Below are 230,340 nucleotides of genomic sequence, written 5' to 3'. Positions count from 1 at the left end.
CTTGTGAAATAGTTGTATCATTTATTACATTTTGTAATAGTATTTCATTATCTTTATTCATAATAGTACTCCATATGTATTAGTTATTATCTTATATTGCAAAAGTCATATAATCTATCGGTCTCTAATAGAACTACTTACTTACTAAAACAATGGATAATATAAGATTATCCATCACTTATTTTCTTACTTTCCTTCCCCTCCAATCTATCCCCAATCCCATGCAAAATCAACCGTTTTGCATAAAACGACCATATATTGCAGAAAATGACCAAATTTCTCTTATTTTTCGATTGTATTCTTCCATTTTATAAATTCTGGAATATATACTAAGCAAGGCAGAATCCTGCTACGAAGATTCTATGCACAGCAAAAATGACCTTGGTAAGACCCATACCGGGCTTATATCGGATCTATCTTGAAGTGCATCTAATAAATAATTTTAAGGAGAACAAATACAAATGACTACGACTCTTTTATCTACACACATTCAAAACTATCTCACCTACTGTAAGAACCAGAAGCGACTGGATGAGAAAACATTAAAAGCATACCGGATTGATCTGGCACAATTTGCACATGCACAAATTCCTTCTGACATCACAGATATCACTCCCGATCTTTTAGAGGAATATGTCGCAGGTCTTCACGAACAATATAAACCAAGAACAGTAAAACGGAAGATTGCTTCATTAAAAGCCTTCTTTCATTACCTGTTATATAAGGATTTTCTGCCACAAAATCCATTCGATAAGCTTCAACTGCGTTTTCGCGAACCTATTATTTTACCAAAAACAATCCCATTAGCTACTGTCGAAACGCTTCTGTCTGTAGCACACAGACAGCAAACACTGGCTCCAACAGAATATCAACGAAAAAATGCATTAAGAGATACTGCCGTACTGGAACTACTCTTTGCAACGGGTATTCGAATCTCCGAGCTTTGCTCTCTTCACAATGATTCCATTGATCTGCAAGACGGAACCATTCTAATCTATGGAAAGGGATCAAAGGAACGCCGCATCCAGATTGGGAATGAATCTGTGCTTTGTATTTTGAAAAAATATAAGATAACTTTTCAAAAAGAAATACTCGCCTGCGATTCTTTCTTTGTTAATCAGGCTGCGAAACCCTTATCCGATCAGGCTGTGCGGCGTATGATAAATAAATACTCAGAACTTGCATCTATTGATATGCATATTACACCACATATGTTTCGTCATACATTTGCAACCAGTCTTTTGGATGCAGATGTGGATATTCGATATATACAGGAAATGCTTGGTCACAGTTCGATCACCATAACCGAAATATATACTCATGTAGCTGTCGCCAAACAGCGTAATATTCTGGCAACCAGACATCCTCGAAATCAATTCATGCTATAAGTCATATAGCATATATCAAAAAAGATGATGCAGAATATATCAAACTTCAATATTAGATTTTCAAATCTAACCTTTGAAGCTGGTATATTCCACACCATCTTTTTACATTTCTTCCAGATCATCTCTAGTCTTCTGTCGATTCTTCTATAACACAGTCTGGAAATTTTGAATGAATAAACATTTTTTCTTCTTCCGATAGCTTACGCCATAAATTAACCCTAAGAAAATAACAATGATTGAAAAGGCAGCTAGCCATTCTTTTTTCAATCGCATCCACCTCCACCTCTTATTTCATCTTACGATGTATCATGCAATTCAAATAATAATATACCCATACCTGCCATATAATTACCACGGAACCTTTTCTATTTCCCAATAATTGGATAAGTCACGAATCTCACAATCAGGAAATATTGACCATATATATTCTTTCCATTTTTCCGGCATTATCTCTGAAAAACACCACCAATCCTGCAAACTCTCCAACTGTTCGATGGCTTTTAAATCATCGAACGATATCGCGATACTTCCATCTGTACTTATAGATGTCATATCTGGAAATGCCTCTATAATTTTAGGTAATGTAATACCATACCCACCCATAGACTCTAATGAAATCATTTTCTTATCTCCATCATAGTATCTAAACGCAAATGATCTTCCAGCATAACCCTCAAACACAAATGACAACACATATGATTGATATTCTTCTCCCATATAACTTCTTATCTTTGGTGCGAGAATATAGCTTATTTTAGCCATATTATCTAAATTCCAGGAATCTGTTATATTCTGAAAATGAACTTTAACCCCTGCATATTGTATATCCGTTTCAGATAATATTCCTACATATTCCAGTTCCCAATCAGGTTCATACACTTCACTATATTGCCTCACAAAGACATTATATTGATTTTCTTTTTTTATCGGCTTGTTATTATTATAGCGAATAATACCAATGACTATAATAAGTATTACTACTACTATGCAGACTGGAATAAGCCATTTTTTTCTTTTATTCGATTTTTTCATCATACATTATTCCTCTGTCCTCCCTATATTAGAATTGTCCCCTTCCTTAAACTTACAATCTGGAAATAAAGTTAATATATAATCCTGTTTTTCTTCAGAAAAAGGATTCCCAATTTCTATGTACTTCAAATCTTTAACATCTTTTAAACAATCCAAATATTTACATCTAACACTGTCATCCAACTGAAGTGAATTCACTTCTGGAAAATTCATAACAATATTCTCTAAACAAACCCCTCTTGATAATCGATTTGCAGTAATAGTTAAAAATTTATCCCCGTCACTATATTGAACCGCAAGCCTCTTGCCTGCATAACTTTTAAAATGGAAGTCTATATCATATCCATCATAGTCTGATCCATAATAGTCTCTTATTTCAGGCAAGAGTTCCTTACATATGAATGCTATTTCACTCATATTCCAATCAGATTTTTTATTAAAAAAAGACACAACTATATGATTGTCAAATACGATACTTGCACCCTCAAGCTTCCATTCTCCTTTACAATTTTTGACGTTTGTTTTCACAAACCTATAAAAAGGACTTGTTGTTGCATAATAAAATATAATTCTTCCAATACATACAACTAACAAACATATCAATACTATATATCTCTTTTTTAATTTATATTTCAATACTAATCTCCCTCCCTACTGTTTCACTGTAATATACACAATATTCGTTGCGATGCTTACCACGGAACCTTTTCTATTTCCCAGTAATTGGATAAGTCACGGATCTCACAATCAGGGAATATGGACCATATATATTCTTTCCAATTTTCCGGCATTGTTTCCCTAAAGCACCACCAATCCTGCAAACTCTCCAACTGTTCGATGGCTTTTAACGCATCGAATGATATCGCTACATCTCCATCCGTACTTATAGATGTCATATCTGGAAATGCCTCTATAATTTTAGGTAAAGTGATACCACATCGCCCCATATTTGTCAAAGAAATCATCCTTTTATCTCCGTCATAATATATGAATGAAAATGATCTTCCTGCATAGCTTCGAAATTTAAATGCTAATGCATATGATTGATATTCTTCTCCCATATAACTTCTTATCTTTGGTGCAAGTATATAGCATATATGTGCCATATCAGTTAAGTTCCAGACACCCTCTTCTCCCCAGAAACGCACTTCAACTCCTGCGTATTCAATATCCGTTTCTGGTGCTATACTTACATTATCCAGCTCCCAATCAGGTTCATACACTTCACTATATTGCTTCACAAAGACATTATATGGATTTTCTTTTTTTACTGGCTTGTTATTGTTATAGCGAATAATACCACTAACAATAATAAGTATTACTACTATACAGACTGGAATAAGCCATTTTTTTCTTTTCTTTATATTTTTCTTCAATAGAAACTCCTTTCATCTCTTTAATATCTCTCTGCATCCCGAATTACACAATCCAAATAGCAAAGTATGCATGATTTAACCAAATCAATCAAATCATGCATACCTGTTATATAATTACCACGGAAACCTAGTATGTTTAAAATTGGATGCATCATAAATTTCACACTTTGGGAATACTGACCATATATATTCTTTCCAATTCTCCGGCACTGTTGTTCCGCCTTGCAGCCACCATTCCTGTAAATCCTCTAACTGTGAAATTGCTTTCAGATCCTCAAAATTAATTGCAACACTTCCATCCGTATGTATCGCTGTCATATCTGGAAATGCCTCTATAATTTTAGGTAAAGTGATACCACACCACCCCAAATTTGCCATAGAAACCATCTTTTTATCCTTATCATAAAAGATAAATTGAAATATTCTTCCTGCATAGCTTTCAAAGATAAATGATATTGCATATGATTGATATTTTTCTCCTATATAACTTCTTATCTTCGGTTCAAGTGTGTAGCTTACCCTAGCCATATCAGTTAAATTCCAGCAATCTTTTTCGCTCCATAAGTGAACTCTAAACCCTGCATAATCTTCATCTGTTTCAGATCTTATCCCTACATTTTCCAGTTCCCAATCAGGTTCATACACTTCACTATATTGCCGCACAAAGACAGTATATGGATTCTCTTCTTTTACCGGCATGTTATTGTTGTAGCGAATAATACCAATGACAATAATAAGTATTACTACTATGCAGACTGGAATAAGCCATTTTTTTCTTTTCTTTATATTTTTCTTCAATAGAAACTCCTTTCATTATTTCGCAGTAATATGCAAAATATTTGTTGCAGCACCTCCCATAGATGCATATGTCTGCATATAATATAAATACTCATTATAATCAATATAAAACTTTCTTCCCCATGATGAAACCTGTAACCATGTCCTATCCTCAATAGAATTTCTGATCACTCCCGTAACTGTAACATAATGATTATCAAATGTAGCATCTGTCATTTCGTAGTTTTTTTCTCTCGGGATTTCAGTATCATTCGTATACATTTTTATGTACAATCCCTTATCCTTCGCCTCCGCTTCATACTGCTCTTTTATCGCATTTGCCGACAACGTCACAGGAATATCATTTTTCAACATTTCTTCTATATTTTTCAACATTTTATCTGTTCCGCCCCCCCAATAACTGTGCAAATCAACATTATAGAACCAATTATATTTATAAACTCCATATGCAATTGATAGTCCATCAATTCCAGTCCATTTCTTTCCGTCTATGAGATCAATATCTCTTACATGAAAAAAGCTTTTTCCATGCGACTTATATAGTCAATATAAGAATTATATTCTATTGCTCCATTATCAGTCCTGATAAGATCTGTCATATCCGTCGAATACTTACTATTTACGCTCGCTAAATACAACAAAATATCACTTATAGAAATTAAACCACACCCATAACTATCAATTGTTGAATATTTCTCAATATTATTTTGTTTATATTCCTCTCCAAACCATCCCTGATTTCCACCATATGAAATTTGACTATTACCATCTTCATCTATAAAATTCACCGCAATATAATCATGCTGCAACTCATAAACATCGACATTACATATTGATGGATTTGAGTGATATATTTTTACCTCCTCATAGTCTGTATATCCATCCCCATCAGTATCGGGATTTCGGGGACTGGATTCCATATAATAAAAATCCGCGTTCTTAGGAACATCCAATGTCATTATATTGGAAAACTGCTTATTTCGTTTTGTCGGATCTATTTCCTCTCCATCTGTCAATTTATCCCCATCAGTATCCTTTTTCTTTGGATCAGTATAAACGATCATACCATACTGATTTCTCATTCCTCCTCGTTCTACTACATCAGGAATACCATCTTCATCCGTATCTGTCAGATCTGTTACTTCTGTGTTTGAATTTGTGACCGGGCGTTTTCCAATCCCCAATTTCATAATCATATCGGATAAATCATTTAAATCCTGCATTTTATAAAAAGTTCCACCAGTCATCTTTGCCACTCTGATCAACGGAGCTTCTTTTGCGTATTCTCCTAATGCTATCGTATCTACTTTTATATTTCTTTTTTTCAAATAAATTAATAATTCTGATGACCCATAGCTAAAATCACTTCCACATACAAGAACAATACGTCTGTCAGGATATCTTGTATCCGTTTTTTCATAGTCTTCATAATTCTGTAATATAACTCCAAGCATCTCTAAATCTTCATTTAATTTAATCTCTCTATCATACTGCCATTCTTTTATCAACATTTTTTCCAATTCATTACGATTTGCTATTTCTTTTATATTTTCTGCTTCTGTAAGATAATCCCCATCATCATAAAGCAAACGCCCAAAAACTTCAAACGTATCTGTATTACTCATATCATTATGAATCTCATGATAAAATGCAAATGCTACTTTATCATTCTCTCTCATGGTATCCGTAACCTCACCTATAATCTGTCGCCCAGCATCAATATACTGTGAGTGATATTCTGTTAATTTTTTCCCTTTCAATCCCGATGAATTGCCGGGTGTCCCCGCAAGCTCCCAAGGAACCGTACAATCAAATAATAAATATGTGTAACATGCATCAATTTCACGCTCCGGCAAAACTGTGGTAAGGTAATCAAATTGCAGATTCCATACCTCTTCCCACTTCTTTTGATCTACCAACATATATTTGCTAAAATGTGTTGTCTCCGTACTAACGATCCCAGTCTCAGCGTCATGCTCTGTCTCCAGCTCAACCATCTGTTTATTATCCTCATCATACCATAAAAACAGAAGGTCATTAAACTCTGTTTCTCCAAGCTTTGTCTGATCGACCTTATAAGAAAGTGTCGCCGTTTCAAATGTACATGTTGTTGTTATCTCAAATGGTTCACCCACCAGACCTGCTACATTTGAACATCCATAATCTGTATCCATTATACTTTCAATTGTTGTTGATGCCGTAAGGCTACCGGATGTCACCATATCCACCTGAATCTCTGTAACAGCACACTCCTTATTCTCAACCTCATATGTAACACTCTGTTCAATCCGTTCTTTTCCATCAGGGATTCCATTTTCATCGGTATCCGGCTTTGTAGGATCAAATCCCATTGCCGGTTCATCCCCATCGATCAAACCATCTCCATCCGTATCCGGTTTTAATGGATCTGTTCCATATACCAGAACTTCATCTCCATCGGACAGCCCATCCTGGTCGGTATCCGACTCCCATGGAAGCGTTCCATACATATATTCCTGCGCATTATTTAAACCATCACCGTCAAAATCCTCCTCCGCATCGCTAATGCCATTTTCATCGGTATCTGGTTCAGTTAATGATGTTCCAAGCTGTAAAAACTCGTAATAATCATCCAATCCATCTCCATCAGTATCTGAAAGAATCTTGTCACTGCCAATCAATTCTTCCAGTTCATCCGGTAACCCATCCTCATCAGTATCCAGATAAGAGTTCCAATTATCAAAATCACTCATCAATTCCTCATATCTTTTCTGTTTCGCATCCCAATCCTCTGTTGTCGTTTCCGTACTACTATCTTCTGTTGTATTTTCTTCGGTACTGTTGTCCTCTGTTGTTTCTTCTGAACTATTTTCTTCAGTAGTAACATCTGGAAGCTCTCTTCCCTCCAGATATTTTCTCTCATCATCCGGTATGTCTAGTAATTCAGACTCTGTGCCTACAAACTCTGCCATTTGGCTACTATAATTTACATTTACACTACTACTTATGATCGTAACCGTTTCCGCTATTACAATAATGTTATTTAATCCCAGATTCTGTGCCTGTATCTTCACATGTCCAAATGGTGCGTAGATCAAGCCACTCAGATTCACATTTGTACTGTCAATAATGATATCTCCATATTTGGAATAGATAACAGAATTATTTGTATTTTTCACCTCTCCGGTAAGCGTTATGGTTTCCAATGCCTTAATTGCCGTATTCAGGTTAATATTTCCCTCCAGATTCATCTCTCCGGATGCCGCAACCGGAGTACTGATATTGATATTCGTCTCCTCTAAAACATAGTCTCCTTCACATGCCACATAATCGGTACCAGTAAAATATGCATCATCTATTGCATGAAACAAATACATCATGGATTCCTCTGCTGATTCTTTTTTTGTTCCATTAATTTGAAGATTTCCCGATGCTGATATCGTTCCATTCGTCACCATATCACCATTCAAGCAGAAATTATCTGCATTTATAGTAATGGCTCCTTCTTTCTGTGCTGATGCAAATATGGTATATGGATACCTGGTCTTCTCCTCAGCCTTTGCTGGCAATATCGTCATGTTGCCTGCCACCATTGCTCCAGCAGCAATAACCGCTGTTATCTGTTTCCATTTTCTTCTCCAATTCATAATAAATACCCTCCCATGTATTGATCCTTTTTCTTTTGTTACTTAATTATTATTTACTTCCTCCTTTTCATGCACTATACTGTTTTATCCCCCTCCAAACAACCCACTTTGCAGAAAACGACAATATATTGCAGAAAATGACCAAACTCACGTAAATCAATATGAAATTTCTTCATTTAAACCCCAGATAGTGTAACAAACAAAAAAAGCAACATCCATGCAGTAACCACTTAAGACTTTCTTACGAAACCTTAAGGTTGCTGCATGGATGTTGTTTTTTATAATCTCTGTTCACTTATCAATATTTATATGCTGTAAATGCTTCCTCTACTTCCTTATATCTGGCTTTCGGTATCGAAATAATATCACCATTATGAAGCGTAACTTCATATCTTGATACCTGCCTGATATGCTGCAAATTTACCAGATAACTTTGATGCACCCGGATAAAATGATATGACTTCAGCTCTGCTTCCAGATCATTCATGGTGCCATACCTGGTATATATCCGAACTTTCCCATTTTCTATAATATGGAACTCCAGTTTATGTAATTTACTTTCAATATATAAAATGTGATTGAATAAAACCTCTGTCTGCCCTTCTTTAAATGTAAATTTCTTTCTGGCAGTATGCGGTTCCCGTTTATCCAGAACTGCATCCAGACATTCTTCCACACAAGTTGTATTGGTATCAAGGAATATAATAGAATTTTCAGGAAGGGATTCTCCCTCACACAGGAACATCTCTCCTGAATCGAATGTATCAATTGTATATAAGATCTCTTTTGTATCCAGATAATTCTCTATGGATGTCCGCATCTGATCGCGGCATTTCTTTTCACCATTACATATGGCAATCTTCATCATATGCCCCCTCTTTTTCGCATAATGCATTATGTCTGTAAACAATATAATATAAGATTTTCACCCATAAATCAATCGTCTGCTCTTTTTATTCAACAAAAAACAACATCAACATGCCAGCCATAAGACTACCTTCTGATAATCTTATTTTTAACATATTGATGTTGCTTTTATATGTCCTCTATTCGATTATTTATTACTTATTCTTCACCCAGATATTTGTCGATGCTGACCAGCTTTACGCAAAGAACAAAGATCTTTGAAGCTGCTTCCATCTCCTCAACAGATGGGAAGGATGGGGCGATACGGATATTGCTGTCTTTTGGATCTTTACCATATGGATATGTTGCACCTGCGCCTGTCAGAACAACTCCTGCATCCTTACACATTGCTACGATCTTCTTTGCACAGCCCTCTAATGCATCAAATGAAATGAAATATCCGCCAACCGGTCTAACCCATGAACCGATCTCAAGTCCTGCAAGCTCCTTATCGAATTCATTCAAAACTGCTTCAAACTTTGGTCTTAAGATATCTGCATGCTTCTCCATATGAGCCTTCATGCCATCGATATTCTTGAAGAATCTTGTATGACGAAGCTGGTTGATCTTATCATGTCCGATTGTCTGAACGGTAAGCTGCTTCTTGATAAATTCAACATTTCTTGGAGATGTTGCAATTGCTGCTACACCGGAGCCAGGGAATGTGATCTTGGAAGTAGAGCCAAACATGTATACCATATCCGGATTTCCGGCTTTCTCACATTCATCTATGATATTTAAAATCTCTGCCTGCTTGTCCTTATATAAATGATGGATGCAGTATGCGTTATCCCAGAAGATTCTGAAGTCTTCTGCTGCAGGCTTTAATGCTGCAAAACGTCTTACTACTTCATCTGAATAAACGATTCCTGTTGGATTTGAATACTTTGGTACACACCAGATACCCTTTACTGCAGGGTCGTTATTTACATACTGCTCTACAAGATCCATATCCGGACCATCCTCTAACAGAGGAATGTTGATCATATCTATTCCAAAGAACTCCGTGATCTTGAAATGTCTGTCATATCCCGGTACAGGGCAAAGGAACTTCACCTTGTCCAGCTTACACCATGGAGTAGAACCATTTACACCATGTGTCATGGAACGGGATACTGTATCATACATTACATTTAAGCTGGAGTTACCATATACGATGATATTCTCCTTTTTCACTTCCATCATATCTGCCATAAGCTGACGGCACTCACCGATACCATCCAGATCACCATAGTTTCTGGTATCGTTTCCTAACAAAGTTCTCATATCCGAAGAACTATTGATCTCATCCAACATTCCCATAGACAATGCAAGCTGTGAGAATCCAGGCTTACCTCTTGCCATGTTCAGACTCAGACCTTTTGCCTGTTCTTCCTTATACTCCTCCAAAAGAGCGGCTTTTAAAGTCAATAATTCATCTTTACTCATATCTTTGTATTTCTTCATTCTACATACCTGTGCCTTTCACTTATTCTATTCCGGTTAAATCAGTTATGTCCTGTAAAATTCCTATTAGCTATTTTAAAACATTTTTCAAAAAAGGCAAGCCTATAATTGAAAGTTCTTGTCTATTTCGTTTCAAATATCAACTATTTTATTGAATTTTCTTTATTTTATTCTGTTTTTTCTGCAAAAATCGCATTTTTCTCCATTATTTTCATGTATGACTTGTTTTCATTAAGTAATATGCAAACAAAATAACACCGGTCAGACTCTCTCTCCAACCGGTGCCATCTTATATGTATTTACGAATTGATACTTTTACAAGCTTTCATCTTAGTATATGGAACTAAAATCCAGATACCATTTTCCGCCTCTCTTATAGACATACATAGTGAAATCATTCTCGATATCATCATCCTTGCCCTTTACCTTGACCGTGCCTTCCACGCGTGCAACCTGGCTAACCTTGATATCGTATTCATCTTCATAGTCTTCCTGCTTATCTTCCAGCTTGCTGCCTTTTAACTTCTTAACCTTCTTGAACTTAACCTTGATGCTCTTTACTTTACCAACCTGGTTTTCGAGAGATTCACCTGACCATTCCAGAATCTGATCTAACTTATCGATCATTTCATCTTTATCCATATCTTCTTCGTCCTTCGTATATTTAAGGACTTTCTTATCAATCAGCTTATACAGCTTCTTACCGCTCTGCTTTTCTACTGCATTTACATAAGCCTTAACAACTGCCTTTGGGCTCTGCTTACCGTGACCAGCAATTCCACCGATAATGTTAAAGATCAGGATCAATGCAACAACTGCTGCCGCTGCAATAATAACGATCTTCTTGTTATCCATGATCGCATTCTTTACTTTATCAAATCCGCTGCCTGCCGGCTTATTACCCTGTGGCTGCTGTCCATACTGTCCACCATATGCCTGCTGGTTTGGATCATAATACTGCTGTCCGCCGTATGCCTGCTGGTTCGGATCATAATACTGCTGTCCGCCGTATGCCTGCTGATTTGGATTCATATTCTGAGCTGCTCCATCCGGCTGTCCGGCATTCATGCCATTTTGCTGATTTCCATTCATATTCTCGTCCATGTTACTCTCCTTTATAATTCAGACTAAATTTCATCTGACAGCCTCATCTGCCAGATAGCCCATCGATAACACAATATATTCATTATCGACAAAATTTATTCTACCATCTAAAATCTCAACCGACAATATATTTCTAAAATTTTTGCTAAGGAAATGCCACACTTGTATATGCTCCAACCCCAAAATTCAGATACAACATTTCTGCTCTGTCTGGATTTCCACGAAAAAAAAGAGATAACATAACTGCTATCTCTCTTTTCTTCGGCAATCTCCTACCAGTCATTCAGGCTCTCCATCTTGTCGAGCTGGTTCTGGATCAGTGAAACTACCATATCTCTTATCTCATAGGTCTTCATATCTGCAAATGTCTCATATGGGATCGGTGGCAGAAAATGAAGCTGTGTAATAACCTTTCGGAAAGATTTTCCTTCGAATGGTTTAAATGAATCATATAATACAACCGGCACGATCGGGCATTTTGCCTTCTGTGCGATCTTGAAGCTTCCCGGCAGGAAGCCTCTCAGAGAATTATGGTTATGGTTATATCCGCCTTCCGGGAAAAGAATATATCGTCTTCCCGCTTTGATCTCTGTCGCAACGTCATTAATTACCTGAACCTGCTGCCTGAGATCGGTTTTATCCAGACGCTTTGCCTTTAACAGCTCACACAACTGCGTGACGATAAACAAATGTGATCGCTTCGCATCCATTACATATGTGCATGGCTTTTCATGTACGCTTATAACACCAAGTGCATCGTACTTGCCCTGATGATTTGCAAACATGATATATCCGCCTTCCGTCGGCAGATTCTCCATGCCGGATGCAACCGTCTCGATACGCCCTCTTTTCTTTACATGCTCGATCATAACCTGTGCCATTCTGTAGCATGTCTCCTCATCATATTTCTCACCATGTCTGGCATAATATGACATCTTCGGAACATAATACAAAATCAGAAAAAAACAAGAAATGATCACTATAAAAAATCTAACCATCTACCTAAATCCCCTGAATTTACAACTCTCTGTCCAAAAGTACTGCAATATCCAACAACTGTTTTTTTGATCCGGTGCGATCCGCACCGGATCCGGCCATTTATAAATCTCTACCCGTTACCTTTAATCGCATTAACGCTCTGGAAAGAGATGCTTCTGTCTGTTTGTACTCTTTCAGACTTTCCTTCTGTCTCAAACGCTCTTTCGCACGTTCAAGTGCCTGTTCAGCACGGACTCTGTCGATATCCTCCGGACGTTCTGCAGAATCCACCAGCATCGTTACACGGTTATTTACGATCTGGGTAAATCCCTCCCCGACAACACCAAGAATCTTCTTTCCATCCGGTGTATCAATTCGGATCTCCCCGATGCTGGTTGCAATGATCATATTCTCATGGTGAGGAAGGACTGCCATCTCACCATCTTCCAAAGGCAATACAAACTTCGTAACCTTATCATCAAAAAATACTTTATTACTTGATATGACTCTCAGGTAAAATGTATTCATGTCTGTCTGCCTCCTTTATCCTACTGTCCCTTTGCGGCTTTTTCTTTGACTTCTTCGATTCCGCCTACGTTAAAGAATGCCCACTCAGGATATTCATCCATCTCACCGTCTAAGATAGCCTTAAAGCCCTTTACTGTTTCTTTAAGAGGTACATATTTTCCCGGAACACCTGTAAAGTTCTCTGCTACATGGAATGGCTGTGATAAGAACTTCTGCACCTTACGTGCTCTTGTAACCGTAATCTTATCTTCCTCTGATAATTCTTCCATACCAAGAATTGCGATGATATCCTGTAATTCTCTGTATTTCTGAAGAATCTCCTGAACGCCTCTGGCTACATTATAATGTTCTTCACCGACAACGTCCACCTCCAGAATACGGGAATTGGATTCCAGAGGATCAACAGCAGGATAGATACCCTGTTCTACGATCTTTCTGGAAAGAACGGTTGTCGCATCCAGATGCGCAAATGTAGTTGCCGGAGCCGGGTCTGTCAGGTCATCGGCAGGCACATAAACTGCCTGTACGGATGTAACGGATCCTGACTTTGTAGAAGCGATTCGCTCCTGCAACTCACCAAGCTCATTTGCCAGAGTTGGCTGATAACCAACTGCGGATGGCATACGTCCAAGCAGGGAAGAAACCTCTGATCCTGCCTGTACAAAACGAAAGATATTATCTATAAATAATAACACATCCTGATGATTTACGTCACGGAAATATTCTGCCATCGTAAGTCCTGTTTCCGCAACACGCATTCTTGCTCCAGGTGGCTCGTTCATCTGTCCAAACACTAAGGCTGTCTTGGACAATACCCCTGACTCTTTCATCTCTGTCCAGAGGTCATTACCCTCTCTGGAACGCTCACCAACACCGGTGAAGATAGAATATCCGCCATGCTCTGTTGCTACATTCTGGATCAGCTCCTGGATCAGAACGGTCTTACCTACACCGGCACCACCGAACAGACCGATCTTACCACCTTTGGCATATGGGGCAAGAAGATCGATAACCTTGATACCTGTTTCGAGAATCTCAACAACAGGGCTCTGATCCTCAAATGACGGAGGATCTCTGTGGATGACCCAGTGCTCTGTATCTGCCAGATTCGGTCCACCGTCCAGAGTGTCACCGGTTACATTAAATAATCTGCCAAGGGTATCTGTACCAACCGGAACCTTGATTCCTGATCCTGTCGGAACAACCTCCATATCTCTGGATAAGCCCTCGCTTGCTGCCAGCATGATGCATCTGACGGTATTATTTCCGATGTGCTGTGCAGCTTCCATTATGCATTTCTTTCCATGATTATCAACTTCCAGAGCATCCTTGATGTTTGGTAAATCATTATCCGGAAATTCTACGTCTACAACAGGTCCCATGACCTGTACTATTTTACCGTTTTTCAAAACATCAGACCTCCTATTTCTTATTCTGCAGAGCCTTCGCACCACCAACTACCTCGGTAATCTCCTGCGTGATCGCAGCCTGTCTGGCTCTGTTGTATTTAATACTGAGATCAGCTAACATATCTTTCGCACTTCTGGTTGCAGAATCCATTGCCATCATTCGGGAATTCTGTTCACTACAGAAGGATTCAACCAGTGCTCCATATATGAAACCTGTAATATAATTCGGAACAATTCGATCCATGACCGCTCTCGGAGAAGGTTCAATGATGATCTCCTCATGATAGACATCCGCCTGTGAGATCTTGAAATCCATCTTTCTGAACGGAAGAAGCTGGATCATCTCCGGCTCTGCCGTTACACTGTTTATCATCTTCGTATAAATGATATAGACTTCATCGATCTTACCGCTTTCATAGTTTTCCAGCATCTTATCCGCAATAACCCTTGCTCTGTGAAGACTTGGGTTCTGTGCTGTATACTGGAAATGAATATCAACCGGCACATTCTTCCTTGCAAAATAATGTCTTCCCACCTGTCCGACAACGTATAATTCGCTGTCCGGGTGGTTTGCCAGTTCTTCTTCTGCGATCTTAATGATATTATGGTTATATGCACCTGCCATGCCCTTATCGGCTGTAACTACAATATAACCTCTTTTTGGATTTTCCTTCTTTTCATCGTCTTCATTTTCGAAATAAAGATGATCCATATCAGGAAGATGTCGTAACAGTCGTGCCAGAGAAACCTGTAAAGTATAGAAATACGGTTCCGTATTCTCCAGATCCTTCTTCGCTTTTTTCAGTTTGGAAGAAGAGATCATGTACATGGCATTTGTGATCTTCATTGTATCCTTAATGCTTTTTATTCTGTTTTGGATTTCTTTGGTACTTGCCAATTACTCCACCCTCTTCATAAACTCTTTTCCTGCTTCAAGAATATGTTCTTTCAGATCATCTGTAAGAACCTTTCCTTCTTCAATCTCTTTGATAACATCCGGTTCTGCATCCTTGAAATATGCAAGCATATCCATCTGTGTCTGCTTTACTTTCTTGATATCTACATTTAAGAACAGCTTATTTGTTGCTGCAACCAGTGTAATAACCTGCTCTGCCATACTAAGCGGATGACATAACGGCTGCTTTAACAGCTCCATCAATCCCTTACCATAAGTAAGCTGCTCCTTTGTATTCTCATCCAGATCGGAACTGAACTGGGTGAATACTTCCATCTCACGGAACTGTGCAAGGTCAATACGGACGGTACCGGTTGCTTTCTTCATAGCCTTGGTCTGCGCTGCACCACCGACACGGGATACGGACAATCCTACATTTACCGCAGGACGCATACCGGAGAAGAACAGATCACTCTCAAGGAAGATCTGACCATCCGTGATGGAGATAACATTTGTTGGGATGTATGCAGATACATCACCTGCCTGTGTCTCTATAATAGGAAGGGCTGTGATCGAACCACCGCCTAATGAATCCTTTAACTTACTGGAACGCTCAAGCAGTCTGGAATGCAGATAGAATACATCACCGGGATATGCCTCACGTCCAGGGGAACGTCCAAGTAACAAGGACAGTGTTCTGTATGCTACTGCATGCTTTGACAGATCATCGTATACGATGAGCACGTCTTTTCCCTTATGCATAAAATATTCTGCCATCGATGTTCCTGCATATGGTGCTATATACTGAAGCGGTGCAGGATCACTGGCTGTTGATGCTACAATGATCGTATAGTCCATTGCATCATTCTTCTCAAGTGTGGAAACAATCTTTGCAACGGTGGATGCTTTCTGACCGATCGCTACATAGATGCAGACAACATCCTTTCCACGCTGGTTGATGATCGTATCAAGTGCGATCGAAGTCTTACCGGTCTGACGATCACCGATGATCAGCTCACGCTGTCCTTTACCGATCGGGAACATGGAATCGATCGACAGAATACCGGTCTGAAGTGGTTCATTGACCGACTGTCTGTCTGCGATACTTGGTGCTTCCTGCTCAACCGGCATGTAATCTGCCTCTTTGATCGCTCCCTTACCATCAATTGGTGCACCCAATGCATTGATGATTCTTCCAAGGAATTCTTCACCTACCGGTACGCCGGCTCTCTTACCTGTTCTGGTAACCTTTGTACCTTCTTTTATTCCGGTATCTTTTCCGAACAGGATACATCCGATCTCGGTTCTTCTGATATCCTGTACCATACCCTTGATACCATTTTCAAATACTACAATCTCACCATACATGGCATTATCAATACCATATATCGTTACTATTCCATCTCCTACCCAGATGACAGTTCCTACTTCTTTGTCCCGGGTGTCGAAGTCAAAATTCTCTATCTCACTTTTCAGTATGGAGATAATATCTCCTGAACTTATTGAACTCAAATCTTATCACCTCGTAACCAATCTTTGTGTAAGCCGCTTACATCTGCCTGCCAGACTCCAGTCATATTCCTTATTTCCGACCTTAATAATAAAGCCGCCGATCAGACTGTCTTTCTTCTCCAATGTCAGTTCCACATCTGAGGTCTTATATTCCTTTTTCAGAAAATCTTCAATCCCCTTCTTCTGTGTCTCCGTTGGAGGTGTCACATAATAAAGGGTTGCAAGAAGGACATCTGCCTTCTTCTTTATAAGAACTCTGTATTCCCTGCATATCTCAAAGAACTGATCAAAATCAGAATTGTTGCAAAGTACCTTTAAGAATTTTACCGTAGTCTTTGAACCGTCGAATATCTTATCGATGATTTCTGATTTCTTTTCTCTGCTGACAACCGGACACGTAAGTGCCTCCTGTAATTCAGGATTCTCCCTGACAACTGCTTCCATGTCTGAAAGCTCAGCCGCATCAATATTCAGCTCGCACAAAACTTCAGCATAATTAATTGCTTTCTGTGTCATGGGCCTCACCTGCTTTTTCTATAAACTCATCATATAGTGACTGATTTTTCGCGTCATTTGAGTCTTCACCCAGAATCTTAGCCGCTGCCGACATTGCAAGCTCTGCAACCTGAGATTCCATATCGCTCAAAGCCTTTTCACGCTGTACTTCTATAGTTTTTTCCGCATCCTTGATCATACGGTTTGATTTCTCGCCTGCATCTGCCACAATCCTGTTATATTCATTCTGTGCAGCCTGTCTGGATTTATCCCGCATGGTATCACATTCATCCTGAACACCTGCGAGGGTATCTTCATATTGCTGCTTCAGTTTCATGGCATCATCCTTCGTCTGATTGGCATTCGCGATCGAGGATTTGATCATCTCTTCACGTTCTGCCATGATCTTATTGATCGGACCGATCAGGAATTTCTTTAACAGAAGAAACAAAACTATAATATTAATTATGGTTATGGCTATGGACGAGACACTTAAATTTATCATTTAATGACCTCCTGCCTTTCTGTCTGTTTTCGTTATCCGACAATTACGATTCCTTCATATCTATTATGATATAGTGCCGCAATCATCATATTCTTATAAATATTATTTCAGAAGAAGAATGATCAAAAGACCAATTACCAGACCGTAAACGGCTGTTGCCTCTGCAAGTGCTCCACCGATGATCAGAAGCTTTGTGATCTTACTGTCTGCTTCCGGCTGTCTTGCTACTGCTTCTACTGCCTTTGATGTTGCGATTCCAAGTCCGATACCTGCACCAATACCTGTTAATACTGCTATAGCAGCTCCAATTGCGATTACTGTATTCATAATTATTATCTCCTTTTCATTTTCCTTATGTTAATCTTAGTCTTCTCCCAATCCTTCCTGCATGTAGAGTGCAGTTAAGAATGTGAATACAAATGCCTGAAGTAAGCCATCAAAGATATCAAAATAAAGGCTTAACGGAATAGGCACAATGACAGGCGCTACCGCCTCAATTAATTTCATTACAACAAATGCACCTAAAACATTGCCGAACAATCGCATACATAACGACAATGGTTTTATTACAAGCTCCATTACATTTATAGGTGCTACTATTGCTACCGGCTCTGCAAAGCTCTTAAGCCAGCCTTTCGGTCCCCTGCTTCTGATACAGACAACCTGAACCATGACTATACTCATGATCGCCAGTGCTGCTGTTACGTTCAGATCCTTGGTTGGTGGTTTAAATCCAAATATACCTGCGATATTTGCCATTCCGATATACAAAATGACAGTGATCAGATACGGTATATATGCCTTACCTTTTTCTCCCAAAACGTCACTAAACAGATTATTAAATGTCGTAATGATCGACTCCAGAGCAAGCTGTTTCTTTCCCGGATTCTCAACTTTCAGATTCCGGACAAGTATAACGGACAACAGAACAAGTACCGCCATAATGATCCATGTTACCACGATTGATTCCGAGATCGGGATTCCACCAAAAATTGGAATGGTAAAGAGAGTCTCGCAATTCAGCTCCTCTGTTAACTTTTCTGCAAGGTCACCCGTAGGTCTTCACTTCCTCTCATGTAATTTTTTCAAAGGGCATACTAACTGTTAAGGATATTTATTACTTCTCTTGCATCACTCTCGGAAAATCCTTTTACTGTATTCTCCGTATTGATCCAGTAATCAGCAAGTCCAACTCTGTCCCAGTCTGAATCCATGTCATCTAAGATCACCAGCCTGTCTACATCGTGTTGGTCTACATAGTCCTTAACCTCAAAGCACCGTCCATAATCCTCATACTTGCCGGATATATGTTCCTGCGGCGGAGTTACATCGGATATAACGAGACCTTCCTCCTTAAGCTTCAGGATCAGCTCCTGTGCTCTCTCGTCACATACCGGATCTTTCATAACCTCTTTCCGCCAGTTAAAGATCGCTACCAGCTTCGCATCTGTTGCCTTTACAACATCTGCAAGGTTTTTTACATTTTTTCTGTCAACGGTTTCACCCGGATTGTTACAGATGAATTTGTTTGAATTTAACACACCGTCAATGTCGAAAAAAATGACTTTCATTTAAATTTCCTCCTGCATTCTTCCATGTGCTTCCAGTCGTCCTTTAAACAACAACGTATTATAGCACACCATTTTTTATTTTTCACCTTTTATTAATTTATTAATAAAAAATATATTTCTAAACTTTTTATAAAAAATCATAACTAATTCTACTCTGTAAAGTAAAATAGCCCCATCCTTTTCAGGCTTTCTTCTGTTCTTTACGTTGTTCATAAAACAGAAGAAACTCTTACCGGAGAATGGGGCTTTATTTCTGAATATCTGTATTCTATTCAGCCCCACCTGTAATGATCCATGGTGCCGGCTGAGCAACAAATACATTTTCTTTATTTGTCTTGGATACGTTGATCTGTAACGCTTCCATATTCTGAATACCGAATTTGTCAAAGATCAGCTTGGTCTCTGCAAGGATACCAAGATCTAATGTGTAAATAACAAACTGCATCTGCGGATTGATTGCAAGAAGGCGTTCAATATCAGATTCCAGATAATGATTCGCAACGATAAATGCAAGTCTTGGTACCGGAATCCTACTTAATGATTCTTCGCTCATATCCGGAATGATCTGCACATTATGAACTCCAAACTTCTCAACGTTTTCCTCCATAGATCTTCTGGATCCGCTGTCCGGCTCTACTGCAATGATCTGACCTTCGCTCGCTGTGATCGCAGCTTCGATAACGATACTCTCTGCCATCAGAGCAAGAATCGTATCATGCGTATCTACACCGAGAATACTCATGATAACCGCGCGGATCTCATTGCATACATAATGAACCGATCCCTTTGTAAACAGATCATTCTTCATACCGTACCGTACGGATTCTCTGGTCTTCTCGTTTACGATAAATATAACCGTCGGTTCGGATATCTTCTTATTAATAACATTCTTGAGCTTTGCATTTGTAAGTTCACTTCCCGGCTCTGTTCCTTCGCCGATCCAGATATCATATTCGCCAAATCCCGCTTCCCATAATGTATAGAAGAGATCTTCATGACTGGCATCAGTATAGATCAGAACCCGCTTATGTGTATCAATCGTTGGCACGACATTTTTCTGTCTGCCGCAGATATTAAGCATCTTTATCTTCTCCGGGCTGACATCCATCTTATTTGCAAAGAAGCCAAGCCAGTTCAACATGCCTGAATTACTGAACGTATTTTTCATTGTTTTCTACCCCACTTTTCTATCGTATTTTCCAATCAGAAACCTTCTCCAATCGGATTGTCGTTTTCTAAAACAGTCTTTATAATTATACAATTTTTCTCGTTAACTGTAAATTCTTTTGTGCGCTTTTCACACATCTATCCACGAAGTGTTTCATCAATTCCGAGTGCGATCGCATTCACGATATCTTCAAACCGGTAATCAAACAGATAATTATCCTTATCACTGTCAATAAATCCGGTCTCGATCAGAATTGCCGGCATCGTTGTCCGGCGCAAAACAGCCAGATTCTTCCGTTCCTCAACTCCCAGATTCTCAAATCCGATCTTTGCAAGCTCTGCATCCACATTTTCTGCCATTTCATATGCAATCCCTGATGTATTATAAACCAAGGTTTCCACTCCGTTATATTTGTTCGGATACGGTGCAGCATTCCTGTGCAGGGAGATAAAATAATCTGCACCGCTCTCATTTCCGATCTGTGCCTTTCTTGTCGGCGAATCATAGACATCTGTCGTTCTCGTAAATTCCACGTCATAACCAAGCTCTGACAACGCATCACCAAGTGCCAAAGCCAAATTCAGGTTGTCATTCTTCTCCGTTCTGCCATTATAAGATGCCCCATTGTCAAATCCACCATGTCCGGCATCGATCATTATTTTTATAGCCATAAAAAACCTGCATACTCTGTTTGCTACAGTATATGCAGGTTCTCTGTTATATGTACTTAATTTTCATGACCTCAGTATGCCTTTCTTACATACTGCGTACATTTTTATATGAAAGGACCGATCTTAAGCCAGTACTTTCTTGATAGCTGCGAGCAGCTCATCATATGTCTCATAAGCCGGAAGATCAGGATTGTCTGCTTTGATCTGATCGGTACTCTTAAAGAGGAATCCGGCCTTGCTTGCGCGGATCATTCCAAGATCGTTGTGGCTGTCACCACTTGCGATCGTATCATAACCGATAGACTGAAGTGCTTTTACGGTTGTGTATTTGGATTTCTCACAACGCATCTTAAAGCCTGTGATCTCTCCACTTTCTGCTACCTCTAATGAATTACAGAAAATTGTCGGCCAGCCGAGCTTCTTCATAAGCGGGCTTGCAAACTGTGTAAATGTATCACTGATAATGATAACCTGTGTCATGGAACGAAGCTCATCTAAGAATTCCTTTGCACCGGGAATCGGATCGATCTTTGCGATCGTTTCCTGAATCTCTTTTAAGCCAAGTCCATGTTCTTTTAATATACCAAGACGCCAGTTCATTAATTTGTCGTAATCCGGCTCATCTCTTGTTGTTCTCTTTAACTCCGGGATACCGCTTGCCTCTGCAAATGCGATCCAAATCTCCGGTACTAATACACCTTCCAAATCCAAACATACAATGTCCATTTCTGGTTCCTCCTGTTATCTACATTCTCGCTTCATTATAATATACCGCCTGCCATTCTGCAATACCCTTGGGCTAACAGAATAGCTGGGGTGGGTTATGAATGGGCTATCCGTATGTATATAAAAGATCCGTTTCGTTCCCTGTGAACTACATATGCCTGATTCGCTCATGCTCCTGTGCAAACTCGTCCTTCGGACTCAGACATGCACCCGCATTCGCTGGCAATATGTAGCTCCCTACGGAAACTCCACTATATATCTTTTATATACATACGGATAGCCCATCTACAACCCACCCCAGCTATTCTTTCCACTTATGTACATTTCTCTCCCTCTGCCTTGTATCTGCTACAGATACAAGGTGATGTCTATATATCAGAAATGTTGCACAGAGAATCCTTCCTATATCAAAAGCTTTGCTCCTTTATCGTTATAAGATACATATGGCTGACGTCAGGGCTGCACCGGCATATGTATCGAAGATGGATCAGAAGAATAAAATCTTGTGGCCCTGGTCAATCTGGTAGTAGGAGATTTTGTGCTGTCTGGCAAATTCCTTCTCTGTTTCCATCTCGCCATGGAGGTTGGAACGAAGCATCCACGACAGCAACAGACCTGCCGCAAACAGTCCGCCACAGACAATGCCCTGTATGATCGGTAACAATTTAAATCCTGTAAGTAAAATATTTATCGAATCCATGTCTTATCCTGCCTTTCTTTTACATAATCAGTCGTTGTTGAAGATGCAAGTCGTTCTTTGTCGTGCTTATACCTGTTGTATTTACTGAGATTTCTGGTAAAAAGTCCCGCCGCCAGCATAAAAAGGAATACAATGATCGACCCTCCATATTCATGGAAAAAGCCATACCCTTTTGCAATTCCCTGATTGATTTCATAAAATACAACCGCTCCGATCGTGCAGCACACAACTCCGGCCATCACCGCATCCGAAATAAAACTCCTTTTATTCACTGGAATATTGCCAACAACCTTTCCGGTCTGCCCATTGACCAGAATCGTATAAAGCTCATGCCTGTACCAGAAGGTCATGAACCATGCAGGCAGGAGCGCATACTCAATCTTATCCACACTGTACTGTTCAATGCTCTTCTCTATGTAAGTCGTTCCTGTATCTTCTATCATTGCTTTATCCATAGCATCACTTATCCTCTGATGGATGTCCGGTGCAGCCTCTCTGGACGGCACATCATACCGATCTGCATAGAATCCGGACAGATACGATGGATCAAATGGCTTTAATGCTTCCATATGATATGGTTCCAGACGACTGGATAGCCGATCATCTAATTTTCTGGATGCATCAAAGGTAACCTGTTCAAAATTTCCATATGCATCTGCAAACATATCTGTCTTCTCATTTATACCTACAGAGACACTTCTCGTTTCCGCATCATATTTCTGATTCTGAAATGATCCCGGATACAATCCCATCTTCTTCGATGACTGCAGCATCGTATAAAAGGATTGGTTTCTGTTCATTCCGGCATTAAAGATATTTTCCGGTTCTTTCTTCTCAGCTTCATTACTCGTTACCAGATGCAGATTTGCTTTTTTCCGCATATACACTGTATACAGCCAATATGGAATATAGATTCCACGGATCTTGTCAATCTTCGGATGTTTGATCTCTCTTGGCACATATCTGCCTGTACCGAATTTCTCTTTGATCGCATCCACTGCCTGCTGTTCCGTTATGGAAAATGGAATGATATAATCCGGCCATACTTCCTTCGATTCACGGTCAAATATAACCGTCGGCTGTCCACAAAACGAACAAAAAGTTGCCCGCTCATTTCCATGGATCATAATCTGTGCTCCGCAGGAAGTACAGCGGAATATCTGAACCGACATCAGTCGTTCTCCCTGCATCTCTCTCCGGTCACCTGTATAAGCAGTGTCTTGTGCCTGCTGCTCTGATTTTTCTGATATATCTTCTGCTTCCGTCTGTTTTGATGCAGCCGATATATCTTCCGGTCTGTTATTCCGCATCTCAAATGCCAACAGATCCGCATCCCAGTCAGGATTGATCTGGATTTCCTTCTCTCCATGCCACTTCTGATCTTTATCAAGACCAAACCACAGATTATCAAATGATCGTTTTCCGTCTTCTTTTTCCTCTGTATCCGGATCTACTTCCTTTAACTTCATATGGAATCTGCGTTCGCTTGTCTGACCACATTGTGTACATTTCATTTTCCCGAGATCCGGGTCATATACCAGCACACCCCCACATGCCTCACACTTATAGATCATATGTTTCTCCCCTTGAAATTCATCAAATTTTATTATGATATTTTTTCGATACTGGACTCGTTGCCTGCTCCAGCCATATGCGTTCTTCCTCCGTCAGATGTGGAGCGATCTTCTCATACACATTCTTGTGATATTCATTCAATCGTTGGAGCTCACGATCTGTCATCAGTTCCGGTATCAAAGCTTCTGTGTCAAACGGAACCCAGGTCAGAGTTTCAAATTCCAGAAATGTTCCATTTGCTTCCTCTTCTTTCAAGAATACCTCCGGAAGCTTGCCTGCCGGTTTTCCTGCTTTCTTACAAAGAACCAGATTCTCATGACGGATGCCAAACCTTCCTTCTATATATATACCCGGTTCATCTGACGTGATCATTCCGTCTTCGAATACTGCTGTCGGTCTGCGTTCTTCCATGATTCTGAAGTGGATCCTGTTTGGTCCTTCGTGTACATTTAACAGATATCCGACTCCATGACCGGTGCCGTGATTGAAATCCAGACCATACCGCCACAGTGGTTCACGCGCCAGATAATCGAGATTCTCACCACGCGTTCCATGCTTAAATCTTGCTGCTGCCAGATTCAGATGTCCAATCAGCACCAGTGTATACGCCCATTTTTCTTCCTCTGTCAAAGCCCCCAGCGTAATCGTTCTGGTGATGTCAGTCGTTCCCTCCATGTACTGACCACCACTGTCTACTAATAAGAAGCTCTCCGGTTTTAGTTCGACATTTGTCTCCTCTGTCGGTTCATAATGTACGATTGCGCCATGTGGACCATATGCAGATATCGTTTCAAAGCTCGGCTCGATATACCCCTTTTGCTCTTTTCGAAAAGACTCCAGCTTCTCTGCTGCCGAAAGCTCCGTGATCGTTTCTGTTCCGATATGATGCTTAAGCCAGTAGATAAATTTCGTTACAGCAACTCCATCCTTAATATGCACATTCCGTTCATTTTCACACTCTACTGAATTCTTCCGTGCTTTCATCAACTGAACCGCAGACGGTTCATCGACCACTGATATACCATCCGGTATACAACTTCTTAATCTGTAATTGGTCTGGCAGCCATCCAGCAATACCGTCATCTGCTCTGCCTGTTTATGCGTATGAATAATCTCCGGCAACCGCTTCAGATCCGTATAGATTGCATTATACGGATAAAGTGTGATCCCATCAACGGCAAGTTCTCTGATGATTTCATCGTTTAAGATCACATCATTGATATATAAACGACAGTCTTCATCTGCGATCAGCATATATGACAGGAATACCGGATTACAGTCTATATCATTGCCCCGCAGATTCAGAAGCCATGCGATCTCATCCAATGCAGAGATCACCCGGATATCCGCACCTGCGGATCTTATTGACGTTCTGACACGCGCAAGCTTATCCGCACGGGTTTCGCCTGTGTATGAAAATGGTAATTCAAATACCGGCTCATGTGACAGCTCCGGTCTGTCCGCCCAGAGTTCATCAACCAGATCCAGTTCACCATTTAAAGTGACCTTTTTATCGCCCAGTTTGCCAAGCATCCTATCAGCAAAATCCAGGCTGACGGTTCTTCCATCAAAGCCTACAACCTTTTCCGGTTCCAGATGGTCATACAAATATTCCTCGATCGTTGGAACGCCCGGCTGTCCACTCTTCATCAGTTCGATCGTACTGCCTGCAAGCTGTGCTTCCGCCTGAATGAAATACCGCCCATCTGTAAACAATGCCGCCGTATCAGGGAGCACAACCAGTGTTCCGGCAGATCCTGTAAACCCGGACATATATTCTCTTTCCCTGAAATATGCTCCAACATATTCGGATGCATGAAAGTCATCCGTAGTAATCACATAAGCATCTACACCTGTTTCCTTCATTTTCTCACGCAACTCTGCCAGCTTCTCTATTGTCGTCATCATATTCACCTTCTCATGTTCTATATATTCAGATCTTTTTTTATATCAAAATATCCAGGCATACACATGGTCGTTCGCGGATGTCTAATCGACCGGTTTCAGGTAAATGCCGGAAAATGCCGGAAGGTCAAATCCAAAATCTCCATTTACACCCTTAATCGTTTTCTCTGTATCTTTTGTGCTTCCGCCAAATTTATTCCAGTCGCTGTTGATCAGTACCTTCATTGTATCACCATTTCCATAATTAAAGTGATAATTTTTATATACAAGTCCCGACAAGTTTAATACAACGATCACCTTATCTTCATTTACTTCACGCTGAAAGATATAGACAACATCATTTTCCTTACCGCAAAGGATCCATGCAAATCCATTCGGATCATCATCCCATGCAGATAATGCCGGCTCTTTCATATAAATCTTATTCAATGCTTTCATATACTGGTGGAAAGAATCATGGTTCGGATATTTCAAAAGATCCCAGTCCTGCTCACGCTTCTCATCCCACTCGCGGAACTGTCCGATCTCATTTCCCATAAAGTTCAGCTTCTTGCCCGGATGCGCATACATATAAGCATATAATGCCTTTGCCTGCGGAAACTTTTCTTCATACATACCCGCCATCTTCTGAATGATCGTTGCCTTTCCATGTACAACCTCATCGTGTGACAAAGGAAGCAGATACCGTTCATTATAGTTATACATCATCGAGAATGTCAGGTCATGATAATGCTCGCCACGGACAAATGGAAGTGTACGGAAGAAATTCAGTGTATCATTCATCCAGCCCATATCCCATTTGTAATCAAAGCCCAGTCCACCATATTTTGTTTCCTTCGTTGTACCCTTAAAGTCTGTCGAGTCTTCGGCACACAGGATGATCGAAGGATGACGATCCTTTAACCCCTGATTCATATTCCGGATAAAATCAACCGCCCGGTCATTTACACCACGGCTCTCATCGCCCATCCAGTAAATGATACGGCTGATCGCATCCATACGAAGTCCGTCAAAATGATACTCTGACAGCCAGTAATTCGCCGCAGACTGTAAGAAGCTCCGCACTTCTCCTTTGGAATGAATGAAGTTCATGCTTCCCCACTCACTGTATCCCACATCGTTGCTTGGATATTCATACAATGCCGTGCCATCATATCTGGCAAGTCCATAGCCATCAAGTGCGAAATGAACCGGAACAAAATCAAGAATTGTGCCAATATTATGCTGATGCAGAATATCAATCATTTCCTTCAGGTCATCTGCTGTTCCATATCTGGATGTCGGACTGAAAAATCCGGTATTCTGATAGCCCCAGGACTGATCGGACGGATGCTCGGAGAGCGGCATGAACTCTACATAATTATATCCCTGCTCTTTCACATATTCCGCAAGCATCGGAGCGATCTCCTTATAGGTATACCAGCTCTCCGCTACCCGGTTGCTCTCTGCGATCTCCTCCGGTGTCAGCGGATTTCCCTGTTCATCAAAGACCGGTTTTGTGCGCCAGGAACCCAGATGAACTTCATAGATGTTAAGTGGACTTCCCTGACATACACTACGGTTCTTCATCCACTTGGCATCATGGAAACGATAAGTATCCATATCCCGGATAATGGATGCAAATGCCGGACGCAGTTCCATGCCGAAGCCATACGGATCGCAATGCTCCATGCTGCTGCCGTCTCTGTGATAGATCTTATATTTGTACATCATGCCCGGTCTTGCTTCCGGCACAAATACCTTGAAAAAGCTGCCATCATAACAGCGTTCCATAAGTGTCTCGTTCCAGTCGTTGAATTCACCGATCACATTTACCCCCAGAGCATTCGGTGCATATGTAACAAATTCCACACCACTGACAACCGTCTTCTTTCCTGTGACCTCTTTCTTCACATGCGCCCCCAGTTCTCTATATGCATCAAAGCTTCTTCCGGAATAAAATTCATAAATATCCATGTCATTCTCCTTTTGTATTTATACAGATGATTCTTGCACGGGCAGTTCGACCTTGCCAACTAGTGGCATTTGAAGCCGCCGGTCCTTAGATGGCGCATATGCGGCATCTTAGTACCGTTGCAGGCTGAAACGAGCGAGAGCGTCCACATGTTAGCAAGGTCGAACTGCCCGTGTAAGAATCATCTGTTTTGTTTCTTTATTGACTATAGTAAATTTATAGATTAAAATAGACATGTTTATTATATGAGATTACAAAAACTGACACCATAGCCAATAATTGAATAACGTCAATTTATTGACCATAGTCAACAAATAGTAAATCAGGAGATTGCAATGGATTTAAGAATACAGAAAACCAAGAACAGCATTTTCAGTGCTTTTATAGAATTACGTGCGGCAAAACCGCTCGAAAAGATTACGATCCGGGAGCTGACCCAGAAAGCAAATATCAGCAAACAGACATTTTATCTTCATTTTAAAGATATCTACGATCTGTCGGAATATCTGGAAAATGACGCGATCACGTCACTGGTTGCAGACATTCCAAATCCGGATCTTATCATCACAGATCCGGCTGCCGCAGCCAGACTGCTCTGTACCGCATTTATCACACAGGGACATCTGTTCAACATTCTTTTCCCGGATGATGACAGAAGCTGTGGCGTGCTCACCAACAAACTGGAAGCCCGCATTAAGGAACTGATCTTTATCACGCATCCGGAATTCAAAGACAATCTGGAGAAAAATATCACAATTTCTCTGCTGATTCAAGGAAGCGTACATACTTTCTTAAAATATAAGGAAGAAGATACCGAGCAGGTGATCGAGATTCTTGCCGATACCATCGGAAGGATTGCCGACCATTCCTAGTCATTCCTCGAACATTTCTCTGCATCAATGGCCAGAACAAACATAAGTGCAATAAGTGCGTTTTGTGGATCATATACATCGATCACATATTGATCTGTCATATGAAACAGTTCCTTTGATATGGATGCAACCATACCACCTGCAGCATCTGTGATCTTGTAATCCCATTCCATAAAGCTTCCATCAATATGCCATCCATTATAAACAATATCATATCGGGGCTTAAGAAAGGAAAACTCTTTCTTAATGCATCCCAGATATTGATTTCTCTGATAGATCTCAAATTTTGGAAGAAATGTGAATACCTGTTCCTTTACTGTACCGACTTCATTCCCATATGGATCAAAAATCTTCAGACAATGTCCCCAGGATATTTGTCCCTTTACCACATATATCGGATTCCCCTGTTCATTATAAATATCATAACTGTCAAACCACGAAAACAGTCTCTGTTTAAAATACATTCTCATACTGCCACCTCCGCTCATTTCGCCATATTTACTTATATTATCATTATCATCGCTTCATTGCCTTGAGTGCAGCTTTTTCCTCCGGTGTGATACGGAAGGATTCCTGCATCTTCTGGATTGCTTTATTAAATGTGAAATCATCCAGATGGTTATTATTTAAAAATACCTTCGTCGGCTCCGGACATTTTACATAGGCTTCTGCAAGTCCCCATGCAACACCCATTTTCAGATAATAGCCATCATTCTTCATATGATCGTATGCATATAACACCTTATCAATATAGGCATCATTCAGATAATAATTCAACATCATAACTGCTACAAACCGCAGTTCAAACTCACGATTTCTCTCGTTAGCAGGCTTGCCATCGATTACTCCCTGCTCGTCCAGATATGGCATCAGGAAATTCCACACTTCCTGCTGATACTGGTTTGCAATCTTAAAGGTATTACAGCAAGTATCGCAGATCGACCAGTCATCGATCTTTGGTATGAACCGTCCCATGTATGTGAGAATGTCGTCGATCTTTCCTCTGGCATAGCCAAGCACGATGCCCTGTAGCATGACTTCTTCAAAGGTATCATCCCTTGCGCCATCCAGATACTCCTTCCAGTTTACAGACGCGATCTCTTTCGCCATTTTGCGCAGCACCGGAATCCGAACGCCGATGATATTTCCTGCTCCCGGTGACAGACTCGCTATAAATTTTCCATATTCAACATCCATATTTTTATACAACTCATCCCGTACCAGATCGTGAACTGTATATTCATTCGTATCTCCCATTTTTCCTCCTGCACCTGCACCCATATCGTTTAAAATTTAAACACCTTGCCGACCTCCGGTGTATAGCCATCCAGATAAGAAATGATCTCATCTGTATCTGTCATCACCTGATAGATCTCGTTTGTTACATGATTCATAAAACCCTTCTCGACACATTCATCCATCATCTGAAACAGGGAATTAAAGAATCCATCCTGGTTATAGACAATGATCGCCTTGCCATGTCGTCCAAGCTGCTTTAAAGTCAGCACCTCAAAAAATTCCTCAAATGTTCCGATTCCACCCGGCACCATGATAAATGCATCACTCCGATCCTCCATGATCTGTTTCCGCTCACGCATCGTCTCTGTCCGGATCAGCTCTGTGCATTTGTCATAGATGATGCCATCCACATTAAAAAATGTGGGTGCAACGCCAACGATCTCACCGTTTCCGGCACTTGCTCCTCTGGCGGCAGCCCCCATAAGTCCTCTTGCACCCGCACCAAATACTAATGTATGTCCTCTCTCTGCCAGCTTCTTTCCAAGATTAAAAACCGCATCCATGTATGCCTGATCAATGTCATTACTGGATGCACCAAATATACATATATTCATACTGCTACTCCATTTTCCTTTTATCACTGTTCATCGCTCTGTGAGCAACCTTATCCTATAGTATGCTATAGAGTTCACTGAAATTCAAATTATATTCTTATAAACCAGTCCAGTTCTTCCACCCGGTCGAGATTCTCATCCGAATGTTCGATCTCTCTGGAATACCGGTACACCAGTTCGATCAGATCAGCCATCTCTAACTTCTCACTGCACTTTATCCATCTGGCGAGAAGCAGCAGGAAGATTACTGTCACATGGCCCACCGCGGAATCTATTTTACCAAGAATATTCCCATCATAGACCGCACCTAACAAATAGATCGAGATAAAATAAACAACGATCTGCTCCAGCACGATTTCAAGTGAAGGCAGGCTGCTGTTTCCCCACCATGACAGAAATCGTTTCTTATTCTCTGTGAAACCGGATTCCCCCTGATCAAACAAAAGCACTTCGGATTCCACCAACACATCATCCCAGTCCTGATATAACAGCTCCAGCTCCTCTGACAGGAATCTCATATGCTTCCGGAACAGTTCATATTCATCTTTCACGCAGACTTTATCTGTATCCTCACATTCATCCCAGTCGATCAGATCCCCTTCTTCATAATGTCTCTGTGCGGAAGCACCGATCTGCAATACCTTTCTGATCCTTGCTTTCAGACTTTCTTCCCGGTTCTGGGTAATCTTCAAAATCTCCTCCCGGATATCCTCAAGATTGGAAAACAGGAAATAATCATAATCCTCAAATACTTCTTCCTCATCGTCTTCTTCACAGACAAATGTTACCGGTTCTGTCTTCTGCATCAATATCCTTGCCACCTCCGGGCAGGAAAGCGATAATGAAATCTCTCTTATATTTTCAAATTCTTCCGTATGTCTTGGATATTCCCGACAGGTCGTGCATAAGCTGTCTTTTCCCATATGCTTATACATGTCGCACAGTCCATCATCCCGCAAAAATGCACATTTGCCCTTCCGGTTATGTCCGAATACGCCTTCTTCCCACTGTATATTCCGGTGAAGTGTCTGCCTGTATTCTCCTGCGTAATTCCGATATTTTTCCAATGATTCATCATCGATCACGATCTGCCAGTCAGAACAGCAGGTGTCCGGGCATTTGTCCGCTATACATCTAAACTTTTTATAATAATCCGGATAAGAATAAATCATATCTCTGCCTCACAAACATTTATATATCGTCACTGAGAATATTGCTCTCCCATGTTCCCTTATGCCGGTGCCGAAATGCCAACGATCATTTTATCCTTCAATCAAATGATACGAAATCTGAACACGGCAATTTCTATTATATTAGACCTGCATAAATGAATCAAGCTCGCAATCCATAGAAATTATTGACAAACGATAATTTTAATGATATTTTGAAACTGTAATTATTGTTTTTCGATAATTTTTAGATAAAATCAGCTATCAGAAAGGATGTAACCATGAATCAGATTTTTACAACTCCGTTTGAATGGATCGCAGTATGGCTTCGAAAGCTTTCATTATCCGGAAACTCCGGTAACTGTATCGCGATCATACTTTATATCATTATCTGCTGTCTCCCGGCAATCGCATTTCTGCTTCTTTGTCTGAGGAAAAAGAAGATCCGTGCAGACTATCTGTTACTCGTATGCTCTGCTGCCCTCTTTATCGGCATTTACCTGATGATAAATCCGGGGCTTATGACCCCCTATTTTCGTTATTCGATACCTATGATCAATCTGGCAATATCGACAACCCTGTGGTCCATCTTTATCTGTTACATCATTCTCCGGGTTCTTGCCATGATCCGGTATGCAAATGAGATCAATCTGGCAAAGATCGCACAGGTTTTCATCATTCTTGTAATGATCATATCAATCATTAATATCTGTTTCATAAAGCTTCCAAAACTATGGGTTTCTGCAAATCAAACAGGTCCTGACCTGTATTCCCGGATCATATCATCAGAAGATGGTGCTGTTATGCTTGATAATGGCAGCATGAGATCATTTCAGCCTGACCGCATTCCGTTACTCCTCTGCGACCTGGTTACATCCCTGTTATTCATCTGGGTATTGATCGCATCCTTCCGGCTGTGTCGTTCTCTGAAAGACAATCATTTCACCGATCAGACGATCCAGGATGCAGGGGCACTCTCCCATCTGTGTGTAAGAGTTCTCTGCATTACGGCAGTACTTGAAGTTGTTCGAAACATCCTGCAGCTTCTTATGCTTCCGTCACTTTCAGATACGACCTTTACCGTATCTCTTCCTATTATAGAGATACTTCTGACCGTAACGGCATTTATCCTTGCAAAGAAATTCGAGACAGCACACACGCTGGAAGAAGAAAATGAAGCATTCATTTAACACGGAGGTTTCATATGGCAATTAAGATCAATCTAGAAAAAGTCTTAAAAGAAAATAATATGACTTCTAAAGAATTATGCAAAAAGATCGGCATAACCGAAGCAAATCTTTCCATTTTGCGAAGCGGAAAAGCAAAAGGTGTCCGATTTACAACCATCAATAAAATATGTTACTACCTGCACTGTGATGTAGGCGATATTCTGTCATTTGACGGAAATCTTGATGAGGAGGAAGAAGCATGAAGAAATTTTTATCTATAAGTATACTGACCATTTTAGGTCTGACTGTCCTTTCCGGCTGTCAGCTTGCAAAAAAAGAAAATACTCCATCGGCAGTTACCAAGCATCTGGTTGGTATCTATTGTACAGCAACACCTCTGGATGATCAGGAAGAACCGATTTCCTGCACATATGATCAGAAAACAGATACTTTCAAACCGGATAATCCCGATATCTCCGGCTGCTATCTTGCTGCAATTAAAGTTGATGTATCCGAAGAAGAAGGAGATTTCTATTATTCGTTCTGTTCCGATATGATGGCTGAACCATCTATAAACATTTCCGGTTCCGATGGAACGAGCACTACCTCCTATGAATCTTCATCCCATACACTAATCGGTCAAAGCAATTATATATATCCGCCTGATGATACCACAGAAGCTTCCTTATCCCTTTCCGGCACTCTCTATGTTGATCCGGACAAAACAGATTATTCCACAGATTCAGATCTTTATTATATCTATCTGAATCTAATCTATCAGAAAGAAAATGGTGATCTCTTTATAACACCCGGCTCTCCTGTTTCAATCATGAACGAAGGCGAATCAACGACTCAGACCTTCTCCGAAAGCTACACAGAATCAGGCATCGATTCCAATGCCACTACAACGAATACGATCTCCCTTACGGTACGATCCATTTCAGATCCTGTAGACAGCTACACCTTCTATGGTATGTCCGATGACAATACCATACTTTGGAGCGACACACAAAAAGCAGCCACCCTCACCGATGAACCGATATCCTTAAAAGGTGCTTCCTATCTGCTCATAAAGGAAGTGTCCACCAAAGGCATCGTATCCTACGATGTCCTTGCTCATACGGATGATGACGCAGAAACCACAGATCCTGACTACCGCAACCGCTATATCTCAACTGACAGCTTTTACTATCAGCCTTCAGAGATCCATATTGTAAAATAACCGGACGAAAAATATAGTCGGCTGTCCGGCACAGATACTTTTCATTCCGCAAGACGCTCTCGCTCTATTCTCATGTAGCGGTACTAAGCTCCCACTTCCGTGGATCGCTAAGAACCGACATTCGAACAGGCTTGCTTCATGAAAATATCTGTTGCCGGACAGCCGGCTATATTTTTCTGGCTTTGGTTCTTCCACAAACAGAAAACACCACGGTATATATTCAAGGAACAGAACTCAGGCCGGGCTTATACCTGTTATCATGTAAAACTAACATAATATTAGAACTTTGAACTAAAAGGAAGAGTAACATTACTATTATGAAGCAAGCCTGTTCCAACGCCGGTTCTTAGTGAGTCGCCGTAGGCGAGGAACTTAGTACCGCTGCGTTGGAATAGAGTGCAAACGACTTGCGTAATAATAGGTAATGTCACTCTTTCTTTTTTAGTTCAAAGACCTTCGTATATGTTTTGCGTAATAATAGATATAAGCCCGGCCCGAATTCGTCCCTTAAACATACACCGTGGTGTTTTCGTCTGCTACTTTAAAGTCTCTCGACAACCTTGTTGAGGACCTCAATCTCTTTGGTCTTTGCGGTCATGATATACTTCTCAAAACGATCAAGGCAGTTCACATTTCCTGTGATGGATGTCTTGATCAGAAGGTTTCTTGCTGTCAGCATATTGTTGACAACCTCCATGTACTCGTCAAGAATCTCATTATCATAAGCCAACACACCTTTTGCCATCATATACTTCAGACGTTCATTCATCAGAACTTTATGATCGTATAACAGGTGAAGCGCACGGATATCAAAATCAGGCTCATCTCCTGAAAGCTGCTTTTCGATCTGCTTATATACTGCATCGTATACATTTACACCGAATACTGTATCTGAGAAACGATTTCTCATCATACGGAAATGATTCTTGGAATCCTTTGCGTCCAGATATTCAACCAATGTATCCTTGATATATGCCACATCCAGATCATAATACATCTCAGCGGTATTCTTCTGGATCACATATAAACCACGTCTGCCTTTATAATCATCCTTAAACATATGATCTTCGGATGCTGTTATGATATCGTAACCCCGCTTAACATCCTCAAAAGATACAGTTGAATAAGAATAATGCTCACCAAATGTGAAATCACCAACATGGAATTCTTCCTTATCCTTATCATAGCCAAAAATAAATAACTCATGTGGGAATTTGTAATCTGCACCGGAATCGCACAGGATCTTTGCCTCGTCAAATACACCATAGACATATCCGTTCAGGTCGATCGTTTTAATAATGAAGTTAATGATATCTCCACAGTAGCTCTCTACCTGCTCTTTTGTCATCAGTGAGAACAGAAGATATGGACACTCCTTCAAAGAACTGCTTCCCGGCATCATATCTGCCAGAAGCATCTCATCTCCTGTGAAAATCTCCTCAATATTATAACATCTAAGCTGGATGTAATTGCTGAAGATCCAGTTCTTAGCTTTTTCGTCATCCCCCAGAATTGAGAATAATGTTGCATGCCACTGCCATGATGTAATCATCGGGTAGCTGACTGGCAATATCTTTTTATTGCTCATGATTATACCTCCCTTATCTTCTCTAATTCAACTTGGCTGCAACAGCGGCAACCACATCATTCATATCATAATACAAGCCCAATGCAAGTTCTGAATCCTGAAATTCAATATTAAAATCATTTTCAAGCTCTACGATCAACTGAATAATTGATACAGAATTAACCCCATATTCTTTTGTCAACTCGGCTGTCATGTCAAGCTTGCTGATGTCGATCTCCGGCATAACACAAGCTACAGCCTGTAAAACCTTTGCTTCCAAATCCTTTCTGTCCATTACTGACCTCCTATCTGATATTTTGGAACCCGGCATATTATATCGTCAGGTTCTTTTTGTTAATATTTACCAAATACTGTTATTAACATTGTATATGTTTTAACACTTTTTTTCAATAACTTCTTACTATATTAATAGCTTTTATTCTTTCCCCGCATCCAGAATCATCTGCCTGACTGCCTCAACTGCGGTCTTTACTGCCATGTCCGTATCGTATGCCAGTGGATTTTCAAGCCCTGCTGCCTTCCGCTCCTGATTTCCAACCACCAGATAACAGGCTCCGACCTTCACGCCCAGATAAGCACCTACGATAAATAACGCCGCTGACTCCATCTCGGATGCCAGACAGCCCATCCGCTTCCATGCCTCCCATTTGGCTTCCAGTTCATAGGACACCGGCTTGGTTCCCGGCTCATGCTGTCCATAGAAGGAATCCTTGCTCTGAACAACTCCGGTATGGTATCGAACTCCGGTCGTCTCGCAGGCTTTTGTCAATGCCTGAATGACCGGATAGCTTGCAACCGCCGGATATTCGATCGGAGCATATTCCTTTGATGTACCCTCCATCCGGACAGCACCGGTTGCCACCACGATATCTCCTCCCATGATATCTAACTGCATCGCGCCACAGGTTCCAACCCTTATAAATGTATCCGCGCCACAATGCACCAGTTCCTCCAATGCGATCGCTGCTGATGGTCCGCCGATACCTGTCGATGTTACACTGACCTTCTCGCCCTCCAGATATCCGGTATATGTCACGAATTCCCGGTTGTCCGCAACCAGCTTTGCATCATCCAGATAAGCTGCAATCTTCGCTGACCGCTTCGGGTCCCCCGGCAGGATCACATATTTTCCGATTTCGTTCTTCCCTGTCTTTATGTGATATTCCCGTCCTGATTCTTCCTGATAGATCATACTGCCACCTCCGTTTCTGTCTGCTTTTGTTCCGGTCAATCCCTGTTTTTTACAGCTATTTACAAAAGCAGATACATATCAACTGCTATTTACCTGTATTATACCGAAAATATACACCAAAATCACCAATTTCTCCTATTTTGTACAAATTTTTCATAGCAATTTGTAACACCATTACAGTTTTACTACATATAAATGAATATCCTTAACTTAAAAATGCCGATTTTTGAATTTCTTTAGGATAAAATTTCTATCCGCTTTAAAAAATTTTATAAATTGGTAATAATTTTGCTTTTTGTTCACACTTTCATAATTTGACTTTAGCAAAAAAAAGGATTATAAATTGTTCAACAAATCAAGGAGGCGAGTTTTATGGCTAAATCAACTGACATTAAAGTAAAATTAAGCAGCGTTGATGAAGTAAAGCAGTTTGTAGATGTAATGAGAGGATATCATGGTGATGTCGATATATCAGCTACAAACAAAAACTATATGGTAGATGCAAAATCTATTCTTGGTGTTATCAGTCTCGATCTGAGAGATGAATTAACCGTAAAATTCTATGATGGTATTTCCGATTCATACATGTCAACACTGAAGCCTTTCATCGCTGAACCAGCAGTCGCATAAGGCAACTTACATTTAATAAAAGGAATATACGACAAACAGAAGCTATAAGAGCAGTCGTAAAAAAGGATATCCGGTCATGATTACCGGGTATCCTTTTTTCATTGTAAGGAAAAGGGTTATTGACGTAGCTAGAAAACCATCATAAAATGGATAAGTAAATTTGAATAATGATTTGAGGAACACAAATGAACTTATTAACAATGAAAAATATTCATAAAGCCTATACAGACAAGGTTCTCTTTAAGGGAGCCGATTTTTCTGTCAACACCGGTGATAAGATTGGTGTGATTGGTATAAATGGTACGGGAAAATCCTCCTTGTTAAAAATGATTGCCGGTATCGATACCTGCGATGCCGGATTGATCGTGAGAGGCAATAATGTTGTTGTCAATTATCTTCCACAGAGTCCGACTTTCCATGATGATGAAACAATCTACGAACATGTTATCACGGCAAACAGCACAGAAGAAAATAAGTGGAGCATTGAAGGAGATGCACGGGCACTTCTGGATAAGCTTGGATTCACAGATACCAGCATCTCGGTTTCCAGTCTGTCCGGCGGTCAGAAGAAAAAGGTAGCCCTTGCCGCTGCCCTTCTTTCAAGCTGTGATATTCTGGTTCTTGATGAACCAACTAACCATCTGGATAATGATATGACCGAATATCTAGAGGACTATCTGAACAACTACAGGGGTGCACTGGTCATGGTCACACATGACCGTTATTTTCTCGATCGTGTAACAAACCGGATCGTTGAGATCGACAAAGGATACATCTACAACTATGATGCCAATTATGAAGGCTATCTCATGTTGAAAGCCGAACGTGAAAATATTGCGCTTGCCACCGAACGCAAGCACCAGAATATTCTCCGGAAAGAGATCGCATGGATCCGCCGTGGTGCGCGCGCAAGAAGCACCAAACAAAAGGCTCATATCAAGCGCTATGAAGCCCTTGCAGCCGAAGAAATGATGGAAGCTGATAAGACAGTAAATCTCAGCTCAATTGCCAGCAGACTTGGAAATAAAACGATAGAACTTCATAATATTTCAAAAAGCTTTCCGGGACTTACTCACCCACTCATCGAGAACTTCTCTTATAATTTTCTGCGTAATGACAGAATCGGTATTACCGGACCAAATGGCTGTGGTAAATCAACCCTTATGAAGCTGATCACCGGCAAGCTGGAACCCGACTCCGGTATCATAGAGATCGGTGAAACCGTAAATATCGGATATTTCTCACAGGAAAATGAAATGCTGGACGATAACAAGATTGTACTGGACTATGTGAAGGAAACCGCAGAATATATCCGAACCGTCGATGGATATATGTCGGCATCTACCCTTTGTGAGGAATTCCTGTTTGACTCCACCCTGCAGCACCAACGGATCGGCAAGCTGTCCGGCGGGGAAAAGCGCCGCTGTATCTGCTTAAGATCCTTGCCGGCTCGCCGAATGTTCTGATCCTGGATGAACCAACCAATGATCTGGATATATCAACACTCTGTATTCTGGAAGATTATCTGGATACCTTTCAGGGCATTCTGATCGCAGTTTCCCACGACCGGTATTTCCTTGACCGTGTTGTAAAACGGCTGTTTGTCTATGACGGCTATGGACAGATCAGGCAGTTTGAAGGAAGCTATACCGACTATTATCTGGAATATGGAACATTTGCAAATTCTGTAAAGTCCGGTTCCGGTTCTGCAAAGCCTGCTCCGGCTTCCAAGGGAAAACCTGCAGCAGATATTTCAAAATCAGAAACAGCAGAAAAGGATACCGCACCGAAACGTGCAAAAACCAAATTCACTTTTAATGAACAGCGTGAATACGATACCATAGAAGACGACATTGCTGCCTGTGAAGAAACCATTGATGGACTGGACAGGGAAATCGCAGCTTCCACAACAGATTTTACAAAGCTGAATCACCTGATGGCAGAAAAGGAAAATGCCGAACTGAAGCTGGAACATCTGATGGAACGGTATGTTTACCTTACAGATCTTCTGGAATCCTTTAAAAAATAGGTATAATCATAATAAATAAGAAAATGAGGAGACAGGCTTACATCTGTTTCCTCACTACTTTATACTCATCATCTAACTGAAAATATGGACAGCTTTCATATGAGCTCGTTATAAATCTGGCATAATCATCTTCATCCATATTCACCATGCATTCCGAAAAATCATCTTCTTCATCATACACATAGTGTGCGCATAAATCACAACTCGCTGCTCCCATAAGCACCTTCCTTCTTGTCATTTTTCCAAATTAATTTCCTGTTTTCAGTAAATATTACACATATTATTTCCAATTTGCAAGTCCTATCCCATAATATATTGTTCATGCCTACAGAAAAGAGTTTTTGACTGGCAATACTTTCCATATTGTGATATTATTAAGAAAGTATAATTTTATAACTTTTCTGATATAGAAAAGAAACTGGGGTGCGTAATTATGAGGAAAAAACTACTATTATTTATAATAGCTGCTATTTTTACTTTTTCAAGTATGACAGTCCTCGCCGCAGAGGATACCGCAGACAAAAATGCAAAAGATAAAAAGTCTGCCGCAGCTACCATCGATACTTCTTTATACTATTATAACAATTTCGATAACGATGCTTACCGGGATGCTTATAACCAGTTAAAAGAAGCAGCAGATGCATTTCACAATTCAAACCAGAATGCGGAATACGAAAATGCGAATACCGAAAACAGCTACTATAAAGCATTTTCGATCAATGTTACAAGCAAAACATGGGAAGTTATCGGTCCGACAGGTATGCAGGCAGTTATCAATGCCTTTCTGGCAGATAATCCTACATACTTCTGGATGTCTCCTTCCTTTAATTACAGTACCAAGTCTTTAGATGGCGGTGCTGTATGCTATAATGTCGAGATTGTCTGTTATAATGATTATGCAAATGGAAGTTCCAGACAGGTCATTAAGAATAACATTGATATCTCCGTATCAAATCTTGCTGGCAATCTGGAAAAAGATCTTCCTGATTACCAGAAGGAATATCTGATCCATAATGCGATCATTGAAGATACTTACTTCCAGGTCAGCAATGAAAACTCACATTCCGGATTAAGCTGGTCCTATACAGTAGATGGTATTTTCAACGCAAAGCATAAGACAGCAACTTCATTTGGATATGCCAAAGCATTCAAGGCAGTTATGGATGCCACCGGTGTAAAATGTATCTATGTAGAAGGAAATACCAAAGAAAACGATGATTCTACCTATAATTCACATGCATGGAACATGGTTTATCTGGATGATGGCTGGTATATTGTAGATCTTGCGTATGATCATCCGGAAACAACCTCCGGCAAAAATGTTCTGATCTATGATTATTTTAACATTACCAGTGATGAAGCATCCGATCTGAATCCTGCATCTGACTGGCTGCCTGGTATTCCAACCTGTACCGGTACGGCTCACAGTATCGACAGCATCCAGTCTACACTGGAAGCTGAAAACATCTGGCAGGAAGACAATTACAATTTTTTCGATAAAATACTGGATAAATACGGTGTGTCCGTTGTCCTGATCAGCCTTGGTGTTATCATAATCCTGATCGTCACTTTGGTTAAACGGATTCACAAAAGACGGAAAGCAAGACGTGTCGAAAAGATTAAGAATACAAAGACCGTAACGATCGATCATTCCGAACTGGATGAGGAACTTCGTCGTCCACCACTGTCATAATAAAAAAGTGGAACTATACCTATGATAACAAAGGTACAGTTCCACTTTTTTTCTTATTAATTTCCTATGATCAGCCAGGAGGTCAGGATTCCCAACAGGCGTTCATCCGGGTGTCCTGTCTCTGTTAAAAAGATCAGGCCAATCCTTTCATGATCTCTTCTGCTTTCTTCATAGTATTTCTTAACATTCATAACTTTTTCATCATATGCAACAAAGCGGAAACGTTCAGACGGATGTTTCTCCAGCTCAATATATTCCTGAAGATCCCGAAACCGGGTTTTCTCATCAATATGACAATTTGTGTCTCCCAACAAATACGGAAAAATACAGTTGTCACTGAAATCTCCCACTACCCTTTTATCTTTCAGGATTGGCACATGAGAAATATTTCTGTCATTCATGATCCGGATAACCGGCATAACCGGATCATCCAACGAACGCCATACCAGATTATTAAAGGGTACTGCAATATCCATACACCGCACCGGATTCTTAATACGATCCAGCACCATTTCCAGAAGCTCGATCATCTTCTTGCCCGGCTGTACAGCAAATTCCTCATCCAGCCGTTGATTATGCTGCAGCAGATTTCTCACTTCTCTGCAATAATTCAGTTCAAACCGGATATCCTTGAATTCACTCCGCTTCTCCAGCTTGGCAACCGCCGAACCATCCGGCGGAAGTTTGAATTCATTGATTGCTGCATTTTCCAGCTCCTTGTATTTATCAAGGAAAATTTCCGTATTATCCATAATGACATCCTCCCAATTTCTGATCTGATATCAGCCAGCAAGCTACACCCGAAAGTGTTTATTTTAAATAATTAAAATCACCCAGATTATCAATGGATATCCAGGTTCCTTCGTTTATGATCGTCTGAACCAGTTCATCATTTTCATCCATTTCCTTACTGCTGCAATCATCAGAAACTTCATATAATATACCGTTATTGATCAATACATTTGCTGTTTTCTTATCTTCATCCGGATAATATACATATACTCCATTATCCGATACCGCATATCCCTTATCCCGGTTATATGCACGGATTGCCAGCGCCGCATTCTTCATATCCCCTTCAAAGCCATATACGGTAACTGTAATATCCTTTGATGATGAATTATTGCTCCAGTCTGTAACACGAAGTGTACAGTCCAGATCTCCGGTCTTTGTTGTATCGATCTGACGGTTGATCGTAAGTTCATTGGTCAGATTCGGCTGTGAATCCTCTACTGAATAGTAATCCAGCAGATCGACCTGCTCATTTATGAAAACGCCCAGATTATCCGGTCCGATAATTTCCGGGAAATCTCTGTCAACTACTTCAAGCGTAAGTTTTTTCTTCTTTTTCAGCTTTCCGCATTTTACTATATAGCTCACTTTATAGGAACCAATCTTCTCCGGTGCAAAATCCGCTGTATCGCAGGTAACAACCGCCTTACTGTTCACCGGCTCTACATATGCCGTGATATCAAATTTCGAACCCAATACATATTCGCTTGAAATCTGCTTTACCTTGAGATAGCGGCCACGCATAATGCCATTTACCATAAAAAGCAGAATAATGCCTACAACAACTGCAAGCAGCAATGTAAACTGATTTGCCGTTATTCTCCTGCGTCTTCTTTTTTGTGGCTGTGTCTTTCTTCCTGATGTATTGTTTGAACGTACGCTGCCAGTGTTGGCACTCTTTGTTCCGTTACCTGAATGTGCGCTGGTGTTTCTTGCGCTGCCTCCATTGCTTCTGGCTGCGGTATTTTTTACACCACTGCCTGTTCTATTTGAATGCGCACTACCAGCACTTGTGCCACTACCCGGACGTGTACTGCCAGTGCTTTTTGTCCCGTTACCCGGACGTGTGCCGCCAGTGCTCTTTGTTCCAGTTCCCGCCGATCTTTTCTTCACTACTGCATTTGATACTGCGGGCTTCTTTACATTTTTATTTTCCTCACCCATTTTATTACCTGCTCCTTTTCTTTTATATATCAATATCCCTTTGTTTTTAAATCATGAACCAGTTTCACATAAAATTCCCGGACATCAAATCCCGGAATATTTTCCCGGTTTAGATCGATCACATCTCCATGCGAGATTCCGCGCTTCCCCTCCACTGTCAGGTATTTGAAATCTGCTCCCCATGGGAATGATTTTTCGCCTACCAGTCCATCATTTGCTCCATCAAAATATTTTACCAATCGATATGTATAATTCAGCGGAAATCTGCCATTTCCTGCCACATTCTGCCTCGAACCAACGCTCTGATATAACACGCCCTGTGCATCATGTAATTTATCATTTAGGACTTTACATGCCGAAGCTGTCAGATCTTTTACTCCCAACAGAAAATCCGGCGAATCATCGCCCAATTTTTTAAATACTGCATTATACGCTTTTGCCACGCTCTGCTGCTCTTTTTCCGGAACAATATTTAACAGATAATCTGCAAATTCACATCCCCGGTGCGGTGTATTTATCGTTGTTAGTGATGCAACATACCGATCTGTACCAAGTTCTGATAAGGCATAGCGCATATCCAGACCACCTTTTGAATGTGCGATCACATTTACTTTTTCACAGCCCGTTTCAGCTACGATCTCCCGGATTCTTGCATCCAGCTCCTGCGCACATGCCGGAACCGATGCTGCCGACTGGTGATTGCCATAAAAAAGAACTGCACCATTTGTCTCCAGTTCCTTTGGAATTCTTCCCCAGTAATTTAACAATTTGAAATCCCGGAAGAAGATACCATGCACCAGCAGAATCGGGTATTTTGTTTTGCAGATCTGCTCTTTATTCCGTTCCCGATTCAATCGAACCTTATCATTTTCAAATGAAACCTCTCCTATCGTCAAGCGAAGTATCTTCCCAAGTACGACCAGATTTACAACCGGTATCATGCCACATACAGCTCCGATCCCTCTCCATTTGATACCAAGCTGTTCTGACGTCAGATATATCCGGATCATTCCATTCCAGAACACAACTGCTTCCACAAGAATCGCTGTCAATATATGAAATACCCACATTTTCCCATTTGTCGGTATATATTCAGCCGGAAGAACTTTTGCCATACATAAAACGGTATATATAATTGTAAGCACTGTGGATACACAGAATACAAATAGCTGCATACAGCCGTTTCTGCATTTGCTAAGTCTTGGTGTTTCCAGTTTTCCGCACAATACCGTCGGTATTACACAGACCATCCCCGTAACAAGCCATGGAACAATATCGTACAACACGCTATTATAAACTCTGCCTGACAATACCGTACAGGCAGCAAGCCCGACTGCAAGGCTTCCAAAGACTGTAACAACCGCCAATCTCCCTTTTCTCATGTATATCCTCCGTTTTATACACTCTCCTTTTTTGTAACCATACTAATTATACCAAAGCATGTGCTACCATGCTACAATTATTTCATTGCATTCTCTATAAAAAAATGCGATAATGACTTTTAGTATTATCCTATTCACAGGAGGAAATTGAAATGTCAATTAATAATATCGGCCCTTTCACAAAGAGCCATCTGGATATGTGTATCAAAAACAACAGCATTGATGATGCCTTATATGAAAAATATGGTGTAAAACGTAGTCTCCGTGATTTAAATGGTATCGGTATCAATGCCGGAATCACGAATGTCTCTCTTAGTAAATCATTTACAACAGATGAAAAAGGCAACCGTGTTCCATGTGCTGGAGAGCTCTACTATCGTGGCTACGAAATTCATGATCTGATCAAAGGATTTTTTCTGGATAATCGTTTTGGTTTTGAAGAATGTACTTATCTCCTGTTATTTGGCATTCTGCCGGATGAAAAGGAGCTTCAGAACTTCAAACAGGTTTTAAATATCAGTTACGACCTGCCACATCATTTCATTCAGGATGTGATCATGAAGAGTCCGACTGCCGATATTATTGCAAATATGACAAAGAGTACACTGGCTCTCGGTTCATACGACAAAAAGATGGGTGACAACTCTCTGGAAAATGTATTACAGCAGTGTATCCAGTTGATCAGTATGTTCCCTCGTCTGGCTGTTTATTCCTATCAGGGATACCGCCATTACGAGCTTGGCAAGAGTTGTTATATCCATAAGCCGCTTCCTGAATTGTCATTTGCCGAAAATATATTAAGTACCCTACGTTCCAATCGGAAATACACCCGTCTGGAAGCCCGTGTACTGGATCTGGCACTGGTACTTCATATGGAACACGGTGGCGGAAGCAACTCAACCTTTACAACACGTGTTGTAACCTCTTCCGGTTCCGATACATATGCAACAATGGCTGCTGCCCTCTGTTCCTTAAAGGGACCTTTAAACGGTGGCGGTGATTATCAGGTTATGGGTATGATGAAAAATATCCGTGACAATGTATCCGATATCACAGATGAGGAAGAAGTTGGCGAGTATATCCGTAAGATTGTCAACCGGGAAGCATATGACAAGACCGGTATCGTATATGGTATGGGACATCCATTCTATTCCATATCCGATCCCCGTGCTCTGGAATTCAAAAAATATGTAAAGCTTCTGGCAGCCGAAAAGGGTATGGACGAAGAATATGCCCTTTATGAGATGATCGAGCGCATTGCACCTAAGATCATTGCCGAAGAACGTAAAATTTACAAAGGTGTTTGTATCAATATTGATTATTACAGCGGACTTCTCTACAAAATGTTAAAGATTCCTGCTGAGATGTTTACTCCGTTATTTGCAATCGCACGAGTAGTCGGTTGGAGTGCACACCGTATGGAAGAGCTTGTTAATTCCTACAAGATCATCCGTCCTGCCTACACCAGCATTGCAGAGATCAAAGAGTATGTTCCTATCAACGAACGATAATATAAAAGAGACTGTAGCAGCTTACAGCTAATCAGTCCTGTCCAGGTGACTTTGAAACGAAATGGAAAATAGCATTACATATTATTCCGCAAGGCGTTTGCACTCTATTCTCACGTAGCAGTCCTAAATTCCCCACCTAACGGTGGCTCATTAACGACTGACGTGAGAAAAGGCTTGCTACATAACAGTAATGCTATTTTCCATTTCTGCTTAATCTGGCATTATCTGGACAGGACTTTATTAATTGTATGCTGCTACAGCCTTTTCTCTCTGTCGTTCATCTATCTCGATCCTATATTGTTATGAAGCAAACCTTTCCGAACGCCGGTACTTAGGTTGCGTCTTTTGCAACCTTATGTACCGCTGCACTGAGGAATGTAACGAAAAACGGCGGTCACCTATGCGATACCAGATTCGCCCTTGTCTCAAGACATCAGCAAGGATTCCGTTATGAATTGCATATACCAGCAAATATGAGTGCTTGTCTGAGCCGTCAGGCGAGTTAGCACAGGAATATTTGCGAATCAGGTATATGCAGTTCATAGGAACCGCAGGGAGTCTTGGCACAAGGTCGAATCTGGTATCGCACAGGTGACCGCCGTTTAGACATTCTCTACCACTCGAGGACGATCGCGCCATAGGTTAATCCAGCGCCAAATGCTGACATTGCAACCTTGTCGCCACGTTTTAAGCCGCCATCACGCACCAGACTGTCGAGCATGACAGGTACACTGGCAGCACTCATATTTCCAGTATATCCAAGTGTCATCGGGAACTTCTCGATTGGTGCTTTTAACCGCTTTGCTACTGATTCGATGATACGGACATTTGCCTGATGAAGAACGAAATAATCAATATCATCGGCTGTCATATCTGCCTTTTCCAGTGCTTCGAGCAGGCACTTCGGGCACTGTCTGACTGCGAATTTGTATACTTCCTGTCCATCCATATGCAGATAATCATGTTCGATCCCATCTTCCGTAAATATATTGTGAGTACGTCTGCTCTCGCAGTTCAGAACCATTCCCTTCTTACCAATCGATCCCTGTACTACACTGATAATTCCCTTGTCGGATTCTTCCAGATACGCTGCACCTGCTCCATCTCCAAACAACACGCAGGTTCCACGATCGTTCCAGTCGAGGATCTTGGATAATGTCTCCGCACCAATTACCAGTGCATTCTTAACAAAGCCTGTCTCGATGTACATTTTTGCCACATTGAGTGCAAATACAAATCCTGAACATGCAGCATTTACGTCAAATGCAATGGCATTGTCTGCACCAAGTTCCGCCTGAACCTGACATGCAGCACTCGGTGTATAATAATCCGGTGTTACTGTTGCAAGCACGATCAGTTCTACATCAATTGCTTCTTTTCCTGCCATCTCCAAGGCTTTCTTTGCAGCCTCTGCTGCCATTCCTGCAGTCGTTTCATGTACTGCGATTCTTCTATTCTTAATTCCGGTTCGGCTGGAAATCCACTCGTCCGAAGTATCTACATATTTCTCAAGGTCTGTATTTGACACATTTTTTTCCGGTAAAAAGCTTCCGGTTCCCATTATTCTTATTGGCATAGGTTTTCCCCTTTGTATTTTTTTATTGTTATATATCCCTCATTTTAGGCTTGTTTTCATTCGGTCTATATATCTTCCTGCATTGTTTAATCCCGCTTAGTATAACATAACATACCAATTCCAGCAATTCCCTGTAAAGAATCTATGTGCATTCCTTTTATAAGTCGCTTAGGTCTATTTCATATATCATCTGATCTGGCTCTTTTTCCTGATGAAAAAAGATGACCATATACCAGGGCAGATATGTGATCCCATTCTCTGACTCTATATTTCCTTTTGAAAAGACAACCGACTCTTTAAATTTCCAGTTTTCAACCTGTAATGCACGATCCAACGCTTTATGTTTATGGTAATCATTTCCAGATTTTACTTCTACAAGCTCAACCGACAAACCTCTTTGTAATACAAAATCTAACTCTCCAATCTTTTTTGAATCATAATAATTCAAATGAAAGCCACCTGCCTGAAGGTTCTGTGCAAACGCATTTTCAAGAATACTCCCCATATTAACATCCACGTTTCCCATTAGCAGATCGAACTGAACATTTTCCATACAAGCCGCACACAGCAAACCGACATCACCCATATACAATTTGAAAAGATTTCTCTTTTCGCTTAACTGCAATGGGGGCTGAGGTTCTGCTACGTTATAACATGCCAGTGCGGCTCCTGCATCTGTCAGCCAATTAAAGCAATCCTCGTATCGTAACATTCTGGCATCCGGATGGATACTACTAAGTTTAAATCTGCGATTTTTTTCATTTAACTGGGATGGAATGCCATCATATATTGCTTTGATCTTTGCTTTCTCATTCTCTGATGCGTATTTTGCAATATCCAATCGATATAAATCCAAAATACTTCTCTGGTTCATAACAACCTTTGCAACATCATGTGTGTCTACATAAATCTGCACATTTTCAGGCATGCCACCCACTACAAGATAACTATAAAAAAGCTTGCTTAATGTTTCATGAACCGTATCTGAAACCCTTGAAGCATTATCATAACATTCTTTTAAATAATCAAATGTTGACTGCTGTATTCCATTTGCCCACATATATTCCTCAAAATCAAGCGGATACATAGGCAATATCTGTTCAAATCCAACCGGATACGAACTGATTTCTTTATAACGCACTCCCAGTAATGAACCAGATTCTATATAATCAAATCTTCCATCCTCAACAAGAAATTTTATCGCAGCTCTGACCTGCGGGCATTCCTGCACTTCATCAAATAAAATCAACGTTTTTCCCGGCTCAAGACTTTTGTGCAAATACGCAGTTATATTTGTAATAATTTCATCAGCAACCAGTTTTCCCTCAAATATTCTGGAAGCATTTTTGTCCGTTACGAAATTTATCTCTGCAAAATGTTCATATTCTCTTGCTCCAAATTCCCGGATAAGTGTTGTCTTTCCAATCTGTCTGGCTCCTATTATACATACTGCCTTTCCTTTTGATTCATTCTTCCACTTTAAAAGCTCCTGATATGCCTTTCTTCTTAACATTTTTCCACCTCCCATATATACCGTCTATAATCAATAGTAACATTTTTCTCAAATTTTTCAAGCCCGCCTGTAACATTTTTCCACGTTTTTCTCCTTATTTTATAACATTTTTCCACATTTTTTACTGTCTGTCTGTAACATTTTTCCTGTTTTAAGGAAACAACTTGTTTTGATATGTTCCGGCTCCTGCAACGATTGCTTACGATGTCTTTCCTGTATGCTGCAAAAACTAAAAAGGGCTGCTGCCCTACGAATGATTCTTCGTAAAGCAACAGCCCCATTTATGATTATTCATATCTGACATTTCTATCAGAAGGAGACAAAATGATTTACTTTAATAATTTTCATACAGGAAGTGAAAGAATTATCCTTCAATTGAGATATATTTGCTTTCCTCAACCTTTGGCTTCTCTTCTTTCTTTGGTACGCTGATCTTTAAAACACCATCTTCAAATTTTGCCTTGATGTCTTCCTTTTCAACTGCCTTACCAACATAGAAGCTACGGCTGCAAGAACCACAATATCTTTCACGACGGACATATTTGCCTTTCTTGTCCTGATCGCCTGTTTCTTTCTTCGTTGTACCTGTGATGGTCAGGTAACCATCCTTCAACTCTGCCTTTACATCTTCTTTCTTGTAACCGGGCATATCAATATCCAGTTCAAATGAACCTTCGGTCTCTTTTACATCTGTCTTCATAATATTAGCAGGCTGTGTATAACCTGTTGTCACTTTATAAGGACGTGCAAAATCATCAAATAAATCATCAAATAAATTTTCTCCAAAAATACTAGGCATCAACATAAGTCATTCCTCCATTCAAATACATACATTTTATTCTTTTGTGTGCTGACCATTGTCAGAACACGTAATTGTTATTTTTCCGGAACTCCGGAACCTCCATCAGTCTCTATCTGATGTCCTCTCCTTCGTTCTGATTATGTTATACCACTTGTATTAGCACTCGTCAATAGAGAGTGCTAATAATTTTTGTGAAAAATCTGTGAAGTCTTGTAGATTATTCTCCTGCACACATTCCCCGCTCTGCCTTAAGCTTTTCATTTGCCGCTTCCACATTCATTCTGGAAAGTATAAGCAGGATTAGTATATCAAATATCAACGGCAGCCACAGATACATGAACTGCATCATATCAAGAGCCGACTGTGGCTGAACCGCCATCGTTCCTTTATAACCGGACAGTTCAAGGAGCCAGCCGACAACCGCCGTTCCGATTCCTCCTCCGATCTTTACACCAAGCGAAGTACAGGAGTACATAGTTCCGTCAACCCGCTTTCCCTGTGTCAGGTAGGTATATTCGGAACAGGAAGCAATAACCGCATTCATATCTCCCTGCCAAGGTCCCTGGCCTAGCGCTGCAAGAGCTGTAAATGCCAGCATAAGCGGGATGTTTCCAATATAGCCGGCAACAACAACCAAGGATCTGCCAATAACTGCTATGATATATCCTCTAAGGTTCAGCTTATACATGCCCTTCCATTTGCCAACCAGCGTCGGTGTAAATATCAGTGCTATAATGAGGGGAATATTTACTGCCCAGGCAAACTGCCCGAACAGATTCTTATTCTTAAGAACCCATGTCATATAGAACAGACCCGCACCGATCATGGCACTGTAAAGCTGCTGCAAAATGTAAGTTCCACAGATCATAATATAATATTTGTTCTTAATAAGGAGCTTAAATGCCTGAACCAGACTATACTTCTCCTCGGTTTTCTTCGGCTCTCCATCGTTTAATTCTTCCTCCGGAAGCTCCTTCACAGACAGACCGGAGATCGTATTTACCACAAGACCAACTATCGCATAGATGATTGCTACTAATCTCCATGCCGCCGCATCTCCACCGCACCAGTCCACGAATCCGACCGTGATCGTCTGGATCAAAAGGCTGGTTGAAAATGCAAATATAAACCGATAAGAACCCATCTGAACCCGTTCTTTGCTGTTCTTTGTGATCAGTGAGGTAAGTGCCGAATACGCAATATTATTTGCCGTGTAAAACACACCATTTAACAATGTGTATGCAATGAAAAACCATGTATACTGTGCAGCCTTACCCATACCGGCTGGAACTGCAAAACATGCAACCAGCGTGATTGCACAGCCAATATATCCATAGATCATCCATGGTCTTGCCTTTCCCAGTCTGCTGTGTGTCTTATCAATCAGGGATCCGAAAAATACATCCGTAAATCCATCGAATAATTTGGATACCGCGATCAGTGTGCCGACAATGCCTGAAGCAAGTCCGACCGTATCCGTCAGGTATACCATGACAAAGGATGTCAGAAACGCATATACCACATTTCCCGCGATATCTCCCGAACCATAACCTACTTTATTATACCATTTTAAATATTTCTTCTCTTCCATCCGTATCTCCTCCTAATTAACCCCTCACAAACGGTACCAGCGTGAAATCAAACCGGAACTCATTTTCACTGAACCTGTATTCATCCGAAACAACCGGGCCACAGCTGTTCGAACCGATTCCATTCTGTGCATGATCAATACAGAGCACCGTACTGTCGGCTTCCGTAAGCTCATAATTGTGTTTCGTCTGCGTAAGCACTTCCTGAGTGTAATAAGAGGCATTAAATGAAAATGTATGTTCTGCTGCAACAGCCATTCCATATCGTTGATTTGTCAGTTCCACATAATCACAGTCATAGTGGCTTCCATTCTCCTGCGGCATGATATAGTCCTCATGAAGCTCCTGCACAGAACTTCTGAACAAGCCGTGGCTGGCAGCCCTGTGCTTGTCGCGGTAGCTTTCCTGTGGCCCCATGCCATAATAGGCAGCCTCAGAAAGCTTCTTATCCAGAAACATTCTTATACCAAATCTTGGAAGATCCGGGAGTTCTTCATCTTTTACTGCTGTTATTCCCGCAGCAATTCTGCCTGCGCCATCTATTTTCCACATAATCTCTACATCGATCAGCTTTTGAACGGTTGGAGCTACCACACCTGCATGGCACATGATCATTACTCCGAATTTGTTCTGAAGAATCTGTTCACTATATGCTCTTGTGTATGCCTCATCATAATGAGCCTTCTCCCATTCTGCCCGGATATACATATCGTTATCTGTAGGCGCACGCCAGATGTTAAGCTCCATTGGATGATTCAGATATTCCCTGCCTGCATACTGAAGTCCGCTGAACAAGCCGGTACGCTTATCCAGCCGATATGTGAAGCCATCACCATTTAACACGATCCATGCATCGTCTTCCTCTACCCTGATATCGGATACTTCCACATCCGAAGCCGTCCATTTGGCAGCTGTCTGGTTTCTTCCATCTTTATTCTCAAGCAAAAGTTCATCAAAGCCCAATACATGACCCGCAGAAACTAACGGAAGCTCTTTCTTTAACTGATAAGAAAGCTTCAGATATACTCTGCCTGCCGCAGGAACATCGATATCAAGCCCCACGGTGCAATCACTGTGCGGAGCAGCCGAAGCACCCACTACCTTGCCCTTCTGAACACTTAAGCCATCCTGAGTTACCTCATAACAGATATCCACAAAATCCTGAATATCATCAAAATCCATATAGTTATGAAGGGTAAGCGTTCCTCTCTCCTGATCAAATGACCGAACTCTGACCGGGCGGTAGACATTTTTGTATTCGAGCAGTCCGGTATGCGGGGTTCTGTCCGGATACACAAGACCATCCATACAGAAATTACCATCATGTATCGCCTCTCCATGATCTCCGCCATAGTAATACTTCGTCTTTCCGTTTTCCGCTTGATCATGCGCAACTGCATGGTCGCACCATTCCCATACAAATCCACCGCACATGCGGTCATCACTGTGGATCATTCGGAAATAATCTTCAAAATCTCCGGGACCATTTCCCATGCTGTGGCAGTATTCAACCAGCAGAAATGGTTTGCTTCCGTCCTTTTCCAGATATTCCTCGATCTCTGACAGCGCTGGGTACATACGGCTGTACAGATCCAGATTCTCATAATTATAGGTCACATCATAATTTCTGTATCTTGCACTTTCATACTGGGTAATACGGGATGGATCATACTGCTTCGTCCATGCAAGTGCCTTTTCAAAATTGCAGCCATATGCACTTTCATTTCCCATCGACCACATCACGATACAGAAACGGTTCTTATCTCTCTCGACCATCCGCTTCACCCGGTCAAGAATAGCCGCCTCCCATTCCGGATTGTCTGCAATCTTCTCATTCCACTTTTTGAACCGGTTGTAGTCAGTATCCTCTTTGCGATATAACATATATGGGCCATGTGCTTCTATATCCGCCTCGTCGCATACCATGAAACCATATTTGTCACACATCTGATAAAAATACGGTGCATTTGGATAATGACTGGAACGGATCGCATTGAAGTTGTGCTGTTTCATAAGGGTAAGATCCTTTTTTATCTTCTCCACATCCACTGTAAAGCCGGTTACCGGATCAGAATCGTGCCGGTTGACACCGCGGAATTTGATCTTCTGTCCATTGAAGTAAATAACTTTATCCTTTATCTCTATCGTTCTGACAGCGATATGATCAACGATCGTCTCATTTTCACTCTGCAAAATAAGTGTATACAGATATGGATTCTCGGTGTTCCAAAGTGTCGGCTGTATAATCTCAAATGTGAAAGCTCCGTCATGCTCTGCCTGTCCTTCCGCTACAACCACACCATTCCTGTCTTCGATCGTAACCTTAACCGCTGTCTCCTGATAAAAGCTCAGATTGAGCTTCACCTCAGCCTTTTCCTTTAAAACAGAGGTCGTGATGCGGTAGTCGCGAATGGCGCACTCTGGTCTTTTCAGAATATAGACATCACGGAAAATTCCACTCATCCGAAATTTATCCTGATCCTCCAGATAAGAACCATCACACCATTTCATGACAAGGACAGCGATCGTATTTTCTCCCTCTTTTAAAATGTCTGTCACATCATACTCACTGGTCATATGGGATACCTGACTGTATCCGACATATTCCCCATTTATCCACACATAGAAGCAGCTATCCACACCTTCAAAATTCAGAAATGCCTTTGCCGCATCCACATCCTTTGCATAAGAAAAGGTATGCACATAAGCTCCACACGGTATATCCTGTGGAACATATGGTGGGTCAAATGGAAATGGATAGCGGATATTTGTATACTGGTGTGTATCATATCCTGCCATCTGCCATACGCCCGGAACCTCGATCTCGTCAAATGCTCCGGTGTCATATCCCATCTCATAAAAAGCATCCTTCACATCATAAATACTTTTAAAATATTGGAATTTCCATTTTCCATTTAATAACTGTAACCGATCTGATCCTTCTCTGTGCTCGACCAGATCATCCATCCTACAGGAAGCCGGTACATAGTATGCCCTTGCAGGCTGTGTATTTTCATGTAATACATTCAAATTCTCATAATAACGTGGCACTATCATAAGTCATCCTCCCTTATATGTACTTTTTTGTTTTCGACTATTCTTATGTTTTTGATATTATTTGCAAATATTATCTTGTTATTTCGTTTTGTCTGTATTTATCATACACTTTAACAGCATTTCTGTCTATGAACCGGAATGGACAGAATATGGACAAAATGATACAATATCAATAAATCTTTTTATATTACAATCCTACAAATAAAGGAGAGCTTCATCATGTATATAAATACCGGATACCTGAATCATTCCTATCTTGATTTCAAGGACAAGCGCAGACCGCTTATTGTCGGAAGCTGCGGAACATACCGCTTAAGTGGCGACCCGAAGATGCCTACCTATCGTCCTAAGGGCAGACAGGACTACCAGATCATCTATATCGCATCCGGGCTTGGACATTTTCATTTTGATAAAACTGAGAATGAGACGATCGTTCCTGCCGGCAATATGGTACTCTACCGCCCGAAGGAACTACAGAAATATGAATATTACGGTGCAGATAAAACGGAAGTTTACTGGATTCATTTCACCGGCTCCGATGTGAAGAATCTTCTGAGGAAATATGGATTTAAAGATAACCGGAGAGTATTTCCTGTCGGTTCCTCTCTGGAATATGAACATATATTTAAACAGATCATCCTGGAGCTGCAGCGTTGTCAGGATGATTATGAAGAAATGCTGGCTTTACTGCTAACACGCCTTTTAATCGTATTCAAACGGGAGCTGTCACGCGAACATATCCTGAAAAATGAATATCTGGATCGTGAAATGGACTATGCAGTTTCCTACTTTAATGGAAACTATAATAAAGACATCAGCATAGAACAATATGCCGAATCAAGAGGAATGAGCGTGAGCTGGTTCATACGGAATTTCAAGAAATACACAGGCATGACCCCGATGCAGTTCATCGTATCCCGTCGGATCAACAACGCCCAGCTTCTCTTAGAACAGACGAACTATTCTATAAATGAAATAGCCAAGGTCGTAGGATATGATGACCAGTTATATTTCAGCCGGCTGTTCCGGAAACAGAAGGGCTTCTCCCCCTCTCAATATCGGAAAAGAGGCGCGCATACAGTATAAAAGAAAAAACATTGCCCAGTTCCAGCAATGTTCGTTTAGTAAAAATGCAACTGGCTGCCATTTTACAGGCCCTATAGCTCTGCGTCACATCCTTTAGAATGCTTTGCCAAATATCATATATGCTTTATATTAATATCGGATATAAAAAAGTCAATAAATACATGAGAATTTTATACGCTTTGTGTGTTTCCCGTATTTTATACATAATCTAGTCGTCACACACCAGCCTGCTAATAAAATAACGGATATAACGCTGCGCCATCTGTACAGGTTCAACTGCTGCCTCTGCCTATAATAAAATATTTCAAACACATCCTTATCAGCATATAATCTTCTCTCCGACATCTGCTTCCATTCACTGGACGACTCCGCCCAGAAATCAAAGTCTGACCACTTTGCAGGCAGATTTATATTCGGTAAAATATTCAGGTAGTCCGTTACATAGTAACAGTCCGAACTATAGCCATGGTGTTCACCGACCTCTGTGGCATACTCCCCTCTGTAGTTCTCCTCCGATATATCGATCACCAGACCACTTATTTCTCTATGCTCAACAAGCTCCCAGTCTTCTCCACGTTCCTGACCTGCCTGAATCAATATAAAGTTATCCTCTGAATCCGTTACTGACCGCACAACATGATCAACACCTTGGACTGTCACCGTATACCCTGTAGCATAAATACTTCCGAACAAATGATATGCCAGCCCGCTGCTTATAATACATCCGCCCATATCATTTTCTGCCAGTCTTCCACTTATACCGAGCATATCCTCCACGTCAAAATCTACAGTTACTATATCTGCCGTGATCTGCTTATATACGCCATTACCTGTTACCGATACATCCCTGTCAATAAGATATGTGCCTTTTATATGGTCTTCATTTTTCATTTTGTTATATGTGACCTGTCCTGTCGTAAGATACGCATAATTTCTGTCATTATCATAAGTTCCGCTGATATATTCCGCATGTATGATATTCCACACCGCCATACCTGATAATAAAGCAGCTCCCAGTATACCAATCACAAATCGTTTCATCGTCAACCCCTCTATTTCTCCCGAACCGTATCCCCTGCTTCGATCTTCTTGTCCGAACTGGCTATGATCCTGTCGTCGCCTGTCAGGGAACTTTTCTTAATTCCTACTTCATAATTATTTGTATCTCCTACCGTCACATATACTTTTGCAGCCACAAGCTCTGTTCCAAGGATCGTATCCTTTGATCTCTCTACAAGCACATACGAACCTACAACATCTGCATATATCGCGGACACCGGAACGATAAAATCATATTTCTCAGACTGATGGGAGATATCTGCCAGAACACTGTCTCCTACATTTACCAGTTCACCGGATATAACCGTCTCCACGATATACCCCTGCTCATTTGTGGTATCACTGTATACTGCCGTTACTTCCGTATTCACACTGGTATCATTTATATGAAGAATAACTTTATCTCCTTTTTCTATATAACGCTTCTGCTCACTCGTTACCGGGATTCGTACTGTATATTCATCCGAGCTCTCCATAACCACAAATGCTGCCTCCTCTGTGGTTCTGCTTCCTACATCCACCCGAACCTCTGATATAAGCCCCTCCACCTCGGAATATATGACACCCTCATTTGTGGTCAGCTTTTCCAGATAATTCAGCTGTCTGTCCACATCCGCAATATTCTCTTCCACTAACGCTCTCTCATCTCCCCATGCGTACACATATTGTTCCTTCAGATTCTTCCGCTCAAGTTTTTTCGTCAGATATATGGATGAAAGCTCTCCTGTCCCGATCTTCATAAGCCTGTCTCCTTTCTTTACATAACTTCCCGTATGCACATATATTGCCTGAACCATGAGATCAGGATAACTGTATACAGGAGCCCTGCTGTCGCCCTCGATCATCACATCCTGTACGACATCCCTTGATATACTGCCGGATGATGCATACATAATCTCTACCTTGGGCGTCAAGGTGCTGCTTGCAAATCTTGACATAACAGTTCCTGCAACAACGATTACCAGAAATATTATTATAATTCTTACGATCCTAAATCCTTTTTTCCGTTTCATATCATTTTCTCCCTGTAAATTACCCTGCGATTAGTCATCCGCAGATCCTATGGATATGCCCTCTGCCAGAATATCTTTTCCGATATAAAATATGATAAGAGAAGGAATACAGCTGAACAGAGCAAATGCAAATGCTTTTCCTGCACTTCCCCCAGTCACATCCGGCAGATATACCGATAATGGCAACAGATATTTGTCCTTTAAAAATACCACCGGCTGCTCCACGATATTCCAGTACTCAAGAAATCCCAGTATCACTGCTGCAAGAATCCCTCTTTTTGCTATCGGAACCGCCATATAGATAAAGACCTTAAAGCCACCCGCTCCATCCAGTCTGGCAGCCTCTATCACCGAATCAGGAACCTGTTCAAATGCACTGTACATAATAAATATAGGGAATGTAGAGAACACAAATGGCAGTATGACCGCCCAATGTGTATTTATCATATTCAACCTGTTCAACACCAGATACTGGGATAACATCGTCACCTGAAATGGCAGGATCATACAGAACACATATAACCCATATATAATCTTCGACAGCCTGTTCCGGCTTCTGGCAAGCCCCCACGCCGCAGGAACAGCAAACACAAGCTGTCCGATAAGTATAACGCCCACGATCTTCACAGAATTCCAGAAAAGCACATAGTATTCCGGTGTATCAAACAACAGCTCGATTATATTCTTAAATGTCGGATATAAAGGAATGAAATGCCAGGAAGCATAACCTGAACCTCCGCTTATAACAGGAGCTGCGATCTGTTCAAGCTCCGATTCTCCCATAAATGCTCCGCCGATCAGAAACACCAATGGCAGAACGGACAATGCTGCGCCCATAAGCACGAAAAACTTTATGGACAAATGTACGCCCTTTGAAACCCATCTCATCTGCACCCTTCCCCTCTTTCTTGTTGCTTTGGTTTTCTTAATAAGAATCCCCTACGGATTTTTAACTTCACACCATACCAGTCTGTAAGACATATACACTTTATGATCAATATCACACCAAAGAACACCAGCGCAGTCAGAACCGCTCCTGCTGTCAGCTTACTGATCTCCAGCTTCTCAAACCAGTTATTAAATATATGCTGAATCTGATATATCATCATATCTGGATATCCTCCTGCCATAAGATACTGTTCACGAAAAATCTTCAGCGAATTTACAACCGACAGCATAGCCACGATAAAAAACGGTCTCCTGATATTTGGAAGCGTGATCTTCCAGATCTGTGTAAATCTGCCAGCTCCATCAACTTTTGCCGCGTCATATATCTCCACCGGAATTACAGACAAACCCGACAGCCAGATCAACATGTTATATCCAATATTTTTAAATATAAATGTGCATACAAACAGCCAGAAAACTGCCCTGCCGGAAAAGAAGCTTACCGGTTCGCCAAGTCCCCACCTTATGATCATATTATTCACCACGCCCTGATCATCAAATAATATACGCCATACTACAGTGAGGGAATTTGACGGAATCGCCATCGGGATAAGAAATGCAAATTTCATAATATTACTTTTCATTCCATGAACCTCTATAGCCACTACCAGCGAGATAACGATCAGCAAAGGTACACTCACAAGTTCAAAACGTATAGAGTTGCCTGCCGCCAGCCGGAATGCATCATTCTCCATAACCAGAGCATAATTTTGCAGACCGGCAAAGCTTCCCGTTCCTGATTTCTGAAACGATGATATAAATACATCCACAAGCGGTATGATCACGAAGATCATAATACCCACAAATCCCGGTATGATAAATTCAGACGTTCCATTCATTTCTTTTCTATCTATCTTCATGATTATAAAACGCCTCCCTGACCATCCATTTCTATTCTTTCAGATATACATTTAACAATTTATCAATTATATTCAAAGTATCCTCAAGGCTCGCATTTCCTTCCAGATAATCAGTCGCATTTTCCCTTATCATGCTGCGAATTCTTACATCCGGATTTGAAGGCACACAGAGTCTGCTCAACTTATCTATATAATCTTCCAGATACTCGTCCGTCCGCCAATATGTCCAGTTCAGATAATTATTCCCGCCGACTTCAACAGCACCTCCCGGCGTTCCCATACTGAGAGCATCCTCATTCCATGCCCGCACGCCATCCATATTTACCGGATTTCCACATTCTGTTCCATAATACTTTTTCTGTACCTCTGCGCTGAATAACGCTTTTACGAACTCAACCGCACTATCCCTGTTCTCCTTTTTGCTATTGACCGCAAGGATTGTATTTGGCACATATATCATTCCCTCATCCGTACCCCACGGTTCATAGTCATAATCACGGTTTGCCGTGTTATCCTCCATTCCAACCATGGAATCTTCCTTTATGCTGTAAAACAACCATGCCTCGCTCATCGTCTTCATATCCACAAATGCCAGCTTCCTGCCAGACCATTCCCGGTTAAATAACGGGCTCATATATCCTGAATAATTGTCTTTTATATTTTCCTCATAAGCTCCGAACCTTGCAGTCCAGTCATTGATCTGATCCTGCGTCGTTCTCGCCATCTCTAAGTCGTATAAAAGTCTGAGATCCTCCAGAAATTTCTTTAGCATTTCTCTGTCATAATGCTCCTCCATATCAACGATCTCCGATGCATATACAGGATACAGGGTATCAAAATAAGACTCCAAATAGTAAAATGACAGATCATTCCCATCGGCTGGTTTGTCCTGACTGTTTATATAAGCCACAAGGGATTGAACATCGGTCACATTCCTTATCTCAGCCTCCGGCCCGATAACTGCTGTAAATGTCTCCATGGCGGGTATGGCATATACTGAACCATCCTCATTCTTATATGTATAAAGTACATTCTTAAGGCAGGATGGATTCTCCTTCTGTATATCATCAAGAACCTGCGACAGATCCATAAGCACCCCTGTATTCTCATAGCTTTTTACATTCAATCCATCCATGATAATGACGTCAGGTCCTTCTCCTGCAAGAAGCTGTGTATTTAAAGAACTTATGGCATCCTTTTCTGATATTCCATTCTGGTCATCCACGCCCCATATGTACTGCACCGTGATATCCGAATGATCACTTTCATACCACGTGATCAGATTTTCGTAACTCTCTGTGTAATAAAGAGAATATACGGTAACGGTTCTGCTGTCTGAAGCTTCTTTTGTACTGTTATAAGCTGCATATGCATCGGATGATGAATATACAACGATCCTCTTATTTCCACTCTTATCACCAGTGACAGCTACAAATGTATCCGAATCCTCCACAACAAAGTCATATCTTATATCAGCACTTTTAAATGTCGTAAGCCTTGTCCCCAGCTTGTCAGAGAGCTTATATGCAAATAAACCCGTTCCAAGCATAATGTATATCTGATCAGACTTTTCATCATACTTCATGATATTGCTGCAGCTAAGTGCATCTTTTCCTTTCTCCGAAGCTGCATCTTCAAGTCCTTCCGTCAAGGTATCATCAAAAGACGTAATCGTTTCCAGCATATGACCATCCGATATATCATAGGTCTCTATATCCCGTGCTGTGAGAACAACCAGTTTATCACCAGCTACACAGATATCCGTATAGTCAGAATTTTCTATTTCGTATTTCTTCTGCCCTTCCATGGAAAAGCATTGTATCACCCCATCCGCGCAACCAATGATATATCCATCAGCCGTCAGTCTGATATTTTTTACATTTTCTTCTATATGATCTGCCAGTATCTGAACTGTATCATCAGGCATCACCTTCACGATTCTGCCCGTTATATCTCTTTTATCATCCATCCTGCTGACTGCCAAATACAGGCTCCCGGCTTCATCCATATCTGCTGCCGTGATCATATCCGTTTCGTCCATAACAGAATCAAGCTTAAGTTCTTCCTGCCGGAAATCTCCATCCGGCTTTTCTCCTGTCAGCCTGATATAGCCCCCATTTTCAGCTTCTCCGATGCATACATATTCATCTTGAACCTTGCCAAATCCACAGATCTGGGTCATATCAAGCTGTGCCATCCGGTATTCCGACAAACCCGCCTCTGTCTCTGTAGATTCTGTTATCTTATGGTCCCCACAACCCCAGCATAACATCATGCCAATAAGCATTATTAAATAAAACCCGATACGTTTCATGTCTACCTCCCTTATTACAAATACTTTTACAATCATTTCCACTTTCGATATATCGATTGTAACACCACCGATCTGCACGATTGTCTAAAAAACATCTAAATTATATATATTACTTTTAAACATCTGGAAAATGAATTACTATACTTATTGTATTAATGATATTTTATACCGTAATAGGGAAATGGAGATTTACATGAAACTGCTGCTCGTAGAAGATGATACAGATCTGGGAAAAGTACTAAAAAGACAAATGGAAGCACATGGTATCACCGTATACCTGTGTACAACTGGAAAACAATGCACTGAACTGATATATCAGGTGTTGATATCGATATAATTGTGCTTGACTGGATGCTGCCTGATAAGTCAGGTCTTGATATTTTAAACCAACTATATTTTGACAAAATCTCAATTCCCATCATAATGCTTACCGCCCTCGGCACACTTGAAAACAAAACAGCAGCTTTTTCACTGGGTGCTGACGACTATATCGTTAAGCCATTTGAATTTGATGAATTACTGGCACGAATAAATGCTCTTTACCGCAGATCCCATCAGATCCATTCATTTGACTATTCTTATGGTGATATCAATTATCTCATAGACAGCCGCACGATCCAATGTGACGGCCGGTCTGTCCAGCTCACAAATCGGGAATCCCAGCTATTTGAGCTGCTGCTCAGATCAGCCGGTAAACTTGTCAGCCATGACGAGATTATCGAAGCTATATGGGGGCTTAATTCCAATGTTGGAAATGGAAATATCCTGAATTATGTTTATTTTCTGAGGAACAGACTGAAAACGGTTCACAGCCGAATTACGATAAAGGGAGTATACGGAAGCGGTTATACCCTTGTATATGAAAAGGAGGAATCACCAAAATGATAGAACAGCTCAGGAAAAAACTCACTGTATTTCTATCCTCTGTCATAACTATGATCCTCGCAACCATGTCCATATTGCTGTTTTATGCTGTCGTGCAGGAATATTCAAACAGCACATATGCTTCCTACTCTAAAGATACAAATCTGTTATATTCCTATCTGAACCAGACAAATATTATCGATATGAACATTCTTAATGAATACAACACCAAAAACCTTAATATCGATATACTGCGAAATGATAAAAAGGTCTTATCGACAGAGGCTTTCAAAGAAAGTAAAGCCATCCTTCAGTCCGCATCGCCTTATATGCAGTCTGAATATTGGGATGACTATTACAGTACCATAAACAAAGGAGACAGCCACCGCCGATTTTATACTGTCCGATATGACCATACGGATTACTGGAACAGCTACAGCATTATAAATATAGGGGGCACCTACTATACCATACATACGGTATACAACAATGCTCTCATCTCTGCATACAAAATAAAGATGAGTATTCTGTTTTTGATCGTAACGGTGATCGCAATTATCCTGTTGTCTATCGTGTCATATTTTTTCATGAAGAAGATTCTTATACCGGTAAATGAAGCCTATCAGAAACAGGATCTTTTTATTGCTGTGGCTTCGCATGAATTAAAAACTCCCCTTGCCATTATAAAATCCTGTCTCAACGGACTCTCCGGCAATCATCTAAGTCCGGCTGACAAAGACTATTTATCCACAGCAGACAGAGAATGTAACCGGATAACAGATATGATAAATAATCTTCTCACATTTGCAGACATAAAAAAATCCGGCCGGGAAAACTTTAAAGATACCCAGCCGGAAGATATTATTATTGAATGTTATGATCGTTTCGAGCCTGTCGCGATTCAGAAGAATCTCGACCTTATTGTTTCTCTGCCGGATGATCCGCTTCCTCTTTGCTGTATGGATAAGGACAGAATACTTCAATGCATCTCCATTCTGGTTGATAATGCGATATCCTGCACAACAAACGGTCATGTCTCCCTGTCTGTATCCACGCAGAATAAACGACTGTGCTATACCGTGGCAGATACGGGTCCGGGCATAAGCGATGAAGATAAACCGCACATATTTGAAACCTTCTATTCAAAGCGCAACAATCACAAAACACACTTTGGTCTGGGTCTCAGTATCGCAAAAAGCATAGCAGATCTTCATAGCGCTGAACTTACAGTATCAGACAACTCCCCTCAGGGAAGTGTATTTTCCCTAACATGGAATTACAGCTTACCTCCGTATACCGGGAAACCACCGCTCTTACCATAGCTTTCGATATGCTTGAAATGCTTCAGAAGTTCCATATCTTCTGCGCTGATCTCAAAATCAACCTGTGCATTGCTCTCCATATGTGCAGGATTTGCTGTCTTTGGTAATGAGCTCGTTCCAAGCTGTAAGGTATAACGGATACAGAGCTGTGGAACAGATACATTGTATTTTGCAGCCATAACTTCAATCTCTGGTTCATGAAGGATCTCACCATGAGCGATCGGTGAATATGCCTCAACTGCGATTCCGTTCTTCTGGCAGTATTCTAACAGTTCCAGTGGAGGCTTCTTCGTAGGTCTTATGTTCAGCAGCGACCTTTGATACTACAAACAGCTTATCACGCTGAATACCGCAGGTTCTGATTCCTTCCCCTGCGCCTTGCTCGTTGCCATATGCCTGTGCTGTATCAAAATGACGATAACCAAGCTTCACAGCCGCCTTAACTGCATCTGCCATGTCTCCATCGTCTATAAACCAGGTTCCAAGATCTAACTGTGGAATTTCTACACCATTTGCCAATGTTAAAGTATTTGTATACATATTGTCTCCTTGTTAAACTTTATGCTAGACATATTCTACAACTTAAAGTGAACTTAAGGTCAAGCGTTTTTATATATCTTTTTAGTAAAATGTAAAACTTAATTTCCGATTATAAGACTTAATTCCTGATTATAAAACTTAATTCCCGATTGAAAGATTTAATTCTTTATAAAAACAGATATTTCTCTACTTCCGTCAGTGAATCCAGAATGACATCCGACAGCTCCTGCATTTCTTCCGTGACCGGTGCAAGATCCGGCACCATGATCGGATGCAGTCCCGCCGCATGTGCAGAACGGATACCATTATAAGAATCCTCTATGGCATATGCCTGCTCCGGCATCACATGGATCTGTCTGCATGCTTCCAGATAGATATCCGGTTCCGGTTTGCTCCGCTTTACCATATCTCCGCAGATTACCCGATCGAAATACGGAAGGATACCTGCATCCCGAAGCTCCTGTTCGACAACTGCTTTCCTGGTAGAAGATGCCAGCGCAACCTTTCTTCCATTCTTTTTTAATGTCTGCAACAGACCGGTAACTCCCGGTTTCATCGGAAGCTTTCCTCCTGCCGCCTGTTCATGGAACAGTGCCGACATCTCCGCCTTATACTCATCATAAGGGAAATCTGCCCCATACACCCCAAGCATCAGTTCTTTTGTCGCATCCTTATTCAGTCCCAAACATTTGTGACAGGTGTCTTCTATATTTTTGATTTCATATTTATCTGCAACGACCTGCCAGCACTTTATAACCAGCAGCTCCGAGTCGAATATAACCCCATCCATATCAAATATAACCGCTTCAAATCGTTTCATTGTTTCAATCATGCACCTCCTTTGCTTCAACATATCACAGCTTTTATCACCCGTCAATGCATTGTCATTATGTATTAATTTTAATAACACACAGCATAAACATTCCTATAACACAACGAAAAAAACAGACAAATATGTAAATTCCACATACTTGTCTGTTTTTTATTCGATCGGCGACAGTTAATTACTGCGCCTTTGCTGTTTTCTTCTTCTCTACCGCTTTCTTGCTGTTCTTGCCATTTGCAGCATCCTTCTTCTTACCAAATCCGGTCTTGAAGTAGTACCACAATGGACCAGTTACACAGATAGAAGAATAAGCACCGATTACGACACCGGCCATCAGAGTAAATGCGAACTCTTTGATCGCTGCTACACCCATTACATATAATACGAAGATCGTAACAAATGTTGTTAAGGATGTATAAATATTTCTGGTGATCGTCTGGTTAATACTTAAATTAACGATATGCTTGTAATCTTTCTTTGTTCCTGCATTTGCGATATTCTCACGGATACGATCGAATACGATGATCGTTGCATTGATCGAGTAACCGAAGATTGTCAGCATACATGCGATACAGGTATTACCAACGGATAACCGAAGTAAGATATACAGAACAAATACCATAGCTACATCGTGGCAAAGGGCTAATACCGCACTTACACCAAACTTCACATCCTTGAAACGGATTACAATGTAGATGAGCATCAGAACGGCTGCAAGTGCTACAGAAAGGAATGCATCCCTTGTCATATCGCTGCTGGCTGAACCACTGATATTATCGGAATTTGTTACTGTCGCACCGAGCTTCTCGCTGAGTGCAGCTGTTACCTTTGTCAACTGAGAATCATCACCCTGAGTCGTAAGCTCTGTGGTCTTGAATACGATCTCATTTGTACCGGAAACAGTCTGAACAGAGATATCTGCCTCACTGATGCCTGCTGCCTCAGCGATAACAGGAACAATGTCTTTCTCTGCCTCAGATAATGAATATGCTTTGTCAAATTCTGCTGTGATTGATGTACCACCTGCAAAATCAATACTTAAATTCAATGCACTTCCCTTTGTCTTTGCAAAGATCGGCATGAAACAGAAGCCGATCACGATGACAAGAACAGAAGCGATAATACAATATTTACCACCCTTTACAAAATTAACCTTACCAGGCTCTTTTGCTTTTCCAAAATATTTTACATCTGTTACGCCAAGTGTTACAAGTGCATTCAGTACCATCTGAGAGATAACAAGTGCTGTGAATACAGATAATACGATACCGATTGCCAGTGTGATTGCAAATCCCTTGATCGTACCGGTTCCGAAGATACCAAGCACAAGTGCTGCGATCAGGGTTGTCACGTTACCATCGATGATCGCTGATAACGCATTATGGAATCCGGCTTTTACAGACTGCTTAACAGAAGCACCTGTTGCCAGTTCTTCTTTAATACGTGTAAAGATAACGACGTTCGCATCGACCGCCATACCTACAGAAAGGATGATACCTGCAAGACCCGGAAGTGTCAATGTAACATTGAACAGGTTCATAACAAGTAAGATCATAAATGTATAAAGTGTCAATGATAATGATGCGATCAGACCCGGAATTCTGAATACGCAGATCATGATAATGAAGATACAGATAATACCAATGATACCTGCTTTGATCGTTGTTGATACTGCTTCTGAACCAAGAGTTGCTCCGACAATATTAGAACGTACCTGCTTCAGTGTCAGTGGCAATGCACCGATACGGATCGTAGTAGCAAGGCTGTCTGCCTCTTCATATGTTGAAATGCTGTTGATAACAGCATTTCCGTCTGTAATTGCCTGCTGTACAGTTAGTGCACTTACAACTTCACCATCATATACGATATAGACGATCTTTCCTACATTTGCTGTTGTTACATCTGCAAACTTCTGAGCACCTGCTGTTGTGAATGACAACTGTACTACATTGTCATCACCGGTCTCTGTAGAATCAATCTTGGCATCTGCACCCTTAATATCATCACCGGTAAGAGCTGGAGTATATTCCTTGCCCTGTGACCATAATTCATAATTCTCAGGATCTAAGAACTCTAACTTACCTTCGATACTCAGGTCTTCCAGAATTGCATCTGCATCTGTTACACCCGGAATTTCGGCAGTGATCTTACCATTTCCCTCTGAATATACGTTATGCTCTGTTGTATGGGAATCAATACGTTTCTGCAGCTTATAGATCGTATCCTGAACATCCGCATCACTGTAATCCTCATCCTGAATCTCATAGGTTACACTTAAGCCACCCTTCAGATCAAGTCCAAGGCTGATATACTTTGCTTTTCCTCTGTCGCCTACACCAAACAATGCAACGTAGATGGAACCCGCAAGCACAAGCAGGAACAGGATCAATACCCATATGGCTTTTTTTCTTGCTTTCTTCATCTTATTTACCTTTGTCCTCCTTATTGATTTTCTTCTTCATCTGCTAATGCGGCTTTGATCATGATCGCACATTCGATACGCTTCTTCTGAAGTTCACATCCGATATCATACGCATCTAATATATTTCCATGGAATTTATATGAGTTCGCCGCACAGCCACCGCTACAATAGAATCTTGCAAAACAGTCCTTACACTTGTCCTTTGCATAGACATTGCAGAGCTTAAACTCATCAACAAGTTCCGGCTTCGTAATACCTTCATTTACATTTCCAATGCAGAACCCATCCTCACCGACAAACTGATGGCACGGATAAAGGTCGCCCCATGGTGTAACTGACAGATATTCTGTACCTGAACCACACCCCGACAGACGTTTGGCCACGCATGGTCCCCCTGTCAAATCTATCATAAAGTGGAAGAAATTGAAGCCCCTTCCTTCTTTATGTCTTTTGATCATCTCTTTTGCAAGGATATCATACTGATCTAACAGATATGGGATATCCTCTTCCTTTATCGCATAAGGCTCGTCCGGCAGAGATACAACCGGCTCAATGGAGATCTGGTCAAATCCAAGATCTGCCATGTGTAATACATCCTTTGAAAAATCCAGATTGTTATGCGTATAAGTGCCTCTTACATAATAACTCTTTCCGGCACGCTTCTTTGCAAATTCCTGAAACTTTGGAAGTAACAGATCATAGCTTCCCTTTCCATTTCTGGTCGGACGCATGTAATCATGAATCTCTTTTCTTCCGTCGATGGATAATACGACATTTGCCATCTCTTTATTGGCAAATTCCATTACCTCATCATTTAACAACACACCGTTTGTTGTCAGTGTGAAACGGAATTTCTTATTATGCTTCTCCTCCAGGCTTCTTCCATATCGAACGGTCTCTTTTACGACATCCCAGTTCATAAGTGGCTCACCGCCGAAGAAATCGACCTCAAGATTTACACGGTTACCGGAATTGGCAACGAGGAAATCCAGAGATTTCTTTGCTATGTCAAGTGGCATCAGACCTCTGTCACCCTTGTACTCACCTTCTCCTGCAAAACAATATCTGCATGCAAGATTACAGTCATGTGCAATATTGATACACAGAGCCTTTACCACTGTTTTTCTCTTTTTAAAATCAATGATATATCTTTGAATATGTCTTCTGTAAATAGTGTTCCGTCTTCTACCAGCCGGTTACCTCGTCATAGGCTTCCGATACTTCATCCTTATCATAGGATGGCAGCAATTCTATTACCTGTTCTTTTGTATGATTTTCGTAATTTGCAATAATATCATACACAAGGTCATCCACTACGTGAACAGACCCACTACATACATCGAGTACGATATTATATCCATTACTTTTGTACTGATGTACCATACAAATTCTCCCATCTTGTGAATTAATTTTTCTGACACGCAACGAAAGAGGACTGTCATTTGTTTGACGGTCCCCTTTGTGGTTGTCTGTCTACAATGATCTCTTACTTGTTCTCAGCATTCTCACAGCTCTGATTTCCGACTGTGCATGATGTCTTACAAGCTGACTGACATGATGTCTGGCATTCGCCGCATCCGCCCTTAACCATTGTGTTCTTCATTGTTCTGTTTGTGAGTGTCTTTATTCTCTTCATAGGTACACTTCTCCTTTTTATGTCATATAGCGAAATTATAACACAACATGCTTTAAAGTCAAAGTATTTTTACGAAAAACTTGTCTCTAACCTAGCATTCCGCCAAGCATTCCGGCCGCCAGACACAGGATCACATTCGTCAATGTCCCTCCGGCAGAGATATGGATCGTACCATTCATAATGAAAGATACAATACCGATCACCAAAACATAACACACTCCAAGCATTAATCCCCAAATATATTTTTGCTCCTTTACCATCTTGCCGGTAAGAAAACCACCAAGGAATACAGAGATGCCATGAATGATGATAATACTCAGATGAATCACCGTATCACCCAGTCCCAGCTTGTACATGAGGAATGCCGTTATAAGCAGCAGGATTGCCGTTATTATGTAAGATACCGCAAGTGCCTTTAAAAGGCTGAAAATTTTCTGTCCTGTAATCATAGAAAAACCTCCTGACACTACTATATGCCGGAAGGTTTTCTTTCATTCCAGAGATCATTCTCTATTCTGCTATATCAATCATTTTCAGATGTCATTTTCGAAGTCAAACTGCTTCATCAGTCTTCAAATAATTCCGTCAGCTCAAATATATCGTTGCTGATACGGTCTGCTTTCTTCTTCGTTTCTTCATCCGGTTGGATCAGATCGATCACCATAAGGGTATACAGCCCTGCATCGTGGGAGGCTGTCACACCATTAATGGAATCCTCTACTCCAACTGTCTCCTCCGGCTTCGTACCAAGCTTCTCACAGGCTTTCAGATAGATGTCCGGGTATGGTTTTCCGCGCTCGATCTCATCCCCACAGATCACATCATCAAAATACGGAAGCAGTCCGCTTCGAACCAGTTTATCCTCTGCCCGTTCCCGATCCGTCGAGGTTGCAACCGCCATCTTGATCCCTCTTGCCTTTAAAGTCTTTAGTGTCTCGATCACGCCATGCTTTAATTCAACGCCATGCTCATTCATATATGCTTCGACCATATCCACTGTACGTTGTCTGAATGCAAGATAATCAAAATCCTCGCCCATCTTTTCTTTCATCACATGTGCATTTGTCTTCTTGGTTCCACCTGCCATCCGGTCACAGATCTTCGACATCTCATTCTCCGAGATACCGATGGACAATCCATTCTTCAACCAGCACATTCTGTATACCTTCTCGGAATCGATCAGGACTCCATCCATATCAAATGCTACCGCTCTTAATGCCATTTATGTCACCTCATTGAAAGACCACGCCTGTTCGGGCGTGGTCCCTTTCTTTCTATAGTCATGTTTTATTTACTACTGTGGCTGTTTCTTCTTTTTTTCATGATCAGAAGAAGGATCACTGCCACAACTGCAAGAATTGCAAGAATAATGATAACGATCAGGATCGGTGATGTCTTTTCCTTTAACTGGAAGGAGAATACCTCATCTGTTGCACTGTCATAGGTCGATGTAACATTTCCCGCTGTATCTCTTGCAGATACCCGAACCTTATAATTACCATAGTTCTCAACCTGGAACTCATACGAATTCGTATCCTCATACAGTGCCGGATCAATAGTATCTCCGTTGATCACGATCTCTGTCAGCATATCATCTGCATCTTCCAGACCGATCTTCATGGTAAACGGATTTCTTACAACGCTCTTATCATCAACGCCTGTGATAATGATACGAGGTGCTGTTCCATCATAGGTAAAGTCAAATGTTTCAGTTGTCACATGACCAACCTCATCGGTAACGGAAATCGTCATTGTATGATATCCATCTGTCAGATCTGAGAAATCTACAAAATCAATACCATCCAGCTTTACACTTGCCTTAAATACAGATGTATCATTAACTGACCAGAGTGCATCATATCCCTTTTCCTTGATATCCGCAAAATCCTGACTGTTCAGAAGAAGTTCTCCATCTTCTGATCTTCTCTCAGTAAATTCAGCCATCTTTGCAGTCTTGTCAATTGTTGGCGGTGTATTATCTACCGTAAATACCATGTTGTAATCATCTGCCTTGTTGCCAAGTGCATCTTCTGCTGTAACTGCTATGGTATATACACCATCCTCATCAAATCTCTGGCTTCCACGGCTGACTGCCGCATTACTGCCAAAGTTTGTAAAGTAAGAGGAAGATACGTCCTCGCCATCCTTCTGTACAGATATATTTACCTTATTCGAAGCAAAGAAGGACTCTGTTACTTCTATGTTCATATCTACATAATCTGTGTTGTTTACAGAGCTTCCACCAACTGTCTCATACTCATTTACGACACTGTTCTTGCTGTTCACTGCTGATACCTTAAGCTCTGGTGCTGTCTTATCTACCTTGAATGTCTTAGTAACAGCCGTTGCAACATTACCTGTCATGTCCTTTGCATTAAAAGTGATTGTATATTCACCATCTTCATCAAAGGTATAGGTCGCAGTATGCGGATTACCGGATGAAAAATTACCGGTATTTAAGGTTGCAACTGTTGATGCTCCTGTTCCATCCGTCTTTTTGGTGATCGTTGCCGTAATGTCAGCACTGTTCATTGCTTCTCCATCATAAGAGAATGCAAATGCCTCATTTACTGTCAGTGTCGCCGTACAGGATGTATTCTGTGAATCCGCAACGCCTGTTATCGATAATACAGGTGCTGTCTTATCAATCCGGAAGGATACATTCTCTGCGATCTGTTCATTACCAGCCTTATCATCCGCAGAAACAGTGATCTCATAATCGCCCTCATCTGAGAATACGATCTCCGGATTTACAGAAGTGTTATTCCATTCTACTGTTCTGTAATCTCCGTCATATGCAACTGCACCGGAAGCATCCTTCCGTTTTACATGTACGGTATAGGACTTTCCTTTATAATTATCTGCAAGGTTCACATTAAGTGCTACATTTCCATTATTCAGCTTATTCACAGTTGCAATTCCGATCGTAGGCTTTGTCTTATCAATTACAAATGCAGCCTCATCCTCTGTTACATTTCCAAATGCATCCGTAACTGTAACCTTCAGATTATAAATTCCCTGTGCATTCCGTTTCACTGTATAGGTTCCGCTCGTTCCCTTCATTGTGAAAGTGTCATCTGCATCACCATTTGTATCTTTATTCTTATCGGAAACCACGATCTCGTGTGTTTCGGCAAACTGTTCTTCTACTGCTATGTCAAATGCGATATCTTTATTGTAATAACCGTCATTTGTCTGCTCCAGCCGTGGTGTGATCGTTACCTTCGGCTTTGTTGCATCTACCTTGAAGCGGGAACCTGCTACATCGTATGAAACCTTATTGCCTGCCTTATCCGTTCCTGTTACCTTGAAGTAATAGGAGCAGGCTTTTCCCTTCTTCTGACCGCAATATGCAGAAGCCTCCAGTGTCTTGCCATCCACCTTCTTGATCGCCAGCTTCTTCTGTGTATATTTGCTTTCATCAAAGCATTTGTAATACTCTGTGATCTGGAAATCCTTCAACAACAGCTTCTGATTATCTGTAACTGTGATCTTCACATTTGTACCCTGTGTCAGACCATTCTCCGGTACACCTTCAATTGTCGCTACCGGGCTTTCCTTATCGATCACAAACTTAATATCTCTTACATAGTTTACATTTCCAAATGCATCCACTGCCTTGATCGTCAGGTTATATACACCAGGTGTTTTTCTCTTTACTGTGTAAGTTCCGGTTGTCTCATTCAGAACGTATGTCTCATCTTCGTCTCCATTCACGTCCTTGTTCTTATCACTTACTGTGATCTTCGTTTTTAATGGAAACTGCTCTGTTACTGTGAACTTGAAGCTTACGTTCTTGTTGTAGTAACCATCATTCTCAGAATCCGGATAGCGATCCAGCACGATATCCGGAAGTGTGGAATCGACCTTGAATCTGGAATCATTGATTTCATATTCCACATCATTTCCGGCTCTGTCTTTACCGGTTACCTTAAATACATAGGAACATGCCTTGCCGCTCTTCTGTCCGCAGTATGCAGATGCCTCTAATTCCTTTGCACCTACCTGCTTGATCTTGAGTTCCTTCTCAATGTATTCTGTACCATCAAAATATTTATAACACTCAACGACTTTAAAGCTTTCCGGATCCAGTCTCTCATTATCTGTGATCACAACACGGATCGTTGTACCGGTTGACTTCTTGTCATCCGGAACACCTTCAATCTCGACCAGAGGCTTCTCTGTATCGATCGTGAACCGGATATCGGATACTGTTGCTGCATTTCCGGATGCATCTACTGCTACAACCGTCCATTTATACCGATCAGCCTTTGATACAGTGAAACCAAATGTTTTCTGCTTTACATCTTTATAAGAAAATGTCTTATATGCTTTTGCAGCATAATCGGCTTCTGATTTGCAGTTCTTATAGTCGTCTGTATTTAACACATATACATTTGCGCCAAGTTCAAACTGCTCTGCCACTGTAATATTGAATCTGACCTTGTCATTATAATACTTTGTTCCGGTACCCGCGATTGCCGGTTCTACCGTTACTTCCGGTTTATATGGATCATAATAGAAGGTCTTGCTTCTCTTTTCTGAGCTGTTGCCGGATCTATCAGTTGCACTTACCGCAATGTAATATTTCATTGGCTTTCCATCAATAACCTTACAGTTTTTGATCGTAGCTGTAACTGTCTGATCCGAGCTGTTCTTTGCTGTGATGATCTCTTCACCCTTTACTCCGGCACCTGTCGTTGCATCATAGTCGTAAGTTTCATACACTACCTTCACAACCACATCGGAAGCTGCAATGCCATAATCATCTGCTGCCTTAACTGTAATCGTCTGTGTACCATCATTTTTATAAACACCACTTACCGGAATACCGGAGAAGCTGATATCTGCCAGTTCATTGTCGATAACAAAGGTACATTTTGCAGTCTTTGTGTTGCCAACCTCATCATATGCTGTTACTGTAACTTCATATACACCGGCTTTTTTGTAAATAAAGGATGCATTCATGGTCTGACCGATCGTTTCGGTCTCCAGATCCATCTTCTGCTCCTGATCTGCAACAGCCTTGCCGTCACAGGTTGCTGATGCAGTAATCCTGCTGATCAGAAAATTATCAGATGCAGACGCCTTTACTGTTACATCTGAACCATTCCAGTACTGCGTAAGCTTCAGACTGTTTGTGGATTCTTTATCTGCAATATCAACCGCTGGCTTTTCAGTATCAACCGCAAACCGGTATGCAACCCCATTTTCATTGGATTTTGTTGCAATATTTCCTGATTTATCACTGATATAGAATATGATCGTATAAATCTTATTCTCTTCAATTCCATTTGTTAATACAAGTGTTTTATCAAATGTTTTATCCCCATTCGCAGCTATATTTCCTGTAAGAATGGTATTTCCCACCTGATCTGTGACCTTGTAATCACCCAGTGAAAACGCATCCTCAGCCGTTATATGAATGGAAGGATCTTTACTGAAATAATAAATACCATCTGCTGATGCCTTTGCTCCGGCAAATTCCATTGCTGCTATTGATGGAGCTGTCTTGTCATATAACACCTGAATGGATGCATCCGTTGTGTTTGCATCTTCATTCGCAGCCACATAATGATGCTTTGATGTAAAGTGGAATGCATACACACCCTCTGTCGTCAGATCATAGGTCAGTGTAACGGTTTTCAGATTTCCATTTGCTGATATATCTGTTCTGGACGGTGCTACTTCAATACCGGCAGCAGACGCTGCGGCATCCGGAGCCTTTCTTGTTACCGTCTTTACAATATCATCGGCATCCAGATCCAGACCTGTTACTTTATATGTAACCGTTGTTGCACTTCCATTATGTCCGGCATATACCAGTGCCTGATCCTTTGCATCTATTGTTTTCCCCTCGGAGGAAACTGTCAAAGAATCCTGTAATGTTTCTTTATTCACATAAACGGTTACCGTTTTCTTTGTTGTATTTCCGGCACAGTCATATGCGTCAAGTGTTACTTTATACACACCAACATCCGGCAGTGACAGTTCATCTCCGGTCAATGTAACTTCCTCACCATTTACATAGACCTTTGTTTTAGCCGTATCGATCTGACTGTCAGCATCAGAAATCCGGAATATCAAAGTCTCTCCTGTCTTGGCTGTTACAGTATATTCTGCCTGATCCTGCAGTGATACACCACCATTTGCCTGACTCAGGATAAGTGCCTGTGGAGCTTTTGTATCCAGATTAAATGTGATCTCTTTGGTACCGGTCTGACCAAGACGGTTTACTGCCTCATATAAGACTGTATGTTTTCCTGATTTATCTACCAGAGCGGAAATCGGAATATTATCATATGTATAAGAATACTGATTTGCATCTGCTGATATATCTGTTACAGTTTCAATGATCTCACCATCAAGGCTGATCCTTGCCGTATCGATCGGTGCATAATCCTCAACTGCCGCTACTCCTGTCAGTTCTGCACCACTGAACCATGTATCTGCATCATATGTATAATTCTGGATCGAAATCGTTGCACTATCGTTTCCCTTTATGCCACGGAAAGAGCCCTTTGTAATTTCTGGTGCTTTTTCATCGATATATACAAATGATCCATTTTCATCAAATTTGTAAGTACCGATAGATTCATATATATGATCTGTGACTCTGAAGATTACTTTATAATCCGCACCTGCTACAGACGATTTCGGAATCAATACCGTTTTACTGCAGATACCGGTATCTCCATCTTTATCCATACATACCGACTGCCAGTTATTCATGGTCGTTCCATTCACAAAACAATATTCCAGATCCAGATCTGCAAAATTACTGTCGCCTATATCCTCAAGCGCCGATACCGTTACACGAATACCATCACCCTTTTTATTCAGGAACTCACCAAGTATCCCTTCCGTAATCTTTAATTCAGAATCTTCATCTACCGTTACATCCTGAATCCGAATATCTGAAGTATACCGGATCGTCACCGGAATAAATACCTTTTTCCCTTCCCTGCTATATGCTGTAAATACATATGATCCGGATTCCGGAACCTTTACATCAAAGGCTCCACCATCTTTACCGATTGGTATTTCTTTCTCATTTCCACCATTTAATGTATATGTAAGTTTAACAATATCCGCCGGATCTTCCGGTGTCTGTTTTATATATCCGTCAACCTGTTCCGTTCCATCTGACACATACCCCTTTACAGACACAACATCCCCTTTTTCAGCATAATAAAAACTATCTCCATTTTTATCATTTATCTGTGGAATGCTTTTATTTCCCGCCTCTGCTGAAATATGCATAGTTGGTCCAGCAACAGATAGATTATCCCCATTTTCAGCATTTTCTCCATATACACGTATTATCCCCGCAAATTCATAAGTATCCTTCTCATCTGCTGCTTTATACACTGCATACTGATATTCATCCTCTGAATCTGTGATCCGAATCTCCTCGATCTCCGAAGCCTGCTTTGTGGTCTTCTTATCCGATGCATCACAGGATGTTGCTATAATCTGCTTCTTATCAGATGCATCCAGTTCCTGCATCAGGTAGTCACCCTTAAATGTGACAGCAGTCTCTTCCGGAACAGAAATCTCAACCTCTTCTACACTGCCTGTCTTTACGCTTCCATCTTTATTTTTCTTATATGTAACTTTTTTGGGAATATACGTTTCAAGATTGATCACTTCTTTTGTATATTCGTCTTCTGCTTTCATTCCGATTCTGTTATCAATTACCACCAGTGATAACAGCATAACCGCCGTCATGACCAAAGCCACAAAACGATGTAAATATTTGTTTTTCTTCATTTTGGTCACTCCCTTCTATATCGATTCATCCGTATGAACTACAACAACATCAACTAACAGTGGGAATTTCTCAGCTTCTTCACCCTGTATATCGGTCTCACTACTGTCAGAAGCTTCTGTATCCATAGTGAGAACATCGGTTGCATCATCATCGGTGCTTAATACGTCTGTTGCATCACTGTCTGTACTTAAGACATCCGTTGCCGCATCTGCTTCATCCTCTGATGTCAGAATATCAGTCTCACGCTCATATTCATCATCCGCCCGAAGAACATCGGTCTCTTTTTCATAATCCTCCTCTGATCTCAGGACATCAGTTTCTTTCTCATAATCCTCTTCCGGTCTCAGGATGTCGGTTTCTTTTTCGTAATCCTCTTCCGGTCTCAGGATGTCGGTTTCTTTTTCGTAATCCTCTTCCGGTCTCAGGATATCGGTTGCTTTCTCAGAATCTGCTTCTTCCGGTCTGGTATGATGATGGCTTCTGCTCTTATTCAACTCATCCACAGCCTTCTTATATCTCTCATTTCCTTTCCTGGAAACTTCTTCGGATGCTGACTTGCCCTTGATATCACGCACCTCGATCTTACTGGTACTGCCCTTTGATTTGATCGCATCTTTTTTGGAAGCACCGCTTCCCTGTAAGCTTTCATAACCCTTTTCGCGGATCTCTTTGATCTGTTTTCTGGCTGTGCTTCCGGAAAGATCTCCGATCACCTTCGGGATATCCAGTTTTACAAATAATATAACTGCTATCACTGCAAAGACAACTGCAAGAGCTATACCGCCGAATAACATTACATTACATATCGTTTCATTCATTGTTATCACTCCTCACTCCCTGTCACTGCAGTATTTCCATTTATAATATCAGAAATTGCAGAGTTTACGATCAACGAGTTCCATTCATTATTACCACGGGAGACAAGAATATTGATCTTACTGCCCGCATCGTATACCGCTTTGATCTTCTGGATGCCATCCTGCTTCCAGCGTTTCGGATTGGATCCGTATTCTCCGGAATACCGGTCATACAGATATGTCAGATGACTGACATAAATATCGGCTGCATTATCAACCGTTCCCATGCTGCTCTCTGCGGAACTGTATACCTTTTCAGCCTGATCATAATAATCCTTATTGTCGCTGATCTTTTCAAGCGCTATGTAAGTTTCCGCTTCTTCCTTCATATATTTTACATATGATTTCTTTGTTGTATCCGGAAGATTTGGATCCGTGATATCGATACTTGCCAGATAACGGTTAAGTGAGTCGATTGCACTCAGATAATAGGTTTCCTTCTCTGCATCTACATTTGTATTCTTTGCCTGATAGGAATATACGGAATACAGGATTCTCGCATACTGTGCCGTGTAATATTTTACATTACGATCCTCCGGAAGTGCATTGGAAAGTGCTGTACTGTTTTCATCCAGCTTTTCGTTTGCCTCCGTCAGCAATGCAATCGTTCTCTGCGGCATATCTGCCGTATCACTTCCCAGATTATCAACATAGATAGAAGCGATATTCAGATAATTTACATATTTGCTTGGATTTGTATCTTCCAGTTCCTCACTGTTATAAGTTTCAAAATTAACCAGATTCTCTTTACTGTTTGCAAAATTGGAATTCTTCTTGATCTTATTCTCGCAAATTGCCGAATAGTATGCAGCCTGTGCTGTCTCATCCGGGAAGTTTGCCGAATCATTTACCTGATTAAAATACTGCATTGCAGCTTTGTAATCCTGGATTTCGTTGTAATAAATGATCGCAACCTCATAGACAACATCTGCATTTACCTTGTCAATATACTTGGTGACGTAACGTGCACCTAATTTTGCTCCACTGTCCACGTTCTCGGACACAGTGTCAGTGTTCTGATCCATATCATAATAATATGCATACGTATCAAGAAGTCCCAGATAGGCATCTGAGGATGATTCATCCAGAGCAATTGCTTCTTTATAGATCTTGATTGCTCCATTTATATCATTATCCTGCAGCGCATCCTCTGCCTCCAGTATCTTGTTGCTGTAGTTCTTCTCCTTGATCTCATTCTTCTTTACCCCGCCAAAAATGGCACAGCCAACAGACAGAAGGGATAATCCTGCCATCACGCCAAATGTAACCAGCTTTTTCTTTGCCTTTGCTCTGTACTCATTGTCCAACTCATTGTAATGATCCAACGCATACAGAAGTTCTGAACAGGACTGATATCTGTCATTTGGATTTGACTGGCAGCACTTGATAATGATCTGCTCCAGACCAGATGAAAGCATTGGATTCCACTGACGGATCGGTTTAATCTCATATGGTGGCTCACATGGATTCTTTCCGGTTACCAGATGATACAGCGTCGCACCCAGATTATAAATATCCGTTCTGGCATCAGTATTATAGATACCACGTCCCTGCGCATCACCGAACTGCTCCGGTGCTGCATATCCTCTGGTACCCAGCGCTGTCGTATCTGCGTTATTTTCAATTATGTACTCTTTTGCTGTTCCAAAATCGATCAGCTTTACTGAACCATCCGGCTTTAACATAACATTGGATGGTTTCATATCTCTGTATATGATCGGTGGATTCATGGAGTGCAGATAATCAAGTGCACTGGCAAGCGCACGACCCCACTCAATTACATCGGACTGCTTCTGTGCACCCTCTGCCTTCAGAACTTCATTTAACGGCTTACCTTCTACGAAATCCATGATTACATAAATCGTTCCATTCTCATTTATGATATCAACGATTCGAGGCAATACCGGATGATCCACATTTTTCAGGATATTTGCTTCGCGCTCCAATCCTTTTAAAAGTGTTTCTACACTCTTGGAACCATCATTCTTTATCTCTTTTACAGCCCACTGTTTATTCAGACGGTTATCCATCGCCAGATAAACAATTGACATTCCACCCTGACCAACTTTTTTCAGTATTTCATATTTTCCATCTAATACTGTTCCTAATTCTGTCATCTTATCTCCCCACTACTCAGCCTTGACCAGCAATACTGTTATATTGTCTGTTTCCTTCCTGTACTTTACAAGATCTGTTAAAAAATACAGCCCTCTTTCATCTTATCTTCATCTGGTGCTGCCAGCGGACTGAGTTTCGCCATAATCTCATCTCCGCTTATCTTATGTCTGAATCCATCCGAACATAACAAATAAGATGCATTTTGTGTAATATAACCTCTGATGAAATCAGGTTCCACTACCGGTGATGCGCCTACACACTGTAACAGTATGCTTCGTCTGCTGTCTGTTTCTGCCTGCTCCGGGGTCAGTCTTCCTGCTGCGATCTCCCTTGCAACCAATGTCTGATCCTGTGTAAGCTGCTCCATTTTATCTGTCAACTCATATACCCGGCTGTCGCCCACATGTATAATATAATATCTGTCCTCATACATAAGAATGGCTGACAACGTGGTTCCGATCATAATTCCCCGACTTTCACCATATGCTTTCAGCTTTTCATTCTCTGTTACAGCTATGCGATCCCACTGCTCCTTCAAGATCGCTGTATTAAATGTTCCTGTTCTGACCAGTTTTACAAAATCATGTTCAAACCAGCCACAATATGCATTTATGACCTCTTTGCTTGCAAGCTCTCCTTTTGCCAGTCCGCCCATGCCATCACAGATAATCGCAAAGGCAGCCTGTCCATTCGGAGTCTCTGCAATCTTGATTGCAAGAGAGTCCTGATTATTTTTCTTTTTTATACCCACATCTGTGTGATATGCCGCTCTATATTTCATACGCTTCTCCTGATTATTATCCCCATATCCTTATCTGACAAAATAAATGAAACCTTCATCACCCAGAGAAACCTTTGCATTATTTGTCAAAAATACATTTTTCTGTCCAGCTATGTTCTGTCCATTCACAAATGTACCATTTGTGGAGGCATTATCTCTGATATAGCTGACACCATTCTTTCTCTCAATGATGCAGTGGATCCGGCTGACATCTGAATTGTCTGTTACTGTATAATCTGCTTTGGTTGCAGATCTTCCTATTGAAAATTCAGGTTTATTTATATATATTTTTTCATTTGTTGCTATTCTTAACAGATATGGCACTGGCACCTGAGGCTTCTTCTCCTCAACCGGCGGTACCGGTGCTGTCTCCGGTTTCTTCTCCGGCATCGGTGGTACCGGTGCTGCCTCCGGTTTCTTCTCCGGCATCGGTGGTACCGGCGCTGCCTCCGGTTTCTTTTCCGGCATCGGTGGTACCGGTGTTGCCTCCGGTTTCTTTTCCGGCATTGATGGTGCCGGACGATTTGGGATTGGCGGCACGATTGGTTTGCCATCCGGTCCCATCTGCATTGGCATTGGCCGTCCCGGCATTGGCTGTCCGTTCGGCATCGGTGGTACCTGACGGTTTGGCATTGGTGGCACTGATCCTCTGGCAGAAGCACCAGGCTGTACCATCTTTGCATTATTCTGCATAACACCAATACGGCTTACCTTGTCGTTTGCAGTTTTTTCTTCTTTTTTCTCTGTTTTTTTCTTTTCTTCCTCTATGTGGATTCCCATATCAATCAGAAGCTGATTGACAAATTCTTTCATATCACCAACTGAGAATGTTCCAAGTTTATTCGTAAATGTGATCAGTCTTGCTACATAATTATCCCGATCCATCTCAAAATAATGTGCATTACAGATAACATCTTTTACAAAATTGCGAACCTCATTCAGATCCGTGATCTCCTTATCGACACCTGCAACAATAAAATAAACATTCAGGCTCTCAGGAGCAACAAACACATACTGGATATCCTTGGCAACATAGCTTAATGAGATCATGTTCATTCCAAATGCTTCCAGACCGCTTAAAAGGTTATACAGTAATGTCAGCATCTGCTTCTTGTTGATCTCTTTCTTGAGGAACTCAGTCAACTGTACCTTGTTGCCAATCTCATAAATAAATTCTCTCTGATTATCTTTCTCTTCCAGTCTGCACGGTATGATCTGTGGAAATTTTCCACTCACACCCTTATCTACCTTTTCATCAATAATATCAGTCTGATCCAGCACATATCTGCAGTTATATGTATCTCCCGTTTTTGTAAGTAATACTTTGTTCTTCTTCATGTCCCTCTCTCCATTCATGATCCGGAAATTCCAATACTGTCCGGATAATTATTTTCCATGTATACACCAAAAGCAGGTATTCCTACCTGCTCGTGTTCACCCGATCCGGGTGATAATATATATTAGCTTAATTTGAAAATGAAATCTTCTCCGCCGATTGTGATCGTCGCATCATTCTTAAGCTTAACTTCCTGACCTTCTTCCAGCTTCACGCCATCTACCAGTGTAGCATTTGTCGCTTTGTTATCTTTCAGGTAACAACCGTCATCTCTCTGATAAATAATCGCATGTACTCTGCTGATCGCACCATTTCCGTCAATTGTGAAATCAACACCACGGTTTGCCTTACCAAGCTTAAATACTGCCTTATTTACCATAACACGTTCCTTTGTGTTTACACGGATAATATATGGCATTGCCTTCGGCACACCCGGTGCAGGCTTCTTCTCTTCCTCCGGTGTCTGATCCTGTACAACACTCATGCCACCTGTAAGCTCAACCGTTGTTCCGGTCGCTCCTGTTTCAGGCTCTTCCTTTTCTTCAACAGGAACCGGTGTTGTAAGGGTTTCAGGCTCTACTGCATTCGCCTCATCTACGTCACCCGCTCCCCGGATCTGCTCCGTTGGATTATCAATAACCTCATCATCCTCCATCTCAACAGAAGCCTTCTGAATGATCTTTGCACGGTTGATTCTTATGTTCTTCATAACCGGTGGTTTCTCGATCAGATTATCCAGATCCTGAGTATCGATCAATACCGGTTTTTCTTCCATCTTGCTTTCAGCAGAAATTTCTGTCACACCCTCAGCAGTATGTGCAATCTCCTTGATATTAAATGCATGTGGCTTTTCTTCACCGATGTCCGCCAGATCAGCACCCGTCAGCATCTCTGTCATACCTTCTGACTCTTCTGCCTCCTCCGGTGTCTCTATCGGAATCTCTGCCGCAGGCTTAATATCTTCTGCCTCTGCTTCTTCTGTTTCCGGTTCTGCCTCATCATGAGCCGTTTCTTCTAACTCTGCATCTTCATCCAGTGTAAGCTCTTCCAGATTACTCTCATCGAACAGATCCATATTTACAGAATTCAGTGCGCTGTCAACATCTGCATTCAAATCCAGATCTTTGAAGATCGTATTCTCTTCTGTCGGTTCTTCCTCGTACATCTCAAGGCCATCATCGTCATCATCGTCAAATGATATATCCTTAAATTCCGGAAGATCATCCAGAGAGGTATCACCCTGTGGAATATCCACACCCTGAGAAACCTCCACGCCGGAATCTCCAACATCCATAAATTCTTCTTCTACCTGTAATCCGGCAGCCTCCATCAGCTCTGTGATCTGACTTACAAAACCACGGATCGTGAACTTCTCTACATTCAGCATATTTATAAGCTTAGCAACATAATTACAATCTTCATCGTCCGCATATGTTGCATTCAGAATCAGGCCTTTTACAAAAGCCTTAAATTCCGCATTTGCTGCCACATCCGATCCTACCGGAATACAGATCATCTTTACATCAAACGTTACAGGATTTACATATGTAAAATCCTTATTCAGAATAACATATGAAACAGGGATTCCCAGATCACGCATATTCATAATTCCTGATGCAACCCCTCTGATTATACCCAGCATCATCTCTGCATGTACCGTGCCTGAAAGGAGTGCTCCAACTGTTGTTCTGTCCGTTATATTGTATGTAAGATAATCATTCTCATCATCTTCTTCATAAATGATATCAATGAGTTCTGCAATTTTATTATCATCAAGGTAATCAAGCAACTCTTCATCCAGATCTGTCTCATCATCCAAAACATAAGACAAATACTTTTCAGAGCCTATATTTCTTACTTTGAAATTCACTTTTCTCATCAAACAATCCTCCTATCACACGTTCTGCTGTGCATATAAGGTAACAAATTATCCCATTGTCCATGCATACTCTATAAGTATATATAATTTCACCATATATCGCAAGTCTTTTTAAAAAGAAATCGGCAATCTGACCAATACATTACTGCGTATTAATATGTTCATCATATGTGGATGAGAAGATATGGCTTCCATCTCCGGCATTACTGGTATGATAATACAGATAATCGTTCTCATCCGGATATAATACAGCCTCTATCGATGCCTGACCCGGATTGCAGATCGGTCCTACCGGAAGTCCGGTATTTTTATAAGTGTTGTATGGTGATTCGATCTCCAGATCATCATAAGTAACCTCTGACTTATCATACATTCCGTCTGTCAGAGGGTACAGAACCGTCGGACACATCTGAAGCATCATATCGATCTTTAAACGATTATAGATAACACCTGCAATGATTGGTCTCTCACTGTCAATCTTTGCTTCACGTTCCACGATTGATGCCATGATCAGGATCTGATAATCTGTATATCCAAGATCTGCTGCCTTGGCACTGTATTCTGAGGTATAAACGCTCCGGAATTTTTCCAGCATCGTATCAATCAGACTTGCCGCAGTCGTATCTTCATAAATATCATAGGTTGCCGGAAACAGATATCCCTGAAGGTCGTACTTCGCACCATCTGTATTCATGTCTCCGGTACTGAACGGGATCTGATGATTTCCGTTCTTTACTTCATTCAGGAATTCCTCCGAGCTGCAAATATCCTGCTCCTCGCATTTTGCTGCGATCTGTTCGATACTGTATCCTTCCGGTATCGTCAGTGTATCAACAACTTCCTTGACAGGTTCTACATAACAAAGTTCTTCTATCATCTCGAGTGTACTCATTCCGGTGTTCAGTGTAAATGTACCGGGCTGGATCCGTCCTCTGTATTCTGATTCTTTCACTCGTAATACAAATGCATATTCATACTTGATCAGTCCGGCGTCATGCAGGATCGCTGCCACCTTCTTTGACGATGCTCCTTCCGGAATCTCGATCGTTACATCTGTTCCCGATGCGCTCTCCGTCCCCTTGTACTCACCCATAAATCCATCATAGACATTTTTAATCTTTAATCCGCCTATCACAACAAGGGCAATAACGACGACCAATACAATAATTACCTTAATACCTTTTCCGTTCTTCACTCTGCGTTTCTCCTTTTTCTGTTTGTAACTTTTTATTCCCCAATAAAAAATATACCCCAACCCAAAACAATGCATCCAACATTGACTTTGTAAAGCCTGTAATGATATGATAGCCTCATCATAAATGAAAGGATGCGATTTATTTTGGCAAATCCAATAGTAACAATTACAATGGAAAACGGTGATGTTATAAAGGCTGAGCTGTACCCGGACATTGCTCCTAATACAGTTAATAACTTTATCTCACTCGTAAAAAAAGGCTTTTACAATGGTTTGAACTTTCACCGTATCATCAATGGTTTCATGATTCAGGGCGGATGCCCGGAAGGAACCGGAATGGGCGGACCAAACTATAGCATTAAAGGTGAATTCTCACAGAATGGCTTCAAGAACGACCTGAAGCACACTGAAGGTGTTCTCTCCATGGCTCGTTCCATGCGACCGGATTCTGCAGGTTCCCAGTTTTTTATCATGCACAAGGCCGCTCCTCATTTAGACGGTGCATACGCTGCATTTGGCAAAGTAATCGAAGGAATGGATGTTGTAAATAAGATTGCAACAACCCGAACAACTTACGGTGATCGTCCTGTAAAAGAACAGAAAATGGCTTCCGTAACTGTTGACACATTTGGTATTGATTACCCGGAACCTGAAAAAGCCTGACTAAAATTCAGTATAAACTAAAACAGCCATTTTGGGAACAAATATTTCTCCAAAATGGCTGTTTTTTTTGCTTTTTTCTATAACCCGGCACAACGATTCTCAAGCGTCTCAGGTGAACTTATTTTTCGTTCAGATCCACATTCCAGAAGCCGTCTAATGTAGCAAAATAATCATCCGGTGTCTCTGCCCTGCGGATCAGTTTGGTACTGCCGTCTTCACAGAGGAGAACCTCTGCGGATTTCAGCTTGCCGTTATAGTTATATCCCATTGCAAAGCCATGTGCACCTGTATCATGAATTACCAGAACATCTCCCATATCGATCTTTGGAAGCATACGATCAATCGCAAATTTATCATTATTCTCACACAGCGAACCTGTTACATCGTATTTGTGGTCGCATGGTTCATTCTCTTTACCAAGAACTGTAATATGGTGATATGCACCATACATGGCAGGCCGCATCAGATTAACTGCACATGCATCTACACCGATATATTCCTTGTGTGTATGTTTCTCATGAATCGCTGTTGTGATCAAATGGCCATAAGGAGCCAACATGAATCGTCCAAGCTCTGTGTAAAGGGCTACGTCACCCATTCCTGCAGGAACCAGGATCTCCTCGTATACCTTTCTTACGCCTTCGCCGATCGCAAGGATATCATTCGGCTCTTTATCCGGTGTATACGGAACACCTACGCCGCCTGACAGATTGATAAAGTCAAGCTTTACGCCTGTCTTTTCCTTAATCTCAACCGCTACCTCAAATAAGGTTCTTGCAAGAACCGGATAGTAGTCATTCGTCACTGTATTGCTTGCAAGAAATGCATGCATTCCAAATCTCTTTACACCTTTGCCCTTCAGGATACGATACGCCTCAATGATCTGATCCTTGGTCATGCCATACTTGGCATCTCCGGGGTTGTCCATGATCGTTGTAGAAATAGAGAATGTTCCACCCGGATTATATCTGCAGCAGATCTTCTCGGGAATTCCTGCTGTCTTTTCAAGGAAGTCAATATGTGTGAAATCATCCAGATTGATCGTTGCACCAAGCTTCTTTGCAAGGATGAATTCCTCTGCCGGCGTATCATTGGATGAAAACATGATCTCGTCTCCGGTAAATCCCAGTTTATCTGACATCATAAGCTCTGTCAGTGATGAGCAGTCTGTACCGCATCCTTCTTCCTTTAAAATACGAAGAATAGTAGGATTTGGGGTTGCCTTTACCGCAAAGAACTCCTTAAATCCCTTATTCCATGAAAATGCCTGATATAACTTTCTTGCATTTTCTCTGATTCCTTTTTCGTCATAAAGATGAAATGGTGTTGGGTATTTCTTAATCATCTCATCAACCTGTGCTTTTGTTACAAATGGTGTCTTCATGATCATCTTACCTTCCTGTTGTATTTTGTAATTCCGACTATATATTTAAGCACACACATCTGGATTTGTAAAGAATACATATCAGGTTCTGCATTCTTTATCTGTATAATACCACGATCTGTGATCTCTTTATGCATTATTCTCGGCTGCAACAAGGTTATCGCTCTTATGCTTCTTACGAAGGAGCGGCTTCTCGATCTTACCGGTTGCATTTCTCGGTACATCCTCAAAAATAATTCTTCTTGGTCTCTTGTATCTTGGAAGCTCCTTGCAGAATTCATTGATCTCATCTTCGGTACATTCCACACCGTCCTTTGTCTCGATGATCGCTGCCGTGATCTCACCAAGTCGTGGATCTGCAAGTCCTATAACTGCTACGTCTTTGACCTTTGGATATTTACTCAGGAAATTCTCGATCTGTACCGGATAAATATTCTCACCACCGCTGATGATAACATCCTTCTTACGGTCAACCAGATAGATGAAGCCATCTGCATCCTGCTCTGCCATATCTCCGGTATACAGCCATCCATCCTTTAATGTCTCAGCCGTTGCTCCGGATTCTTATAATAACAGGTCATAACGCCAGGTCCCTTTAATAGCAGTTCTCCAACATCTCCCTGCTTCACATCTTTACCATCTTCATCTACGATACGCACCTGCCAACCATATCCCGGCACGCCGATCGCACCAACTTTATCGATATTCTCTACGCCCAGATGTACCGCACCCGGTCCGATAGACTCTGACAGACCATAGTTTGTATCATACTGGTGATGTGGAAAATATTCTTTCCAACGTTTGATCAGGCTCTGTGGAACCGGCTGTGCTCCGATATGCATCAGTCTCCATTGATCCAGCTTATAATCTGATAATTTTACTTCCCCTGATTCTAATGCCAGCAGCAGATCCTGTGCCCATGGTACTAACAGCCATACAATGGTACACTGTTCATCGGATACAGTTTGAAGAATCGTCTTTGCATTAACACCCTTTAACAGAACTGCTTTTCCGCCTGTGATCAGGCTTCCGAACCAATGCATCTTTGCACCTGTATGATATAAAGGCGGAATACATAAGAATACATCATCCTTTGTCTGTCCATGGTGCTTCTGCTCAACTGTAGCTGCATGCATCAAGCTCTCATGGTTATGTAAGATTGCCTTTGGAAAACCTGTTGTTCCTGATGAGAAATAGATCGCTGCATCGTCACTGTCTTTAATATCTCTCTTTTCAAAGGTACTGGAACAGTTTGCTGTCAGCTTGTCGTAGTCCTCTGCAAATGTTGGGCAGTTGCCACCGGCATATAACAGAATACGCTTCTCTGCGATCTCATCTACAACTGTCTCAACTCGCCCGATAAATTCAGGTCCAAATACAAGTACATCCACATCCGCAAGCTCTACGCAGTATTTGATCTCCTCTGCATCATAACGGAAATTAAGCGGCACTGCCAAAGCTCCTGTCTTTAATGCTCCAAAATAGATCGGAAGCCATTCCAGACAGTTCATCATCAGGATACCGATCTTATCTCCTTTCTGGATTCCTCTGGAAACCAGAAGATTTGCAAAACGATTGGCTTTCTCGTTAAATACATTCCATGTGATCTCCCGTCTATACTGACAGGTTGGATTCGCCTCGATCAGCTCATATTCTCTCCATGTCACTCTTCTCGTCTCTGTGACATCCGGATTAATCTCAACCAGCGCTACATCATCCCCAAATTCTCTGGCATTTCTTTCCAAATAATCTATAATTGGCATACCTATATTCCTCCGTATATTACAACTTTTTCGCTCAAACGCTTTAACGCGTTAAACATCCATACCCTTTAGTATACTCAATCTCATCCGAATACACAAGCAGTTTTTTCTATAAATAATATCAGCTCAGGATTTATCTCTTTATATCTCCGGGTTCATTGCTGCTTTCAAGAAATCAATATACCGGTTCATGAGATTATTTCCACAGAATAATGTAATAGCCAGACCTACGCTTAAGAAAGGGCCAAATGCAAAATGATCGTTTTTACCATGGCTTCTGCGAACCAGACAGATCACGCCATAGATTCCGCCAAGAATCAGTCCGATAAAGAAACCAACTACTGTTGCTTTCCAGCCAAGCAAGAAGCCGGCAGCAAACATCAGCTTGATATCTCCGCCGCCAAAGCCTTCCGGAATAATAAGAACGATCAGATATAACGGAAGACTGATACAGATCATACCGATCAGTCTGGATACGATCGTAACCCCATCCATTGCAAGGAACTCAGATCCCGGAGCTGCATCGGACACGAACTGAAGGATCAGAGATACCACACCCATCACGAAAATAATGACATTCAGTATAAACGGGATCTCCATGGTATCCATATCTATAAAGGTCACTACCGTAAGAACCGCCAGAAACAGGAAATAAATAATCCCCTGTAACCCCATTCCGAAAAATCCGGTAAATAAAACTGCTGCCAGACCACCAAATATAATGATCCCTGCATTTCTGAACTTTCCCGGTTCATGCAGCCGCTCTAACTGCTGTTTCTCCGGTATCCGGTAGATCACCTTTGTCAGCAGATAGAAGATCACCATACCTGCAATAAAAAATCCAAGGCAGGCTGCCACCCTGCCAACTGTTCCTGATATCTCCAACCACGTCATATGCTTATACCCCTTTCACCTTTCATCTGTTTATAATCGCCTGCAAAACACCATTTTCATCTCACATGAATCATTCCGGCATGAACTTTACAACTATTTATTTCTATCGCATAACCACATTATATACTTCACGCTTTGGAACGCCACGGTCTGCTGCCGCCTGTTTGATCGCATCCTTCTTCGTCATGCCCTGTTTCTCATACATGGCAACATGTTCTTCTATCGTCATCGAAAGAAATTCCTGCTGCTTTTCTGCTTTTGCCGCAGCCACATCCATGCCCTCGATCACCATCACATATTCACCTCTCGGCTCATGCTCTGCATAATAGGCGATCGCTTCCGACAACAGAAACTGTTCGATTGTTTCATGCCGTTTCGTAAGTTCCCGGCAAAGTGTGATCCTGCGGTCGCCAAGTGTATCAAATAATTCCGCAAGTGTCTTCTGCAGCCGGTGTGGTGCTTCATAGATCACCATCGTTCTGGTCTCATCCTTTAATCCTGCAAGAACCTCTGCCTTTTCTTTCTTGTCCTGTGGCAGAAATGCTTCAAATGTAAACCGTCTGGTCGGCAATCCCGATGAGATCAGCGCCGTGATACAGGCGCATGCCCCTGGTACAGCTGTTACGGTTACTCCTGCTGCAAGTGCCTGCCGTACCAGCTCCTCGCCCGGATCCGAGATACCCGGCGTTCCTGCATCGGTTATAACGGCAATATTTGTTCCTGCAAGAAGCTTGTCCACCAGAACCTTCGCCTTATCATATTTATTAAATTCATGGTAACTGGTCATTGGCGTTTTAATCTCAAAATGGTTTAACAGCTTGATACTGTTTCTCGTATCCTCTGCTGCGATCAGATCCACTTCGGACAGTGTACGCACCGCTCGGAATGTCATATCCTCGAGATTCCCGATCGGTGTAGCGACCAGATATAATATACCCGCCATGTAGATTCTCCTGTTCTGTCTGTTTTATTTCTTTGCTTCTCCTTCATACGTGGCAAGAAGCTGTTCCGTGTAAACGCCCGGTTCTTTATAGACGATCAGCGGCGGCTCGATCTTGATTCTGGAATTACCGCCCTTTACGCCCTCTACGATCACCATATTCGGTTCTTTATCAATATATGGATGAATGAGCTGCATCCGCTTCGGTTCCAATCCATTTGCAAGCAGCCCTTCAAAGATCTCCGCCAGCCGGAATGGTTTGTGTATCATATAGAAACTGCCGCCCGGCTTCAGCAGATATGCTGCTGCTTCGATCACATCCGAAAGCGTCACGCAGATTTCATGTCTGGCAATATTCTTCGGTTCATCCGGATTCGTCAGTCCATGATTTCCGCTGATATATGGAGGATTCGATGTCACAATATCAAAAAAGGCCTTCCTGTAATTACAGGAGACCTCTCTGATATCTCCATGATCGATTCGAACCTTCTGTTCCAGATCATTTAATCGGACACTTCTTCCAGCCATCTCTGCACAGGCATCCTGAATCTCCAGACCGATAAATTGGCAGGTGCCGTCAGACGGCTCTTTTGCCGCCAGCAGGATCGGTATCACACCGGTTCCTGTTCCCAGATCCATGTACATGCCATCCCGTCTGTGCTTTACAAAATTTGCAAGCAGCACCGCATCCATACCAAAGCAGAACATATTCGGATTCTGTATGATCTGATGTCCCTTGCATTGCAGATCATCGATTCGTTCATCAGGGAGAAGATCAATCATCAAACTTGGATTTCCCTCCCTTATCTTCCAGTGCTTCCAATGCCTTATATTCTTCGTCGCTGATACGCTCTGTACTTCTGCGTTTCTTCGGCTTGAATTTTAATTCACTGACCGGATATTCCATAACCTCTTTATTGTCATCCTTATCCGTAACAACAATCCTTACCTTCTGGCGAAGAACGCTTACAGATAAGACTTCACCTTTGTTTCCATCTGTTGTACGGACAAAATCGCCAACATTTGGAAGTTTTTCATTCAAATATTCATATGTGTCCTGTTCATGCTTCAGGCAGCACATCAGTCTGCCGCACACACCGGATATCTTTGTCGGATTCAGAGACAGATTCTGTTCCTTTGCCATCTTGATCGATACCGGAACAAATTCCGAAAGATGCTTATGGCAACACAGCTCCCTGCCACAGATACCGATACCGCCGACCATCTTGGTCTCATCACGGACACCGATCTGCCGGAGCTCAATCCTGGTCTTGAATACAGATGCCAGATCCTTTACCAGCTCACGGAAATCAATTCTTCCATCTGCTGTAAAATAAAACAGCACCTTGTTATTATCAAATGTATACTCCGCCTCGATCAGCTTCATATCAAGCTTATGCTTTGCGATCTTTTCTTTACAGATCACAAATGCTTTTTTGCTCTTTTCCTTGTTGTCTTCATTTTTCTTCTTATCTTCATCTGTAGCTACTCTTATAATGGTCTTTAAAGTAGATACGATCTTGCCATCGTCTATATTTCTCTTTCCCAGAACCACTTTGCCGAATTCAACGCCACGGGCAGTCTCCACGATAACAAACTGTCCACATTCTACATCATGATTTCCCGGTGAGAAGAAATAAATCTTGCCGTTCGGTCTGAACCGGACTCCTATGATCTCTTTCATTATTTATTCTCCTTTATAGTCAGAAGCATAAGTTCCATAGCCACATCAAAATTAACATTTGCTTCCAGACGGATCTTCGCCTTATCCATCGCCTTTAAAACATTCTCGATACCCTCATAGGAAATATGAGCTGACTGTTTGCGGATATCTGTATAATATTCCTTAAACATCAGTCGTCCGGCATTTCCTGTGATCTTTAACATCAGGATGTCACGATACCACATCATCATCAGATCAATATAATCACTGATCTTCAGCTTATGATGGTTCATATTCTTGATCGCAAATATAATATCATCGACTGTCATATCCGGGATCCTGCGGAGAATGCCTGTTACATCCTCTATGATCTCTTTATATTCTTCACTGGTCGCAAGCCGGATCGCCTTACCCAGATTTCCCTGCGCAAAGTCCATACAGAAATCTGCTTTTTCCTTTGGAAGCTTCAGCTCATTCATCAGGTAATCCAGTACATCCCGCTCTCTGACAGGCTTGATATTCAGTACGATACATCTGGAAATGATCGTCGGAAGGATCTTGTCAATATTGCTGGTCAGCAGGAAAATGATCGCATACTCCGGTGGCTCCTCGATTGTCTTGAGCAGAGCATTCTGTGCATTTGCATTTAAAAGCTGTGCATCGTCGATCACATAGATCTTGTACCGGCTGCTATACGGTTTGATCGTTATATCTTTATTTACCTGATCACGAATCTCCTCTACCGAGATCACATTTGGCTTGTCATGTGTGACCCATGTAACATCCGGCTGATTATCCGTATCCATCTGCTTGCATGATCTACACTTGCAGCATGGTTCCGTTCCGCCTTCTTCACACTCCAGAGTCTTGATTATGGCACGCGTCAGAGTCTTCTTTCCGCTGCCTTCTTCTCCATTTATGATATAGCCCTGGGATACCTTTCCCATCTCTATACTTCTCTTAAAATGCTGGATTATATCCTCATGTCCGATAATTTCAGAAAATTCTATCATGCTATTCTCCTTGCTTATGCTATGGTCTTGCCAGCCATTTTTCTACATACGAAGTTATTATATCATGTATTGCCTCTTTTGGCAAAGCTGCATCGACTTTTACGATACGATCGGGACTCATTTCTGCAAGACTTCTATAACCCTCAACAACCTTCTTATGGAAGTCCAGACTTTCCTGTTCCATACGGTCAAGCTCTGCCTGATTTTTCTTTCTGGCAATACCGACTTCTGCATCCAGGTCCATTAAAAATGTCATATCCGGCAGGATGCCCTGCAAGGCAAATTCATTTACTTTATAAACGGTATCAATTCCAAGTCCCCGTCCGATTCCCTGATATACGGCTGATGAATCCACAAAACGGTCTGCGATAACTGCTTTGCCTGCAGATAATGCCGGCTTGATATTTTCCTTTACAAGCTGTGCTCTCGCTGCTGCATATAATAACAGCTCTGTCATATATCCCATCTCTGTAAAATCTTTATTCAAAATGACCTCACGGATCGCTTCACTGACAGCATTTCCGCCCGGATCTCTGGTGATAAGTACATCATATCCCTTTTTATTCAGATAATCCTTTAACAGTTCGATCTGTGTTGTCTTACCGGCTCCGTCCGGACCTTCCATCGTTATAAATATTCCCTGCATATATTCCATGCTCCTTTATGTGTTTAATCATATTTGTAAATGAATGATCGTCATCTAAACATCTGAACTTTTGATGTTTTCTTTACCGCACAGGTTCTGTAACCGGAATATAGATCCCATCCGTCTGATATTCGACTCCGATCATATTCAGACCGGTTTCCACCATCTGCGTAATATCCCGGATCACCTGCCCGTCGATCTTCTCGCCCGGTGTTATAACTGCAATTCCAGGTGGATATGCATATACATAATCTGCCGCTATGCTTCCTTCCGCCTCTGCCAGCTTCTCTCTGCTGCTATCCAGTCTCCACGCTGCTCCCGGCGTCATAACCTGCTCCGGCAGATGAAACCCTGTACTACATAAAACGGCATTCTCCATATCCGGTAGCACCGACATGGAATCTGCATGGTTCATCTGATCTGCATTTCTTCCTGCTTTATCCGCTGCTTCTGTCAGCTCCGAATCTATATGTTTCAATATCTCATAGAGATGCTCAAATGCCTTTTTCTTATCTGCAAATGAGGTCATCAGGATCACATGATGCGTTCCTGCCATCTCAACCACCTGCTGATATTCCGCCGCTAATACATGCGCAAGCCACGGTCCTGTAGCCGGAATGTCGTTTCGGCTGTCCGTTCCCGGTTCTGCCGGGTGCACACCTGATACAGTAAACACAAGCTTACCTTTATCATAAGCATAACATGTCTGCTTCGGTTGTAACAGTCTGATATGCCTCAGTTCCTTACATTTTTTTCGAAAATGCTTTAGTCGTTTTCTATATGCATCAAATACTTCCGGATGATTCCCCGCATATACGACTGCTTTCTCCATGCTCTGTGTGAACAGATAAGAGGGTGATGATGTCTGAAAAATATGCAAATACCGCTCCACCTTCGGAACCAGCTCCTTCCGGTTCACATGAAGAAGTGCTGTCTGTGTCAGTGAAGGAAGCGTCTTATGCGTACTCTGTATGACCAGATCTGCTCCTGCTGCGACCGCTGACAGATTTCGTTTCGGCAAAAACGGGAGATGTGCTCCATGTGCCTCATCTACGATCAATGGAATATTATATGGCTCAAGCACATTTTTAATCCCACAGATATCTGATATCACGCCCTCGTACGTTGGGGATGTGATAACAACCACAGCCGGCAGCCTGTCCGTTTTTTTTAGTTCATTTAATGCCTGTTCCATCTGTTCCGGTGTGATATCTGCAAATATATCCGTTCCCGGCAGCAACTCCGGTACGACATATTCCGGCTTCAGATTCAGAAGACTGACTGCATGGCAAACCGATTTGTGACAATTCCGTCCCATCAACACAGATGCCCCCTCCGGTGCACAGGCATACAGGGCTGTCAGGATGCCTCCGGTGGCTCCATTTACCATCATATAGGTTTTCTCCGTACCATAAAACCGCCGCATCTGCTCCAGACTGTCCTTCATGAACAGCTCCGGTTCATGAAGATCGTCCAGCCCTTCTGCTTCCGTAAAATCCCGGAGAAACATATTTTCCCAGAAATCATCTTTAAATACATCCTGCCTTTTATGTCCCGGCATATGCCATGGGTAATAATCCCCTTTCCTGTATCTGTCCAGATATTGATTAATATATTCTTTCAAGCTGATCTCTCCTGTTCTATAAGAAGAAAGACCGGAGAATCTTATCTGCAAAAAAATCCCTGTTCTCTGCAAATAAAACCATCCAGTCTCCATCCTTCATCTTTAGCTGCCAATTATATTATGTATCATTTCCAGCTGACTGCGAAGTGCTTCTACATCGATCTGCCCCGGTGCAGAAGGGATTCCCGCAGTTGCGAATGAGATACAATTTCCGTACATTTCTCCGGTCGTTCTTGTGGATACACCAAGCTCACCCATCGAAATAACGATCAATGGTGTCTGATTTCCAGATTCCTGAAGCTCCTTTGCAGCCTGCATCATATCAACAACCTGCGAGCCATCTTCCGGCATCATTGCAATCTTTGCAATATCTGTTCCGGTATTGATCATATCTTTAAACCGGTTTACGATCTGCTCCATCGGTAGCGTAGTCTTAAAATCATGATTCGATACGATAACCTTTACGCCATGTGCATGTGCTGTCTCGATCACTTCCGTCACGAATGGAATATCATAGAAATATTCTACATCGATCAGATCCGCATATCCGCTTTTGATCACATGCAGAAGCATTTCCCGGTACTGATCCGGTGTAATATCATGACTGCCGCCTTCACTTCTGGTACGAAATGTGAAAATGATCGGGAACTCAGATAACTTATCCTGAATCTTTTCCAGCGTCTTTGTTAATATATCCATATCCAGACAGTCCTCAAAGCAGTCTGCCCGGAATTCTACCAGATCTGTCTTAGATCTTTTGATCGTACGGATCTGCGCATCTACATCATAGTCTGTCGGTGCAACCATCGGTACGCAGATCTTAGTTGCGCCCTCACCGATCCTTACCCTTTTCACTTCTACTACATTCATATCATCTGTGCTCCCGGAATTCTTTTCTCCTGCTATTTCTGTATATCAATGACCTGATCATTTACAAGCTCATCTGCTATGGCTGTTATATCTGCCTTTACTTCTTCGCCTTCTCCGTCTGCCCATACATTGACATTTACAACCAGGTAATCCTTGTCGTTGACAGGATAGAAGTAATAATAATCACGGATATTTGTTCCGTAAACTTCTGAATTTATTACATAGCAGTCCAGTGTCTGGCCATTTGCACCTGTAACCTGCTCCATCTTCTTATCAACTACTTTGCCATCTTCTCCAAGATAATCAAAATATGCTTCAAAGTTCTCGCATTCTTTTTCTTTATCACAGTCCGGTGTCAGTGTGTAGTATACATTGTACTTATCATTGTAAATATCAACTTCAGAATCATCTGCATATCCACGGTCATAGCCGGACGGATCCTTGATCGCGATCGTATAGCTGTCGCCTGACATCTTGATGCCGGAATAATCCTGATCATCAATATCAGCACTGTCTACGACCATCTCAGAATCATCCTCAATGTCTGAGATATCTCCAAGATCAATATCAGAAGATGTCAGATCTCCAAGACTGATATCATCCTTTATATCTGCTGCTGAACCAAGTGCCTTTTCCCATGCAGATGCAATCTTTTTCAGATTGTCTGTGTTCATATTATTCTGCATGTAATCATCCGTCATTTCTGTATAATCAATCACATTCTTGGAAGGATCCGGCGTCTTAATCTCAGTACCAAGATCACCTAATTTAATCTCACCGCTCAGGTCTGCATATACGATAGAATCACCATTTGTTACCTTCAGGGAATCTATAGCAACTGTATAGGACTTTCCTTTGTTGATATCCTTCAGGCTTCCTGTCAGATCATAAGCAAATACAGGCTGTTCTGCTGCTGAAACTGTCATATGGCTCTCAAATGCATTTGTTGATTTTACAAATGAACTGTTCTGTGTAAGGGTTGCGGTCGTTTCTCCATTTACAACAACTGTCTCTTCCAGCTTCTTTGTATATGAACCCTTGCCATTCTCACTCTTGTCACTGATCGTAACAGATGCAAGTTCTTCTTCATCCTTTGTAACAGAAAGTGCTGCATAGATATCATCAGCCGGACTGTCTGTACCCATAAAGTCAACTGCCAGTGAGGCCTCCGCATTAAGTACAGTAAACTTGTAATCCATACCCAGTTTAACAACTTCATTATGCTTTACATATACATTTAATACAAAATCTCTTGAGAACAGCATACCATAATAGGTTGGTACATAATTAAATATCTGTGCAAGATCTGATCTTGTTATGTCAGCAGACTCAAGCTGCTCATCTGTTATAAATTCAGATGCATATGCATTCAGATAATTACATAATGCGGTAACATATGCCTTTACATCTGCAGTTGGAAGTGTAACTGTATACTGTTTACAGGAAACAGAATCTCCATTGTGATTCTCTACTGTTGCATTTCCGACCTTATCAAAAGAAATTGCCTTCTTAAGATCCTCATTTGCAGGAGTCATATATTTCTCATACAGCTCCTTCACTTTATTCTGTGTATCTGTATCAAGATCAGATGTATCAAGTGCATCCATCATAGATGCCAGATCCATCTTAAACACATCATTGTATAATTCCGGCAATTCAAAATAAATCACCCGGTCAACACAATACACACTTGCGGATAATGCCTGATCTGCGATCGAAAGAGAACCACTCAGATTCATATTATATGAATTGTCACTCTGCTTCTCAAATGCACCATTCAGATCCAGATTAGATCCTGCGATACCATCCATCTGATAGATACTATTGACTGTCATATTGACATCAAAATCCATCTTGTCATCACTGAATTCTGAAATACCGGTTGCCTCCTCCACCGGAGATTTATCTACCGTATCAGTAATTGTTTTCTTGATCGAACTCTTGATCACTTCTTCCGGTGTTTTTCTTACAAGGAAGAATACAACAGCAACAATTGCAGCAACTAATACCACTGCGATAAGTGAGATCAATGCGATCTTGCCGCCTTTTTTCTTCTTTGGTGCAGGAACCTGATATGGAACCTGATCTCCATATGCATTCATTTCCGGCTGTACATAACCGCCATTGCCTGCGTCTGCATTATAGTCTGCATAGCCACCCATATTCGGATCCGCATTATAACCGCCATATGCATTTCCATTTGGATCTGCGTTGTAACCGCCATATGCATTCCCATTTGGATCTGCGTTGTAATTGGCATATTCCCCATTATTCGGAGCTGCCTGATAACCGTCTGGATTTTCTGGAAATCCCTGATTCATATTATTTTCGTCCATTTGTCTTTCCTTTCATAATAAATATGTTACAGAAATCAGCTTTCTGTTTATATTTGTCTTAAGCCCTGACAAATCTTACATTAGTAGATATCTCCGGATTTGTCAAAGCATTTGCCTGATTTTAATTTACTTTTAATACCTCTATATTCCTTTAATCCTCATCAGACAAGCCAAGCTGCCCGATCAGGCTCTTCGGAACATACGCCTCCACGAAAATGCCATCCTCCAGATATTCTTCTGTGATCATTTCGCCATATTTTCGGATAAGCCCCGGTTTTCCCGCTTCCTGATAGGAAAATGTATGGCGGATATAGGTTTTCTGATCCCGGAGAACTCCTTCGATCACCGACAACAGCTCCGGTATACCTGCTCCGGTTCTTGCCGACATATAAACCATACGATCCGCTCTCAGATCCTTGATCGATGACTGATCGGCATCCTCCGGCAGCTTATCGATCTTGTTAAATACCGTGATCACCGGCCGGCCTTTCTCGTCATCAATATTCAACTGTCTGAGCGTTGTATATACTGTAGCAACATGATCATCCCAGCTCGGATCCGATGCATCCACCACATGAAGGATCACATCACTGTATCTGGCTTCTTCCAGTGTTGACTTGAATGCCTCTACCAGATGATGCGGAAGTTTTCGGATGAATCCGACTGTATCCGTAAATAACACCTGCTGCCCCGCCGGAAGCTCCGCATTCCTTGTTGCAGGATCCAGTGTTGCAAATAGCTTATCTTCCTCCAACACTCCGGCATCCGTCAGTTTGTTCAGCAGAGTGGATTTTCCTGCATTCGTATATCCTACGATGCTGATAACCGGGATTCCGGTCCGGCTTCTCTGCTTTCGCTGTTCCGTCCGTCGGTTTTCCACCTGCCGCAGATCCGCTTTCAGCTTGGATATACGGTCTCTGATCACTCTTCGGTCGATCTCCAGCTTTTTCTCACCAGGTCCTCTGGTTCCGATTCCGCCACCCAGACGTGACAGGGAATCCCTCATTCCGACCAGTCTGGTCGCACGGAACTTCAACTGTGCAAGCTCGACCTGCAGCTTACCTTCATAACTGCCTGCATGTGCCGCAAATATATCAAGGATGACCATTGTACGATCCATAACCTTGATCTCCAATGCATCCTGCAGATTCATCAACTGTGCCGGCGACAGCTCATCGTCACACACCACTCCGGTCGCATCATACATTGCGATCATGCTCCGAAGCTCTTCTACCTTTCCTCTTCCAAGATACAGGTCACTGGCTGCCCGGTCCCTGCTCTGGATCAGACGTCCAACCGACTGTGCTCCTGCTGTCTTTAACAGCTCCTCCAGTTCGTCCAGCGACTTTTCTGTTTCAGAAACCTCCACACCATCCATCGCTGCAGCAAACAGGATAACCCGTTCCTCTGTTTCCGCCAGAACCTCGTAGCCGGGTTTCTGTTCATTTTCTGACTTAATCTCCAATTATGCTTCTCTCCTTTATATCAGGATATCTTCAACCATTGTTTATTCCAGTTCGATCCATATTGTATAACTTTCGGATCGGTTGCCTGCCGCATCTTCTGCGTAACAGGATATCTCATAGCTTCCCGGTATATCCTCCACCCTGGAAAGATCTATAACAAGCTCTGCATCCTCTGTTGTATCCTTCTCTGGTGTCCATCTGTATTGGATGATCTGTTTTTCATTGTCATAAGCAGTAATATTTCTGGCGATCAGGTCTGCCAGTTCTTCTTTATCTCCATGATATCCGGCCAGATATAACCGGTCTGGCAGCATCGTAATAACCGGAGCTTCTGTATCAACAACCCGGATAAATATATCCCGCTCTATTTTCTTTCCATTGTCATAGAAAGAATACGCTAACTTATATTCCCCCGGTATCTGATTATCCACCGTACCATCTACCATAAGCCGGTCTGTTACATTCTGTCTGTCCGATGAAAATGCCATGACACCTGTTCTGCTGTCAAACGGTTCACCAATCTTGATCGTATGATCCTCTGCGCCATAGATCGCTGCCGTTCCTTCATACGGGCTGCCATCTGCCGTATCTGTCGGATCCCATCCGGTTTCAGACACATCTGCAAATGTATATGGCTGCTGCGGTCTGCCAAGCGGTCCCGGATAGTCACTGTTAAACAGATAAACCTGTGTTCCCGGCAGACAGTTCTCATAGATCCACTTGACATCTGCCACACATAACCGGATACAGCCAAGGGATGCACCCTCACCAAGCTTGTTATATTCCCATGTTTCCAGCTTATCATGTTTATTTTCTGTATATGGCACAGAATGGAAATAAATTCCTCCATGAATCTGATATGCATATTGTCCATATACATTTCCCTGCAGAAACGCCCATTCCAGACGCTTCTCTGTCGTCGTAAACAATCCGACCGGTGTTGTATCATCCAGTGAGATCGAGCACCGCATTGCCCTTACCGGCACTGTATAATATCCCTCATCATCCAGACTGTATACCGTTACGATATTCAGTGTCCGGTTGATCCTGATCGCATAAGGCATCCCGTTATCATCCAGCCGCAGGCCGTTATATTCCTGTTTCTGCGGAAGTTCTGCAACTTCAAGGATCTCTGCCTCTCTTGTCAGATGAAGTACCTCCTGCAAGGTCTCTGTTCCCTGCCCGGTTCCATCCTCCGGTGTTGCCTCCTTATATATGGATATCTTTCTTCTGCTTGTTTCTCCTGCTCTTGTAACAGCCATCACTCCGATACCCACCAGTACCAGAATGTAGACTACAAAAAATAAAAAGCCTTTTTTCTTCATATGTGACCAGACCTTCCAGTTATTTTATTCTAGCATATAACTATTTTATCAAATCTAAATTTATCTTACATATCCGGTTACCCGGTTTTGCTGCGCATTTATTTTCCTGCATCAGAAATCATTTTCTTCCGCAAACCGTCATTTTCACTAAATTACCTCAATCATTTTCTCCATACCTTTTTGCCGTATAAGCTATTTACACTTTTACAAAAATGTATATAATTCTATAAAGCAGAAAGGAGGATGCAGCAATTTTAAATGCTGCCGTTTATATATATGAAAGATTTAACCGAAGGAAAACCAATAAAAGTAATCTGGCTCTACGCTCTTCCAATGATCCTGGGTCAGATCGCACAGCAGCTTTATAACTTCTGCGACTCCGCTATCGTCGGAAACTGTATCAATCCGGAAGCACTTGCTGCAGTTGGAGCGACCAGTGTTATTTCCAACACCCTGATCGGCTTCTTAAACAGTGCCACTCTGGGTCTGTCCATACCGATTGCTCGATATTTTGGTGCGCAGGATAAGAAAAATATGAGAAAATGCATCGGTGTTTCTGCCATTCTCACACTTGTCTCCGCCATTGTACTTACCATCGTAGGATTACTGTTTATCTATGACCTTTTGGTGCTTCTTGATACACCTGAGGAAATTATACATATGGCTGACAACTACGTCAAATATATTTTAGCCGGACTGATCTTCTCCGCTGTTTATAATTTTGGTGCAAATCTGCTGCGTGCTGTCGGTGACAGCAAAACACCGCTTATCTTCCTGAGCATATCCGTTGTATTAAATATCGGTCTGGATCTGCTGTTCATTCAGGTCTTCCAGTCAGGCGTTGCTGGTGCTGCCATCGCAACTGTCATCTCGCAGGCAGTCGCAGGAATTGCATGTTTTATCTATATATTTACAAAGTGTCGTTTTCTGATTCCGGAAAAAGACGAATTCCGTGTTGCCCGTGCAGATTTTAATGATCTGGTACAGTCGGCTCTGGCTATGGGCTTCATGAGCTGCATCGTTAATTTCGGTACTGTCACCTTACAGAGTTCGATCAATAAATTAGGAACAAATATCATTACCGCACATACGGCTGCCAGAAAGATCTTCGACATTCTGGATGTCGTTCTCTATATCATTGGAAATGCAGTTACAACATTTGTCAGCCAGAATCTGGGTGCAAAGCGGATCGACCGTGTAAAAACAGGTGTCCGTGCCGGCATCATTATCAATACGATTGCAACCACGATCATCATTCTGATCGGATTCCCTGCTTCCCCGCTTCTGATCCGGCTGATCGCAGGAACAAATGACCCGGCAGTCATCGATCCGGCAGTTATGTATATAAGGATCAGCGTCTGCTGCTTCTATGTCCTTGGGCCTTTATTTGTTCTCCGCTGTGCAATGCAGGGTATGGGAAGAAAGATCGTACCGGTTCTTTCCAGTACCATGGAAATGGTAGGAAAAATCCTTGCTGTTCTGTTCCTTGCTCCTGCACTTGGCTATCTCGGTGTTGCGATCACAGAACCGATCATCTGGGCAGCCTGCACGCTCATGCTTACGATCATGTACCTGTCCAATCCTCCGGAGAAAATGTTTGCTTCTATTTCAAGATCTTCTTCAGCATATGAACACGATTAAATGGGAATGAGAAATAATATCCGTCTGCAAAATCATCTGTCACCGCCATGAATTCTCTGGCGATCTGGACACCACAGGCTTCTCCTTCTTCCCGGCTCATATCTTCCCGGTATCGTTCTATGATCGTATCCGGTATCTCAATACCGGTCATTTCGTTTTTCATAAATACCGCATTTTTGCGGCTGACAAGGGGCATCAATCCAACCAGGATCGTTGCCCCGGTTTCTTTTTTCATCTGCCTTATAACATCTGCCTGCTCGGCTGAAAAGATCGGCTGTGTCATAAAGAAGGTCGCTCCCGCTGCCATTTTTCTTCTGATCCGTTCTGTTTCTGCCTTGGTATTCATCCGGTTGTGATTGATCGCCCCGCCATAGGTAACCGGATGGTCGGTAAATGTATCACTGTTCATCTCCTGAACAATCTTCATCATTCCAACCGAATCAAAGTTAAATACACTCTTTGTTGTCTGACGGAACAGTACCGGAACCGGATCCCCTGTCAGCAAAAGGAAGTTCGTGATGTGGTTCAGACTTGAACCAAGGATCGTAGAACGGATCGCAATCGCATTCTTATCCCGACAGCAGATATGCGGCATTACACATAATCCGGTCTCCAGCCTGATCTTCTCTGCCATCAATACGGAATCCGCTCTGGTTCTTCCGGATGGGGAATCCGGGAAAGTTACAACATCGACCTCTGCATTTTTTAATATATGCGCCGCATCTAATAGCTTTTCATCATTTGCATTCAATGGTGGCACCAGTTCAACTGCGATCAGTTTGTGGGCAGGCTCTTTCACCCGGCGTTCCATAAATCCATATGCCGGATGCTCAGAGACAATAATCTTCTCTGCCTCTGTTTCTGTTTTCCTAACCGGATGATCGGCTGATATGCCTGCTGCGATCCTTCGGATATACTCCGGTGTTGTACCGCAGCAGCCGCCAAAGATACCGACATCAAGAGCTGCGATCTCTTCCATCTTCTCAGTAAAATATTCTGCATTATCTGTGAATGTCAGACGATTGTTCAGATACTTCGGGTATCCGGAATTTGGAAACACCGACAGAAATGTCGTATCGTCCGGTGCGATCTTCCGGATCAGCTTCTCCATATGTCCGGGACCGACACCACAGTTTAAACCGGTACCATCAATATACGGGCAGGCATTTGCCTCTGCGATCAGACGTTTTGCAGACAGCCCTGTATTGCTGTAACCAAACTGATTCACGCTGAAATGTACCAGGATCGTACAGTCATGGTTTTCTTTCAGATATGTAACCACCGGAAGGATCGTTTCGAGCTCCGGGAAGGTCTCAAATAACAGGATATCGATTCCCTGACTGAGCAATGTTTCTCCAATCGCAATATATTCCTGTGTCAGCCAGTCAGAATGCAGCATACCTTCGACAGGGATCGGTCCGATATCACCTGCAAGATAAATTTCCCGATCCACTTTGCCTGCTGCCATTTTTGCACACATAACCGCTGCACGGATATTCTCTTTCACTTTTTCCATATCAGCAGAAAGACTCTTTGTATTTGATGCAAATGTATTCGTCCGGACAAACTGTGCACCGGCCTCTATATATTCTGTATGGATCCCGATAACACGCTCCGGCGCTTTTATATTAGCAAGCTCCGGAAGATTGGAAAGTCCTGCACCATTTTCTGCCCTGCTCCCATCCCCATATAACGATATATAATAAGTACCAAACGCTCCATCTGCAATGATACGTTTTGTCTGTATGTATTCCTTTAATTTCATAAAAATCTGCTTATCTCCTTGTTCGTTTCAAAATCCGACTTGCACAACATTATAAATCAAAAAATGATCTGCATGCAAGTCTGCCATTTCTGACTATCCTGCATACAGATCATTTCATTTAATCAGAACATTATGATACCTTTATCATCTGCTCTTTTTCTGCAACGTACTTCATCATCCGAAGCACATAGGATGGCATCTTTCTTTTTCCTGCCTCCCAATCCTGCACGGTACGATATGGAATCCCATAATAGTCACAGAACTTTTTACGGTTCATTCCCATACTGTCTCGAAGTTTCCGGACTTCATTTCCATATACTTCTCTCTCATCCATTCTTGTTTCCTCCTTAACCCATTTGTATTCGTCCCCAAAACCAATACAGCATCAGTTTACAAAAATACCGGTCAATTTGCAATAGTCCCTGCAAAAATGTCCCGTTTTCTGTCTTATTTTACCGTTTTTTAGTCGTTTCAGGAATATATTGAACCCAGACTCCCTTATCAGAGTCAGATCAACTGTCTGTTTTTTGCTTCCAGTACTGCACCAGCTTTATCTTTTACACCTAACTTTTTATACGCCTGTGCCATATGATATTTTACATTTGCTTCCGTCATATCGAGCTGCTCTGCAACCTGTATTCTGGAATATCCTTCTGCCAGAAGTTTAATGATACGGATACCGGTTTCATTTAACCGGACCTCAGCCTTTCCTGCTTTGAGATACCCCGGATACGACTTTGCAACATTCTCCGTTTCCTTCATTACCTGTCTGTAATACTGGCGGTGTGTTTTCACCAGTTCTGCATCCTCCTCTGCCTTACCCTCGTCATCCGGAAATGCCTGTAGCAATGGATATATAGCCGCTCCTTCTCTGGATATTGCCCTTACAAAATGGTACTCTTCCGCTTCTGCAAGACCTTTCTGAAGAACCACTTTCCAGTCATCATTTCCCATCCGGTACAAAGTAACCGCCATCAACAGATTACATTCTATCCGGATATAAGTACGCTTCATGACATCTGCATAATATTGCAGCTTTACTAGCAGATTATATGCCTGATCATATTTTCCACGCTGGATATATACCCGCACCTTCGTTATATATAAGAAACGCTCATAGATCGAAAATTCCACATTTTCATCTGCCGTCTGTTCCATCCATCGGTTCACTTCTGACCACTCGCCCTTGTACAATGCACACCGGATCAGAAATGCCTGTATATTCGGAAGTAGCTTTTCTGCACCTTCCTTTTCTGCTTTTTCATAAAAGCTGCACAGAATCTCTTCCGCCTCCTGAACTTTTCCATTTATGATATGCAGCCATGCCAGGATTCCATCTGCCACAAAGCACTGCTCGATCTTGCCGCCTGCTTCTGCCTGCATCCGTCCTTTATTTGCAAGGACAGCAACCTCGTAATTGTCTTCGCCTTTTTCAAAAAAGCTCTCTGCCAATGCCAGATTGACCAACCCTTTGCCGTATTTGCCAAGGACAAATTCCACAAGCTTACCTATCTTGCCTGCCAGTTCGCGGTCTTTTTTACTCCATTCACAGAAATCCTTGCCGCCGTTCATCATCGATGGCTGGTTGGATGTAACTGATAATTCTCCAAGCGTTGCCTGCCGGTCAAATACCAGCCGGTATGCCTGCTTCATAATATTGACCATATCCACAGAACCTCTGTGCGGCAATCCGATCTCCAGATACAACAGATTATTTTTTGCGATTCTCCGGCTACTGCCTGATGACTGTCTGCATATGCCCGCAGTTCCTGATACCACCGTTCACTTTCTTCCGGATTCAGCAATAGCGATTGCAGCATACTCATGCCACACATAAGCTCCGGACTTTTTTTCACGCTCTCTTCCGGCAGTGCGAGATAATATTGCTTCAATTCATAAAAATATGCGCTGTTTGGTGATTTTCTTGCATTGTCGATCAGGATAGAAAGCATCCGTTCTGTTGAACCTGCTTTCTCATACATTGTAAGTGCCTGCATTGGATCACCAGCTAACTGATAGAACAGTCCGGCATTTTCATATACATTTTTTATCTGTTCCTTTGTGTACTTTCTGTGCATCCTGCGCTGCATGGATAACCGCATATGATCTCGAAGCTTATAGATTTTTTCTCCGTTTGCTCCCATCTGTTCATCTAAGAAATTACCCATCCATCTTGCATGTTCGATCAGATTTTCTGCATCATTTGTTCCTGTGATCATCTCTGCCAGACGAACCGTAAATGTATCCACGATCGATATCTTCATCAAGAATTCCTGCATACGGATATCCCACTTGTCGTATACATGAAATTCCAGATAATTCCACATCTGCTCTGTTACTTTTCTGGAATATTCATCATACTCTGAATCAGTCAGTCCATTTGTATATCCCAGTTCATAATACATGGACATTGCCACGCACAATGCAAATGCCATACCTCCGGTTTCGCGTGACAGACGCTGCTTCTGGGCTTCTGTTAAAACCATCTGTGTCTGTTCCACATATTTTAATATAGCCTGCATGTCCATAATAAGCATGGTTTCATCTATGATATAGAAGCCTTCCCGAAACCGGATCGTGGTAAGCCACGGCGGAACCGGGCATCGTCCTGACAAGATCACCCAGACATCTTCCCTCACGATCAACCGGAAAATAGCATCCTGGATTGCATCATCTTCTTCCCAGATCAACTCATGCAGATCATCGATCACTATGATCTTCCGCACCGCTCCTTCCGGAATCTGAAGTTCCTCCGGTGTTATCGTTCCTGCATGAAGCATTTTGTATTTTCTCTTTCCCAGATAGCGAGTGATCAGGGTGCTTTTTCCTGTTCCACTGACTCCATATATGTACGCGGTTACATTCTCATCATCTGCTGTCTTTAATAACCGCCACGCTTTTTTCGGTTTGATATAACAGTCTTTTTCTATTGATCTTGTTCCGTTCATAACCGCTGTCCTTTCGTTTGTTCCTTCTTCTCCGTGAATAACTGCGATTTCTCCGTTCTTCGAACTCCCGAAATCGCCACAGGCATTCGCATTCCGGACTTTCGTCCTTCTTGCTCATGTCTGTTTGCCCGGCAAATAATTACACAGCTTCGCCTGCTAGCAGGCATGCTGTGTAATTGCTTGCCGGGGTTATTCACTCATTATATCACTTGTTTTGGTACACTGTACACTGGACAAACGGCTAGTGTCGCACGCTTTTTTATAATTTTTAATTCTTTCTAACAAAACACTTGCTTTTTTCAGGAGAAATATTTATACTAATACAGGTGTTGGGAACCATACATTTGAGTATGGATTTTCTTTCGGCGCGTGGCTCAGCTTGGTAGAGCGCTTCGTTCGGGACGAAGAGGTCGCAGGTTCAAATCCTGTCGCGCCGATTTTTTATGCTCTTTTTTACGCACAGTTATAAAACAATCCGTTTTTCCGAATCTTAAAAATGGAAGAACACATTACCCATTATTACGCAAGACGTTTGCACTCTATTCTAACGCAACGGTGCTAAGTTCCCCGCCTTTGGCGGCTCACTAAGAACCGGCGTTAGAAAAGGCTTGCTGCATAATAGTAATGTATCCTTCCATTTTTGTATTTCAACACAAGAAACGGATTGTTTTATAACCGTGCATACAGGTAAGCGAATTTTTATCTTGTCATCGACAGTATTTTTCTCTGTTTTAAAGTTCGTTTAAGGATTCCCTTTTAGAATACAAGTAAATTATATTTGAAAGGGGTTTTTATTATGAAGAAAAGAAATTTATCATTTATCTGTGCTGCGGCTCTGGTGCTTACCATGACAGCCTGTAGCAATACAACCACCACATCTACTACAAGCACATCTACAAGTGTAGAAAGTGAAACAACAGAAGCTGTTGCATCCACGGATGATAGTTCAACAGCATCTGACGCTTCCCAGGTACAGGCTGATGCTTCTTCCGGTCAGTCTGGAGACCAGAACGCTCCATCCGATTCGAATAGTACTCCGCCGGAAAAACCGGACGGCGACAATGCCGTTGTTACGATCGATTCCGGAAGCATCTGGAATCTGACCGGTAACTGCACGATCAACAGCCTTACCAACAACGACACGATCAATTTCAACGGCTATACCATCACTCTTGCAGATGGCACGGTGTTGAAGTAAATTTCTGAAACTATATGCAGTACGCAAAGTATTTTTTGCTCAAATTATATACAGTGCGCAAAGTAACCCGCTTCATAATTTAACCAGCTTGGAAGCACAATATTTCTTCTAACAGTTCTTGTATCAATTTTTCGTCTATATTCTGCCGAATCAACATCCACAAAAGAAACAATGGTCTCACCTTCTTCGGCAAATGTTCCACTACTAATATCTAACTCTGTTATTCTGGATGGATCAGGAATATCCTCTTTATCATCCTCCATGGATATACATTTCAATTCAATAGCATCACGAGCCATATCAATGGCTTCGTTCATATCCCTTCCCTCTGTCAAAATATCGAAATCTGGGACTTCAACTAATATATTTTTTTCTGTCTTTGTAAAATAAACTGGATATACATTTCTCATCCTTATTGCCTCCAATCCATTTATATTTATTATAGATTACAATATTACTTACATTCTTATAACAATCCATTTCTTCTCAATATTGCTTTTGCAAGTCGTTCATCTATTTCTCTATGTCTGGGGATTGTTTCTTTCTTACTCCCTTTAACATAAATATCATGACTTCCCCATGGCGCTCAAAAACAAACCCTCCTGCCTCAAGTTGTCTAATTAAATCCGATCTTTTCACCCAGTATTATCCCTCCTTATAATATTATTCATACACAACAATTGTGTAATGTTAATATATTTTCGTTCGTTCAATTCTTCCATCCTCTATCCTGTACCGGATCGGACACCGCTTACCTGCATTGTCAATATAAATCATGTCACCTCCTTATCCGGCTCCACGATCTATCTTGCAAATAAACAGACCCAGATGGTCGGAAGAAATTATCTGGATGACGTACGAAAAGCATTGCTGCGAATCGCACAATAAAACAGCACCCTATAAGCATGATGATATGATACCTTTCAAGCAGTCAATGAAAATAACCAATGTCTGCTCAAAAACGTATCACTGCCCACAGAGTGCCTGAAATAATACATCTTCTACTGCTTCTTCACATTCTCCACAAATCTCAGGATCTTCTCCCGGTCTTTGCCGATTCCGGTGTCGTTCTCCACACCGGAACTGGTGTCTGCACCATCCACATGAGTTGCGGCAAATGCCTCTGCCACATTGTCAGGATTTAAACCACCGGCAAGAAGGGCAAACTTCTCATCGTGCGGAATATCGGAGAGCACAGACCAATTAAAGGTCTTCCCGCTGCCCGGTGTCTGTGCATCAAAGATATATCCTTTTACTATGTCCGCCTGATGATATCTCTCATAAGAAGACAGATCATGTACATTAAATGCTTTGATAACAGGAATACGGATCTCCTGCAGCAATTCTTCGCTGACATCCCCATGAATCTGGATCATCTGGATTCCGGCCGCTTCGATCTCCCGTATCTGATCGAGCGTCGGTTCTACCGTTACCGCTACGGATGTAATCTCAGGATTCAGTATCTTTATAAGGGAAGATGCTTTTTCTACTGTGATATTCCGCTTGCTTTTCGGAAAGAACATCACCATTCCCATAAAGTCCGCACCGGCTTCATTTACATATTCAACTTCCTGTTCTTCTGTGATTCCACAGATTTTTACCAGACTCATAGCTTCTCCATTCTATCATTTATATGTACGACCTCTTTATCATAGTGGTAGAACAATACTTCTATATAAGAATCGATTATTTACACAGTTCATCTGCCAGTGCATCGATCTGTGCAAGGCTTGCGTCATTTAATGCCGCCTTGATCTGAACTGTTGTATCAGTAAATGTCAGATTCTTGCTGTTTTCAAACATACCCTTCATAACCTTTGCAGCCATTGGAGCCCATGCACCATTCTCGATCAGACCGATCGTGCGGTTCTGGAAATTACGCTCTGTCAGGTGATTGATGAACTCTCTCATAAATGGGAAAATGTCACCGTTATAGGTCGTTGTTGCAAGCACCAGTTTGCCATAACGGAACGCATCCTCTACTGCCTCTGCCATATCACAACGGGCAAGATCATTGACTGCTACCTTTGGGCATCCCTTTTCGGTCAGCTTCTTTGCAAGAAGCTCTGCTGCTTCTTTTGTATGTCCATAAACAGATGTGTAAGCGATCACTACGCCATCCGTTTCCACTCCATACGATGACCATGTATCATATAAACCGATGTAGTATCCGAGATTCTCTGTCAGAACCGGTCCATGAAGCGGACAGATGATCTGGATATCCAGTCCTGCTGCCTTCTTCAACAATGCCTGAACCTGTGCACCGAACTTTCCTACGATTCCGATGTAGTAACGGCGAGCCTCACATGCCCAGTCCTCCTCTACATCCAAGGCTCCGAATTTGCCGAAGCCGTCCGCGGAGAATAATACCTTATCTGTGCTGTCATAGGTCACCATAACCTCCGGCCAGTGTACCATCGGAGCCATGACAAATGTCAGCTCATGCTTTCCAAGTGATAAGGTATCTCCCTCTTTCACCATCATTCTTCTATCAGCATAATCTTTTCCAAAGAAGTTCTTCATCATGTTAAATGCTGCCGCTGTTGCAACAACTGTTGCTGTCGGATATTTCTCCATGAAATTTGCAAGATTCGCCGAATGATCCGGCTCCATATGCTGAACTACGATGTAATCCGGTGTCCGGCCTGCAAGCTCCGTTTCCAGCTTTGCAAACCATTCATCTGTAAAATTCTGATCCACCGTATCCATAACGGCAATCTCCTCATCCATGATCACATAAGAATTATATGCCATGCCATTTGGCACAATATACTGTCCCTCAAACAGATCGATCTCATGGTCATTCACACCGATGTACTTAATATCATTTGTAACTGTCATTCTTTTCTTCCTCCTGTCATTTCATTTATATATTTTCTGCCTGCAATCACTCTATACACCTGCAGTTTTCTTATAACATATGGTATCAACACAGAACCCGATACAATATGTTCTTTGCATTTTTATCTTATCCGCTTTAATCCACAGACTTCAAGGACTCCGCCATATTGATCCGCTCCAGTCTCACCGACATGAACAGGTTGACACAGCCATTAAAAGCAAACGTCAGGATAATGCTGTACACATAACTAAGCGGTGAAATGTAAGTGTCAAATGAAACCATATCCACACGAATCTGATCCATAACAAAGCTATGCAGAAATACTCCGAGCACCAGACCGACCGCTATTCCGATTGCCGTCAGCACCCAGTTTTCACGGAACACATAAGATGAGGTTTCATTTCTGAAAAATCCAAGCACCTTTACGGTTGCAATCTCCCGGATTCGTTCTGTAATATTGATATTTGTCAGGTTATACAGCACGATAAATGCCAGTGCTGCCGCCGACAGGATAACGACCAGAACGATATAGTCCAGACTCTTCATCATATTGCTGATACGTTCGCGCATATCTCCATTCACGACTACTGCAGAAACTACATTTTCTTTCATAAGATCGGCAGCCACTTCATGTGCATCCATATCAGGCTTCAGATTGAAATAGACGGAATGATATACCGGAGCTTCTCCCATCTGATCCATGTATGTTTCCGGCGACAGATATACATAATTATATACATAATTTTCAAAGATGCCGGAAATCTTTGCCTTGATCTCTTTCATATCACTGTTCCGGATCGTAATGGTATCTCCAACGGACAGATCATACCGGGTTGCCAGAGCACTGTTGATAATCGCCTCATCCTTGCCCGGATAAGCGACCTTCTCATTCTTACTGTTGTGAAAATCCATGTATTTGTCCGAATGCTCCGGTTCCTTCATAATAACCAGATTAATGCTCTTAATGCCATCGGACTCTATCAGATCCCAGCTTGTCTCACCAACAAAATCATAGTCCTGCATATATTTGTCTAATTTATCATACAGATCACCGGCTGCCGCTGATTCCGAACCCGTCTGCGTTGCTTCCTGCTGATCCTTCTGATTTTCCTCAGAAGCTGCATTCGTTTTCTTTACATCATCAACACTCTCTGCAAGGGTCATCGTTCCGTCTAAGATCTGGATCTCATCATACTGACGATCTGCAAAGCCGGCGATCGAATCATTGATACCAAATCCGGTCAGAAGCAGGGCTGTGCATCCGCTGATTCCTATTACCATCATAAAGAAACGCTTCTTATACCGGAAGATATTTCGAACCGATACCTTATGCAGGAATTTTAACCGTTTCCATACAAATGATATTTTCTCAAGAAATACACGTTTGCCCGCCTTCGGTGCCTTCGGCCGCATCAGACCTGCCGCAGTCTCCGACAGTTCATACCGGCAGGTAAACCATGTTGTTCCTACCGAACATGCCAGAGATACCAGCATAGCAATTCCTGCCAGCTTCCAGTCTACAATATATTTTAAGCTAATATTCAGATACATCATATGATATGCTTTCCAGATTACCCGTGGGAATGCATACGTCCCTGCAAAAAAGCCTCCTATACATCCGATAACTGCTGCCAGCCCTGAATAGATCATATATTTGCTCATGATCGTATGCTCACTGTATCCAAGTGCCTTTAGCATTCCGATCATTGTTCGCTGTTCCTCGACCATACGATTCATCGTCGTCATACAGACAAGCACAGCAACCAATACAAAGAACACCGGAAATACCTTTGCTACACCATCCACGATATCGGAATCACTCTCAAAACAGACATAACCGACATTCGTCTCCCTGCCAAGAATATAATAACTGACATCCGGTGCGTCATCTATGGTTACGCCGGCAACCATATCTTCGGTAAGCCCGGTCTGCATCAAAAGCGCCTGATATCGTTTCGTAACACGGTCATGACAGATAGCATCCCAGGCATCCTTTTTCTCGTCCATATAGGTATCGTACGCATCATCGTATAACGCATAGTCCTGATCAAACCTGACATAGACGTCAGTGTAGCATTCACAGTCAAATGCTTCCGGCTTCATATATACAAATCCACTTAATTTACCGGTCCCGAGAGTAGTCGTTCCACGTTCAAAATTAATATAAAGGGAGGACTGTACGGTTCCGGTAACCGTAAATTCCCTATAGCGGAGCTTTGTCTCAGTGGCATCACCATTCGTATCTGCCACGGTAATGACATCACCGATTCTCACATCTGTCAGCTTGTCATCCACTACGCATTCATCATCCGCTTCCGGCAGTCTGCCATCCACCAGACGGATGTCATTCACATGCTCCGGCAATGACAAGGTTTTGAGTGCACGTTCATTATCACCCATACCATCATAAAGCACATCAAATGAATAGCTGCCCTCTGCATACCGGACATCATCCTCACCCGCAAATGCTTCCACATCCTCATCTGTATAGCCAAGCGTAGACACCAGATGCAGATCATAGAATTCCGAATCACTGAGGAAATCCGTAATCGTCTTCACCATAGCCGGCTTGGTCATCTTCAGGCCTGAAAAGAAACCAACACCTAACGCTATGATCGCTAGAATCGCTGCAAACCGTCCAAAACTGTTTTTAATTTCTCGAAATGTCGTACGACGCATCATTGATTTCATAAGACATACCTACCATTCCAGATCTTCTACATTTTTAATGTTATCATTCAGAACAACCTTCTCTACTGTTCCGCTCTTAACTGTGATCACACGATCTGCCATTGCTGTAAGTGCCTGATTATGTGTGATAACGATAACCGTAGTTCCGGTGTTCCTACAGGTATCCTGAAGCAATTTGAGTACGGATTTTCCTGTATTATAGTCCAGTGCACCGGTCGGTTCATCACATAAAAGCAGCTTCGGATTCTTTGCAAGTGCTCTGGCGATCGCTACCCGCTGCTGCTCTCCACCGGATAACTGTGCAGGGAAATTTGCCATACGATCCTCAAGCCCTACCTGCTTTAATACCGTTGCCGCATCTAACGGGTCCTTACAGATCTGTGCCGCAAGCTCTACATTTTCCAGTGCCGTCAGATTCTGCACCAGATTATAGAACTGAAATACAAATCCTACATCATATCTCCTGTATGCCGTAAGCTGCCGCTTGTTCAGCCCGGAGATTTCTTTTCCGTCCAGATATACACTGCCGCCGGACAGCGTGTCCATTCCGCCCAGGATATTCAGAATCGTTGTCTTTCCCGCTCCTGACGCTCCAACGATGACACAGAATTCTCCTTTCTCGATCTCGAAGTTCACATCCCGCAGAGCATGGATCTCAACCTCGCCGGTCTTATATGTTTTCTTAACATCCTTAAACTCAACATATGCACTCATGCCGCCTCGCTCCTTTCTGTTATTCACTTCTAAGTGCTATTACAGGGTCTTTCTTCGCTGCCATCTTAGATGGGATAAGGCCGCCGATCAGAGTAAGCACAACACTAATGATCACAAGGATCACCGCACCCTTTACCGGAAGTGAAGATACATTTGGCACATTTACAAATTTCTCTATCACCTTGCTGATCGGGATATTTAACAGCACCGTAACCAGAATACCGATCGCACCGGATACCAGTCCGATAATAAATGTCTCTGCGTTAAACACACGGGAAATATCCTTTTTCGACGCTCCGATACTTCGAAGAATACCGATCTCCTTCGTTCTCTCCAGCACAGAGATATAGGTGATGATTCCGATCATGATCGATGATACGATCAACGAGATAGCTACAAATGCGATCAATACATAAGTGATCGCATCGATGATCTTCGTAACGGAAGATAGCATCAGCCCGATATAATCGGTATAAGTGATCTCGCTGTCTGAATGTGAAGCATTATACTCATCGATCAGGTCTGTCAGCTTGTCCTTATCTGCAAATTCCGAACAGTACAGACTGATCACAGATGGCTTCGCCAGATCTGCAAATCCAAGCTTCTCGATATTATCATCATAGGTTGCCGAAGACTGTGCAAAATACCCCTGCTCCTTTAACATTTCAAATAACTGCTCATCAGACATCTGTGAAATATACGCCTGCTGTTCCTCTGACAGGTTCATGGATGCAACGATCTGCTGCATGTCCACCTGACTCATGTCGATATCTTCTCCGTTTGAAAACGGAAGTCCTGTAAATACATCGGTATCCGGATTGTCAAGCTGCTGTTTTACGATCTCCGATTTTTCATTTTCGGATACAACATACTCTGCAAGTTCAGCGGTATAACCGATCATTCCCGCATCGATCGATGCTGCATAAGAGGATTCGCTCTGACGGATGATACCACAGACCTGAATATCCAGACCTTTGCTGATCACATCTGCCATATAATCTTCATCGGAACTCTTGTCTGCCCATGTTCCGTCTGCATTTTTTTGGTAAATGTCACTCGGCAGAATGAGCTTGAATTTGAGATTTAAAAGATCATCATAGGAGAAGCTCATTTCCTCCGGTGCATCGTAATCTTTACCTGCCATGATCTTCGGAACCATCTCTCCAAGATCAGAAGCATTTCTGACACCTAATGTATATAAGGTAAAATCACTGATTTCGTTATTCTTATCAACGACCAGTACAACTTCATTTTTATTCTGAGGCCAGTGTCCTGCGAGCACATCGTACTGCTGTTCCAACAGCTCCCGATTACTCATTAACTGCTTCCACATATCCATGGAATTATTTCCGTAACTGAACGCCGACATGAAGCCTGACAGGGATTTCTGGGATTCTTCCATATCGCCAAATCCCATCTCTCGCATCATGATACTTGGATTTACCTGCTGTGTACCGCCTGCTGCATTTTCGTTAAATACATACATCGGAGTATCATAGGTATACTTGATATCACTCACGATATCCTTGAATCCATTTGTATCATCTTCAATATATTTCTTAAATGTTTCCAGATCGTTTTCCTTTACCTCTGAGAGCATGGACACCATCATATCGCCCATGACATCACCGGAGTATACACGATCCGGGTCATGATCACTCAGATTTTCTTCCTTTGTATTACCCGCCATTTCCGAGATCAGGTCAGAATAATCCATTGCCTTTTTCTGGATCTCAATCGGATAGGATGACAGGGTTTCCTCCTGCACATCATTGATATAGCCCTGGAATCCACTGGATAATGACAGGATCAGCGCGATACCGATGATACCGATACTTCCGGCAAATGCCGTTAAAAGGGTTCGTCCTTTCTTCGTCAGCAGGTTATTAAAGCTGAGGGAAAATGCCGTAAATACAGACATAGATGTCTTTCTCGGTGCATATGCTTCTTCTGATTCTTTCGCTTCGTCTTCATCTGAAAATGGTGCGGAATCATCTATGATCTTACCATCTAACAGCTTCACGATTCTTGTAGAATATTTGTCTGCAAGCTCCGGATTGTGTGTTACCATGATGACCAGCTTTTCTTCTGCGATCTCCTTTAACAGCTCCATAATCTGGACACTGGTTTCGGAGTCCAGGGCTCCGGTCGGCTCATCTGCAAGCAGGATATCGGGATCATTGATCAATGCTCTGGCGATCGCTACCCGCTGCATCTGTCCACCGGACATCTGATTCGGCTTCTTATAGATCTGATCGCCCAGACCAACCTTTTCCAACACCTCTTTTGCACGTTTTCTACGCTCGGATTTGGATACACCGGATAAGGTCAGCGCCAGCTCGACATTTGCAAGAACCGTCTGATGCGGAATCAGATTGTAACTCTGGAATACAAAACCGATCGAATTATTCCGGTATGAATCCCAGTCTCTTGCCTTGAATTCTTTTGTTGATCTGCCATTGATAACCAAATCACCACTCGTATACTGATCAAGTCCGCCTATAATATTAAGAAGCGTTGTCTTACCACAACCGGACTGACCAAGTACCGATACGAATTCATTCTTTCTGAAATTAATGGAAATGCCTTTTAACGCCTTTACCACTTCATCTCCAGTCTGATAGTCCTTCACAATCTTCTTTAACTGAAGCATATATTGTTTCCTCCATGAATTATATTATAAAAATTTTACCATCCCGGTTTTAGCATTTCAAGGAAATGGCGGATTCTTTTATAAATGTTTTACATAATGATAAAATACTACGCCGCGATATCAGGGTTATTATGGCGCAGTATTTTTTTATTTTTATCAAGTTTTTGTAAATGGCTTTTATTTTGGAAATAAATAATGTATAATGGCGACAGAGTAGGGTTATCTAACCGGATTTTTACATTATAAATGTGGACAATTCGGGCAGATGAAAGCCCAAAATAATTTTTTTAATGGAGGAATTTATAATGTTAGTTTCAGCAAAAGAAATGTTGGAAAAGGCTAAGGCTGGAAAATATGCCGTTGGCCAGTTTAACATCAATAACCTTGAATGGACAAAGGCTGTTCTTCTTACAGCTCAGGAACTTCAGTCTCCTGTAATCCTTGGTGTTTCAGAAGGCGCTGGAAAGTATATGACTGGATTTGAAACAGTTGCAGCTATGGTTAAGGCTATGCACGATTCTTTAGGAATTACAGTTCCTGTAGCTCTTCACCTTGATCACGGAACATATGAAGGATGCTACAAGTGTGTTAAGGCCGGATTCACATCTATCATGTTCGATGGTTCACACTATCCATTCGAAGAGAACCTTGCTAAGTCAACAGAGCTTGTTAATGTTGCTCATCAGCTTGGTCTTTCTATCGAGTGTGAAGTTGGTTCAATCGGTGGTGAAGAAGACGGTGTTATTGGTATGGGCGAGTGCGCAGATCCAGAAGAGTGTAAGATCATCGCTGATCTTGGCGTAGATATGCTTGCTGCCGGTATCGGTAACATCCATGGTAAGTACCCAGCAAACTGGAAGGGTCTTTCATTCGAAACACTTGATGCTATCCAGCAGAAGACAGGTACTATGCCATTAGTTCTTCACGGTGGTACAGGTATCCCTGCTGACATGATCAAGAAAGCTATCTCACTTGGCGTTTCAAAAATCAATGTTAACACAGAGTGCCAGTTATCATTCGCAGATGCTACAAGAAAGTACATCGAGGCTGGTAAGGATCTTGAAGGTAAGGGATTTGATCCTAGAAAGCTTCTTGCTCCTGGTTTCGAAGCTATCAAGGCTACTGTTAAAGAAAAGATGGAACTTTTCGGATCAGTTGGCAAAGCTAACGACTAGTATATAGTACGAATATCGTAACATAATACAAGCCGGATATGGCTTTATGTAGCAGATTGAGGTTCTGTATAACAGTTGCCAGCTGATACATTTCACATATTATTCCGCAAGGCGCTTTCGCTCTATTTCAACGTAGCGGTTCTAACCTCACTACCTGTGGTAGTTTGCTAAGAACCGACGTTGAAAAAGGCTTGCTTCATAATAGTGAATGTATCATCTGACAACTGCCTTACAATCTCGTTCTGCTTCATAAACCATATCCGGCTTGTACTATGTTATGATATTCTGTGCTATGGAGAATTTTCTCTCATGCTACATAAATATTTTCATTCAGGAACGTCCCCGGGCATAGCTGCCAGCCGGCATAATACCTGAAAAATATTGCGAGAATTTCGTGATGAACTGCATATATCAGCAAATGTGGGTGCCTGTTTGAGCCCGACGGGCGAGTTGGCACAGGAACATTTGCGAATAGGATATATGCAGTTCATAGAAACCGCAGTTATTTTTCGGGTATTATGCCGGCTGGCAGCTATGCCCGGGGACGTTCTCCTGTACCTCTTTACCAGATTCCCATAACATGCTGCATAAGCAGGCTGACCAAGGTAATGCCGATCCAACAGCATGCACCTAACAAAATCGGCTTGCCACCGGTTTTGATCAGCTTAATAACATTGCTGTTTAACCCGATCGCCGCCATAGCCATGATAATGAAGAATTTGGACAGCTCCTTTAACGGTGCAAATACATCCGCATTTACGCCCAGACTGATACAGATCGTTGTGATTATAGATGCGATCACAAAATACAGAATGAACATAGGAAATGCTTTTTTCAAGCTGAATCCATTTGTCTTCTGCTCTGTCTTTGCCGCCTGTCTTGCACGAACTGCCGCAAGCACTAATGTGATCGGTATAATTGCCAGTGTTCTGGTCAGTTTTACCGTTACTGCCTTATTGAGAGTCTCACTTCCAAGATTCCACATGCTGTCCCATGTTGATGCCGCCGCTGTTACAGAAGATGTATCATTGATGGCTGTTCCCGCAAATATTCCAAATGCATCACCGGATGCCGTGTCAAATCCTATTACTTTTCCAATGATTGGGAAGAAGATAGCCGCAAGCACGTTAAAGAAAAAGATAACAGAAATAGCCTGTGCGACTTCATCGTCATCTGCATCTATAACCGGTGCTGTTGCTGCGATTGCAGAACCACCACAGATAGAAGATCCAACACCGACAAGAATCGAAGTATTTGCCGGAACCTTCATCACCTTTCGAAGGATCCATGCGATCAATAAGGATGTACCGATCGTACAGATAATGATCGGAAGCGACTGTTTTCCTGTCTGCAGGATTACTCCGAGATTCATGCCAAATCCTAATAATACAACGGCTGTCTGCAAAACAATCTTTGATGTCCATTTGATACCGGCTTCTGCCTTTCCCTTATCCGTCCATACAAGCGCGATCAACATACCGGCTAATATCGCAATGATCGGTCCACCGACAACCGGAAACCGTTTTCCAATTAACCATGAAGGAACTGCTATGATAAAACACACCAGAATTCCTATCCAGTTTTTCTTAATAAAATTCATTTATTCCTACCTCACTGTGTTTTTTGCGGATGCTATTATAACACCTGCATACTAAAAATGCCATAAAATTGATTGACATTTTCTATCAACTTGGTATAATAGGCACGAATCGGACGGTATATATGATATACCTTGCAAGGTGTTCTGAATGTTATTCAGGATTCCCGGATGGACATGAATGTTATGAGCCAGATAAGATTATCTTATCTGGCTCTTTTTTTTGTGAACAGCACAGCATAGGAGGACTTATAATGGATTTATTAAAAGACAATCTGAAAAAATTATACTTTAAATTTCTGATACCATCACTTGGAAGTGCCATGGTTATGTCTATTTATACACTGACAGATGCGATCGTCATTGGAAAAGGTGTCGGCGCAGATGCTCTTGCTGCCCTAAGTATTACAACACCACTTCTCTGCATCCTGATGTCAACCGGAATCCTGTTTGGTGTCGGCGGCTCTGTACAGATGAGTGTTCACAGGGGAAGTGGTAATCATCAGAAATCCAATCGTTATTTTACGATTTCTTTTTTCCTGATTACGGCTGTTACTGCCCTTTTATGGCTGATCTATGCCACCTGCATGCCTAAGCTGCTTCATCTGATGGGAGCAAATGACACCTTATTCCCATACGCCATGTCCTACATGCGTTATATCAACATTTTCCTTCCGGTTGCTGTATTTTCAAATTATGTAGCAATCTTTATCCGTGCCGACAATGATCCAAACCGTGCAATGGCGGGAGTTCTGCTTGGCGGCGTCGTAAATATCGCACTGGATATCATTTTTGTATTTCCTATGCATATGGGAATGGGCGGTGCCGCATTCGCTTCCGTTCTCGGTATGACTATCCAGGTAATTGTCGGTGGCTCACACTTTTTCTCACGCAAAAACGGTCTTCATTTCATCCGACCGATTCACACGATTCCCAGTATCCGTCATATTATTGTCGGTGGTATCCCAAGTTTTTTCAATGAATTTGCAAATGGATTCATCGTACTGCTGTTTAATATCCAGATCCTGAAATATTGCGGTGAAAATGCACTCTCGATCTACAGCGTGATCTCAAACTGTGTAATCCTGTTCAACTCCCTGTTTACCGGAGTCGGTCAGTCGATCCAGCCTGTTATCTCTACTAATTATGGTGCAGGAAATGGGGTCCGAATCAAAGGAATAAAAAAGATGGCATATACCACTATCCTTATAATGGGTGCCATCTTCTCGCTTAGTGGAATCTTATTCCCGACTGCGGTCTGTCGTATTTTTATTAAAATGAATCCAACACTGACTGATATTGCAAATCTGGGTGTACGAACCTACTTTTTTGCATTCCTGCCATTTGGCATTAACCTGCTGACTTCTTACTATTTACAGGCGATACTGCAATCTGCACAATCCCTGTGCATCTCACTGCTCCGAAATATCATCTTAAGCAGTATCTGTATCCTTGTATTTCCATTGTGTCTGGGTGCATCCAGCCTGTGGTTTGTTATGCCGATCGTTGAAGTCGTAGTGTTATTTGTCAGCCTTGGCTGCCTGAAAAGCAAATCTATATAGAACATAAACGCTAAGATATAACTGTAACTCTATCTGCAGTTCTGCTCTTAAACAGTTTCGGCTATATTATGGAAGTCGCTCATTAAAGACTCGTATGCAGCTTCGTCCATGCCATAAGAAAAGCATGCAAGTGCACGGAAACAGACCTCAGGTAATCTCTTAAGTTTTCCGTTATTATACTGTTCTGCCACCTGCTGTAATTCATTGATTATGTCACGCTTACGCTTCCGTTCTTCCAGGCTGCCATTCCAGAAACAGCTCATATCATAATCAGATGTATTCCCGCATGGAGCCGTACAGGTGGAACAACCGGGAGAAAGCCGGTATTTCTCCCGGTGTATTTCCTCTATTGTCTCATCATTGTCTTCCTGTAATAACGCACTTACGATCGTCTGATCTGTTTTCTCTGTCCAGCCGGAATTACCGGCCGCACCTACAAGGCCGATCAATGCGCCAATAATCTTATCATTCCTCATGTTGCTAATTCCTCTATATCAATTCTACACATTCTATAAAACTGATATCTATATAAGAGCTTAATTGTATTCTCTATCTTCACACTTTATAAATACCGCTTCAGATATTGTCCGGTATATGAATTCTCACATTCTGCGATCTCCTCCGGTGTTCCCTGTGCGATCACTGTTCCACCACGGACACCGCCTTCCGGTCCCATATCGATGATATAATCGGCAGTCTTTATAACATCCAGATTATGCTCGATAACAACTACGGTATTTCCGCTGTCACTAAGTCTGCGAAGAATATCCACCAGACGATGAACATCGGCGAAATGAAGTCCGGTCGTCGGTTCATCCAGAATGTAGATCGTCTTTCCGGTTCCACGTCTGGCAAGCTCCGTCGCAAGCTTTACTCTCTGTGCCTCTCCTCCGGATAAAGTGGTAGATGGCTGTCCCAGACGGATATAGCCCAGACCAACATCCTTTAACGTTTCGATCTTTCGCAGATGCTTGGAACATTTGCAAAGAACTCGCAGGCTTCATCCACAGTCATATCCAGAACATCATAAATGCTCTTACCTTTATATTTTACTTCCAGTGTCTCACGATTGTACCGCTTGCCACCGCATACCTCACAAGGAACATAGACATCCGGCAGGAAATGCATCTCGATCTTGATGATACCATCACCACGGCAGGCTTCGCATCGTCCACCCGATACATTGAATGAAAATCTTCCCTTCTTATAGCCTCTTGCCTTGGCATCCTTTGTATTTGCAAACAGATCACGGATCATGTCAAATACACCTGTATAGGTTGCCGGGTTCGATCTCGGGCTTCTTCCGATTGGTGACTGATCGATATTGATCACCTTATCGAGTGCATCGTATCCCACGATGTGATCATGATGTCCCGGTTTGATACGGCTCTTGTTCAGTCTTCTCGCCAGCTTCTTATATAAGATCTCATTTACAAGTGAGCTCTTTCCCGAACCGGATACACCAGTCACGCATACCATAATACCCAGTGGTATATTCACATCAATATGCTTCAGGTTGTTCTCATACGCATTCTGAACGGTCAGCCAGCCCGTTGGCTTTCTTCGCACCTCCGGTACCGGAATCTTTTTTCTTCCGCTTAAATAATCACCGGTAATCGAGTTCTCATTTTTCATGATCTCCTCTGCCGTACCTTCCGCAACGACATAACCACCATTTTCACCGGCTCCCGGACCGATATCTATAATATAATCCGCAGCACGCATCGTATCTTCATCATGCTCTACTACGATCAGAGTATTTCCAAGATCACGCAGATGCTCCAATGCTCCGATCAGCTTATCATTATCTCTCTGATGCAGACCGATACTTGGTTCATCCAGAATATAAGCAACGCCCACGAGCCCGGAACCGATCTGTGTCGCCAGACGGATTCGCTGTGCCTCTCCACCAGACAATGTGCCTGTAGAACGATAAAGTGCCAGATAATCAAGGCCTACATCGATCAGAAAATGCAGTCTCGCCCGGATTTCCTTTAAAACTGCCCCGCCGATCAGCATCTGCCGGTCTGTCAACTTAATATTATCCATAAAGTTTGTAAGATCCTCGATCGACATTCTGGTCAGATCATCAATATTCTTATCGGCGATCGTAACAGCCAGTGCTGTCGGTTTCAGACGTTTTCCCTTACATTCTTCACATGGCGTGATCGTCATAAAAGTCTCATACTCTGCCTTAGTCGTCTCACCTCCGGTCTCCCGGTACCTTCGCTGGACGTTCTTGATCAGACCTTCAAATGTAATATCATAAACGCCTTCTCCACGCTGTCCTTTATAATGAACCTTTACCGGACGACTGTTCTTGCCATATAATAACAGATCTTTGATCTCATCACTGTAATCCTGAAACGGTGTGTCCAGTGAGAAATGATATTCCTCTGCTAATGCACGAAGCACTGCATTTGTAAAACTCTTTCCATCATTACAGGACTGCCAGCCCAGCACAACAATTGCCCCTTCATTGATCGACAGCTTGGTATCCGGTATCATCAGATCCGGATCAAATTCCATCTTAAATCCCAGACCGGCACAACATGGACATGCGCCAAATGGATTATTGAATGAAAAGCTTCTGGGCTCAATCTCATCAATGCTGATTCCACAATCCGGGCAGGAAAAGCTGTCAGAGAAATTCAAGATTTCATTTTCTCCATCTGTATTTATAACCTCAATCTTCATCAGACCTTCTGCCATCCGCAGAGTTGTCTCTACAGAATCTGTCAGTCTTCGTTCCATATCAGGACGAACGACCAGACGATCCACAACGATATCAATATTATGCTTCTTATTCTTATCCAGCTTGATCTCCTCGGATAACTCATACATACTGCCATCAATGATCGCACGGACAAAACCGCTCTTTGCCGCCTTCTCCAACAGCTTCACATGTTCCCCTTTTCTGCCTCTTATAACCGGTGCGAGTACCATGAATTTTGTCCGTTCCGGCAATTGCATGATATCGTCTACCATCTGATCCACGCTCTGTTTGCTGATCACTTTTCCACATTTCGGACAGTGTGGGATTCCTGCTCTTGCATATAACAGACGGAAATAATCATAGATCTCTGTTACTGTTCCGACTGTGGATCTCGGATTCTTATTCGTCGATTTCTGATCGATCGATATCGCAGGCGACAGGCCCTCGATCTTCTCGACATCCGGCTTCTCTGCCTGTCCAAGGAACTGTCTTGCATAGGAAGATAAGGACTCCATATAGCGTCGCTGACCTTCGGCATAGATCGTATCAAATGCCAGTGAGGATTTGCCCGAACCGGACAGACCTGTCACAACGACAAATTTATCTCTCGGAATCTTCACATCTATATTCTTCAGGTTATGTTCTTTTGCACCTTTAATCGTAATATACTTAATATCACCCATTTCGGTTGACCTTCTTTCTGCTCATTTTATTTGAATCTTATAAACATGTATGATCATTATATTTATTATTACTTTTATACAATATGAAAGATACATTACATATTATTCCGTAAGACGCTTCCGCTCGTATCCTCGTGCAGCGGTACATAAAGTTGCAAAAAACGCAACTTAAGTACCGGCCTCGGATAAGGCTTACTTCATAATAGTAATGATATCTTTCATATTAGTTTAACAACTAATATTCAAACAAATAATATTATGATCATACATGTTTATACACTTTCAATTAGTACGACAGCATGATCTGTATTGTATTTTCTACTTATCATAGTCCCGAAGTGCTTCTTTATACTTCTTCAGCTCATCACGGACGATCGCTGCCATTTCAAAGTTCAGGTCCGCGGCTGCCATGTTCATCTTCTTTGTCAGCTTATCGATCATTGCTTTCAGCTCTTTCTTCGTCATGGATTCAATATCTTTCTCAGCATCCACAACCGGTTTATCTTCTGTGACTTCATTTGTAATAAGATCACGGATACTCTTCTGGATCGTCTTCGGTATGATCCCATGTTCCTTATTATAAGCATCCTGAATCTTCCGGCGTCGATTTGTCTCCGAGATCGCACGTTTCATGGAGTCTGTCATCATATCTGCATACATGATAACGTGACCTTCTGAGTTTCTCGCAGCACGTCCGATCGTCTGGATCAACGATGTCTCCGAACGCAGGAAGCCCTCTTTATCTGCATCCAGGATAGCCACCAGTGTGATCTCCGGAATATCAAGTCCCTCACGAAGGAGGTTGATACCAACTAATACGTCAAATACACCCATTCTGAGATCACGCACGATCTCTACACGCTCCATTGTATCAATATCGGAATGAAGATATTTGACCTTAATGCCATTCTCACGCAGGAAATCTGTCAGATCCTCTGCCATACGTTTTGTAAGTGTTGTAACCAGAACCTTGTGTCCCTGTTCTGTCTCTTTCAATATCTCTGACATCAGGTCGTCGATCTGTCCTTCTACCGGACGGACATCCACCGGTGGATCCAGCAATCCGGTCGGTCGGATGATCTGCTCGGCCCGGAGCAGCTCATGTTCTGCTTCATATTTGGATGGTGTCGCCGATACAAATAATACCTGATCTAACTTCGATTCAAATTCTTCAAAGTTTAACGGACGGTTGTCCAATGCGGATGGCAGACGAAATCCATAATCCACCAGATTCTGTTTTCTGGAACGATCACCTGCATACATTCCTCCGACCTGCGGAATCGTCATATGCGACTCATCTATGATCAACAGGAAATCATCACCGAAGAAATCCAGTAATGTGCTCGGAGTCTCCCCGGATTCTCTGCCGGATAATGGTCCTGAATAATTCTCGATACCGGAGCAGAAGCCTGTCTCCCGCATCATCTCTATATCAAAATTTGTCCGTTCTTCAATCCGCTGTGCTTCGATCAGCTTATCATTTTCCTTAAAATACTGTACCCGTTCAGCCAATTCCGCTTCGATCTTTGTAAGTGCACGTTCCAGTTTCTCATGTCCGACAACATAATGAGAAGCAGGAAAGATACAGGTAAAATTCAGGCTGCGCCTGATCTCCCCGGTCAACGGATCAAATTCACAGATACGGTCGATCTCATCACCAAAGAATTCAACACGCACAGCATCTTCAAATGTCGATACCGGAAGGATCTCCAGCACATCCCCGTGTACACGAAATGTTCCACGGTGGAAATCCATATCATTTCTGACATACTGGATATCCGTCAGTTCATCGATCACCATATCCCGATCCTTGATCATGCCGACACGGAGCGACAGCATCTGCTCCCGGTATTCATCCGGATCACCGATACCGTAAATACAGGATACCGAGGATACGACCACAACATCTTTTCTGTCGATCAAGGCCGCTGTTGCACTGTGACGCATCTTGTCAATATCATCGTTGATCGCAGAATCCTTCGCTATATAAGTATCAGTCGATGCCACATATGCTTCCGGCTGGTAATAATCATAATAAGAAACAAAATATTCTACCGCATTTTCCGGAAAAAATTCCTTCATTTCCGAATATAACTGTGCCGCCAGCGTTTTGTTGTGCGCAAGCACCAGCGTCGGTTTATTCAGTTGTGCTATTACATTTGCCATGGTAAATGTCTTACCGGAACCGGTTACACCTAACAAGGTTTCAAACTGGTTTCCCTCTTTAAATCCATCCACCAGCTCTTTGATCGCCTGCGGCTGATCACCGGTCGGCTGATATTCTGATACTAATTTGAAATGATCCATTATGTTCTCCTGATATATCTATCTAAATACAATCAATATTCTTATTATTGTTCTCTGTCTAATATATCATTCCATTTAAAAAAAGTACAGAGCAAATCGAATATTTGTTCTTTATTCTATAAGAACCTTCCGCTTCCCACTGTGTTATCCGCAAAGCGGATTTAAAAACCATGCCATCCATGGTATACTATGTCTTATCAAAAAAATGAACGAGGTGTAACATGAGCGCAATCGTAACATTAAAGAAGGGCGAGGGCAGAACCATCAAAGCCGGCGGCGCCTGGATTTATGACAATGAAATAGATACCATCATGGGGAGCTTTGAAAACGGGGATATCATCATTGTAAAAGACTTTGACGGATATCCGATGGGAAAGGGATTTATCAATACGAATTCCAAGATCACTGTCCGTATGCTGACACGTCACGTCGATACCGAGATCAATGAAGATTTCTTCCGCATGCGTCTGCAGGCAGCATGGGATTATCGTAAGAAAACCGTGGATACAAGCAGCTGCCGTATCGTATTTGGCGAGGCAGACTTCCTGCCCGGTATTGTGATTGACAAATTTGAAGATGTGCTGGTCGTTGAGTCACTTGCACTTGGAATCGACAGAGTTAAAAATTTGTTAATAAATATTTTAAAAAATATCCTTAAATCGGATGGTATAATAATCAAAGGTGTTTATGAGCGTAGCGATGCTAAAGTTAGAATAAATGAAGGGATGCAGCCATTCAAGGGATTCATTGGGGATGAATTCGACACGAACGTGGAAATTATTGAAAATGGCGTACACTATATTGTTGACGTAAAAGACGGTCAGAAGACCGGCTTCTTTCTTGACCAGAAATACAACCGACTTGCGATCCAGCGTCTTTGTAAGGATGCAAAAGTTCTTGACTGTTTCACACACACAGGCTCTTTTGCGCTGAACGCCGGAATTGCCGGTGCCGCAAGCGTACTGGGTGTAGATGCTTCGGCACTTGCGGTCAAACAGGCACAGGAAAATGCAAAGCTGAACCACCTGGAGGATTCGGTTACATTTATCTGTAAAGATGTCTTTGATCTGCTCCCTGAACTGGAAGAACAGGGCGAGAAATTCGACGTTGTAATTCTGGATCCACCTGCATTTACAAAATCACGCAACTCAATTAAAAACGCTGTAAAAGGTTATCGGGAAATAAATCTGAGAGCCATGAAGCTCGTTAAAGATGGCGGCTTTCTTGCCACCTGTTCATGCTCCCATTTCATGGACTATGAACTATTTACAAAAACCATCGGACAGGCTGCTTCCAACTCTCACAAACGACTGAGACAGGTTGAATTCCGTACTCAGGCTCCTGATCATCCGATTCTGTGGGCTGCAGATGAATCATATTATCTGAAGTTCTACATATTTCAAGTAACCAGCGACAAATAGCTGGAGTTTCAGAGATTGGTCCTCTGTCATTTATCTTACTTGTAATACTTTTGGGAGGTAAACATGAAGCTAATACAGAGAAATAGGGATGCAGCATATCTACAGTATGATAAATATGTCGATTTCGACAATCCCATGGTTATGGAGAAGGCTATGGATCTTACCAAAAACTGCAGATCTGTTTACGAAAAAATAGAAACCATATATTATTTTGTCAGAGATGAAATTGATCACACCTGGGACGCCAAAGATTCCACGATCACGATCTCTGCATCAGATGTTCTGGAAAAGAAAACCGGTATCAGCTATTCAAAGGCAAATCTGTTAGCCGCACTGATGCGTGCAAATGGTATTTACACCGGATTCTGCTACCAGAGGATCAAACGATTCACATATGATAACAAGCTGGCACTTCATGCACTGAATGCAGTATTTGAACCGGATGTCAAGAAATGGATCCGCTTGGACGCCAGAGGAAACAATTACCAGTTTCAAGCTGATTTCTCGATCAACGAACGAAATCTTGGATATGAGATCCGACCGGAGCTTGGTGAATTTGAATTCGACGATCTGATCGCAGTTCCTCTTCCATCGACAATGGCAGTTCTGGAAAAGAGCACAAATGCGATCAAAATGTACTATAACGATCTGCCGGACTACAACGATTAATATTATATTTTACAAAATCATCGGTCCTGCCGACCGACAGTTTTTCCTGATCATTCTAAAAACTGTTCTGTTGGCGCGGTCGATGATTTTTTATGTCTATCCGAAATGTTTTCCGTTGATTTTTCCGGTATCGCAGGGTTTAATTTCCTGTTGTCTTATGGTAGAATTATACACAGTTAAAAATTTTACGAAAAGGGGTTACCGATATGAGTAATGTCACAATTATGAATCATCCTTTGATCAAACACAAAATATCAATGTTAAGAAACGAGAACACCGGAACAAATGAATTCCGTACACTTGTAGAAGAAATCGCTATGCTTATGGGCTACGAAGCACTTCGTGATCTGCCTACAGAAGATGTAGAGATCAAGACTCCGATCGAAACCTGCAAATCTCCTATGATCGCAGGCAAGAAGATGGCAGTTGTACCGATCCTCCGTGCCGGGCTTGGCATGGTAAGCGGCATCCTTGCTCTGGTTCCATCAGCAAAGGTTGGACACATCGGGCTCTACAGAGACCCGGAGACACACGAGCCGCATGAGTATTACTGTAAACTGCCGGATCCGATCGAGCAGAGAACAATCCTTGTTGTTGATCCAATGTTAGCAACCGGCGGTTCCGGTTCCGAAGCTGTTTCATTTATCAAACAGCACGGCGGCAAGAATATCAAATTCATGTGTATCATCGCTGCTCCCGAAGGTCTGGAAAGGCTTCAGAAGGATCACCCGGACATCCAGATCTATGTTGGTCAGCTTGACAGATGCTTAAATGAAAATGCTTACATCTGCCCGGGTCTCGGTGATGCCGGCGACAGAATTTTCGGAACAAAATAACAGGAAGGCTTACATTATGAGATATATACACGAGCTTCGCGAAGGCGAAATGGTTTCAGAGGTTTACCTCTGCAAAAACAAGATCACAGGAAAGACAAAATCAGGTAAATCCTACTATTCTCTGCAACTGGTAGATGCCAGCGGAACAATGGATGGTAAGATCTGGGAACTGAACAGCGGAATTGGACATTTTGAATCCATGAACTATGTTAAGGTTGACGGTCAGGTTACCTCATTTAACAACACTCTCCAGTTGACAATTAAGAAGATCCGTATCGCTGAAGAAGGGGAATACGATATCAACGACTATATGCCATGCACGAAGAAAAATGTTGATGAAATGTTTGACAAGCTGCTTGGCATTATCGCAACGATCGAAAAGCCTTACTACAAAAAGCTTCTGGAAAGCTTCTTTGTAGAGGACAAAGCTCTTGCAAAAGAATTCAAAAAGCATTCGGCTGCCAAATCCATTCATCATGGATTTGTCGGTGGTCTGTTAGAGCACACTCTGGCAGTTACCAGCATGTGCGACTACTACACTACATACTACCCGATCTTAAATCGTGACCTGCTCCTGACTGCTGCCATGCTTCATGACATCGGCAAGGTCTATGAGCTTTCAACATTCCCGGAAAACGATTACACAGATTCCGGTCAGTTACTTGGTCACATCGTAATGGGTACTATGATGATCCGCGACAAGATCCGTGATTCTGTTCCGGAATTTCCTGCAAAGGAAGCAAACGAACTGGAGCACTGTATCCTCGCCCACCACGGTGAACTGGAATACGGTTCTCCAAAAAAGCCTGCCCTGATCGAAGCACTTGCATTATCATTTGCCGATAATACAGATGCCAAGATCCAGACATTCATGGAAGCATTAGACAGCAAGGACGAGACCGGCTGGCTTGGTTACAATAAAATGATAGAAAGTAATATCCGCAGATCTACAAAATAAAGGATACGATATTTATTTTATGGAACTTAAAAAGAACAGTATATATACAATAGAAATAACGGACATGGGAAATGAGGGAGAAGGCATCGGCCATCTCTCTCTTTCTGATGTAACAAATAATAAAGCAGGCACAGACATTTCCACGAAAGCTTCATCCGAAGATGGAAATAACGTGCAGAATATCACTGTATTTGTCAAAGATACAGTGATCGGTGACGTAGCCGAGATCTCGATCATGAAAGCAAAAAAATCGATCGCCTACGGACGGCTGGTTCGCCTGATCACACCATCCCCTTACCGCGTAACTCCGGTCTGCCCAGTCGCAAAGAGCTGTGGTGGATGCAGTCTTCAGCACATTTCCTATGAGAAGCAGTTAGAATACAAATGGAACAAGGTAAGAGAATGTCTGCGCCGGATCGGCAAGATTGAGAATCCCGATACTCTGATGGAACCGATCTATGGTATGAAAGAACCATACCACTATCGAAACAAAGCACAGTTTCCGGTTGGCAGAGACAAAAACGGCAATATCGTGATCGGCTTCTATGCCGGCAGAACCCATTCGATCATCGATTCCGATACCTGTGCGATCGGTGCAGAAGTAAATGATCAGATTCTGCCGATCATCCGTGCATTTCTCACGGAATATAACATTTCCACTTATAACGAAACAACCGGACAGGGTCTGGTACGTCACATTCTGACCCGTGTCGGGTTTACAACCGGCGAAGTTATGGTCTGTCTCATCGTAAATGGAAAAAAACTACCTCATGCAGATGAACTCATCTCCCGTCTGACAAAAATTTCCGGAATGACTTCAATCTGCCTGAACATCAATACAGAAAAAACAAATAAGATTCTTGGACCAACCTGCAAAACACTGTGGGGCAGTCCATACATCACAGATTATATCGGCAATGTAAAATACCGGATCTCACCTCTGTCCTTCTATCAGGTAAACCCTGTGCAGACTAAGGTACTTTATGAAAAAGCATTGGAATATGCAGATCTGAACGGCGAGGAAACCGTCTGGGATATGTATTGCGGCATCGGAACCATCTCCCTGTTTCTTGCTCAGAAAGCAAAACAGGTATACGGTGTGGAGATCGTTCCTCAGGCAATCCTGGATGCCCGTAAAAATGCGGAACTTAACGATATCCATAACGTCGAATTCTTTACCGGAAAAGCGGAGGAAGTTGTTCCTTCCATTTACGAGAAAGGGGGCGACGGGTCCCATGCAGATGTTGTCGTTGTTGATCCACCAAGAAAAGGCTGTGACAAGATACTCCTTGACACCCTGATCCGGATGAATCCAAAACGACTCGTCTATGTAAGCTGCGATCCCGCAACCCTTGCCCGCGATATCGCCATCCTCACTCCCGCCGGCTACCACCTGAAAAAAGTCGCTGTCGTCGACCAATTTGGCCACACCGGTCATGTTGAGTCCGTAGTTCTGCTGTCACGAGCATAGCGAAGTGAGAGCAGAACCTCCTTTAGCGGATATTCTCCCTTACCTCTCTCTTCTCCATTCGGACAATGCACATCTAATCTTGTATTTATGAGCCCTAAATTTCCTACCAAATTATTTGAGAAAAGAAGGCTTCCAGTACTCACACCAATTACCATTCCATCCTGCTTAATATACTCCATTAAGGTTATACTAAATCCAGTAGCATTTACTCTTTCAGGCAAATGCGATCATCTCACCATCATATTACACATTGTGTAATCTTTATTTTGTGCTATAATGATAAAAATGCAAACAGGAGGTGGCACGGAATGGAGCAACTAACCGAATGTCAGATTGAGATAAAAAAACTCCGGGAATCTACCGGAATGAACCGCAAAGAGTTTTGTGAATGTTTTAATATCCCATACAGAACCGTTACGGAATGGGAAAGAGGAACGCGCAATGCACCAGACTATGTTCTCCGCCTTTTAGCTTATTATATCCGCATGGAAAACATTGCAAAAGAAAAAGGGGATGTAAAAAATTAGAATTCATATGACAGATAAAAAGAAAAACATTCAGGAAACTGCAATCCTGATGCTCGCCACTACCGTTCTTCTGCTATTCTTTTGTGGTGTCTTTTATAAAGATGTCCAGCAGGTTATAAAGATAAAAGCCAATGGTGCCAAAATCGCAGCTACCGTAGAAGATTGCAACTCAGAATATGTCCTTAGATCTTCCCCGGATTATGATAATCCGACTACATACGGCGAGACCATATACCATATCAAAATAAACTATACATACAATGACAAAAAATATGAAAAAAAGTTCACCAGCGATTCCTCATACTACATATACAGCAAAATGAATATTATTGTAGATAAGGATAATCCAAATAACTGGTGCTTTCCAAAAGGTGACGCGGATTTTACATTTTATGTATTTTTTTGGATATTAATAGGTGAATTAATATTACATTCCATTATCCTTATTGTTGAATTTATTAAGTACAAAAAAGAATTATCAAATAGAAAAGAGGAAAAATCATGAATGTATTAATGATAAACGGAAGTCCAAGAATCAATGGAAATACCACCATTGCATTAGAAGAAATGCGAAAAGCATTTGACGAAGAAGGAAAACAGACTATGCGTGTCCTTGCACGGAATATGGCATTTCTTATGAAAAGCATTGCTCTCGGAAAAGAACAATTCGGACTTCCAAAGACTGAGGAACATGCATGGACACATTTCATTCGATAAAATAATAGCATACCAGAAGGAGAACTGATAAACTATGTTATACATTATGAGACATGGAAAAACAGACTGGAACAATACACGGCGATTGCAGGGAAGAACCGATATTCCGCTAAATGAAGAAGGACGGCAGATGGCGGAGCATGCCAGAACAGAATATGCCGATATCCATTTTGATATCTGCTACTGCTCTCCCCTTATCCGAGCAAAGGAAACAGCCGAGATCGTATTAAAAGGGCGGAACATTCCGATCATAACGGACGACCGGTTAAAAGAAATGAGTTTTGGCAGCTATGAAGGAACCGCAAACTGCATAACTACTCCCGGCTGTCCAATAAAAGATCTCTTTCTTGATCCGGCAAACTATAAAGTTCCAAAGGATGGTGGAGAAAGCTTTGAACAGCTATTTGCGAGAACAGGAGAATTCCTGAAAGAGGTTGTAAAACCACAATTAGACGAAGGAAAAGATGTCCTGATTGTCGGACATGGAGCTATGAATTCCAGTATCATCTGTCAGGTCAAAGGGATCCCGTTGTCAGAATTCTGGAGCGCAGGAATCGAGAACTGCAAACTGAAACGCATACTATAAATATCATTTATAAATCCAAACAAAAGCAACACATTTCATTCAATAGCAAATGAGGAGATATTTGAAAATGAAGACCTACAACTTCTATGGTTGGGAACAGGCAACCGTTCCTGCCATAACAAACAAGTATAAAGGAATCCATACACCACAGGATCTGTATGACAGATTATCTGATATCTGGTGCGCTGATACTTGCGCACCAAGACTGCGTGATGGCTGGACACCGGAGAATAAAACCTTGGGGCAGTGTTCTATCACAGCATTTCTGGTTCAGGACATCTTTGGCGGCAAAGTGTATGGCATCCTGCGTCCCGGCGGAAACTATCATTGCTATAACGATGTCAACGGTCATATATTTGACCTGACCAGTGAACAGTTTGGTGATGAGACTCTTTCTTATAAGAACAATCCTGAGCAGTTCCGTGAAGTACATTTTGCAAAAGAAGAAAAACGTTTAAGATATGAATATCTGAAACAACAACTGGCACGCTTAAACCAGCAATCCACTTGCTGATTTTCGTAAGATCAGGTATGCTGAAAAATAAATATGACATCTGAGAAAGGAACCCATACTATGATAGGATTAATCGTCGCTCGTTCAAAAAATAATGTAATTGGAAAAAATGGACAGATCCCATGGCGGATCAAAGGAGAACAGAAACAGTTTAAAGAACTGACAACAGGGAATACTGTGGTTATGGGACGTAAGTCATATGAAGAGATCGGACATCCTCTCCCGAACCGAATGAATATCGTTGTGTCAAATACTGCCAATTACTCCGGTGAAAACCTGCTTACCGTTCATTCCTTACAGGAAGCTCTTGATGCTGTAAAAGAGGGAAATGTCTATATCTCCGGTGGATACGGGCTGTTCAAAGAGGCACTTCCACTGGTTGATATGATGTATATCACAGAAGTTGATACTGTCGTTGAAGACGGAGATGTCTTCTTCCCAGAATTCAACGCAGATGAATTCGATATTACAACCGGTGAATCCGGCGGTGACGACATTACATTTACCCGTATGACCTACACCCGCAAGAAACTGTAAACAAGGACAACCCATATGAATACACAGACAACAAATGAAAATCCTCTCGGCTCTCAGCCCGTAAAAAAATTATTAATGCAATTTGCCATTCCAAGTATAGTAGCCATGCTGGTTAGCTCTCTTTATAACATTGTTGACCAGTTTTTCATTGGGCGAAATGTCGGCGAACTTGGTAATGCTGCGACCAATATTTCATTTCCACTTTCCATATCCTGTATCGCGATCGCTCTGCTGTTCGGCATCGGCGGCGCATCTGCTTTTAATCTGGCTATGGGAAAAGGAGAAAAGGAAAAAGCTGTTTATTATATCGGCAATTCCGCTGTTATGCTCTTTGGCTGTGGTGTGATTTTAACTACGATCACCCTGCTGTTCTTAGAGCCTCTGCTCCGCTTCTTTGGATCTCCCGACAATGTACTTTCCTATGCAAAAACTTACACAGGCATTGTTGCAATCGGATTTCCTTTTCTGATCCTCACAACCGGAAGCGGTCATCTGATCCGAGCTGATGGGAGACCGAAGATCAGCATGATCTGTAACCTCACCGGAGCCGTGATCAATACGATCTTAGATGCACTGTTTGTATCCGTTCTTCAGATGGGTATGGCAGGTGCAGCCATCGCAACCGTTATCGGTCAGGTAATCTCCGCCGGTCTTGTCATCTGGTTTTTATCCCACTGCAAGACTGTAACGATAAGAAAAAAACATCTCCGCATCAGCAGATCGATCATAGCAAGAGTCTCATCCCTTGGTACTGCTCCTTGCAGCAACCAGCTTGCCATGATGATCGTACAGATCATTATGAACAAATCTCTCAAATACTATGGCTCCCTTTCTATCTATGGCGAAGCAATCCCTATCGCCTGTGCCGGAATCATCACAAAAGTAAACCAGGTATTCCTATCCCTGATCATCGGTATATCACAGGGCTTACAGCCGATCACCAGCTATAACTATGGTGCAGGGAAATACAAACGGGTGAAATCTGCCTATCTGTTTGCTTCTACCTGTGGATTTGTGATCGCGCTTATTGCATTTCTGCTGTTCCAGTTTGTGCCAAGGCAGATCATATCCATTTTCGGAAACGGCTCCGAAAGCTACTTTCAGTTTTCAATCAGCTATTTTCGTATTTTTCTGTTCTTTACGTTTATAAACTTTATGCAGCCGATCACTTCGAACTTCTTTACATCGATTGGCAAACCGAAAAAAGGAACATTCCTGTCATTGACCAGACAGATCCTGTTCCTTCTACCATTATTAATTATTCTGCCGCTTTTTATGGGCATTGATGGCATTATGTATTCTGGTCCGATTGCCGATGGACTTGCCGGAGCGGTCGCCATTTTCATGGTCTGGAATGAATTCCGCACCAAACCTTTCCGCTAAAAAGATTAAACCGTCTCCAGCCCTTTATCAGGGTTAAAGACGGTTTTTATCAACACATTTTGTTCTATAACTCACAATGGTCTTTATATATGATGATATCACCAGGCACCGTTCACACAGGCAAGTTTACTTTTTACTCACACATCGGGAAACGGACAATAAAGCGAGTGCCGATCTCCGGACGGGAAACGACCTGGATCGTGCCGGAATGAGCATCGATGATCCATTTGGCGATAGACAAACCAAGGCCGGAACCGCCGGTCTCGCCATTTCTCGCTTCGTCCGACCGGTAGAATCGTTCAAAGATATGAACGACATCTGACGATTCCATTCCGATTCCCTCATCCTGTATCATATAACTGACATAACCGGATTCCAGCATAACTCCTAATATAATATCCGCATCATCCGAAGAATACTTTGCCGCATTCTGTACAAAGATCCGGATGGACTGTTTGATCATGGCTATATCACCTGTCATATATGCAGGATCTGTTCCACGGAACAGATAGCGGTGCTTCCCATCGATCATCTGGGATTCCTCCCAGACCTCACTGACCATCTGATTCAGATCCAGTTTCACTTTATTCAAGGTATTTCTTCCGCTGTCACCCCGCGCAAGGAACAGAAGCTGTTCTACCAGTTCTTTCATATGCTGGGACTCATTCTTAAGGGCTTCGATGGATTCTGTCAGAACCTTTTCATCCTCTTTTCCCCATCGATCCAGCATATTCACATATCCCTGGATCACAGCAATAGGTGTCCGAAGCTCATGCGACGCATCCGATACAAACCGTACCTGCCGCCTTTCATTTTCTTTCATATTCCGAAGCAGATTATTCAATGCGATCTCGATACTTTTCAGTTCCTTGTCACCGGTATGGATTCCCTGTTCGGCATCATCCGGAGAAATATGTGATATTGCCTGTTCCAGATGAGCCATCTGATCCCGAGCGATCGTTTCTGTCGTCTTCGAATCAGAATGCTTCTTCCGATCCTCCATACCATTTTGCTCAAATGACATCTTACTGATCTGTTCTGCTTTTACCGCCAGATCATTTAACGGCTTCAGCTTTCTTCTGACAACAGAAGTCCGGAATAACGCAAAAAACAACACAAATCCTTCTGCCGATAACAGTATGGTTCCCGGTACAGCTACCAAATCCCTTACATCCCGGAAATCATATGCATATGATTTCCGGTCATTTCCATCGATCACATATTCCAGTGTATGCTTTTCTTGATTGACATTAAAATAATAATGCTCACCTGTTACCTGATCCGGAAGCTTTGTTGTACACCAGTACATCCATGTTCCCATAATAAGAAGGGCAATGATAATATTGATTCCTATTACATTGCCCACTTCCTTCAGCCAGAAGCTGATATTTATTTTTCTCGCAATCGAGGTCACTCTCTTATTTTCATTCATCTGTGATACCTTTTCTTCTACATTCTTACATCCATACATGCACAGCTCTGGCTCGCGCCCTGCTCTCAAAAACAAATATTTCATGTATGCATTGCGAACTAATCAAGATGGCAATTGCACGCACTGTATTCAAAGCAGACATCCGACGATATCCTGCAGCCTTTATGCCAGTCTGTATCCTTACGATTCCCGGATCACATATCCAACCCCACGGACAGTTGTGATCAGCTTGATCCCAAACCGGTCATCAATCTTCGTACGAAGATAACGGACATATACGTCTATGATATTTGTCTCACCGACATACTCATAACCACAGACAATATTCATCAGCTTTTCCCGATCCATGACGATATTCTTATTCTCCATCAGCGTATGCAGCAGTTCAAATTCCCGATTGGTAAGCTCCACCGGTTCTCCCGCCACCATAACCTCATGCCGGTCAGTATCCAGGCTGACTCCATGGATCTCTAGCTTATGTGTCTCCTGCCGGTCTGTGCTTTTCCGCTTCAGCGCTACACGGATACGAGCCAGAAGTTCTTCGATCGCAAATGGCTTCGTAATGTAATCATCCGCTCCCGCATCCAGCCCGGACACCTTGTCCATTACCGCATCCCTTGCAGTAAGCAGCAGGATCGGTACATTATTTCCTTCTTTACGAATACGGCGAAGAACCTCCAGACCATTTAGCCTTGGAAGCATAACATCCAGCACGATCAGGTCAGCATGTTCTGATAGTGCCAGATCCAGACCTGTCCGCCCGTCAAATGCCTTTATTACTTCATAGCCTTCATGAACCAATTCCAGCTCTACAAATCTGGCAATCTTTTCTTCATCCTCTACAATCAAAATCTTCCGGCTCATCTCTACTCCTTGTTGTCACGATTTATTTTAAGGGAGTATCTTGAGTACCTATGTCCCTTAAAATAAATCTGTGTATTGTAAATTAATCTCTCACATTAGTTCTTGTTAATGTCTGTCTTAATAGTTTCTACCGTATCCGCAACCTTGTCACAGGCACTGTTCAAATCTACATTGATATTATCGATTCCTGCGAAATGGTATCTGCATTCACAGAATAAACCGACCACTAATAATGGAATCGTGATCCAGAATGCGAAGATGATCGCAAGTATCAATACCAGAACAGGTACATTTACCATAGTGCTGCCGCGTCTTTCTATGATGAACTTGGAATCCACGCTTTTCTTTAAAAGTCTTCCACACCAGGAAAAAAACTGATCCATCATCTGACCAAAGGTCTTTTTATTGCAGTCTCTGGTATATTCCTGCTGTGCCTGTTCAAATTCTGTTGATGTCTGCTGTGCCTGTTCCGTCGTGTAACTGGTAACCTCCGGTGCTTTTACCTTACCGTTCTTTTCCAGATAAATGATCGCATCCAACACATCATAATTCGTTGCTTCCAAAGCGGCCTTGGCTTCTTCATAGCTGACACCTGTTTTTTCTCTTAACTTCTCTACTTTTTCTAAATTATCCATATCTTTTTCCTTCTTTCTCTATTCTCTCCTCAGCTGATGGTATTACTATACCAGCCACGAATTAATCTAAAATAGGAGAAAGATTAAAATCAGATTAATAAACTAACCTTCTATTTCAATGCAGCTTTCTCGATCGAATAGCTCCCGATCAACTCATCATCTTCATCATAAACAGTAAATTCACCAGTCAGCGTTGTCATTGCTTTCACGTCGGACACGTCACAGAATAAGGTTGCATATGTATGCCCCATTGCATCTGCCACATAAGAAATTTCCTCTTCTTTTCCATTTACAAGAACTGTGTCAAATGTTGCCTGTATCTTTTTATCCGTTTTATTGTAAACCTCAAATGCCAGTACCTGTTCTGCGTCATCGCCATCACTGTCATTCTCAATTCCAATATAAGATACTGTGACCTTGTCATTATCAAGAATCGTTACAGCTCCCTCTTTTACGGTATATTCCTTTGTATCATCTTTTTCATTTGAAAGGGCAACGTCATCGATCTCATATGTACCGATCGTATAACCTTCCATGTCATCCACACATACAATACCAGTCAAAGCAGCCGGCGCTGCATCACAATCCACCAGACAAATCTGATCCTCACTTGTCTGTGCTTCCACATCCAGTCCAAACATTGGCTGAAGCGTCTCTCCATCAACCACTACATCACTGAAATACACATTTACCATCTGATCATCCGATTTATTTGTAATCGTAAACATCATTCCATGAACTTCCGGATCATATCCATTATATACCAGTGCAATCTGATCATTATCCAGCACTTCTACTGCAACCGTTCCATCCTCTGCCGTTGTTATCTCTTCGGAGGTCTGCTGCTTTTTATCTCCGCATCCGGATACAAGCCCTGCCAGAATACACAAACCTGCCGCCAGAATACAATGTCCTCTTTTCATAATCATTTATCCTCCACATTTCTTTCAAAACCAGAACCCATCCGCTTTATCTTTAACCAATGTGCCCTATTATAAAACAAAACCGCCCCCCGTATATCCCAGGCAGTCACCATAACCCGGTACAAACACAGGTTCTGGTTCGTTGCTTACACACAATAAGGATATACAGTGTGCAGTTTCATTATTTTTTATTCTTCCGTCTTCTGTTCGTCTAAAACTGTAATGTCAATACCAAGCTCTTTGAGCTGAGCCTCATCCACATAGTCCGGAGCATTTGTCATCAGGCAGGATGCATCCTTTACCTTAGGAAATGCGATCACATCACGGATAGAATCCTGTTTTGCCATAAGCATGACCAGACGATCCAGTCCATAAGCCAGTCCTGCGTGAGGTGGTACTCCATATTTGAATGCGTCTAACAGGAAACCAAATCTTTCATACGCCTGTTCCCTTGTAAATCCAAGACATTCAAACATCTTCTCCTGAATATCATCCTGATGGATTCTGACAGATCCACCACCAATCTCGTTACCATTTAATACGATATCATAGGCCTTTGCACGAACCTTACCCGGATCTGTATCAATGATCGCCAGATCCTCTTCCATCGGCATAGTAAATGGATGGTGCATAGCTGTGAAACGGTTCTGTTCATCTGACCACTCAAGAAGTGGAAATTCTGTGATCCATACGAATTCAAATACATTCTTGTCAAGCAGTCCCATCTGGTCTGCAAGGTGGCAGCGGAGTGCTCCAAGTGTATCCCATACAACCTTATTCTTATCTGCTGCAAATAACAGCAAGTCTCCCGGTTCACCGGAAAGTGCTGCTACGATATTGTTCATCTCATCTTCAGTCATAAACTTTGCAAAAGATGACTTGTAAGTGCCATCTTCATTAATGGCAATATATGCAAGACCTTTTGCTCCGTATGTCTTTGCAAATTCAACCAGAGCATCAATCTTCTTACGAGGCATTGCTCCCTGTCCCTTTGCATTGATACCACGGACAGATCCGCCATTTTCAAGTGCACCTGTAAATACGCCGAATCCACAGCCCTTAACAACTTCGCTGATATCCTTTAATTCCATACCAAAACGAAGATCCGGCTTATCAGAACCGAAACGGTTCATTGCTTCGATCCATGTCATACGGCGGATTGGAAGTTTTACATCTACATCCAGAATCTCCTTGAATAATTTTGCAAGAAGTCTTTCATTTACATCAATAACGTCATCCACATCTACGAAGGATAACTCCATATCCATCTGTGTGAACTCCGGCTGTCTGTCTGCACGAAGATCCTCATCACGGAAACATCTTGCGATCTGGAAATAACGGTCATAACCGGAGCACATCAGAAGCTGCTTGTAGATCTGTGGAGACTGTGGTAATGCATAGAATGTACCCGGATGGATACGGCTTGGTACGAGATAATCTCTTGCGCCCTCCGGTGTTGACTTACATAACATAGGTGTCTCAATCTCAAGGAAACCTTCATTTGCCATGAACTGTCTGGCAATAGTCATAACCTTGCTCTTCATAACCAGATTTCTCTGAAGATCCGGTCTTCTCAGATCCAGATATCTGTATTTCAAACGTAATTCTTCTTTTGTCTTGCTGTTCTCTTCGATCGGGAATGGAGGTGTCTCGGCCTCTGATAAGATACGAAGGGAAGTTGCCACAACTTCAATATCTCCGGTTGTCAGATTCTCATTTACTGCACCGACACGCTTGCAGACGGTACCTTCGATCGCTGCTACAAACTCACTCTTAAGCTTTGTTGCTTTCTCAAAGCACTCGCTTCCGCATTTGGATTCCTCAAATATGATCTGAAGAATACCGCTTCTGTCTCTGAGATCGACAAATATGATTCCACCTTTATTTCTGCTCTTCTGAACCCAGCCCATTACGGTTACTTTCTGTCCTTCAAGAGCGTTTGAAACCTCTGCACATCTGTGGGAACGCTTCAATCCCTGCATTGATTCTGCCATTTTTCTATATCCTCCTATGGTTCTTATCTTTCTTCTAATACACTTGCAAGCTGATCCAACGCAATCTCGGTCTGCTCGCCCGTTTCCATATTCTTGATACGACCGGTATTGGTCTCTAATTCATTATCACCAATAATGATCGTGTATCTCGCATTTAATTTATTTGCATATTTCATCTGCGCCTTTACGCTTCGATTCATGTAATCTGTCTCTACGATATAACCGGCCAGACGAAGATCATATACCAGCTTGTACGCTTTTGCCTTTGCGGAATCACCCATGATGCCGACATATAAATCAATCGGTTTTTCCGGCGCGAGATTGATATTTTCTTTCTCAAGGAAATACAGGATTCTTTCAATTCCCATACCGAATCCAACAGATGGCTGTGCCTCTTTTCCATCAATCTCATATACCAGATTATCATATCTTCCCCCACCGCATAAGGTGAAGCCCTCTTTATTTACGAATTCAAATACTGTCTTTGTATAGTAATCCAGGCCACGAACGATTCCGGTGTCAACCTCAAATGGAATCTCAAGCTCTGTCAGAAGTCTCTGAAGCTCCTTGAAATGAGCATCGCATTCCTCACACAGATAATCAATTGTTCTTGGAGCATCCTTTACGATCGCCTTACAACCCGGCTCTTTACAGTCGATTACACGAAGCGGATTTTTAACCATACGCTCTTTACAGGTATTGCAGAGTCCTTCTTCATGACCTTTCAGATAAGAAATCAGTGCATCATTGTACACTTTCTTACATTTTGGACATCCGATACTGTTAATGTGAAGTTTTGCATCTGACAGACCAATCTGTTTGATGAGAGTTGATACCAGTGTCATAACCTCTACTTCTGCCATTGGATTTGGAGATCCGACAAACTCAACACCAAATTGATGATGCTGACGAAGTCGTCCGCTTTCCGGCTTCTCATAACGAAATGCCGGTGTAATATAGAACATCTTGACCGGCTGTGGTTCTGCATATAATTTATTCTCAACATAAGCACGGATCGCACCTGATGTACCTTCCGGCTTCAATGTGATACTTCTTCCACCCTTATCAACAAAGGTGTACATTTCCTTCTGTACTACATCGGTTGTCTCTCCAACACCACGCTGGAACAGCACCGTATGTTCAAATACAGGTGTGATTACTTCCTTTATATTGAATTTCTCACACAGATTTCTCGCCATTGCTTCTACCTGTGTACGTGTTCTCATCTTGTCACCGAACCAGTCACTGGTTCCTCTTGGTGCCTGGGTTATCATATTCCATCCTCCATCTATTGTTCATATTTTTATACTATACATCAACTGATCCGTGATTCATAGCTCCCTTTTAAAATTAACTGAACCTCATCTAAAATATCAGTTGTATTTATAATTCTCTGAAATGCGAGAAATACTTTCATGTCAAAATGCCGCACCTCATCGATCACCATCAATAATGCGATCTTTGGTTCAAATGCTTTCCGGTATGCACGGTCACTGATCAGCGCGACAAATACATCACACACACGAATAATCCTTGCTCCGATCGGGATCTCCTCTCCCTGAAGACAGTACGGATAACCGGAACCATCATAGTTCTCGTGATGATACAAAATAATATCTGCAATATCATCCCCGTAGTCTTCTTGCCTTGCGATATCTGCCCCAAGCTTCGCATGAAGTCTCACATACCGCATTTCCTCAATCTTCATGGAATTGCCACGGCCATATATATACGGTGTGATGCGGAGCTTTCCGATATCATGGATCATACCGGCAACTGCGATCTTATGAATCTCTTCTTCCGGGAGCCCCAGTTCTCTGGCAAGCTCCGAAGACAACCGGCTGACACACATTCCATGACGGATGGCATCGTCCAGATCCTGTTCATAGTATTCTATTTCTTTATCTGTGTCTAAGTTTATAACTTTATCTGTCATTTTGCAAACGCCTGCTTTTTTCTGTCAATCATTTCATCAATTCTTGCGATATAATCGTCTACACTCTTACAATTTTCCACACGGTCGATCCGGTTTCCTATGACCGTCTCTCCTGTAACCGGATCCAGATCTCCCTCCCGGCGGATCAGCTTGCTGGAGCTTCCCGCACCGATTCCTATAATGTCTGTCCGTTCTTCCATGATCAGAATATTATAGAGACATTCCAGTCCACGTCTTGCATATCCGACATTTTCCAGATTTCCCGCCATATTCTTCTGTCTGTACAGATAATATGGTGCAAGTCCCAATTCTTCTGCGGCCTGTCCAACCAGTGATAACTGCTCATCTACATCACCTGCAAAGCTGTATTTGTCCATCTCCTGTTTCAGATGCGCTGCCCGTTTGATTGCAAGTGTGTGAACCGTAAGGCTCTCCGGTGCAAGCTTCTTCACCTTTTCCAGTGTCCGCTTCACCATCTCTGCATCTTCACCCGGAAGACCTACGATCAAGTCCATATTAATATTGTCAAAGCCAGCTTCTCTGGCTCTCATAAATGCTTCTTCTGCCTGCTCCGGTGTATGTGCTCTTCCGATCAGCTTCAGTGTCTCTCCATTCATCGTCTGCGGATTGATACTGATACGATCAACGCCATGCGCTTTCATCACCTGCAGCTTATCTGCTGTCGTACTGTCCGGACGACCTGCTTCGATCGTATATTCCCGAACCTGCGACAAGTCAAAATGCTTCTCGATCATGCTGCACAGACGATCCATCTGCTCTGCACTGATCGAAGACGGCGTACCGCCACCAATATAAATGGATGCCAGTTTCTTCTCGGTATAACTTTCCGCAATATACTCCATTTCCTTTTCCATTGTATCCAGATAAGCATCGACCTTATCCTTATAAACACCGATCGGATAAGAGGTAAAGGAGCAGTACAGACATCTCGTCGGACAAAACGGTATGCCGATATACAGACAGTATTCATTTCGCTCATCGATCGTCTCGATAATTGCTTTCTCACGTCTGGCGATCTTCACACAGGCTTCTGCCTTTTCCCGGCTTGCCACATAAGTTTCCTGATACAGCTTTTGTATCTCCTCATCTGTACATCCACGTTCTACCGCTTCCATTGCAATCTTCACCGGACGTACGCCGGTCAGACTACCCCATGGCAGAACTCTTCCGGTTCTCTCTGACAACATCCGGTACATGGCACGCTTCAGAACATTACGGAATACCTTTCTGTCATGATAATCCTGATCGATCACGATATCCGGTTTTCCACAGACTTCTCTCGCAGACCAGTCCTGCTGTTTATCCTCAGAAGCTCCTTCTGATTTCACATCCAGACCGCCGTCCTTCATCCAGATCTTTGTCTGACCTTCTGCAAATTCTGCCACAAGGGTTGCAGCAACATCCGCCCCAAGTTCAGGCTTCTTTTCTATATTCTCCGGTGTGATGATCTTCACACCCATGTAAAACGCCATGAGGATCACTCTCAGGTCATTATTATAATCTTCTACATTCTGAATCAGACAAATCATGTCAACCAAGTTCCTTATCGTTATTTATGAAAAAAATGGATTGAATTTTCTTTCTCTGCCAATCCTTGAAGTTCCGTTATGTCCCGGATACACAGCTGTTTCCTCCGGTAATACAAGAAGCTTCGTCTCGATCGCCTCTAACAGATCCTGTTCATTTCCGGTTGGGAAATCCGATCTGCCAACTGACGATGCAAATAATGTATCTCCGGTAAACAGCAGATGTTCTTCTGCGAAATAATAACACATGCCACCTATCGTATGTCCCGGCACACTGATACACCGTACCACAGTTCCTAAAACTGCAACCTCCTGTCCATCCTGCAGATAAATATCCGCTGATGTTTCAAGCGGATGGCCAAACACCGCAGACAGATTTCCTGTCCTGCTCTCAAGCACCTGCTTCTCGTCCTCGGAAGCATATGCCTTTACTCCTGTCAGTTTTCTCAGATCATCCAATGCTCCGATATGATCATAATGTCCATGTGTCAGGAAGATTCCTACACAGGCAAGTCCTGCATCTGTCAGACTCCTATAAATAAAATCTGCATTATCTGCCGGATCAACTACGATTGCTTCCTTTGTTTCTTTATTACTTACGATATAACAATTGGTTCCCAAATCACCCAACTGATATAATTTCACTTCTAATTCTGCCATCCGGATCTCCTATCCCACTGTTCTCTCTATATCAATAATGCTCTCCACATTTCGTATCTTTGCAATGATCGTATTCAACTGGTCGACCGATTTGATCGAGAAGCTGATCGTGATTGTTGCCTTACCCTGCTTGCTTGTACGGCTGTTAATACTGTTTACACTGATATTTGCCTCACTTAAGATTTTCGTTATATCAAAGAGGATTCCGCTTCTGTCATCCGCATAGATATTGATTTCTGTAAGGTAAGTATTCTCTGCAACTGCATCCTGCTGCCATTCCGCATCAATGATCCTGTTTCTGTCTTCCTCGCTCATACAGAGCACATTAACACAGTCTGTACGATGGATCGAGATACCTCGTCCTCTGGTGATAAATCCGATGATCTCATCACCCGGTACCGGTGAACAGCATTTGGAGAAACGAACCGCTACATCATCTGCACCCTTTACGATGATTCCACCCTGTCCGTGGGAGGAATGCGGTGCCCGCTTCAGTGCATATGCCTCCAGAATTTCCTTGTCATCCGGCTGTTCCGTATGATCCTTGTTGTATTCCTCGATCAGCTTATTGACAACCTGACCTTCCTTGATTCCCCCATGACCAACAGCCGCCATTGTAGCTTCCCAGTCATTGAAATTATATTTTTTATAGACACGTTCCTGATATTCCGGCTTGGAATACATGGAGTAATCCAGTCCCTTTGATTTACAGTATGCAAGGATCAGTTCCTTACCGCGGCTGATGTTCTCATCCTTAAACTGATGCTTGAACCACTGATTGATCTTCGTCTTTGCCTGTGCACTCTTTACGATATTCAGCCAGTCTCTTGATGGTCCTGCCGAATTCTGGGATGTTATGATCTCTACCCGGTCACCATTATTTAACTTGGTATCGATTGGAACCTGTCTTCCGTTAATCCGCGCACCCACCATCTTATTACCGACTGCCGTATGAATGGCATAAGCAAAATCGATCGGTGTCGATCCACTTGGCAGATTCTTGACATCACCTGCCGGTGTAAAGCAATATACCTGTTCTGCAAACAGATCCAGGTCTGTCTTAACGAAGTTCATGAACTCCTTATTATCTGAAGTATCTCTCTGCCACTCCAGAATCTGACGAAGCCATGATAACTTCTCCTCTTCCTTCTGCATAACCGTACCGGTTATGTTCTCTTTATATTTCCAGTGTGCAGCAATACCATATTCAGCCGTCCGGTGCATCTCAAATGTACGGATCTGTATTTCAAATGGCTGTCCCTCCGGTCCGATCAGTGTTGTATGAAGGGACTGATACATATTGGACTTTGGCATTGCGATATAATCTTTAAAACGTCCCGGAATCGGCTTGTACATCTCATGGATGATTCCCAGTGCCGAATAACAGTCCCGGACGGTCTCCACTTTAATCCGGACTGCAAAAATATCATAAATCTGATCCAGTGTCTTGTTCTGGTTCTTCATCTTCTTATAAATACTGAACAGATGCTTTACACGACCGTCGATCTCTGCATCCAGATGTGCATTGTCAATATGCTTCTTTACATCCGCAACGATACGTTTGATATAGGCTTCCCTTTCATGCATTCTCGCATCGATCTGTGCTGTCAGATCCTTATATACCTCCGGCATCAGATACTTCATGGACAAGTCATCCAGTTCTACCTTGATCTTACTGATACCAAGACGATGTGCGATTGGTGCATAGATATCCATTGTTTCACGCGCTTTTTCCACCTGTTTCGCAGGAGACTGATACTGTAATGTTCTTAAGTTATGCAGTCTGTCTGCCAGCTTGATCAGGATAACGCGAATATCTTTTGCCATCGATAAGAACATTTTTCTCAGGTTTTCTGCCTGTACCTCAATCTTATCCGTTGTCATCTTCAACTGGGTCAGTTTGGTAACACCTTCCACCAGAAATGCCACTTCTTCCGAGAACTCTGCTGCAATCTCCTCTGAAGTCATGACTGTATCTTCTACTACATCATGAAGGATTCCGGCAACGATCGTCTCCTTATCCAGCTCCAGTTCTGCAAGAATAATAGCAACACAGAGTGGATGCATGATATATGGCTCTCCTGACTTACGAAGCTGTCCTTCATGTGCCTTGGATGCCACCTTATATGCCTTCTCAATCATCGAAATATCTGTTGATGGATGATAGGTCAGGATCTTTTTGATCAGCTCCTTATACAGATCCTCTGGCGGAGTAAAATCCGCAGGTGTAGACAGATCGATATCCCGTTTTTCCCGCATTGGTTTATTCTCCATTGCACCCGCCTTTGCCGCAAGCTCTTTTAATTCATCCATGCTTCCTGCTTTATCTTTTACGTTTTCCATGATCTTCACCACTTTTCCCAATTCGAATTTTTCTATTTCAGACTCATCTGTGAATCAAATGATCGTTTTTATTTGCCATCATAGCAGATAACAGAAGCTACATCATATTTGGCAAGCTTCTCTCTGCCCTTTAAACCTGCAAGTTCGATCAAGAATATGATCTTTACCACTTTACCACCAAGTTCTTCAACCAGCCTTGCAGCGGCTTCCATGGTTCCTCCGGTTGCGATCAGATCATCTACAAGGACAACCTTCTGTCCCGGTTTGATCGCATCCTTATGCATCTCGATCGTTGCACTGCCATATTCCAGATCATAAGATGCTTCAATCGTCTCCCTTGGTAACTTGCCTTTCTTTCTTACCAATGCAAATCCTTTTCCATTCTTATATGCAAGAGGTGTTCCAAAGATAAAGCCTCTGGACTCTGCTCCGGCTACTACGTCGTAATCTACGCCTTCAAGCAGGTCATCTAATGAATCAATCGCCAGCTTCAATCCATCCGGATCTCCGATCACGCTTGTAATATCTCTGAAAATAATTCCCGGTTCCGGAAAATCCGGTATACTTGTAACGTATTCTTCTATCTTTTTCATAATCTTCCTCCTGCATATATATGTATATTCTACAATTATTTACATTTTCCTTTTCTGCCCACATGATATCAAACGATCAGCAAAGCCTTTATTCCTCATGTTTCCGATATTCCAGCAACCGAATCTGCAAAGTTCTTCTTCCCGCAAATTCATTGATATCCGGATAATAGGCAACATCCAACACCACATGACTGGGCATTCCTTTTAGTATTTTATCACATTCATTTGTTCCAAACCACTGTTTTATGTTAGAAATAAACACTTCCGGGTCAAAACTTATGCCTTCGATCGTACCACCGTTCTCCATCAGGAACGAAACCCGCAGAACATTCTGTCTTTTTCCCATGATCCTTGCGCTTTTTACACGCACACCACTCTGCGCAAATACCGGCTTCTCGTTGCCTTTTCCAAATGGCTCCAGAACCTCCAGTTCTTCGGTCAGTGGAATACTTACATAATCGAGCGGCATCGGCACATCGATCCGGAGCTTCGGTGTCAGAAGTTTTTCGTCAAGCGTACAATTCGCATTCATTTTTTCCCGAAGTCTGGCCAGATTCCGCTTCTCCATGGAAAAGCCCGCTGCCATCTCATGTCCTCCGAACTTCGTGAAATAATCACTGCATTTATTGATCTCATCATACATATTATAGCCTTCGATCGAACGACCGGAGCCCTTGATGATTCCTTCTTCTTCGCTGTCCGTAAATAACAGCACCGGACGATAATACCGTTCCTTGATCCTGCCTGCGATAATCCCGACCAGACTTTCATGCAGTTTCGGAATATACATAACAAGTACCCGGTCCGACAATGCCGCAACTCCTGTCTCCGGAACTGCTCCCATAAGCAGATGATCCGAAGTTTCAAGCAGCCCGATTGCCGTTTTTGTTCCCTGCTCTGTCATATCTTTTCGGGTATTATTGATATTTAACAGCTCAATCGCACGCTCATTTGCCTTAAAGCTGTCTGTTTCAAGCAGGAATTCCAGGCTGGTCTTCGCATCTCCAAGTCTGCCCGCTGCATTGATACACGGTCCAATGATAAATCCCAGATCAAATGCTGACAGCTTCTTACCATCCCTGCCGCTGTTTGTGATCAGTGCCTTCAAACCATAATTACTACTGTCAGATAACCGGTGAAGTGCCTCTCTTACAATGATACGGTTCTCATCTACCAGATTCATAACATCACATACGGTTGCAATTCCAAGGATCTCTATAAATGCCTCACACTCCGCTTCCAGTATCCCGCACATCCGATATAACAACTGGATAAATTTGTATGCCACACCCGCTCCGCACAATTCCTTGCACGGATATTCACAGCCCGGCTGCTTGTGATCGATCACCGCATCCGCTTCCGGTACTTTGTATACCCGAATATCATTTTCATCTGTATCATATGGAATATCATGGTGATCCGTCACGATTACCCGCATCCCATATTCTTTTGCTTTTCTCACCGCATCAAATGCCGCAATCCCGTTATCACAGGTAATGATCATACTGACCTGATCGGCTGCCGCCGCATCTACCATACGGATATTGATTCCATATCCATCATAGATCCGGTGCGGAATATCATAATCGATCCCGTCTCCTGCAGGCAAACCATTTTCATGCTCCCACACACGCTGTAAGCCTTTATACAATATGTAGTTTGAACTTACACCATCCACATCATAATCCGAAATGATCCGTATCCGGTTCCGACTCCGGATCTCCTCCAGCATAAGGCTGCAGCCCTTCTCCATATTCTTCATCATCACAGGATCATGCAGCCGGTCAAGCCCCCCATTCAGATAGGTATCAATCTCTTCATCTGTTATCACATCCCGGTTCCGAATCACCCTTGCAGTTACCGGATCAATATGAAAACGCTCTGCGATCCCAAAGAAATCAGCCCGCTTTCCATACATTGTCCACACCATATCATATTTTATCGGAGGTTTTATCTCTGTTGCCATTTACTCTTACTCCCATCCATATCTATTCTTCCGCTATTCCTGATCGCAAAGGAATTATACACCAGTAAAAAATCGACCGTCAACTTCTTACATTCCGCCGCATTGCTGTAATACCGTAATTCACCTTTCAGGTTGTGTTCTTATACACCTCACAGGTTGTTTATTTGTTTTTTTATTCAAAATATAATGTAGTTTGGAGGTATTTTTATGGAGAACTTATACGCACAGATCGGTCAGAGGATCGTACAAATCCGGCGCTCAAATAACCTTACGCAGTACCAGCTTGCAGAGATGCTCGATATCTCTGTCAAACATTGCAGCGCCATAGAACGGGGAAAATCCAGTCTGTCCCTTGAAAAAATGATTGATTTCTGTGATCATTTCGGCGTAGATCTTGATTATCTGATCCGCGGGATCAAAAAATCGGATACAATTTTATCCTGCATTCCACATACCGTAGTCGAGATCATGACTTCTGACGACGAAAAAAGGAAGCAATTATTTATAGAATACATAGAAATGTTCAATTCCATTTCCAATTCTGATTAACAGCTATTCCTATTGATATAATGGCATATTTCCATATCATAACAAAAAACGAATCTGAAAGCCTTTTGCTTACAGGTTCGTTTTTTATATCTGTTATTTGAAATATTTGTTGATGATCTCGTTTGCCTTATCCGTATCATCTGTTACACAGTATACAACATAATTTCCGTCCTCTTTTATGATCGCCTTGTCAAGACGTCCGGTTTCGGATGGCTTGTAATCTGCATATGATGTTGTCTGTTTTTCTTTTCTGTCTTCACAGGCTGTTTTTACCTTGTCAGCCGCATCTGAATCTGCTGCCTCGAATACTGCAATCTCCTCAGCAGTTGCTCCGGTCGATACGATTATCACGCTGTCTTTTACGCTGTCTGCATCAATTCCGTAATATGTGAGTGCCATGCCTGCATCAAGCTCTGAAAGCGTATCTTCAAATGTCAGCCCGCTCTTCAGTTCATTTGCCATGTCCTTAACATTTATATTCAGGTCTTTCTTTGAACCACCTGCTCCACCAACCGTTGTTCCACAGCCTGCAAGCATTCCTGCCAGGCTAAAAATTGCACATAACTTTACTAATTTCTTCATCTTGTTTATTCTCTCCTGTTACTTCTATCTGATACTGTTATGATGATCCGAATATCTCTATCCGGGCATTTACTTCTTTATATATACATTCTGTCGGATGTAATCCAGCCATTTCTCGCAATATTCCTGATTGCAATGTCGTCCATCGGTACTGGCATCTGCCGGGAGAACTCCGTCTACCGTCACACTACTTGCAACATCCAGATAAATGATATCGCCATAATCCTTACACATCCGTTTCAACAGCTTGTTGAATGCCTTAATGTTGGAGTTATTATAAATCTCATCTTCATCTGATAAAGCCTTGGATACCGGAAGAATATTCTCAACATAGATCGTTGCATTTGGCTGTATCTCTCTTATTGCATCAATAAATGCTTTATAGTCTTCAATGAATACATCCTCATAGATCCATCCAAGCTCGTTAATACCAAATGAAATGTATATATTCTCATAATCCTTCTGCTTCAGTGCTTCCAGTGCCGTCAACATTCCGTCACTTGTAGAAACAATCGGCTCTGTCATGACCTTTTCGATATTCAGCCCCTTGGAACAGAACGCGTCCAGATTCGACATTCCGGTATAAAGACTAAGTCCCTCGGTTCTTGAATCACCGATCAGTACCGCTGTATCAAAATAAGCATCATCCGTTACATTTCCCGGCGTATACAGTTTCTTATCGTACCAGTCATTTCCCTTAGATGATGTATCCGGGTCCTCGATATTCACATATTTTACTGTTGAACCGCCTTCCTCGGATGATGCGGCAGTCGTTGTTTCTTCCGTTTCCGATGCTTCCGTTGTTACCTTTTCCGTAGTCGGTTTCTCTGTTGTCGCTGCTTCCGTTGTTATCTTCTCCGTCGTTTTTTCCTCGGAAGCCTCCTCTGATGCATCCGATCCGGTCGCAACATTTTCTATCTGATGGTCATTTCCATTTTCTCTGTCAAAGTTCCATATATCCTGTCTGTATCTTGTCGCAAATATCGCTATCGAACATACCAGAAATACGGCAGCCACACTGCTGATCTTTATCTTATCGCACCGCTCACTTTTTATCCTGGTGCTATATCTTTTCTCATTGTCCATTCTCTTATTCATTCCTCTTTTTGCCTTACATTTTATAAAAGGAAAGGGTCTTATCCCGTTAGCTTCGATTATAGCATACCACTTTACATAAGTGTACAGATTTTAAAATTTCTACATAATTCGCAGTTTTAGTCGTTTTTCGACTTTTCTGATTGTTGAAATTAACAAATCTTGTTTCATTTTTATGGACACTTTTTAACTTAAGTGTTACTATTCTATTAGATTTTTGAGATGGGTCTGTTTTCACACTTACACATACATAATATTATCTTGCAGACTTTTTCCGTTTTATGTATCTTAAATACAAATACTTATCACTTTATATGGGAGGCTACTATGAGTTTTAGCGCAAAAAACTATGATTTTAAAGGCGAAACCTGTATCGAACTTATCGCAGGAGATTTTCGTGCATTGATCGCACCTTTTAACGGAAGTAATGTAATGAAGCTTGAAAACACAGCTCTTAATATTGATATCTTAAGAAATGATCTGTCACTTTCACCGGAAGAACTGAAGGCTGCTGCCGAGGTATACGGTATGCCTACTTTATATCTTCCAAACAGATTATCTCATGGAAATCTGAAAACCTCAGATGCCATGTATCATTTTCCTTGCAACGATCCGCTGGGCAACCATCTGCATGGTTTTCTTCACAAACGCTGCCATACAATTGATGACATGTATGTAGAGGGTGAAAGTGCTGTTGCAAAGACTTCTTATGTATATGATGAAAATGATGAATTTTTCGAAACTTTCCCTGTCAGCTTCAAGGCAGAATTTGTCTTTACACTGACAGCAGACGGACTGGATTATTCCTTTACACTGACCAACCTTTCCAAGGTTCAGATGCCTTATGGTGTATGTAACCATATCGCATTCAAAGCACCGTTTACAAATGGCGGAAGCGGCGCAAATGTGCGTCTGCAGGTTCCGATCGGTGACAAATGGGAACTCAGCGACACCTGTATTCCAACCGAGAAAACACTGCCGCTTACCAGATATGATATGATGTACAAAGAGGGCGACATGGTTCCTGTTCTTCAGGACATCGACAACGACCTCTATACCGCTGAAATGAACGAATTAGACGGCAAACCATTCTATGGTGTCATCGTAACCGATAAAGTTACAGGCGTTCGTGTCTGCTACGAAGTATGTGATGTTATGAAATACTGGATCATGTGGAATGATCACGGCATGAAAGAATTCTTCTGTCCGGAACCTATGAGCTGGAACATTGATGCTCCAAACCTTTCCGGTGATCCTGCCGTAACCGGCTACACCGAACTGGCTCCCGGCGAATCCAAAACCGTAACCGAGAGAATCTTTGTAAGATAAAAAAGTCTATCGGGATATGTCCTTTCAGAGAAACGGCTCTGCTATAAATGACTCGCTGCGATTTCTGTTCGCTGCACATGCCTAATTTGTAAATACTCCTGTGCTAACTCGCCTTCGGCTCAAACAAGCACCCGTATTTACTGGCAATGTGCATCTTACTACGAAATCCACGCTAATGTCATTTTATAGCAGAGCCGTTTCTCTGAAAGGACACATCCGGTAGACATAGATTTATAAAAAACATGGCATATGTATTCTGTGTAAGGAATAGCATATGCCATGTTTTCATATAAGGCCCGGTCTTATTCGGACTCTACCGTTCCGCCGATATACCATTTACCGCCCTTCTTGTAACAGATCAGTGACATCTTGTCATCCTCTGTCTCTGTCTCTCCAAGGTAGTTTATTGTCATGGTATAATCAACATCACAGATATAAGCACATCTTACTTTGCTTGCTACAGACGTATCACCATACAGACCTTCGCACATATTCTTGATAGTTGCTCTGTTTGCCTTCTCTGTTGATGTGATCTTGTAATCAATAGAATACTCAACCCCCATAGAGGTCAGAAGCTCAAAGCTGCTGGATAATGTTTCTACATCATTGTCAGCAACACAGTCTTCATCAACAAGTGATACGATCTTATCTGTATCTGCTTCTTCAATTCCGGTCATAAACTGATCTACTAATTTCTTGCTCTTCTTGGCTCCCCCAAGCGAACCTGAAAACAGGAATATAACTGCTGCTGCAATTACTGCAAGTGCAACAATGATTCCAATAACTGCTCCTGCACCGGATTTCTTCTTTTTTGGTGGCTGCTGATAACCTGCGCCAGTATCAAATCCCGGTGTACCATATGCATTTCCTGCATAACCATTCTGCATTGGATCTCCCTGATACTGTGATCCACCATACTGTGGATCCATCCCCATTCCCTGCTGTGGTTGCGCACCATATGCTGCATTTTCCGGCTGCTGTGGCTGATCATTCCCAGCAAGTGTAAACCCACCACTTGTACCTACTTCTGCTCCACATACAGGACAAACTGAACCATTTGTCTCTGCTCCGCAATTTGGACAATTCATAATCTCTCCTCCTAAAACGTAAAAAATAATATATATGTGAACATTTTATGTCTGTTCACATTTTGAGTGTATCAGATGAGGCTTCTTTTTACAATGATTATTTTTCCACATTTTATCATGGGTTTTGTTGTCAAATATCCTATTTTATTATATAATATGCCCATATGGCTGTTTTTATAAGGGGCACACTATGTCCTTTGTAAGGGAGAGATCATGGAGCAGTGGATACTGCCTGATAACGGCAGACACTACTTATCTTAATACACATGAAAGGAAGGTATATATTACATGAAGTTTGGTTATTTTGATGATGCCAACAAGGAGTATGTCATCACATCTCCTAGAACTCCTTATCCTTGGATCAACTACCTTGGAACACAGGATTTCTTCTCACTGATTTCAAATACAGCGGGAGGTTACAGCTTCTACAAAGATGCTCGTCTTCGTAGAATTACAAGATACCGTTATAACAATGTACCTATCGATATGGGTGGTCGTTATTTCTATATTAACGAGAATGGTACAATCTGGAATCCGGGCTGGTCACCGGTTAAGACAGAGCTTGACGAATATGAATGCCGTCATGGTATGGGTTACACAGTGATCACCGGTAAGAAGAACAACTTAAAGGCAGAGGTTACTTTCTTCGTACCTCAGAATTATGCCGGAGAAGTTCAGCAGGTTGTTCTTACAAATGAAAGCTCAGAAGAGAAGACTTTCTCATTCTTCTCATTTGAAGAGTGGTGTCTCTGGGATGCACAGGATGACTGCACAAACTTCCAGAGAAACTTCAGTACAGGTCGTGTAGAGGTTGTTGGTTCAACAATCTACCACAAGACAGAGTACAGAGACAGACGTGATCATTTCGCATTCTACACAGTAAATGACGAGATCGACGGTTACGATACAGACAGAGATTCATTCATCGGACTTTACAATGGTTTCCACAACCCACAGGCTGTTGAAGCCGGCAAGTCAAATGATTCATTTGCAGATGGATGGTCACCAATCGCTTCACACTATAAAAAGATCACTCTTGCTCCGGGCGAGACAAAGACTCTTGTATTTATTCTTGGATATGTTGAGATGCCTGTTGACCAGAAGTTCGAAGCTGATGGCAAGACGATCAACAAGGTTAAGGCTCTTGAGATGATGGAGAAATACAACACTCCTGAGAAGGTTGCAGCAGGTCTGGCAGAACTCAAAGAACACTGGAACAACCTCTTAAGCATCTTAAATGTTAATACTCCTGATGATAAGGTTAACCGTATGGTTAATATCTGGAATCAGTATCAGTGTATGGTTACATTCAACCTTTCACGTTCAGCATCATACTTCGAGTCCGGTATCGGCCGTGGTATGGGATTCCGTGATTCCAACCAGGATGTACTTGGATTTGTTCATCAGATTCCTGATCGTGCAAGAGAAAGAATTATTGATATCGCTTCTACACAGTTCCCGGATGGTGGATGCTATCATCAGTATCAGCCACTTACAAAGAAGGGTAATGCAGATATCGGTGGTGACTTCTCAGACGATCCATTATGGCTGATCCTTTCTGTATCTGCATACATCAAGGAGACAGGCGACTGGGGTATTCTTGATGAGATGGTTCCATATGACAACGATATGTCCATCGCTAAGCCAATGCTTGACCACTTAAAGGTTTCCTTCTACAAGATCGTAAACAACCTTGGACCACACGGACTTCCACTTGCAATGAGAGCTGACTGGAACGACTGTATCAACCTTTCATGCTTCTCCGATACACCGGGTGAAAGCTTCCAGACATACACCAACCCTAAGTTCGCTGCTGAAGGCGGATACTCAAAGGTTGCTGAGTCAGTTATGGTTGCTACACTCTTTACATATGCAGGTCCTAACTATGTTGCTATTCTTAAGCACCTTGGAATGGACGCTGAAGCAGAAGCTGCTCAGGCTGAGATCGATAAGATGAAAGCTAACATCATGGAATCCGCTTGGATGGTGACTGGTTCTTAAGAGCATACGATGCAAATGGTGAAAAGATGGGATCTAAGGAATGTGAAGAAGGACAGATCTTCATCGAGCCACAGGGCTTCGCTATTATGTCAGACATCGGTAAAGATCAGGGCTGCGACAAGAAGACACTTGCTGCTATTGATGAGCGTCTGAATACACAGCACGGACTTGTACTTAACAATCCTGCATTCACAAAGTATTACATCCAGTATGGTGAGATCTCAACATACCCAGGCGGATACAAAGAGAATGCCGGTATCTTCACACATAACAATGCATGGATCATCTGTGCTGCTGCTTATGCAGCGCCGGCGATCAGGCATTCAAATATTACTCAGAGATCGCTCCTGCTTTCACTGAGGAGACATCTGATATCCACAAGACTGAGCCATATGTATATGGTCAGATGATTGGTGGTAAGGATGCGGGATCCGATATCGGAAAGCCAGGCAACCACTTTGGTCAGGGTAAGAACTCATGGCTTACAGGTACTGCAGCCTGGAACATGGTAGCTATTTCACAGTACATCTTAGGTATCTCAGCAGACTTTGATGGTCTTAAGATCGATCCATCTATTCCTGCTGCATGGGATGGTCTGAATGCTACACGTCAGTTCCGTGGTGCTACATATGATATCAAGGTTACAAATCCGGATCATGTAAATAAGGGTATCAAGAGTGTTACTGTAGATGGCAATGCTATCGAGAGCAATGTTCTTCCAGTATTTGGTGATGGCAAGACTCATGCTGTAGAAGTAGTAATGGGTTAATCCATATATCAGATATTGATATAAAAAACGAGACACATATGACTGTATATTGCAGATCATATGTGTCTCATTTTTATTTCTATTCATCTTCCGTTTCTGTAATCTCAACTGCCATTGGATCCAACCGGCTTCGGTCATAAGCTTCCGTATTGATATTGGTCTGATCGATCTCTTCATATCCATCATCCAGATAATCATCTACAACCCCATCTGTTCCAAGATCTCCGGCAAAGGAAGATACCCTGTAGTGAAGCTTTCGATATATCTTTTTAATTACCTTGATCACTAATACGATGCACCAGTTAATGATATAAGCCAAAATGATACTGATAACTATATCCTTACCACTGTCTCCAAATCTCTTCTGGATCGGAGTTCCAATATAACGGATCACAAAATACTGGGTCAGGTAAAAATCAAATACCATAGAGCTTAAGATTCCAAATGGTGATAATGTAAATATATGAGAAATCATTCCACCGTCATAAGAAAATACCATCACGATCAGCACATACAACAGCAATCTCAGAAGTGCTGTAGGAATTCCATATTTCCCAACTGTTCCCAGATAAATGAGAACCGCTGCCACAAGCACTACCAGCTCTGCTCCGGTCAGAAGATTTCTTCCAGCGGAACGATCTGTCTCGATCCGAATATTCAGTCTGAAATTTGCAAGCCAGACACCAATACAGAATAAAATAAGATTCATCAGAAACAGATATGGCATATCATGCTTCAATACCATTGCATCAGCAAGTGGTCCTGCAACAATTATATATACAGCGATCAGCCCGGCTATCACCAATCCACTTCTTTTCAGATCCCGCTTCATTCTTGCCGCCAGCATACCGATCACCGGAGCCAGAAGATAGATCAGAAAGATTGCTGATACAAACCAACTGACCGGATTCAGTGCCATATAATATCCAGCCTTCGGTATCATTGCCTGAAGCATCGGTATACTGATGATATACTTCACGATCAGTGTCTTAATTTCCTGTGAACCGGGATGGCTGCACAATGCGAGGATCAGGAATACTGTCTGCATGATCATATAAAGCGGATACAGAATTCCCAGCTTCTTTCCAAGAAATTCCAGATAATTCTTCTTGTTCAGATTAATAAACTTCTTATGGTAATGAATACCGATTCCAAATCCTACCAGAACAAAGAAAAATGCCATTCCAAATATCCCATTATCCAGATATTTGTCATAAACTGCCTGTGCTTTTTCTCCCGGCATCATCCCCACACAATATGATAAAAAGACAAGGGTAATCATGATAACCTTCCATGCCTCAAATGATTTTGCTTTTACCTTCATATTCCTTCTCTCCTGTGCAATAAAACTTTTTTTGCTCATTTGGATTTATTATAGCATCTAACAACATACATATGCAAATCTTATATTTTCAAAAGCGCTGGCAGATTCCTTGACACTCCATTCTCCCTGAACTAAAATTAAAGAATACCGTTCTGCCAGTTCATATGGCAGCGGCACAAGGAGAAGTTATATGAAAAAAGTGAATCTGATCGTTCCCTGTTACAATGAAGCGGAAGCACTTCCTTTATTTAAGAACGAACTGAACAAAGTAATCCAGACTCTGGATCAATATACATTTGAGATACTTCTGATCAATGATGGTTCTACAGATACAACCCTTTCCGTCATGAAAGAAATCTGTGATACGGATTCTCATTACAAATACATATCATTTTCAAGAAACTTTGGAAAAGAAGCTGCCATGTATGCCGGCTTCTGTAATTCAGATGGTGACTATGCCGCCATCATGGATGCAGATATGCAGGATCCCCCTGCCCTGCTGCCTGATATGCTCCACTGTCTGGAAACCGAGGATTATGACAGTGTTGCCACCCGGCGGGTATCGAGGATTGGAGAACCAAAGATCCGTTCCTTCTTTGCAAGGAATTTTTATAAGCTTATCAACAAGATCTCGGACGCAGATGTTGTCGATGGTGCCAGGGACTTTCGTCTGATGAAGCGTGAAATGATAGACAGTATCGTCGCCATGTGCGAATACAACCGATTCTCAAAGGGTATCTTTGGCTGGATCGGTTTTAAGACCAAATGGCTGGAATATGAAAATGTAAACCGCATTGCCGGAGAAACAAAATGGAGTTTCTGGGGCTTATTCAAATATGCGGTCGATGGAATCATCAATTTTTCCGAAACCCCGATGTCCCTTGCATCCGGGCTTGGCATTTTTCTGACGATCTTTTCCTTTCTTATGGTTATTTTCATTATTATAAGAAAAGAAATATTCGGAGATCCGGTTGCCGGCTGGCCATCTCTTGCCTGTATCATCATCTTTATTGCTGGACTTCAGTTCCTGTGCATGGGTATTATGGGTAAATACATTGCCAAGACATATCTGGAAGTAAAAAACCGGCCACATTACATCGTATCGGAAACAAATAAGGATCATGTAGATCCGATCCATTAGGAATAAAAACAAAGAAGGCGTATATATAATGAAGAAACTTACATATATTATTTTGCATCTGCTGATTCTTCCATTGCTCCTCTACGGATTTTCTTTTTCTGTATCTGCGGAAGAAACCAGTTCCGAAGACACTGTTATACAGGTTACTGCGGAAGACGGCAGCGACATATCCCAAAAGCTGAACGAAGCGCTGATCAATGCCAGAGATCTTGCCGAAAGCTCCGGGCAGATTGTTACAGTCAGGGTTCAAAAAGGTAGTTATCTTCTTTCCGCTGCGCTGCATATTTACAGCAATACAACGCTGGATGTCACGGATGTTCACTTTACATTTGCCGGTTCCCATCGGTTCAATATGCTGATCACCGGTCCATCATCAACAGAAAATTACAAAGACTATGACGATTACAACAACAGTGAAGCCTGCTCCGGCTATGATGCCTATAAGAATATCACGGTTCTGGGCGGAATCTGGGAAAGCACCGAAGCCAATCTGAGTTGTATCGTTCGTATCTTTCATGCTACTAATATTACCCTTGACGGTCTTACTTTCACGGGCGGCGGATGCGTACATCAGCTAGAGGTTGCTGCGATCGACGGCTTTTATGTCAGAAACTGCACATTTAAAAACCACGGCAAACGTGCTGACGATACCAAAAACTTTGAAAAAGAAGAAGCCATACAGCTCGATATGCCATACAGTGAACTGGTATATCCCGGCACTTATCCGGACGGAACCCCTATGAAGAATGTGGAGATCACACACAACACATTCCAGAATATTGCCCGTGGTGTCGGAACACACACCATGCTCTGCGGTGCATATCACGAGAATATCAAGATCAACGATAACACATTTATCAATGTGCTGGAAGAATGTGTTGTCTGCTTAAACTATGTAAACTGTGAAGTAAAGAACAACACGATCACCAACTGCGGCGGCGGTATTCTGGTTCAGAATGCCAAGGAATACGAAGTATCCATGAACACAACGGTTTTAAATGGCGCAAAGAAGATCGACAACGCTGTTATCAACAATGCAGTAACAGAAGTCAGCGGCAACACCATGAAGCTGACCTACCATCCGACAACATTAAAAACTGCCGGAATCTTCGTTTATGGAAGAAAGCTGAACAGCAACATCACAGGAGGAGATGGATTTCCTCTGCCGGATGAAGATTTCTATATCAGCTCCGTTATTATACGAAACAATACGATCATCACACCGGGAGACGGTATCACCTTATCCGATGCAAGAGATTGCGAGGTATCCGGTAATACAATCAATGGATATAATTTCTCGCCGGATGACAAATTACGAACTTCCAGAGATGGCATCCGTATTGATCAGTCCAGTAAGAATATCTCCGTAACCGGAAATGAGATTAAGAACATGCCGCGTTATGGTCTGTATATTACGGACAACAGTACCGCCTCTGCGATTGAAAATAACACCTTTAAAAACTGTACCGGAACCGGAATCTTTCTGACAGACTCCAGTGCATGTATCTATGATATTGCAAACAACATTGTAAAAAACTGCAAAGCCGGCGGTATTCTGGTTGGGAACAACAGCCGTGTCACGAACATAACAGGAAATGCCTTTGGTGCTGTCAGTGGCAATCCGGCGATCAAAGTATACAGCAACAGCCGTACCGGGCTGATCTCGACAAACCGGGTACGTGACATGGGTGATAAAACAAAAGCAACCGCTGCAAATGCAATTGAGATCACCGGACGCTCTTTTGCAAAAGAGATTTCATCCAACCGGATCTATGCATCAAAAACGGACGTCTCCTCCGGAATGGGAATTCTGGTTGATAAGGCCTCCAAAATTGCAGGTTCCGTAAAAAACAACACGATCTCGGATGCAGCCCTGTATGCCATATCTATTGCCAATCATTCCAAGGTTGCAGAGCTGGTCAGTGAAAATGTGCTCTCTTCCATTGGCAAAAGTGCGATCGCAGTAAATGGAGCCAGCAGCATCGGTCAGAACATTGAAGGAAACTCTATCAATGGAAGTGGAACCAACGGTATCCTTCTGGAAAAAGAAGCAACGGTCTGTGGCGGCATCAACAATAATACAATCAGTGAGTGCAGCAATTACGGCATCAATGTCCAGAGCATCAATAACGATACAACTATCTCGTATAACTATATTTCCGCAAAAGGCAATGCCCCGATCAACATTGCTGCACACAGCAATTACCTGCTGACAGTTGTCAAAAATACCTTATGTGGATCTGCATCATTAAATGGTATGCAACTATCCAAATGCAATGTAGCTATTTCTGACAACGATATTACTGATTTCAAATATGGTATTGCTGCTTCCTCATCCGTATCCGGTGCGATCAGCAATAATATATATAACGATATAGCAAATAAAGATCTGTCGATTAATGACACTGACCAGAAAATATGCGGTACGGTAACGGATCTCACCTGTTCTATGAATACAGCACGCAATCAGGCAACCTTATCATGGAAGAAGGTCAAAGGAATCAGTGGCTATGAAGTACAATACAGTACAACCGATCATTTTTCCGGCAAATCGACAAAACAGCTTGGCAAGGAACAGACATCCTATGCTTTACAGGATCTTCCAAAGGGCAAAACAATCTACTATCGTGTTCGTGCCTATCGTTCCTTTGGAAATCTCAGCATCTATGGTTCCTATACAAGCGGAAACTTTACCGCCTGATCCTGTCAGGCAGATACTTAGTGGCATCTGTTTTTTAACAGTCAACCAGAACATCTGATATTTTGGAAAGGGGAAGTTTTATGAAAAAACATCTTATCTCATGTATGGCAGGAGCAGTCCTTGCATCCGGTCTTATCTTCGGAACTGCATTTCGCTCAAATGCTGCAATGCCGGCTTCCGGTTTTACAACAGCGCCGGTCTTTGCCGCCGCATCGAATGACGACATGCTTATCACTGACAGTGTGATCACACTGACTGTCAAAAACGGAACTGACATTACAACAGAATTAAACACAGCTTTAAAAACTGCCAGAGATATGGCAGATCAGACGGACAGTATCATTACTGTAACCGTTCCTTCCGGTTCTTATACCCTGTCATCGACAGCCCGTATTTTCAGCAACACCACATTAAATCTGAAAGGTGTTACACTGACCTGTGCAGACAATGGTAAATTCAACATGATCATATCCGGTACTCCCGGCTCCTACAAAGACCAGACAAACTACAACAAAAGTGATCTCTGCACCAGATATGATGGATTTAAAAATATAACGATCAATGGCGGAACGCTGATCGGAAACAGCGAGAATACTTCCAGTATGATCCGTCTCTTTCATGCAACAAATGTAAATCTGTCCGGTATCACGCTGTCGGGCGGCGGTTGTGTGCATCAGATGGAGGTCTGTGCGATCAATGGCTTCTATGTAAAAAACTGTACTTTCAAAAATAACGGACGGGAAACCGGTGTGACTAACGCCCACGTCAACCAGGAAGCCCTTCAGCTTGATACTCCATGTAAAGAAGCCGCATTTCCGGGTGTCGTTCAGGATGGCACAACAATGAAAAACGTTGAGATCACCGGATGTAAATTTCAGAATGTCATCCGTGGCATTGGCAGCCATACACTTCTTCTGGGTGCTTACCATGAGAATATCAAGATCAATAACAATACCTTCAATAATGTTATGGAAGAATGTATTATCGGACTTAACTACCGCAACTGTGAGATCAAAAACAATACGATCACAAACTGCGGCGGCGGTATCCTGTTCCAGAATTTTAAATCCTACGAGGCTCTGTTATTTCTACCATTCTGGACAGTAAACAACCATACAAAGGAAAGATCATCTACAATCTGAACTCTGTCATCAGCGATAACACGATCACCTTAAAGTATTCTCCATCCTGTGAGAATCCTGCAGCTATTAAGGTATTTGGCCACAACCAGTTGAAAAAAATGAAAGGTGCAGACGGTAAATATTTCCCTACCGGAAATTATTACATTACCGGTGTAACCGTATCCAATAACAATATCACAACAGCCGTTACCGGCATCCACATCACTGATGCCTGGAACTGTATCTTTACAAACAATACCGTTACCGGAAAGGGATTCAGCGCAAAGGATCCTCTGAAAAATGAACGAGACGGCATCTTTATTCAAAGCTATGCAAAAGGACTTGTCCTGTCAAACAACAAGGTCTCCGGAATGACCGGACACGGTATTGCCATTCATTTCTCATCAACGGCTAAGGATATTATCAACAACACAATTTCCAACTGCGGCGGTTATGGTATTCATATCTATCAGAACAGCGGTTGTACCGGTTTATTATCCAAGAATAAAATAAAGAAATGTACAAGTGGCGGCATCAGTCTCAGTACGAGCTCTACGGTAGCAGATATTCTATCCAATACCATCACCGGCGGCTGTACAGATACAGGTATCAGCCTGTACAATAACTGTAAAGCCGGAAAGATCAAAAACAACACGATCACAGCCATCGGTAAAAATGCTCCTGCAATCAAGCTGTCTCAGAAGTCAGCCTCTAAAACCATAACCGGAAACAAGATCCAGGCAGGAAATGCAAAATATTCCTGTGGAAGAGCAATCTTCCTTTATAACGGTTCCAAGGTTCGCGGTTCCATTATCGGCAATACTATAGAAAACAGCAGCGATACGGCGATCTGCATCTCCACAAAATCAACCGTAACCGGAGGCGTTACAAACAACCAGATCCTGTCAGCCGGAAAATACGGTCTTCAGGTCTTCAACGCATCGACTATAAAGAAAACGGTTTCGGGAAATACGATCAAGAAGGCAGCAACAAGCGGTATTAATATATGCAGTACCAAAAATGTGCTGACAATCGATAAAAATACAATATCCGGAAGCTCCAAGGCAGCCATCTATGTACAACCGGCTTCCACACAATATAAAGTGACAGTTAAAAACAACACGATTACCGGCAATAAAAAAGGTCCTGGTGTCTCAGCTCTCCAGGCAAATATCAAAGTGACCGGCAATAAAATATCCAAAGTGACCTTCGGTGTATATGCAGACCAGAAGTGCAAAGGCAACATCTACTCAAATAAAATTTCCAAAGCCTCCCGCCGCAAGGTATACACTGCCACTAAAAAAGTGAAGCTAAAAAAATAACCCCTCCGAAATGGATATATCACTTATTGAAAGCCCCCTATAATACATTTATGCCGCAGAGCGCAAGCGTTCTGCGGCATAAATGTATATATATCTTTTTTTTATACATAAACAGACCCGTGAGCATTATATATGTACATCATTATGCAGCAAGCCTATCCGAGTGCCGGTACTTAGGTTGCGTCTTTTGCAACCTTATGTACCGCTGCACCGAGGATAGAACGAAAGTGTCTTGCGGAATAATGGATGTACTATATAACGATCACGGGTCGTACATATATTATTAGTCTAATGTGACTTTAACCTTTTTGAGGTTCCAGATTTCTTTTGCGTACTCTTCGATTGTTCTGTCAGATGAGAACTTACCGGAGCATGCTGTATTCAACATAACCATCTTAGCCCAGTTCTTCTCGTCTCTGTAAAGAGTATCGATCTTTCTGTGAGCTTCTACATAAGAAGCAAAATCCTTAAGGATGAAGTATACATCTTCGTTGATAAGTGAATCATACAGATCTCTGAAACGATCCGGATCATCAGAAGAATACATACCATTGATAAGCTGTGTAAGAACAGTTCTTACTGCTGCATCATTGTTGTAGATATCCTTTGGATTGTATCCACCTTCACGCTCATACTTCATAACTTCTTCAGCTCTTAAACCGAAGATAACTGCATTTTCTTCACCAACTTCTTCAACGATCTCTACATTTGCACCATCCATGGTTCCAAGTGTAACTGCACCGTTTAACATAAATTTCATGTTACCGGTACCGGATGCTTCCCTGGAAGCTGTTGAAATCTGCTCGCTGACATCTGCTGCTGCGAAGATCAGCTCTGCATTGGATACTCTGTAGTTCTCGATGAATACCACCTTGATCTTACCCTTGATAGATGCATCATTGTTGATAACATCTGCAACAGAGTTGATCAGCTTGATGATAAGCTTTGCTCTCTTATAACCGGCGGAAGCCTTTGCACCAAAGATATATGTTGTTGGATACATATCATATGATGGATTTGTCTTCAGCTCGTTGTACTGATACATAACATGTAAAATATTAAGAAGCTGTCTCTTGTACTCATGAAGTCTCTTAACCTGTACATCAAAGATAGAACGAGGATCTACATCCACGCCATTATGCTCCTTGATATAATTTGCAAGACGGATCTTGTTCTGGTACTTGATATTCATGAATTCCTGCTGATACTTCTCATCAGTAGCATATACTTTTAACTTCTTCAGATTTGAAAGCTTAACGATCCATTCATCACCGATCTTATCTGTGATCCAGCTTGCAAGAAGCGGATTACCATGAAGAAGGAAACGTCTCTGTGTAATACCATTTGTCTTATTATTGAACTGCTCAGGTCTCATCTCATAGAAGTCCTTCAGCTCTCTCTCTTCCAGAATCTTTGTATGAAGTGCTGCAACACCATTTACAGAGTAAGAACCTGCGATAGCAAGATGTGCCATCTTAACCTGACCATCATAAAGGATAGCCATGTTCTTAACCTTATCCTGGTTGCCCGGATACATAGACTGGATCTTCAGTACAAATCTTCTGTTGATCTCTTCTACAATCTGGTAGATACGAGGAAGTAATCTTGAGAATAATTCGATTGGCCATTTCTCAAGAGCCTCAGCCATGATCGTATGGTTGGTGTATGCACATGTTCTGGTTGTGATATCCCATGCGTCATCCCACTCAAGACCTTCTTCATCCATAAGGATTCTCATCAACTCTGCTACTGCAACTGTTGGATGTGTATCATTCATCTGGAACGTGATCTTTTCCGGAAGCTTATGAATATCACTGTTTTTCTCTTTGAATTTCAGGATTGCTCTCTGAACAGACGCTGAAATGAAGAAGTACTGCTGTCTCAGTCTTAATTCCTTGCCTGCATAGTGATTATCATTTGGATAAAGAACTTCAACGATCGTCTTAGCAAGGTTCTGCTGTTCAACAGCCTTTTCATATTCACCCTTATCAAATGAATCAAGACAGAATTCCTGATCTGCTTCTGCATCCCAGATACGAAGTGTATTTACAACATTGTTGCCATAACCGACAACCGGAACATCATATGGTACGGCACGAACAGTCTGATAACCATCCTGAATAAAGTAATTTCTTCCATCTCTGTTCTCAACTCTTACATAACCGCCAAATTTAACTTCTACAGCATACTCCGGGCGCTTGATTTCAAATGGGTTGCCATCCTTTAACCAGTCATCCGGCAGCTCGATCTGATAACCATCCTTGATCGCCTGCTTGAACATACCATAACGATAACGGATACCACATCCGTATGCCGGATAACCAAGTGTTGCAAGAGAATCCAGGAAACATGCTGCAAGACGTCCCAAACCACCGTTACCAAGTGCTGCATCCGGCTCCTGATCCTCAATCAGATTCAGATCAAATCCAAGTTCATCCAATGCTTCTTTTACTGCATCATAGTATGTCAGATTGATCAGATTGTTTCCCAGGGCTCTACCCATCAGGAACTCCATGGACAGATAGTAAACTGTCTTAACGTTCTTCTTCTCATATTCCTTATGTGTTGCTATCCATCTGTCTATTATGTCATCCTTAACAGCGTAGCTGACAGCCTGGAATACCTGCTGTGGAGTTGCCTCTTCGATTGGTCTTCTGTACAATGTTTTCACATTTGTAATAACCTCTTTTTTGAAGCCCTCTTTGTCGAAATCAATCAACTTTTTCATTTATCGTATCCTCCTTGAAAATTGCACGCCAGAATGCATCCCTGACGATTTTTCTATAATCAGATGCCGGTATTATCCGGATCCTTTATATCTCTTTCGTCCTGATTCATCATAATAACCGATTTTACTATGAGAATTTTTGGAAGAAACCTATATTATTTTAACAAAAAAACATGTATTTCTCAATACATGTCTTAATTTTTTGTAGAAAAATACATATTTTTTAGACCAAAGTCTAATTAATCTTGCAATTTTACAATGATTTTTCAGTTATTTTCTGTTTTTATAGTTATTTATACGCTCTTGCCCTATGGGGCATACCAATATCTGAACAGTTTCATAAGGGATTTTCCTTCTAATAACCGCCTGAATAATAGCCGCCACAAGGGAAACAGCACATATTTCCACCACAACAGGAGAGACAAAGCAGGGTAGTGCAGAATGTATTACAGCATTTTGTCATATCCCGGCCTGACATATCCATGCCGTAGCCCTGTCCCTGATCCATATACCATTTCGATCCGCTCTTGATCTGTTCGTACGCCTGCTTGTATTCCATATTATCCGGCTCTAACTGTATCGCTCTCTGAAGCATCTCAAGCGCCCGGATCTGATTACCAAGTCCGGCATTGCACACACCGGAATAATAATGCCATTTTGCATTATGATCCTGGATCTGGTTCAATACTGTTCTTGCTTCCTCATAACTGCCTGACCGCAGATAGTTTCTGGCTGCCTGAAAATATCTGGAATCCTGATCGTTTGGATCATATTCCTCCCGTCTTCCGCCGGTATAACCGCCGAACCCACCAAACGGTCCAAAGCCGCCATAGAATCCGCCAAACGGATCTGACTCATCATAAGTCGTTCTTCCACCGCTGTTGCTGTTTCGGTAACTGCCTGAACCATATGAACCATTTCCATATGGGCTGCCATATCCACCTGCTCCGTATGAATTTCCATAACCGGTATCACCATCCATGATCGCCTTGTATGCCTGCTGGATCTCTTTGAACTTCTCCTCTGCCTCAGCTTTATTTGGATTGTTGATATTCGCATCCGGGTGATATTTTCTGCTCAATCGTCTGTATGCACTTTTTACTTCATCATTACTGGCACCATGCGGCAATCCCAGTACTTCATAAGGATCTTTCATTTATTCTCCATTCTGCCTGTTATCTGCTCTGCTACCGCATCTTTCGGCAGTTGCTTTATAATAATTATTCCATATGCCAGAATACACGATATTTCTGAGAATTTCCACATTTTTTATGATCGGAAGCTTTTCAAATTCTCTGGCACATTCTGCCGCCTGCATCATCAGGACTTCTTTTACCCAGTCTGCAAGCATCTGCCATTCCTCCACCGGAATGTCCTCTGTCTTCGTTTCTTCACTGCATGTCAACTTGTGTATCAGTGGATTAAAGCTGTGTCTTTTCCTGTCTTTTTCGATATCATCGTAAGCGTCCAGAATATATACAAATCTTCCAAGATAATAACCGATCTTTCTCAGATTTTCTTCCCATGCATCAGCTCTTACGGCAAATATCTCTGCCAGCACTTCACCAAAATATCCTGATAGACGATCCAGATCTTCACTGTTTTCTTTCTCAAGCTCGCTGATCTTTGCAAGCCGATCTGCAATAGTATCAATCTTTTGTCTGTAATCATATAACCGGCTGTCTTTCTTTTCCAGCTCTTTCTTCGGTATTAAAAGCTCCGCATACAGCTTACGAAACAGCTTCTTATCATCTGTCCAGTCATCCATGCATTTATAATATGTAAGAATACGATTCATATCCGCTGCATAATCGGAGTACAGATTTCTGGCATATTCATGTTTTGTCATCGGATGAATCACACATCTTTTTGTACCCCGTTCCTCTGACGGCTCATACAATCCGGTAAGCAGCAGCACCAGAAATGTCATATCGTAGCTTAATGACAACTGGCCTTTTGCGCCCTGATCTTCTTTTAATGCCCTGCACAACCCGCAGTAATACCTGTGGTATTCGTCAAATTCTTTAAATTTCATTTCCTGCTGGTTTACTACTATATATCCAAACACGCGCCTGTCTCCAATCAGCTTTTCTTAATAAAAGTATTCCCACATTTCGGACATCTTATCTCGATCCTGCCCTTGCCTCGTGGAATCCGGATCATCTGCTCACAACGTGGGCAGGTGAAGATCTTATAATCTTTTCCGGCTTCTTTGCTTTTCTTCATCCGTTTAAATAGATTGCGAACACTTGCTGTATGGCTTAGAAACCACTTGTTTTCTGCCGCACGCTTGTCATATTTCTTGGAAAAAATACGCACATACCCATAGATAAAGGAAGCGAGTCCAAGGAAATACAAAACTCCTGTCTTCGCCCAGACATCTATGATGATCAGGAGCAATCCTGTCCAAGTCAGAAATGACGAAAACTGGTCATTTCCATATCTTGTTCGCATAAAGTTATAAATCTTATCTCTCATATCAGCACCATTCTTTCTTTGCCCTGCAGATCTGCTGCCATTTCAGTACCTTCAGGTCATTTATTCTATCTATATATTTCCAATCCGATGTTCGTAATATTCTGCCTATCCAAGGATCATTGCAGATTCCTGCAACTGTCTGTAAGCATCCTTTATATTGCCTGCTTCTATATCCGTGATCCGGTCAGCATCCGTCCGGCATACGAGCTTCTTCAGATATTCCAGATCTCTCCGAATCTTCTTGATCTGAGCCTTATCCAGTTTCTGACTTTGTACCTCTAACTGATTTTCTACTTTATATACATATGCTTCAGCTTCATTCCAGATATCCATATTTTCCTTGTTGCCCTGAGTTTCTTCCTCATACCGCATGGCATCTTCTCTTGCCCGGCGAATCTCTTCCTCTGAAAGATTCGTACTGGATGTGATAACGATCTGCTGTTCCACGCCTCTGCCAAGATCCTTTGCAGATACCTTTAGGATACCATTTACATCAAGATCAAATGTAACCTCGATCTGCGGAACTCCTGCAAGTGCTCGCTTGATTCCACTCAGGCGGAAGTTACCAAGCAGCTTATTATCTCTGGTATATTTGCGTTCGCCCTGATACACCTTTACCTCTACATCACGCTGGAAATTTCCGGCCGTCGTAAAGATCTTGGATACCCTGGTCGGAATTGGTGAGTTTCTTGGGATCAGTACATTTGCAATACCACCTAAAGTCTCGATTGACAGAGACAATGGTGTTACATCCATCAGCAAAATATCATTTACCTTATTCGTAACGGTCAGACCACCACTGAGCTTTCCTCCTTGAATCGCAGCTCCCATCGCAACGCACTCATCCGGGTTGAGATTCTTCGAAAGCTCTTTTCCGGTTATCCTCTTAACCTCGTCCATAACGGCAGGGATTCTGGTTGACCCACCAACCAATAATACCTTATCTAAACTTCCGGCTGATATACCTGCATCCCGAAGTGCCTGATTGACCGGACCGTCTGTCCGTTTTACAAGATCATCTGTCAGCTCATTGAACAACTCTCTGGTTATGAGCATATCGAGATGCTTCGGCTCGTTCTTTACGACCGTGATAAACGGAAGATTGATATGAGTCTGCAGCGTACTGGATAATTCCTTCTTTGCCTCTTCGCATGCTTCCCGGATACGCTGTACCGCTGTTATATCTTTCTCCAGATTGATCCTTGTTTCTTTCTTAAATGACTTTATCACATACTGCACCAGACGCTCGTCAAAATCATCACCACCAAGATGATTGTCGCCTGCGGTTGCAAGAACCTCGATCACATGATCTCCGATCTCGATCACGGATACATCAAAGGTTCCGCCACCAAGGTCATATACCAGAATCTTCTGTGCCTGTCCGTTATCCAGACCATAGGCAAGTGCCGCTGATGTCGGCTCGTTGATGATTCGAAGTACATTTAACCCTGCGATCTTTCCGGCATCCTTCGTCGCCTGTCTCTGACTGTCATCAAAATACGCCGGAACCGTGATGACCGCATCATGAACCGGCTCACCTAGATAGTTTTCTGCATCCGCTCTTAACTTTGACAGAATGATCGCCGATATCTCCTGTGGTGAATAATCTTTTCCATCTATTCTTTTTCTATATGCTGTTCCCATTTCTCTCTTGATCGATGCAATGGTTCTGTCAACATTTACCGTAAGCTGTCTCTTTGCAGCATCTCCCACCAGTCTGTCGCCATTTTTCGTAATGGCTACTATCGATGGTGTGGTACGGTTGCCTTCGGCATTCGGTATGATCGTTGCCTGTTCTCCTTCCAGAACGGCCACGCAGCTATTTGTCGTTCCTAAATCTATTCCTATTACCCTGCTCATGTATGATCTCCTATTCTGCATCAATTATTTAAATTATTTTTTCTTACACTTTTTCTAGAATGTATGATAGACAAGTTTTTTGAATAAATTGTGTATAGTTTATAAAGCAAGTATAAAGTGTTTCATAAAACTTTGGCTGCTGACAAATACGAAAACATGCTATAATGAGCATTGCTATGGAATGTGTCTTCATATACCGGCATAATGCGAAAATACTGTTTATTTTCGCAAATATCTAACAAACAGAAAGTGGTGTTTTTATATGCGAGAGAAAACAAAAGCAATTCTTTATATAATTCTGGCCGGTGTCGGTTTTTCTTTTATGAACGTATTCGTACGATTATCCGGCGATCTTCCTACGATTGAAAAAGCATTTTTCCGCAATCTGGTCGCAGCATTCATCGCGCTTGTTGTCCTGATCCGAAGTGATCTCGGACTGCATTATGAGAAACGGCACATTCCGATGCTGTTTATGCGGTCGATCTGCGGCACACTCGGTATCATGTGTAACTTCTATGCAGTCGATCACATGAACATCGCCGATGCTTCGATCCTGAATAAGCTGTCACCGTTTGCCGCTGTTATCTTCTCGATCTTCCTGTTAAAGGAAAAGGCAAGTCTGAAACAATATGCTGCTCTGATCGGGGTATTCATCGGTGCTTTATTTGTTATCAAACCATCCCTGAACTTCGCTGATTTTGCTCCGGGTCTCATCGGTTTTACCGGCGGTATGGGTGCAGGCGCTGCTTATGCGGCAGTAAGATATCTAAGCAACCACGGTGCAAAAAATCCACAGATCGTATTCTTTTTCTCCGCATTTTCGACTCTGGTCATGCTGCCATTTGTGATCGCCTTTTATAAACCGATGTCATTTTTCCAGTTGTTCTGTCTGTTAATGGCAGGTGCCTCCGCTGCTGTCGGTCAGTTCTCGATCACGGCTGCTTATTCACATGCTCCGGCAAAGGAAATATCGATCTTCGATTATTCGCAGATCATCACCTCGGCAATCCTTGGTTTCATTTTCTTCAGCCAGATACCGGATGCATTGAGCTTTATCGGGTATGCCGTTATCATCGGCATTTCTTATCTGAACTGGCGCGCAGGATTAAAAGCAGATGCAGCCGGCAAGTAAATTTAGATATTATTTATAATTATTACTATAATATTTCTTATTGTTTGTATATTGTCAACAACAACAAAGTGTATTACACTGTATTTGACAGGTGTTTTTGCCTTGTTTTTGTAGAAAATATATAGATTGATTTGTGCAGTATATATAAGTCACCTGCACACAGTTACATAATAGGAGGTATTATTTATATGGCTAACAGATTTGTATTAAACGAAACATCTTATCATGGAGCAGGCGCAATCGCAGAGATCGCTACAGAGGCTATCGGCCGTGGCTTCAAGAAAGCATTTGTCTGCTCTGATCCTGATCTCATTAAGTTCGGTGTTACTAAGAAAGTAACAGATGTTCTGGACAACGCAGGTCTTGCATATGAGATCTATTCCAACATTAAACCAAACCCTACGATCGAGAATGTTCAGTCTGGTGTTGCTGCTTTTAAGGCTGCTGAAGCTGATTACATCATTGCGATCGGTGGCGGATCATCCATGGACACAGCAAAGGGCGTTGGAATCGTGATCGCAAATCCGGATTTTGCTGATATCAGAAGTCTTGAGGGCGTTGCTCCTACCAAGAATAAATCCGTACCTATCTTCGCTGTACCTACAACAGCCGGAACTGCTGCCGAGGTTACGATCAACTACGTTATCACAGATGTAGAGAAAAACCGTAAAATGGTATGTGTGGATCCAAAAGACATTCCAGTCGTTGCATTTGTTGATCCTGAGATGATGAGTTCTATGCCAAAGGGTCTGACTGCTGCAACCGGTATGGATGCCCTGACACATGCGATCGAAGGTTACATTACCGCTGCTGCATGGGAATTATCTGACATGTTCCACTTAAAAGCAATCGAGATTATTTCCCGTTCCCTTCGTGGTGCTGTAGCAAATACACCGGAAGGCAGAGCTGATATGGCACTTGGCCAGTATGTTGCCGGTATGGGATTTTCAAATGTAGGTCTTGGTATCGTTCATTCTATGGCTCACCCTCTGGGAGCTCTGTACGATACACCACATGGTGTTGCAAATGCGATCATCCTTCCTACTGTTATGGAATATAACGCAGAAGCAACCGGCGAGAAATATCGTGAGATTGCCCGTGCTATGGGAGTTGCCGGTGTTGACAATATGACACAGGAAGAATATAGAAAGGCAGCCATCGATGCTGTTCGTCAGTTATCACAGGATGTTGGAATTCCAGCCGACTTAAAAGATATCGTAAAACCGGAGGATATTCCTTTCCTTGCTCAGTCTGCATATGATGATGCATGCCGCCCAGGCAATCCAAAGGAGACAAGCGTTGAGGATATCACCAAGCTGTACGAGTCATTGATCTAGGATTTATATAAAAACAGGGATGTAACATCGAGGGCATCATAATCATTATGATGCCCTCAACGTTATATCCCTGTTTTTTATTTTATTTACATCTCACGGAATCTCTTATATCTTGCAGCAGCAATCTCCTCACCGCTCATTCCATCGAATTTCTTCAGGAATTCCTTGGCATTCATTTTAATGAATTTACCGATATATGGGACAGATTCTTTATCTGCTCCGCCATACTCAGGAATCACCTTCTCGATCACACCAAGTCTTGAAAGATCCTGTGCAGTAAGCTGCATAACCTCTGCTGCCTCCTCTGCACGATTGCTGTCCTTCCAGAGAATAGATGCATAGCCTTCCGGTGAAAGAATGGAGTATACCGCATTTTCAAGCATCCATACTTCATTACCAACTGCCATAGCAAGTGCTCCACCACTGCCGCCTTCACCGATCAGGATACAAAGTACAGGAACTTTAAGGGCTGACATCTCGTAAAGGTTTCTTGCGATTGCTTCACCCATACCACGCTCCTCTGCTTCCAGTCCACAGAATGCACCAGGTGTATTTACAAATGTGATGATAGGACGATTGAACTTCTCCGCCTGTTTCATCAGACGAAGTGCCTTACGGTATCCATCCGGAAGCGGCATACCGAAGTTACGCTCCATACACTCTGTCATGCTGGAACCCTTTACCTGTGCGATCACGGTTACAGGCTGTCCATCGATATGACCGATACCACCAACGATCGCTTTATCGTCATTCATTGTTCTGTCTCCATGGATTTCATGGAAATCTTCACAGATATAATCAATATAATCAAGTGCACAAGGACGAGTCATCTGTCTTGTACCACGAATTTTCTCCCAAGGAGTCTTATTCTCAACAGAAGTCAATCTCTCCTTTAAGATCTCGCTGATATCAAACTTCTCGTCTTCTTCCTTATCGAAGTTTGCATAACCGGTTCTCTGTTTATGTGTAACGATCAACTGATACATGGTATCCTTCATCTTATCTCTGGTGATAATACCATCAATAATACCATGCTCTACCAGGAACTCTGAACGCTGGAAGCCTTCCGGAAGATCCTGTCCGATCGTCTGCTTGATAACACGAGGGCCTGCAAATCCAACCAGAGCACCAGGCTCACCTAAGATGATATCGCCAAGCATTGCAAAGCTGGCTGTTACACCACCGGTTGTAGGATCTGTAAGGATCGATACATATAACAATCCGGCTTCCGAATGTTTCTTCAATGCTGCGGAGGTTTTTGCCATCTGCATCAGGGAAATGATACCCTCCTGCATTCTGGCACCACCGGAACAACAGAACATGAATACAGGAAGCTTTTCTTCTGTCGCACGCTCAACCGCTCTGGCAATCTTCTCACCAACAACATAGCCCATACTGCTCATCAGGAATCTGGCATCACAGATACCGATCATAGCCGGCTCACCATTGATCAGAGCCTTACCGACTGTAACCGCTTCTTTCAGTCCTGTCTTTTCCTGCGCAGCCTTAACCTTATCCTCATATCCGGCTGTATTTAACGGATTTGACATCGGCATATCTTCAAACCATGGTTCAAATGACTTTGGATCTGTTACCATCTTGATACGGTTCTTTGTCTTAACACGGAAATAAGAACCACATTCATAACAGATATATTTTGCCTTTACAACTCTCTGCTTATCAAGCTCAGCTCCACACTTCGGACATTTTACAGTCTCCGGTTTTGGCTGTTCTGTTTCGACAGCCTTCATTTTTCCATCTCGGCTTCTTTTGCCTTTTTCTTAATAAATAACATTTCTTTTTACTGCTCCTTATATTTCTGTAAAAGAATACATGCATTATGTCCGCCAAATCCAAGAGAATTGCTGATCGCACAATCAACCTCCTGCTCATATGGCTCTTTACAATAATCAAGATCCAGTTCTTCTTCACTCTCATGAAGACCACGGGTTCTGTGGATATAGCCTTCCTCGATCGTCTTTGCTGTAACGATACATTCGATCGCACCTGCTGCACCAAGAAGATGTCCTGTCATAGACTTTGTAGAATTAATCTTGATGTCCTTTGCATGATCGCCAAATGCTTTCTTGATCGCTCTGGTCTCAACCAGATCGTTTAAATGTGTACTGGTTCCGTGTGCATTGATATATGCAACATCCTCCGGGGATACGCCTGCATCTTTTACAGCATTTAACATAGCTTTTGCAGGGCTCTCGCCTGAATCTTCCGGTGCTGTGATATGGAATGCATCACTGGAGCATCCGTATCCGCTGATCTCTGCATAAATCTTTGCGCCACGCTTCTTAGCATGTTCCAGTTCCTCAAGAATAACGATACCGGAACCTTCACCAAGAACGAAACCATCTCTCTCTTTATCAAATGGAATTGAGCATCTGTCCGGATTATCAGATGATGACAACGCTGTTAATGCATCAAATGTCGAGATACCGATCGGTGAAACTGCTGCTTCTGTACCACCGGCGATCATTACATCTGCATCTCCATACTGAATTGTACGGAATGCTTCACCGATACTGTTTGTACCGGATGCACATGCTGTAACAACATCAATACTCTTTCCCTTGCAGCCAAGCTGAATCGCAATATTACCTGCTGCGATATTGCTGATCATCATAGGTACTGTAAATGGGCTTACACGATTCGGTCCCTTTGTCATGATCTTCTCATATGCACTTTCAAGTTCCTGAAGACTTCCTACACCGGAACCAACACAGGTTCCAACCATGTATGGATCTTCTGCTGTCATGTCAAGCTTTGCATCTGCAACTGCTTCCTTTGCTGCTGCAACCGCGAACTGTGAAAATCTTGCCATTCTTCTTGCAGCCTTTGGATCAATATAATCTTTTGCTACAAATCCTTTTACTTCACCTACAACCTTGCACTTATATTCTGATGCATCAAACTGTGTAATCGGTCCAAAACCATGTCTGCCTTCTTTTAAGCCGTTCCAGAACTCATCCACATTCAAGCCAAGTGGAGTAACCGCTCCCATTCCTGTAATCACTACTCTTCTACTCATATTCAATAATTCTCCTTAATATAAAGTATGATTTCCATTTTCTTCCATATATATACCATCCAGATTATCTGTGAAAGATATAGAAGAAATCCTGCATTGTTAAATTCTATAAAAATTTACTTTGTCAGCTTATGTATAAACCACACATACTGCACAGAATGCATGGTTACGCCGATATTGTACTACATTTTACAAAAATATGGAAATAAATCTTGTAAAGTTTTTATTAATTATCTCACGATTTCACGACATACTTCTCTTCCGACAACATTTCTCCACTATTTTTCTTTTCGTATTGAATAGAAAAGATAAATTTCTTACTGATGAAATAATTCAAAAAGATCACAAGGATCGATGTAAACACCTTAACGCCCATCGCATTCCATTTCAGTCCGGTGACAAGCGCAAAGATAATTCCCGTTTCGATCAGAAGTGTAGATACCCGGCTCAGATAGAATAATGCCAGTTCGATAAAATATGCCTTTACCGTGGCTGCCTTCGTGTGGAATACAGATTTGCGGTTTGTCGCAAATGACACATAGTTGTACAAAATCCACGACATATAATTGGCATAGACCTCATTTATCCCGCATTTGTACATAAAAAACCAGGCAGACCCTAAGTTCACTGCCCCTACGAGTATGCCCCATGCGATATATATGTATATTTCCTTTGGTATTTTGCGTAAAAGTTTCATACCATTCTCCCTATAGTCCTGATATCGGAAGCTGCTTGAGTGTCGTCTCTTCTTCCGGAAATTCCCGGACGATGCGATCATACATTTTGCGGTTAAAAGCTTCCCTTTCTTTATAATTGAATTTCAGAATGTTCTTATAGCCCCATAAATGTGTGAAGATATCCTGGTTCTCGATCTGTGCCGAACCGGGAAAAAAAGATGATATCTGCTTTCCCTGCTTCTCTGCGCACATCGCAAGAAGACGCTGTTCCGCAAATACCATATGGCAGAGATTCTCCTCTGTCTCCAGACAATTCTCCATAAATGTGATCGAACTGTCAACATAATAATTCTTAAACGCTTCATCCGCGATATATAACATACAGGTATTGACCGGAAGAACCTCAAAGCTCCAGTCCGGGTCAAACCGATACTCCTGCTTCATATGGAAAAACTCTTTTCCCGGATACACATCAGGGAATATCCCTTCTCTGTGTATTGCACAGATATCCGTATCTTTTATAATATTCCGTATATCCTTCCAGATGATCAGATCCAGATCCACCATGACCGCAGGCATCTGCATTTTTTTCAATGAATATAATTTGCCGGCTGCCCAGAACACCTTTTCCGGTACCGCTTCCGGCACTGTAATTTCCTCGATTCCGAGATTCCAGATGTGCGCAAGTCCCAGCTTCTCGATAAATACTCTTGCCTCTGCATCCGCACACAAACGGATCCCCCCATTGTGTTTTCTCCACATCAATGCCGAAAGAATCATCGTAAGGACTTCATAGTCCTGCATCCAATATTCTTCCGCTTGTTTTCCCGCCATATACGGTTTTGACCATAAGGAATGAAATCCGTCCATATGTTGTCCTTTCAAGATAATTGAAAACCAGCTAAATATTGATTAGCTGCAGGCTCTTGACCTTCTCAGCCAAGGGGTGCTTCCGCTCTATATTAAATCCAGCCCATAGCCAAATGTGCTGTTTCCGCCTTTTCTGCTGCATGGTCGTTTTGACCGGTTTATAAGCTGCCATTCCGGCGGCATGTAATACCAATGCGGAATATCATAATCATCTGCCCCGCCATCTGTTGCCTGATAAAATGTCGGTGTGTACCGGCTGCCTGCTAAAAATCCACGCTGGCTGCCATTCTCGTATTCCCACTCATACATCCAAGGTCGATTACTGCTTGTCCAGAATTCACGATTGCTGCCCGTCAGATAGCCTCGGTTGCTGCCATAGAAAAAGCCGTTCCGGCTTCCAAAAAAGAATCCCCGATTGCTACCTGTCAAAAACTCCCGCTGACTTCCAAAAAGGAATCCCTGCTGACTTGTCCCCCAAAATCTACCTTGACTTCCAAAGAAGTTTCCACGTTGACTTGTCCTAAACAGACTTCTCTGGCTACCACCGAATAGACTTCTCTGGCTGCCATTCTCATATTCCCACTCATACATCCAAGGTCGATTACTGCTTGTCCAGAATTCACGTTCACTACCAACAAAAGTTCCATGTTGACTGCCTGCTAATATTTTGCTCTGGCTTGTACCGAATAAGCTTCGTTGACTGCTCATCTGGCTTCCAGATACATCCGTACGATTTCCTTTACCGCCATTCTGCGAACCCTGTATCCTCACGTTCTCTGCTTTCTTCTTATAATCAACCGGGATCAATATATTTCCGTTAAATTCCACACTAAAAGGCCTGCCATTCCACATCACATATGTGCGATACGGATACAGCCTGCCCTCATGTGCGATCAACTTCATATAAACAGGAATTCCACCTGTTTTTTCTTCCAACTGTCTTGCCTGTTTTCTTGTTGCCTTTATAAAATAACCACCCGAAGGCAGTCTGTCATTCAGGATGGAATTCAATTCCTCATTCCACTCTATAAAAACATTAAATTCCCCATTATCATTACGATAGTTTCGCATATCAAAAAAAACCAGACCGGCAGCCACTGGAAGCATGTTAGAAATTCTGTTATCAAATTGTGAAAGTTCCTCTCCGGTTCTCTGCAAAAACAATGAATATACGAAATTCATTCAAATCTCCATTCTGACACCCACAAATATGCTGTCCCAATTTTTCTGTCTCACAGGCGTCATTTGTTCGCCCTTCACGCTAAAAAAGCGCTACAATCCCATACTAAATACTCATGATATTATGGTAAACCATTTACCCATTTATTTCAAGAAAAATCACACTTTCTTGCAATGAAAAATCAGCAGAATCAAAACTGCAAAAGCCACAAATATTAACAGCCGCAGAATTCCTGCAAATAGAATAATCATCTTTAGACATAGACAAAAGCCGGACACTATCTCTTTAAACCAAAGATAATGTCCGGCTTTTATCTATCTACACTTTACGCATCTTTATTATCTGCTAATGCTGCCGTGATGATCGCCATAGAATAAACCTCATCTGCTGTACATCCTCTGGACAGATCGTTGATAGGAGAATTAAGTCCTAACAGGATCGGTCCATATGCTGAGAAGTTACCCATTCTCTGTGCAATCTTATAACCGATATTTCCTGCATTGATATCAGGGAAGATAAAGGTATTTGCATTTCCCGCAACCTCTGACTGTGGACATTTCTTCTTTGCAACTCTAGGTGATACGGCTGCATCGAACTGAATCTCACCGGAGATCGGAAGATCAGGGTTACGCTCCTTTGTCTTTCTTGCTGCATTTCTCATCTTATCCACATCTTCGCCCTTACCGGAACCATAGGTTGAATAGCTTAAGAAAGCAACCTTTGGATCTACACCGAAGATTCTTGCACAACGAACAGTCTCCTCTGCGATCTCAACCAGCTCATCTTCATTTGGCTTAATGTTGATACCACAGTCACCCATAGCGAACACTTCATTACCACCTGTTGCAAACGGACGTACCAGAATGAAACAGGATGAAACCAGTGTGTTGCCCGGTCTTGTCTTGATCAGCTGTAAAGCAGGTCTTACTGTATCTGCTGTTGAATATGTAGCACCACCGAGAAGTGAATCTGCAATTCCCATCTTAACAAGCATCGTACCAAAGTAGTTGTTCTGATACAGGATCTCTCTTGCCTGCTCCGGTGTCACACCCTTGCTCTTTCTGAGTTCACAGAACATCTCAACCATCTCATCCATACGATCAAAATTCCTTGGATTGATGATCTCGGAGCCTCTTATATTAAAACCGCTTTCCTCTGCAACTTCATAAATCTTATCAGGATCTCCTACAAGAATCGGATGCAGGAAGTTACTTGCAAGAAGTCTTGAAGATGCTTCCAGAATACGGGGATCAGTACCTTCAGTCAAAACAATTGTTTTTGGATTTTTTTTCAAAATATCGATCAATACACCGAAACCAAAATTTTTACGTTCTTCCACGATTATAGTCCTCCATTGATTATTTATACGAATCATATATCATGCATTACATACACGTTCCGTATATTTTCAGTATTAAAAGCTATACTTGCGCATAGCGAGTCATCTTACTTTTATTATAGTGATTTTTAACGAATAAACAAGGTTTTCCATCGAAATAATTGTACCTTTTTTCGAACATAATTATTATTCAAATTTAGTTTCAATATAATGAAAGTAACAATTTATAATCTTTTAAAATCTTTATCCAATTTTTGATTACACTCGAATTATTTACTTCCATAGTCCACCATCCACCGTCATCATTAGTAAATTTTATAGTAAATTTTCCAGATGACATAATGTTAATTAACTTATTTAACTTTTCAGTATTTTTATTAGTATTAGATGAAATATCTATACTATTTGATAATCAGTTTCGTACAAATCTTTCTTATAGTTATAAAAGCTATTTTCACTATAATCAGGCATACTGAATTTGACTCTTCGGTTCGATGATATAAATTCACAATAATTATATTCAACATCAAATTTTTCATATGAAAATGCCGTAATATTAAAGAACATTTTCAAGTTAATTTTTGCTGTACTTCCATTTTTAACTATATTTATATATGGTTGAAAATCTCCATTTAAAATATATAACTGTTCCTCATTATAAAACAATGATGTTGCTTTAGTCCCTAATAATTTTGCGAAATTTCCAGCATCAACGGTCTTATAAGTAATTCCATTTTTGGAATCATTCATTGTCTTTGCTTTTCTAGTTATTTCTCCGTATGTAGGCTTCTTTTTTAAGATATTCACATAGCAATAATACCGTTTTCCATTTATCAATGCGTATATTCTTGTTTTTCCCTTTCCTACCGCTTGAATTTTGCCATTCTTACTAATTTTTGCAACTTTATTATTAAGTGACTTCCATATTACTTTAAATTTTTTATTTGAGGCATTTGTTTTAACTTTAATTTTTTTGCTTTGCCCTATATATAAACGTATTTGATTACTACTCAATGTATATTGCACTTTTTTTACTTTAACATTACAATATATTTCCTTCCCCTCTACTGTTGCGCATATCTTTGTTGATCCTGCTTTTCTTGCTTTTATCTTTCCATTTTTATCTACATCTGCAATTTGAGAATTTTTTGATTTCCAAACAATTGGTTAGTCAACCTCGAATAAAGAATGACGGCTTATGCTTCGATGTATCCGACAAAATTGTAGTAGATGTGAATATCGCGTTCCTCGTGATCGTCCACGGTATAGCGTTCGCTGATCTCAATTTTCTGAATCAGGCGCACCAGCGTGGGACGGTCTAATTCCTCAAGCTGGGCGTAATCCTGCATCATGTCCAGCCATGCGTCCACAGAGGATTCTGTTTCGAGGCGGGCGGCAAGCTGTTCTGTCAGTTCCTTGCGGCGCTCCTGCTTTTCCCGGCGCTCGGCCTCATACTGATTGAGGAGATTAACGCACACGCTTTCCGGGATGCGCCCCAAAACCTTATCTTCATAAGCGGACTGAATCAGCTTATCCAGCTCCGGAAGCCGTTTGCCGATGGCGTTCAGCTCTGCTTGCAATGTTCTGGTGCGCTCCACGCTGGCGCTCTGTTCCCTCGCTAAAAGCTGCGTCCTCAGCGTCTCACGGCTGTTCTGCGCCCACATTGCCTTGCAACGAATGTCTGTCATGACGATCTGCGTCAGCACCTTCTGGTTGATGTAATGGGACGAACAGGCATTTTTGCCGCCCGATGCGTAGCGGTTGCAGACATACGCCTTGTATTCCGGCTCTTTCTCGGAAACCTTTTTGCGATAGTCCCGCATATACCGCATGGACGATCCACAGTCCATACACCGAAGTAGACCGCCAAAGAGGGCAACCGTGCCGCTCTTGCCGCTGCGCCCTCTTACCGGGTGGTTGTCCATCCGCTGCACGGCGTCCCACGTCTCTTGTGGGATCAACGGCTCATGGGTGTTTTCCACCTTGATCCATTCGGATTCCGGTTTGCTGACCTGTTTGTGGTTTTTGTAGGACACCGTGCCGGTCTTGTTCTGTACCATGTGACCGATATAAACCTCATTGCGGAGAATGGTTTTGACCGTCACATCGTTCCAGAACGGTGTCTCGCCACGCAGATTTTCCCGCCCCTCCGCCATGTAATAGAAGCTCCTTGGCGCAGGGACTTTTTCCGCGTTGAGCTGCAAGGCGATCTTGCGGAAGCCGTACCCCTGCAAGCGCAGATCGAAGATGTGCCGCACCACGGGAGCCGTCACCGGATCGATCTCAAGAACGTGCTTGTCCGCCTCGCTTTTCTTATAGCCGAGGGGCGCATAGCAGCCGACATACTTGCCGCTCTTGAACGTGGACAGCTTCACCGCCTTGATCTTGCTGCTGGTGTCCCGCGCGTAGAGATCATTCATCACATTTTTCAGAATGACCAGCATCTCATTGTTCTTGCGGAGCGTGTCAACGCCGTCGTTCAAAGCGATGAATCGACAGCCGAGGGACGGAAACACAAAGTCTGTGTACTTGCCCGCTTCGATGTAATCTCTACCGAGGCGCGATAGGTCTTTGCAGAGGACAAGATTGATCTTGTGATCCGTGGCGTCCTGCACCAGTCGGTTCAGTCCCGGACGGTCGAAGGTCGTACCCGAAACGCCGTCATCACAGTAATAATCGTACAGCGTCCAACCCTGTTCCCGCACATAGCGGGAGAGCATTTCCTTTTGATTTTCTATGGACACGGATTCCCCGGCACGCTCATCGTCCCGGCTCAGCCGTGCGTAAATACCAACGATATAATTTTCCTGCATTTTCTTATTTAACCTCCCGAAATGCAGTGCGTGATACAATCAGAAATCTGCAATGATTATACCACAGCACGGCTATAGATTCCACTGGGCAATGTGCCGGGATTCAGTTCTCCCGATTGACTTTTTCGAGGGAGAGGGCATCCAGCACGTCCCCCATCTGCTGCTCTGCGACAAAGAAGCTGCGTACACGATACACAGTCCCGTCCTCCATCACCAGCTCCAACTGATCGGGCAGACGCAATTTTTTCTTTGCTTCGGGACGGTTCTCTTTGCAGAAATTGTCTGTTTTCATCTTCGTATGTCCTCCGTAATTTCGGGATGGCTGGTAGCACAGCCGAGCAAATCTGTCAAGGAATTGGCTTTGCCTCGCTGCGCGTCCTTGACAGGCTCGTTCGCCTGTGCAAGCCGGTAATCAAGGCGGCGATGCCGCCATTTGCCAATGAAAATCAACTGCATTCCAAGGCTTTTTTCAATCTCTCATTCCAATTATAACAAGAACAAACGTTCGAGTCAATGCGATTGTTGGAGGAAGAGCAAGCACAGCAAGTGTAGATACACTTGCGAAAAACGGCGTGGGTTGACCGGGATTTACTTGCAGAGTAGCAAGCAAATCCTGTGTGGCCCCACACCGGAAAAACAGAGCGCTCCGGCTGACTGCCGAAACGCTCTGTTTTCATTTTTGGGAAAGTCCCAAGCCCTTATGATCGATTGTTATTTTAGCCGTTTTTATTTCAATAACTGCTACGTCTTTGTCCAGCAATGCGGTCAGTTCATCAGTAGAAAGTCCTTCAATGTGGCTCAGACGCGTATAGCTCCACGAATTGGAGCCGAAGAATATGACAAGCTGATTGCCGGAATATAAAACGATATCTCCCGGCTGCGTCGTTGTCTGGACATCGTTTCTTGAAAAACTCTGCGACAGACTGCGACCTGCTCAAAGCCGCCATAGCGCGAAGCAAAAACTTCAATCGCACCATTTTGCGCCGCTGTAAGCACCTCGCTGACGGTCTCATTGTCTTCCCATAGAACGGTTAGTCATAGGCTCGTTTGCTTCCGTTTCGGTAAAGGGCAGAGGTTCGCCCTTTGAGAGCAGGGCGGCAATGGAAAGCATTAGCTTGCTTTTTCCATCGCTGGGATTGCCCTGCAACAGCGTAACTTTGCCGAACGGAATATACGGATAACACAGCCATTGCACTTCTTTCTGCTCAATTTCACTTGCCTTGAAAACTTCAAGAGGTACACTGACAGTCATTTCATTTAGCTAAGGTTTATTATTGTATCTCACGCCTTTTATAAAAGTGATAGCCATACGCCAAGAAAGTGCACATACCCCGACTCCAACGACAGCAAGTATTGCCAACACCAAGTTGGGTTTGATTTCTATCCCAAGCTGACTCCTGAAGAAACTGGTTGCCAAAACACTTGCACCGCATACAAAACCGATCATCACATAGTAAGCAGTCCTTCCTTTTTCCACACCCAGTTTGAATATGAACGGGAGCGGTATGGAGGACGCAAGCATTGATACGACCAGCATCAACAGCATAAGGACAGCAAGCTTTCCAAGAACAAAATCACCGGCAATCATCATTTTTGTTGCTTGTGCAATTCCCGTAACGAGCAACATAGTTAGTTGAACAAGTACCCCGATTAAGTATTTTTCAGAAACGATTTGTTCTTTTGCATAGGGCATTGTCCCGCTGTACTGCATCCACCCACTACGTTCATCATATCCAAGCAGGGTAACAGGGATCATACCACACAACATACAGGGATAGAATGTAAAAAACAAATTCTCACCATTTGCAAGGGATATCCCAATAATAACAGCGGTAATGAGAATGTATGATCTGCAATACTTCTGTATCATATACCAATCTTTCAATAGAAGTCCCTTCATGTTATTTCGCCTCCTTAACCATAAATACAAACAGTTCTTCGATACTGATTGGGCTGATATGAATATCGGAAGGAACAGCATTTCTCAACACCATTGCTTCCACGCCGTAAGCATTTTCTTTTTTATACTTAACGGAGTTGAATGGAATCGCCTGAAATTCATCAATGGAACAATGAACAAGACCATATTCCTCCCGCAATAAATCTTTTTCTTCACACAGCAAAAGCTTCCCTTTATGCAAAAATGCGATATAATCGCAAAGCTTTTCCAAATCATTGACAATGTGAGAAGAAATGAGAACAGAGTGGCTTTCATCTCTTGTGAACTCGCTAAACATCTCAACAACTTCATCACGAACCACTGGGTCAAGCCCTGATGTCGCTTCATCCAGAATCAGTAGCTTACTGTTATGGGACATAGCAACGGCAATTCCCAGCTTCATCTTCATTCCACGAGAAAATTCTTTGAACTGCTTTTTGTCCGGCAGTGCAAGTTTCTGTACCAGTCGAGAATATTCGGCATCGTTCCAGTTTTGAAAGGTATGCTTCATTACCTTTCCGACCTGATTAACGGTCAAACATTCAGGGATACCCACCTCGTCCAGCACAACGCCGATATCCTCTTTTGTAAGTTTAATATTGTCCCCGTTGTCCCTTCCGAGAATGGTAATACTACCACTGTCTTTGTGAATCATATCAAGAATGAGCTTTATGGTGGTGCTTTTACCGGCACCATTCTCGCCAACAAGCCCCATAATACAGCCACTTGGCAGTGTCAGATTTAAGTTGTCGAGCGTAAAGTCGGGGTATGACTTCGTAAGATTCTTAATCTCAAGTGCGTTCATTATTGTTCCTCCAGGCTGAAATTGACCATTTCTATAATTTCCTGTTTGCTTAGATTGCAGGAAACAGCGAGTTTGACAATCTCATCAATATACTCTTCAATCTTTTTCAGATTTTCTTCTCGCAGCAGTTCTATGTTTTTAGGAGCTACATAGCACCCCTTAGCAGGCAAAGTGTAAATAAAGCCTTCCCTTTCCAGTTCTTCATATGCACGCTTTGTCGTAATAAAGCTTATACGAAGATCCTTCGCAAGACCTCGTATCGACGGCAGCAATTCGTCCTGCTTTAGTGCGCCGCTGATAATTTGACTTTTAATCTGAGAATATATCTGATCGTAAATCGGTGTTCCACTTTTATTATCAATCAAAATATTCACGCCATCACCTCTGTTAATTCTGTGTATAGCTATTATACACAGTCGAGACTGGGCTGTCAATAGAGTTCATAAAAAAGTTGCAACCGATATGATGAGATAATTTTTCTATCACATCGACTATACTCACGACTTAATGACTTCTTGAATACTTGCCGAAAAAGAAAAATTGCCATCACTTTGACAGCAATTCTTCTTCGGTTGGTATCCGTTAGGAATGGATTGGTGTGTAGAAGGATCGGCCACCTACCCGCAGCGAAAAGCCATGTTTGAGGAACGGAAAGCCCACATGGAAGCGGAGATCGCGCACATGAACCGGGCGCTGAATATGCTGAAATTCAAGTGCTGGTATTATGAGCAGGCAATCAAGGACGGCAGTGAGGACAGACTAAAGGAACTGATTCCCGACCACTTGCCGGAGGAAATCCGAAAAGCATATGAAAATGCGCATTGCTAAAATAGATAGATAATTTACAGAGCCAGTAATTCTTTCTTTTGTAATTACTTAATTGGCGCGTGGATTTTCCCGATAACGGATAACCCAACAACGGCAAACGATGCCTTGCAGAGTGGTTGCTAAACGGCGGCAGAAAAAAGGTAAAAATCGGCCTTTGTTTGCGTTCTGCGCCGTTTTGCCGACTGAACAGGAAAACACACAGCCAGCACTTCAAACGCCGTTTAAAAACGGGAAAACCGTCATATTTCAACTCTTATCACAACAGTCATTTCACCTATCTGTCTATCTCCGGCCTTACAAAAGAAAACCGAAAGCAACTCTGACCGCCTATAAAAAGAGCCACACTCTGATGTGCTGGATTGCCCAGTCATCGGAATGTGGCTTTTTCGATTTCTAATTGTCTGCACCGCTGTTTTTCTTGTCATGCTTTATGCAAGGCTGTCATTTAGAACATTTTTTATTCTTATAAGAAACACTTAATTGATATGAATCTTTTTCAACCATTTTTATCGATGTTCTATTTAACATATATTCTTGTTTAACCGTCACATAACACAATACATAATCATCTTCTACTTCCCCAACAATAGTGGTCTCACCCTGTCCATGAGCAGTTATCTTTCCATTTGAATCAACCTCTGCAATCAAAGGATCATCTGACGTCCATATTATTTCATGAAATGATTCCCCATTCTTTTTTACTTCCAACTGTAGACTTTCACCTATATATAATACACATTCATCCTTGTTAATTGTATATTCATTTTCTACATCAAATAAAATCGTTTTACAATCTTCAATTGTTTTCGCCTTAACAACTCCTACATAATTTGTTAATAACAAACTTGCTACAATTATAAATATAATACATTTTTTTATTATTTTCATATCTTTCCTCCTCATTCTTTGTATTATAAAGATTAGTATAATGTTTTTTTGTAGATAACTCAATTCTTTGTACAAATTTTCTCTTGACAAATATATCATACTGGTGCAATATGAATACAATAAAACAAACCAATGAGCAAGAAGAGTAGCTTATGAACAACATGTCCAGAGAACTGCAGGTGGTGAGATTGCAGTGATGATTTCTTAAGTGAATGGACTTGCGAGGGCAAACCGAACGAGCGAATCTAGTAGGGGCGACGGAGACTTCCCGTTATAGAAAGTACATATATGTTAGTATATGGTTGAGTGCATCAGATTTTGATGAATATAGGTGGCACCGCAGGAGTGTTGTATTTGTATCTTGTCCTATAAGCGTTTTGCTTTTGGATGAGATTTTTTTATACAATCTTCTGACGGTGCTTTTTCTTTTTATAAAAAGCAGATCAGGCAAAGCGCACCTCACCATACATGAACAATTTCAAATAACTTATTAAACTATTATTTATGAACGAGGTGAAACATATGATACGACCAACACTTAGCGAAGCAAAAGAATATGCGAAACAGGGATATCACATGGTTCCGGTCTGTTATGAGATGCTCTCTGATATCATCACTCCGATCAATCTGTTGAAGAAACTGAAAGCGGAAAATGAGCATTGCTACATTCTGGAAAGCGTGGAGAATCAGGAGCTCTGGGGAAGATACACCTTCCTTGGATACAGTCCAAAATTAGATATCACCTGTATGAACGGAACACTGACATTAAAGGATGAGAACGGAGCAGTCATCAAAGAGACCTCCGGCTTCCATCCGGAAATCTTCATCCGTGAGGTTTTAAAAGATTATAAGAGCCCTAAGATCGAAGGCTTCCCTACTTTCACCGGCGGACTGGTTGGATATTTCTCTTATGACTATCTGAAATACAGTGAAAAGAAGCTGGTGCTTGATGCGAAGGACGAGGAAGGATTTCAGGATGTCGATCTGATGTTATTTGATAAGGTGATCGCATTTGACAATGTAAGATCCAAACTGATCCTGATCGCAAATGCCAACACAGCAAATATCGAAGAAGAATATCAGAAAGCCTTACAGGATATCAAAGAAATGAAAAAACTCATTCTCCATGGCGCAGAAGCCGATATTCCTGCTCCTGTTCTTAAGACAGAATTCAAACCATTATTTGACAAAGAAGCCTACTGCCGGATGGTAGAAAAGGCAAAGCACTATATATATGAAGGAGATATTTTCCAGGTCGTGCTTTCCAACCGACTGGAAGCCGAAATGGAAGGAAGCCTGTTCGATACCTACCGGCTGCTTCGAAGCACAAACCCATCTCCTTACATGTTCTACTTTGACGGTGACACGATCGAGGTTGCCGGGGCTTCCCCTGAAACTCTGGTCAAGGTAGAGGATGGCGTTCTCCACACATTTCCTCTGGCAGGCACAAGACCAAGGGGAAAAACCAAGGTCGAAGATCTGGAACTGGAAAAGAGCCTGATGGCAGATGAAAAGGAACTTGCAGAACACAATATGTTAGTGGATCTCGGAAGAAATGATCTCGGAAAAGTCAGTCAGTTTGGAACGGTCGAAGTCGAACGATACATGTCCATCCAGCGTTATTCACACGTTATGCATATTGGCTCTACCGTACGCGGAACACTCCGTGAGGATCTGGATGCGATCTCCGCTGTTGATGCGGTTCTTCCGGCCGGAACCTTATCCGGTGCACCGAAGATCCGGGCATGTGAGATCATCAACGAGCTTGAAAATAACAAACGAGGTATTTACGGCGGCGCAATCGGTTATATCGATTTCTCAGGAAATCTGGATACCTGCATCGCGATCCGAATCGCATACCGCAGGGGGCATAAAGTATTTGTCCGTTCCGGTGCCGGCATCGTAGCCGACAGTGTACCGGCAAACGAATTCCAGGAATGCATCAACAAAGCAAAAGCCGTAACGGATGCATTGATTAATTCTCAGAAGATACGAGGTGACGAAGCATGATATTACTGATCGATAATTATGACAGCTTTTCCTACAATCTGTATCAGCTTGTAGGAAAGATCAATCCTGACATCAAGGTGATACGAAATGACGAATATACCTGTCAGGAGATTGAAGCAATGAATCCGGATAAGATCATCATTTCACCGGGTCCCGGAAGGCCTTCCGATGCAGGTATCTGTGAAGAAGCCATCTCCTATTTTGCCGGCAAGGTTCCGATCCTTGGTGTCTGTCTCGGACATCAGGCAATCTGTGAAACCTACGGTGCAACGATCACATACGCCAAAAAGCTGATGCATGGCAAAATGTCCGTTGCAAATGTCGACATCAACTGCAAACTGTTCAAGGGACTTCAGAAACGGATCGAGGTTGCCAGATATCATTCCCTTGCCGCTTCCGAAGAAAACTTCCCGGATGTTCTTACCGTTATTGCCCGAACCGACGATGATGAGATCATGGCAGTCAAACACAAGGATTATGAAATATATGGTGTCCAGTTCCATCCGGAATCGATTCTGACACCAAAAGGAACGATCATCTTACGAAACTTTTTAGAGGCATAACCAGACATTTGCAGGTTGCAATACACTACTTAGATTAAACATTTTTGCCATTACCAACCAGGGAACGCTTCCGCTCGTTTCCACTCTGTGTAACTTCGAACTAACCTCGGCTTAAGCCTCGCTAAGGTCTCAGTTACCCCTGCAGCGGTACTAAGATGCTGCTAATGCACCATCAAGTACCGGCGGACTCAAATGTCCCTGTCTTGGTAAGTCAAAATGTTTAATCATAACAATTCTATACAGAACCTGCAAATGTCTTATTAAAAGATAATATCAAGGAGGATTTCAATATGATTACAGAAGCAATTGCTAAAATAGTTAAAGGTGAAAATCTAGACAAAGAAATGGCAGCAGCGTTATGGATGAAATTATGAGTGGAGAAGCAACACAGGCACAGATCGGAAGCTTCTTAACAGCCCTTCATATTAAAGGTGAAACGATCGAGGAGATCACAGCATTTGCTGAGATCATGAGAAAACACTGTGGTGAATTTACACCGGATGTCGATGAGGAGATTGACATCGTAGGAACCGGTGGAGACTGCGCAGGAACCTTTAACATCTCAACTGTTTCCTCATTAGTAACAGCCGCAGGCGGTGGTAAGGTGGCAAAGCATGGCAACCGTGCAGCATCCAGCAAATGCGGAACAGCCGACTGCCTGGAAGCCCTTGGCGTCAACATCGCAGCAGACTGTAAAGTCAGCGAAGCCTGTCTGAAGGATCTTGGTACCTGCTTCTTATTTGCACAGAAATATCACACAGCAATGCGATTTGTCGGCGCTCCAAGAAAAGAGATCAAGATTCCTACAGTATTCAATATCTTAGGACCTCTTGCAAATCCGGCAAAAGCAAATCTTCAGTTACTCGGTGTCTATGATGCCTCCCTCGTTGATCCGCTTGCAAAAGTACTCAGCAACCTCGGTGTAAAACGTGGCATGGTCGTTCATGGAAATGATGGTCTGGACGAAATCTCTGCCGTTACCACAACAACTGTATGTGAATTTGACAATGGTTCATTTCACACTTACACCTTAGATCCAACCGCCTACGGATTTGCCCTCTGCGACAAAGCCGAACTGGTCGGTGGTACACCGGAAGAAAATGCACAGATCACAAAGGATATCTTATCCGGCAAGATCACAGATGGCAAACGTACAGCCGTTATCTTAAATGCCGGTGCTGCTTTACATATCACAAACCAGATTTCACTGGAAGATGGCTTCGCTCTTGCAGCCGATATTTTAAATAATGGAAGTGGTCTGAAAAAGCTGGATGACTTTATCGCGGCAACAAATGCATAATTATTTGTAAAAGCAAAACACCTAATCGACCCGGAGCTTTCAAATCTCCGGATCGCTATGGAGGAATATATATGATCTTAGATGAAATAGCAGCAAAAACAAAAGAACGGGTTGCCAGATGCAAAGAACAGATTGCCCTTGAAGAAATGAAAGCAAAGGCACTTGCGATCGTAGAAAAAGAGACGGAACACGGCACTAAGCCATATACTGTTTTCCCTTTCCGGGATAATCTGGCAAAGCCGGGCATCTCCTTTATCTGCGAAGTAAAAAAGGCCTCGCCTTCCAAAGGACTGATTGCACCGGATTTCCCGTATATCGAGATTGCAAAAGAATACGAAGCAGCAGGTGCTTCCGCAATCTCCGTACTAACAGAACCATTTTACTTTCAGGGAAGCAACGACTATCTGACAGCGATCCATGAAGCGGTAGCCACTCCGATCCTGCGAAAAGATTTCACGGTTGATCCGTATATGATCTACGAAGCAAAGGTGATCGGTGCATCAGCCATTCTGCTGATCTGCGCGATCCTGACCGACGAACAGCTCAAAAGCTATTACGAGCTTGCAACAGACCTTGGCCTGTCCGTTCTGGTAGAAGCACATGACGAAGAAGAAGTCAGACGTGCGATCGCGATCGGCGCAGACATTATCGGTGTAAATAACCGCGATCTGAAGACCTTTACCGTTGACATCATGAACAGTGTAAGACTTCGGACATTGATCCCGAATTCGATAAATGGTAAACCGGTCGTCTATGTATCCGAAAGCGGCATCCGCACACCGGAGGACATCGACCGTTTAAAGGGAAATGGCACAGATGCAGTATTGATCGGAGAAACCTTTATGCGAAGCCCTGATAAGAAAGCCGCATTTGCATGGTTACGGGGGGGGAAGATGTAGAATAGAACCTAATCCTGTTTCTGCAGGAACAACGAACTTTATTAGAAAGCATTGAAGATATTTTATAATATAGAAACAACATATACAGGAGGAAACATATATGTCAAAAGGACGTTTTGGAATCCATGGCGGACAGTACATACCGGAAACACTGATGAACGCCATGCTTGAGCTTGAAGAAGCATATAAGAAATACAAAGATGACCCGGAATTCAACCGGGAGCTGACAGAAATGTTAAATGAATACGCCGGCAGACCTAGCCGTCTGTACTATGCCAAGAGAATGACAGAGGATCTCGGCGGTGCAAAGATCTACCTGAAGCGTGAGGACTTGAATCACACCGGAGCACATAAGATCAACAATGTTATCGGTCAGATGCTCCTTGCAAAACGAATGGGTAAGACAAGAGTTATCGCCGAGACAGGAGCCGGTCAGCACGGTGTTGCAACTGCTACAGTTGCTGCCATGATGGGTATGGAATGTGAGATCTTCATGGGCAAGGAAGACACCATCCGTCAGGCTTTAAATGTCTATCGTATGAAATTATTAGGAGCAAAGGTTCACCCGGTAGAAACCGGTACCGGTACATTAAAGGATGCCGTTTCCGAAACCTTCCGTGAATGGACTTCCAGAATCGATGATACCCATTATGTTCTGGGTTCTGTTATGGGACCTTATCCTTTCCCTGAGATGGTTCGCGATTTTCAGGCTGTTATCAGCAAGGAGATCAAGGAACAGCTTATGGAGAAGGAAGGCAGACTGCCGGATGCCGTTCTCGCCTGTGTCGGCGGCGGTTCCAATGCGATCGGCGCATTCTATAACTTTATTCCGGATAAGAGCGTTCGCCTGATCGGATGTGAAGCGGCCGGACGTGGAATTGATACATTTGAGACAGCTGCAACGATCAATACCGGAAGACTTGGTATCTTCCACGGTATGAAGTCCTACTTCTGTCAGGATGAATTCGGACAGATCGCACCGGTTTATTCTATTTCCGCAGGTCTTGACTATCCGGGAATCGGACCGGAACATGCATACCTGCATGACATCGGCAGAGCAGAATATGTCGCTGTTACAGATGATGAAGCTGTTGATGCATTTGAATATCTGTCCAAGATCGAGGGTGTTATCCCTGCGATCGAGAGTGCTCATGCAGTTGCCTATGCAATGAAGCTTGCACCACAGATGGACAAAGACCAGATCATGGTTATTAACATTTCAGGACGAGGCGATAAGGACGTTGCCGCCATCGCCAGATACAGAGGGGAGGATCTCTATGAGTAATATTAAAAATGCATTCAAAAACGGAAAGGCGTTCATCCCATTTGTTACATGTGGTGACCCTGATCTTGAAACAACAGAACAGATCGTATATGCCATGGTAGAAGCAGGTGCAGACCTGATCGAACTTGGTATCCCATTCTCAGATCCAACCGCAGAAGGCCCTGTTATCCAGGGTGCAAATATCCGCGCACTCGCAAACCATGTTACGACAAATGATGTATTTGACCTTGTAAGAAAGCTCCGTAAGACAGTTACCATCCCTATGGTATTTATGACTTATGCAAATGTTGTCTTCTCTTACGGCTCTGAAAAATTTATCGGCATTTGTAAGGAGATCGGCATTGACGGACTGATCCTGCCGGATATCCCTTACGAAGAAAAGGATGAGTTCGACGGCATCTGTAAGAAGTATGATCTGGATCTGGTATCCATGATCGCACCAACCTCCCATGACCGGATCAGCATGATCGCAAAAGAAGCAAATGGATTTATCTACTGTGTTTCTTCTCTCGGTGTTACCGGAACAAGAAGCAAGATCACGACCGATATCGGTGCTATGACCAAGCTGGTCAAAGCCGTAACGGATACTCCGTGTGCGATCGGCTTCGGAATCTCCACACCGGAGCAGGCGAAGGAAATGGCTGCTCATGCTGATGGTGTGATCGTCGGCTCTGCCATTGTCAAGCTCTGCGCCAAATATGGCAGGGACTGCGTGCCTTACATCAAAGACTATGTCGCAAGCATGAAGGACGCTATCCGATAGACGGACACCCATGTGAAACTATACAATCTATATAAAAGAACTGCCTTACTAAGACATTAGTGAGGATTTCGTAATGAGATGCATATACGAGCAAATGTGGGTGCCTGTCTGAGCCTGAAAGGCGAGTTGGCACAGGAACATTTGCGAATCACGTATATGCAGATCATAGAAACCACAACGAGTCTAAGTAAGGCAGTTCTTTTATATAGTCACATGGTTTCACATGGGTTGATTTTTTCTCATCTCCTTAAAATCCTATATTGGTAGTCTTAATACTGCTGTATATCTGTATATGCCTGCCGGTATTGTAACTATGCACACAATCTATATATTTTCCCGTTTCTTAGCCGGTTTCTCACAAATATTTAATATTTAATCTGATTGACACTACCATACGTTAACTTTATAATTGTTACGGCGACAGAAGTCGACATAATAATGAAGTTAGTTGGGGTATCACATGGTCTTTTCCAGTTTGACATTTTTATATATTTTTTTACCGGTTACACTGGTTATCTATTATATTGTCCCGAAGCAGTTACGGAATCTGTTCATCCTGATCAGCGGTCTGTTCTTCTATGCATGGGGCGAACCAATCTATGTATTTGTACTGATCGCATCGACGATGATCGATTATTTTGCAGGTCTGGTCATTTATAAGGCAGGCGACCGTCAGGCACTTCGAAAGCTTGCACTGATCGTATCGATGGTCATGAATCTGTCCTTGCTTGGCTTTTTCAAATACAGCAATTTCATCATAGAAAATATTAATAACATATTCGGAACACACTATGGTTCACCGACCTCTCTGCTTCCGATCGGTATCAGCTTCTTTACCTTCCAGTCCATGTCATATACGATCGACCTGTACCGGAAGAACATCTCTGTTCAGAAGAATCCGATCACCTTTGCAGCCTTTGTCACGCTGTTCCCACAGATCGTAGCAGGTCCGATCGTTCGTTATGAAGATGTGGCTACCGAGCTGAATGAACGTGTGATCGACATCGACCTGATCTGGGATGGTATTCTCCGCTTCGCGGTCGGTCTTGGCAAGAAGGTTCTGATCGCAAATAATATCGGTGTTGTCTGGACAAATGTCAAAGCTATGGACTTATCCGAGCTTCCGGTTGCAACCGCATGGCTTGGTATTGCCGCTTATACCTTACAGATCTATTTTGATTTTTCCGGTTATTCTGATATGGCGATCGGTCTGGGTAAAATGCTCGGTTTCCATTTCCCGGAAAATTTCAATTATCCGTATATGTCGAAGAGTATCAGTGAATTCTGGCGCAGATGGCATATGACCCTCTCCGGCTGGTTCAAGAGCTATGTATATTTTCCTCTCGGCGGAAGCCGCAAGGGACTTGCCCGTACGATATTCAACACCGCAGTTGTCTGGTTCTTAACCGGTGTCTGGCATGGTGCAAGCTGGAACTTCATTCTGTGGGGTTCTCTGTACGGTGTTCTGATCATTATAGAAAAGCTGGTTACAACTGCTCTGACAAAAGCAGGAAAGCAGGATATCTTTACAAAGATTCCTTCTATTATAAAACGTGTTTATGCGATCGTCCTCGTCATGCTTGGATGGGTACTCTTTGATACATCAACGATCGCACAGGCATTCTCCTATATGGGACGGATGTTCCGCTTTGGCAGTAGCTTCTACGACAGTTATACCATATATATCCTTGTGAACTTCGGATTGTTATTCATCATTGCGATCATCGGTTCTACGGATCTGCCAAAGAAGCTGGCTATTAAGCTCGCAGACAAAGTTCCGGCTGTCGGCAATTACGGAAGCGTCATTTTGATGGCGATTCTGATGCTGCTTTCCACCGCCTACCTTGTCAATGCCAGCTATAACCCGTTTTTGTATTTCAACTTTTAAAAAATGAGCCATCAGGCGAGATTGGCATGGCGATAGCCTTTTCGAGCCGTCAGGCGAGATTGGCATGGTGATAGCCTATTCGAACCGCCAAGCGAGGTTGTCATGGCAAATGCTAATCAACCGAAGTTGGCATGACTGTTATATGTTTATAGAATTTTGTGAGGTGATCCTTTATGCATAAAAAATCGGAATTATCATATTTGCATGTATCATCATTGTTCTTCCCATTTTGACACTTTTTAAGCTGCCAAAAGAGAAAGCGCCTTTTTCCGAAAATGAAAATCGTTATCTGTCGGAATTTCCAACCGTCAATCTTTCTTCCATCAAGGATGAGACATTTATGAACGGTTTTGATGCCTGGTTCTCAGACCGGTTCTATGGCAGGGAACAATGGATTTCAGCCATGAATGATTCTGAACGATTGATGGGCAAAACAGAGATTTCAACAGTATATACAAAAGACGATCGGATGATGCAGGTACTTTCGGATTATGACGATATCGGTGCGGCATATGATGCTGATAAGATCCATACAAATCTTGCTGTCATTAACAGCTTCGCTGCAAAGCATCCGGAGATTCCAACCTACTTCATGCTGTGTCCGACCTCTGTCGGTGTCTATGGAAATTCCCTGCTGCCTTCGGCTGTTAAGAATGTATCAGTTGATGAAAAAGACATGATCGAATCCTGTTATAACGAACTATCCAGTGTGACACCGATCAATATATATAATGCCTTAAAGGAACATGATAGCGAGTATATCTATTATCGTACCGACCACCACTGGACATCCCTTGGTGCTTACTATGCATATCAGTCTGCCGGAGCAGAACTTGGATATACTCCTTATGAATTGAAGGATTTTACAAAGGAAACCGCCAGCACAGAATTTCAGGGAACCCTGTTCTCAAAGACCTTAGATCAGTCTGTTACAAAAGATGAGATTGATTTCTACACTCTGGCAGATAATAGTGCAACACCATCCATGACAACCTCGAATGGATTTGATAAAGAAGCTTCCTATGACTCCATCTTCTTCCGTGACTATCTGGATGTAAAAGACAAATATGCATCCTATACCGGACAGAACGTAGCGGTTGCAACGCTCCATCGAAACAACACAACGACTGCAGAAGCTGCATCCGATCCAAAAGATACAGCCGGAACTGACAAGCGTTCCATTCTGGTGATCAAAGACAGCTATGCCAATTCCATGATGCAGTTTCTGATCAACAACTACGATACCGTAACTATGATCGATCTCCGGTACACGAACCAGTCGATCAGCAATCTGGTAAACGTCGAAGACTACGATCAGGTTTTATTCTTGTATAACTGCATTACTTTTTCTGATGAAAATGACCTTATAAAAGCAGGCTTATAAAAATAAAGGTACTTCAGAATGTCATACAAATTATGTTAAACATTCTGAAGTACCTTTTACTTTATGAATAAAATATACAATCTGTTTCTAAATACCAAAGTTCTGAACGTAGTAATATTTATATCCACAATTATCACTGGATACTGCTACAAATACACCAACACCAATTTTACTGAATAGTGACAATTTCATATTTGCATCATGTCCCGGTGAATTTTTCCAGGCTATCATTGCTGCATCTGCAGAAGGATATCCGGCTGCAATATTTTCGCCATTCATTTCTGATGAAGCAGTAAAACACTGCGTACCATTCGGTCTTGTATGTGAGAAGGAATAAGAACACTCATATGCTCGTACTCTTGCAGAATTCATCAGGCTCTGTGATCTTGTCAATTCATTAAGACCATTTGCCTTTCTGTATGCATTTAACTGACGGATGATCGTATTTTCTGCATCATAATCAAAATATCCATATACCTGCTTTGTACTGCCATTACTAAGCTTGATCGTATACCAGCCGGTTGCAGAATGTCCGGTTGTTTCTTTTACAGGTGTTCTGGAATCCGTAACAACTCCCTGTGAATTTACATAGATCTCTTTATCTGATGATATCCTATACCAACCGGATTTGGTAACACGTATACCATCGGAACCAAAATACAACAGATATTTACCAATGTATTTTGTTGTATTTCTCCACATTACATATTTGCCATTTTTGTATTCATAGCATTTCATGGACTCCACATAGTAGATTCTGGATGCCTTTCCGGTTGCATCAAAGTAATAGATCTTGCCATATGCCTGTGCCCACTTGCTTCTGAACTTATCCCAGCCTTTCTTTGTGCTGACATAACATTTCCATGCACCGCCATCCTTCTTCAACAGATAATCTACGGTATCGGAACCCTTTTCGCCGACCAGAACATGACGATTATCATTGATCTTATACCAGCTATGCTTCGTCTGACGGATACCATTTGCACTGAAATAATACACGTTCCCATTTGCCAGACGCAAAGTATCATTCTTCACATACTTCCATTTACCACCAGAATACCGCTTTGCCTTTTTGCTGGCACCATAGTAGATCGTGGTGACCTTGCCTTTTGCATTCGCATAATACTGGTTATGTGAGATTGTCACCCAGACCTTTTTCTGCGCTTTCCATTTGCCATTCTTTTTCAGATAATAACGGAAGAACCCATTCTTCTTCACCAGCTTCTTCGTTACCTTACCTGCCTTGCTGTAATATTCAAAACGGCCGGAACTCTTCTTTACCCAGCCTGAACTTGCAGCAAGTTCTGCACTTTCATCTGAAACAACTGCACTGTTTTCTTTTGTCTCTCCGATAAACTCTGTCGCTGCCATTGCAGGTGTTACACAGAAAGAACACACTAGCGCAACAAGTAAAATACTCATTGCCGCCTGCTTTAAGATGTTTTTCATACTCCCATCTTCCTTTCCTTTTTTATTTTAAACCAGATATTTTCATCTGATCTGTTTCAACTATTATACCGGACATTTCTGCATCATATCCCTTCATTTGTAAATGGAGGTATAAAACTTTCTGATGCCGTTTCCCCTTCCTGGATGAAACCATTTTCTACACCGATCGAAATCGCATAATCAACCAGTTCATCATACTCCCGTTCCGTCAGTTTGCGGTTCAATTCCGGGAACTTCTCACCGATTCCCTCCATCGGAGTATACTGGTTCATAATGCTGATGTAAATATTATTTCCATATGTTTTATATAAGTAACGAATGACAGCCTTGGAATCCTCGATACATCCCGGAAGCTCCAGATGACGGACAATAACACCACGCTTCATGATGCCATCCTCGTCAAATGTCGTCTGATCTCCTCCAACCTGCCGTACCATCTCCGCCAGTGCCGTTTTCGCCACCTCCGGATAATCCGGTGCGTGACTGTATCTCGCCGCCAGTTCTGCCGACATATATTTAAAATCTGGCAGGTAAATGTCAATGTATCCATCTAACAGCTTCAGGGCGTCGATCTCCTCATATCCACTGCAATTATAGACAAACGGAAGATTGAACCCCTGCTCCTTTGCCATATCGATTGCCTCTATGATCTGAGGAATAAAATGATCCGGCGTTACCAGATTGATATTATTGGCTCCCTGCTCTTTTAACTCAAAGAAGATTTCCGATAAGCGCTTTATCGTGATCTCTTTTCCATTCAAGCCCCCGGATATATCATGGTTTTGGCAATATGCACATCCAAGTGAACACCCGGAAAAGAATACCGCGCCCGATCCGTTCTCTCCGGAAATGCAAGGCTCCTCCCACATATGTAGTGCCGCCCTTGCGGCTGATATTGATAATGTTTCATTACATGCCCCTGTCTGTCCGTTTATGCGGTTCACCCCGCATTTTCTCGGACACAGGTGGCAGCTTTCCAGTAATTTTCTAAGTTTCATCCTATCTTTCCCACGATCGTCTGTGCGAATTCCTTCAGCTTTGATTCCGGCATATCCTCGATCTTACCTTCATCCATCAAGCCGGCAAGTGCCGGGTCGATCGGAAGCTTTACGACCGTCTCGATACCAAAACGATCCTGTATCTCCTCTACCTTACTCTCACCGAAGATGCTATGCTCTTTGCCGCAATCCGGGCATTTGAAATATGACATATTCTCAACCAGACCTAAGATACGGATTCCCATATCGTCCGCCATACGGACTGCCTTCTCCACAATAAGAGACACCAGATCCTGAGGTGTTGTAACAATAACTGCCCCATCCACCGGCAGAGACTGAAATACCGTAAGCGGTACATCTCCGGTTCCGGGCGGACAATCAACCAGCATATAATCAATGTCTCCCCAGACAACATCCGTATAAAACTGTTTTACTGCTCCCGCGATGATCGGACCACGCCAGATAACCGGTGCTGTCTGATCTTCGATCAACAGATTGATTGACATCATCTTGATTCCGGTCTTTGTTTCAACCGCATACAGGAAATCGCCGCCTCTCTCCGGTTCTTCATTTATTCCAAATGCTGTCGGAATCGAAGGTCCGGTAATATCTGCATCCAGAACCGCAGTCTTATAACCAAGACGATTCAAGGTAACTGCAAGGGATGTTGTTACGGATGATTTTCCAACACCGCCTTTTCCACTGATAACTGCTACGATATGTTTGATCTTTGTTCCTTCATGTGGTACTTCAAGTAAACTCTGAGGAGCAGTTCTTGATGAACAGCTCTCTCCACAACTACTACAATTATGATTACAACCTTCTGCCATTTTCTTATACTCCAAATTTCATTTCATATTTTTTCAAGTCTTACAAATGCATATACTTTCTATATGAACCGCCATGTACTTATTCATACTGACGGAACCATGCACATTCTTCCTCATTGCACTGTACGCCTTCCGGGTTTTTCAGATTAATGTGAAATACATGTCCGCTGTCCGGATGTTTCTCTCCAAATGACCGGATCACATGCCGGATACCCAGCTTCTCCATTCGTTCATCCAGATAAATGGTCTGAAATCTCAGATCATCATTTACACTGTACATCAGATATGCCGGTGGAAAATCTTTCGTCAGATACTCAAGCTGTGAAAGGAACAGCTTTCTCTGCTCTTCAGATACTGCATAACTTCCATCTTCGTTCTTAATATACCAGTCGGAAATATTATCCTCCCGCTTGTCCATCTCATATGCTCCGCAATTCAGACACACAGCCTTTGGAAGTCTGTCATATGTAAAGAAATCCAGCTTGTTCCGATACGCTGCATTCCCGGCAATAATACAGTAATTTGCCGTAAGCTGTGCTCCTGCTGAATCCCCCAGCATATAAAACTTTTCCATATCCAGATGAAGCACACCTGCATTCTCATGAATATATCGGATAAGATATGCCACATCTTCAATTGCTGCCGGATATTTGTTCTGAGGTGCCAGCCGGTAATTAAAATTCACAACCGCAAATCCCTTTGATGCCAGATGGCAGCAATAATAACTATACAGCTCTTTATCTCCATAAAACCATCCACCGCCATGAACGCTGACGATCACCGGATATGATGTCTGTGCATCCAACTCAGCCGGATAATATATATCAAATAAACTGTTTGATGCATAACGTTCAGAATCAAGATTCGAAGCATCGTCCGGTTCATTATAATAGAAAATCCGACTATACTTTTCCGATGTCTTTTCCCCCATAGTTCTCTGTGAAGCTAATAATTCAACTGCCTCACACCACTTCTGATGATCCGGCTCTTTTTTATAGTCCAAATTCTTGATCTGAATTACATTATCCGGATATGCCAACCCTTCATCCCGCTTTGCATCACTGGCACTCCATGCATGCCGCATATTTAACCATGCCGGAAGCTCTGCATTTTTATTTCCTTGATTTATAATTTCTGAAACATTTTTCATATTATTCTATTTCCTCTAATATCACATAATATATGAGTCTATCTTACTCTCTGACAAATACGAATGCAAGAAAACAATAAACTTCCAGTAAAGATTTAATTAAATTAAGCACAATTCTCTTGTAATCAATGGTTTTCTCATGTAATATTTGACCATAGTAAAAAATGTATATGACAGAACAGGAGGCTTTTATATGAATAAACTAAAAACCATCTTTCGTTCCCTACACTGGAAAAATATCCTCGGGCTGACCATTGCCGGGCTTATCAATGCCTTCGGTATTACGATATTTTTAAGTCCTGTTAATCTCTATGACAGTGGCATATCCGGTACTTCCATGCTGCTAAGCCAGATCACTCCGGAACACCTGTCACTTTCTGTTTTCCTTATTATTTTAAATATTCCACTGTTCTTATATGGCTGGAAAAAACAAGGATCTACCTTCACCATCTATGCGATCTATGTAGTTGCGATCTACTCTCTGGGCGCATGGTTGATTACCGACATCCTTCCTATCGATGTCCGGTTTGTATCCCCACTTGCAGGCTCCGATCTGCTTCTATGTGCACTTTTTGGCGGTCTGATCTCCGGTGCAGGAAGCGGACTTGCAATCCGTTTTGGCGGTGCAATGGACGGTATCGAGACACTTGCGATCATATTTGCCAAACGCCTTGGCATCACCGTCGGAACCTTTGTTATGGTCTATAATGTAATGCTTTACATCATCTGTGGCATTATCCTGAACAGTTGGATCCTGCCTCTTTATTCCATCGTTACATATATGGCTGCACTTAAGACCATCGACTTTATCGTAGAAGGTATTGACCGTTCCAAAGCCGCCTATATCATTACAACGAAGCCACAGGAAATCTGTCAGGAACTCTCGGATACATTTTCCTGCGGTATAACGATGATCGATGCAAAGGGCTTCTATTCGGATCAGGAAAAGACCATGATCTACATTGTTGTAAACCGTTTCCAGATTGGAAAGATGAAGAATATTGTCCATGAACTTGACGATAAAGCCTATGTCTCCATCAGCGAGATTGCCGAAGTTTACAGCTTTAACAAACAATAATAACATCCTGATAACTTATCTACATAATCGAAACAGGCACCGGTAACAATACCGATGCCTGTCTTGTGTAAATACTTATGTGTTTATCTGCCTGCGAATTATTCAGCAAGCTTTTTTAAAGAGATATTTGATACTGTGATTGTAGATGCAGGGGTATCAACATCCGCAATCTTACCCATAGAGAGGAAGAATCCAGCATCAGTATCTGTCTCTTCATTCATTGTGAATGTAATGGTTTTTACAACCTCTTCATTCTTTGGAAGAACAATTGTTTCTCCACCATACCATTTATAAGAGTTGCTCATGAAATTCAATAATACCGTTCTTGCTTCGGTTGACTTTAAAGTAATACTTGCTTCATAGGTCTTTCCATTTTCCAATGCCAGTCCCATCTGCTTCAACTGTACATTCCAGTCAGCAGTTCCAGCATCTGATAATTCATAAGTGATAACACCCTTATCAACTGTCTGTGTTCCAACAGCATCACCCATAATACCACCTTCCCAGTTTGAAAGTCCATTGTCTCCCTCTGAGAAATCTGCGTTCTTGATCAGATTCACATCTGACTCCGTCTCATCAACCTTTGGAGCATCAATTTTCTCAAGAATAATATCATCAATACAGATTCTATGCTGCTGTTTGATCTGAACATCGCCTACAGCACCCATAGAAATACTTAAAATTGTTCTAGGATCACTCTTGTTCTTCATCTTGAACTCAACAACAATAGACTGATATTCATCTGTAAGATCAACTGTCTTTGATCCTGAATATGGTGTCCAGTCATCATCAGATGAACCATCTCTCTGAAGTGCAACCATAAGCTTACGGTTCATATCTGATTTTGCCTTTAATGATAGTCTGTACCACTGACCTTCTTCAAGACTAATATTGTTCTGCTTTAACTGGATCATCCAGTCCTGAGCACCTGTATCCTTGATCGTAAAATCTGCTGCATAATCTTCTGTCTGACTGTCGACTACATAAGATACATCTGTGCTGCCTTCTGCATATACTTCGTAACCGGAGAAACCTGCCTTAAAACTCCCGTTCTTAATCAGTGTATTTTCAACAACGCGAACATTGTCCAAATAGATCGTTCCCTTATTTCCAAGGAAATATGTTATCGTCTTAAATGCATCAGTTAACTCTTCCGGTGTTTTAAATACATAGTTAAATGTCTGTTTGTCTGTTGTTACATCTGCAGTAAATGTTTCACCTGCAATAACTACATCAAGCTGCATATCTGTATCTGCCTGTGCGTCAAAGCTCAATGCATATTCTGTCTCAACGTTAAGTGGAAGACCATCCTGTGAAAGGATTACATCCGCTTTATTCTTTGTATCAGTCTTTACCATAAGACGACGGCCATCTGCCAATCCTGTTACGCTAACTACTGCCTGGCAGTTATTTGTCACAGTCCAGTCACCGAGACGATTCTTACCTTCCTGAAAACCACCATTGTAAATATAGTTACCATCTGATAAAGGTTTTTTACTATTATCAATTTCCTTCTGTGCTGTCTTTTTAATTGATACATTTGTAATGTATACAGTAGCTGTTGAATCTGTAGCACCGAAATTGAACTCCAGACGTGCATTTGCATCCGGCTTATCCGTCATGGTGTATGTATAAGTATAGGTCTGCTTCCCTGTTTTCAGGTCAACAACCGTATCATTCAGATAACGCTTGTAGGAACGATCTGGTGCAGATACATCTACTTTCATAGTACGTGCTTCATCTGCCCATGCATCAAATGTTACTGTATATTCGCCGCCTTTTTCTGCAGGAATTGATGGCTGAACAAGCTGAATACTGTAATCAACTGTTCCGGCTTTATCTATATGTATTTCAATTGCCTTGTTTTTAATAACTGCATTTCCTTCTCCTTCTAAAGCGGTAAGGAATTTCCAGTCTATGTCATCTGTGAGATCTTCTGCTTTAGCAAAATCTCCATTGTTTACATAGTTTCCATTTGCATCCGGATCACGGATAATTACTTCGTTAACAGGTTTTTCTACATCTTCATTGTAACTGTCCTTCTGATATACTTTCACATAATCAATACTATAACTCTGAGTATTGATATAATCTGCATCATCATCCGGATATCCAACCCATGATCCACCAACTGCAAGATTTAAGATCATGTAAAATGGCTGATCAAATGGTGCAGGATAAGCAACCTCTGTTTCACCCTCAACGGCTGTGAACCAGTCACTTGTCTCATGATATTTTATTCCATCTACATACCATGTGATCTTACCCGGCTGCCAGTCACATGAAAATGTATGATATTCATCTGCAAAATTTCCATTCTCTAATGTATATGTTCCCTGCTTTTCCGCATGTGGACTTCCATAGTGAATCGTGCCATAAACCTTATCTGTTTCCTGCCCCATAACTTCCATAGCATCAATCTCACCACATCTTGGCCACTGTCCATACAAATTTTCATCTGTTGGCATCATCCAGAATGCCGGAAGGAAACCTTTTCCACTTGGAACCTTAGCTCTTACCTCAAACAATCCATATGTAAAATCATGCTTACCCTGTGTATTGATTCTTCCTGAAGTAATAGAATATGAACCATCTTCATTCTTTGTCTTGACAGGCTGGATAACCAGCTTTCCATCCTTTACATATACATTCTGATCAGACTTTACATATGCCTGTAATTCACTGTTTACCCATCCTGGTGCATGCTCTTCATAATTCCAGTCATCCTCATTTAACGCATCACCATCAAAGTCATCTTCCCATTTCAGATTATATCCATCATAAGAAAGCTTGTTGTCTTCATCGCCCTTGTTATCCTGGTCGTCTTTATCATCCGGCTTGTTTGGTGTTCCCGGCTTGTTTGGCGTTCCCGGCTTGTCTGATGTTCCCGGCTTATTTGGTGTTTCCGGTTTATTGGATGGCTCAGTTTTCTTCTTTTTAATAGTAATTATACATTTTGCCTTCTTTGCACTGCCATCTTTAGCCGTAGCTGTAATTGTAACTTTTCCAGCCTTTTTACAGGTAACAACACCCTTTTTACTTACTGTTGCAACCTTCTTATTGCTTGAAGTAAACTTTACACCCTTTACACTGGATTTTTTAGGTGAAACTGTTGCTTTTAATTTTACCTTCTTGCCAACCTGTGTTTTCACCTTGCTTTTATTGAGCTTTACAGATTTAACAGGTGTTCCAACAATAACCTTCAAGGTTGTCTTTTTCTTCTTATTTACCTTGCTTCTTACTGTTATAGTTGTTTTTCCCTTTTTCAATGCCTTGATTTTACCGTTTTTACTTACGGTAGCAACCTTTTCATTTGAAGATTTGTAGGTTACTTTCTTACTGATTTTTCCATTTACAGTTACTTTTGTTTTCAACTGGTATGATTTCTTTGCTTTTAAAACAAGCGTTTTTGTCTCAGGCTTTACAATCGATACCGTCTTGATTGTTGCTTTTTTTGTTGTTGCAGCCATAACCGGCATCTGGATGGTGCTTACTAAAAGTGTAAGAGCCATTAAAAAAGCAATAATCTTTTTTGCATTTTTCATGAATACATACCTCCCGTATAAATTTTTGTTATGCAAATAGTATAAGAAGACTACTGTTTTCTTTATATCGTTTATATTACTTTTATATCGTTTTATTGACCATAGTCATGTTTTATGATACAATTTATACAAATTTACTAATAGTCATATTGTTTTATCTGTCATATTTACTATATAGTCTTATGACTGTTTTATACGAACGGGGATAGGATATGCAACTGAAAAAAGAACTTGTATACCGAGAATTTGTTCAAAGGGAAAATAATCTTCTGCGGGCTCCATACAATCCGGAGGTTTCCTTTTATGCAGCGATAAAAGAAGGAGATGTAGCAAAGGTTGAACAGCTGTGTCAGGAATCCTTATTAGATAAAGAAGGATTAGGCACCTTGTCCGACCACTATCTTCAAAACATAAAATACCATTATGTCATTACAACAGCAATTATTGCACGTTACTGCATTGAAGGTGGTATGGAATTGTCAAATGCCTACAGTCTGAGCGATTTCTATATCCAAAAAGCGGACCGTTGCAAAACGCCAGAGGAAGTTGCAGCACTTCATCCTGCCATGTGTATGGATTATGCGAAACGAATGCGAAACCTTCGAAAATCCAAAATATCATCACTCCATATTGCTGTCTGTCTGGATTATATCTATGATCATCTTCATACCCATATCACAGCAGAACAACTTGCTAAGCTGACAGGATTAAATATCTCCTATCTATCCAGGCTTTTTAAAAAGGAAACCGGTCAGACAATCAGCAACTATATTCGTGATAAAAAAATTGAAACAGCGAAAAATATGTTACTTTATTCTGATTTCTCGCCTTCTGAAATTGCCTCAATTCTGGCATTTCCCAGCCAGAGTTATTTTACAGAAGTATTTCGAAAGACAACTGGAGTCACTCCAAGAAAATATCAGGAATCTTTTTTACGAACAACTGCCCTTGGAAAATAATACAACAACTATCTGTGCATATCTTGTGTTATACTGGATATGCACATTTTATTTTATATTATAGTGTAAGCATAGCTCACTCAATGCATTCGAAAAATCATCCCTTGCAAGCAAGTGATTTTTCAGCATTATATCATGAGCTTATTTCAAGGAGGCACATATGTCTATATTATCATCTATAGAACCGCAAAATGTATTCCATTATTTTGAAGAAATCTGCTCCATCCCACATGGCTCCGGTCATACCGATGCGATCAGTAATTATCTGGCTGCATTTGCCAAAGCACATAAACTGAAATATATCAAAGATGCTTCCAACAATGTCATTATCTTTAAGCCGGGAACATCCGGCTATGAAACTTCCGCCCCTGTCATGCTGCAGGGACATATTGACATGGTTGCTGTGAAAGAAAAGGACTGCCCGATCAATATGGATACCGACGGTCTGAAACTCAAGTTGGAAAACGGCATTATCAGCGCAGAAGGCACGACCCTTGGCGGTGATGATGGAATCGCTGTCGCTTTTGCACTTGCAATACTCGACTCTCACGATATCCCACATCCACCACTGGAAGCAGTCTTCACGGTTGATGAGGAGATTGGCATGCTCGGTGCGGCGGCTCTTGACTGCACACCACTTTCATCCCGTATCATGTTAAATCTTGATTCCGAAGACGAAGGCTATCTGCTTGTCAGTTGTGCAGGCGGCGCAACCGCAGATGTTCAGATCCCTGTTAAATGGGAAAATACGAACGAAAAGGCATCTGCCTATAAGCTCTCTGTCGCACATGCCTGTGGCGGTCATTCCGGTGTCGAGATCAACAAGCAAAGTGCAAATGCCAGCAAGGTGTTAGGACGTGTTCTGAACGCCCTTGCAAACGATTTTGATATGAAATTATCTACACTCTCCGGTGGCTTAAAGGATAACGCCATTCCGACCGATGCAGAAGCTGTCGTTATCTTTTCTGATACCGATATGTCTGACATAAACACACCAGGCCATGCAGATATTCCAGCGAATTCTGCGCACGCAAGTCTTCAGGATCTCATCTCCAAGTGGAATCAGATCATCCGTCATGAATGCACCCATACAGACCCGGATATCTGTATCACCTTAGAGCCTGTTGATCTTCCGACAGCCACAATGACGGATACATCTACCCATACCGTGATCGATGTCTTAATGACTTACCCAAATGGTGTCCGGAAAATGAGCAAAGATATCGCAGGGCTGGTTCAGACTTCCCTGAACCTCGGTATCCTGTCAACGATCAAACCAGACGATCAATCAACAAATGGCATGGTATCTTTTAAAAGCTCCGTCCGAAGCAGTATCGGAAGCGAAAAAGATGCTCTGCTAAACAGCCTGAAATCTCTCGCCACTCTTGCAGGCGGAACATTGACAGTAACCGGAGATTATCCCGCATGGGAATACCGGGAAGATTCTCCGCTTCGCGATCTGATGGTAAAAATATTCAAACAGCAGTATGGAAAAGAACCTGTAATACAGGCACTCCATGCCGGTGTAGAATGTGGAATCTTTGCTTCTAAACTTCCGGGACTTGACTGTGTATCCTTCGGACCGGATATGGACGATATCCACACAACCAACGAATCCATGAACGTGGAAAGTGTCCGCAGAACATGGAAATATACCTTAAAGATATTGAAAGAATTGAAATAATATATCCTAAAAAAAGGAGCTGACACCTAACAATTCTATTGTTATCGTGTCAGCTCTTATCATAAAAGAATCTTTACCTTCATTTTCATAATTACCCTCCCTTATTCCTCTCTCAGATCCCTTAAGATTCTTTGTCTTTTTAATTGAATAACATCCATAAAAATTGCCACTATCTGAATAAACAGAACAAATGCAAGCACCAGTGCTATGCTTTTCCAGCCATCAACTAACACAATATTTTTTGTTATTTCTGACAAATATAAGCGGCACAAAAGTGTCACTATAAAGACAGCTACAATAGATACAACAATTCCCTGACCAATCTTGGTCAGAAGCATCGGCAAAATAATACTGCTGTCTGTGCGGCCAATTGCCTTCAGGATGGCAAAGTTGTGTCTGCGTCGAACGAATGTCAGTGCATGGATATATAAAACTGCCAGGAAATTAATTACCATAATGATTACAAAAATTCCATAAGTACCACCCTGAATCGTTTTCTTATTATCCTGATCCCGGATATAATCTGTCAAAGTATCGAAGAAAGAATATTCATATACAGGTGCATGTGTATTCAGAAACTCTGCTGCCTTTAACTCATAACCCGACTTTACATTTATATTAATAAGTACATTTGTATAATCGAATTGTTTTTTAAACAGCTCTTCAGGAACAATGATAGCGATTCCATTCTGATCCTTCCAGTTTAAGAATCTGCTTCTTCCGAAAACCGGTACTTCTCCCTCTGAAAATACCGGTCCTTCTTCCTCCTGACGACCCGCATACTTTAGTGTATCCGGGATATCATTTAAAATACAATCTTCTGTATTCTTATAATTATCAATTATGATCACTCCTCCAGATTGGACAAACTTATTATAGCTGACCTCCTGTGACATCTCTATTTTTCGGTTATATTGTTTTTCACTGACACCAACAATCTCACACCACACACCCTTTTCATCATCTGAAAATATCAAATCATCTGCATAGTCCATATTGATAAGAGAAGGATCAATGAAAAACTCACCCATAGTATCATAAACCTCATCATAGTAGGAAACGCCCGGTATCAGATTTTCAAAATCGTCCATATGACTGACATCATCGGATATTAGTGAAAACTGTACATCCTGACTTTCCTCAGACAATAACTGATATGATACATAACGATTTACCATAAGAACCAGCATCGTTACCATTCCGATCAAGACAAGAGACAGGAATGAAAATACCTTTTCATAATCTCCGGTATCCCGAATGGAATACCGCATCATGATATTTCCTTTTTCAGATCCACGTTTATCCTTTACCTTATAATTGTTCTTTCCACCTTTCATAATATCGATCATTTTCATTCTTGAACGATATATTAATACAGGACAGATTCCAACTATAAAATCCAATACACAGATTCCCCAAATGACCATATATGAAATTGGCTGGAACTGTGGAGCGAAATGTTCCAGTGGGATGGTTCGTAATGACTGTATAAGCTTAAAGATCAAAATGGTAATATATCTTCCAAGTATAAGTCCAAGCACACATCCAATAATTATCAGAATGAAACCCTCCAGAAAATATGCCGAAAAAATATAGCTATTTGAAAATCCAAGACTCATTAGGATTCCCTGCTGATTACTTCTTTCACTCATATACGACAGGAAAATATGAATACCAAGAATGAGTGAAGTAAGTATGATTAGTATGATAAAACCCATGAGGAGTTGTCCAATATTGGTATCCTCCAGCCCGCCTGATCTGTCAATCTCTATCGCATTCAGATCTCCATTTGTAATCATATGGTATCCTTCCATAAATCCATGGGCGGTATCACCATTAAAAATCTGTTTGGAACTCAGATCCATATATTTTTTTATTGCTTTATATCCCGGCTGATAGTCCCGTCGATCATTAAAATGAATATAGATGTTGTATAAATTTCCCCGTATACTTCCATTTACGATCGCAACCTTATAGACATCCTGTGTACTATAATCATAATCATTTAAAATTCCACTAATCGTATAGGTCTGATCCTTGAAGGTAACTGTGTCTCCCAGATCAAATTGTTTTGCAATATATACATTTTTGTATTTAGCTGTTGCCGATATAGCAATCTCATTTTCTTTTTGGGGAAAAATGCCCTTTTCTAATTGGTAATGATTCATAGTGATCGAAGCTGCATCACTATCCACGATGCATAATTCATTATTTACATTTGCAACTATTTTTTCTACACCAAGTGTTGCCTGATCCTTATACTGCTCCAATATCCAGTCACGAACCTTATATGTTACATTATGTAAAGTAATATTATATTCTCCATTTGTCTGATACGCATTTTGCAGCCGCATATCCTGAAATGATATATATGCATTGATCGAGGAAAAGATAAGCATAACAGAAAAACAAATACTTATAATTGCCCGAACCGCTTTTTTCCTGTTGTGCAGGATATTGTGAAATATCAATCGGCACTTCATATTGTTTCCCCTCCTTAATTCTGCTGGATTCTTCCGTCAACAAGATGAATACAGTGATCTGCCTGCTTTGCAATATCAGCATCATGCGTCACCATGAGCAAAGTCATGCCATATTCATTTGTTGTCTGTTTCAACAGATCAATGACACGTCTGCTGTTCTCCGAATCCAGATTACCGGTTGGTTCGTCTGCCAGAATGATCCTGGGTTGATTGATCAATGCCCTCGCGATTGCAATCCGTTGTTGTTGTCCACCTGATAACTGATCCGGATATTTATTTAAAAGATCTTTTATATCTAATTGTTCTGTCAATGTATCAAAATAATCCTTCTTACATTTCTTTACACATTCATTTGCGATCATAATATTATCCCGACATGTAAGAACCGGTATTAACTGAAAAAACTGGAATACCATTCCAATCATTTCCCGACGATATCGTAAACAGTCTTTTTTACCATAGTCCAATATATTCCTGTCTTCAACCAATATGCTTCCAGAATCCGGCTTATCAATCAATCCGATCATATTTAATAATGTTGTTTTTCCGCTTCCACTTTTGCCTGTAATAACTGTAAATGTATTTTCCTGAATATCTGCACTAACGTCATTAAGCGCCAGACAACAGGAATCTCCTTCTCCATACTTTTTTGTCAAATGTTCTATTTTTATCATGATATCCACCTCTCTGCGCTCAATATTTTTATTTAACAAAAGCACGTCATATTTTCCATTTACAGTCGATTTTTCTTATTATAAACAACATGGAAAATATAACGTGCTTCATTATTTGAAGAATCGCTTTCTGCTTAAGCCCCTCTAGCTAACCCTATGCTCGTTGGCAAAAACTTCAAAGCCCTCCGGTTCCTCTGGCTGATAATACTTGTTTCTGCATATATCGGATACCAGCGGTGCAATAACCATTGCAACAGCACAGAGCTGTGCACCAAACTTACAGATCAGTCTGGCTACTGTCTTCTTCATAACCATCTCCCCCTTTCTTATTTTTTGCCCTTTTTATTATCACGGCTAAAACCCAAACCGCATCTACATATTAACACATCTTTTTCAAAATTTGTTGATTTTGGAGTGAGTGGTCGAAATTTGAGAGTGAACGGTAATTTTTGTACCATTCACTCCCGAATTTCGACCACTCACTCTAAAAAAATACATTTTTTACTATTTCATGTTATACTGATTTTATTAATAAAAAGGGGGATTTTTGCTGATGAAACAACCCGGAACATATCTGGCAGATATATTAACAGAAGACGGACAGATACCAAAAGAACAACAATCCATATATGCTTATCTCTTTGACTATCTGATCGAGTCTCTCTTATATGATATCATAGTTCTTATCTTCGGTCTGCTCGTCCATCGATTTGGCATTACCATTTGCTATCTTCTGGTTACTGTCCCGATCCGTCATTTTGCCGGAGGCTTCCATGCAAATACAAGACTTGGGTGTACCCTGCTTTCATATGGCATTTATCTGGCGACTGTTTTTCTCGGTCCGGTTCTTGTGCCATATATAGAACCTGTCGGACTGCTTATTCTATATCTGATTTTCTGGGGTATGATCCTCCCGGTTGCACCGGTTGATACAAAGAACAAACGATTATCTGTAGATCAGCGAAAAAAATTATTTCACCGATGCATCATAACCTGTATAATTATAAGTATCCTTATGATTGTCCTCTATATATGCAGGCAACCACTTTACATGAGTATGATTACAATCTGTATGATGGAAGGCGTGATAAGTTTATACATTGGCATCTGGAAAAACAGGAGGAATTTATGACCTTTCGGCTCGGCATCTGTGATGACACTCAATTAGATATAGCTTGTCTGACAGAACACATTAAACATTATATGATATCTTATAATATTCAGTTTGAAATTGAATCATTCCAATCCGGCGAAGCCCTTTTACAGGCACAGCGTGAGCATCCATTTCAGATTCTTCTGCTCGATATCGAAATGCCCGGAATCAATGGCATGACGATCGCAAGATATCTGCGTGATGAATTATATGATGAATCATTTATTGTATTTGTAACATCCTATCCTGAATACATGCAGGAAAGCTTTGAAGTACAACCATTTCAGTTTCTTACAAAACCGGTAAACTATGTAAGAATTGAGAAATTGCTGTCTGATATCATCCGTCGATATCAACATTCACATGTAACAAAAATTGTAATCGATACAAACGGAGAAGAACACCTGATCCCTGTTAATAACCTTTTATATATTCAGGCAGTGAAAGGTGAAAAACGGTATCTTGAATACCATTTGACAGATACAGTTCTGTATGGCGAAGGAACCATTCAGGAATGGGAAAATCGTCTGGCAACACACAGCTTTTATTCAACTTATCGTGGATATTTGATCAACATTGGGCATATCCAGATCATCCAGCAGACACATGTTTTAATGGATAATGGCGAACAACTTCCAATCAGCAGAAGAAAGATAAGTCCATTACAGCAGTTATATGCCGATCGAATCATACATGTATTAAACTAAGTTTTTATAGAGGAAAGAGAATCAATGTCAACATACATTACATTGTTAAGTTCTGTAATTGATAATATCGTATTATATTTATACCTTCAGACAATGTTTGAAAAAAGAAAAGATAAAGTACACTTTTACTGGCTGATACTTGCATTTTTATTATCTGATTTTATCTTCTGGAAGATAACTGCGCCTTTTAATGCTGATGTATCAAACATGGTTACCCTTTTCCGTACCTCACTGACAAATCTGAGAACCTTTCTTCTCTCTTTCTTTTTTGTCTCCGGGGTTATTTATCGTGTATTGGTAATTGTAAGCTACTCCATCATAATCTCAATCTGCGAGGAACTTGCCTACTATATTATTGCTCATTTTACGAATGTTACGATTCAATTCGACACCCTCCCTGAAATAACATTTACATCCATTTCTTTTATATGTGATCTGTTAATCATCTTGATTATCATGGTCATTCACATTATTAAAAAGAAAAAGGCCGGTGTAAAGTCAAAAAAATATGCAGCACTTCTGATCCTTATTCCGGCCTTATCCTGCATATTGGTTCTGTTGCCATCCTTTTTCCACATGAATAAAACCGACCCTGATGCTTACCTGATTCTTGTCATCTTTCTGCTTATTATTAATATCGTAAACTACATACTGCTTCAGAGCGTCTTAAAAGCTGAATCACTTGCCCAGGAAGCAGGACAGCTTACCGAGCAGGTAAACTATCAGCGACAAAAATACCAGCAGCTTGGAGATGCCTATAAAAACATTCGTGGATTCATGCACGATACAAAAAAGCATCTGTTCTATATTGAAACCTGTGTAAATGAAAAGCATTATGATCAGATCATTCCATATGCCAGAGAAACCATGTCCGATCTGGAAGCCAGATATTGTACTGTAAATACAGGGAATCTAGTCATTGATGCTTTTATAAGCAATCTGATGCTTCGGACTGTCCGCCACAACATCAAACTCACAACCAAACTAAAAATTGACAATGATCTTGTTCCATGTGACGATTATCATATGACTATCATTCTTGGCAACCTGTTAGACAATGCGTTAAATGCCTGTCTGGAAGAACATGGTGGTGAGATTAACATCAATATTCAAACGGTTGAACATACCTTTACGATCTATATTACAAATACCTATCACTTCCCTGTGGGAAAAGAACCTCCGGAAGATATTGAAAATCTGGACTTCATACATGGATACGGTCTGAAAAATGTAAAGAACTCTGCAGAAGCCTGTGGTGGTTTCTGTCTGATCAACTATAATCCAGGACTTTATTCTGTAACCGTTATCATTCCAGAAAAAAAACGAACTACCTGAAACATATAAAATATTTCCCTGTCAACCAGAGATATACCCATGTGTTTCCGGTAGTTTTCTTTTTATCAGAATATATATCCTTAAGCCGAAAAAAAGCCCCAACCCAGCAGCTTCAAATATCTGCCAAATTAGGACTTTTGTAGTGGGCCGCCGGGGGCTCGAACCCCGCACACCCTGATTAAGAGTCAGGTGCTCTACCAAATGAGCTAGCGGCCCGAAGTCGTTTTTATTTTGTTATCTCGCCGACAACGAAATTGATTATATAACATAGTTTATCCAAATGCAAGCATTTTTTTCAAAAAATTTTAACTTTTTTTAATATCGGTTATTTGCATAGATTTTATGCAGATTTTTGTACTTTTTTCCTATTGATTTTTACCTTCTTCTATTGTAGCAGCGCGGTTTCTTTTCTCTCTTGCAGCAATCCTGATTCAAAATTTTTTTCACTTCCTCATATCCCCTGTATAAACAAACACACCATTTGTTAAATCCTTTTTTGCAGTAACAGCATGCAGTCACCTTTTTCTGAAATTTATGATTTCCCATTCACAAAAACACCTCCGCTTTTCATCCAACTTCTGACGGACAAAAACCTCATCCCCACCAAAAAAAGCCTCCTATACCATATTATATGAAGAAACCGGAATAAGTTCCCGGTAATTCCTGATATCACCATCAAAACCCACGAAAAAACATAAAAAAAACAGCCCCGCTATTTACTTTAAAAGTATAATGTTGATATAATGGAACAATGAGCAATGCAGAATTACATATATATAGAACGAGCGGAAGCTTGCTTACAGCGAGTTCTATATATATGTAATTCTATAGTGCGAAGCACTACACCGAGCCGTCAGGCGAGGTGGGCATTGCGAATTGACCACATGGTGGGCATTGCGAATTAAGATTATTTTGGAGGAACACCCTCGTGAGACTTAGAAACGTAAAAGGCTCCAGAGAGACAATCGCCGACAACAAATACGTCGTACACGACGAAGAAAGCATGAAAGGCAAATGGAGCGAATTTTTTGGAAATACAAATCCCATCCACATCGAGATCGGTATGGGAAAAGGACAATTTATTATGGAGCTTGCCAGACGGAATCCGGATATCAACTATCTCGGTATCGAGAAATATTCCAGCGTTCTAGTGCGCGCCATCGAGAAACGTGAACAGGAAGAAGGCATGACCAATCTTTATTTTATAAGAATGGATGCCGAATATATCGAGAATGTCTTTGCAGAGAATGAAGTAGCAAATATCTACCTGAACTTCTCTGATCCATGGCCAAAAGATCGCCATGCCAAGAGACGTCTGACTTCAACTCACTTTTTCGAACACTACGATCATATCCTTGCGCCGGACGGACGTGTTATGTTCAAGACAGATAACCGTCCATTATTTGACTTCTCCTTAGAGCAGGTTCCGGAAGCAGGATGGACACTTGAAAACTACACATATGATCTGCACCATTCCGAATACAACGAAGGAAATATCATGACAGAATACGAAGCAAAGTTTTCTGCTCTTGGTACCCCGATCAACCGGCTGGTTGCATATCGAACAAAGAAATAGCATTGGAGAATAACCGTTCATGAAGATAAGAAAGAACCCGAAGAAAAACAGGACAAGACATGCAATTCCTGTCGTTATCCTGTCCACTGTTCTGTTATTTACCATGAGCGTTTTCTATATAGACAGCACGTCATCCTCTGCTGCCGGAACAGACCATTTGTTTCTTCCAGACAGTACAGTTACGAATACGGCATCTGATGACTCTACAAACGAAGGATCAGATAACAGCACAGATGAGGATGGAACAACTGAATACTTAGTTACAACCGAGTACCCTGATGAACCGGGCAAAGCACCGGAGCTTGCGTCCAACTATGCCATCGTACTGGACGCAAATACTGGGAATATTCTATATCAAAAAAACGCTTTTGATAAACAGTACCCGGCAAGTATCACGAAGATTATGACCTTCTTACTTGCCATTGAAAATACAAAGCTGACCGATACTGTAACAATGTCACACGATGCCGTCTTCGGCATTGATCGAGGAAGCAGCCATATCGGTCTGGATGAAGGTGAACAGATCTCTATGGAGGATGCCCTCTATGGTATGATGCTGGAATCCGCAAATGAAGTTGCATGGGGCATCGGAGAATTTGTCTCTGGTGGGAGCATCGAAGATTTTGCTAAGATGATGAATGAACGTGCAGTCAAGCTTGGCTGCTTGGCACTCATTTTGTAAATGCAAATGGTCTTCCGGATGAGAACCATTATACCACCTGTTATGACATGGCATTAATAACCAAAGCCTGTCTGAAACACGATGAATTTCGTAAAATAACAGGTACCAGAAATCATGTCATTGGACCGACAAATATTTGCGAGGAAGAACGCCAGCTCTGGCAGCACTGTAAAATGACAAATCCCGACAGCAAATATTACTATGAATACTGCGAAGGCGGTAAGACCGGTTATACAAATGATGCATTAAATACCCTTGTTACCTGGAGTAAAAAAGGTGATACCGAACTGATCTGCGTTCTGATGAACTGTAACGGTGCAGCAAATACCTACACTGACAGCAAAGCCATCTATGAGTATTGCTTCCGGAATTATAGTCTCCAGACACCTCTGGCCGACTATACCTTTGACAGCACCCAGACATCACAGACGCTTGATTATTTGAACTCCTATTACAAGACTGATTCCGGTTCTGATATTACATTGCAGATTGATAAGGACTATAAACTGAATTTTAATAAAAATGATGATATTAAGAAATTAACTTACAGTATCGAATATAACAAAGAACCGGTAAAAGATGGAGATACTTATACCGTGGGGCATCTGATTCTCTCCTATGGCGGAAATATGATAGGAACAACAGATCTTACCGTAACCGGCTATAACCCGGATGGGAAACAGATTTCATCAAATAACACAGAACATGCAGCCGATGCAACAGTTGCAGCCTCTGCAGCAAAAAAGAAGCTGTCGATCCATCCATTGTGGATCATTCTTGCAGTTCTGCTTCTTCTTGCCGTATTGTTTGTGGCCTATCTGATCCATATACAGAAAGCAAGAAAGCATCAACGCGCGCTTCAGGCAGCAAGAAAAAAACAATATGAAGAACGCAGACGACAGCTTCAGGAAACATTTGATAATGACCTTGACGAGTAAGGTACAATAGAAACAACAAAACCTCTTAACAGATATAGAGGAGAATGGAGAATATCATGGATATTTCAACAACGGAAAATCTGAAAACAGTGCGGGATTCCAATCAGGAAATTCTGGACTACTTCAACGAACTGTATGTAGAGAAACTGGAACAGATCCAGGCTCTGAAAACAGAACAGTTTGAATTAAAGATTAAAATTGATGAACTTATGAAAACACTGGAGGTCTACTCCTTTAAAAACAGTGCCGGACATAATGTCTTTTCTCCATTTTCTACAACGACAACAACGCAGGAAGAAAAAGCTGCACAGATTGAACAGGAATTAAAAGAGCTGAACGCTTCTAATGCTGCTCTTACAACAAAGATCCACTGCTTACAGGCAGATGCCGACGAGCTGAAGGGCAGGATCACACGCATTCATACAGCAACCAAAAAGCTGGATGCTTTTCTGGATGAAATGGCAGAAGAATTCACAAAGGAAGCGGTTGCATTGGAAAAAGAGCCGGTTGAAGAAGACCTTCCGGTTATCAATCATGGCTTCAATATTCTTCGTCTGAAAAAATACGATCAGGATAAATTAGTACAATCCTTACATACCGATATTCTGGAGCAATTAGATCGAACCAGACATACTCTGGATTCCCTGTCATGGCTGATCAAGTCGGATGTCAACCGGGCAAAGATCACACTTGATGAACTCATCGACTCAACTGCATCCATGGAAGATTCTCTGAATGCTATCCTTTTGGGACTTACCGGTGACATTGATGCAACTGTACCGATTGAAACCTTATTAGAAGATACCATTTTCCGATACAAAGATGCTTATCCAGAATGTGTCATTGAATCTGACATTGACTGTCCGGATGCTTCGATCGAGATTCCGGAAATTATCACGATCAGTCTGATCCGTATACTGTCTGAATGTCTGGACAATGTATATAAGCATGCAAATGCAAATCGTGTTGGTATCAACATTCAGATCTACAGTGATCAGATATCGGTACATATCAATGATAACGGCATCGGCATTGATGAGAATTACAGTCACACCTCTCCATGGAACAGTGGACTTCACCGCATTCAGGAGATTATTTATTTGTTAAATGGACAACTTAAGATAGAAGGTGATATCATCAGTGGAACAGATATCCGTTTTTCTATCCCGATTGAAATAATGTAGATTATGGGTTCTCCCCCTTAATTATGAAATGAAAGAAAAATAAGGACATTTCCTTAATATATAAGAAAGAATTTGAAAGGACAACCTTAATTATGAAAGAAAAAATCGTAAATCTGATTGCAAATCATGTAGAAGGCATGACTGCTGAAGAAATTGCAACTTTTATTGAGATACCACCAAAGCAGGAGCTTGGCGACTATGCATTTCCTTGCTTCAGACTGGCAAAGACTATGCACAAAGCACCAAACCTGATCGCAGCCGATATCAAAGAAGCTATTGGTGATATTGATTTTCTCGATAAGATCGATGTTCAGGGCGCATATCTGAACTTCTTCGTAAAGAAAAATATCTTTGTCCAGACCATGATCGAATCAGCATTAAAGGACAACTTCGGCGGTTCCGATGAAGGTGCAGACAAGGTTATCTGCATCGATTACTCCTCGCCAAACGTAGCAAAGAACTTCCACGTTGGACACCTCAGAACTACTATCATCGGTAATTCCCTCTATAAGATCTATTCCAAACTCGGCTATAAAGTAATCCGTATCAACCACTTAGGTGACTGGGGTACACAGTTTGGTAAGCTGATCGTTGCATATAAAAACTGGGGAACAAAGGAAGCAGTTGAGAAAGATGGCGTTGCCGAGCTTATGCGTCTCTATGTAAAGTTCCATGAAGAAGCAGACCAGAATCCGGAGCTTGTAGATGAAGCAAGAGCATGGTTCAGCAAGATGGAGCATGGGGATGAAGAAGCACTCTCGATCTGGCAGTGGTTCAAGGACATCAGCCTTGTAGAATACAAACGTACCTATGACCTTCTGGGTATGGATTTTGATTATTATCTCGGTGAAAGCTTCTATCGTGACAAATGTCAGGAAGTTGTTGACCAATTGACAAATGCGAACCTGTTAAAGGAAAGCGAAGGTGCTATGATCGTAGATCTGTCCGACTATGATATGGCTCCATGTATCGTTACAAAGAAAGATGGAAGCTCCATCTATGCAACCCGTGATCTGGCTGCTATTTTCTATCGTAAGAATACCTATCATTTCACAAAATGCTTATATGTAACCGGACAGGAACAGAAGCTGCATTTTGCACAGGTATTCAAGGTAGTTGAGCTTCTTGGAAATGACTGGGCGAAGGATTCTCTGGTTCACATTCCTTATGGACTGGTAAGCTTAGAGGGTGCAAAGCTTTCAACCAGAAGCGGAAATATCATTTATGCAGAAGATATTCTGCATGATGCAATTAAAAAGAGTTTTGAAATCATCTCAGAAAAGAGCCCGAACCTTCCTGATAAGGAAGAAGTTGCCAAGATCGTCGGCGTTGGCTCTGTTCTGTTCAATGACCTTTATAACCAGCGTATCAAGGATGTATCCTTTAGCTGGGATAAGGTATTAAACTTTGACGGTGAGACCGGTCCTTATGTTCAATACACACATGCAAGATGCTCCAGCGTTGTAAGACTTGCTGAGAATTTTGATCCTGCAAAGCCGGTTGATTACAGCACGATCTCTGAACCGGATGCTATGAATCTCTTAAAAGAGATCAGCCGTTTCCCTAAGGTTGTATCGGATGCAGCAGAGAAATACGAACCATCTGTTGTTGCAAGATTCGCTGTCGATGTTGCTCAGGCATTTAACAAATTCTACAACTCCACACGTATCAACGTACCGGAGGAAAATGTAAAGAATGCCCGTGTCATGCTGACATACCTTACAAAGAAAACTCTTCACGATGCATTAGAGCTTCTCGGAATCAATGCACCGGAAGCTATGTAAATCAGGTGATCTTTCATGTCGAAACGATTAAATAAGACTATTAAATGGGATAAACTCGATAACACTGCCAACCTGTTTCCTGTCATTGTAAGCGAAAATGTAAGCAACGTTTATCGTATTTCCGTTACATTGACAGAAGACATAGATGCAGAGCTCCTGCAAAAGGCACTGGATAAGATTCTTCCATTTTTTGATGTGTTTAATCACAAACTAAAAAATGGGATCTTCTGGTATTACTTTGAAGCAAATGAACGACCTGCTCCAAGGGTAATGCCAGAAGACACATACCCTTGTCTGTATATCAATCCCTATACAAATAATGAATATCTGTTCCGTGTTACCTACTATCAGAAACGGATCAATCTGGAAGTCTTTCATGTCTTAACAGATGGAAATGGTGCTCTTATTTTCCTGAAGGAACTGACTTATCAGTACCTCCGGTACAAATACCCGGAACTTGCTGAAAAAGCAGGTAATACCTTAAATGCAGATTCCTCGTTGGATATCGAGGACAGCTACAAGAAGAACTATATAAGACCTGCCAAACGTTCCTATAAAACGGAAAAAGCAGTTATCTTAAAAGGTGAAAAGCTGCCTTTTAATCATTTTGCTATCCTGCACGGCTATATCCCGGTTTCCGAGATCAAACAGGCGGCAGCAAAATATGGTGTAACCATCAACCAGTATCTGCTTGGAACATTTACATGGGCAATCTACAAAGAATACCTGAAAGGGCAGCCTTCCAAGCGTCCGATCAGCACCGTTGTTCCTGTAAATCTTCGCCCATATTTTAATTCCAATACAACGAAGAACTTCTTTGCCGTTGTCTCTGCTTACTTCAAGCCGGAGAAGGATACTTATACATTTGAAGATGTTCTGCACATCATCGCAGATAGTCTGAAGGAACAGATCAATAAAGAAAATCTGGAGAAGCTGTTATCCTATAACGTTTCCAATGAAGTGAATTTTATTATCCGTGCCGTTCCGCGTGTCTTTAAGAGCATCGCCATGCGCCGTATTTATAAAGCTTCATTAAAAGCAAATACATCAACGATCACCAACCTTGGAGTTGTATCCGTTGATGATATATATAAGGAATATATCGACCGCTTCCATGTCGTTCTGTCGATGTCCAAAGGACAGTTCATCAAAGGAAGTGTCATCAGTTATAAGGATACACTGGTCTTCACCTTCAGCTCTGCCATTCGTGAAACATTTATACAGAAAGAATTTTTCCGCCAGATGGTTCGGGATGGGATTCATGTATCGATAGAAAGTAACGGGGTGTATTATGAGTAAATGTAGACGTTGTAATATAGATGTTCTGGATCACTCCCTTTCATGCCCTTTATGTAACGGAGTTCTGGAATATGATCCGGTGAAAGATCCGGAAAGCGAAAAAGACTTTCTTGACCATAGTCAAGAAACTGGTGAAAAGTCAAAATCTGTTATGTATCCGGACATTACACCTGCAATGCGTCGTATGCGATTTGTTATCAAACTGACAATTTTTTGCAGTATTGTTGTAGAAGGAATCCTGATCCTGATCAACTACCTGACATATTCAAAGGTCAAATGGTCAGCTCTTTGTGGAATCGGACTTGCATATGCCTGTTTTTCACTGATCTATTCATTCAGGCACAATAAGAGTCATCGAAAAAAAATGCTGGTACAGGCAATTTTCATCATGCCCGTTCTTGTATTGATTGATTATATCCTTGGATATACCGGGTGGTCAATTGACTTTGCAATACCTTGTGTTATTGCAATGCTTGACATTGCAATTCTTGTATTGATGATTATTAATACTGAAAACTGGCAATCCTATATTTTATTACAGGTATATATCATTATTATCTGTGTGATCCTGACAATACTTATGCTTACCGGAAAGTTCTTCAAACATGATTTCTTTATGATCATTGCAGATATTATGAGTGCTCTGTTGCTCGGTGGTACACTGGTGTTCGGAGATCGACCTGCAACAACAGAACTAAAACGTAGATTTCATGTATAGAATTATATTTCAGGCATAGATATTATTTTATAAATGACATCACAGATAATATTCTACAAATATAAATATCTTAAAATACAAATTATCTTATAGTAAAAGCAGTGCCAGCAATTATTTTTCGTTGTGCACTGCTTACTATTAACTAAATTTAGAAAGAGAGATTTTATTAAATGGCACTTTTAGATAAATTAACCTCTGGTTCTTCTACTCCTCCTGATACTTCAGGAATGAGCAAACAGGCAAAGCTTGTATGTGAACTGGTCGCTGATTTTAACAGCAATAATCTTCTTACGCAGATCAGAAATAACAATCGTTCCAAAAGCGACATTGATAAAACATACAAATATCCCGATCACTTTACCAGTGAATTGATTGAAACTAAAAACTTCAAAATGGAACTGTTAAAGTGGAAAAATTCTCATAATCCATATGTTGTCCTGCAACTTCATGGTGGTGGTTATGTTGGAGCTTTTAAAACACAGTATCGTATGTTTGCCGGATTATATTCGGAACTTGGAAAAGGTGCATCCGTCTTATCCATTGACTATAGGGTTGCTCCTGAAAATCCATATCCTGCAGCATTAAATGATGCTTTATATGCATATGATTGGCTGCTAAATCATGGATACTCGGAAAACCATATTATTCTTGCTGGTGATTCTGCAGGTGGCGGACTGGCTATGGCTCTCTGCCATTATCTTACAGACCGTGACCGTATTCTTCCTGCCGGAATCGTAGCTATGTCACCATGGACAGATCTGACTGCAAGCGGATCATCCTATACAGAAAACTTTGAGATTGATCCTCTCTTTGGCAATACAAATGAAAGTCTGATCTATAACAGTGTATATCCCGGAAATCACGATCTGACAGATCCATATATTTCACCATTGTTTGGAGATTTCACTGGTTTTCCTCCAATGCTGATTCAGGTTGGATCAAATGAAATGCTTTTATCCGATTCTGTTCTGGTTGCTGAAAAAGCCAAGTCACAAGGTGTAAAAGTACGCTTATCCATCTACGAGAACATGTTTCATGTATTTCAAATGGGTATGACTCTTATGCCCGAGTCCAAAAAGGCATGGGTGGAAGTTTCCAAGTTTTTAGAGCAAATGATGATATTATAATCTTGATATGTCACACACATAAAACAGGATTGTCTTAATCTAAAGGGGCAATCCTGTTTTTATGTTTCACGTGAAACATAATCTTAATTAATAACTTATTGTTTCATGTGAAACATTCCTTGTAAATTTTTCAACATTTTTCAAAATAATAGTAGATATTTCTACACAATGGTGTTATAATAAGAGCATCGAAGACGCAGTCTACGTTTCGATAAGATTGATGTGACTACACATGATATAGCAAAATTTAATCCCCCCCTTTTTTTAAATTGCTCTTTCCGGAGCCGCTATATTATGTTACGTCACATCTTTCCTTTTTTATTAGACTATTACAAAATTCCCGTTCTACTGATTATTCAATAATTAGTGTAACGGGGATTTGTAATATATAGAGATATTTTCATTTCATTAATCCTATTATAGTGATATAATGGAACACGGAATCAATAAACAAACATTTAATCTGT

General features: G+C 41.9%; 191 protein-coding genes, 2 tRNA genes, 6 pseudogenes, 1 riboswitch and 1 other annotated feature. Of the genes and pseudogenes, 64 read left to right on the top strand and 135 right to left on the bottom strand.

Annotation, left to right across the window (positions count from 1 at the left end):
- Positions 1–461 precede the first annotated feature (461 nt).
- Positions 462–1,388, top strand: coding sequence for a tyrosine-type recombinase/integrase (locus DW959_RS02120; RefSeq protein WP_118482756.1), 927 nt, complete (start codon positions 462–464; stop codon positions 1,386–1,388).
- A 348-nt stretch (positions 1,389–1,736) separates the two neighbouring features.
- Here the strand turns inward: DW959_RS02120 and DW959_RS02115 are convergent, their stop codons facing one another.
- From DW959_RS02115 to glgB, 26 genes and pseudogenes are all read right to left on the bottom strand, one after another.
- The gene (locus DW959_RS02115) at positions 1,737–2,423 is read right to left on the bottom strand and encodes a hypothetical protein (protein ID WP_118482758.1); all 687 of its coding nucleotides are present in this window, start codon (positions 2,421–2,423) and stop codon (positions 1,737–1,739) included.
- A 3-nt stretch (positions 2,424–2,426) separates the two neighbouring features.
- A complete protein-coding gene (locus DW959_RS02110) occupies positions 2,427–3,056 on the bottom strand; it encodes a hypothetical protein (protein WP_118482760.1) in 630 nt (209 codons plus the stop codon).
- 56 nt (positions 3,057–3,112) lie between these two features.
- Positions 3,113–3,796 carry a hypothetical protein gene (locus tag DW959_RS02105; protein ID WP_118500693.1) on the bottom strand — a complete coding sequence of 228 codons (684 nt, stop codon included), beginning with the start codon at positions 3,794–3,796 and terminating at the stop codon, positions 3,113–3,115.
- 114 nt (positions 3,797–3,910) lie between these two features.
- Positions 3,911–4,594 (bottom strand): hypothetical protein, encoded by a 684-nt coding sequence (locus DW959_RS02100; protein ID WP_118482764.1) that lies wholly within the window; start codon positions 4,592–4,594, stop codon positions 3,911–3,913.
- Positions 4,595–4,609: 15 nt separating this feature from the next.
- Positions 4,610–4,969, bottom strand: coding sequence for a hypothetical protein (locus tag DW959_RS02095; RefSeq protein WP_118615241.1), 360 nt, complete (start codon positions 4,967–4,969; stop codon positions 4,610–4,612).
- Positions 4,970–5,100: 131 nt separating this feature from the next.
- Positions 5,101–8,220 (bottom strand): hypothetical protein, encoded by a 3,120-nt coding sequence (locus tag DW959_RS02090; RefSeq protein ID WP_118615239.1) that lies wholly within the window; start codon positions 8,218–8,220, stop codon positions 5,101–5,103.
- Between the two features lie 298 nt (positions 8,221–8,518).
- Complete coding sequence (locus DW959_RS02085; protein ID WP_117822504.1) at positions 8,519–9,088, bottom strand: LytTR family transcriptional regulator DNA-binding domain-containing protein; 570 nt, start codon at positions 9,086–9,088, stop codon at positions 8,519–8,521.
- 197 nt (positions 9,089–9,285) lie between these two features.
- The gene (locus DW959_RS02080; RefSeq protein WP_117822503.1) at positions 9,286–10,572 is read right to left on the bottom strand and encodes an aminotransferase class I/II-fold pyridoxal phosphate-dependent enzyme; all 1,287 of its coding nucleotides are present in this window, start codon (positions 10,570–10,572) and stop codon (positions 9,286–9,288) included.
- 330 nt (positions 10,573–10,902) lie between these two features.
- Positions 10,903–11,676 (bottom strand): hypothetical protein, encoded by a 774-nt coding sequence (locus tag DW959_RS02075; protein ID WP_118615237.1) that lies wholly within the window; start codon positions 11,674–11,676, stop codon positions 10,903–10,905.
- Positions 11,677–11,948: 272 nt separating this feature from the next.
- Positions 11,949–12,674, bottom strand: coding sequence for a lysophospholipid acyltransferase family protein (locus DW959_RS02070; protein ID WP_117822501.1), 726 nt, complete (start codon positions 12,672–12,674; stop codon positions 11,949–11,951).
- A gap of 100 nt (positions 12,675–12,774) precedes the next feature.
- On the bottom strand, positions 12,775–13,182 hold the full coding sequence (gene atpC, locus DW959_RS02065) for an ATP synthase F1 subunit epsilon (RefSeq protein WP_118482778.1): 408 nt from the start codon (positions 13,180–13,182) through the stop codon (positions 12,775–12,777).
- Positions 13,183–13,202: 20 nt separating this feature from the next.
- Positions 13,203–14,591, bottom strand: a complete 1,389-nt coding sequence (gene atpD, locus DW959_RS02060) for a F0F1 ATP synthase subunit beta (protein WP_044944676.1) — start codon at positions 14,589–14,591, stop codon at positions 13,203–13,205.
- A gap of 13 nt (positions 14,592–14,604) precedes the next feature.
- On the bottom strand, positions 14,605–15,489 hold the full coding sequence (atpG, locus tag DW959_RS02055) for an ATP synthase F1 subunit gamma (protein WP_021944440.1): 885 nt from the start codon (positions 15,487–15,489) through the stop codon (positions 14,605–14,607).
- On the bottom strand, positions 15,490–16,998 hold the full coding sequence (gene atpA, locus DW959_RS02050; RefSeq protein ID WP_008400508.1) for a F0F1 ATP synthase subunit alpha: 1,509 nt from the start codon (positions 16,996–16,998) through the stop codon (positions 15,490–15,492).
- A 6-nt stretch (positions 16,999–17,004) separates the two neighbouring features.
- Complete coding sequence (atpH, locus tag DW959_RS02045; protein WP_118615235.1) at positions 17,005–17,514, bottom strand: ATP synthase F1 subunit delta; 510 nt, start codon at positions 17,512–17,514, stop codon at positions 17,005–17,007.
- The gene (gene atpF / locus DW959_RS02040; RefSeq protein WP_008400510.1) at positions 17,495–17,998 is read right to left on the bottom strand and encodes a F0F1 ATP synthase subunit B; all 504 of its coding nucleotides are present in this window, start codon (positions 17,996–17,998) and stop codon (positions 17,495–17,497) included. The genes atpH and atpF overlap by 20 nt, the downstream gene beginning before the upstream one ends.
- Positions 17,999–18,100: 102 nt before the next feature.
- Complete coding sequence (gene atpE / locus DW959_RS02035; protein ID WP_008400511.1) at positions 18,101–18,325, bottom strand: ATP synthase F0 subunit C; 225 nt, start codon at positions 18,323–18,325, stop codon at positions 18,101–18,103.
- A gap of 36 nt (positions 18,326–18,361) precedes the next feature.
- Positions 18,362–19,033 (bottom strand): annotated as a pseudogene (locus tag DW959_RS02030) (F0F1 ATP synthase subunit A); the annotation flags it as partial.
- A gap of 62 nt (positions 19,034–19,095) precedes the next feature.
- Complete coding sequence (locus DW959_RS02025; RefSeq protein WP_021944443.1) at positions 19,096–19,569, bottom strand: HAD domain-containing protein; 474 nt, start codon at positions 19,567–19,569, stop codon at positions 19,096–19,098.
- Between the two features lie 268 nt (positions 19,570–19,837).
- Complete coding sequence (locus DW959_RS02020; protein WP_118482782.1) at positions 19,838–20,737, bottom strand: Precorrin-6B methylase 2; 900 nt, start codon at positions 20,735–20,737, stop codon at positions 19,838–19,840.
- Between the two features lie 137 nt (positions 20,738–20,874).
- On the bottom strand, positions 20,875–21,408 hold the full coding sequence (locus DW959_RS02015) for an N-acetylmuramoyl-L-alanine amidase (RefSeq protein ID WP_021944445.1): 534 nt from the start codon (positions 21,406–21,408) through the stop codon (positions 20,875–20,877).
- Positions 21,409–21,531: 123 nt separating this feature from the next.
- A complete protein-coding gene (gene thrH, locus DW959_RS02010; RefSeq protein WP_021944446.1) occupies positions 21,532–22,134 on the bottom strand; it encodes a bifunctional phosphoserine phosphatase/homoserine phosphotransferase ThrH in 603 nt (200 codons plus the stop codon).
- Positions 22,135–22,621: 487 nt separating this feature from the next.
- Positions 22,622–22,834, bottom strand: coding sequence for a hypothetical protein (locus tag DW959_RS02005; protein ID WP_021944447.1), 213 nt, complete (start codon positions 22,832–22,834; stop codon positions 22,622–22,624).
- Entirely contained in the window at positions 22,822–24,408 is a 1,587-nt protein-coding gene (locus DW959_RS02000) for a zinc ribbon domain-containing protein (RefSeq protein ID WP_118482786.1), read from the bottom strand. The genes DW959_RS02005 and DW959_RS02000 overlap by 13 nt, the downstream gene beginning before the upstream one ends.
- 22 nt (positions 24,409–24,430) lie before the next feature.
- The gene (locus DW959_RS01995; RefSeq protein ID WP_118615233.1) at positions 24,431–26,317 is read right to left on the bottom strand and encodes an aminopeptidase P family protein; all 1,887 of its coding nucleotides are present in this window, start codon (positions 26,315–26,317) and stop codon (positions 24,431–24,433) included.
- An 81-nt stretch (positions 26,318–26,398) separates the two neighbouring features.
- Positions 26,399–28,270, bottom strand: a complete 1,872-nt coding sequence (glgB, locus tag DW959_RS01990; protein ID WP_118615231.1) for a 1,4-alpha-glucan branching protein GlgB — start codon at positions 28,268–28,270, stop codon at positions 26,399–26,401.
- A 333-nt stretch (positions 28,271–28,603) separates the two neighbouring features.
- On the opposite strand from glgB, the gene DW959_RS01985 reads away from it, so the two are divergent.
- Positions 28,604–29,140 (top strand): TetR/AcrR family transcriptional regulator, encoded by a 537-nt coding sequence (locus DW959_RS01985; protein WP_008400525.1) that lies wholly within the window; start codon positions 28,604–28,606, stop codon positions 29,138–29,140.
- On the opposite strand, the gene DW959_RS01980 is transcribed toward DW959_RS01985, so the two are convergent.
- The 4 genes from DW959_RS01980 to fliB all read right to left on the bottom strand — a co-directional run bounded on the left by DW959_RS01980 (position 29,137) and on the right by fliB (position 32,165).
- Complete coding sequence (locus DW959_RS01980; protein WP_118615229.1) at positions 29,137–29,610, bottom strand: LURP-one-related family protein; 474 nt, start codon at positions 29,608–29,610, stop codon at positions 29,137–29,139. The genes DW959_RS01985 and DW959_RS01980 overlap by 4 nt on opposite strands.
- Positions 29,611–29,656: 46 nt before the next feature.
- Entirely contained in the window at positions 29,657–30,397 is a 741-nt protein-coding gene (locus tag DW959_RS01975) for a DNA alkylation repair protein (protein ID WP_243023298.1), read from the bottom strand.
- Positions 30,398–30,426: 29 nt separating this feature from the next.
- Positions 30,427–30,993, bottom strand: coding sequence for a TIGR00730 family Rossman fold protein (locus DW959_RS01970; protein ID WP_118615224.1), 567 nt, complete (start codon positions 30,991–30,993; stop codon positions 30,427–30,429).
- A gap of 89 nt (positions 30,994–31,082) precedes the next feature.
- Positions 31,083–32,165 carry a flagellin lysine-N-methylase gene (fliB, locus tag DW959_RS01965; RefSeq protein ID WP_117784650.1) on the bottom strand — a complete coding sequence of 361 codons (1,083 nt, stop codon included), beginning with the start codon at positions 32,163–32,165 and terminating at the stop codon, positions 31,083–31,085.
- Between the two features lie 278 nt (positions 32,166–32,443).
- Between fliB and DW959_RS01960 the strand changes: the two genes are divergently transcribed.
- Genes DW959_RS01960 through DW959_RS01950 form a run of 3 tightly spaced genes read left to right on the top strand, consistent with a single transcriptional unit; the run spans position 32,444 to position 34,553 of the window.
- Complete coding sequence (locus tag DW959_RS01960; protein WP_118615221.1) at positions 32,444–33,352, top strand: DUF2975 domain-containing protein; 909 nt, start codon at positions 32,444–32,446, stop codon at positions 33,350–33,352.
- A gap of 14 nt (positions 33,353–33,366) precedes the next feature.
- Positions 33,367–33,594, top strand: coding sequence for a helix-turn-helix transcriptional regulator (locus DW959_RS01955; RefSeq protein WP_008400533.1), 228 nt, complete (start codon positions 33,367–33,369; stop codon positions 33,592–33,594).
- Complete coding sequence (locus tag DW959_RS01950) at positions 33,591–34,553, top strand: hypothetical protein (protein WP_118615218.1); 963 nt, start codon at positions 33,591–33,593, stop codon at positions 34,551–34,553. Before DW959_RS01955 ends, DW959_RS01950 begins: the two co-directional genes overlap by 4 nt.
- 541 nt (positions 34,554–35,094) lie before the next feature.
- Here DW959_RS01950 and DW959_RS01945 read toward each other — a convergent pair.
- The 3 genes from DW959_RS01945 to udp form a co-directional block, all read right to left on the bottom strand.
- Complete coding sequence (locus DW959_RS01945; RefSeq protein ID WP_118615214.1) at positions 35,095–36,141, bottom strand: hypothetical protein; 1,047 nt, start codon at positions 36,139–36,141, stop codon at positions 35,095–35,097.
- A gap of 22 nt (positions 36,142–36,163) precedes the next feature.
- On the bottom strand, positions 36,164–36,415 hold the full coding sequence (locus tag DW959_RS01940; RefSeq protein WP_008400537.1) for an acyl carrier protein: 252 nt from the start codon (positions 36,413–36,415) through the stop codon (positions 36,164–36,166).
- A 141-nt stretch (positions 36,416–36,556) separates the two neighbouring features.
- Positions 36,557–37,333, bottom strand: coding sequence for a uridine phosphorylase (gene udp / locus DW959_RS01935; protein WP_117808513.1), 777 nt, complete (start codon positions 37,331–37,333; stop codon positions 36,557–36,559).
- A gap of 372 nt (positions 37,334–37,705) precedes the next feature.
- On the opposite strand from udp, the gene DW959_RS01930 reads away from it, so the two are divergent.
- Both DW959_RS01930 and DW959_RS01925 read left to right on the top strand, forming a co-directional pair.
- Complete coding sequence (locus tag DW959_RS01930) at positions 37,706–37,963, top strand: HPr family phosphocarrier protein (RefSeq protein ID WP_008400539.1); 258 nt, start codon at positions 37,706–37,708, stop codon at positions 37,961–37,963.
- Between the two features lie 185 nt (positions 37,964–38,148).
- Complete coding sequence (locus DW959_RS01925) at positions 38,149–39,429, top strand: ABC-F family ATP-binding cassette domain-containing protein (RefSeq protein ID WP_347475297.1); 1,281 nt, start codon at positions 38,149–38,151, stop codon at positions 39,427–39,429.
- A gap of 190 nt (positions 39,430–39,619) precedes the next feature.
- On the opposite strand, the gene DW959_RS14990 is transcribed toward DW959_RS01925, so the two are convergent.
- Complete coding sequence (locus DW959_RS14990) at positions 39,620–39,871, bottom strand: hypothetical protein (RefSeq protein ID WP_347475296.1); 252 nt, start codon at positions 39,869–39,871, stop codon at positions 39,620–39,622.
- Here DW959_RS14990 and DW959_RS14985 point away from each other — a divergent pair.
- Complete coding sequence (locus tag DW959_RS14985; RefSeq protein WP_347475301.1) at positions 39,804–39,992, top strand: ABC transporter C-terminal domain-containing protein; 189 nt, start codon at positions 39,804–39,806, stop codon at positions 39,990–39,992. The two genes, DW959_RS14990 and DW959_RS14985, sit on opposite strands and share 68 nt — an antisense overlap.
- 37 nt (positions 39,993–40,029) lie before the next feature.
- Here the strand turns inward: DW959_RS14985 and DW959_RS01920 are convergent, their stop codons facing one another.
- Positions 40,030–40,209: a DUF6472 family protein gene (locus tag DW959_RS01920; RefSeq protein ID WP_021944461.1), complete on the bottom strand. Its 180-nt coding sequence runs from the start codon at positions 40,207–40,209 to the stop codon at positions 40,030–40,032.
- Positions 40,210–40,425: 216 nt separating this feature from the next.
- Here DW959_RS01920 and DW959_RS01915 point away from each other — a divergent pair, with 216 nt between their 5' ends.
- The gene (locus DW959_RS01915; RefSeq protein WP_117822491.1) at positions 40,426–41,685 is read left to right on the top strand and encodes a transglutaminase domain-containing protein; all 1,260 of its coding nucleotides are present in this window, start codon (positions 40,426–40,428) and stop codon (positions 41,683–41,685) included.
- Positions 41,686–41,741: 56 nt separating this feature from the next.
- On the opposite strand, the gene DW959_RS01910 is transcribed toward DW959_RS01915, so the two are convergent.
- Genes DW959_RS01910 through DW959_RS01900 form a run of 3 tightly spaced genes read right to left on the bottom strand, consistent with a single transcriptional unit; the run spans position 41,742 to position 45,023 of the window.
- Positions 41,742–42,437, bottom strand: coding sequence for a hypothetical protein (locus DW959_RS01910; protein ID WP_021944463.1), 696 nt, complete (start codon positions 42,435–42,437; stop codon positions 41,742–41,744).
- A 58-nt stretch (positions 42,438–42,495) separates the two neighbouring features.
- Positions 42,496–43,641: a hypothetical protein gene (locus DW959_RS01905; protein WP_118615211.1), complete on the bottom strand. Its 1,146-nt coding sequence runs from the start codon at positions 43,639–43,641 to the stop codon at positions 42,496–42,498.
- A gap of 29 nt (positions 43,642–43,670) precedes the next feature.
- The gene (locus DW959_RS01900) at positions 43,671–45,023 is read right to left on the bottom strand and encodes a triacylglycerol lipase (RefSeq protein WP_118615208.1); all 1,353 of its coding nucleotides are present in this window, start codon (positions 45,021–45,023) and stop codon (positions 43,671–43,673) included.
- A 152-nt stretch (positions 45,024–45,175) separates the two neighbouring features.
- On the opposite strand from DW959_RS01900, the gene DW959_RS01895 reads away from it, so the two are divergent.
- Entirely contained in the window at positions 45,176–46,534 is a 1,359-nt protein-coding gene (locus DW959_RS01895; protein WP_118615205.1) for a citrate synthase, read from the top strand.
- Between the two features lie 613 nt (positions 46,535–47,147).
- On the opposite strand, the gene DW959_RS01890 is transcribed toward DW959_RS01895, so the two are convergent.
- The 5 genes from DW959_RS01890 to DW959_RS01865 all read right to left on the bottom strand — a co-directional run bounded on the left by DW959_RS01890 (position 47,148) and on the right by DW959_RS01865 (position 55,071).
- Entirely contained in the window at positions 47,148–48,110 is a 963-nt protein-coding gene (locus tag DW959_RS01890; RefSeq protein ID WP_117784645.1) for a beta-ketoacyl-ACP synthase III, read from the bottom strand.
- A 157-nt stretch (positions 48,111–48,267) separates the two neighbouring features.
- Entirely contained in the window at positions 48,268–49,623 is a 1,356-nt protein-coding gene (locus DW959_RS01885) for an AAA family ATPase (protein WP_118615202.1), read from the bottom strand.
- Positions 49,624–49,987: 364 nt separating this feature from the next.
- Positions 49,988–50,428: an Hsp20/alpha crystallin family protein gene (locus tag DW959_RS01875; protein WP_008401623.1), complete on the bottom strand. Its 441-nt coding sequence runs from the start codon at positions 50,426–50,428 to the stop codon at positions 49,988–49,990.
- A gap of 214 nt (positions 50,429–50,642) precedes the next feature.
- The gene (locus DW959_RS01870; protein WP_118615196.1) at positions 50,643–52,016 is read right to left on the bottom strand and encodes an MFS transporter; all 1,374 of its coding nucleotides are present in this window, start codon (positions 52,014–52,016) and stop codon (positions 50,643–50,645) included.
- 16 nt (positions 52,017–52,032) lie between these two features.
- Positions 52,033–55,071 (bottom strand): glycoside hydrolase family 2 TIM barrel-domain containing protein, encoded by a 3,039-nt coding sequence (locus DW959_RS01865; protein ID WP_118615193.1) that lies wholly within the window; start codon positions 55,069–55,071, stop codon positions 52,033–52,035.
- Positions 55,072–55,290: 219 nt separating this feature from the next.
- On the opposite strand from DW959_RS01865, the gene DW959_RS01860 reads away from it, so the two are divergent.
- Positions 55,291–56,157, top strand: a complete 867-nt coding sequence (locus DW959_RS01860) for an AraC family transcriptional regulator (RefSeq protein WP_118615190.1) — start codon at positions 55,291–55,293, stop codon at positions 56,155–56,157.
- 42 nt (positions 56,158–56,199) lie between these two features.
- A riboswitch (cyclic di-GMP riboswitch) is annotated at positions 56,200–56,275 on the bottom strand.
- A 32-nt stretch (positions 56,276–56,307) separates the two neighbouring features.
- Here DW959_RS01860 and DW959_RS01855 read toward each other — a convergent pair.
- From DW959_RS01855 to DW959_RS01835, 5 genes are read right to left on the bottom strand one after another with little or no spacing between them, the layout of a single operon-like run.
- The gene (locus DW959_RS01855; protein WP_118615187.1) at positions 56,308–57,198 is read right to left on the bottom strand and encodes an ABC transporter permease; all 891 of its coding nucleotides are present in this window, start codon (positions 57,196–57,198) and stop codon (positions 56,308–56,310) included.
- Between the two features lie 11 nt (positions 57,199–57,209).
- Positions 57,210–58,229 carry a hypothetical protein gene (locus tag DW959_RS01850; protein ID WP_118615184.1) on the bottom strand — a complete coding sequence of 340 codons (1,020 nt, stop codon included), beginning with the start codon at positions 58,227–58,229 and terminating at the stop codon, positions 57,210–57,212.
- Between the two features lie 30 nt (positions 58,230–58,259).
- On the bottom strand, positions 58,260–59,117 hold the full coding sequence (locus DW959_RS01845) for a carbohydrate ABC transporter permease (RefSeq protein ID WP_118482820.1): 858 nt from the start codon (positions 59,115–59,117) through the stop codon (positions 58,260–58,262).
- The gene (locus DW959_RS01840) at positions 59,114–60,037 is read right to left on the bottom strand and encodes a sugar ABC transporter permease (protein WP_118482822.1); all 924 of its coding nucleotides are present in this window, start codon (positions 60,035–60,037) and stop codon (positions 59,114–59,116) included. Before DW959_RS01840 ends, DW959_RS01845 begins: the two co-directional genes overlap by 4 nt.
- Positions 60,038–60,068: 31 nt before the next feature.
- Complete coding sequence (locus tag DW959_RS01835) at positions 60,069–62,351, bottom strand: ABC transporter substrate-binding protein (protein ID WP_182430045.1); 2,283 nt, start codon at positions 62,349–62,351, stop codon at positions 60,069–60,071.
- A 312-nt stretch (positions 62,352–62,663) separates the two neighbouring features.
- On the opposite strand from DW959_RS01835, the gene DW959_RS01825 reads away from it, so the two are divergent.
- Together DW959_RS01825 and DW959_RS01820 are read left to right on the top strand one after the other, a co-directional pair.
- Entirely contained in the window at positions 62,664–63,236 is a 573-nt protein-coding gene (locus DW959_RS01825) for a response regulator transcription factor (protein ID WP_347475300.1), read from the top strand.
- Complete coding sequence (locus tag DW959_RS01820) at positions 63,233–64,537, top strand: HAMP domain-containing sensor histidine kinase (RefSeq protein ID WP_118615172.1); 1,305 nt, start codon at positions 63,233–63,235, stop codon at positions 64,535–64,537. Before DW959_RS01825 ends, DW959_RS01820 begins: the two co-directional genes overlap by 4 nt.
- On the opposite strand, the gene DW959_RS14980 is transcribed toward DW959_RS01820, so the two are convergent.
- The 15 genes and pseudogenes from DW959_RS14980 to mltG all read right to left on the bottom strand — a co-directional run bounded on the left by DW959_RS14980 (position 64,492) and on the right by mltG (position 85,901).
- Positions 64,492–64,716, bottom strand: a complete 225-nt coding sequence (locus tag DW959_RS14980) for an aldo/keto reductase (RefSeq protein ID WP_330599122.1) — start codon at positions 64,714–64,716, stop codon at positions 64,492–64,494. The genes DW959_RS01820 and DW959_RS14980 overlap by 46 nt on opposite strands.
- Positions 64,717–64,771: 55 nt before the next feature.
- Complete coding sequence (locus DW959_RS14975; protein ID WP_330599120.1) at positions 64,772–65,077, bottom strand: aldo/keto reductase; 306 nt, start codon at positions 65,075–65,077, stop codon at positions 64,772–64,774.
- Between the two features lie 166 nt (positions 65,078–65,243).
- The gene (locus DW959_RS01810) at positions 65,244–65,909 is read right to left on the bottom strand and encodes an HAD family phosphatase (protein WP_243023296.1); all 666 of its coding nucleotides are present in this window, start codon (positions 65,907–65,909) and stop codon (positions 65,244–65,246) included.
- Positions 65,910–66,081: 172 nt separating this feature from the next.
- A complete protein-coding gene (gene secD / locus DW959_RS01805) occupies positions 66,082–68,325 on the bottom strand; it encodes a protein translocase subunit SecD (protein ID WP_118615169.1) in 2,244 nt (747 codons plus the stop codon).
- 20 nt (positions 68,326–68,345) lie between these two features.
- Positions 68,346–69,708: pseudogene (gene scfB / locus DW959_RS01800) on the bottom strand (thioether cross-link-forming SCIFF peptide maturase).
- 103 nt (positions 69,709–69,811) lie between these two features.
- Entirely contained in the window at positions 69,812–69,961 is a 150-nt protein-coding gene (scfA, locus tag DW959_RS01795) for a six-cysteine ranthipeptide SCIFF (protein ID WP_008401634.1), read from the bottom strand.
- Between the two features lie 86 nt (positions 69,962–70,047).
- Entirely contained in the window at positions 70,048–70,410 is a 363-nt protein-coding gene (locus DW959_RS01790) for a TIGR04086 family membrane protein (protein WP_117808504.1), read from the bottom strand.
- Positions 70,411–70,526: 116 nt separating this feature from the next.
- Positions 70,527–71,183 (bottom strand): HAD family phosphatase, encoded by a 657-nt coding sequence (locus DW959_RS01785; RefSeq protein WP_117822488.1) that lies wholly within the window; start codon positions 71,181–71,183, stop codon positions 70,527–70,529.
- 65 nt (positions 71,184–71,248) lie between these two features.
- A complete protein-coding gene (locus DW959_RS01780) occupies positions 71,249–77,734 on the bottom strand; it encodes an Ig-like domain-containing protein (protein WP_117822487.1) in 6,486 nt (2,161 codons plus the stop codon).
- Positions 77,735–77,749: 15 nt separating this feature from the next.
- The gene (locus DW959_RS01775) at positions 77,750–78,553 is read right to left on the bottom strand and encodes a hypothetical protein (RefSeq protein ID WP_117784639.1); all 804 of its coding nucleotides are present in this window, start codon (positions 78,551–78,553) and stop codon (positions 77,750–77,752) included.
- Between the two features lie 5 nt (positions 78,554–78,558).
- Positions 78,559–80,709, bottom strand: a complete 2,151-nt coding sequence (locus DW959_RS01770) for a protein kinase (protein ID WP_117822485.1) — start codon at positions 80,707–80,709, stop codon at positions 78,559–78,561.
- 77 nt (positions 80,710–80,786) lie between these two features.
- Complete coding sequence (locus DW959_RS01765; protein ID WP_243023295.1) at positions 80,787–81,491, bottom strand: PP2C family serine/threonine-protein phosphatase; 705 nt, start codon at positions 81,489–81,491, stop codon at positions 80,787–80,789.
- A gap of 30 nt (positions 81,492–81,521) precedes the next feature.
- A complete protein-coding gene (locus DW959_RS01760; protein ID WP_118615166.1) occupies positions 81,522–82,829 on the bottom strand; it encodes an FHA domain-containing protein in 1,308 nt (435 codons plus the stop codon).
- A gap of 122 nt (positions 82,830–82,951) precedes the next feature.
- Positions 82,952–84,706: an FHA domain-containing protein gene (locus DW959_RS01755; RefSeq protein ID WP_117822483.1), complete on the bottom strand. Its 1,755-nt coding sequence runs from the start codon at positions 84,704–84,706 to the stop codon at positions 82,952–82,954.
- A gap of 142 nt (positions 84,707–84,848) precedes the next feature.
- On the bottom strand, positions 84,849–85,901 hold the full coding sequence (mltG, locus tag DW959_RS01750) for an endolytic transglycosylase MltG (protein WP_242997317.1): 1,053 nt from the start codon (positions 85,899–85,901) through the stop codon (positions 84,849–84,851).
- Positions 85,902–86,045: 144 nt separating this feature from the next.
- Between mltG and DW959_RS01745 the strand changes: the two genes are divergently transcribed.
- On the top strand, positions 86,046–86,564 hold the full coding sequence (locus DW959_RS01745) for a peptidylprolyl isomerase (protein WP_021944557.1): 519 nt from the start codon (positions 86,046–86,048) through the stop codon (positions 86,562–86,564).
- Positions 86,565–86,682: 118 nt separating this feature from the next.
- Here DW959_RS01745 and DW959_RS01740 read toward each other — a convergent pair whose 3' ends face one another.
- The 13 genes and pseudogenes from DW959_RS01740 to DW959_RS01680 form a co-directional block, all read right to left on the bottom strand.
- Positions 86,683–87,948: a diaminopimelate decarboxylase gene (locus DW959_RS01740; protein ID WP_347465302.1), complete on the bottom strand. Its 1,266-nt coding sequence runs from the start codon at positions 87,946–87,948 to the stop codon at positions 86,683–86,685.
- 129 nt (positions 87,949–88,077) lie between these two features.
- Positions 88,078–89,711 (bottom strand): annotated as a pseudogene (locus DW959_RS01735) (class I adenylate-forming enzyme family protein).
- A gap of 141 nt (positions 89,712–89,852) precedes the next feature.
- Entirely contained in the window at positions 89,853–90,605 is a 753-nt protein-coding gene (locus DW959_RS01730; RefSeq protein ID WP_117822481.1) for an A24 family peptidase, read from the bottom strand.
- A gap of 103 nt (positions 90,606–90,708) precedes the next feature.
- Entirely contained in the window at positions 90,709–91,548 is an 840-nt protein-coding gene (gene rsmI, locus DW959_RS01725; RefSeq protein ID WP_117807789.1) for a 16S rRNA (cytidine(1402)-2'-O)-methyltransferase, read from the bottom strand.
- 24 nt (positions 91,549–91,572) lie between these two features.
- The gene (locus tag DW959_RS01720) at positions 91,573–92,328 is read right to left on the bottom strand and encodes a tRNA1(Val) (adenine(37)-N6)-methyltransferase (protein ID WP_173783781.1); all 756 of its coding nucleotides are present in this window, start codon (positions 92,326–92,328) and stop codon (positions 91,573–91,575) included.
- Positions 92,321–93,229: a stage 0 sporulation family protein gene (locus tag DW959_RS01715; RefSeq protein ID WP_118482851.1), complete on the bottom strand. Its 909-nt coding sequence runs from the start codon at positions 93,227–93,229 to the stop codon at positions 92,321–92,323. Before DW959_RS01715 ends, DW959_RS01720 begins: the two co-directional genes overlap by 8 nt.
- Complete coding sequence (locus DW959_RS01710; protein ID WP_118615163.1) at positions 93,229–94,221, bottom strand: DNA polymerase III subunit delta; 993 nt, start codon at positions 94,219–94,221, stop codon at positions 93,229–93,231. Before DW959_RS01710 ends, DW959_RS01715 begins: the two co-directional genes overlap by 1 nt.
- A gap of 19 nt (positions 94,222–94,240) precedes the next feature.
- Positions 94,241–94,867, bottom strand: a complete 627-nt coding sequence (gene tmk / locus DW959_RS01705; protein WP_117822480.1) for a dTMP kinase — start codon at positions 94,865–94,867, stop codon at positions 94,241–94,243.
- A gap of 82 nt (positions 94,868–94,949) precedes the next feature.
- Positions 94,950–96,491, bottom strand: a complete 1,542-nt coding sequence (locus DW959_RS01700; protein ID WP_182429549.1) for an aminotransferase class I/II-fold pyridoxal phosphate-dependent enzyme — start codon at positions 96,489–96,491, stop codon at positions 94,950–94,952.
- A 102-nt stretch (positions 96,492–96,593) separates the two neighbouring features.
- Positions 96,594–97,361 (bottom strand): type I 3-dehydroquinate dehydratase, encoded by a 768-nt coding sequence (gene aroD / locus DW959_RS01695; protein WP_021944359.1) that lies wholly within the window; start codon positions 97,359–97,361, stop codon positions 96,594–96,596.
- A 32-nt stretch (positions 97,362–97,393) separates the two neighbouring features.
- Positions 97,394–99,697, bottom strand: a complete 2,304-nt coding sequence (locus tag DW959_RS01690) for a hypothetical protein (RefSeq protein WP_118615158.1) — start codon at positions 99,695–99,697, stop codon at positions 97,394–97,396.
- A 151-nt stretch (positions 99,698–99,848) separates the two neighbouring features.
- Positions 99,849–101,162 carry a GTPase HflX gene (gene hflX, locus DW959_RS01685; protein WP_347475295.1) on the bottom strand — a complete coding sequence of 438 codons (1,314 nt, stop codon included), beginning with the start codon at positions 101,160–101,162 and terminating at the stop codon, positions 99,849–99,851.
- A gap of 42 nt (positions 101,163–101,204) precedes the next feature.
- Positions 101,205–102,488 (bottom strand): L,D-transpeptidase family protein, encoded by a 1,284-nt coding sequence (locus DW959_RS01680; protein WP_117807799.1) that lies wholly within the window; start codon positions 102,486–102,488, stop codon positions 101,205–101,207.
- Between the two features lie 276 nt (positions 102,489–102,764).
- On the opposite strand from DW959_RS01680, the gene DW959_RS01675 reads away from it, so the two are divergent.
- Complete coding sequence (locus tag DW959_RS01675; RefSeq protein ID WP_118615251.1) at positions 102,765–104,129, top strand: MATE family efflux transporter; 1,365 nt, start codon at positions 102,765–102,767, stop codon at positions 104,127–104,129.
- Here the strand turns inward: DW959_RS01675 and DW959_RS01670 are convergent.
- From DW959_RS01670 to DW959_RS14370, 4 genes are all read right to left on the bottom strand, one after another.
- Positions 104,092–105,894 (bottom strand): bifunctional homocysteine S-methyltransferase/methylenetetrahydrofolate reductase, encoded by a 1,803-nt coding sequence (locus DW959_RS01670; protein ID WP_118615155.1) that lies wholly within the window; start codon positions 105,892–105,894, stop codon positions 104,092–104,094. The two genes, DW959_RS01675 and DW959_RS01670, sit on opposite strands and share 38 nt — an antisense overlap.
- 130 nt (positions 105,895–106,024) lie before the next feature.
- Entirely contained in the window at positions 106,025–106,228 is a 204-nt protein-coding gene (locus tag DW959_RS01665; RefSeq protein WP_021944353.1) for a helix-turn-helix domain-containing protein, read from the bottom strand.
- Positions 106,229–106,401: 173 nt separating this feature from the next.
- Positions 106,402–107,559, bottom strand: a complete 1,158-nt coding sequence (locus DW959_RS14375) for a LuxR C-terminal-related transcriptional regulator (RefSeq protein WP_243023293.1) — start codon at positions 107,557–107,559, stop codon at positions 106,402–106,404.
- A complete protein-coding gene (locus DW959_RS14370) occupies positions 107,544–108,842 on the bottom strand; it encodes a hypothetical protein (RefSeq protein WP_243023292.1) in 1,299 nt (432 codons plus the stop codon). Before DW959_RS14370 ends, DW959_RS14375 begins: the two co-directional genes overlap by 16 nt.
- A 363-nt stretch (positions 108,843–109,205) precedes the next feature.
- Between DW959_RS14370 and DW959_RS01655 the strand changes: the two genes are divergently transcribed.
- Positions 109,206–109,279: transfer RNA gene (locus DW959_RS01655), tRNA-Pro, on the top strand.
- Between the two features lie 359 nt (positions 109,280–109,638).
- Positions 109,639–110,040, top strand: a complete 402-nt coding sequence (locus DW959_RS01650) for a hypothetical protein (RefSeq protein ID WP_118615152.1) — start codon at positions 109,639–109,641, stop codon at positions 110,038–110,040.
- A gap of 44 nt (positions 110,041–110,084) precedes the next feature.
- On the opposite strand, the gene DW959_RS01645 is transcribed toward DW959_RS01650, so the two are convergent.
- Positions 110,085–110,450, bottom strand: coding sequence for a type II toxin-antitoxin system HicB family antitoxin (locus DW959_RS01645; protein WP_118615149.1), 366 nt, complete (start codon positions 110,448–110,450; stop codon positions 110,085–110,087).
- 277 nt (positions 110,451–110,727) lie between these two features.
- On the opposite strand from DW959_RS01645, the gene DW959_RS01635 reads away from it, so the two are divergent.
- The gene (locus DW959_RS01635; protein ID WP_182430044.1) at positions 110,728–110,928 is read left to right on the top strand and encodes a hypothetical protein; all 201 of its coding nucleotides are present in this window, start codon (positions 110,728–110,730) and stop codon (positions 110,926–110,928) included.
- A 113-nt stretch (positions 110,929–111,041) separates the two neighbouring features.
- Here the strand turns inward: DW959_RS01635 and DW959_RS01630 are convergent, their stop codons facing one another.
- From DW959_RS01630 to DW959_RS01610, 5 genes are all read right to left on the bottom strand, one after another.
- Positions 111,042–111,650, bottom strand: coding sequence for a phosphoribosylanthranilate isomerase (locus DW959_RS01630; protein WP_118615146.1), 609 nt, complete (start codon positions 111,648–111,650; stop codon positions 111,042–111,044).
- A gap of 76 nt (positions 111,651–111,726) precedes the next feature.
- On the bottom strand, positions 111,727–112,881 hold the full coding sequence (locus DW959_RS01625; RefSeq protein WP_117807821.1) for an FprA family A-type flavoprotein: 1,155 nt from the start codon (positions 112,879–112,881) through the stop codon (positions 111,727–111,729).
- A 136-nt stretch (positions 112,882–113,017) separates the two neighbouring features.
- Entirely contained in the window at positions 113,018–115,573 is a 2,556-nt protein-coding gene (locus DW959_RS01620) for an ABC transporter permease (RefSeq protein ID WP_182430043.1), read from the bottom strand.
- A gap of 9 nt (positions 115,574–115,582) precedes the next feature.
- The gene (locus DW959_RS01615) at positions 115,583–116,287 is read right to left on the bottom strand and encodes an ABC transporter ATP-binding protein (RefSeq protein ID WP_118615140.1); all 705 of its coding nucleotides are present in this window, start codon (positions 116,285–116,287) and stop codon (positions 115,583–115,585) included.
- Positions 116,288–116,306: 19 nt separating this feature from the next.
- Positions 116,307–118,940 carry an ABC transporter ATP-binding protein/permease gene (locus DW959_RS01610; protein ID WP_118615137.1) on the bottom strand — a complete coding sequence of 878 codons (2,634 nt, stop codon included), beginning with the start codon at positions 118,938–118,940 and terminating at the stop codon, positions 116,307–116,309.
- Positions 118,941–119,245: 305 nt separating this feature from the next.
- Here DW959_RS01610 and fba point away from each other — a divergent pair, with 305 nt between their 5' ends.
- Complete coding sequence (gene fba, locus DW959_RS01605; protein ID WP_021944348.1) at positions 119,246–120,115, top strand: class II fructose-1,6-bisphosphate aldolase; 870 nt, start codon at positions 119,246–119,248, stop codon at positions 120,113–120,115.
- 562 nt (positions 120,116–120,677) lie between these two features.
- On the opposite strand, the gene DW959_RS01600 is transcribed toward fba, so the two are convergent.
- Complete coding sequence (locus DW959_RS01600) at positions 120,678–121,715, bottom strand: YeiH family protein (RefSeq protein ID WP_117784623.1); 1,038 nt, start codon at positions 121,713–121,715, stop codon at positions 120,678–120,680.
- A 251-nt stretch (positions 121,716–121,966) separates the two neighbouring features.
- Here DW959_RS01600 and DW959_RS01595 point away from each other — a divergent pair, with 251 nt between their 5' ends.
- Positions 121,967–123,274, top strand: coding sequence for an MATE family efflux transporter (locus tag DW959_RS01595; protein WP_118482875.1), 1,308 nt, complete (start codon positions 121,967–121,969; stop codon positions 123,272–123,274).
- Between the two features lie 47 nt (positions 123,275–123,321).
- On the opposite strand, the gene DW959_RS01590 is transcribed toward DW959_RS01595, so the two are convergent.
- From DW959_RS01590 to uvrB, 3 genes and pseudogenes are all read right to left on the bottom strand, one after another.
- Positions 123,322–123,750: a hypothetical protein gene (locus DW959_RS01590; protein WP_118482877.1), complete on the bottom strand. Its 429-nt coding sequence runs from the start codon at positions 123,748–123,750 to the stop codon at positions 123,322–123,324.
- A gap of 86 nt (positions 123,751–123,836) precedes the next feature.
- Positions 123,837–126,673: pseudogene (uvrA, locus tag DW959_RS01585) on the bottom strand (excinuclease ABC subunit UvrA).
- 318 nt (positions 126,674–126,991) lie between these two features.
- Positions 126,992–128,980 carry an excinuclease ABC subunit UvrB gene (uvrB, locus tag DW959_RS01580; protein ID WP_008401782.1) on the bottom strand — a complete coding sequence of 663 codons (1,989 nt, stop codon included), beginning with the start codon at positions 128,978–128,980 and terminating at the stop codon, positions 126,992–126,994.
- A gap of 221 nt (positions 128,981–129,201) precedes the next feature.
- On the opposite strand from uvrB, the gene DW959_RS01575 reads away from it, so the two are divergent.
- From DW959_RS01575 to DW959_RS01520, 12 genes and pseudogenes are all read left to right on the top strand, one after another.
- Positions 129,202–130,401 (top strand): class I SAM-dependent rRNA methyltransferase, encoded by a 1,200-nt coding sequence (locus tag DW959_RS01575; protein ID WP_117822471.1) that lies wholly within the window; start codon positions 129,202–129,204, stop codon positions 130,399–130,401.
- A gap of 63 nt (positions 130,402–130,464) precedes the next feature.
- Complete coding sequence (locus DW959_RS01570; RefSeq protein ID WP_008401776.1) at positions 130,465–131,070, top strand: transglutaminase family protein; 606 nt, start codon at positions 130,465–130,467, stop codon at positions 131,068–131,070.
- A gap of 206 nt (positions 131,071–131,276) precedes the next feature.
- Positions 131,277–131,906, top strand: coding sequence for a uracil phosphoribosyltransferase (gene upp / locus DW959_RS01565; protein ID WP_117807840.1), 630 nt, complete (start codon positions 131,277–131,279; stop codon positions 131,904–131,906).
- A gap of 16 nt (positions 131,907–131,922) precedes the next feature.
- Complete coding sequence (locus DW959_RS01560) at positions 131,923–132,864, top strand: HD domain-containing protein (protein ID WP_021944344.1); 942 nt, start codon at positions 131,923–131,925, stop codon at positions 132,862–132,864.
- A 19-nt stretch (positions 132,865–132,883) separates the two neighbouring features.
- Entirely contained in the window at positions 132,884–134,335 is a 1,452-nt protein-coding gene (gene rlmD, locus DW959_RS01555; protein WP_118615134.1) for a 23S rRNA (uracil(1939)-C(5))-methyltransferase RlmD, read from the top strand.
- 308 nt (positions 134,336–134,643) lie between these two features.
- Positions 134,644–134,862, top strand: coding sequence for a helix-turn-helix domain-containing protein (locus DW959_RS01550; RefSeq protein WP_118482885.1), 219 nt, complete (start codon positions 134,644–134,646; stop codon positions 134,860–134,862).
- 7 nt (positions 134,863–134,869) lie between these two features.
- Positions 134,870–135,367, top strand: coding sequence for a hypothetical protein (locus tag DW959_RS01545; protein WP_118615131.1), 498 nt, complete (start codon positions 134,870–134,872; stop codon positions 135,365–135,367).
- Positions 135,368–135,438: 71 nt separating this feature from the next.
- Positions 135,439–135,579 (top strand): annotated as a pseudogene (locus DW959_RS01540) (flavodoxin family protein); the annotation flags it as partial.
- 34 nt (positions 135,580–135,613) lie between these two features.
- Positions 135,614–136,165, top strand: a complete 552-nt coding sequence (locus DW959_RS01535) for a histidine phosphatase family protein (protein ID WP_118615128.1) — start codon at positions 135,614–135,616, stop codon at positions 136,163–136,165.
- A gap of 67 nt (positions 136,166–136,232) precedes the next feature.
- Entirely contained in the window at positions 136,233–136,679 is a 447-nt protein-coding gene (locus DW959_RS01530; RefSeq protein WP_242997316.1) for a hypothetical protein, read from the top strand.
- A 60-nt stretch (positions 136,680–136,739) separates the two neighbouring features.
- Positions 136,740–137,216: a dihydrofolate reductase gene (locus DW959_RS01525; protein WP_118615125.1), complete on the top strand. Its 477-nt coding sequence runs from the start codon at positions 136,740–136,742 to the stop codon at positions 137,214–137,216.
- A 15-nt stretch (positions 137,217–137,231) separates the two neighbouring features.
- Complete coding sequence (locus DW959_RS01520; RefSeq protein ID WP_118615122.1) at positions 137,232–138,599, top strand: MATE family efflux transporter; 1,368 nt, start codon at positions 137,232–137,234, stop codon at positions 138,597–138,599.
- A 133-nt stretch (positions 138,600–138,732) separates the two neighbouring features.
- Here DW959_RS01520 and DW959_RS01515 read toward each other — a convergent pair whose 3' ends face one another.
- The 12 genes from DW959_RS01515 to recJ form a co-directional block, all read right to left on the bottom strand.
- Positions 138,733–140,070 (bottom strand): HAMP domain-containing sensor histidine kinase, encoded by a 1,338-nt coding sequence (locus DW959_RS01515; RefSeq protein ID WP_226801044.1) that lies wholly within the window; start codon positions 140,068–140,070, stop codon positions 138,733–138,735.
- A 141-nt stretch (positions 140,071–140,211) separates the two neighbouring features.
- Complete coding sequence (locus DW959_RS01510; protein ID WP_117807856.1) at positions 140,212–140,895, bottom strand: response regulator transcription factor; 684 nt, start codon at positions 140,893–140,895, stop codon at positions 140,212–140,214.
- Between the two features lie 95 nt (positions 140,896–140,990).
- Positions 140,991–141,530: a DUF4342 domain-containing protein gene (locus tag DW959_RS01505; protein WP_021944337.1), complete on the bottom strand. Its 540-nt coding sequence runs from the start codon at positions 141,528–141,530 to the stop codon at positions 140,991–140,993.
- Between the two features lie 110 nt (positions 141,531–141,640).
- Positions 141,641–142,453 (bottom strand): hypothetical protein, encoded by an 813-nt coding sequence (locus DW959_RS01500; protein WP_021944336.1) that lies wholly within the window; start codon positions 142,451–142,453, stop codon positions 141,641–141,643.
- Positions 142,454–142,641: 188 nt separating this feature from the next.
- A complete protein-coding gene (gene aspS / locus DW959_RS01495) occupies positions 142,642–144,447 on the bottom strand; it encodes an aspartate--tRNA ligase (protein WP_117784613.1) in 1,806 nt (601 codons plus the stop codon).
- 23 nt (positions 144,448–144,470) lie between these two features.
- Entirely contained in the window at positions 144,471–145,721 is a 1,251-nt protein-coding gene (hisS, locus tag DW959_RS01490; RefSeq protein WP_118615119.1) for a histidine--tRNA ligase, read from the bottom strand.
- A 41-nt stretch (positions 145,722–145,762) separates the two neighbouring features.
- Positions 145,763–146,383 (bottom strand): HD domain-containing phosphohydrolase, encoded by a 621-nt coding sequence (locus tag DW959_RS01485; protein ID WP_118615116.1) that lies wholly within the window; start codon positions 146,381–146,383, stop codon positions 145,763–145,765.
- On the bottom strand, positions 146,380–147,933 hold the full coding sequence (gene hemZ, locus DW959_RS01480; RefSeq protein WP_118615113.1) for a coproporphyrinogen dehydrogenase HemZ: 1,554 nt from the start codon (positions 147,931–147,933) through the stop codon (positions 146,380–146,382). Before hemZ ends, DW959_RS01485 begins: the two co-directional genes overlap by 4 nt.
- 24 nt (positions 147,934–147,957) lie before the next feature.
- The gene (locus DW959_RS01475; protein WP_118615110.1) at positions 147,958–148,590 is read right to left on the bottom strand and encodes an MBL fold metallo-hydrolase; all 633 of its coding nucleotides are present in this window, start codon (positions 148,588–148,590) and stop codon (positions 147,958–147,960) included.
- Between the two features lie 9 nt (positions 148,591–148,599).
- A complete protein-coding gene (locus DW959_RS01470; RefSeq protein ID WP_347475299.1) occupies positions 148,600–150,864 on the bottom strand; it encodes a bifunctional (p)ppGpp synthetase/guanosine-3',5'-bis(diphosphate) 3'-pyrophosphohydrolase in 2,265 nt (754 codons plus the stop codon).
- A gap of 137 nt (positions 150,865–151,001) precedes the next feature.
- Complete coding sequence (locus DW959_RS01465; RefSeq protein ID WP_021944329.1) at positions 151,002–151,526, bottom strand: adenine phosphoribosyltransferase; 525 nt, start codon at positions 151,524–151,526, stop codon at positions 151,002–151,004.
- Positions 151,527–151,614: 88 nt separating this feature from the next.
- Entirely contained in the window at positions 151,615–153,492 is a 1,878-nt protein-coding gene (recJ, locus tag DW959_RS01460; RefSeq protein ID WP_117822465.1) for a single-stranded-DNA-specific exonuclease RecJ, read from the bottom strand.
- A gap of 207 nt (positions 153,493–153,699) precedes the next feature.
- Here recJ and DW959_RS01455 point away from each other — a divergent pair, with 207 nt between their 5' ends.
- Complete coding sequence (locus DW959_RS01455) at positions 153,700–154,041, top strand: helix-turn-helix domain-containing protein (protein WP_021944327.1); 342 nt, start codon at positions 153,700–153,702, stop codon at positions 154,039–154,041.
- 93 nt (positions 154,042–154,134) lie between these two features.
- Here DW959_RS01455 and DW959_RS01450 read toward each other — a convergent pair whose 3' ends face one another.
- The gene (locus tag DW959_RS01450; RefSeq protein ID WP_117822464.1) at positions 154,135–154,623 is read right to left on the bottom strand and encodes a DUF4358 domain-containing protein; all 489 of its coding nucleotides are present in this window, start codon (positions 154,621–154,623) and stop codon (positions 154,135–154,137) included.
- A 69-nt stretch (positions 154,624–154,692) separates the two neighbouring features.
- Entirely contained in the window at positions 154,693–155,721 is a 1,029-nt protein-coding gene (locus DW959_RS01445) for a GDSL-type esterase/lipase family protein (RefSeq protein WP_117822463.1), read from the bottom strand.
- A gap of 324 nt (positions 155,722–156,045) precedes the next feature.
- Between DW959_RS01445 and DW959_RS01440 the strand changes: the two genes are divergently transcribed.
- Positions 156,046–157,047: an aldose 1-epimerase gene (locus DW959_RS01440; protein ID WP_117784608.1), complete on the top strand. Its 1,002-nt coding sequence runs from the start codon at positions 156,046–156,048 to the stop codon at positions 157,045–157,047.
- A 302-nt stretch (positions 157,048–157,349) separates the two neighbouring features.
- On the opposite strand, the gene DW959_RS01435 is transcribed toward DW959_RS01440, so the two are convergent.
- A complete protein-coding gene (locus tag DW959_RS01435; protein ID WP_118482900.1) occupies positions 157,350–158,135 on the bottom strand; it encodes a hypothetical protein in 786 nt (261 codons plus the stop codon).
- A 288-nt stretch (positions 158,136–158,423) separates the two neighbouring features.
- On the opposite strand from DW959_RS01435, the pseudogene DW959_RS01430 reads away from it, so the two are divergent.
- Positions 158,424–160,905, top strand: a pseudogene (locus tag DW959_RS01430) (glycosyl transferase).
- 79 nt (positions 160,906–160,984) lie between these two features.
- Here the strand turns inward: DW959_RS01430 and DW959_RS01425 are convergent.
- Positions 160,985–162,229, bottom strand: coding sequence for an acyltransferase (locus DW959_RS01425; protein ID WP_182430042.1), 1,245 nt, complete (start codon positions 162,227–162,229; stop codon positions 160,985–160,987).
- Between the two features lie 190 nt (positions 162,230–162,419).
- Here DW959_RS01425 and DW959_RS01420 point away from each other — a divergent pair, with 190 nt between their 5' ends.
- The 4 genes from DW959_RS01420 (at position 162,420) to DW959_RS01405 (ending at position 168,514) form a co-directional block, all read left to right on the top strand.
- Positions 162,420–163,370 (top strand): glycosyltransferase family 2 protein, encoded by a 951-nt coding sequence (locus tag DW959_RS01420; RefSeq protein ID WP_117807884.1) that lies wholly within the window; start codon positions 162,420–162,422, stop codon positions 163,368–163,370.
- A gap of 28 nt (positions 163,371–163,398) precedes the next feature.
- Positions 163,399–166,071, top strand: coding sequence for a right-handed parallel beta-helix repeat-containing protein (locus DW959_RS01415; protein ID WP_118615104.1), 2,673 nt, complete (start codon positions 163,399–163,401; stop codon positions 166,069–166,071).
- Between the two features lie 80 nt (positions 166,072–166,151).
- Positions 166,152–167,213 (top strand): hypothetical protein, encoded by a 1,062-nt coding sequence (locus DW959_RS01410; RefSeq protein ID WP_118615101.1) that lies wholly within the window; start codon positions 166,152–166,154, stop codon positions 167,211–167,213.
- 98 nt (positions 167,214–167,311) lie between these two features.
- Positions 167,312–168,514 (top strand): right-handed parallel beta-helix repeat-containing protein, encoded by a 1,203-nt coding sequence (locus DW959_RS01405; protein ID WP_347475298.1) that lies wholly within the window; start codon positions 167,312–167,314, stop codon positions 168,512–168,514.
- 283 nt (positions 168,515–168,797) lie between these two features.
- On the opposite strand, the gene DW959_RS01400 is transcribed toward DW959_RS01405, so the two are convergent.
- From DW959_RS01400 to dnaK, 5 genes are all read right to left on the bottom strand, one after another.
- On the bottom strand, positions 168,798–171,242 hold the full coding sequence (locus tag DW959_RS01400; protein ID WP_008401742.1) for a glycogen/starch/alpha-glucan phosphorylase: 2,445 nt from the start codon (positions 171,240–171,242) through the stop codon (positions 168,798–168,800).
- A 355-nt stretch (positions 171,243–171,597) separates the two neighbouring features.
- On the bottom strand, positions 171,598–172,398 hold the full coding sequence (locus tag DW959_RS01395) for a DnaJ domain-containing protein (RefSeq protein ID WP_021944315.1): 801 nt from the start codon (positions 172,396–172,398) through the stop codon (positions 171,598–171,600).
- A complete protein-coding gene (locus DW959_RS01390; RefSeq protein WP_118615095.1) occupies positions 172,399–173,310 on the bottom strand; it encodes a DUF5685 family protein in 912 nt (303 codons plus the stop codon).
- A 14-nt stretch (positions 173,311–173,324) separates the two neighbouring features.
- Positions 173,325–173,720, bottom strand: coding sequence for a hypothetical protein (locus tag DW959_RS01385; protein ID WP_118615092.1), 396 nt, complete (start codon positions 173,718–173,720; stop codon positions 173,325–173,327).
- Positions 173,721–173,825: 105 nt separating this feature from the next.
- Positions 173,826–175,580: a molecular chaperone DnaK gene (dnaK, locus tag DW959_RS01380; protein ID WP_117807895.1), complete on the bottom strand. Its 1,755-nt coding sequence runs from the start codon at positions 175,578–175,580 to the stop codon at positions 173,826–173,828.
- Positions 175,581–175,842: 262 nt separating this feature from the next.
- Here dnaK and DW959_RS01375 point away from each other — a divergent pair, with 262 nt between their 5' ends.
- Together DW959_RS01375 and fucO are read left to right on the top strand one after the other, a co-directional pair.
- Positions 175,843–176,712 carry a DMT family transporter gene (locus DW959_RS01375; RefSeq protein WP_021944311.1) on the top strand — a complete coding sequence of 290 codons (870 nt, stop codon included), beginning with the start codon at positions 175,843–175,845 and terminating at the stop codon, positions 176,710–176,712.
- Positions 176,713–176,900: 188 nt separating this feature from the next.
- On the top strand, positions 176,901–178,049 hold the full coding sequence (gene fucO, locus DW959_RS01370) for a lactaldehyde reductase (protein WP_118615089.1): 1,149 nt from the start codon (positions 176,901–176,903) through the stop codon (positions 178,047–178,049).
- 86 nt (positions 178,050–178,135) lie between these two features.
- On the opposite strand, the gene DW959_RS01365 is transcribed toward fucO, so the two are convergent.
- The 14 genes from DW959_RS01365 to DW959_RS01300 form a co-directional block, all read right to left on the bottom strand.
- Positions 178,136–179,800 carry an acetyl-CoA carboxylase carboxyltransferase subunit alpha gene (locus DW959_RS01365; RefSeq protein ID WP_347475294.1) on the bottom strand — a complete coding sequence of 555 codons (1,665 nt, stop codon included), beginning with the start codon at positions 179,798–179,800 and terminating at the stop codon, positions 178,136–178,138.
- Between the two features lie 50 nt (positions 179,801–179,850).
- Positions 179,851–181,089, bottom strand: a complete 1,239-nt coding sequence (fabF, locus tag DW959_RS01360) for a beta-ketoacyl-ACP synthase II (protein WP_117807902.1) — start codon at positions 181,087–181,089, stop codon at positions 179,851–179,853.
- A gap of 235 nt (positions 181,090–181,324) precedes the next feature.
- The gene (locus DW959_RS01355) at positions 181,325–181,786 is read right to left on the bottom strand and encodes a GtrA family protein (protein WP_118615086.1); all 462 of its coding nucleotides are present in this window, start codon (positions 181,784–181,786) and stop codon (positions 181,325–181,327) included.
- Positions 181,787–181,796: 10 nt separating this feature from the next.
- The gene (locus DW959_RS01350; protein WP_243023290.1) at positions 181,797–182,636 is read right to left on the bottom strand and encodes a DUF6734 family protein; all 840 of its coding nucleotides are present in this window, start codon (positions 182,634–182,636) and stop codon (positions 181,797–181,799) included.
- Between the two features lie 87 nt (positions 182,637–182,723).
- Complete coding sequence (locus tag DW959_RS01345; protein ID WP_118615083.1) at positions 182,724–183,818, bottom strand: hypothetical protein; 1,095 nt, start codon at positions 183,816–183,818, stop codon at positions 182,724–182,726.
- 323 nt (positions 183,819–184,141) lie between these two features.
- On the bottom strand, positions 184,142–185,155 hold the full coding sequence (gene pta / locus DW959_RS01340) for a phosphate acetyltransferase (RefSeq protein ID WP_021944306.1): 1,014 nt from the start codon (positions 185,153–185,155) through the stop codon (positions 184,142–184,144).
- A gap of 396 nt (positions 185,156–185,551) precedes the next feature.
- Positions 185,552–186,169 (bottom strand): Ig-like domain-containing protein, encoded by a 618-nt coding sequence (locus DW959_RS01335; RefSeq protein ID WP_147353057.1) that lies wholly within the window; start codon positions 186,167–186,169, stop codon positions 185,552–185,554.
- Between the two features lie 182 nt (positions 186,170–186,351).
- Entirely contained in the window at positions 186,352–187,968 is a 1,617-nt protein-coding gene (locus tag DW959_RS01325; protein WP_118615077.1) for a recombinase family protein, read from the bottom strand.
- A 103-nt stretch (positions 187,969–188,071) separates the two neighbouring features.
- On the bottom strand, positions 188,072–188,260 hold the full coding sequence (locus tag DW959_RS01320) for a hypothetical protein (RefSeq protein WP_033121795.1): 189 nt from the start codon (positions 188,258–188,260) through the stop codon (positions 188,072–188,074).
- Positions 188,261–188,641: 381 nt separating this feature from the next.
- On the bottom strand, positions 188,642–188,836 hold the full coding sequence (locus tag DW959_RS14080; RefSeq protein WP_243023300.1) for a hypothetical protein: 195 nt from the start codon (positions 188,834–188,836) through the stop codon (positions 188,642–188,644).
- A gap of 141 nt (positions 188,837–188,977) precedes the next feature.
- Positions 188,978–189,220 (bottom strand): AAA family ATPase, encoded by a 243-nt coding sequence (locus tag DW959_RS01315; RefSeq protein ID WP_033121794.1) that lies wholly within the window; start codon positions 189,218–189,220, stop codon positions 188,978–188,980.
- Between the two features lie 9 nt (positions 189,221–189,229).
- A complete protein-coding gene (locus DW959_RS01310; RefSeq protein WP_118615074.1) occupies positions 189,230–189,868 on the bottom strand; it encodes an ABC-2 transporter permease in 639 nt (212 codons plus the stop codon).
- Between the two features lies 1 nt (position 189,869).
- Positions 189,870–190,712: an ABC transporter ATP-binding protein gene (locus tag DW959_RS01305; RefSeq protein ID WP_033121792.1), complete on the bottom strand. Its 843-nt coding sequence runs from the start codon at positions 190,710–190,712 to the stop codon at positions 189,870–189,872.
- Positions 190,712–191,086, bottom strand: a complete 375-nt coding sequence (locus DW959_RS01300) for a GntR family transcriptional regulator (protein ID WP_033121791.1) — start codon at positions 191,084–191,086, stop codon at positions 190,712–190,714. The genes DW959_RS01305 and DW959_RS01300 overlap by 1 nt, the downstream gene beginning before the upstream one ends.
- 214 nt (positions 191,087–191,300) lie before the next feature.
- On the opposite strand from DW959_RS01300, the gene DW959_RS01295 reads away from it, so the two are divergent.
- Positions 191,301–191,540, top strand: a complete 240-nt coding sequence (locus DW959_RS01295) for a hypothetical protein (RefSeq protein ID WP_182430041.1) — start codon at positions 191,301–191,303, stop codon at positions 191,538–191,540.
- Between the two features lie 441 nt (positions 191,541–191,981).
- Here the strand turns inward: DW959_RS01295 and DW959_RS01290 are convergent, their stop codons facing one another.
- A complete protein-coding gene (locus tag DW959_RS01290) occupies positions 191,982–192,428 on the bottom strand; it encodes an Ig-like domain-containing protein (RefSeq protein WP_182430040.1) in 447 nt (148 codons plus the stop codon).
- A 123-nt stretch (positions 192,429–192,551) separates the two neighbouring features.
- Positions 192,552–192,800: a binding site (T-box leader), on the top strand.
- A gap of 150 nt (positions 192,801–192,950) precedes the next feature.
- Between DW959_RS01290 and trpE the strand changes: the two genes are divergently transcribed.
- The 8 genes from trpE (at position 192,951) to DW959_RS01250 (ending at position 202,520) form a co-directional block, all read left to right on the top strand.
- Positions 192,951–194,438 (top strand): anthranilate synthase component I, encoded by a 1,488-nt coding sequence (gene trpE / locus DW959_RS01285; protein WP_118615068.1) that lies wholly within the window; start codon positions 192,951–192,953, stop codon positions 194,436–194,438.
- Complete coding sequence (locus DW959_RS01280) at positions 194,435–195,001, top strand: aminodeoxychorismate/anthranilate synthase component II (protein ID WP_008401724.1); 567 nt, start codon at positions 194,435–194,437, stop codon at positions 194,999–195,001. Before trpE ends, DW959_RS01280 begins: the two co-directional genes overlap by 4 nt.
- A 358-nt stretch (positions 195,002–195,359) precedes the next feature.
- Positions 195,360–196,301 carry an anthranilate phosphoribosyltransferase gene (trpD, locus tag DW959_RS01275; protein ID WP_347475293.1) on the top strand — a complete coding sequence of 314 codons (942 nt, stop codon included), beginning with the start codon at positions 195,360–195,362 and terminating at the stop codon, positions 196,299–196,301.
- Positions 196,302–196,372: 71 nt separating this feature from the next.
- A complete protein-coding gene (trpC, locus tag DW959_RS01270; protein WP_118615066.1) occupies positions 196,373–197,200 on the top strand; it encodes an indole-3-glycerol phosphate synthase TrpC in 828 nt (275 codons plus the stop codon).
- Between the two features lie 100 nt (positions 197,201–197,300).
- Positions 197,301–198,485 (top strand): tryptophan synthase subunit beta, encoded by a 1,185-nt coding sequence (trpB, locus tag DW959_RS01265; protein ID WP_021944302.1) that lies wholly within the window; start codon positions 197,301–197,303, stop codon positions 198,483–198,485.
- Positions 198,478–199,248, top strand: a complete 771-nt coding sequence (gene trpA / locus DW959_RS01260) for a tryptophan synthase subunit alpha (RefSeq protein ID WP_117784594.1) — start codon at positions 198,478–198,480, stop codon at positions 199,246–199,248. Before trpB ends, trpA begins: the two co-directional genes overlap by 8 nt.
- A 460-nt stretch (positions 199,249–199,708) precedes the next feature.
- Entirely contained in the window at positions 199,709–201,136 is a 1,428-nt protein-coding gene (locus tag DW959_RS01255) for an MBOAT family O-acyltransferase (RefSeq protein ID WP_118615064.1), read from the top strand.
- 229 nt (positions 201,137–201,365) lie between these two features.
- Positions 201,366–202,520 carry a DHHW family protein gene (locus tag DW959_RS01250; RefSeq protein ID WP_118615062.1) on the top strand — a complete coding sequence of 385 codons (1,155 nt, stop codon included), beginning with the start codon at positions 201,366–201,368 and terminating at the stop codon, positions 202,518–202,520.
- An 87-nt stretch (positions 202,521–202,607) separates the two neighbouring features.
- On the opposite strand, the gene DW959_RS01245 is transcribed toward DW959_RS01250, so the two are convergent.
- From DW959_RS01245 to DW959_RS01230, 4 genes are all read right to left on the bottom strand, one after another.
- Positions 202,608–203,969: a CAP domain-containing protein gene (locus DW959_RS01245; RefSeq protein ID WP_118615060.1), complete on the bottom strand. Its 1,362-nt coding sequence runs from the start codon at positions 203,967–203,969 to the stop codon at positions 202,608–202,610.
- An 83-nt stretch (positions 203,970–204,052) separates the two neighbouring features.
- Complete coding sequence (locus DW959_RS01240; protein ID WP_118615058.1) at positions 204,053–204,967, bottom strand: radical SAM protein; 915 nt, start codon at positions 204,965–204,967, stop codon at positions 204,053–204,055.
- The gene (locus DW959_RS01235; RefSeq protein WP_118615056.1) at positions 204,964–205,797 is read right to left on the bottom strand and encodes an Mrp/NBP35 family ATP-binding protein; all 834 of its coding nucleotides are present in this window, start codon (positions 205,795–205,797) and stop codon (positions 204,964–204,966) included. Before DW959_RS01235 ends, DW959_RS01240 begins: the two co-directional genes overlap by 4 nt.
- A gap of 79 nt (positions 205,798–205,876) precedes the next feature.
- On the bottom strand, positions 205,877–206,947 hold the full coding sequence (locus tag DW959_RS01230; protein ID WP_118615054.1) for an alpha/beta hydrolase: 1,071 nt from the start codon (positions 206,945–206,947) through the stop codon (positions 205,877–205,879).
- A gap of 193 nt (positions 206,948–207,140) precedes the next feature.
- Here DW959_RS01230 and DW959_RS01225 point away from each other — a divergent pair, with 193 nt between their 5' ends.
- Positions 207,141–208,025, top strand: a complete 885-nt coding sequence (locus DW959_RS01225; protein WP_118615052.1) for a YitT family protein — start codon at positions 207,141–207,143, stop codon at positions 208,023–208,025.
- A gap of 98 nt (positions 208,026–208,123) precedes the next feature.
- Here DW959_RS01225 and DW959_RS01220 read toward each other — a convergent pair whose 3' ends face one another.
- Complete coding sequence (locus tag DW959_RS01220; RefSeq protein WP_118615050.1) at positions 208,124–211,570, bottom strand: carbohydrate binding domain-containing protein; 3,447 nt, start codon at positions 211,568–211,570, stop codon at positions 208,124–208,126.
- Positions 211,571–211,782: 212 nt separating this feature from the next.
- Between DW959_RS01220 and DW959_RS01215 the strand changes: the two genes are divergently transcribed.
- Positions 211,783–212,529: an AraC family transcriptional regulator gene (locus tag DW959_RS01215; RefSeq protein WP_117784586.1), complete on the top strand. Its 747-nt coding sequence runs from the start codon at positions 211,783–211,785 to the stop codon at positions 212,527–212,529.
- Positions 212,530–212,689: 160 nt separating this feature from the next.
- On the top strand, positions 212,690–214,213 hold the full coding sequence (locus tag DW959_RS01210) for an aminoacyl-histidine dipeptidase (protein ID WP_118615047.1): 1,524 nt from the start codon (positions 212,690–212,692) through the stop codon (positions 214,211–214,213).
- A 101-nt stretch (positions 214,214–214,314) separates the two neighbouring features.
- Here DW959_RS01210 and DW959_RS01205 read toward each other — a convergent pair whose 3' ends face one another.
- The 3 genes from DW959_RS01205 to DW959_RS14075 form a co-directional block, all read right to left on the bottom strand.
- Positions 214,315–216,696, bottom strand: coding sequence for an ABC transporter permease (locus DW959_RS01205; RefSeq protein ID WP_117807936.1), 2,382 nt, complete (start codon positions 216,694–216,696; stop codon positions 214,315–214,317).
- Between the two features lie 14 nt (positions 216,697–216,710).
- Complete coding sequence (locus tag DW959_RS01200; RefSeq protein ID WP_179960553.1) at positions 216,711–217,370, bottom strand: ABC transporter ATP-binding protein; 660 nt, start codon at positions 217,368–217,370, stop codon at positions 216,711–216,713.
- A gap of 144 nt (positions 217,371–217,514) precedes the next feature.
- On the bottom strand, positions 217,515–217,679 hold the full coding sequence (locus DW959_RS14075) for a hypothetical protein (RefSeq protein ID WP_181986509.1): 165 nt from the start codon (positions 217,677–217,679) through the stop codon (positions 217,515–217,517).
- 244 nt (positions 217,680–217,923) lie between these two features.
- Between DW959_RS14075 and DW959_RS01195 the strand changes: the two genes are divergently transcribed.
- The 3 genes from DW959_RS01195 to DW959_RS01185 are packed head-to-tail and all read left to right on the top strand — an operon-like array spanning position 217,924 to position 220,565.
- Entirely contained in the window at positions 217,924–218,502 is a 579-nt protein-coding gene (locus tag DW959_RS01195; RefSeq protein ID WP_117807938.1) for an accessory gene regulator B family protein, read from the top strand.
- Positions 218,499–219,230: a LytTR family DNA-binding domain-containing protein gene (locus tag DW959_RS01190; RefSeq protein WP_181986510.1), complete on the top strand. Its 732-nt coding sequence runs from the start codon at positions 218,499–218,501 to the stop codon at positions 219,228–219,230. Before DW959_RS01195 ends, DW959_RS01190 begins: the two co-directional genes overlap by 4 nt.
- Before the next feature lie 24 nt (positions 219,231–219,254).
- Positions 219,255–220,565, top strand: coding sequence for a GHKL domain-containing protein (locus tag DW959_RS01185; RefSeq protein WP_242996056.1), 1,311 nt, complete (start codon positions 219,255–219,257; stop codon positions 220,563–220,565).
- Between the two features lie 143 nt (positions 220,566–220,708).
- Here the strand turns inward: DW959_RS01185 and DW959_RS01180 are convergent.
- Positions 220,709–220,781, bottom strand: a tRNA-Lys gene (locus DW959_RS01180).
- A 712-nt stretch (positions 220,782–221,493) separates the two neighbouring features.
- Between DW959_RS01180 and trmB the strand changes: the two genes are divergently transcribed.
- The 8 genes from trmB to DW959_RS01140 all read left to right on the top strand — a co-directional run bounded on the left by trmB (position 221,494) and on the right by DW959_RS01140 (position 229,873).
- Complete coding sequence (gene trmB, locus DW959_RS01175; protein WP_117807942.1) at positions 221,494–222,141, top strand: tRNA (guanosine(46)-N7)-methyltransferase TrmB; 648 nt, start codon at positions 221,494–221,496, stop codon at positions 222,139–222,141.
- Between the two features lie 19 nt (positions 222,142–222,160).
- On the top strand, positions 222,161–222,823 hold the full coding sequence (locus tag DW959_RS14800) for a D-alanyl-D-alanine carboxypeptidase (RefSeq protein WP_118615044.1): 663 nt from the start codon (positions 222,161–222,163) through the stop codon (positions 222,821–222,823).
- Positions 222,802–223,761: a D-alanyl-D-alanine carboxypeptidase gene (locus DW959_RS14795; RefSeq protein ID WP_118615041.1), complete on the top strand. Its 960-nt coding sequence runs from the start codon at positions 222,802–222,804 to the stop codon at positions 223,759–223,761. The genes DW959_RS14800 and DW959_RS14795 overlap by 22 nt, the downstream gene beginning before the upstream one ends.
- Positions 223,762–223,817: 56 nt before the next feature.
- On the top strand, positions 223,818–224,945 hold the full coding sequence (locus tag DW959_RS01160) for an ATP-binding protein (RefSeq protein ID WP_226801048.1): 1,128 nt from the start codon (positions 223,818–223,820) through the stop codon (positions 224,943–224,945).
- Positions 224,946–225,037: 92 nt separating this feature from the next.
- Positions 225,038–226,729 (top strand): arginine--tRNA ligase, encoded by a 1,692-nt coding sequence (gene argS, locus DW959_RS01155; protein WP_117807947.1) that lies wholly within the window; start codon positions 225,038–225,040, stop codon positions 226,727–226,729.
- 15 nt (positions 226,730–226,744) lie between these two features.
- Positions 226,745–228,028, top strand: a complete 1,284-nt coding sequence (locus tag DW959_RS01150; protein WP_117822442.1) for a hypothetical protein — start codon at positions 226,745–226,747, stop codon at positions 228,026–228,028.
- The gene (locus DW959_RS01145; protein ID WP_117807951.1) at positions 228,021–228,746 is read left to right on the top strand and encodes a DUF6320 domain-containing protein; all 726 of its coding nucleotides are present in this window, start codon (positions 228,021–228,023) and stop codon (positions 228,744–228,746) included. Before DW959_RS01150 ends, DW959_RS01145 begins: the two co-directional genes overlap by 8 nt.
- A gap of 170 nt (positions 228,747–228,916) precedes the next feature.
- The gene (locus DW959_RS01140) at positions 228,917–229,873 is read left to right on the top strand and encodes an alpha/beta hydrolase (RefSeq protein WP_330584339.1); all 957 of its coding nucleotides are present in this window, start codon (positions 228,917–228,919) and stop codon (positions 229,871–229,873) included.
- Positions 229,874–230,340 lie beyond the last annotated feature (467 nt).

Source organism: Clostridium sp. AM46-21 (genome assembly GCF_003480025.1).
Classification (GTDB): Bacteria; Bacillota; Clostridia; order Lachnospirales; family Lachnospiraceae; genus Coprococcus; species Coprococcus ammoniilyticus.
Note: the sequence above shows the minus strand (reverse complement) of the source record. Positions and strands in the feature narration are given on the sequence as shown.

Excerpts from the sequence above, each read along its gene's own strand:
- DW959_RS02120 (WP_118482756.1), top strand. The coding sequence starts at position 462 with ATGACTACGACTCTTTTATCTACACACATTCAAAACTATCTCACCTAC.
- DW959_RS02115 (WP_118482758.1), bottom strand. The coding sequence starts at position 2,423 with ATGATGAAAAAATCGAATAAAAGAAAAAAATGGCTTATTCCAGTCTGC.
- DW959_RS02095 (WP_118615241.1), bottom strand. The coding sequence starts at position 4,969 with ATGTTGAAAAATATAGAAGAAATGTTGAAAAATGATATTCCTGTGACG.
- DW959_RS02090 (WP_118615239.1), bottom strand. The coding sequence starts at position 8,220 with ATGAATTGGAGAAGAAAATGGAAACAGATAACAGCGGTTATTGCTGCT.
- DW959_RS02085 (WP_117822504.1), bottom strand. The coding sequence starts at position 9,088 with ATGATGAAGATTGCCATATGTAATGGTGAAAAGAAATGCCGCGATCAG.
- DW959_RS02080 (WP_117822503.1), bottom strand. The coding sequence starts at position 10,572 with ATGAAGAAATACAAAGATATGAGTAAAGATGAATTATTGACTTTAAAA.
- DW959_RS02075 (WP_118615237.1), bottom strand. The coding sequence starts at position 11,676 with ATGGACGAGAATATGAATGGAAATCAGCAAAATGGCATGAATGCCGGA.
- DW959_RS02070 (WP_117822501.1), bottom strand. The coding sequence starts at position 12,674 with ATGGTTAGATTTTTTATAGTGATCATTTCTTGTTTTTTTCTGATTTTG.
- atpC (WP_118482778.1), bottom strand. The coding sequence starts at position 13,182 with ATGAATACATTTTACCTGAGAGTCATATCAAGTAATAAAGTATTTTTT.
- atpH (WP_118615235.1), bottom strand. The coding sequence starts at position 17,514 with ATGACACAGAAAGCAATTAATTATGCTGAAGTTTTGTGCGAGCTGAAT.
- atpF (WP_008400510.1), bottom strand. The coding sequence starts at position 17,998 with ATGATAAATTTAAGTGTCTCGTCCATAGCCATAACCATAATTAATATT.
- atpE (WP_008400511.1), bottom strand. The coding sequence starts at position 18,325 with ATGAATACAGTAATCGCAATTGGAGCTGCTATAGCAGTATTAACAGGT.
- DW959_RS02025 (WP_021944443.1), bottom strand. The coding sequence starts at position 19,569 with ATGAAAGTCATTTTTTTCGACATTGACGGTGTGTTAAATTCAAACAAA.
- DW959_RS02020 (WP_118482782.1), bottom strand. The coding sequence starts at position 20,737 with ATGAAAAATACGTTCAGTAATTCAGGCATGTTGAACTGGCTTGGCTTC.
- DW959_RS02015 (WP_021944445.1), bottom strand. The coding sequence starts at position 21,408 with ATGGCTATAAAAATAATGATCGATGCCGGACATGGTGGATTTGACAAT.
- thrH (WP_021944446.1), bottom strand. The coding sequence starts at position 22,134 with ATGGACATTGTATGTTTGGATTTGGAAGGTGTATTAGTACCGGAGATT.
- DW959_RS02005 (WP_021944447.1), bottom strand. The coding sequence starts at position 22,834 with ATGGATTCGATAAATATTTTACTTACAGGATTTAAATTGTTACCGATC.
- DW959_RS02000 (WP_118482786.1), bottom strand. The coding sequence starts at position 24,408 with ATGATCTATAAGTGTGAGGCATGTGGGGGTGTGCTGGTATATGACCCG.
- DW959_RS01995 (WP_118615233.1), bottom strand. The coding sequence starts at position 26,317 with ATGATGACGACAATAGAGAAGCTGGCAGAGTTGCGTGAGAAAATGAAG.
- glgB (WP_118615231.1), bottom strand. The coding sequence starts at position 28,270 with ATGGATATTTATGAATTTTATTCCGGAAGAAGCTTTGATGCATATAGA.
- DW959_RS01985 (WP_008400525.1), top strand. The coding sequence starts at position 28,604 with ATGGATTTAAGAATACAGAAAACCAAGAACAGCATTTTCAGTGCTTTT.
- DW959_RS01980 (WP_118615229.1), bottom strand. The coding sequence starts at position 29,610 with ATGAGAATGTATTTTAAACAGAGACTGTTTTCGTGGTTTGACAGTTAT.
- DW959_RS01975 (WP_243023298.1), bottom strand. The coding sequence starts at position 30,397 with ATGGGAGATACGAATGAATATACAGTTCACGATCTGGTACGGGATGAG.
- DW959_RS01970 (WP_118615224.1), bottom strand. The coding sequence starts at position 30,993 with ATGAATATATGTATATTTGGTGCATCCAGTAATGACATTGATCAGGCA.
- fliB (WP_117784650.1), bottom strand. The coding sequence starts at position 32,165 with ATGATTTATTCTTATCCGGATTATTATAAAAAGTTTAGATGTATAGCG.
- DW959_RS01960 (WP_118615221.1), top strand. The coding sequence starts at position 32,444 with ATGAATCAGATTTTTACAACTCCGTTTGAATGGATCGCAGTATGGCTT.
- DW959_RS01955 (WP_008400533.1), top strand. The coding sequence starts at position 33,367 with ATGGCAATTAAGATCAATCTAGAAAAAGTCTTAAAAGAAAATAATATG.
- DW959_RS01950 (WP_118615218.1), top strand. The coding sequence starts at position 33,591 with ATGAAGAAATTTTTATCTATAAGTATACTGACCATTTTAGGTCTGACT.
- DW959_RS01945 (WP_118615214.1), bottom strand. The coding sequence starts at position 36,141 with ATGAGCAATAAAAAGATATTGCCAGTCAGCTACCCGATGATTACATCA.
- DW959_RS01940 (WP_008400537.1), bottom strand. The coding sequence starts at position 36,415 with ATGGACAGAAAGGATTTGGAAGCAAAGGTTTTACAGGCTGTAGCTTGT.
- udp (WP_117808513.1), bottom strand. The coding sequence starts at position 37,333 with ATGATCTATCAGGAAGAATCAGGACGGGAATATCACATAAAGACAGGG.
- DW959_RS01930 (WP_008400539.1), top strand. The coding sequence starts at position 37,706 with ATGGCTAAATCAACTGACATTAAAGTAAAATTAAGCAGCGTTGATGAA.
- DW959_RS01925 (WP_347475297.1), top strand. The coding sequence starts at position 38,149 with ATGAACTTATTAACAATGAAAAATATTCATAAAGCCTATACAGACAAG.
- DW959_RS01920 (WP_021944461.1), bottom strand. The coding sequence starts at position 40,209 with ATGGGAGCAGCGAGTTGTGATTTATGCGCACACTATGTGTATGATGAA.
- DW959_RS01915 (WP_117822491.1), top strand. The coding sequence starts at position 40,426 with ATGAGGAAAAAACTACTATTATTTATAATAGCTGCTATTTTTACTTTT.
- DW959_RS01910 (WP_021944463.1), bottom strand. The coding sequence starts at position 42,437 with ATGGATAATACGGAAATTTTCCTTGATAAATACAAGGAGCTGGAAAAT.
- DW959_RS01905 (WP_118615211.1), bottom strand. The coding sequence starts at position 43,641 with ATGGGTGAGGAAAATAAAAATGTAAAGAAGCCCGCAGTATCAAATGCA.
- DW959_RS01900 (WP_118615208.1), bottom strand. The coding sequence starts at position 45,023 with ATGAGAAAAGGGAGATTGGCGGTTGTTACAGTCTTTGGAAGCCTTGCA.
- DW959_RS01895 (WP_118615205.1), top strand. The coding sequence starts at position 45,176 with ATGTCAATTAATAATATCGGCCCTTTCACAAAGAGCCATCTGGATATG.
- DW959_RS01890 (WP_117784645.1), bottom strand. The coding sequence starts at position 48,110 with ATGCCAATAAGAATAATGGGAACCGGAAGCTTTTTACCGGAAAAAAAT.
- DW959_RS01885 (WP_118615202.1), bottom strand. The coding sequence starts at position 49,623 with ATGTTAAGAAGAAAGGCATATCAGGAGCTTTTAAAGTGGAAGAATGAA.
- DW959_RS01875 (WP_008401623.1), bottom strand. The coding sequence starts at position 50,428 with ATGTTGATGCCTAGTATTTTTGGAGAAAATTTATTTGATGATTTATTT.
- DW959_RS01870 (WP_118615196.1), bottom strand. The coding sequence starts at position 52,016 with ATGGAAGAGAAGAAATATTTAAAATGGTATAATAAAGTAGGTTATGGT.
- DW959_RS01865 (WP_118615193.1), bottom strand. The coding sequence starts at position 55,071 with ATGATAGTGCCACGTTATTATGAGAATTTGAATGTATTACATGAAAAT.
- DW959_RS01860 (WP_118615190.1), top strand. The coding sequence starts at position 55,291 with ATGTATATAAATACCGGATACCTGAATCATTCCTATCTTGATTTCAAG.
- DW959_RS01855 (WP_118615187.1), bottom strand. The coding sequence starts at position 57,198 with ATGAAACGATTTGTGATTGGTATACTGGGAGCTGCTTTATTATCAGGT.
- DW959_RS01850 (WP_118615184.1), bottom strand. The coding sequence starts at position 58,229 with ATGAAACGGAAAAAAGGATTTAGGATCGTAAGAATTATAATAATATTT.
- DW959_RS01845 (WP_118482820.1), bottom strand. The coding sequence starts at position 59,117 with ATGAGATGGGTTTCAAAGGGCGTACATTTGTCCATAAAGTTTTTCGTG.
- DW959_RS01840 (WP_118482822.1), bottom strand. The coding sequence starts at position 60,037 with ATGAAGATAGATAGAAAAGAAATGAATGGAACGTCTGAATTTATCATA.
- DW959_RS01835 (WP_182430045.1), bottom strand. The coding sequence starts at position 62,351 with ATGAAACGTATCGGGTTTTATTTAATAATGCTTATTGGCATGATGTTA.
- DW959_RS01820 (WP_118615172.1), top strand. The coding sequence starts at position 63,233 with ATGATAGAACAGCTCAGGAAAAAACTCACTGTATTTCTATCCTCTGTC.
- DW959_RS14980 (WP_330599122.1), bottom strand. The coding sequence starts at position 64,716 with ATGGCTGCAAAATACAATGTATCTGTTCCACAGCTCTGTATCCGTTAT.
- DW959_RS14975 (WP_330599120.1), bottom strand. The coding sequence starts at position 65,077 with ATGTATACAAATACTTTAACATTGGCAAATGGTGTAGAAATTCCACAG.
- DW959_RS01810 (WP_243023296.1), bottom strand. The coding sequence starts at position 65,909 with ATGATTGAAACAATGAAACGATTTGAAGCGGTTATATTTGATATGGAT.
- secD (WP_118615169.1), bottom strand. The coding sequence starts at position 68,325 with ATGAAGAAAGCAAGAAAAAAAGCCATATGGGTATTGATCCTGTTCCTG.
- scfA (WP_008401634.1), bottom strand. The coding sequence starts at position 69,961 with ATGAAGAGAATAAAGACACTCACAAACAGAACAATGAAGAACACAATG.
- DW959_RS01790 (WP_117808504.1), bottom strand. The coding sequence starts at position 70,410 with ATGATTACAGGACAGAAAATTTTCAGCCTTTTAAAGGCACTTGCGGTA.
- DW959_RS01785 (WP_117822488.1), bottom strand. The coding sequence starts at position 71,183 with ATGGCATTAAGAGCGGTAGCATTTGATATGGATGGAGTCCTGATCGAT.
- DW959_RS01780 (WP_117822487.1), bottom strand. The coding sequence starts at position 77,734 with ATGAAGAAAAACAAATATTTACATCGTTTTGTGGCTTTGGTCATGACG.
- DW959_RS01775 (WP_117784639.1), bottom strand. The coding sequence starts at position 78,553 with ATGAATGAAACGATATGTAATGTAATGTTATTCGGCGGTATAGCTCTT.
- DW959_RS01770 (WP_117822485.1), bottom strand. The coding sequence starts at position 80,709 with ATGACAGAATTAGGAACAGTATTAGATGGAAAATATGAAATACTGAAA.
- DW959_RS01765 (WP_243023295.1), bottom strand. The coding sequence starts at position 81,491 with ATGAAATATAGAGCGGCATATCACACAGATGTGGGTATAAAAAAGAAA.
- DW959_RS01760 (WP_118615166.1), bottom strand. The coding sequence starts at position 82,829 with ATGAAGAAGAACAAAGTATTACTTACAAAAACGGGAGATACATATAAC.
- DW959_RS01755 (WP_117822483.1), bottom strand. The coding sequence starts at position 84,706 with ATGAGAAAAGTGAATTTCAAAGTAAGAAATATAGGCTCTGAAAAGTAT.
- DW959_RS01740 (WP_347465302.1), bottom strand. The coding sequence starts at position 87,948 with ATGAAGACACCATTTGTAACAAAAGCACAGGTTGATGAGATGATTAAG.
- DW959_RS01730 (WP_117822481.1), bottom strand. The coding sequence starts at position 90,605 with ATGACGTGGTTGGAGATATCAGGAACAGTTGGCAGGGTGGCAGCCTGC.
- rsmI (WP_117807789.1), bottom strand. The coding sequence starts at position 91,548 with ATGGCGGGTATATTATATCTGGTCGCTACACCGATCGGGAATCTCGAG.
- DW959_RS01720 (WP_173783781.1), bottom strand. The coding sequence starts at position 92,328 with ATGATTGATCTTCTCCCTGATGAACGAATCGATGATCTGCAATGCAAG.
- DW959_RS01715 (WP_118482851.1), bottom strand. The coding sequence starts at position 93,229 with ATGAAAGAGATCATAGGAGTCCGGTTCAGACCGAACGGCAAGATTTAT.
- DW959_RS01710 (WP_118615163.1), bottom strand. The coding sequence starts at position 94,221 with ATGATAGAATTTTCTGAAATTATCGGACATGAGGATATAATCCAGCAT.
- tmk (WP_117822480.1), bottom strand. The coding sequence starts at position 94,867 with ATGCAGGGAATATTTATAACGATGGAAGGTCCGGACGGAGCCGGTAAG.
- aroD (WP_021944359.1), bottom strand. The coding sequence starts at position 97,361 with ATGAATGTAGTAGAAGTGAAAAGGGTAAGGATCGGTGAGGGCGCAACT.
- DW959_RS01690 (WP_118615158.1), bottom strand. The coding sequence starts at position 99,697 with ATGGACGAAAATAATATGAATCAGGGATTTCCAGAAAATCCAGACGGT.
- DW959_RS01680 (WP_117807799.1), bottom strand. The coding sequence starts at position 102,488 with ATGAAGAAAAAAGGCTTTTTATTTTTTGTAGTCTACATTCTGGTACTG.
- DW959_RS01675 (WP_118615251.1), top strand. The coding sequence starts at position 102,765 with ATGAAAGATTTAACCGAAGGAAAACCAATAAAAGTAATCTGGCTCTAC.
- DW959_RS01670 (WP_118615155.1), bottom strand. The coding sequence starts at position 105,894 with ATGAAATTAAAGGAATACATACAGACAAAACGTATCATTGCAGATGGA.
- DW959_RS01665 (WP_021944353.1), bottom strand. The coding sequence starts at position 106,228 with ATGGATGAGAGAGAAGTATATGGAAATGAAGTCCGGAAACTTCGAGAC.
- DW959_RS14375 (WP_243023293.1), bottom strand. The coding sequence starts at position 107,559 with ATGGTCAATATTATGAAGCAGGCATACCGGCTGGTATTTGACCGGCAG.
- DW959_RS14370 (WP_243023292.1), bottom strand. The coding sequence starts at position 108,842 with ATGAACGGAACAAGATCAATAGAAAAAGACTGTTATATCAAACCGAAA.
- DW959_RS01650 (WP_118615152.1), top strand. The coding sequence starts at position 109,639 with ATGAAGAAAAGAAATTTATCATTTATCTGTGCTGCGGCTCTGGTGCTT.
- DW959_RS01645 (WP_118615149.1), bottom strand. The coding sequence starts at position 110,450 with ATGAGAAATGTATATCCAGTTTATTTTACAAAGACAGAAAAAAATATA.
- DW959_RS01635 (WP_182430044.1), top strand. The coding sequence starts at position 110,728 with ATGTTAATATATTTTCGTTCGTTCAATTCTTCCATCCTCTATCCTGTA.
- DW959_RS01630 (WP_118615146.1), bottom strand. The coding sequence starts at position 111,650 with ATGAGTCTGGTAAAAATCTGTGGAATCACAGAAGAACAGGAAGTTGAA.
- DW959_RS01625 (WP_117807821.1), bottom strand. The coding sequence starts at position 112,881 with ATGACAGTTACAAATGATATTAAGTACATCGGTGTGAATGACCATGAG.
- DW959_RS01620 (WP_182430043.1), bottom strand. The coding sequence starts at position 115,573 with ATGAAATCAATGATGCGTCGTACGACATTTCGAGAAATTAAAAACAGT.
- DW959_RS01615 (WP_118615140.1), bottom strand. The coding sequence starts at position 116,287 with ATGAGTGCATATGTTGAGTTTAAGGATGTTAAGAAAACATATAAGACC.
- DW959_RS01610 (WP_118615137.1), bottom strand. The coding sequence starts at position 118,940 with ATGCTTCAGTTAAAGAAGATTGTGAAGGACTATCAGACTGGAGATGAA.
- fba (WP_021944348.1), top strand. The coding sequence starts at position 119,246 with ATGTTAGTTTCAGCAAAAGAAATGTTGGAAAAGGCTAAGGCTGGAAAA.
- DW959_RS01600 (WP_117784623.1), bottom strand. The coding sequence starts at position 121,715 with ATGAATTTTATTAAGAAAAACTGGATAGGAATTCTGGTGTGTTTTATC.
- DW959_RS01595 (WP_118482875.1), top strand. The coding sequence starts at position 121,967 with ATGGATTTATTAAAAGACAATCTGAAAAAATTATACTTTAAATTTCTG.
- DW959_RS01590 (WP_118482877.1), bottom strand. The coding sequence starts at position 123,750 with ATGAGGAATGATAAGATTATTGGCGCATTGATCGGCCTTGTAGGTGCG.
- uvrB (WP_008401782.1), bottom strand. The coding sequence starts at position 128,980 with ATGGATCATTTCAAATTAGTATCAGAATATCAGCCGACCGGTGATCAG.
- DW959_RS01575 (WP_117822471.1), top strand. The coding sequence starts at position 129,202 with ATGAGCGCAATCGTAACATTAAAGAAGGGCGAGGGCAGAACCATCAAA.
- DW959_RS01570 (WP_008401776.1), top strand. The coding sequence starts at position 130,465 with ATGAAGCTAATACAGAGAAATAGGGATGCAGCATATCTACAGTATGAT.
- upp (WP_117807840.1), top strand. The coding sequence starts at position 131,277 with ATGAGTAATGTCACAATTATGAATCATCCTTTGATCAAACACAAAATA.
- DW959_RS01560 (WP_021944344.1), top strand. The coding sequence starts at position 131,923 with ATGAGATATATACACGAGCTTCGCGAAGGCGAAATGGTTTCAGAGGTT.
- rlmD (WP_118615134.1), top strand. The coding sequence starts at position 132,884 with ATGGAACTTAAAAAGAACAGTATATATACAATAGAAATAACGGACATG.
- DW959_RS01550 (WP_118482885.1), top strand. The coding sequence starts at position 134,644 with ATGGAGCAACTAACCGAATGTCAGATTGAGATAAAAAAACTCCGGGAA.
- DW959_RS01545 (WP_118615131.1), top strand. The coding sequence starts at position 134,870 with ATGACAGATAAAAAGAAAAACATTCAGGAAACTGCAATCCTGATGCTC.
- DW959_RS01535 (WP_118615128.1), top strand. The coding sequence starts at position 135,614 with ATGTTATACATTATGAGACATGGAAAAACAGACTGGAACAATACACGG.
- DW959_RS01530 (WP_242997316.1), top strand. The coding sequence starts at position 136,233 with ATGAAGACCTACAACTTCTATGGTTGGGAACAGGCAACCGTTCCTGCC.
- DW959_RS01525 (WP_118615125.1), top strand. The coding sequence starts at position 136,740 with ATGATAGGATTAATCGTCGCTCGTTCAAAAAATAATGTAATTGGAAAA.
- DW959_RS01520 (WP_118615122.1), top strand. The coding sequence starts at position 137,232 with ATGAATACACAGACAACAAATGAAAATCCTCTCGGCTCTCAGCCCGTA.
- DW959_RS01515 (WP_226801044.1), bottom strand. The coding sequence starts at position 140,070 with ATGTATGGATGTAAGAATGTAGAAGAAAAGGTATCACAGATGAATGAA.
- DW959_RS01510 (WP_117807856.1), bottom strand. The coding sequence starts at position 140,895 with ATGAGCCGGAAGATTTTGATTGTAGAGGATGAAGAAAAGATTGCCAGA.
- DW959_RS01505 (WP_021944337.1), bottom strand. The coding sequence starts at position 141,530 with ATGGATAATTTAGAAAAAGTAGAGAAGTTAAGAGAAAAAACAGGTGTC.
- DW959_RS01500 (WP_021944336.1), bottom strand. The coding sequence starts at position 142,453 with ATGAAAAGAGGACATTGTATTCTGGCGGCAGGTTTGTGTATTCTGGCA.
- aspS (WP_117784613.1), bottom strand. The coding sequence starts at position 144,447 with ATGGCAGAATCAATGCAGGGATTGAAGCGTTCCCACAGATGTGCAGAG.
- hisS (WP_118615119.1), bottom strand. The coding sequence starts at position 145,721 with ATGATAACCCAGGCACCAAGAGGAACCAGTGACTGGTTCGGTGACAAG.
- DW959_RS01485 (WP_118615116.1), bottom strand. The coding sequence starts at position 146,383 with ATGACAGATAAAGTTATAAACTTAGACACAGATAAAGAAATAGAATAC.
- hemZ (WP_118615113.1), bottom strand. The coding sequence starts at position 147,933 with ATGATTTGTCTGATTCAGAATGTAGAAGATTATAATAATGACCTGAGA.
- DW959_RS01475 (WP_118615110.1), bottom strand. The coding sequence starts at position 148,590 with ATGGCAGAATTAGAAGTGAAATTATATCAGTTGGGTGATTTGGGAACC.
- DW959_RS01470 (WP_347475299.1), bottom strand. The coding sequence starts at position 150,864 with ATGGAGAATAAACCAATGCGGGAAAAACGGGATATCGATCTGTCTACA.
- DW959_RS01465 (WP_021944329.1), bottom strand. The coding sequence starts at position 151,526 with ATGAAAAAGATAGAAGAATACGTTACAAGTATACCGGATTTTCCGGAA.
- recJ (WP_117822465.1), bottom strand. The coding sequence starts at position 153,492 with ATGGCAACAGAGATAAAACCTCCGATAAAATATGATATGGTGTGGACA.
- DW959_RS01455 (WP_021944327.1), top strand. The coding sequence starts at position 153,700 with ATGGAGAACTTATACGCACAGATCGGTCAGAGGATCGTACAAATCCGG.
- DW959_RS01450 (WP_117822464.1), bottom strand. The coding sequence starts at position 154,623 with ATGAAGAAATTAGTAAAGTTATGTGCAATTTTTAGCCTGGCAGGAATG.
- DW959_RS01445 (WP_117822463.1), bottom strand. The coding sequence starts at position 155,721 with ATGAATAAGAGAATGGACAATGAGAAAAGATATAGCACCAGGATAAAA.
- DW959_RS01440 (WP_117784608.1), top strand. The coding sequence starts at position 156,046 with ATGAGTTTTAGCGCAAAAAACTATGATTTTAAAGGCGAAACCTGTATC.
- DW959_RS01435 (WP_118482900.1), bottom strand. The coding sequence starts at position 158,135 with ATGAATTGTCCAAATTGCGGAGCAGAGACAAATGGTTCAGTTTGTCCT.
- DW959_RS01425 (WP_182430042.1), bottom strand. The coding sequence starts at position 162,229 with ATGAAGGTAAAAGCAAAATCATTTGAGGCATGGAAGGTTATCATGATT.
- DW959_RS01420 (WP_117807884.1), top strand. The coding sequence starts at position 162,420 with ATGAAAAAAGTGAATCTGATCGTTCCCTGTTACAATGAAGCGGAAGCA.
- DW959_RS01415 (WP_118615104.1), top strand. The coding sequence starts at position 163,399 with ATGAAGAAACTTACATATATTATTTTGCATCTGCTGATTCTTCCATTG.
- DW959_RS01410 (WP_118615101.1), top strand. The coding sequence starts at position 166,152 with ATGAAAAAACATCTTATCTCATGTATGGCAGGAGCAGTCCTTGCATCC.
- DW959_RS01405 (WP_347475298.1), top strand. The coding sequence starts at position 167,312 with ATGAAAGGTGCAGACGGTAAATATTTCCCTACCGGAAATTATTACATT.
- DW959_RS01400 (WP_008401742.1), bottom strand. The coding sequence starts at position 171,242 with ATGAAAAAGTTGATTGATTTCGACAAAGAGGGCTTCAAAAAAGAGGTT.
- DW959_RS01395 (WP_021944315.1), bottom strand. The coding sequence starts at position 172,398 with ATGAAAGATCCTTATGAAGTACTGGGATTGCCGCATGGTGCCAGTAAT.
- DW959_RS01385 (WP_118615092.1), bottom strand. The coding sequence starts at position 173,720 with ATGAGAGATAAGATTTATAACTTTATGCGAACAAGATATGGAAATGAC.
- dnaK (WP_117807895.1), bottom strand. The coding sequence starts at position 175,580 with ATGAGCAGGGTAATAGGAATAGATTTAGGAACGACAAATAGCTGCGTG.
- DW959_RS01375 (WP_021944311.1), top strand. The coding sequence starts at position 175,843 with ATGCGAGAGAAAACAAAAGCAATTCTTTATATAATTCTGGCCGGTGTC.
- fucO (WP_118615089.1), top strand. The coding sequence starts at position 176,901 with ATGGCTAACAGATTTGTATTAAACGAAACATCTTATCATGGAGCAGGC.
- DW959_RS01365 (WP_347475294.1), bottom strand. The coding sequence starts at position 179,800 with ATGAAGGCTGTCGAAACAGAACAGCCAAAACCGGAGACTGTAAAATGT.
- fabF (WP_117807902.1), bottom strand. The coding sequence starts at position 181,089 with ATGAGTAGAAGAGTAGTGATTACAGGAATGGGAGCGGTTACTCCACTT.
- DW959_RS01355 (WP_118615086.1), bottom strand. The coding sequence starts at position 181,786 with ATGAAACTTTTACGCAAAATACCAAAGGAAATATACATATATATCGCA.
- DW959_RS01350 (WP_243023290.1), bottom strand. The coding sequence starts at position 182,636 with ATGGACGGATTTCATTCCTTATGGTCAAAACCGTATATGGCGGGAAAA.
- DW959_RS01345 (WP_118615083.1), bottom strand. The coding sequence starts at position 183,818 with ATGAATTTCGTATATTCATTGTTTTTGCAGAGAACCGGAGAGGAACTT.
- DW959_RS01325 (WP_118615077.1), bottom strand. The coding sequence starts at position 187,968 with ATGCAGGAAAATTATATCGTTGGTATTTACGCACGGCTGAGCCGGGAC.
- DW959_RS01320 (WP_033121795.1), bottom strand. The coding sequence starts at position 188,260 with ATGAAAACAGACAATTTCTGCAAAGAGAACCGTCCCGAAGCAAAGAAA.
- DW959_RS01315 (WP_033121794.1), bottom strand. The coding sequence starts at position 189,220 with ATGACTGTCAGTGTACCTCTTGAAGTTTTCAAGGCAAGTGAAATTGAG.
- DW959_RS01310 (WP_118615074.1), bottom strand. The coding sequence starts at position 189,868 with ATGAAGGGACTTCTATTGAAAGATTGGTATATGATACAGAAGTATTGC.
- DW959_RS01305 (WP_033121792.1), bottom strand. The coding sequence starts at position 190,712 with ATGAACGCACTTGAGATTAAGAATCTTACGAAGTCATACCCCGACTTT.
- DW959_RS01295 (WP_182430041.1), top strand. The coding sequence starts at position 191,301 with ATGGATTGGTGTGTAGAAGGATCGGCCACCTACCCGCAGCGAAAAGCC.
- DW959_RS01290 (WP_182430040.1), bottom strand. The coding sequence starts at position 192,428 with ATGAAAATAATAAAAAAATGTATTATATTTATAATTGTAGCAAGTTTG.
- trpE (WP_118615068.1), top strand. The coding sequence starts at position 192,951 with ATGATACGACCAACACTTAGCGAAGCAAAAGAATATGCGAAACAGGGA.
- DW959_RS01280 (WP_008401724.1), top strand. The coding sequence starts at position 194,435 with ATGATATTACTGATCGATAATTATGACAGCTTTTCCTACAATCTGTAT.
- trpD (WP_347475293.1), top strand. The coding sequence starts at position 195,360 with ATGGATGAAATTATGAGTGGAGAAGCAACACAGGCACAGATCGGAAGC.
- trpC (WP_118615066.1), top strand. The coding sequence starts at position 196,373 with ATGATCTTAGATGAAATAGCAGCAAAAACAAAAGAACGGGTTGCCAGA.
- trpB (WP_021944302.1), top strand. The coding sequence starts at position 197,301 with ATGTCAAAAGGACGTTTTGGAATCCATGGCGGACAGTACATACCGGAA.
- trpA (WP_117784594.1), top strand. The coding sequence starts at position 198,478 with ATGAGTAATATTAAAAATGCATTCAAAAACGGAAAGGCGTTCATCCCA.
- DW959_RS01255 (WP_118615064.1), top strand. The coding sequence starts at position 199,709 with ATGGTCTTTTCCAGTTTGACATTTTTATATATTTTTTTACCGGTTACA.
- DW959_RS01245 (WP_118615060.1), bottom strand. The coding sequence starts at position 203,969 with ATGAAAAACATCTTAAAGCAGGCGGCAATGAGTATTTTACTTGTTGCG.
- DW959_RS01240 (WP_118615058.1), bottom strand. The coding sequence starts at position 204,967 with ATGAAACTTAGAAAATTACTGGAAAGCTGCCACCTGTGTCCGAGAAAA.
- DW959_RS01235 (WP_118615056.1), bottom strand. The coding sequence starts at position 205,797 with ATGGCAGAAGGTTGTAATCATAATTGTAGTAGTTGTGGAGAGAGCTGT.
- DW959_RS01230 (WP_118615054.1), bottom strand. The coding sequence starts at position 206,947 with ATGAAAAATGTTTCAGAAATTATAAATCAAGGAAATAAAAATGCAGAG.
- DW959_RS01225 (WP_118615052.1), top strand. The coding sequence starts at position 207,141 with ATGAATAAACTAAAAACCATCTTTCGTTCCCTACACTGGAAAAATATC.
- DW959_RS01220 (WP_118615050.1), bottom strand. The coding sequence starts at position 211,570 with ATGAAAAATGCAAAAAAGATTATTGCTTTTTTAATGGCTCTTACACTT.
- DW959_RS01215 (WP_117784586.1), top strand. The coding sequence starts at position 211,783 with ATGCAACTGAAAAAAGAACTTGTATACCGAGAATTTGTTCAAAGGGAA.
- DW959_RS01210 (WP_118615047.1), top strand. The coding sequence starts at position 212,690 with ATGTCTATATTATCATCTATAGAACCGCAAAATGTATTCCATTATTTT.
- DW959_RS01205 (WP_117807936.1), bottom strand. The coding sequence starts at position 216,696 with ATGAAGTGCCGATTGATATTTCACAATATCCTGCACAACAGGAAAAAA.
- DW959_RS01200 (WP_179960553.1), bottom strand. The coding sequence starts at position 217,370 with ATGATAAAAATAGAACATTTGACAAAAAAGTATGGAGAAGGAGATTCC.
- DW959_RS14075 (WP_181986509.1), bottom strand. The coding sequence starts at position 217,679 with ATGAAGAAGACAGTAGCCAGACTGATCTGTAAGTTTGGTGCACAGCTC.
- DW959_RS01195 (WP_117807938.1), top strand. The coding sequence starts at position 217,924 with ATGAAACAACCCGGAACATATCTGGCAGATATATTAACAGAAGACGGA.
- DW959_RS01190 (WP_181986510.1), top strand. The coding sequence starts at position 218,499 with ATGACCTTTCGGCTCGGCATCTGTGATGACACTCAATTAGATATAGCT.
- DW959_RS01185 (WP_242996056.1), top strand. The coding sequence starts at position 219,255 with ATGTCAACATACATTACATTGTTAAGTTCTGTAATTGATAATATCGTA.
- DW959_RS14800 (WP_118615044.1), top strand. The coding sequence starts at position 222,161 with ATGAAGATAAGAAAGAACCCGAAGAAAAACAGGACAAGACATGCAATT.
- DW959_RS01160 (WP_226801048.1), top strand. The coding sequence starts at position 223,818 with ATGGATATTTCAACAACGGAAAATCTGAAAACAGTGCGGGATTCCAAT.
- argS (WP_117807947.1), top strand. The coding sequence starts at position 225,038 with ATGAAAGAAAAAATCGTAAATCTGATTGCAAATCATGTAGAAGGCATG.
- DW959_RS01150 (WP_117822442.1), top strand. The coding sequence starts at position 226,745 with ATGTCGAAACGATTAAATAAGACTATTAAATGGGATAAACTCGATAAC.
- DW959_RS01145 (WP_117807951.1), top strand. The coding sequence starts at position 228,021 with ATGAGTAAATGTAGACGTTGTAATATAGATGTTCTGGATCACTCCCTT.
- DW959_RS01140 (WP_330584339.1), top strand. The coding sequence starts at position 228,917 with ATGGCACTTTTAGATAAATTAACCTCTGGTTCTTCTACTCCTCCTGAT.